This is a genomic window from Flavobacterium maritimum (genome assembly GCF_040049085.1).
Lineage (GTDB): Bacteria > Bacteroidota > Bacteroidia > Flavobacteriales > Flavobacteriaceae > Flavobacterium > Flavobacterium maritimum.
This window is the reverse complement of sequence record NZ_JBDLZY010000002.1, coordinates 1-230,686: the sequence shown is the minus strand read 5'-3', so window position 1 is coordinate 230,686 and position 230,686 is coordinate 1. Positions and strand designations below refer to the sequence as shown.

Genomic DNA, 230,686 nt, shown 5'->3' with positions numbered 1-230,686 from the left:
CAAGTGCTTCAATGGGTATTTTTGAACAACATATTACTGCAGATGTTTCTATTGCTTTTTGGAATTATTATGCCTTGACCCAAGACAAAAAATGGTTACGTGAAGAATGGAATGTAATAAAAGAAACTGCCGATTTTTGGGTTAGTAGAGTTGTTAAAAATGGAGATGAGAGTTATTCTATTTTGAATGTGGTTGGAGCTGATGAATATGCTCTAAATGTTGATGATAATGCTTTTACAAATGCTGCAGCTATTGAATCACTCAAAAATACTATAAAAGCTGCAGGCATATTGAATGAGCCAATTAATCCAAAGTGGGTTGAAGTTTCAAATAAACTAAAAATTCATAGAGAAAATGGAATTACTCAAAATTATAAAGGGTACAAAGGTCAAATGACAAAACAGGCTGATGTGAATTTGTTAGCATATCCATTGCATGTTGTTAATGATAAAAAACAAATCAAAGCAGATTTGGATTATTATGCTGCGAAGATTGATTCAAAGGATGGACCAGCGATGACTTATGGCGTGCTTTCGGTTCTGTATACACGCTTAGGAGATAGAAAGAACGCTTATGATTATTTTGTAAAATCGTATTTGCCTAATAGTCGTCCACCATTTGGAGTGTTCTCTGAATCTGCTAATAGTAATAATCCGTATTTTGCTACTGGAGCAGGAGCAATGCTGCAAGCTGTTATTTATGGTTTTGGAGGTGTTGAGCAAACAGATAATGGATTAAAATTCAACAAAGGCTTACTTCCTGAAAAATGGAAATCTTTGAAGATAATTGGTATTGGAACAGACAATAAAACGATTTATATAAAATAAAAGGAATAAGATTGTTGCCACCGTTTTTTAACGTATTCTGGATATGCTTAATTTATTTGATTACTAAAAGTTATGAATTAAACCACTATGGAGATAATCTATAGTGGTTTTTTAACAGAGGCAAAATAATCAATACAGAAATTAACAACCTTGTTTTTTCAAGGTATACAGATTGTAGAAGTACAAATGAGGTACAAATCTGAACAAAATAAAACGAAATAACTACAAACAAACTTTTTTCATTATTTCAATTGAAGGAGAGCATTTTGTTAATCTGTTGTAATTTATTTTCTAAGAACACTCTGGGGAAGGCAGTATATTTTTTTTAGCCGATTTAGTGAAAGCGGAAGAAAAGGACAAATCAAAAAATCACTACAAAAGATCCCGGACATAAATGGGACCAGTCGAAAGAATTGGTTTTTGTGCAATAAACTATTGATGACCGCTTCAAAGAAAAAATGGCTTAATGGGATTGGAAATCAGCTATTTAACAGCAGACTGGTTTTGACAAATGTACTCTTGAATTATTTTATTGGGGAGACGGGGGAAAATTCACCTTTGTAAACGAGTCAAGGGTATGATGATGACTCAACTGGCTATAAGATTTATCTGTTGTTATAATATTATTTATCAAAAATGTTTTTTAAGTAGGTGAGTTTTTTTGTAAATTTAATGTTTTGTATTTCAATTATTTATATTGTAAAGAGATGCTTTTTTTGAGGATTGATTATTCCAAAAGGGTATAAATAAGTACATTAAAAGACGACAGCTTCTTTCTGTTCTCGAAGGTTAAATCTTTGGCAGATTGTGGTTGTAAAACCATGTTTTCAGAACGAATATAAGTCTGTTCGGTTTTAAAGGATGCATTCCGGTTAAATTATTGTGGCAATTGCTTCAATAGTATCGAATAATTAAATTGAAAGTTTTATGGAAACCAGAGTAAAATCGATTTGGGTTGGTTCAATCACCTTTGGATTGATTAATATCCCGGTTAAAGTATATTCAGCAGTGAAGGAGAGCGGTATTGAAATGAATATGCTCGATAAAAATGATTATTCGAACATTAAATTTAAGCGTGTTAATGAAAATACGGGTAAGGAGGTTACTTATTCCGATATAGTAAAAGGATATAAACTGGATGATCAGTATGTAGTGGTTGAAGAGGCTGATTTTGAAGCCGCTGAGGCCGAAAAAACCAAAACGATTGAAATAATGAATTTTGTTGCCGAAGATGAAATTGAGACTATTTATTATGAGCATCCTTATTATCTTGAACCGGATAAAGGTGCTATGAAAGCGTATGCATTGCTTCGGGATGCATTGCAAGCTTCGGGAAAAGTAGGTGTAGGTTCTATAGTTTTAAGAAATAGAGAGCACTTGGTCATTTTAAAATCGTACAAAAATGTTATAGTGCTTAACCGAATTCGTTTTGAAGAAGAGATTAGAAATACTACCGAATTAAAATTGCCTCCGATTTCTGAAATGAATTCGAAAGAAATGGATATGGCCATTAAGTTGGTCGGACAATTAACCGAGAAATTTGATATTGCAAATTACAAGGATAATTATACTGCAAAACTTTTAGAAATTATAAAAGATAAAGCAAAAGGTAAAAAACAAGTCCCTCCTAAACTAAAATTGGTACACAAACAAAGTGATGATTTAATGGCTATGCTGAAAGCAAGTCTGGAAAACAAGAATAGTAAATCTTCTTAATGCGTTGGGTTTTCAGAAATCTTTTTTATAATCATTTCTATATTTGCCCCTTTGCCTAGTACCGGTTTCCATAAATCACCCTTTCGCTCAAAGCGTTTCATCACATTTTTGATGGTAAATTGTGATGGTGATAATTTTTCATTCACTTCTCCCCATTCTAAAGGAGTTGAAACGGTAGCTCCGGGTCTGGGTCTTACGCAATAGACTGAAGCCAGAGTCTGCCCCCTTCTGTTTTGCAGAAAATCAATATAAATTTTATTTTGCCTATTTTCAACCGGTCGTTTGACACTAGTGCTTTGAGGTAACCTGGAAACCACTTCATTGGCAATTAATTCGGAAAATAATTTTACTGAATTATAGCTGTATTGGGCACCTAAGGGAATATAAATATGCAAGCCGGTTGCTCCGGAAGTTTTGCAATAACATTCTGTGTCCAATTCATCCATAATTTCTTTTACTGTAAGTGCCGTTTTTACAACTTCTTTAAAATCATTATTTGCCGGATCTAAATCTATCACAGCCCAATCAGGTTGGTCTATTTTACTAATTCTGGAATTCCATGGATTTAATTCGATACAGCCTAAATTTGCCATATAAAGTAAAGTCGCTTTGTCATTGCACAGCAAATAATCGATGTATTTATCATTCGATTCTGAATAAATTTTTTCCGTTTTAAGCCATGATGGACTATTAAGCAGATCCACATCTTTTTGATAAAAACTTTGACCATTGATTCCATTAGGAAATCGGTTCATTGCTTCCGGACGGTCTTCCAGATAAGGTAATATAAGTGCTGAAACTTCATTATAATAATTTATAATATCCCCTTTTGAAATGCCATCATCAGGGAAAAATATCTTGTTTTGATTGCTTAAATGCAAGTTTATTTTCCCTATTTCTAAATAAAAATCATTTTCATTTTTACTATTCATAACAGTAATCTTTTCATTAAGTTAATGTGATATTCTTATCATTCAATGAAAAAGTAACTTCTCTAGCTTCTTTATCTGTTCTCAAGCCTAGGAAAACAGGATGACGTAAATAACCATCCTGAGTCCATTCGGTGAATTTTACCTGACAAACAAATTTTGGTTTAAGCCATTTTATTTTATCGCGTGAAGGTATTTTGTCTTCTATCGCTGGTTCATCAATAAAATAGGGTTTAAATTGGTTGGATAATTCCTTTAGTGTCTCTTCTTTGAAACCAGTACCGCATTTTCCAATAAACCTTAATTTTTCATGATCATACTGTGCAAGTAAAAGAGCTCCAAAATAATTTCTGCTAGTTTTTGATTCTGTTATGCCAATGATAATTGCTTCTTCTTGTTGTGAAATTCTTATTTTAAGCCAATCTTTAGTCCTTTTTCCAGCCCGATACAAGCTGTTTGCCTCTTTGGCCATGATGCCTTCCAATTTTTTTTTTGTTGCCAGGTCATAGAGTAAAGTGCCTTTTTCCTTAATATATTGCGAATAAAACACATTCGATAATTGGAATTTACTCAGTAGAATTTCTACTAATTCCTTTCGCTGTGCTAATGTCAGACCAGTCGTGTCGTTGCCATCAATATTTAAAACATCGAAAACATAATATTTCGGATTTCCTTTTCCCGTTTTGATATAATTTTGTAACAATTGAAAATCGGAATGACCCGCTTCATCTTCGATTACAATTTCGCCATCCAGAACAGCGACATGCTTTATTTTTTGTAACTCATCAGCAATTGCCTTGAAATTTTTATTAAAAGAGAGGTGGTTGCGGCTAAAAAGATTGACCTGTTCCGGATTAATAACCGCAATCATTCTGTAACCATCATACTTCATTTCAAAAATCCAATTTTTGTTATCAAATGGCTTTTCAATGGACTGTGCCAGCATGGGTTTAATAAATTCAGCCCTGCCACTTGTTTTAATGGCAATTGGTTGTTTTTCTAAATCCTCTAAAGTTGTATTAGATACGACGGATTTATCTTTTTTTAAAATATCGACATCCGTGGCATAAGCATCATTTTTTTTTATAAAAAGCCAAGTATTCTCCTGCTCACTGTTTAATTTAACCAATGAAAAATTTCCTTTTAATTTTTTCCCTTTCAGGATAAAACTGAGATGTCCTTTCTTTAAATCTTCCTGTAACTTATTCTCTGTAGTTATTCTTGATTTTTCCTGAGGTAAAGTATACGTTCCATTATCCCATATGATCACATTCCCGGCTCCATAATTTCCTTTCGGAATAGTGCCTTCAAAGTCCTTATAAGAAAAAGGATGGTCCTCTACCATAATCGCAAGACGTCTGTCGTTTGGGTTCATTGAGGGACCTTTGGGTATTGCCCAACTTTTTAAAACACCATTTAGTTCTAAACGAAAATCATAATGTAAATGGGAGGCAGCATGCTTTTGCACGACAAAAATCAATTCATTTTGTGCCTCTTGTAAGCCTTCTCCTTTGGGTTCCCCGGTGGACTTAAAATCACGTTTCTGATTGTATTTATCTAACTTCATTGTCAGATGATTTAATGGTGGATCCAAAGTAAAACACATGTAAATTTATTAATTATAATGCAATAAATAAATGTATAGTGTTGATTTTTTGATTGTTAGTTCTATTTGTTTTTGAAGATAGTAAAATATCATGAACATGGAATTCAGGATGATTCCAATTAAAAAAATATATAAAGTATCAATTTCTTAATGATTTGTGGGTAGTATAAAGGCTTTAGAAATGAATAAGCCAAAGCAATAATTTTGGAAACTTTCTCGGTATTTTAGAAGAAATGCTGTGTGAATTTTACTATCTTACTAATAAATTAGTTGAAATATTAATTAATTAGTTTTGCTACTAATTAATTAGTAGTTATATTTGTCAAAATATTTTTGATTATGATAAAATTAGCTAAACGGGAAGAACAGATTATGCAAGTCTTTTGGGATTTGAACAAAGCCTTTATCAGAGATATAATTCCATTGTTGCCAGATCCGAAACCGCATTACAACAGTGTGGCGACAATAGTGAAGATTCTTGAAGAGAAAGGGTTCTTGAATCATGAAACGACTGGGAATATGCATTGCTTTTTTCCGGTAATTAGTAGGGAAGAGTATCAGCAGTTTGCGCTAAAGGATATTGTTAGTCAGTATTTTGATAATTCGTATCCTAGAATGCTTGCTTTTTTTGCCAAAGAGCAAAAGCTTACCGAAAAGGAATTAGATGAAATTGTAAACATCATTAAAAAAGATAAAGTATGATACCTTATATTTTGTACACAGCGCTTATTCTTTCTGCTTGTCTTCTGTTTTATAAACTGCTTTTGCAGAAAGAAACTTTCTTTCATTTGAACAGGTTTGTCTTGCTTGGCTGTATGATTTTGGCTTTTATTTTGCCATTGCTTCCAGTGCCCCAGCAATTATCATTACGGAAAGATGCAGTGGAAAAGCACATTCCTTTGGCGAAAGCGGCTGTTGACAAAAGTCAGACGATCGAGCTAGAAGCACCGCCAATGCAGGAAGTCATTGTTGAACAGACAAAACAGACATTTGATGTGGACTTGTTGCTGCAATGGTTGGTTTATTTGTATTGGTTTGGTGTATTGATATTTGCGCTTAACTTTTTGATGCAGGCTTGTGTGCTGTTCTATAGAGCGTATTCGATATCGGCGATTCAGGATGGGAAATTCCGAATTGTCGAAATAACTGGCGACAAAGCTCCTTGTTCATTTGCCAACAATATTTTTATTAACCCTGAGAAATATGAATGGGAAACCTATAATCAGATTTTGCAGCATGAAAAAATTCATATTGAGCAAAAACATACTATTGATCTATTGCTTTCTGAGGTTGTTCTTATTTTTCAGTGGTTTAATCCTTTTGCCTGGCAATGGCGAAAAGCATTAGAGAGCAATCTTGAATTTTTGACTGATAATGAGATGCTGCAGCAGGACACTGTTGAAAAAGAGAGTTATCAGTTTAGCTTGCTTAAAGTGGCAGCGCCCCATTTTCCATTGAGTCTTACAACTAATTATAATCAATCATTAATCAAAAAACGAATCATTATGATGAATTCAAAAAAATCAAGCGTACACACAACATGGAAATATTTTTTTCTGTTGCCTTTACTGGTTTTGTTTGCCTGCCTTTTTAATCAACCGGTAGCGCAAGGACAAACTCTAAATTTAAATGAAGAGCCTAAAGAGCAGTCAAACATTCAAAATGGAATGGATACAGAAGGCAGCTGGTTTGCTGTTATCAAAGGCAATACTGTAAATATTCAATTTAGGAATGACGATGGCGATAATTCTTCAACTACTTTTCAGTTGAGTGAATTGAATGGACTGACAAAAGACAAGCAAGGCGAGTTTACCGTATCACGAGAAGCGGGAACCATGAATTTTGAAGGAAAATTTGAAGGAAACAACGGAATGGGAACTTATAAATTTACTGCCAATAAAAATTTCAGCGCAGAAATGGCTCAAGAAGGAGTTACCGTTGCAGATGAAAGTGATATTATGGTTTTTTTTATTGTAAACGTGAAAATTTCGTATGTAAAAATGTTGAAGAAAAACGGTTATAAAAATATTGACAAAGATCAATTGATTCCATTGGCAGCACTAGGCGCTAATGAGGAATATATTACTTCTATTAAGCAAGCCGATATTCCTGATTTTGATTTGGAAGACTTGATTCCTTTTAAATCAATGGGGATAGATAAAGCCTTTATAGATGAGATTCGCCAAGCTGGCTACAAGAATATTACTGCCGATAATATTATTGCCTTAAAATCTCAAGGCATTACCGGCAAATTTATAACTGATTTTCATAATTCAACTAATGGTAATAATGATGATGAAACAGGAGACAATATCATTGCGTTTAAGTCTTTGAATATCGATGCAGCATTTATAGATTCTTTTAAAAAATTGGGATATAATGATCTTTCTAACGATGATCTTATGGCTTTGAAATCTTTAAATATTACTCCAGCATATATCCATGAGTTTGAAAAGGTAGGTTATAAAAATCTCAAACCTGATGATTTGTTTGCTTTGAAATCTTTAAATATTACTCCAAAATATATAGGTGAATTTGAAAAGATAGGATATAAAAATCTCGAACCAGATGATTTGTTTGCTTTGAAATCACAGAATATAACTCCAGATTTAATTAACGAATACAAAGGACTTGGTTTTAATGACTTGAATGTGGATAATGTTGTTGGTGCTAAATCAATGGGAGTTTCACCTGACTTTATTAAATCTATGAAAGAAAAGGGACATAATTTTAAAACCCTTGAAAAGTATATGGAACTGAAAGCTGTTGTTGGTATTAATTAAAAGGAACCACTAGTTTCTTAACTGCACAGGACTGTTAATGCAGTTTTAGTGCAAAAACATTAAGTTGTAGGACTAAAATTTAAGCAAGCCCAAACCGAAAGGAATGGGCTTTTTTATTATTAGATTATTGGATTGTTAGATTGTTGGAATTTTGGATTTATTAAGAGCATTTTACTTTTTCCGAGATGAAAAAGTAACAAGTTTTTAATTTCATCGCAAATGAGAAATCTTGCAGCTTCTATATTTTACGTACAATGATATAAAATGCTAAGGATGGGTGCGATAATAGCATATTTTTATAAGATTTTTTTAGAAAAAATAGTCCAAATGCTGTGAAATAAAATATCTAATAATGCGAATCAAGAGATGAAACACTATTTCTTGTGATCTTGGGTATATTTCATCCCTTGATTTGTTTTTTACTATTTCATAATTCAGCTATAGTTTGAATTTATTTCTTATTTCTTGGGTCATCGGCAGGGTTAACGTAAGTAATTCCCCAAGGGCCCATACCATGTAATTGTATGATACAGTCTTCCGTTGTGAAGAAATAATGATGAGTGCCGGTTTTCATCACAGCAAATGCTCCGGTAGGCATCATTTTAGCAGTTTTTTTGTCAAATTTATCTCCAATCCCCATGTAGCAAGAGCCTTTAATAACAGTAATATGCTCATCGGCAGGATGCCAATGCGGCATTATCGTATAATTAGCGGGAATTTTAGCGCGCATCGTAAATAATCCTGCTACGCCCGGGTCCCCTTCTATCACTGCGGCTTTTGAACCAGGAGGCAAACCCGGAGGTGCATCCGTCCACTTAATATCAGTAGGCATAACCATGATGTGGTCAGCATGCATTTTCATATCTTGAGCTTGCATAACTATGCTGAAGATACCTAATAGTATCATGACTACTATTTTTTGTTTTGTTTCCATTTTTGTTGTTGTTTTTGGTATTGCTCATTTGTATTTAATTGTCTATGAATTAGCTTAATGAATAGGATTGGCCGTAGAATATTCATAGTGGAGTGGCAATATAACTGGTTGGGTTGGCGTAATCCCATTCTTAGAAAGAATAGGCATTAAGGTTTGGCCAAATTCATTAAATTTATCAACATTTTCCCAAACATCAACCACTTTCCAACCTTTATCAATTGGTGCACCAATGTGGTGTTCTAATCCTTTTGGATTTTCATGACCCGCTTCACGCAGATCTTGCCATATCTGGTCATATTGCTTTGATGTCATGTTAGGAAAGTCAAATTGAACCATTACTTTTTTCATATTTTCCATTTTGTTGTTGTTTTTTATTCTTCTACTCGTTTGGCTTTTCGATGACGCCCCGTTTTTGATATGGTTTCTGGTCTCCACTTTAGAAGTCAAGAACTATTTAAGAAAAGATAACTAGTTTCTTGTGTCTGTCAAGGTTTAAAACATGTTTCATACCATCAGAATTTAAGTGTTTATCATTTTATTTTACATAATAAACTTTAAGAATCGAGTTCTTATAAAGCAAAAATAGTAGTTGTATATTGTGCCTAATATTTTTTAAAATCAGATTCTTTTTTTGAGGTAAAAGTTAAACAAAAATACGATTATTTAGTTTTTAATGTATTGATTAATAGGTTAATATGTTTATTTTTTTACTATTCATAGCTTTGAATAATAAAAACATTACTAAAACATTGTTAAGTAAAATGCTTTAGTCGGAACAAGTAAAATTGACGACCTCACCTTATTTTTATTGCGGTAAAAAAATAAATTTAAAGATTTTATCTAATTTTAAAATGAAGGCAAATGTCTCTGGCATTTTGAAATCGTTTAGTTGTTTTATTAAAAGATAACTTCATTAAATCTCTTATAGTGCTAAGTTTACATTGGTGCCCTTTAAGGTTTGTTTTGCATTGCTTTTACGCACTATTAACCGGAGCCCTTTTAGTTTAAGTAATCTATGTTTACTTTCAAATTGAACATAATCAGTTCAACTAATAGTTTTTTGGACGACTGATTTGACTGCCAGTGTAACAAGTCATAGAGACAAAACACCAATAGACTTCTTGACGATCTTGTAACGGAAACATAATTTCCTTTTTATTTTGCATTATTAGGATTCCTAACTATATTTACTGTAGCAATAGTGCCAAACAAATTTTAAAACAATATGTAAAATGGAAACTATCAAAGGTTACGACTACGGTAAAGCGACTTTGGAACAATCGCCTGTTACAATACAGGACTTAGACCTGCTAAAAAAAACACTTCTATGGTCTGACGAAGACGACCGATACCTGACCATGGCAGGTGAAGTATTAAAGGATCAAACTAACGATGTGCTTGACTTATGGTATGGCTACGTTGGAGGGAATGAGCATTTAGTTCACTACTTCGCAAAAAACGGACAACCCAACATGGACTATTTGACTGCGGTTAGGGCAAGGTTTGGTCAATGGATTTTAGACATTTGCGAAAGACCTTACGACCAGAATTGGCTGAACTATCAATACGAAATTGCCAAGAGACATCACAGTACAAAGAAAAATCAAACTGACGGAGTGGATACGGTACCCATTATTCACTATCGTTACATGACTGCATTTATCTATCCGATTACTGCAACCATCAAATCATTTCTTGGTAAAAAAGGACATACTCAAGCAGATATTGATGGGATGCATAATGCCTGGTTCAAGTCAGTTACACTTACGGTTATTCTTTGGACCTATCCTTACATTAACAAAGGGGAGTTCTAATCTAAAAACATATTTTAAGAAAGTTGGAATAGCCGGGCTATTGTTCTTTTTTATAAAAGGGCTTGTTTGGTTATTCCATTTTTCCTTTTTAAAACAGAAATTATGAAGTTAATTTTGATTACGATTATTGCTTTTGCCAAGACGGCAACAGCATAAATGAATGTTTTACTAAAAAATCAATGGCAACGAAAGTAGCAGTTTGGGACAGCTGTTGAGTTCGAAAGAATGTAGGTTTTGCCATATTGAAATTGTAAAACCGCAATGCAAAGTAGCAACTGAAAAAAAAGGTTGTTACATTTACGAAATACAAAATTGTAATTAATGAAAATGTCAGATTTCGACCTATCACACCAAAATCAAAACACAGGAAGTAAAATTGCAGCTTCCCTTGAGCGAATTTCTCAGGCTTTTAGGGTTCTTCTTTGGCAAGAAAGTAAAGAACATTCTCTGACACCTATTCAAGTTCAGATTCTAATTTTCCTTAATTTTCATAGTAGAGAAAAATGCAAGGTTAGTTATTTGGCGCACGAGTTCAATATGACTAAAGCCACTATTAGCGATACGGTTAAAACCTTAGAACAAAAAACACTTATCAGTAAGGAATTTGAACCTAACGACACGCGCAGTTATGTAATTCTGCTAACTAGTAAAGGAAAAGACATTGCCGAGAAAACATCATTGTTTAGTAAGGAAATTTCCAAACCCATAGACAAACTGAACCACGAGGATAAGGAAATCCTGTTACTGAGCCTTCTAGACATCATTCGACACTTAAATAAGACGGGAGTAATTACCATACAGCGGATGTGTATGACCTGTAAATATTATCAATCATCGGACAGCGAAACTCACTTTTGCCAATTATTAAATCAAAAACTCCAGGTTTCAGATCTCCGAATTGACTGCCCTGAACACATTGTGAAACAAGACTAAAAGAAAACCCAGCAGGAGACAGTAGAGGTTTCGTTGCGTGTGTCGCATAAGCAATGAATTGCAATTCCAGAATAGCAATAAATAAAATTAATGAGGTAGACCTACGCTCTGTCACTATGTAGTTATCGTAGAAGATGATTATAGATTTATAAACTTTTCAATAATTCTATTTATTGAAAAATCTTTTTTGATTATACCTCATACAATCTAGGATAAAAAAAAGTCCTCCAAAAATTTCAAAGGGGTTATCTTTAAAATAAATTTATTGTGGGTGTTAATTTACAAAAAAAACGGGACGATTTAGAAATCATCCCGTCCAGTGGAGTGGGAGGGACTACAATCGAACACCTTATACCGATCTTAACTTTTTTTGATAGCTTAAAATTGTAAATTAACTGTTTTGCAGTATTTTATGTTGTTGTGTTTTTTTAAGTGATTATTTTTTTTAGTCTTAAGTGTTTACTAATTGTTTTTACTAGTTTTCAAAAATTTAAGATTTTTTAAAGATAAAAAGTTACCGCTAAAAGTGGTGTGTGAGTTTGACAGACGAACACTCAAAAACAGTCGAACACTTGGCGGTTTAAAGGAGTAAAGAGCAAAGGAAATGTGATGCTTTAATTTGTCGTAATATTGCGACCCTTAATGGACAGTTCACAGAGAAAATACATAACATAATTTGTTTGGGATTTAGTTAGGTATTTTATAAATCGGCTTTATGAGAAATGATGGTTCAAACTTCTTATCGCCCACAAAACTTCTTAGGAAATTGAGAAGTTTTTTTTTGCTTAATATTTTCGCTACAACTTCTAGCATTGGTCCTTTTTTAAGCATATAATAAGACGAAAACCTCATGAAAAAAAGGTAACACTAACTTTGATTTTTGACTATTTAAGAAGCTTTTTATAAAAAAAATATTACGGAAAAACCGTAAAGGAAGTAAGAAATGATTTACTATGTTTGTTAGTGAACGGCGAATTATTTTCATACAAAGTAAACTGGAATTTTCTCTGTCGATCGAAAATAGTAAGAGGGGAGAAGAAAAGCGTAAAGCATAAAATTTTGAAAAACTCACTGCGAAAAAAACCTATAGGAGACTAATATGGTAAGTAACGGAATGTTTTTAGAAGTAAAAAAATTATCAATTTTTAATGGATATTTATGGCTTCAAAATTACGATCATATCCAGAAATTAGAAGTTATTGTTATATTTTAATTTTTCTGTTATTCAATTTCTCAATCGTAGCCAATGCACAATGTGCAGGCCAAGACAATACTATCACCGTTTGCAATATTCTCGATCCAAGTAGTCAATCAATAGATCTTTCTTCTTTATTGGGACCACATACTTCGGGGGGAACCTGGAATGATGATACTTTTTCTGGGGGTTTAAATCAAATCACTGGACAATTAAACGCCCAACTTATCCGTAGTAGCGGTATTTTTACTTATACATACTCATTAGATAATATAAATGGTTGTACGGACTCGGCCCAAATAGTTGTAACAATTGGTGGTTATTCCGGCGTAGCAGCTCCTAATGCATCGGTATGTAGCGATGATACTGACTTTAATTTATTTCAAGTGTTTGATGGGGCTTCTCCAAGTCCTCATATAAACGGGACTTGGACTGATAACGACAATACAAATGCTCTATTTGGATACACTATTGATGCATCACTTCCTATATCTCCCGGTACATACTCTTTTACCTATACGGTAGCTGCAATAGGGTCATGCCCATCACAATCAACAACTGTTTATGTTTCTATATTTCCTGCGCCAAAACCTGGAAAATCTGTTAGAATTAGGCTATGTTCGGATCAACTGGCCTCTTACACCAATTTTAATTTAAATAATTTTTTACATGATGAAGATGCGGGTGGAGTATGGACAGAAAATGGGACATCAGAAATAGCTGATCCATCAGACAGTAATGTGAATATTCAGAATATTTACGATTCAGGAGGTGAGGGAGTTTATAATTTTTCTTATACTGTCATTTCAACAAATCCAATTTGTAAAAGTAAAACTTCAAATGTAGAAATTACTATAGAAAAACAATTGGATTACAGCGGATCCACATTAATTGTAAACTCAGATATTTGCGAAAATGAAATGACGACCGCAACATACGAGGCAGTTTTACATCAAGGTACTCAAAATATCCCTAATGGTACTTATGATATAATCTATGCTATTTCCGGTGTGACAGAACCAATAAAAATAACATCTGACTTTAACAATGGCGTTTTGACTTTTCCAATACCTTCGGTATATTTTTTACAGATTGGCAACTATACAATTACTATTTTAGATATAATCAGCCACACGAGTAAAAAAATTTGTAAAAATATCATTGGAAATATTTTTGATGTGCTCCATGTTTATGAACTGCCAAAAATTAATAATGCGACTCTCGAAATAGATGCCATCTGTCAAAATGCTGATGCAATAGTTAAATTTTCAGGAACTTCAAATCTGACTGATGGGAATTATGAAATTCTTTATGAACTGCATGGAAGTAATACCGTGGCTGAACAATCGACGGTGGTTCAGATACAAAATGGTGTTACTTCATTTGTTATACCAGCGGTTCTGATCCCAAATACAGGCCCTACATTAATTGCAATCACAAGAATTACAAATCTGATTACAAATTGTAGTAATACTTCAACTCTCACTAAAGTTTTTACAATAAACTCATTACCTGATATCAGTAGTCTGGCGATAACCATAAAAGATGTTTGTCAAAATCAACCTCTTAGAGTAGAACTTTCCGGATTAGATAATGTAACCTCTTTTACTTTAGATTATAATCTTACCGGAGCAATTACTTTTTCTTCTCAAATGACATTAAAAGCGAAATCTGGGAATTGCAGTTTTATAATTCCAAGTTCAGAATTACCAAATATTGGTACTTCGGTATTTAATATTACGAATCTAACTAATGTAAGTACTGGCTGCTCTGTAATCGTTTCTATTCCTACGACTTTTGCTATCAATGCAATCCCAAGTAATCCAGTAGTCTCTAATCAAGAATTTTGTAAAACAGAACATGCCACTGTTTCGAGTTTGGTTCCAAATGGCAATCAATTTCAATGGTTTGATTCCGTTACAAGTACAACCTTAAATGGTGATACACTATTGGTAACCGGTGAATATTTTGTAAAAGAAATAAATAAAATCACAGGATGCGAATCAGGGTTGGAGAGATCCAAAATTACAATACATGAGTTGAATACACCAATCTTAATTTCAGAAGGGGAAAAATTTTGTGGTTTAGACAATCCAACTTTACAAAATCTATCGGAAAATATTAATTCTAACGGGCAAATCGTTTGGTTCGATTCTCCAAATGGGATACAACTTGCGAATACAGAATTACTCAAAGAAGGATTTACCTACTATGGATTTGATTTTTCCAGTAATACAAACTGTTTTTCAGAAAACCCTGTCGCTGTTACTGTATCCCTTAAAAATTGTAATCCATCTCCTGATTTTTTTATTCCTGATGGATTCTCTCCAAATGGAGATGGTATAAATGACACTTTTCGAATTCCTGATATAGAGTTTGTTTATCCTAATTTCTCCTTAGAGATTTATAACAGATATGGAAATTTAATGTTTCGTGGGAATGAAAATAAATTAGAATGGGACGGAAACAGTTCTGATTCTGCTTTTGAAATTCAGGGAACGGCTTCTAATGGCGTTTATTTTTATATTATTAATTTCAATAAAAACAATGAATCACCAAGACAAGGTAAACTTTATTTAAATCGATAAGTAGTCGTTTTTACTTGTAAACTAAATTTCAAAATGAAAAAAATAGTACTTATTTTGGGGATTTTATTTTTTGAAAATAGTGCTTTTGCCCAACAGGATCCGCAATATACACAATACATGTATAATATGAACGTGATAAATCCTGCTTACGCAACGGCAACAGAATCGGTGTTAAATTTAGGAACGATGTATCGAACACAATGGGTCGGAGCTGTTGGTTCTCCAAAAACGTTAACCTTTTTTGCTCATCTACCGGTAAATACTAAAATAGAAGTTGGATTTTCCTTGATTTCGGATGATATTGGTGATGGGGCGAAAAAAGAAAACAACTTCTTTGCTGATTTTGGTTATGTTCTTAAATTAAATAATAATCATCGATTTTCATTCGGACTAAAAGCTGGCTTCACCTCTTTACTGACAAACTTTAACGGTTTTAAGTTTGAAAGTAGCTCTCCTGATTTTGCCTTTGAGAATAATGATATATTAAAACCAAATATTGGAATAGGAACTTACTATTTTACAAATAAATATTATTTAGGGTTATCAGCTCCCAATCTTTTCAATTCAAAACATATAGAAGAACGGTCCGGAATTAGCAATTACGGTTCCGAAAACGTACATGTTTTTTTTACTGGAGGTTATGTTTTTTCTGTGTCCGATTCATTCAAATTTAAACCGGCTTTTATGTCCAAATTTATAAAAGGAGCACCAATATCTCTAGATCTTTCTGCAAATGTATTGTATAATGACACTTTTGAATTCGGAGCAGCCTACAGATTTGATGATGCAATCTGTGTTTTGATGAATGTAAATGTAGCCCCAAGCATCAAAGTGGGATATGCATATGACTATACCCTTTCAAATTTGGGGCAGTTCAATTCAGGCACGCATGAATTTTTTATGCTATTTAATTTAGATTTATTAAGTAAGGGATATGATAAATCGCCAAGATTCTTCTAAAATTAAAAAAAATGAAAAGGATACTATTTATAATGATTGTATTTTCTGTACAATTATCAAATGCCCAAAATATGGATTTACAAAGAGCCAATCGCTTATTTGATAAAACTTTTTATACAGAGGCTATTCCGTTGTATGAGAGTATCATTCAAGAGAACCGTACTTTTTTGATAGTAAAAAATTTAGCAGATGCCTATTATTATACCAGTAATTACAATAAAGCCCAAAATTACTATCGAATTTTAATTAAAAATTGGAACAAAGATCTTGAAGAAGAATATTATTTTAGGTTTTCCCAGACATTAAAAGCAACTGGAGATTATGAAGATTCAAATACAGTTATCCGAGATTATTTAGTAAGTTCAAACAAGCCAGAAGCTTTGGCTGATTTTGAAAGAGAGAATAAAGTATTAGAAAATATATCTGCAATTGGAGAAAGATTTGAAATAAGAAATCTGCCAATAAATACTAAAAATTCAGAATTTGGTGCTGTTAAGCAAGGGAGTAATTTGGTTTATTCGGGGGTAAAAGAGAAAATAGGAGCGTTTGACAAAATGTACAAATGGAATGGTGAAACCTATTTAAATTTAGTTTCAATTCCAATGAAAAACATAAATTCCGTAGATTCAATTCCCAGTTCTTTTTCTAAAGAAATAAATACATCCATGCATGAATCGAATGCAATATTCACAAAGGATGGGAAAACTATTTATTTCACCAGAAATAATTACAAAAAAGGAAAAAGAGGTAAAAACAGTGATAGAATTTCAAACTTACAAATTTTTAAAGCTGAATTTATAGATAATAAGTGGGGTAACATAGTCTCTCTTCCCTTTAATAGCGATGATTACTCGGTAGAACATCCAGCGTTGAGCGGTGATGAAAAAACACTTTATTTTGCGTCTGATATGCCTGGAACATTGGGGTCTTTTGATATTTTTTGTGTGGATATAAAAGGTAGCGGTTTTGGGGCCCCTAAAAATTTGGGCAGTAAAATTAATACTTCTAAAAAAGAACAATTTCCTTTCGTATCAAAAGATAATAAATTGTATTTTTCTTCTAACGGACATCCTGGTTATGGCTCTCTGGATGTTTTTGTTTCCGAAATTGAAAAAAGCGATTTCTCAAAACCATTAAATATAGGTCTTCCAGTAAATTCAGGTTTTGATGATTTTTGTTTTGCTATTGATTCAGATTCAAAGGAAGGGTATTTTTCATCTGACAGAATGGGCGGCAAGGGTAATGATGATATTTATGAATTCAAAGAAACAAAACCGTTAGTAATTGAAGATTGCTTACAATTTATAGAAGGAGTTATCATTGATACAGACACTAAACTACCATTAAATAATGTACTGATCACTTTGCAAAATTTAGATACGTTTGAGATTAAAAAAACAGTAACTACAGAAGATGGAAAATTTACTTTTACAGTAGCTTGCGAAGCCGGATATTTAGCTTCAGCTTTAAAGGAAGGTTACACCAAAGATTCCATATCACTGAAGCTAAGAAAAGATAGAAATAAAAGCAATGATGCTTCTATGTCATTGAAATCTTGGCTAACAATTAGAAGTGAAAAACAATTTGCTCTTGAGCAGGAGAGACAAAAAGAATTAGTTTTAGCCGAAAAACAAAAAGAAGAAAAACTAATAAGAACTGAAAAAGAAGTAAAGGCTGCCCAAATTTTAAAAAAACAAAAAGAAGATGCCATTATATTGACAGAAAAAGATGTAATCAAAGTTAAAGACCAATTATTTATTAAAACAGATTATATTTATTTCGATTATGACTTGTGGTATATTCGTCAAAAAGCAAAACCTACCCTAAATCGCGTTATTGAACTAATGAAAAAATACCCCGACATGGTAGTGGAAATTGGCTCCTACACTGATAACAGAGGGGATAGTGATTACAATTTGGAACTGTCTACTAAAAGAGCAGAATCAATAAAAAGTTATTTTATTAATCAAGAAATTCAGGAAAAAAGAATCATAGCTAGGGGATATGGGGAAACATTTCAAATCATCAAATGTGAACCAAGTGAATCCTGTACAGAAGAACAACATGAACTCAATAGAAGGAGCGAATTTAAAATCCAAAATTTATAATGTCAAGATCTCGTCAATTTATTTTCGTCAGAAACATTTTTAGATAATGATGCCAGTGCAATAATTTTTGAGTACGGCCTGTGTTGAACGCAACAGGTTTGTTTTTTACAACGTGAAAGAGGAAATTAATAACCCTCATGATAACTAAAGAGAGCTGTATTTACATGAAATGTTAATTTTTTATTTTCATAATATACTTTTTGGTATATTTGCAATCTAATTACAATTGATATGCTCACAAAGGCCGAAAAAACAAAACAATTCATACTTGAAACTGCTGTGCCGCTATATAATGAAAAAGGTATTTCGGGAGTAAATATTGATGATGTCCTTGAGGCTACTAAACTTACAAAGGGATGTCTTTATGGTCATTTTGAAAACAAGGAAGATTTGTCTGGACAGGTTATTGATTTGTCACTTAAGAAAATCTCTGATAAAGTGAGGGCTGCGGTGTCAAAAGGCAAGACCGTAAAAGGCAAATTATTTGCACTTATGGATTTTTATAAAAACCCTTTGGAGACTTATATTTCAGGTGGGTGTCCTATATTTAATACTGCTGTGGAGGCTGATGATAATTATCCCGATCTAAAGCGGAAAGTCGCTAAAGTATTTAGAGCTGGTCAGGAAGAGATTTCTGCTTTACTTCAAGAAGGAATTAATAATGGTGAATTTTCCAATAAACTTGATCCTGTCGATTTTGCTTTTAAAATGGTAGCGGCAATTGAAGGAGGTACTGTAATGTGTAGGGTTATGGATACAGCGAAACCTATGCATGGTCTCATCAAAGGCCTAAAGTCTGAGTTGGAGCAATACTCGATATAATTTTTTTTAAAATAAAATAGACTAAAAAGTATATTATAAAATAGACTAAAAAGTATAAATGTTAAAAAATAATCTTATGAATAATACAAAAATTTTTGAATCTTATCAGTTTGGTGAGATTAAATTAGCCAACAGAATGGTTATGGCTCCTATGACACGCAGTCGTTCCAACAACCTTGGGCATATAGCTACTGAATTGACTGCAGAATACTATCGTCAACGCGCGACAGCAGGTCTAATTATCACTGAGGGAACGTTTATAAGTCCGGAAGCTGTTGGTGTGCTAAATGTGCCAGGGATATATACTAAAGAACAGGTTGAAGGATGGCGGTTAACTACGGAGGCTGTACATAAGCAAAGGGGCAGAATATTTGCCCAGCTATGGCATACCGGTGCATACTCTCATCCTGATTTACATGGCGGAAAAAAGCCGCTAGCTCCTTCTGATGTCAATCCTGACCAACAGGTTTTCACCGCCGAAGGTTTTAAGCCATCTGAGGCACCAATACCTATGACTCTGCAAGATATAGAACGAACAATTACAGATTTTACAAAAGCTGCAGTAAATGCTTTTGATGCTGGCTTTGATGGTGTTGAATTGCATGGAGCCAATGGCTATTTATTGCAACAGTTTTTTAGTCAAAATACTAATAAACGCAACGATAGTTATGGCGGTTCTGTAGAAAATCGAGCACGAATTCTATTTGATATTTTAGATCAACTGAAAGAAGCTGTCGATATTCACAGAGTGGGTGTTCGTTTAAATCCTTCGTTACATGGGATTATGGGGATTCTCGCTGATGAGGAAACGATTGCTTTGTACAACTATATCGTAAACAAGCTTAATGACTATGGCCTAGCATATATTCACCTGATAGAGCCTTTTACGGATGTTTCAAACAATCCAAATGCGATACAGGAAGTTGCTAAACATTTCCGTCCATTGTATAAAGGTACAATCATTATCAACAGGGGCTTTAATAAAGAATCTGCTAATCAGGTTTTAAATGATGGTGACGCAGACCTCATTTCTTTTGGTGTACCCTTTTTGGCTAACCCAGACTTAGTGGAAAAATTCAAGACTAATTCGCCCTTAAATCAGCCCGATCAGGCAACTTTTTACACTGCTGGCGAAAAGGGATATACCGATTATCCAACAATAAGTAAATAAAGAGAAAATTTTTAATTTTAAAAAAATAATAATGAAAACAACAGGAAATACAGTATTCATCAGTGGTGGAAGTGCTGGAATAGGATTAGCTATCGCTAAAAAATTAAGTGCCGCAGGAAATAAAATAATCATTAACGGGCGTAACGAGGAACGTTTGCAAAACGCTTTGCAGCAATTGGATAATACTGTGGCTATACAAGGTGATTTATCTATAGAAGCAGATAGAATTCGTATAGCTAAAGAGTTAAAGGGAAATTATCCTGAAGTGAATATAATCATCAACAATGCTGGTGCAGCATTTAGTTATCTCTTAAATGAAACTTTGAATGCGCATGAAAAAGCGGCTATCGAAATGAATACAAACTATTTGAGTGTAATTCATTTTACAGAACTTTTATTGCCACATTTAATACAAAAAGAAGAAGCTGCTGTTGTAAATGTCTCCTCCATTGCAGTTTTTGGCAGTCATAAACTATTACCAACTTATGGTGCGACAAAAGCGGCTTTGCACAGTTATACTGTTGCGTTACGAGACACTTATGAAGTAGAGAAAAATCTTCAGATATATGAAATTTATCCTCCATTGGTGAATACCGAATTTTCATCAGAAATAGGTGGTGCAAACGGCATTCCGCCTGAAGAGGTTGCAGATGAATTATTTTTGGCTTTGGAAAAAAATCAGTTTGATGTTCCGGTTGGTGATTCAAAGCAATTTTTTAAATAAATTAGACAATGAATATAAAAGGTAAAACCATATTGATTACCGGCGGAAGTTCCGGGATTGGTTTAGAATCTGCAAAACAATTTTTAGCTGAAGGAGCAAATGTAATTATTACAGGTAGAAATCAGGCTAAATTAGAGGCTGCAAAAAAGTTACTCCCGTCATTAATAATTATAAAAAGTGATGTTGAAAATGAAGAAGATGCGGTAGCACTTTTTGATAAGGTTGCTTCTCTGGGCGGAATCGATATTTTGTACAATAATGCTGGTGTTGGAAGTCCGGCGCTTAATCTCGGAATAGCCAATGAGCAAATTTTGAAAAATGCTATTTATGAAATGAACATCAATTATTTCGGTGTTATAAGACTGAATACTCTTTTCATAGACATGCTAAAATCAAGAAAAGAAAGTGCTATAATAAATACAACATCTATTTTGAGTTTGGTACCCGCTTTAGAAGAGCCAACTTATTCGGCAACCAAAGCAGCTTTAAGTTTTTACACTCGCATACTCAGAAAGAATTTAGAAATATTAGGTAGCAATGTAAAAGTGTTTGAACTGCTTCCTCCGGTTGTTGCAACAGAAATGACGGCTCAAAGAAAAGACAAGAAAATAACTCCTGAGCAGTTGGTAAAAGCACTTATTTCAGGAATCAAAAAAGATCAATTTACGATTCGGGTGGGAGATGCAAAATTATTATATTTCGTAAGCAGGTTTTTTCCAAATCTGGCTTTTAATTTGGTTAACCCTAAAAAGATATATGCGAGCTTAAAGCAATAAAGAAAACCCTAAATTATATAAAATGAAATCATTTATAATTAATAAATATAGTAAAAATGCAGCTTTACAGCTTGCCGAAATGCCAATACCGGAAATAAAAGACAATGATGTTCTGGTTGCTATTTATGCAGCCGGAGTCAATCTTTTAGACTCAAAAATAAAGACGGGAGAATTTAAACTCATTTTACCGTATAAGCTTCCGTTGATCTTGGGACATGATGTAGCCGGAATAATTACTAAGGTTGGGAAAAATGTCAAAAAATTTAGAGTTGGTGATGAAGTTTATTCCAGACCCGCTGACCACCACATTGGCACATTTGCAGAATTTATAGCCATTGATGAAAGTGATGTTGCACTCAAACCTAAAAATCTTTCTATGGAAGAAGCTGCTTCCATCCCCTTGGTTGCTCTTACGGCCTGGCAAGCTCTTGTTGAAAGGGCACAGCTTAAAAAAGGACAAAAAGTGTTTATCCAGGCAGGCTCAGGAGGCGTAGGGACTATTGCCATTCAGTTGGCCAAACATTTAGGGGCCATAGTAGCTACTACGGCGAGTGCTAAAAGTTTTGATTTACTTAAAGGCCTGGGGGCTGATCTGATTATTGATTACAAGAATGAAGATTTTGAAAAGCGCTTGAGCAATTACGATGTAGTACTGAACAGTCAGGATAAAGAGACACTTGAAAAATCGTTAACAATACTAAAACCCGGAGGAAAACTTATTTCTATTTCAGGGCCACCAACTCCTGATTTTGCTAAAGAAATAGCAGCGCCTTGGTTTGTGAAAATAATTCTCTCATTAATAAGTGCCGGTATACGTAAAAGAGCTAATAAACGGAAAGTTGACTATTCTTTTTTATTTATGCGTGCTCAAGGGGAACAATTAAGTGAAATTACAGCTCTTATAGAGTCGGGAGCAATTCGTCCAGTTGTGGATAAGGTCTTTCCTTTTGATAAAACGAATGACGCACTGTCCTATGTTGAAAGTGGACGTGCAAAAGGAAAGGTTGTCATCAAAATAAAATAAATAGTTAAGCTGTAAAGACGGTTTTATTTATTGTTTTTTAATTATTTTAGAAAGATGCTTGGAATGCAAATTTAATAACCAGCTACTATAATTAAACCACCAATTATACTTCATTTTTAGGTGCCGATAATGTTGAAGTTGGCCACATTGCAGGAAAATATATTGTTTCTATGTCTAATGCTCATGCAAATGTTCTTGAAATTAAGGCAACGAATGATATTCCACCTAGCGTTGAGAGAAGTTTAGGGTTTAAACAAATTATCGACCGATATCCGAACATTAAGAGGATAGGTATTAGTGCCCCAAATTTGGAAGCATTAAATAATATTTAAGTAAGGTCTTGGATAATATGACAAAATAGATTTTGTTTTTGCTTTTAATGATAATATTGCACTTCAAGCATGGGAAGTCGCTAAGAAAAAAGGCAGGAAGAAAAATATAAAATTTATAGGAATAGATGGAGGCTCTGTCGCATCTAAAGTTAAATTTTACCTTTGCTTTTATTAAATTCTCAAATTAATGAATACAAAAGGTCATTGTTATCCAAAGTCTATTATTCTGCAGGCAGTATATTTCAAGCTTAGGTTTACTTTAAGTTATCGGGATGTTGAAGAGATAATGAAAATGCGTGGAGTTCAGGTTGACCATGCAACCATTCAACGCTGGGTATATAAGTTCGCACCATTAATGGAGATGCAAATGAACAAACGTAAACTAAGAGTTGGAAATAGTTGGAGGATGGATGAAACGTATATTAAGATTAAAGGACAGTGGTGTTATTTGTACCGAGCAGTTGATACATTGGGTAATACGGTTGATTTTCTATTAACTAAAAGAAGAAAAAGGATGAGTGCTCAGTCATTTTTAATCAAAGCGATCAACAACAACTGCAAACCCCGGTTAATAAATATTGACAAGAGTAGCTCAAATATTAGCGCGATTAAAGTTTATAACGATCGTTCATTTTCTAAAATAGCAATCCGGCAATGTAAATACCTTAATAACATAGTTGAACAAGATCATCGTTTTATTAAATGGAGGATTTTAAATGGATTGGGATTTAAAAATTTTGAATCTGCAAAGAGAACTCTTAGTGGAATTGAGGTTCTGCACATGCTGAGAAAAAAACAAATAAGTAATCCTGGGATAACTATGTTTAAATCATTCTGTTCTTTAGTCGCATAACTTTACAATATTACCAACTTAACATGTTTTAATAAAACAGATGCGACAGAACCCTTGTCAATTCTGGATTAAAACTTGTCAATTCGGGAGTATTAGAATTTAATAAACCTTAATACCGGAATTGCCATTTTATCTTTGAGGGATGGAATGGTGCGAAATAAATAGGAGTATAGCAGTAGTAAAACAACTCAGTTTTACATTCCTGTAACTACTAAAGTATTCAGGTAATTATCGGGACTTATAATGTCATTTAAACTTGAAAAACGCATTTGTTGGTGGGAAATTCCGGTGATGTGCTGCATGCTTAAAAATAAGAATAATCCTCTTTTTATACAAGTATTTTGTTATATTTGGTGATGATACAACGGCCGTTTTTTCACAGACTGACGTTAGCGGTAATGTTTGCAATCTATACTTAAAGACATAAAAATGAAACAGAACGAAATAAAAAAGAACCTTACTGAAACTTCAAAAAGTATTTATCATGATTATGGAAAATTTGCAATTGAATTTGAGCAATTAACATTGTCTATCAAGATTTGTATTTTTTCATTGCTGAAATTGCAAGGTCTTGAAGATTTTAAATATTTGAGAATACTATTGCATGACCAAACAGCATCACCGCTTCATCAAAAACTAAGAAGTTTACTCGCTTTACACTATGAGGAAAATCCAAAAAGGCTTAAAGCTGTTGAAAAACTATTTACTCATTCTAAAAAAATAATTGAAAAAAGAAACGATATAATTCATGGAAGTTTTTTTGTGTCTTCAGAAGAAGAAGAAGGGAATCTATTTAAAGATAAAGCTGCAAACACGGGTGTTAAGCAAATTGATGAAATTTATGACTCCGAAAAGTTTGCAACATATACTACTAAAGTCATTCTTACTAGACAAAATTTTGATATACTAAATTCATATCTCCACGAAGATGATACAGTTTTCGACCATTTTTTTAATGACGAAAAGCTTAAAGAATTAGACATTGAAAAGGATTAACACTACCGCTAACCGCCGTTTGGCAATATGGCGGATTTAGGCTTAATTTAAAGATGGTTTTATACTTGTAACAATTAGTCATTAACCGAAAGTTTAGGCTTCCCTAATCCTCCACATCGCCAAGCGACCAAACGTTAGTTGCAATTACACAAGACAATTCTAAAATCACTTGAAAATGAAATTAATATATTTATCTCTAATAACATTTTTAATTTTATTTCTTTCCTGTAATTCTTTAACCATGAAAGATGTATATGAAGATGAAAATCTTCCAATGATGATAAATGGTATTGTAGAAAATATTGAAATTTATAAAGGCGGAAATATAACTTTAAAAGTAATGTCGAAATCTGGCAACTCAAATTATATAGCTGTCGACACTGTACTTCAAAGTATAGTTCGTAAAAACGACTATTTTGAAAAAAAGGCAAATAGTAATAAGTGTTTAATTAGACGTAATGATAGTATTATATTTATAGATTGTTTTGACATTCCAAAAGAAATTAGGGATTCATTAAAAGCTGTAGAAGAATGGCCGAAAAACTTAAAAGGTAAATGGCAAAAAGTAAAGTAACTACAACTAAGAGCTACTACAAAGGATTTGGGCAATTGGCTTAATGGGAAGTTGGTTTTGTATTTGGGATGATTTGCTTCGCCTGTTCGCCGAGTTATCGTAACGTTTTTAAAGAGAATATCAAGAGGATTTATAGTCCTCTTTTTAAATTTAAATGCACTTGTCCATTCCGTATCAAAACTTGTCCATTCAGGAGTATTAAAGTTTAGGATACTTTATACCGGAAATGCATTTTATCTTTGAAGAATGGAATGGTGTGAAACAATAAAGGAATGGTTGTTTATTTTTTAGGACTTTAGCAGAGAGTGAAGGTTTATGAGTAATTGTTGGATAAGGGTTTTAATCGGAGTTGGAAGGGTAGGATGAAGGCGTAAAAAAGATGCTGAGAGTTTATTTTTATTGCCCCTTGATTGGTAAGAAAAATTGACTAAATAAAAAGTACTTTTGATAATTTTATAAGAGTTATTCTCTATTTTAGCAATGTCAAAAGGAATGATACTCGTCAGACCTATCTTCCCATTTTTGGGCGTATAGGTCTGATTTTGTCAGACCTATATATAAGTTAGCAGTAATTGTAAAAAATCGTTAAAATGGAATTTAAAAGCTCTTATAAAACAACTATTTCTGATCGTAATATTGAAGAAATACGAGGTTGGGTGATTAATGAAATGAATAAAATTGAGTCAAAAATAAATGATATAATTATACATTACTTTGAACCTATAGACAAAGACAAATTCAAAAAAATAATTTTAAATTCATCCATAATTTCTGTCGGAGGAAAAATCAAAATTTTAGGAAATATTGAGAATTTCGACCGTAAAATAATCGATAAAATTATGAAACTCTCCTCAATTCGTAACTCTTTTGCTCACATACCAATTTTAGTACACTTTGATATAGAGAAAATTGAAGATTCGGAAGGAGGAGCGGAATATAAACTAAATAGTTTCGATGATAAGATTGAAGTGATGAGTTCTTCTGGAAAATTAGAATCTAAGTTTGTTAGAGAAGAATTGGAAAAATTTGAATCTCTTAAAAATGAAATTACGGATTATATAAACAACTACTGCTAACACACGCTACAAGCAAGCTAGGCAATTGGCAAAATTTGAAGATGGTTTTGTATTTGAAAAAATAGTTTTTAACCGAAAGTTTAGGCTTTCTTAATCCCAGCCTGCGTGTAGCGCGAGAACGTTACCTGCAATAATTAACCAAGAAAACTCAAATAAATGGCAAAAGCAAAAGCAGAAATCTCTTTGGTCTCTGAAAATCCTGAGGTACCTAAACCCAAACTAACCAAATTAGTAATAAAAAATTATAGATGTATTGGTTCCACTCCTGTTGAATTAGACTTGAATGAAATTGTTGTTCTAGTTGGAGCAAATAATGTCGGAAAAAGTTCAATTCTAAGAGCCTATGAATTAGCAATGTCTCAAGGTTCTGCAAAAGCAAATTTAGCTCTTGAAGATTTTCCTCACAATAAAATTGACCCAGAAAACTTACCTGAAATTGAAATACATACAAGAGTTTTTGATAATGCTCCCGGAGATAAATGGATAGAAACCATTGAAAATGGTGATTTTATCGTAAAGGAAAAATTTACTTGGAAAAGTGAAGGAAAACCGATTAGACAAGGATGGGATGTTGCATCACAAGAATGGAGCGAAAATGTACCTTGGGGTGCGCCTAACGTTGCAAATTCTAGAAGGCCAGAACCTCATAAAGTTGATGCTTTTGATTCTCCAGAGAAGCAAGCTGAAGAAATTAAAAAATTATTAATGCAAGCTCTAAATGAAAGAGTTAAGAACTATAAAACTGCAAATAACGAGGAAGGAGAAGAAGAAAATGATTATCAGAAATTAATAAGACAAGTAAAGGACTTACAAAAGAGAATTCTTGAAGAGGCACAGGAACAAATTGATGAAGTCAACACAGAATTGACTAATTTAATTAGTAAAGTATTCCCAAATTATAAAATTGATTTTGATGCGAAAGCGGAAGATAATTTAGATAATGCAATAAATTTATTTAAAGCAGATGCGCAATTACTTATGGGACCTAGAGATGGATATTTAAGTACAATTGACAGACAAGGAAGTGGAGCTAGACGAACACTCCTATGGACGGCAATTAAATTTATATCTGAAAATAATCAGAAAGCAAAACCTGAAGGTTCAATTTCTAGACCACATTTATTACTTATTGACGAACCAGAAATATGTTTGCATCCTAATGCAATTCGTGAAGCTTGTAATTTATTATATGAATTACCTGTGACAGGTAATTGGCAAGTAATGGTAACAACTCACTCTCCAATTTTTATAGACTTTTCAAAAGACAACACAACAATTATTAAGGTTGAAAAAACTCAAAATGGTGAAATTAGAGGCACAACAGTATTTAGACCAGATAAAGTAAAGCTAAGTGAAGATGACAAAAGAAACTTAAAACTTTTAAATTTATGTGATCCTTATGTTGCCGAATTTTTCTTTGGCGGTAAAGTTATTGTAGTTGAAGGTGACACCGAGTATACAGCATTTAACTATGTTAAAAGACAAAAACCTGATTTGTACAATAATATTAACATTATTAGAGCGAGAGGAAAAGCCACAATAGTTTCGTTGATTAAAATATTAAATCATTTCGGCTCTGATTATTCAGTATTACATGACTGTGACAGGCCAAGAATAACTACAAAAGCAGGAAAGGAAATGGCAAATCCTGCATGGGGAAATAATCCTAATATATTAGAAGCAATTAATTCAAAGCCAGAAGGGACATCGACTAGATTACTAGCATCATTACCCAATTTTGAAGAAGCATATTTTGGAGAAGTTGCTGAAGAAGAAAAACCATATAACGCATTAAAAAAATTAGAAGAGAATGAAGATTTATTTAATATTGTTGAAACCTTACTGAAAGCGTTAATAAACTTTGAATCAGAAACTCCAATTAATTGTACCGAATGGAAATCTGTAGAGGAATTAGAAGAAAGTATTAAAGCAGTTTTAGCATAAAATTACTGCAGGTAACAGCTACTACAACGGATTTGGGCAATAGGCATAATGGAAAGTTGGTTTTGTATTTGGAATGATTTGCTTCGCCTGTTCGCTATCGCTCGGGTGGCAAATCCGAACAATGAATTCAAATCATCGAACTCACATGAAAATAAATGCAAGTGAGATAAACTCGCGTTGAATCCTTTGATAAACTCGGGACTGCACAACAAGATACCTGTCGTTAGTACTTTCGAGTTATCGTAAAGTTTTAAAAAGAATATCAAGAGGATTTATAGTCCTCTTTTTCTATTTAATGATACTTGTCAATTCCGGATTAAAACTTGTCAATTCGGGAGGATTAGAATTTAATAAACCTAAATACCGGAATTTTATCTTTAAAGGATGAAATGGTATAAAACAGTAGGGTAGTGGTTGTTTATTTTCCAGGACTTTACCAGTGAGGAAAGATATATGAGTGACTGAGGGATAGGGGTTTTCATCGGAGTTGGAAGGGTAGGATGAAAGCGTAAAAAAGATGCTGAGAGTTTATTTTTAATGCCCCTTGATAGGTAAGAAAAATTGACTAAATAAAAAATACTTTTGATGATTTCATAAGAATTTTTCTCTATTTTAGCAATACCAAAAGGAATGATACTCATCAGACCTATCTGCCCGTTTTTGGGTGTATAGGTCTGATTTTGTCAGACCTATACACAAGTTAGTCGTTATTTTGATCTACCGTAATTCGATGGTAATTGTCCAAAATTATAATTTCCCGTTCATTTACATAAAAAAAAATGATAACACACACATTTTATTTCCAAGAACAAGCCATAGAAATTACTCAAGAAATTGATAATTCAAAAGCTATTTTATTAAAAAGAGGCTTGATAAATAATTTTACAAAAACCTATATTATTGAAAAATACAATGAGGTTTTTCAAGTATTTCCATATGACATTGTAAGCTCAACAGATGAAATTGGTATATCAATCCATTCTACAGAATTAATTTCACTTTATTATGAGTTAGGAACTAATGACACTAAAGTCAGTAATGAAACGGTAAATGAATTAAAGGAAAAGAGAAAGGATTTTGGAGATGCCGATGATTTCAAATTTTTAATTGATGATTATGTTAGTGAATTACTTCATCATTTTGTATACAATTATGATAAAGTTCTAAATAACACAAAGGCACTACATTTCTTTACTAATATAGATGACGAAAAGATTATTTTAATGAATCTATTGAATAGATATAAAAGCGTTCTTAATGATGAAACAAAACAGATTAGTATATTTTGGAATATATCTTTGACGAAAAAAATATCTGATATCATCACAAAAATGTTAATCGACTTTATCGAACAAAGGCTCAAAATATTAACTGTTATTATAGACATTAGTCAAACAGAATATAAAACTACTTATGTAGATAGTAATATCAAACAAATAAAGTGGTTAGGAAGTCAACAGGAATTTTGTGAATTAATAATTTCATTGGAGCAAAATAGATGGATTGAAAATATAAACGATGGTGAAAGAAAACAATTTATAAATTCAGTAACGAGAGTTTTTGATTTTGAGAACACAAAGAGAAATGCAAAATCGAATCCGGAAAACTCCTTATATCAAACATTTAAAGGCGAAAATGAAAAAGGAGAGAGAATATTTCCGTTTTTAGAAAACAAAAAATATGAAAGAAAGTTTAGTTCTATAAAGAAAAACAACGGCTAACACACGCTACAACGGATTTGGGCAATTGGCTTAATGGAAAGTTGGTTTTGTTTTTGGGATGATTTGCTTCGCCTATTCGCTATCGCTCGGGTGACAAATCCGAGAATAGGGCTTAATTTAGTCCCAAACCCGCTGTAGCGCGAGAACGTTAGCGGTCAGTTGAGCAAAAATTGAGTAACAATGAAATGATTTAGTAACATTAACTACAGCATATAATTTTATTACAGCTTTTAATTTAATTGAAGAACAAAAAAAATAAAATGAAAAAAGTGATAATAGCGAGTGTGATATTGTTGTTAGTCAGTTGTAATGATAAAATAGCTGGTACTTTAGGTAGTGGATCCATATATGAATTTAAGTGCAGTGAAGAAAAATTAAATATATGCTTAGATAAATTTAAGGAAAGTTCTAAATATTTAGTAGTACCAGAAAAATGGAAGAAGTATGACAATTGGGAAGATATAGGTTATGGCTTTTTAAAGGGAAAAGTTTTTTACTTAAAAGGCAATAGCGATTTTGAAGAAGAAATGTATTACGTTACGGTATTAGGATCAAGTCCTAAATTAAAAAATATCGCTAGTACTTCTATAAGATCGGTTTTTAGAATGAAAGGAGGAACACCACGATGGTTGTATTTTGACGATTTAAGCAAATCAGAGGCAAAAGAAATTGAAAATAGATTTCAAAAAATAATTTTGAATAAAATGATAAAAAGCGATTGTAATTGTAATAGTTATGCAATAAAACCGAAACGTTACTGATATGTAGATACATCATCTCTTTAAAGAGCATAAAAGTTGTTATCTGGTAAGCGAACTGAATTGAAAATTGGAATAGATAAACTTTATAAATAAACAACCGAACCGCTAACAGCTACTACAACGGATTTGGGCAATAGGCTTAATGGAAAGATGGTTTTGTATTTGGGATGATTTGGCAAATCCGAAAACAGGGATTAATTTAGTCCCAAACTGCGTGTAGCGCGGGAACGTTGGCAGACATTATAAAACGAAACGTAGAAAAATTAAGATTAATTAATGAAAAAAATTATTATCGTAATTATTACGACTTTATTACTTGTTTCTTGTAAACTGACAAAAGAAACTTATGACAGTGGTGAATTAAAAAAAATCGGGAGAACATCAAGTGATTTAAAAAGTGGAAATTGGAAATTTTATCATAAAAACGGAAAGATATTTCAAAAAGGAAAATATCTTAATGGAAAAGAAATTGGTGTTTGGAAAATTTTTCACGAAAATGGTAAATTGCACCAGATCGGTAAATTTAATAATGGAAAACAAGATGGAGAATGGAAGTTTTTCTACGAAAACGGAAATAAAGAAGGAATTGGAAAATTAGATAATGGAAAATTAATTGGTCAATGGAATTGGTATCATACTAATGGTAAAATATATACAGAAAGATTATATACTGATGGAAAACTAATAACGATAATTAATTGTTTTGATGGAAATGGAAAGCAATTAGATAGAGGTACATTAAAAGACGGAAATGGAACACTAAATTTATTTGATGTAGATGGCAATTTACTAGAAGTTCAAAACTTTAGAGATGGAAAATATATAAAATAATGATCTGCCAACAGCCATTTTGAGCTAGCTGGAGTTTAGTGGAATTACAGTTTCGCATCAGGTTTTCGTTAACCGAAAACTGAGCGGTTACGAACTTCCAGCCATCTCAAAGTGGCTGGCTAGTTGAGAAAGTGAACGGAAATACAATAAAAGAATCAACGAAAAAAGTAACTAAAACTGAGATTTATCCTTAAACAAAAAATGACACATAAAAAATTGGTTACAAATGGAAGTTTATTTATATTTTTTTACGTTATTGCGAGTGCTATTTCTAATGTTTTTGTAAACCACACTACTAGGTCAATAAGTCCTATCGTTACTCTATTTTACTCTTCAATATTTACAATAATATTTTTTTCGATTCTAAATTTCGGAGAATTATCTAAAAATATTTCTCTGATAAAGGAAAATAAAAAATCGATTTTATGGCTGAATTTTCTTAATGCTATAATTTGGTTTATTATATTTTACAGTTTAAAAGTTTTAAGTCCTGCTGTGTTTTCGTGTTTATTTCTTGGAGCTATTCCTATTAACCTATTTATTCTTGAGCTAAAAAAATCAAAAGAAAGCAAAAAAAATAATCTTATAATTGCCATACTTCTATTGGCAATATTTATTTTAATGTTATTACTTGTCTCTAAAGATATGAGTGAAACTAATACTTCTCAAATATTGAAATATTGAGCTTTAGTGACAGTAATCGGAGGTGTTAGTGCTGCTTTTATTATGAAAATCTCTAAAAAATTGGCGGATAAAAACCTACCTGCTTCTTTAGTAGTTTCATTAAGGTTTTATGGCTTGCTAATCATTTCACTTATAATTATTATCTTGAATAAACCCCAACTTCAACTAAAACCAATTGTTCTTCTTGAACTTTTAGCATTAGCATTGGTTTCAATGGCTCTTCCTCTTTATCTGCTACAAAAAGCCTTAAAAACTTTAAATCCATTATACGCATCAATAATAATAACAGTAATTCCTATTCTTACATATCTGTTCCAGATATCAACAGGTTATTACTCATTTTCAAACTCAAAGTTTGGTATAACAATCTTGCTCTCTATATCTCTGATTGTTTTGACATATTTAAAGAGAAAAAAACAAACAAAATAATTGGGTGAAGATTTGTACTAGTATTGGGATTTTAATCAGTCAATAATAGGCTGAAAACCGATAATAAAAGGGAATAAAATTAGCTAAAATTTGGGCAAGAATTGGGTTTTGAGCCTGCCGAAAATTGGATTAGAATCGGTTATTAATTGGAATATCAGCTAGAAACAACCAGCCAGTAACAGCTACTCCTATGTAAAGCATCCAGTTATTCACAACTTTTGAGAGGGTTATATGTTGGTTGTTTTTCGAGTATAAAATTCCGTTCCAACGGCTTGTTGAAAAAGTTGGAAACAACTTTTTGTCCCGCTCCGCAAAATCTCACGACTTTGCTTTTTTTTTTAAAGTACTTCAAAACCGTAAATATGATAAAAGTCTCCCGACTTTAGTGAATGTATTTAGAATCCAATATTGCTTTCGAGAATTATAAAAGAATTGAATGAATTTTTAAGAGAATTTTGCATTCTCGGTTTTTTACTATTTAATGGCACTTGTCAATTCCGCATTAAAACTTGTCAATTCGGGAGTATTAGAATTTAGGAGAATTGCCATTTTATCTTTGAGAGATGGAATGGTGTGAAGTAATAGGAGAGTAGTAGCAGTAAAAATAACTTAGGTTAATATTCCTGTAAGTACTACAGTATTCAGCTAATTTTCGGGACTTATAGTGTCTTCTAAACTTGAAAAACGCATTTGTTGGCGGGAAACTCCGGCGATGTGGTGCATGCTTAAAAATAAGAATAATCCTCTTTTTATACAAGTATTTTGCTATATTTGGTGGTGATATAACGGAGGTTTTTTCACAGACTGACGTTGGTGGCTATATCCTTAAAAAATTAATTAAACAATTAAAAACATGAAAAAAATTACTCTTCTAGCTTTTTTTGCAATATTTATCACTTCCTATGGGCAAAATTATAAAGATTTAATAAAAAAAGGTGATTCGTGTTATAAGGCAAAAGAGTACAAAATTTCAAGAGATTACTTTGAAAAAGCCTTTAAAATAGAACATGCAAATCCGTCTCATCTATACAATGGTGCCTGCGCTGCTGCTTTGGCAAATGACAATAGCAAAGCTTTCGATTGGCTTAACTTATCCGTACAAAATGGATACGTAAACAGAACACATTTAAAAATTGACAGTGACTTAACTTCCCTACATTCTAAAAATGAATGGAAGGAATTAATTATAAAACTGGAGAAAAAAATGGAGATTATGGAAGTTAATTATGATAAACCACTACAAAAAGAGTTGCTTTCTATTTATGAGGAAGATCAGGGAATGCGAATTAAATTTATGTCAGTATATAATAACCCCAATCCAGATAGAAAAAAAATAGACAGTATCGGAAAAATATTGAATTATAAAGACAGTTTAAATTTAATTAAAGTCACTAAAATTTTAGATACTAAAGGATGGGTAGGTAAAGATGTTGTAGGTGAAGAGGCAAATAAGACACTCTTTCTTGTAATTCAACATGCTGATTTACAAACGCAACAAAAATATCTTCCTATGATGCAAGAAGCTGTTAAAAAGGGTAATGCAAGTGGTGCCAATTTAGCATTATTGGAAGACAGAGTTGCCTTAAGACAAGGCAAAAAACAAATTTACGGAAGCCAAATTGGAAAAGACAAAGAAACAAATAAGTATTATGTATCAATACTTGAAGATCCCGACAACGTAGATAAAAGGAGAGCTGAAATTGGTCTACAACCAATGGCTGATTATGTAAGTAAATGGCAAATAAAATGGGATGTAGAACAATATAAAAAAGATTTGCCTGAAATTGAAAAAATGAGTAAACCTAAAAAATAAACACAGCACACAACAGCTACTACAACGGATTAGGGCAATTGGCTTAATGGAAAAATGGTTTTGTATTTGTGATGATTTGCTTCGGCTGTTCGCTATCGCTCGGGTGGCAAATCCGAAAATAAGGCTTAATTTGAATCCCAAAACCTGCTGTAGTACCAGAACGTTGGCAGTAATACGCCCGCAGAATTGAAAAAATGACGAATATAAAATTAAATAAAATGAAAGTATATAAATCAAAACTTGGAATTGAATTAATAATCCCAATTTCAGTATTATTTAGCTGGATAATTTATACATTAGTCATTGAAAAAAAATGGGTGGGTTTATTTATTATTATATTAACATCAGTTTTTATCTGCTATACTTTCCTATCTATAAAATATACAATTGAAAAAGAAAACTTAAATATTAAATGTGGCTTTTTTGGAAGCAAAGATATTGACATTAAAACAATCCGAAAAATTTCAGAAACATATAATCCATTAAGTTCACCAGCCGGCTCAATTGATAGATTAGAAATAGTTTATAATAAATTTGACAGTATTCTTATTTCTCCAAAAGACAAAAAAGCGTTTCTTGAAGATTTAAAAATAATAAACCCAACTATTGAAGTCAATTACCGAAAGAATAAATAAAAAAGGAAATAAACAGTGTATAAAACCTTGATGAATAATAGCACTACCGCCAACAGCTACTACAACAGATTTTGGTAATTGGCTTAATGGGAAGTTGTTTTTGTATTTGGGATGATTTGCTTCGCCTGTTCGCTATCACTCGGGTGGCAAATCCGTAAATAGGGCTTAATTTAGTCCCAAACCCGCTGTAGTCCCAGAACGTTGTGCGTCATTCCGAAACTAAAAAAATAACATATGCGTTTTTTCAAATTTTTTATCATACTTATCATATTTTATTCGGGAAGAGTATTTGCTCAAACGGCTATTGATACTTCAATGGCTGTAAACATTGGCGGAATCAAGCAATGGATAAATATTTCTACCAAGGATGCTTCAAAACCGCTGTTACTTTTTTTAAGTGGTGGACCAGGCGAGTCTGACATGGAGTATAAAGATTATTTTACTAAAAAATTACGTGAACAATTCGTCGTTGTCATTTGGGATCAGCGAGAATCAGGGAAAACAGTTCAGTTAAATGCATCTCCCGAACTACTGACGATTGAAAGGTATCAGCAAGATACACATGAGTTAATCACATATTTACTACACCGCTTTAATCGTCCAAAGTTATACTTGGTAGGCTTTTCCTGGGGAACGGTATTGGGAATAAAAATGGCTCACCAATATCCTGCACTTTTATATGCTTATGTTGCAGTAAGTCAGTTAGTAAATCAAAATAAAAGTGAACAGCTGTTACTACAAAGATTAAAAGAGCAGGCAACAACAAAGAATAATCAAACCGCCCTTGCTGAATTGTCGCGTATAAAAATCCCGTTCGAAAACAAGGACCAAGTGTATTACCAACGAAAATGGTTGTTTTCTTTCGGCAATAATCCAGTTTCTGACGCAGAACTAAGAAAATCGTTTGACGAATTCCCTAACTCAATGTTCATGTTGTTCAGAGAAGCAAGCAATATTGACTTTAGAAAAAAAATTCGGACACTTCAATGTCCAATCTATTTCTTTGCTGGTAGGAATGACTATCAAACAAACCACGAACTGACATACAGCTATTACCAGAAGCTCGATGCAAAAAACAAACATTTTTGTTGGTTTGAGAAGTCGGAACATACGGTGCCTTATACTGAGCCCGATTTTTTCCAGCAAACCATTATAGAAAAAGTTTTACCGGAAACATTTAAATGAACGAACGCACAACAGCTACTACAGCGGATTTGGGTAATTGGCTTAATAGGAAGTTGGTTTGTATGTGTGATGTTTTGCCAATCCGAATAAGGGGCTTAATTTAGTCCCAAATCCGATAGTAGCGGGACGTTACCTGCAAGCCATTAAAAGCCTAGAAATTAAGTGAATTCTTTGATAAAAAATGTCTAACAATTAAAAAAACAAAGTATGAGTCGAAAAAGTAAAATCGCAACACTATTTTTTATGGCAATTTCTGTTATTTGCCATGCACAGCAGCCTAAAAATGGAGCGTCTTTATCAAATGCGGAGAAACCTAACATTTTAATCATTTTCCCCGATGATGTAGGTTGGCAAAATGTCAGCGCTTATGGATTGGGAACAATGGGTTACAGAACTCCTAATATTGATCGGATTGCACGTGAGGGCATTATGTTTACCGACCATTATGCCCAACCCTCATGCACTGCAGGTCGTGCAGCCTTAATTACAGGCCAATACCCTATAAGGAGCGGGATGACAACTGTTGGAAGACCAGGTGCTGAACTAGGGTTAAAAAAAGAATCACCTACACTTGCTGAAGTGTTAAAAGCACAAGGGTATGCTACTGGTCAATTTGGCAAAAACCACCTGGGCGACAGGAATGAACATTTGCCAACGGTACATGGGTTTGACGAGTTTTATGGTAACCTATATCATTTGAACACACAAGAAGAATATCAACAGAAAGATTATCCGCAGGATCCGGAATATTTTAAAAAATACGGAACACGAGAAGTACTACATACTTGGGCTACAAATGTAGATGATCCGACCGTTGATCCTCGCTTTGGTAAAGTAGGCAAACAAAAAATAGAAAAAACCGGGCAATTATCTAAAGAAAGAATGGAAACGGTTGATGATGAATTTATTGATGCTTCTCTTAAATTTGCTAAGAAAGCTAAAGGAGAAAAAAAGCCATTCTTTATATGGCTTAATACAAGCCGGATGCATATGTTTACACATCTGAAGCCAGAAAGTCGCTATCTGGCATTGCCATATACCACTGAGCATGATATGTATGGAAGTGGTATGATGGAGCATGACAAGCAGGTAGGAATGATGTTGGATGAATTAGAAAAAATGGGGCTATTAGAAAATACAATCGTTGTTTACTCTACAGACAATGGCCCGGAGCATAGTGCTCGTGCACATGGTGGAACAACCCCTTTTAGAGGCGAAAAAATGACCACTTATGAAGGAGGAGTAAGAGTTCCCATGATGGTAATGTGGAAGAATCAGATTCCTAAAGGGCAAATTTTAAGCGGTATTCAGGCACACATGGATATTTTCACGACACTTGCCGCTGCAGCTGGGAATCCGAACGTAGCAGAAAAGATGAAAACAGAAAGAAAGCAATACATTGACGGTGTAAACAATCTGGATTATTGGTTAGGAAAGACAAATGAAAGTAAAAGAAATAATTTTATTTACTATCACGAATCTGACATTAGAGCCGTTAGAATCAATCAATGGAAATTAAATTTCCAAACCAGTGAAAATTATTATGCTCCTTACGTGAAGGAAAAATTTCCAATCATTTATAACCTAACTTTTGATCCTTTTGAAAGCTTTGATAACTTGACAGACCGGTCAGATATATTACAGCGCAAGCAATGGCTGAATGAACCAGTACAGGAACTCTTAAATGAGCACATCAAGTCTTTAATAGAATTTCCTCCAGTACAAAAAGCAGCTACTTTTGATTTTTCGGAATTGATGAAAACATTGATGAAAGGGGAACAATAAATAAAGTAATTTTTAAGGTTTAGAAAGAATTGGCATAAAAGAAATGAAATAATTTATTAAAATAATCTATAAAAGTATTGGCAGGACAAATGGTAAATATCAAGGTTTGAAGAAAAATATTACATAACCTGTCAATACTTCTACAATTTACCCGTATAACGAGCAGGTAACCGTCGTTTGGCAATATGGTGGGATTAGGCTTAATTTAAAGATGGTTTTGTACTTGGAAAATTGGTGTTTATCCGAAGCTTTAAGCTTCCTTAATCCGCCACATCATCAAGCAGCCAAACGTTGTAGGCTAGTTAAAATCAACATTTAGTTTAAAAAACACCGAAAAGAGAATAAAATTAAATTTATTAGTTTAATAAAAAAATAGTGATTTGGTTTCTCGCTAATTAAAAGATAAATATGATTACAAAAAGATTTACAGAGTTAATTTAAAATACATTTTCTTAATTTTTATTGCAGTTTTTTTGAGTACAATTTTACACGAATTATCTCATTGGAGTATTGGAGAAATTTTGGGCAACAAAATGATAGCAACATTAAACGGAACAAATCCAGTTTTTGGAGAATTACAAAACGAATGGAACAGAAACTGTATAACATTGGCTGGACCGTTGTTTACAGTTTTACCTCTTAAGCCCGAATGATGAGGGAAGGTTTGGAATGTCAATTGGAGTAGGATTGTTCACAATTTCAATATTTGTTTGTAGTTTTCTTTTTGGTTTACAAAGTAACAAAAGAACTTAAAATAGGTTTGAAATTTAAATACTTTAAGTTTCATTTTTTGTTGCTTGTTTTTATTGTTACTAACATATATTGATGCGAAATTTAAAGTAAAATAACTTGAAAGTAGAAAATTCAATTAGTTAGATTTCAGAAGAAATTATCAGAAATTTATATAAAAATCAGAAAAGATAACCAGCCTCCAACAGCTACTACAACGGATTTGGGCAATTGGCTTATGGAAAGTTGGTTTTGTATTTGGGATGATTTGCTTCGCCTGTTCGTTATCGCTCGGGTGGTAAATCCGAAAAATGACTTAATTTAATCCCAAACCCGCTGTAGTAGTGGGACGTTATGTGTGATTCAAAAAAAATGCGGTAAGAATTTGAAGGGTTACCAATTCTTGGTAACTTAGCTAAAAATTAAAATTATGGGACGCAATACTTCAATATCATTAGGGAATCATTTTGAAAGTTTTATTGAGCATACAATTAGTGATGGAAGATACACTAATGCCAGTGAAGTTATTAGAGCCGGGCTTCGCTTATTAGAAGAAGAAGAAAATCGAGTTATTGCATTAAGAAAAGCCATACAAGAAGGAATTGATAGTGGAATTGCTAAAGATTTTGAACCTAAAAAGTTTTTGGAATCTTTAAAAGCAAGGAAAAAGTAAATGGCAAAATATTATTTTACAAATAGAGCACTTGAAGATTTAACCGAAATTTGGGATTATACCGTAGAGGAATGTTCAGAAAACCAAGCGGAAAAATATTATAATCTTATTATGGCTTCATGCATGGATTTAGCAAGTAACCCACAACTTGGAAAACCATATGATATTCTTTCGTTAAATGTCCTAGGTTATAAATGTGGTGAACATATTATTTTCTATCGGGAAATTTTAAAAAATGAAATTGAAATCGAAAGAGTGTTACATGGAATGATGGATTTGAAGAATAAAATATAGAGGAACCACACATAACAGCTCCTACAACGGATTTGGGCAATAGGCTTAATGGAAAGTTGGTTTTGTATTTGGGTCCCGGAGTCTCGGGATTGCTTCGCCTGTTCACTATCGCTCGGGTGGTAAATCCGAATAATAGGCTTAATTTAGTCCCAAAGGGACGTCAGGCTGTGAAATAACTACTTCAAATTTAGAAAGTATTCGGTGGGCCACCAAAGAAAAAATTCAAATATGAGAATCTCCAGAGGTTCATTTTAGTTTTTTCACAGACTGACGTTGGCAGAAACCCTAAAAGAATCGTAACTAAAGAAAATAAGAATAATGGAAGAGAATAGAAAAAATCATTGGGAAACAGTTTACGAAACAAAAAATCCAAACGAAGTAAGTTGGACTCAAGAAATTCCGAAAACTTCATTAGATTTTATAAAATCGTTTGATTTAACAAAAAAATCAAAAATTATTGATATTGGTGGCGGAGATAGTAAACTCGTAGATTTTCTAATCGAAAATGGTTTTGAGAATATAACTGTTTTAGATATTTCGGCAAAAGCAATTGAGAAAGCGAAAGCAAGATTAGGAGTAAATGCAGAAAAAGTAAATTGGATTGTAAGCGATATAACAGAGTTTGAGCCAAATGAAACTTTTGAAGTTTGGCACGACAGAGCAACTTTTCATTTCTTAACGAGTGAAGAGCAAATTCAAAAATATATGAAAACTGCAAGAAAATCAGTTTCAGGATATTTAATTGTTGGAACATTTTCTGAAAACGGACCGAAAAAATGTAGCGGTTTAGACATAAAACAATATAGTGAAGAAACATTAACCGCCGAAATGGAGAATGGATTTAAAAAAATAAAATGTGTAACCGAAGACCATACAACGCCTTTTGAAACAAAACAGAATTTTATATTTTGTAGTTTTAAACGACAATTAAACTAACCAAAAGGGCTATCTGTCAACTCTTGCTACTAGTGATTTGGGCAATTGGCTTAATTTGAAAATGGTTTTGTATTTGGGATGATTTGCTTCGTCTGTTCGCTATCGCTCGGGCAAATCCGAATAATGGACTTAATTTAGTCCCAAACCCGCCGTAATACCAGAACGTTGCGGTAATTAACATAAACAACCGTATTAAAATGAATATAAGCAATGTAGAATTTACTAGGGAAGATGTTGTCTATTCAAAAATCGGATCTGCACTTGTCTCTGCTCAAAGAGTTGAGTCTATTGCGGGAAAATTGTTAGAATTATTAGAAAATCACGGAGAAGATTTTAGTGTAATGAGCGAGGATTTTACAAGTAATTCAGAGAAATCAAAAAAAGTACGAAAAAAGACTCTTGGGTATATTTTCAATGTTTTAAAACTAAACCCAAAATTAGTCCTTGCCGATGAACTTGATGAATATTCTAGATTAAGAAATATTTTAGTCCATAAATTTTTCGAAACTCACTTAAATACAAAATCTGATGAGCAGATGTGGAAAGTAATAAATTTTTGCTATTCGTTTGGAAGATTTTCTAATAGAGTAGAAAAGTTTTTTGAAGGCTTTTTATATTTCCTTGCTCTGAGATATGTAACAGACATGCATGATTTGCCCAAAGAGCTACAAAATAAGAGAGAATCGTTTGAATACTTTATGAAATCTCTTGATCATAAAAAATTACAAGGAATTAAAGGCGAAAGTATAGACACTTTTGATATTTAATAAGTAAATAGAAATAACTACCGCCAAAAACTACTACAACGGATTTGGGCAATTGGCTTAATGGAAAATTGGTTTTGTATTTGTGAGAATTTGATTAATCCGAAAATATGGCTTAATTTAGTCCCAAACCATTAGTAACAAGGCAACGTTAGCAGTAAGACTTGAGAGGCAAAATCTAGAAAATAACGACAAAAATAAGAGCCAAAAATGAACTTTAAAATAAAGAATAATATAGACAAATTTGGGACAGTCGGGCTTTTTCTAACTGCGATTTTTTCACCTTGTTGTTTTCCGATTTTTGCATTTGGAGCATCTGCACTTGGACTTGGAAGTATAGAATTATTTGGAGGTTGGACAATGTGGATTTTCCAGGCAATGGTTTTGATTTCAGTTGGCGGGATTTATATTTCATACCTAAAGCATAAAAGTTTATATCCGCTATTAATTGCAATTCCAAGCGGAATATTAATATTTTTCATTTACTATTTGAGTAAATCCGAAAATTTAATTTACTTAATTTACTCAGGAATGTTTGGGCTGTTTATTGGAACAATCGTAAATTATTACCAAAATAAACTTCACGGAAATTGTAAAACTTGCGGAATATATGACGGAAAAACTGTTGAATTAAAATCGATAATTACTTGTCCGAAATGCGGACATAAAAAAGTAGAAATGATGCCGACAAATGCTTGTGAGTTTTTCTATGAGTGTGAAAGTTGTAAAACAATATTAAGACCATTAGAAGGAGATTGTTGCGTCTATTGTAGTTATGGAAGCGTGAAATGTCCGCCAATTCAAGTTGGAGCAGGTTGCTGTTAAGCAGAAAATAAGTAATAAATTAGTCCTCCTGCTAACATGAAAGGCAAAATTTATAGGTGATCTTGTATTACGATGAGTAATTGTAGCATGATTTTGCTTTTTTTTTAAAGTCTTTAAAAACCTAAAATATAATAGAAGTCTCCCAACTCCGAAAATTGGCTTATTGTCAAAAATAAATTTAAACAATTTTTTTAGATGAACTGACGTTATTTTTAGCAGTACAAAAGTTTCACTTTGGTACAACTTTTGTACATTTGTACAATGAAAAAACAAAGAACAATCATTTTTTATAAAGATTATTTTGAAGAATTCTTTGAAAAACAGCGAGATAAAGTAAAAAGCAAGATTATCTGGACGTTACAAGTAATTGAAGAATTAGAAAGAATTCCAGAAACGTATCTTAAGCATATTGAAAATACAGACGGGCTATTTGAGATCAGAGTTCAACAGGGTAGCGACATTTTTAGAATCTTTTGTTTTTTTGATGATGGACAATTGGTAGTTTTAACAAATGGATTCCAAAAGAAAACACAGAAAACACCAAAGAATGAAATTGAAAGAGCAATTAAAATCAAAAATGAGTATGAAAACGAAAAATAATAATATCAAAACATTAGACCAGTTTAAAGACAAACATTATGGCAAAGTGGGAACCGCTAAGCGTGATGAATTGAATGCTGGTTATGAAAACTTTCGAATTGGAGCAATGATTCACGAAGCCAGAATCCAAAAAGGCTTAACTCAAGAAGAACTTGCCGAAAAAGCGGGAACTACTAAATCGTATATATCTAAAATCGAAAACAACGTAAAAGAAGCAAGATTCTCAACGCTTCAAAAGATTGTTGAACTTGGCTTGGGTGGACATTTGGAATTATCCATTAAGATATAAGAATTATTGATTCTCCAGAAAAGTATTGTCACTTTTCTGGAGAACTGTCTAATGGAGTAACTTCTTATGGAAAACCTGCTTTAAGGAAAAATTGGAATAAAGCACAAAAAAAAACAATTTTAAAGACCAATTGTTTTGTAGTTTTTTAAATTTGAATGGTAAGTGAAAATATATTTCCCTCTACTGGTTTGAGAGTGTATTCCTTCTTCTTTTACAAATACAAAAATATGAGATACGTTTTAGCATTTTTTTTGCCATAATTATTCTTCTTGTTACAAGGTAAAATTGCATCAGGTATTGTTGTTTAGTTTTATTCAATTCCCAATCTTCTTGCAATTGAAGAGCGAACCTGTTCAGGTTTTAATTGTTCTCCTTCAATTTCGCTCGACTTTACTACATCCAAAGTTAATGTTTTAAGCATGGTTTCCTCTTGCAATGGAAAACCAAGGCCTTACATTACCCCAAGTATTTTGCCTTGCTTATGCCGAACTTCTCCAAGTATAGAAGTAATTACATTCGCATCCCAAATGAATTTTGGTCAATCTTTTTTTTGATGGATATACATATTTACCGCAAAAAAAATTATGCAGTGATTATTTTAATTTATCACCGCTTTTTTGCCGTAAAAACAAAGTTGTTTTCACCGCATCTGTATAGTTATTTTAGGATGGGACAAAAGATACTCGTTTTTTAGCACGATTAAAAATTTAAACAAGAAGATACAGGCACAAAAAAAGGAGGTCTTTTTAAAGGACCTCCGATTGTAGATTCTGATTTACCATTTATCAACTCATACTCTTCAGCATGAAATGACTATTTGAATAAGCTTCTCTTTTCAGACGGTTTTGCTCAAGTAATAAATCAAAACCACACTCAAAGATACAATTTATTTTTGCCATAATAACTGTTACCCATTGGTTTAGCTAATCATTAACTCTGATATAAAGCCTATATTTTTTTCTTGATTAGGATAAAGGAGTTAAATGCAAAAATGTGTAATTGTGCTTAGGTTATGAATGGTTTAAGTTTGGCACTCGCATTGACAAGAAGATTCACTGATTACTAGTATGTAACTGATAAATATATTTAACATTACTTAATATTATTAAGTAAACAAATTTGTTTATTTTTCAGGTATGGAAACAGAATTGGAACTATTAAAAGGATTCATCCTGGCTTTGTTTTGGAAAGGAAGCTTAAAAACCTCCATTTGCGTAAGGGGGCATTTGCGTTTTCTTATCTAAGACTAGTAGTTTTGAGATACTAAAATGAATGCTATTGACTGAGAAAAAAAAGAGCTATAATAAAAAGGGTTTTTGAGAGTGGGATGATATGGAGAAAAGTGAAATCATTCGGTTTTATGCTGCCAGAACTGTTGATAATATATTGAATTCACTTGATCAAAATGCTTCATTATAATACTTTAACGCCTTTGTTGCGTAAAATTTTAGAGCATCTCCTGTTAGCTGATGTTTTTGCTGATTTTAGACTTGTAGGAGGAACTGCATTGAGTTTGCTCATAGGCCATAGAATGTCCATTGATATTGATATAATTCAATAGAAGATTGTGAAGGCTTGGTAAAATAAAGTCTGTATTACAGAATGATAATTGGTTGTAAGCTACTTAAGCCCTGATTATTGAATAAGGACTGTTTGGTTTAATTTCACAAATAATCAGTTTTCTAAATATCCTATTTTTACCTGTTCCAGTAGTTTCATATTCTCTTCAATCGTATTTTGAAAAAACTCTGCCATAATTTTGGCGATATCGCTGGAATGAATATCGATAGTGTTTTTCTTTAATATCTTTCTAATCATTAGAAAAAGGTCTTCGTTTAATTGGGCAATTTTACCCATGTCTCTCCCCAGAACCCTTGCAGCAATCCATTGGAGGTTGATATCATTATCACCAAAAAGGTCGTTGTGGTTTTCATATATCTCATCGGCATACATATCAAAAAAATGCTTTAGGATTTTACTGATGTCTTTGATGTCGTCGCGTCTTATTTCGGGACGTTCTTGAAAAGCAATCAATTTGAGCAGTACAATACCTGGCAAGGTGCAAAATTTGAAACGGTGTTTTTCTTCGAGTTCAGCTTCCGGAAGACCGGAATCATATATCTCTTTGAATCCTGGCATATTGAGACTGGTAAGGCCAGTACCTTCAACTGTTATATTAGATGGTTTGGCTTCGATTTCGCCAAAGGGCATTAGATCTATTTGTATGATATTTTTCCATTTAAGTACAAAACCATTGCCTTTGTAAGGGATGAATCCTTCTACATTGATGAGATATTCTCGGAGAGCGGCATACGTATTTTTATCATTTATAAAAACGGCAAAATCGATATCTCCAGTAACTCTAATGGGTGGTATATCGTTTATGGCAGTCATCCAAACATCGCGTGCCACGGCACCTACTAGATAGAAGTCTATTTTGTATTTATTTAGTCCTTTTTCTAATGCAGTGAGCATTTCTGAGATATGAGGCTGTTGTCGTAATTGTTTAAAACTGATCTTGTAAGTATTCATCGAATATTTTTTGTGCTGTTTCTGTACATCTTCTGTCACCTTTATTCATTAAATCTGCATAGGCAAGGAGTGGATGTACTGTGTTTGTGTTTTCTTGCTCGTTTATCCAAAACTGTTTAAATACTTTAATATTGCCTTCTAAGTCTGGAACGAGACGGTAATTTTTCATTAAAGCACTTGTTTCTTCGTTGGTGTATAGGGTAAATTCCTCCGGACGCAAATAATTGGTGAGAAGATCGCCTGCCGGTTCTCCGCCCCAAATTGTTTTTCCTTTTTTAAGGGGAATATCTTTCCAGTTATAAAAATCATCTTTATTTAGGAAACGAAATGTTCCTATAGCTAATGTTGGCTTTAGGCGCTTTTCATATTCCATAACCCATTTATCTAATAATTTTTTCTTGTTCTCCATCTGGAGTTCATTCTTGGTTAGCTGTATTAAAAAACCTTCCTCTTTTAAGCCATTGAATATGGTGTTTAAAGTACCAATTCCGGTATCCGTTAATTCAGCAATTTCACGATAGGTGTTATTGATACAATCCTTAATCAGGAATTGATAAATCACTTTTAATCCTGTTTTAGTAAAGGCTCTATTGGTTGTTTTATTTTTTAATTCAATAGGGGTATTGCCATCAATGTAGAGATAGATTTCATCATTATTGAGAAATATATTACCATTGGCTTCCAGGTAGGCAATATTTCTCTTTCGTAGCTCTTCCTTTATCTTGGGAAATATACGTTGCGCAACAATAATAAAAGGATTTTTTGTAATAGCCAATTCTTCTATTTTAGCCAGATGTATGTTCCTAAGTTCTTTTTTAATTTCGGCATAAAGAGCTATGTTATGTTTATTCAAGTTGAGGAATAGTTTTCCATCAATTGCATTGTCATTATTGAGTTCTTTCCACTCCACATTGATAGGGCCGCCCTTTTGGATGTTATTTATAGCGTACTGTATGATTTCTTTTTCATTCATTTGTTCATTTATTTGTATCGTTCACGAAAACGTGAACATAAATAATTAATGAACAAATATACGGTTATTATCTTTACAAACAATAGCTGCCATTATAGAAAAAATTACCGAGGTAAACCTGTGTTGGACGTGACCAACAATTTTATATTGTTGAAAATGATAAATTTACTCCCATTATTTGTAAAAAGTTGAAAGAATCATGACATTTCTTTTTTTAATTCCTCTATAAAATAGGTGGTAGGCATACCCGTTTTAGCCAAGAATGCATTTGCAAAACGTTGCGTAGTGCTGAACCCCGCCTCCTCAGCCAGTGCTTTGTTGGTGTAGTTTCTTATTCTTTTGTCTTTATTTAGTAAAGCGATTAGATATTCTATTTTAAGTTCATTGATATATTCAACAAAACCTTTGTTTCTGTAATGATATATTATTTTAGATAAGTATTTGGTGTTCGAATTAAATGCAGCCGATAACTTCACTAAGGTCAGATCATTCTCCAAAAACTTCTTATCTCGTTCGAATTTTTCCAGTTGTTTTAAAACCGTGGCTACGGCCTCAGGATTGATATCTAAAATTTCAGTTTTCTCGATTTTTAGTTTTACTTTGTTTTTGTTCTCGTCGTTTATTTTTAACATCAGCTCATCAAATTTTTGTTTGTATAAACTACGATTTTTAAAATGTCTATAGGTAAAGAAAACAGAGATTGCAAAAAGTAACAGAATGATGCTTATTAGGATAGCATCATTGTATTTTCTTCTGTTAAGCTGATCCTTAATTTTCTCTTTTTCTGTCAATAGTGTTTTTGTATCATACTCTTTATGTATTTTTCCTATGAGATACCTGTAGGTTTCATTCAGTAGCGTATCTGCTTTGAGTAACTGATCTATATAATATAATTGCGCTTTCAGATTATCTTTGGTTTTATAATACGCAATCAGTAATTCATAAACTTCTCGAAGATCAGGGCGTATGTATTTCTTTTTATTAAATGTTTGATCTACTTTTTGGAAATATGATACTGCTATCTCTGGTTTTTTAAGTTCCAAATAGCTTTTTCCAATATAAAAGTTACCTACTGATTCATTGGCAAAATCTTTATTTAGGACTATTTGACCTAATGACAATTTAATTTTCTTGATTGCTGAACCATAATTCTTCATGAAGTAGTCATTGACACCATCGGAATGAATAAAATAAGCATTCATTTCAGTATTATTTAATCTTTTACTTTCCGAGAGGCCAATTCTATTGATTTCGGAACCTAAACCATAGTTTCCAACTTTGGTGTAGCAAACCCCTAAGGAATGTAGCGAATTTAGATAGGGTCTTGGATTTTCCTCTTTGAAATAATTCACACACTCTTTCAACAATGAAATAGCCTCATCATAAAATCCTAAGTAATACTTGATCTGGGCAATATTGTATTTGACTTTATATATGAGGTAATTATCATTAGTTTTTGATATATAGTTATTGGCAATGATATAATTATCCAGTGCTTTGTTTTGCTGTTTAAGTCCATAATATGCAATACCTTTTGAAAGATAAGCGGAACCAATGAGAGCATTATCATTCGATTTTTTGGCAGTATAGACCATGCTGTCTGCATATATCAGCCTTAACTGATCAGGAGATTGATGGAGTGCGTTTTGGTATCCATTGACAAGCTCTTTCCAGTTTTGCTCCTTTTTTGCCTTCTTTATATAGGTATCGATATAAATAGCAGCCTTAGCACCGTCTTTTTTAGATCATAAATCATTTGATCGAGGTATTGATAATCTTTATTCTCTAGGGAATCAGATATTTTATAGCCACTTTTTTGCGCTGTTAGAAATTGCGTCATGAGTAGCAATGACAGAAGTAAATAATTTTGGTTCATAATAGGTAGTAGGTTTGGGATGGGACACTTTGATAAATAATAATTCAAATGCAGGCATTGAAAAAGTTGGGGAAATTTTTCAAAGCTTACTTCAAAAATAACACAAACAATCGTAATGTAGGTAATTATTTAATAAAAAGAGAGTATGGATTTCCACGAAATCCATACTCTATATCGTGGAAAACCACATCTATAGTGTTGCAGGGAAGTTTGTGAGGGAATAGATTTGCTTCGAATTCAAAAGCAAAAATGTTTGGCATAGTGCTTAATAAAAGTTCTGCTTACCCGGGTGAAATGAACTGAGAAGGAATTCTTGGTAACATTTATACAACATTAATCATGAAAAAATTTCTATTATGTCTCGTTTTACCATTTCTTGTAATTTCATGTTCAACGGAATCAGATTTTAATCCATCTGAAAACAGCAATGCCAGTGGACCTGGATTAAGTGCAGATTCTCCGATTCCGCAAAATAGTTCAAACCCTTTTGATAAAATTGGAAAGGAATATTACGACTCAGTTGGGAAATATTTAAAGAATAATAAAGTCCCAAATGATAATCAGGTTATATCCGATCAAATGAAATTAATCATAAGTTCAGAAGAACTGGCCTTAATTATAACTGATCCTGAAAATAAATTGATTGCAACAGTTGAAAGAAGTATTTTAAGTAGGGAGGCTAAAATACATTTGGAACAATTTGTTAACACCTTATTGAAGAGGCAGAACCGCGAGTATAAAACGGTGTATAACGATATCGTTTCCTATGAGACTGCTATTCAGGAAAGCAAAACATTGAATGAGCAGGAGAAAGAAATTATATTGACCACAACCTCCATTACGAGATACTCATTATATGCTGAAACAGAAGAGCATAAAGACAGAGATTGGGAAACTTCCGTGGCCAATAAACAAGCCAATACAAATTCCGATCCTTATAAAGCTTCTATTGTTTCGGTAATCCTACTACTTAGAAAGCTGGTTTAAATACTCCTTTTTAGTTTAATACTCCATTTTGTAAAATGAAATTGCGAGTTATGTTTTACCTCTTGCTTATTATTTTTAATCTAGTTAGCCTTTATTTCATCGTAGAACTTTTGAGCTATGATGAAATAGTGGGTTACCTTATCGACGGAGGAAAAAAGACTGATAGCCCCAGAAATTGGGCCTATTTGTTTTTTATACCTTCCATATCAAATTATATTTTTTCGCATTAATACTTATTGATTTTTTTTCAAGGATAAAATATAAAAGCACAGACTTAAAGATAATTGTACTCTTTTTGAACAATCATAAACATGATAAAGGATATCATAAATTTCGAACTTAAGGATGCTCCTATCAAAGGATTAAACATTCATGTCATCAAAAAGTATGTTATCAAGACAACTCCTAATGAGACATTTATTGTCAATAATTTTTCTATTTTACTTATAAAGTCAGGCAAGTTTAAAATTCAATTAAAAGAAACTACCCAGGATTTATCAACTCAGGATTTAGTCTTGATTCCTAAAAATTCTTTTTGCACCTTACTTGAAGTGAAAGATAAATTGCAACTTTATTTAATCTCTTTTACATCGGAATTTGCGTTTCAAAACTGTTTTAAAAAGGAGCTGGTTGACGCATTTTATTTTTTTATGGCAAAATCTTCTTTAAAAATTAAAGTTGATGAAAAAGACTTTTTAGTATTATCACTTATTTATAAGCTTATTTATTTTGTAAATAGAGATAAAATTCATGGTTTAGAAAGGGAATTGCAATGTATCTGCTTTAATTTATTTCTATATGAATTGAGATTGATTTACGCTAAATATAGTACTGAGGCTTCATTAAACTTCGGCAGAAAAGAAAGTTTGCTAATTCAATTTTTGACCATATTATCGATTCACTGTAAAAAACAGCATAGTGTCCAGTTTTATGCTGGGGCTCTTTTTGTTACCTCCGGTCATTTAAATAAAATAGTGAAGCAAGTAAGCGGTAGAACAGTAAAAATATTAATAGCGGAAGCTATCCTTGCAGAAGCTAAAAATCTGCTTGAAAATTCACACCTGACAATTGTTTTAATAGCTGAAGAGTTAGAGTTCAGCAATGCCTCCAGTTTTAGTGTTTTTTTTAAGAAACATACCTCTTTCACTCCATCTGAATATCGTTCGAATACTATCGAGAGGTTTAGAAGTCGCTAGTTTTCGTTGCATTTAATGTAAATAAAAACAGTAGCATTATGAATAAAATATATCCTTTAGAATGGTTAGATTCTTTAATACTGCAAACCTTTAATCCAAGAAAGCTAAATATAAATTCTGTATCAGAGAGCGATTTGACTCATATATCGGAAAATATTTCAAAAGAAACACAAAAGATCCAAATTCAACTCAAAAATGAGGTATTCTCTTTACAAAAGAAAAGACAGATACGGCTTTTGGTTAGAAAGTATCATTCTACTCTTATTTATCTTCTGGATAATGTAATAGAAAATCGAAAAAGTGATGTTTTTCAAGCTGCGAATATGTCAAATATCATTGATAGGATAATCAATAGCTTGGACGAGCTGCTTTTATTTGTGGAAACGCGTTTCGCCAATTATTTGAGTCTTGACGAGCGGTTACCAATTACTTACCTTATGGTTTCGAGAAATGAAATGGAAATAAAATTGGATAAACTAAAAACAAAAAAAATCAGCAATGAGACTCATCGGGAACTGATGGGAATTGTACTTGCAGTTCTTTACAAATTAGTAAAATCAGATAGAGGTTATAAAGTCACTTACAGGCAAATTCTCTACCTGAAAGAGTTATTGAAAAGCATGGATGGTTTTGACGAATCCGAAAACAGTTCAAGCATTTATTCTTCATTTGATATACTGCTCATAGATTTGAATTTCAATTGTATAGACTATGTCAATTACTTGATTAGTAGAATTGCTGGGGATTTAAGTAGCCTGGCAACTGCCATCGAAAAATTAAGGAAAATTTTATTGTATTTTAAGGAGTTTAGCCAACTGTATTCGAATGAGAAAATTATGTTTGAGCCCAGCCAACAGAATATAAAAAACATACTCGACAATTGGTTTAAGCATGAAATTAACTATATAGAAAAGGGATTGGGATTTTCTCCTGAATCCAAAATCGACTCTTCAATAAAATCCATTGAAGGAACATCAGTTGGAGAGAACAAAGTTGAATGTATGTTATCCATCGATCAAATGGGACTGATTTTAAGAGCAACGGATGAGTCAAGAATTTTGAAAGCAAAGTCGATGAGTCTGGTCTTTAAAACTATTGTTCCTCATCTTTCAACACCTTTTAAAAAAGATTTATCCTATCAGTCGGTAAGGAGTAAATCCTATAATGCTGAAGAAAGAGACAAAGAGATTGCTATTCAAACTTTGGAAAAAATCATAAAAAAGATTAAAACATACTAGTCAGATTGCTTTTGAATTAAAACTAAATCGGTCGTAAATCATTGTTATTTAGTGATAAAAGGGAGGGTACAAAAGGGTACAGGAAAAAGTTGTACTTGTAGGCAAGGGTTTCTAATTGTTCCTTTGACTTATAAAATAAATCATTACACATCTTTAAATGATTTACAGAGAGCATAAAAGGAAGTTGAACAATTAATAGAGAGGCTATGTTTACAAATATTACTTGGAGCAATTATAGTATTGCAATTGGGTTATTGTTATTGATTTGGTATTCGTTTTTAGGGTTCCGATTTTATTATCAGGAATTGAAAGAGATTGTTGCAGGAAAACGAAAGATACAATTCCCCGTGTTAGGGGGAAATAAGATTAGGCAAACTCGCTTTGAATCAAGTGACATGACTAATTCAAAGTCTGAACTTTCTTGTTCTGAATCGTTCAACACTGTAGAAGATACAGAACAATTATCAAGTCTTCTCATAAATGCCATAAAGGAAGGTGTTGAAAGAAATTTTTCAAAAGAAGAGGTTCGAATTTACTTAAAACTAATTCTTAATGATTATCCCTCTGTCAAGGAATCTTCTTATCGTTCAACAATAAATGAGCTCATGGTCTCAGAATGTGAAAAACACCCACAGATGATTTTAACTTATGCCGAGCTGGATGGTTTGTGGGATGAGACCATTTAATAGTATGAAGTGGAGAAATGACCCCTGTTCACTCTGGTGCGGTAGGGCTTGATGTGACAGGAAATAGAGTTTGTAACAGCGGTATTTCTCTGCTTTTTATTAGTAATAAAAAACAAAAATTAAAATATTAGATTATGAAAAAACGTGAGTGGGAATTGAAGAGGTTAGGACTTGAAAAGGTAGGATGTATTGTAGCTCTAGTGCTGATATTGGTTTGCTGTTTTCAGGGTTATTCGCAGGATGGAGTCGCAGGGATTAACGAAGCCAATCAAAGGGTACGAAGTTACTTTGATGCTGGGACTGAACTGATGTATGCGGTAGGAGCTATACTAGGGTTAATTGGGGCAGTAAAGGTTTATCAGAAGTGGAATGCAGGAGATCCAGACACAGGAAAAGTTGCAGCGGCCTGGTTTGGAAGTTGTATTTTTTTAGTTGTGGTGGCGACAGTAATCAAATCATTCTTTGGAGTTTAGAACAATTAAGAAATATGATCATTCAAAAATTGAAGCAAATATTTAAGAAAACAGTATGAGTAATAGTGTCTATCAAATCAATAAAGGTATTAATCAAAGCATTGAATTCAAAGGTCTTAAAGCGCAATATATATGGTATTTAGGTGGTGGAGTAGTTGTTCTGATGATTCTTTTTGCAATTATGTATATTATTGGCTTGCCCTCAATTATCTGTATTGGAATCATAGGAGTGTCAGGAACTCTATTGGTTGTAAAAATTTACAAAATGAGTAATCAATATGGTGAATATGGTTTGATGAAGGCATTAGCTAAAAAGCAAATACCAAAAAATATTAAAGTGTATAGCAGGCGAGTTTTTATGAAGTGATAGCTTTTGGAACAGTAATGGTAAAAAATGGAGAGCAATGGAAAAGAGGATGGAGGATGTTTTACCGATTATGGATGTGCAACACGATTGCATTTTGTCTAAACAGGGAGATGTAACTGTAGTATTTAAAGTGGACCTTCCTGAGATCTTTACTTTATCAGATCAGGAATATGAAGCTTTTCATCAGTCATGGGTTAAGGCTATAAAAGTGCTCCCTAAGTTTTGTGTATTTCATAAACAAGATTGGTTTATTGAAAGTAAGTACCAGCCTGACTTTGAGAGTGATGATAGTAGTTTTTTAACAAGAAGCAGTGAGCGTTTTTTTAACGAACGGCCATTTTTGGATCATTCCTGTTATATTATGCTTACCAAGAAACCGTTAGGAAGGAAAAATTCCAGTTCTATGTTTTCCAGTTTGATAAGAAACTCCTTGGTTCCCGATGAAACCTTACAACCGCAATTACTTCAAGATTTTCTTGATTGTGTCGGTCAATTTAAACGGATTATGGATGACAGCGGGTTTGTAAAACTCACACGTCTAGGCGATAATGCCCTACGCAGTCAAAGTCGCAAATTGGGCCTTATAGAGCAGTACTGTTTTTTATCAGACAGGGAAAGTTCCTTTGTTTTTGGTGATGTAAGATTTGATGATGGATTGCAGGTCGGGGATAAACATTGTCAATTATTTACTTTGGGTGATGCGGCCGACCTTCCTGCTTTATGCGGTTCCAGAATTAATTATGACCGGTATTCTACAGATAAAACAAAGTTCAGTATCGGCTTTGCTTCAACTTTGGGTCAACTGCTTTCGTGCAATCATATTTACAATCAATACGTATTTATTGAAGACGCACAAAAAACAATCCAGAAATTGGAAAGTAAAAGACTTCGTCTACAATCCTTATCGGCTTATAGTCGTGAGAATCTCATTGCCCGAGATGCTACGAATGATTTTTTAAATGAAGCAATTTCACAACAGCGATTGCCTGTAAAAGCACATTTTAATGTATTGGCGTGGACTGAAGAAAAAGAAGTTTTGAAGGATATTAAGAACAAGGTATCGTCGGCATTAGCTCAAATGGATGCTGCAGCTAAACAAGAAACGATAGGAGCTGCACAGATTTATTGGGCTGGAATGCCAGGGAATGAAGCTGACTTTCCTATGAACGATACTTTTGACACTTTTACTGAACAAGCAGTCTGTTTTTTAAATATGGAAACAGGGTATCGTTCTTCTCTCAGTCCTATTGGGATTCGATTGGGAGATCGGCTTACCGGGAAACCGGTTCATGTCGATATTAGTGATGAACCCGTAAAAAGGGGAATTTGCACCAACCGTAATAAGTTTATACTGGGGCCATCGGGTAGTGGGAAATCATTTTTCACCAATCACATGGTAAGGAGTTATTATGAGCAGGGAACACATATTGTGTTGGTCGATGTTGGTCACAGCTACAAAGGATTATGCGATATGGTCGGGGGGTATTACTTTACGTATGATGAAAAGAATCCAATTCGATTCAATCCGTTTTACATTGGAGAGGGTGACAGTCTGGATACAGAGAAAAAAGAAAGCATTAAGACACTATTGTTAGCATTATGGAAAAAAGACAATGAGACTTTTAATCGGAGTGAATATGTCGCTTTGTCGAATTCTTTGCAACTCTACTATGAGAAGTTAGAAGCCAACCCAAATCTTTTTCCATGTTTTAATAGTTTTTACGAATTTTTGAAAGATGATTTTGTACCGATTTTAGAAACGGATAAGGTGAAGGAGAAAGATTTTGACGTCAATAATTTTCTCTATGTTCTACGGCCTTATTACAAGGGAGGTGAATTTGATTATTTGCTAAATGCAACTGAAAACTTAGAACTGTTAACAGAGCGATTCATCGTATTTGAGCTGGATAATATCAAAGACCACCCGATACTTTTTCCAGTGGTAACGATTATCATCATGGAAGTTTTTATTAGCAAAATGCGCAAATTAAAGGGTGTCAGGAAAATGATTTTGATTGAAGAAGCCTGGAAAGCTATTGCCAAGGAAGGTATGGCTGAGTATATCAAATACCTATTTAAAACAGTTAGAAAGTTCTTTGGAGAAGCTATCGTGGTAACACAGGAAGTGGAAGATATTATTTCCTCGCCTGTAGTCAAGCAGGCTATCATCAACAATAGCGACTGCAAGATATTGCTGGATCAGAGTAAATACCAAAATAAGTTTGATCAGATTCAAGAATTATTAGGATTAACGGAAAAGGAAAAAGCGCTGGTACTTTCTGTTAATAAAGCAAATGATCCTGATAAAAAGTATAAAGAGGTGTTTATTTCATTAGGGGGGATGTCATCCAAGGTGTATCGAACAGAAGTTTCTTTGGAAGAGTATTTAGCATATACAACGGAGGAAACAGAAAAAGTAAAGGTTCAAGCCTATGCCAAAAGGTTTGGTGGTGATATAAAAAAAGCTATTGCAGCATTGGCTTTTGACTTACGGGAGCAAGGATGAGAACCACAATTAAATAAGGGTTACCAAAATTTTTGAGAGACAGAATTTAAATGAAAAGGAAAAATGAAAACAAAGACAAAAATAGTAAGCTGTGTGTTGTGCTTGTTTCTTATCAGTACTCCGGTCAGGCCGGCAGAAAGCACAATGGCATTTCCAATTGTGGAGATTGTGAGAGCGGCATTAATTGCTGCGATAAAGGCAGTTGATCTTCGAATACAGCGATTGCAAAACAAAACCATTTGGTTGCAAAATGCGCAGAAGAAAATCGAGAATATATTATCGAAAGTAAAATTGGATGAGATTTCAAAATGGACCCAGAAACAGCGTGATCTCTATAAAGAGTATTATCAGGAGCTGATGAAAGTAAAGTCAATTATCACTTATTATCAGCGGATCAAAGAGATAACACAAAAACAAACCCGGCTGGTTGAAGAATACGAAAGAGCCTGGCGCTTATTTCAGCAGGACCGTCATTTTAGTGTTGAAGAATTGGAATATATGCAAAGAGTATATTCCGGTATTTTGGAAGAAAGTGTAAAGAATATGGATCAAATCTTCCTAATACTGGATTCATTTACGACACAAATGAGTGATCTAAAAAGGCTTGAAATTATTAATGCTGCTGCAGATCAAATTGATTCCAATTATGATGACCTGACACTTTTTAATAAACAGAATATACTTCTGAGTTTGCAAAGGGCTAAAAACAGTAATGATATTAACGCTGTCAAGAAGTTTTACGGAATTCTATAAAAAGAGATCAAAATGAAAAAGATAATTGGATTGTTGCTTATTGCCTGTTTTATTCCTGAAGGGTTACAGGCACAAGATAATCAGCAAAAGGAGTTGTTATTGCAAATTGCAGCGCTTAAAGTGTATATAGATTATGCTCAAAAGGGTTACAGTGCGGTAAAAAAAGGCCTTCATTTTATTGGTGATGTCAAGAAGGGGGAACTTAACTTACATGAGGATTACTTTTCTTCTTTGACGAAAGTTAATCCAAAGATTAAAAACTATGTAAAAATTGCGGAGATCATTTCCATGCAAATTAAAATTATAAAAGATTATAAAAGGACTTTGAAGCAACTGCATAATGATGATTTATTCCATGGGGATGAGCTGGACTATATTCAGCGGTCTTTTGATCGGTTGCTTACTAATTGTAACGCCACTTTAAATGAACTCCTTGAGGTCACTACTGATGCAAGTCTTGAAATGAAGGATGATCAAAGAATCGAACGTATTGATGGCCTGCATCAGACTATGATGGATGATTATTTGTTCTGTCAAAGTTTTTGCAATCAAACGAAGAAACTGTCTTTGTCAAAAGCTAAAGAAAATAATGATGTGAACTGGGGTCGTGTTTTGCGTGGCCTGTAAAACAATACGTTATGAAAAGGGTAAAAATACTGGTCGTACTGCTTATGGTGTTATTAATCCCAAATAAGTCGGTTGCGCAATATCAGGAAATGCAGCAATTGTTATTGAATATTGAGAAGCTCGGTCAGTTCAGAGAGATTTTAAAGGATATGAAAAAGGGCTATGAAATCTTAACTGGAGGTTACAAGGCAGTTAAAGATATGTCACAGGGCAATTTTACTTTGCATAAAACATTTCTGGATGCATTGATGCAAGTTAGTCCTGTTGTAAAAAATTATAAACGAGTGGGGGATATAATCAATTATCAAATTCTTTTGATAAAAGAGAGTAAAATTGCTTTTAGGCGGTTTGCCAATAGTAAAAGTTTTACGGAAAAAGAAATCACCTACTTTGAAAAGGTCTATGAGAATTTATTCAAAGAAAGTCTCAGGAATTTAGATGAGTTAACTACCGTAGTAACTGCCGATAAACTAAGAATGTCTGATGATGAGCGTTTGGAAGTTATCGACGCCATTTATTTGGAAATGCAGGACAAGTTGATGTTCTTAAGAAACTTTAATGCTTCCAACAATGTACTGGCTCTCCAACGAGCCAAAGAACATAACGATATAAATTCCCTACGTGGTATTTATGAAATAGAAAACTAATAATCCAAGCTATGCTACAATTGAATAGAACGGTTGCTTTTGTGACCGCAGGCTTGCTATTGCCTTATATTAGTCATGCACAGGGTGTCGGTGATGAGATGAATAGTCTTCATATGATATTGGATCAACTCTATGATGAGATGATGCCATTATGTAATAATTTATTGGGTGTAGGCCAGGGAATTGCCGGTTTTGCAACGATTTGGTACATCGCTGCCCGAGTGTGGCGGCATATTGCCAATGCAGAACCAGTTGACTTTTATCCACTATTTCGTCCTTTCGTTATTGGCTTTTGCATCATGATTTTTCCTTCGGTGCTTTACATGATCAACGGAGTGATGAAACCTACTGTAACGGCAACAGCTGCTATGGTTGAAGGTTCTAATAAGGCTATTGGCGTACTGTTGCAAAAAAAAGAGGAGGCTATAAAAAGTACCAATGCCTGGCAAATGTATATCGGAGAGTCTGGAGATGGTAATCAAGACAGATGGTATAAATATACTCATGACAATGCAGATCCTAAGGAAGAAGGTATGTTAGAAGGTGTAGGTAACGATATCAAATTTGCCATGTCCAAAGCCTCTTATAATTTTCGGAATTCTGTTAAAGAATGGATGAGTGAGGTTTTAAGGGTTCTTTTTGAAGCAGCATCATTGTGCATTGACACCTTAAGAACTTTTCAGCTGGTAGTGCTTTCAGTTTTGGGACCGCTTGTTTTTGGAATTGCAGTTTTCGACGGATTTCAACATACACTGACTGTCTGGCTGGCAAGATACATTAACATCTATTTATGGTTGCCCGTGGCCAATATTTTTGGAAGCATCATCGGTAAAATACAGGAGAAGATGCTGGAGATTGATATCGCGCAAGTTAATAATTATGGAGATACATTTTTCAGCAGGACAGACATGGCGTATCTCATTTTTATGATCATTGGTATTGTCGGTTATTTTACGGTTCCATCAGTGGCTAACTACATCGTTCATGCAGGGGGTGGTGGTGCTTTAGTTCAGAAAGTGACCAGTGTTTTCGGAGGTTCTACCACTTCCGTAATCAACAGGACTAGCCAGGGAGCAGGAATGGTGCTTGATGCAATGGGAAGTACTGCAGGGAAAGTGTCACAGAGCATGTCTTCTTCCGCACAGACTTCCCCTTATTTTGAAGAAAAAGGGAGCTATATGAGCGATAGACTTAAAGGGAATTCTAAATAATCTAAAAACACAGGAAGCATGTTTACCAAAATGAAAAACATAGATACGGCATTCCATTATGTAAGAGGATTTACAATGTTGGTTATTGTCGGTTGCATAATAATTTGTTGCTATACGCTATACAGCAGCTTCATGACGGTTACCGAGATGCAGGACAGGGTTTATATTTTGGCCAATGGGAAAGTATTAGAAGCTTATTCCTCTGATCGAAAAGACAATATCCCTGTTGAGGCCAGAGATCATGTGAAGACTTTTCACAGATTCTTTTTTAGCCTTGATCCGGATGATAAGGTAATAAGGGATAATGTTACCAAAGCTCTGTATTTGGCTGATGACAGTGCCAAAAGAATATATGATGATCTAAAGGAAAACGGTTACTATGCAGGTATAATTTCTGGGAATATCAGTCAGACTATAACTGTAGACAGCATCAATATCGATATTAATGAATATCCGTATCGTTTTAAATGTTATGCTAAACAGAAAATTATCCGTACAACCAGTATTTTAAATCGAAACCTTATCACCGAAGGTACTTTACGTAATGTATCAAGAAGTGATAATAATCCCCATGGATTTTTAATAGAGCGATGGAATACAATCGCGAACCAAGATTTAAATGTTGAAAACAGAAATTAGAAAAGTGATGTGGTCTTTAATTAAAAAGTACAAAACTAAATCTGCTGCTACAGCTGAAGCTAGGCACAACGATTTTTTTAAAACCACTAGGTTATGGCTATTTATCGAAGATAAGTGGGCTAAAAAGATGAGTTCAATAACATCAAGGCTATCTGAGAGTATGTTGATTTGTCTATTGGCTTTATTTGTAGTCCTGGCAGGTGGTGCCTGCTTCTATAGTATTTCTAAAAGCTTTTCAAATGCAACTTCCTTGGATATAAAAATCATACGCATAACTAAACCAGTTGATGCTTTTGAGAAATCCTTTGGGACTATTGGTAGTCCGCCGCCAAGTTCCAGAAATGAATTTAAAAGAGTTATTGATTTTAAGATGTATTTAGACAGTCTTGGAAGGAGCCCTGCTGGCAAAACCTTATATGATAGTATTGATAAGTGCCGACCAGGTCTGATGGATAGTCTCATTTTTATTGAAAATTATTATAAATCAAATTTTAAATATTAAACCTATGGAACAAAAAACATTATCATTAAGAGAAGTAAAGCATCGCAAAATGCTTTTGGTTTTACCAGTGTTGACTTTACCGTTTATCACTCTTTTATTTTGGACGCTTGGAGGTGGTCAGATGAGTATTGCCAGTACTAAACCCGAAGAAATAAGAGGTTTTAATTTTGGTCTTCCGGAACCTAAATTTAAAGTGGATTCTGATTTAGATAAAATGAGTTACTATGATGAGGCCGCGCTTGATTCTATAAAACTTCACGAACAAATCAGAAATGATCCCAATTATCCAGGAGAAACATATTCGAACGATTTGGGTTTAACAGAGAATGATGGAGTACCTGAACCTAAAAATAGTGGGAAGAGCAGAAACGTTTTGAATACCAATTCGTTTAAGGACCCCAATGAAGAGAAGGTCTACCAAAAATTGCGAGCTCTTCAAAAAGCAATTAGTCAACCTCCGGATGCCAATGAACAAGAGCAGGATTTAAGTGAATTTGAGAGACCGGAGACCTCAAATATGGTATCAGATGATGTGAGAAGTTTGGAACAAATGATGTCAACAATGAATCAACCCCAAGAGCCAGATCCTGAGCTCAAACAGTTGGGGGGCATGTTGGAGAATATATTAGATATACAGCATCCTGCACGTGTTGAAGAAAAATTAAGAAAATCTTCTGTAAATCAAAAAGACAAGGAGTTTTCAGTAGATAAAGAAATGAACGGAGATCATGTCACTTTACTGCAAGTATCTAATCAAACTTATCGGAGCAATCAGGGGGCGCCTAAAAAACAGAATTCCTTTTTTTCTTTGGATGAAAATTCAACCGAGGACCAATTAGAAAATGCAATTAAAGCTGTTGTGCACCAAACGCAAACTATAGTTGATGGTGCCACTATAAAACTCCGATTGTCCGATGATATTTTTATAAATGGGATCCAAATTCCAAAGAATAGTTTCCTTTTTGGAATTGCTTCTTTAAAAGGAGAAAGGCTGGTTGTTAAAATAAGCAACCTAACATATAGAAACTCCATTTTCCCAATAAGCCTTTCTCTTTATGACATGGATGGAATTGCGGGTATATATATTCCGGGAGCCATTGATAGAGATGTTGCAAAGGCTTCGGCAGATCGCTCTATACAGACATTAGGAGTTGCGAGTCTCAGTGATTCATGGGGAGCGCAGGCTGCGGGAATGGGTATCGAAGCGGCTAAAAGCCTTTTGAGTAAGAAAGTCAAATTAGTTAAAGTAGTGGTAAAAGCTGGATATCAGGTATTACTTTATGATGAGAAACAAAGGAATTTGAAATAACTCTAAAAATATAAAAGATGAAAAATTATAATTCATGGATCGTGGTAGGTGTTCTTTTGATTGCATTTTCAGGATTAGCGCAGGTAATGACTAAAGGTTTAAATCTGTCTACAATTGAATCTAGTGATTTACAAATTGGCTATTCGAAAACAACCAGTATTGTATTTCCGTATGCTATTAAAAGTGTGGACAAAGGAAGTCAGGACGTTTTGGTTCAAAAAGCCAAAGGGGTTGAAAATATTCTATTAGTAAAGGCTGGACAACCAAATTTTACAGAAACGAATCTCACTGTCGTTACAGCAGATGGGAGACTCTATAGTTATATTCTCAATTATGAGGAACATTGCCCAGTTTTGAATGTGGTCGCAGTTAAGACAACAGGTTTGGATCATGAGGCACTTTTTGCCGCTGAAAATGAAAACCAGAGAGAATTAGAGCAATATGCTTCATTGGCTCTTTCGAAGAAAATAAAAATCAAGGGGTTAAAAGAAAACAGATTTCATATCAAACTTCAAGTCAATGGAATATTCATTCATAAAGATGTGATGTATTTCAGATTATTACTGGGCAATAGATCTAGAATTAATTATGACATTGATCAGCTGCGTTTTTTTATCCGAGATCAAAAGAAATCTAAACGGGCAGCTTCGCAAGAAATTGAAATTTTACCATTGTCTTCGACTTCCAATGTTCATACAGTACCGGACGAGTCAGAGGTTAGTGTGGTATTTGCTTTGCCCAAATTTACCATCCCTGAGAAAAAATATTTTACTATTCAGCTCATTGAAAAAAGAGGAGGGAGATACCTGGAAATTGATGTAAAAAATAGGGAGCTTGGCCGTTTAATGCTTCTAACGAGTTTATAAAACAAGTATAAATTTAAAATTGAATATTATGAATCAGAAAAATTTCGAATACTTAAAAGACCAAATTAAATTCACTGGATTTGGTGAGGGAATGGAAAATGCATTAAAGGAGAAATTGGAAAAAGGAGATACAGAATTTACATTGAACCATAATATGAAATATGGTAATGATTTTGTGTCTGCAACCTTGAACTTTAAGAAGTCCGATCAGAATGATATGTATTTCTTCAATTCCTATAAAGTAAGCCTTGAGAAAGACCAATCTAAGATAGCATTGGAGCAAACTTTTTACATCAATAAAGATAATAATATTACTGCAAAGGAAGCTTATAACTTAATGGAAGGTAGAGCAGTAAATAAAGATCTTAAAAATAAAGAGGGAGAACTTTATAATGCCTGGGTTAAAATGGATTTCAAAGAAGCGGATGAGAAAGGTAATTTTAAGTTGAATCATTACCATCAAAACTATGGTTATGACCTAGAAGGCAGTTTGGGAAAACATCCAATAAAAGAATTGGAAAATGCGCAGCAAAAAGACGATCTGGTTAATTCACTCAAAAAAGGAAATGTGCAATCTGTAACTTTTATGATAAACGGAGCAGAGAAAAAGCAATTTATTGAAGCTAATCCTCATTTTAAAACGATTAATGTTTACGACGGGAGTATGCAGAGAGTCAATAATCGTGAGAATAAGGACCAAAAGCAAAATGAATCGGAAGGGAAATCCGCCGGCAAAGAGGCTAAGCAAAAACAGGAGAGTGATAGTGAAGGTTCGGAACCTATAGACAAGGGGAAGATAAAGAGAAAAAAGCAATCAAATACCATATAATTATCGTGGATACTTTAAAACCCTTATCAGATTTCTTTTTAGCCATTGAGAAAGATTTTCGTATTAATACGACACATATTGCCATATATGCTGCCTTACTTCAATATCGAACAGTTAAGGGTTTTATTAATCCTATACAGGTTTTTAGACGGGAAGTTACTCCTATAGCTAAGATTTCATCTCCATATACCTATCATAAGTGCATCCAGGAATTAAGTGATTATGGTTATATAAAGTATATACCATCATTTAAAAAAACGCAAGGTAGTAGAGTATATTTCCCCGATTTAGAATGTTCGAATAGGAATATTAACAATTAGTAAAGCCCGATATCGGGCTTTTACTATTTTAAACAGTTTTTAGTTATGAAAAATGATGATGAAAAAGAGACCAAAAATGATGAAATAATTTTGAAAACTTTTGAAAATATTGAAGAGGTTAAAGAACGAAAATTAGTAAATTTAATTATTGAAATAATTGTAATATCTACATTAAGAGAATACTATGAAAAGAGCGATACGATATTTAAGATTCAGTCAACTGGGGCAGAGCAACGGATCAATTGAAAGACAGGAATTATATACTGATCAGTGGATAAAATCAAACAATGTTGAACTTGTAGATACTTTTATAGATAGGGGAAAAAGTGCAAAAACTTTTGATCGCCCCGACTTTATAAAACTACAGGAATTTATAGCTAAGCATTTTAAATATGTAGATTATCTTTTAGTGGATCAATTAGATCGATTTAGCAGAAATGCCGGTGAAGCGATGAGTATGGTCAAAACTTTACAAAGAAAATATGGAATTCAAGTAGTTAGTGTTACTGAAGGAATAATCTTTGACTATGAAACGCCAGGTAGTTTCTTCAGGGCAGGGTTGCAGTTATTACTGGCCGAGGAAGATAATATCAATAGAAGTATAAAGATAAGAGGGGGGATGTATACAGCTCGAGCTAAAGAAGGTCGTTTTATTCATAATTCACCTCCTTACGGATATCGAAAAGAGGGAGAAAGAAAAGAACGTTGTCTTGTGGTTGAGGAGTCAGAAGCCAAAATTGTAAGGTTTATTTTTGATACTTTTTTGCGAGGCGTACCGTCTTACATGATTAAGAAAAAAGTCTATGAGTTGGGTTTTGACAGAAGGGGTAATTCTTCTATTGAAAGGATACTTACGTGTCCAGTTTATGCAGGATTGTTAAAGGTTGAACCTTACAAGGAGCATCCAGGAGGTCTTTTTCCTGGAATTCATGAACCTATTGTTGATATAACTACTTGGCAAATGGTTCAAAGTAAGATGAAAAAACCGAGTAAAATAAGATCAATTATTGATGATGAGATTCCTTTACGAGGCTTGTTAAAATGTCATTGCGGTAATCTATTAACCGGAGCTCCATCACGAGGTAAATCGGGAAAATATTTTTATTATTATAAATGCAGATGTCCTAAACATAATAATATCAGTGCTCTAAAAGCACATGATCAGTTTTCAATGATATGTGAATTAATGAGCCTTCCGGAGCGATCAGTTAAGGATATTAGGGATGGCTGTAATATTTCTCTGGAAGCAGAAGTAAAATCCAATAAGAAAAAGGCATTGGAGAAGAAACATGAGTTAGAAGAAATTGAGCAAAAACTTTTTATGTTGGAAGAAAAATGGATTAATAATGAGATAACGAGAGAAACATATGATAGATGGTATTCAACCTATAACTTTAGTACATTAAGCTTGAAAAGTGCGATAGAGCGTTTAAACGAGAATGTTGGTGAAGTTTTTGAAATTTTACAGAAAAATTTAGAACTTTTAACAGATATGTCTCATGTTTATAACAATGCTAATACGCTAAAGAAAAGAGAATTTGTAAATATGGTGTTCGACACTAACTTATACTATGAAAATGGTATCTATCGAACACCTACAATGATGAAAGTATTTTCTGGTAACTCACTGGTAATGAAGGAGAAAGGGGTATTGATTTACGAAAAAAAACGGGATGATTTAACAATCATCCCGTCCAGTGGAATCGCCGGGAATCGAACCCGGGTCCAAACAAGCAACTAAAGAGCTTTCTACACGCTTATTTCCTGAATAGATTTTCGACTCTGAGTTAGGTCAGAAACAACCACTCTTTGCTTAGCTTCTTTAGTTTCGAAATCCACCCGAAGCTTGTGGAAATCTAGGTTTAAATTTACGATTCACCTTAATCGACCGCTATAAACCAAAGCTTTCGAGATGAATCCTGCTTTCCTACCTGGTAGGACGAGGCTAATCTTACTATAATTCAGATTATGCAGCAAGAGCGTAGTTTCCTTCGCCGTGTAAAATGTTTGAGACCTTTTATTTACGAGAATTGTCCCAGTTCTCGACGTGCTTACTTTTCAATTCGACTTGCTGTCAAAACCAGTCGACCCCAATTTGTTTTTACAATACTCAAAAACTGTTCCAATATTGAGTCTGCAAAGATACTCCTTTTTTTGTTCTATTTTCCTGTCAAAAAAATAAATTTGATTCAGGAACCCTGACACTATTCATCGTCCCCTTCAAATGGATAGTCCCCAAATAACTTAGATAATTTACGAACACTGTAAGTTTGTCTGGTAAATTTATTGGATAAGGCGATAATGGTTACTTTGTCTTTTGGCAGTGTTATATAAGATGATGTATAGCCGTGCCACCAACCATTGTGAAAATAAAAATTTTGTCCGGTTTCCCAATTTATCATACGGATGCCAAGGCCATAATTTTTAGTCCCTTTGCGTTCGTTGCTATAGGGTTTATAAACCTGACTTAATAATTTTGGTTCTAAAAAGTCCGGCCTGTTTCGGGCTCTGTCAAATTTTAATAAATCCCTTGGCGTAGAAAAGATATTTTTATCTCCGTAAACTGCATCTAAATAATCTTTGCCAATTTCAACTTTGTTGGCTTTATAGGAGGGAGCAATTTTATCTTTATCTTTTTCATAATCAAATACGAAAGTATTTTTCATACCCAAAGGTTTGAAAATAATTTGATTCATAGCCTCTTTGTAAGGAAGCTTTGTTACTTTTTCTATTACTAATGCCAACATGGCATAATTGGTATTGCAATAGGCAAATCGGGTATCTGTGATTGATTCCAATCCAATGTTTTTTGTGGCCATAATGGTCAAAATGTCCTGATTGGTAAGTATGTTGTGTCTATCCCAAATGTTTTTATCACGATCTGTAAAATAGGCATAATTACGCATACCACTTCTATGGTTAAGTAAGGTCCTTATTGTAACATCACGAAACGGAAACTCTTTAAGAATGGTGTTTACTTTTTGATCTAAATCAAGTCTTTTGGCATTTACCAGTTTTAAAACAGCTGTTGCCGTAAGCACTTTGCTAACCGATGCAATATGTATAGGAGTGGTACTGGTGATAGGATCTTTTTTACTTAAGTTCGCATATCCCTCGTATTTTTCGTAAATAATTTGACCGTTTTTTGCAACAAGAAAGCTGCCATTAGCACTGTTTCTTGGCCAATTTTTTTTGTAAAAAGAGTCTATTTTCGCGCGGGTAATTTTGATATAGCTAGCGGAAAGTTTCGGCTCATTAACCAAAGGTTTCATTTTTGGCAGCACATTTTTTGGGAGCTGTGCATCGGTTAATTCGACCTTTTTTTTCTCTTTTTCACAAGAACTCAAAACCAAAAACAGTAGGAGTATTTGTAGTATATTTGCGTTTTTTATAAAATTCATTTTACTGGAGCTTGAAAGGCAAATATATATAATCATTCTATTTTGAACCGTTATTTTTTTTCTAAATTCTAGCGTTTTTTTTTCAAGGCTATTCTGATGTTTTTTGATATTTCATTGGTCATCAGTCTAAAGTACTTTTTATAGATTAAAATTTTCAAGAAACATAAATCAAATTAGATAAAATTGTTATATTTGTAACAAAATAATTGTATTTAGTTATATTAATTAAAGTAAAAATAGTCAAAAATGAAATTCGGAATACTAAAAGAAAGAAAAAATCCACCAGACAGAAGAGTCGTTTTTTCGCCTAGTGAATTATCTAAAATAAAGCAGCTGTATCATGATTGTAGTGTAAAAGTGGAAAGTTCTGATATTCGAATTTTTACAGACAGTGAATACAAAGATTTGGGTATTGAAGTTACTAATGATGTTTCTGATTGTGATGTTTTATTTGGTGTAAAAGAAGTTCCAGTAGCTGATTTGATTCCTAATAAAGCCTATTTCTTTTTTTCACATACGATAAAAAAGCAACCCTATAATAGAAAATTATTACAAGCAATTCTTGAAAAGAATATTGACTTATATGATCATGAGACGATTGTTGATGCTCACAACAGAAGGTTAATTGGTTTTGGAAAATATGCTGGAATTGTAGGCACTTATAATGGTATTCGTGCTTTCGGAATAAAATTCGAATTATTTAAACTTCCAAAAGCAGAAACTCTTTCTGGAAAAGAGGCATTAATTTCACATTTGAAACGATTGGTGTTGCCTCCCTTGAAGTTCGTAATTACAGGAACGGGTAAAGTAGGAAATGGGGCAAAAGAAATATTGGATGCCATGAAGATTAAAGAAGTTTCTGTTGAGAATTATTTAACAAAAACATATACGCAACCCGTTTATACTCAACTTGATGTGTTGGAATACAATAAACGTAAAGATGGGAAAGTATTGCATTTCAATGATTTTTTTCAAAATCCCCAAGAGTATGTTTCCGATTTTGAACGTTTTACAAAAGTTTCGGATATATATATAACAGGACATTTTCACGCTAATGAAGCTCCAGCGATTTTGACCCGCGAAATGCTTATGGCAAAGGATTGTAAAATTAAAGTAGTTGCTGATATCTCTTGTGATGTTAATGGACCTATTGCATGTACACTTAGATCTTCTACTATTGCGGAACCGCTTTATGGGTATTTACCAAGTGAAAATAAAGAGGTCGATGTATTTCATCCTGCTGCCGTAGTTGTGATGGCGGTTGATAATTTGCCTTGCGAATTACCGAAAGACGCTAGTGAAGGTTTTGGAGAAATGTTTATAGAACATGTTGTTCCTGCCTTTTTTAATGGAGATAAAGACGGCATCTTACAAAGAGCAAAAATAACCGAAAAAGGAAAACTGACCCCAAGGTTTAGTTATTTGCAAGATTATGTTGATGAAGATAAAATTTTAAATTTGTAGTAGAATGACCAAAAACCTGTAACGATCATGTTGCAGGTTTTTGTTTTTTAAGTCGAAATTATTTCTGGTCTCATACCATATCTTCCGGTTTTACCCAAGCATCGAAGTCTTCTGGAGAAACATAACCTAATCGTACTGCTTCCTCTTTTAATGTGGTTCCGTTTTTATGTGCAGTTTGGGCAATTTCTGCTGATTTATAATATCCTATTTTTGTATTTAAAGCCGTTACCAACATTAATGAATTATCGACTAATTCTTTAATGCGTTTGTGATTTGGTTCAATTCCTTGCGCGCAATGTTCGTCAAACGAGAGACAGGAATCACCTAGTAAATGGGCAGATTGCAAGATATTGGAAGCCATTAAAGGTTTAAAAACGTTTAGCTCATAATGGCCTTGCATACCACCAACCGAAATGGCAACATCATTACCCATAACTTGTGCGCAAACCATTGTCAGTGCCTCACATTGTGTTGGATTCACTTTTCCCGGCATGATAGAGGAACCCGGTTCATTTTCAGGAATGTGGATTTCTCCAATTCCGGAGCGCGGACCCGACGCCAACATCCGAACGTCATTGGCAATTTTATTTAATGATACAGCCAGTTGCTTTAAAGCGCTGTGAGATTCTACAATAGCATCGTGTGCTGCCAGAGCTTCGAATTTGTTTTCGGCAGTCACAAAAGGATGACCCGTAAATTGGGCAATATATTCAGCTACTTTGATGTCATATCCTTCGGGAGTGTTTAATCCGGTTCCTACCGCGGTTCCGCCTAAAGCAATTTCAGATAGGTGACTTAAACTATTTTTAAGGGATTTGATACCAAAAGTTAACTGCGCTGCATAACCCGAAATTTCCTGCCCTAAGGTGAGGGGAGTAGCGTCCATGAGATGGGTTCTGCCAATTTTCACTACATTTTTAAATGCAACAGCTTTTGTCAGCAATGTATCTCTTAATTTCTCAATGTTTGGAATCGTAATTTCCACAATAGCTTTATAAGCTGCAATATGCATAGCTGTTGGAAAGGTGTCATTAGAAGATTGTGATTTATTTACATCATCATTGGCTTTTATAAATTGTTCGCCTTCGCCAATTGCGAATCCTTTCAATACTTGCGCCCTGTTGGCAATCACTTCATTCACATTCATATTGCTCTGGGTTCCGGAACCTGTTTGCCAAATTACGAGTGGAAATTGATCGTTCAATGTACCGGCAAGTATTTCGTCACAAACTTGAGAAATGGCATCTCTTTTTTCGATAGGTAAAACACCTAAGTCACAGTTGGCATGAGCAGCGGCTTTTTTTAAATAAGCAAAACCTTCAATAATAGCTAAAGGCATTGAAGCTGAAGGACCAATTTTAAAATTGTTTCTTGAACGCTCCGTTTGTGCGCCCCAATATTTATCTGCAGGAACCATTACTTCACCCATGGTATCCTTTTCTGTTCTGAATTTCATCTGGTGTAGATTTATTTGATTAATTTACCGATAAGAATTACGTTGTTGCTTCACTAGTTATTGGAAGCTAAAGGCTATTTTACCCTATTAATTATCAGTTTAACTCTGAAATTTTAATCCATTAAAAGTACGTATAATTTCTTTATTAAAAATTGATTTGTAGTTTTTGCAATTTTTATTGCTAAGCAAAAATATTAAACCTACATTTGTACTTACATTCAAAAATTCCGGAAGATTATGTTTGATTTCTCACAGTATTTAGGCTTTTTACTTTTCTTAACCGTTTTAACTATAGGTTTTTGGTTAATGTTTTTCTTGGTTGGTTTCGTATCCTATTGGGTAGGTGGAGCAACTTGGGAAGCTTACAAAGAAAAGAGAGCAAAGAAAAAAGAAGAACAATCACTTTAATTTGATTGTTTTATAAAAAAAGACTCGTGAAAACGAGTCTTTTTTTTTTGTCCTATTTTTTTTATCCTTGAAAGTCATTTTCACCTTCATTCATATTTCTCCTAGGCTGCTGTTGTTTTTCTCTATCGTTTTTCGGTTTATTAAAACGGTAGGTAAATGATAGAGTAAATTGTCTTTCTCTCCATTGCATTTCTGAATGAGAATTCAGAACTCCTGGTAGATAGGTGTCGAAGATTCTTTTTCTGGAATTGAATACATCATTTACACCTAAAGCAATTGTTCCTTTATCTTTCAAAACATCTTTACTAAATGCCAAATTAGCACTGAAAACGCCTAAACTTTCACCTTGAGCGGTTTTTTGCGGTCCGTTATAAGAAAGGTTGGTTTGCCAATCAATTTTAGATGGTAAGGTAACTTTTGATATTACACGGGTAAACCAGGAAGTTGCAGTGTTGTCAAAATTCTGAGTAATTTCGGTATTATTAAAATCGATATAGGTATAATCACCATCAGTTTGATTTCTGAAGAAATTGAAATTTCCATTTAATTTCCACCATTTGAATGGAGAATAATTCAAGGTAAATTCAAAACCGGCTCTAAGTTCTGTTGCAAGATTGATTGGAGACGAAATAATTACAGGAATACCATTTACAAAATCACCGGATTCTTTTCTTGCAAAAAGGAATACATCAGTTGTTTTGTTAATATAAAACGAGGTATTAAAAGTTAATTTGTCCCAGCGTTTAATGTAGCCTAAATCTATTACATCGCTAAAAGCAGGGTCTAAATCAGGATTTCCTACAAAAATATTAATGTTACTGGATAAATTACTGAAAGGGTTTATCATTCTTCCTCTTGGTCTTTGGATCCTTCTGCTATAGCTTATAGAGGTACTGCTTTCGTCCGAAAGTTCATAAGTTAAAAAAGCACTAGGGAAAAAATTGTTGTATTTTTTGGTATTGAAATCATTGGTTGCTAATTGATTGATTTCAATATTAGAATCTTCCCAACGAAGCCCTAAAAGAACAGATAATTTTTTTGATGCTTTAAAACCATATTGGGTATATAGTGCATTTACTTTTTCTTTGTATTCTAATTTATTGGTGTAATTGGGATTGATTACGCCATCATTTTCCACTTGATAATCGGTAACTAATTTTGAAAAATCCCCACGGTAACCCGCTTCAAATTGTTTTCCTTTATCTAAAGGCAAAACATAATCCATTTGCAATAAATTTTTATTTTGCTTTTGATCGTTAAGTGTGTTGTCTATTTTTACTATATCAGAATTATTAGTGGTATCGGTTATTAGAGCTGTATTTAAATCATTATTAGATGTAAAGGAGCCGTCAAAAGTAAGTTTGTGTCCGTCTTTTTTGAATTTTTTTGTAAAATTAGTTGCAAATTCTAGATTTTCACTATCGCTAACCTCTTCGTTGAGTCTGTATCGGGTATAATCATAAACGTAGTCGGCATCATAATATTTTTGGAAAACATCATCGCTGTTGTCACCATTATTGTTTCTGTAATTAAGCGTATTTGTCCAAGAAGTAGTTTCATTCAAATACAATTCGATACCTAAAATTCCATTGTAACCGTCACCGTATCGCTCGTTTTCTCTACTTTCATTTACATAATTCCTGATAGAATTGTCAGGATTAAGGTATCCTGTGTCCGTCAGCATATTTCCAGGATTGCTTCTGTAATTAATCCCTTGAGTGGTAAACAAGTTGAATTTTTTGGTTTTATAGTTCATGTTGCCACTTAATCCGTTATTGGCAGGATATCCTGTTGTGGCTATAACAGTTCCGTTAAAACCTTGATTTTTTCCTTTTTTCAGAATAATATTTACGATACCGGCACCACCTTCAGCATCATATCTTGCGGACGGATTCGTAATCACTTCTACTTTTTCAATCGCATCAGCCGGAATTAAGCGCAAGGCATCTACGATATTAATCGCGTTAGAAGGTCTGTCATCAATAAGAATTTTTACATTTTCATTTCCTCTCAAACTTACATTTCCTTCAACATCTACTGTGACTGATGGGATGTTATTCAAAACATCACTTACTGTTCCTCCTTTTACCATAAGGTCATTACCAACATTATAGACCTTTTTGTCTAATTTTATTTCTACAGTTGTTTTTTCGGAGCGAACAATTACTTCATTAAGTTGGGCTGCATCTTCATCTAAGACGACAGTTCCTAAATTAGTATTTCCCTGAATATTTTTTTGTTTGATTTCGGTCGCTTTGAAAGAAATAAATTCTATCGTAATATCGTAAATTCCAGGTGATACAGACACCTCAAATTCACCTTTTGCATTTGTGATTCCGCCGGAAACAGTTTTTGGATTGTTCGGATTCTTAATAGTTATTGTAGCATATTCAAGTGGTAGCTGACTTACTTTTTCGATTACTTTCCCTGTTATTTTTAGTTTGTTTTTTGTTGGAGGACCTTGTTGTGCAAATTGTGTGAAGCTTGTGAAAAATAGCACAAGCATTAAGATGAGTTTTATTTTTTTCATTAGTAAAAATTTTGGTTACCAAAATTAGACCACATAAACAGATCTAGGTTTAAGTAACCGAATCATAAAAAAATGTTAATTAAATTAAATTTGGTAACTAGAGAAACTTGGAGACTTCCTCAATTACTCTTCCTATGATTGCTTTTTCTCCTTTTATGACAATAGGTCTTTCAATAAGAATTGGATTGGCAACCATAGCCTGAATGATTTCATCATCAGATAATTGTTTGTCTTTGAATTGATCAGTCCAAATTTTTTCTTTAACACGAACCAGTTGAATCGGCTTAATATTTAATTTCTGAATTAAGGAAACTAATTCTTCAAATGTGGGATTTTGTTCCAGATATTTAATAACTTCATACTCTTGCCCCGTTTCTTCGATAAAAGCTAAGCAGTTTCTTGATTTTCCGCAGCGCGGATTGTGGTATATTTGTATCATTGTGTTTTTTTTACGCGAAGTAAAACAAATTCAAATAAAAATTATGGTTTAATTGTAACAAAATGCGTTTTTCAAATCTAATTAGTGAATACGAATTTAAATAAAAGGATATGTTTATAGAACAGGGAATCAGTTCCGAAAATAAGTTTTGGAAATATATTGTAGGCTCGCTAATCATTATTTCAGCCTCTGTAGTGGGACAGATTCCATTTTTACTGGCTATTATTTATGAAACTTTTGTAAATAAAAAAACATATCCCGTCGATAATGAGCAAGCAATGAGTTTCTTTGATCCTAATTTGACTTTGTTTTTATTAATGATTTCTTTTGTTTTTGCTTTCGTCGGAATTTATTTTGTAGTTCGATATTTGCATCATCAAACCTTGCTTTCCGTTACAACATCCAGAGCAAAACTGGATTGGGGCAGGGTGTTTTTTTCCTTTTTCTTGTGGGCCGCTTTTGCTGTTGTTACCACATTTATGTCATATTGGTCCAATCCTGAAAATTTTATAATTAATTTTAAACCTATTCCGTTTGCTATTTTGGTCGTGATAGCAACGGTGTTGATCCCTTTTCAGACCAGTACCGAAGAATATGTTTTTAGAGGTTATCTGATGCAAGGTTTTGCTAATCTTGCCAAAAATAAATGGTTTCCATTGCTGATGACATCAGTGATTTTTGGTACGATGCATATTGCAAATCCAGAAGTGGCCAAAATGGGAAATATTATTTTAATATATTATATAGGTACAGGTTTGTTTCTTGGAATCATCACTTTAATGGACGAGGGAATGGAATTGGCATTAGGATTTCATGCTGCCAATAATCTAGTCAGTGCATTATTGGTTACTTCAGATTGGTCTGCATTTCAAACCCATTCTTTTTTCAAAGATGTTTCAGATCCTTCTGCTTCTTTCGATGTTTTATTGCCAGTTTTTATTATTTTTCCTATATTGCTAAAGATTTATTCCAGTAAATATAATTGGAATAATTGGAAGGAAAAGCTTACAGGAAAAATAATATTAGTTGATTATAATATAATAAAAAACGAAAATGAATAACCCAACTTATCACAACGTTCACAACAAATTTAAATTAAATGGCTATCACTTAACCAAAGAAGATCTAATCAGGGTCGCTTATTCTTTTATCAAAGAAGGTGCGTATTTTGAAAAGCCATTAGGTGTTTTTATTTTAGATTGGTTTGATGACAGATCTTATTTAGAGATAAATACTTCAGGTTCAACAGGAACTCCAAAAATTATCAGAGTAGATAAACAAGCGATGGTAAATTCGGCTTTGGCTACAGGAGATTTTTTTGGTTTAGAGCCGGGTAAAAAGATATTACATTGTTTACCAACCGATTATGTGGCTGGAAAAATGATGTTTGTGAGAGCATTTATTTTAGGACTGGAAATGGAGTTTATTGCGCCAAGTTCCCATCCTTTGGAAGGTATAAAGGAAACATTCGATTTTTGTGGAATGGTTCCTTTGCAAGCAAAAAACTCTTTGAAAGATCTGCACAAAATTAAGAAGTTAATTATTGGAGGAGTAAAGGTTCATAAATCGCTGGAGCGGGAATTAGTAAAATTGCCAATTGAAATTTACGAAACTTATGGTATGACTGAGACTATTACTCATATTGCTGCAAAGAAAATTGGAGAGGAAGCTTTTACTGTTTTACCTAATGTAACTGTTTCAGTAGACGACAGACAATGTTTGGTTATTGATGCGAAGAATATTAGTGGTGAAAAAATAGTTACCAATGATATCGTAAATTTAATCTCTGATAAACAATTTATTTGGGTAGGTAGATATGACAACGTGATCAACAGCGGTGGAATTAAGTTGATACCAGAACAAATAGAAGAAAAATTATCAACTTTGATCCCAAGACGTTATTTTGTTCATGGTGTACCTGACACGACTCTTGGCGAGAAATTAGTACTTTATATAGAAGGCGAGCCTCTTAAAATAGAAGAATCTGTTTTTGATGTTTTGGACAAATACGAAAGACCTAAAGAGATTGTATTTATTCCTAAGTTTAAACAAACAGCTACCGGTAAAATTATCAGAAATGAAAGTTTGGAGCTAGCAGGAAAGTAAAATTATATATATTCACAATAAAAAAGAGAGCTAATTTTTATGATTAGCTCTCTTTATATTTTTTTATTTTTTAATGTTTTACTGTTGCATTTTAAAGTAATAATCTGCCGAATTCTTTCCGCTGCCATAAAACATAAAAAATACACAAGCAATAAGCACCGCTAATGCCAGTAATAAGTTTTGAGAATGCATTTCTCCCATAAAATTGACAATGATTGCCCCAATTAGAATAGGGAGTTGCGCTATTATTGCCCATCTTGTCAGTAAGCCGAAAAAAATCATTATACCACCTACCATATGCGCTGGAGCGATATAATGTACAAGAAACATTCCTCCACCAAACCTATCTATAGGAGAGATTAAATCCTGTAAATATTGGATGTTTGTAATAAAAGAAATGCCTTTCATGAACAAAAGTATGCCAAGTGCCATTCGTAATAAATCTACAGATAAATAATGGTGCGCATTAGCCCATTTATTCAAGTTTTTCACGTTGCTCATAATAAAAAGATTTAAATTAGTAACACTAAGTTACTGATTTTTAATCAAATAATTATTTTATTCCAAATAAATTATTAATAGTATAATTTATTCGGCGTTTTTTAATCATTAATACGGTACTAAACCGTTTGATCAAAAATAAAATAGGATTGCTTTTTATTTGCAAGAGCAATTGCAGAGGAGTATTAACAGTGAATTAAGGTTTTATAATTTGGAAGGAAAGAATGGTCTAATACGATTCTTCCGGCTGATAAACTCTTATGTAATCGATAGTAAATTCCTTTGGATATTGATTGTCCTTTCCGATGCGCACTTTTTCTATAGGTAATTCATAGATATTCAACATCAACTGCATCGGATAGTTTGGAGATTGATGAATGGTTCTGACTTTTTTGTTGTCTATATAAAAATCAACATAAGCAGGCGTCCATTCCACCGCATATACATGATATTTTGTAACATCTATAGCAAAGCTATCTTCACGAAATTCGTCCTGAATAGTTGGATCACCAAAAGGATGGATTCCGTACCCAATAATGGCCGATTCTTTATTTACATTTTCCCCTTTTATTTCAAAGATGCAAATTTCACTCGATTTTTCGGGTTTGTCTTCATAACCAATCATCCACAAAGCAACAACATTTGATTCAGTATCCAATGCTTTTGCTCTAATTTCGAAAAAACCATATTGAGGCATGTATGTCTGAATATTAGTTTGTTCTTCCCGAACGACACACAAGGGATTAAAGCGATGTTGTCCTTCTTTGCTTCCAAGTTTTCCTGAAAAAATACCAGTTTGTATTGAAGAGCATTTTACATCACCGTTAAATTCAGGACACCATGGTTGTTGATCTTTGGTTATCTCTAAAACCAAATTTCCATTATGAAAATGATAATTTGGTTTTGATAACTCTCTGGAACTCCATTGGGGTAAATAATAGGGTATCCATTTTTTTATATCAAGAACCGGAGTTTGAAATTCCTCATTAAATTCAAGAATATAACTTTCTTTTTCAGCAGGATTTGCTGGATAATCTTCTAAAAATTTAGGGTTTGCTTCGGACATAATAGTTTCTTAGATTCTGAAATAAAAAACGACATAAATTCGATTTTTCGATTGCCTGGCTGTTAGACCTGAATAACACCTAAGTTAAATTTCTTTTCAATAGGAGCATGGTTGGCAGCTTCAATTCCCATCGAAATCCAAGTTCGGGTTTCTAACGGATCAATAATAGCGTCAGTCCATAATCGGGAAGCAGCGTAATACGGTGAAACCTGCTCGTCATAACGCGCTTTTATTTTTTCGAATAATTCAGCTTCTTTGGCTTCATCCACTACTTCTCCTTTTGCTTTAAGCGAAGAAGCTTCAATTTGTGCCAATACTTTTGCGGCTTGCGTTCCACCCATAACGGCAAGCTCTGCGCTTGGCCAAGCAAAGATAAGTCTTGGGTCATACGCTTTTCCGCACATGGCATAATTTCCGGCACCATATGAATTTCCAACGATTACGGTAAATTTTGGCACAACCGAATTAGAGACGGCATTCACCATTTTCGCACCATCTTTTATGATACCACCATGTTCAGATTTTGATCCAACCATAAAACCGGTAACATCCTGAACAAAGACCAATGGAATTTTCTTTTGGTTGCAATTGGCTATAAATCGGGTAGCTTTGTCGGCACTATCAGAATAGATGACACCTCCAAATTGCATTTCACCATTTTTAGTTTTTACTACTTTTCGTTGATTGGCAACAATTCCCACTGCCCAACCATCAATTCTGGCATAACCGGTGATAATCGTTTGCCCGTAACCGTCTTTGTAAGCCTCAAACTCTGAATTATCAACCAATCGCTTGATGATTTCCATCATGTCGTATTGTTCGTTTCTGGCTTTTGGTAATAAGCCATATATTTCTTTTTCGTCTAAGGCTGGGTTCTCCGCTTTAATGCGGCTATAACCCGCTTTATCAAAATCGCCTATTTTGTCTACAATATTTTTTATTTTGTCCAAAGCATCTTTATCATCTTTGGCCTTGTAATCTGTAACACCTGAAATTTCACAATGTGTGGTTGCGCCTCCCAGGGTTTCATTATCAATACTTTCGCCAATGGCAGCTTTCACCAAATAACTTCCCGCCAAGAAAATACTTCCTGTTTTATCCACTATTAAAGCTTCATCACTCATAATAGGCAAATAGGCACCTCCAGCAACGCAACTTCCCATAACGGCTGCAATTTGGGTAATTCCCATACTGCTCATGATGGCATTGTTTCTGAAGATACGGCCAAAATGTTCTTTATCAGGAAAAATTTCGTCTTGCAAAGGCAAATAAACCCCCGCACTGTCTACCAAATATATGATTGGCAATTTATTTTCCATGGCAATTTCTTGAGCACGAAGATTTTTTTTGGCGGTAATAGGAAACCAGGCGCCCGCTTTCACGGTAGCATCATTGGCCACAACGATACATTGTTTTCCTTTGATGAATCCTATTTTAACGATGACTCCACCTGAAGGGCAGCCTCCGTGTTCAGCATACATTCCTTCGCCCACAAATGCACCGATTTCTATGCTTTTAGCTTTGGCGTCAAGCAAATAATCGATACGCTCCCTTGCGGTCATTTTTCCTTCTGAATGTAGTTTTTGAATTCTTTTTTCTCCGCCACCCAACTTAACATTGGTTAGTTTTTGACGTAAAGTTGAAAGTAAAAGTTTATTGTGGTCTTCGTTTTTGTTGAAGTTCAAATCCATGGAAAAGTATATTTTTAAATATAAAGAGACTGCTAAAATACAAAATTCAAAGTAATAAATTTCATCATATTTGCCAGTTTTGAAATGATCTAAATGAACATCTAATAGTAAAATAAAACCAAAAGAAACAATAGATAATTACTGTTTCTTTTGGTTATTTTTGAATTAAAAGGAGTGTTTATTTCTTCGACTCGCTAACCAATCGTTTTAAGATAGCCCATTGTTTTAAGGCATCACGGGCTTCTACGGCGGGATAGCCTAAAACAATTTTTCCGGCAGGGACATCACAGGTTACACCGGAGCCGGCTCCAATCTTAGCACCATCGTGAATCGTCACATGGTCTTTAATAGATGCGCTCCCGCCGATTATAACTCCGTCTCCTAGGGTTATTGATCCTGCTAATCCAGAATTTCCAGCGATGATGCAAAAGCGGCCTAATTTACTGTTATGGCCTATTTGTACTAAATTGTCAATTTTACAACCATCTCCTATAACTGTAGAACTGAATTTTCCTCGATCAACACAGGAATTTGCACCAATTTCGACTCCGTTCCCCAAAATTACATTTCCAATTTGTGGGATTTTTGCCAAACCTCTTTGCGGGCAAGGTCTAAAACCAAAACCATCGGCACCTATCGTTGAGTTGGGATGTAAAATACAATCATTTCCAATATGGCAACGTTCACGAACGACTGCTCCAGACCAGATCACCGTGTTTTTTCCGATGGTACATTCGTCAAGAATAGTAACATTAGGATATATTGTTGCATTTTCTCCAATTTCTACTTTTGGCCCTATATAACTGCCAGCCCCAACTCGGGTACCATTTCCAATAATGGCTGTTGGATCAATCACTGCAGTTGGATGGATATCTATAGTAAACAATGGAGTAGGAGGAGCAAAAAGCTCCAATATCTGAGACATGGCTAAATCAGCATTTCGTACTTTTATAAAAGCTCTGTTCTCGCCAGGTTCTATTGAAATATCTTCGTTGACAATGGCTGCACAAGCTTTTGAAGTTTCCCACAATTTCTCATATTTTTTATTTCCGATAAACGAAATTTCATTCGAATTGGCCATTTCCAATTGTTCCGGTGCAGTAATGCTTTGATTTGTACTGCCTACAATTACACCTTTTAAAATGTCGTTTATTTCTTGAATGGAATAGGATTTCATTAGTTATTGATTTGATTTATTGTGGTGACCAAATAAAGTAAATTTGGATTAATATTCCTAATGGATTACTACAGAAGCTGGTTTTTTGATTTGTCCGAATGAAAAATCTGTAAAAAATAATGAATAATCTTATGATTGATTGGTTATATTTGAAGGAGTAATTTAATTTGGTTTAAAAAAGGATAGTATCAGAATCGTATTCTATAGATAAATTACGGAACAAATCGACTATTAAACAACCAATCCATAGCACAATGAGACTTTTAAACAGATTTCAGGTTTTGACGATACTGCTGTTTTTTGGTAATAACGGAAAGGCGCAAACAAACAATAGCATCATTGAAAATGCACTATTAGTTGCAGAACATAATAAGAGCAAATTAGATACTATTTCACAATTGCTGGTAGCCTATAACTACAGGATGGAAAGTCATACTGCTTATTTTGTGGTTTTGGAAAAGAAAGATACTAATTGGGGTTTAAAATTGGGACCGATAGCAGCAGGTATCGGTAAAAATGGTTTCGCGTTGCCACTAGATAAGGTGGAAGGCGACGGTAAGTCTCCAACTGGAATTTTTGCTTTGGGGAAATTATTCAGTTATGAAAAACAACTCCATACACTTTTAGAAAATCAACAAACCACTAAGGAAGATAAATGGATTGATGATGTTAATTCAGAGGATTATAATAAGCATGTGAGAGGCGCTACCAATGCAAAATCCTATGAAAATTTATTATTAAGTAATGATGCTTACAAGTATTGCATGGTTATAGAATACAATACAAACCCTATAATCAAAGGAAAAGGGAGTGCTATATTTTTTCATTTAGGAGTGAAAGCACCTTATGTAACAGCTGGTTGTATAGCTATCGATGAGGAAAGCATGAAGCAGATTGTTAATTGGCTGGATCCAAAACAAAATCCAACTATTATTATGGGAAATTTTGATGTTTTGAAAGAAGGTTTGTAAACTACTTTTTTTTCGCAAAGAAAAAAATGCGACCAAATAGAAATGATTTTACGAGTTACTATTATTTATTAAACATAGAAAAGCTCATGATTAAAATGAGCTTTCTATTATATATTCTATTATTTATATAATTTCTTGTAGTATTCGTCTACCATTCTGTCGGAGTCAAAAAAGGGAACGATTTGTTTCATGCTGGTTGTTACCAAATCCCACCATTTTTTAGGAGCACCATAATACAAAGGAAGAATTTCGTTTTCGAGCATTTCATACATGTTCTCTAAATCCATTCGATCTTGCTCATACGTTGGCAGATTATGGTCAACAATAGGTAATACAAAAGAGTTTTGTGTTTTATTCATGTCTTTAAATTCACGAACCCAACCATCATTAGTTGAAAAATTAATGGCTCCGTTCATTGCTGCTGTCATGCCCGAAGTACCTGAAGCTTCTCTGGTAACCCTAGGGTTGTTTAACCAAAGATCTGCACCTTTTTTTAGCTGGCGGGATAATTTTAGCTCATGTCCTACAAGGACTGCCATGTTTTTGATATTTGCGCTCATATAAGTGAGATTGTCAAAAATATGTATTGCATTGTAATCCATAGGATAGGGTTTTCCGGCAAAAATAATTTGAATAGGTTGTTCCGAATTTGCTAACAGCTTTTTAAATCTTTCAATATCCCTGGTAATCAAATCTGGCCTTTTGTATTCGGCAAATCGTCTCGCCCATACAACAGTTAATATATTGGGATCAAATATTTTTCCGGTTTGATCGGCTACGACCTCAAAGAGTTTTGTTTTTAATCTTTTCTTTCTGTTGATTAAAGCCTCTCTGTCTTTATTTTTAAAAGCTTCGTCAAGCCATGGATCGACCCAGTATTTTTTATTTTGCGCATTGGTAATGTTAGTAATCGGGCAGATTCCCGGAAAATCTTTCCACATATCTCTGGAAACTTCTCCATGCAATTTTGAAACTCCATTAGCATTATGGCTTAAACGAAGTCCCACTAAAGTATGGTTGAATGTATTGTCGTAAATTCCAGTTATTTCGCGAACTTTATCCATCGGAATACCGTCGAAAAAACTTAATCTTTCCAATAAGTTGATATCATGTTTTTCATTACCTGCTTCTTCAGGTGTGTGCGTGGTAAAGACCATTTTCTCTTTGATTTTCTCAACACTTTTGTATTTGTTGTATAAATGAAAAACGCAGGAAACGGCATGTGCTTCATTAAGATGATAAATATCGGGATCGTAATCTAAAGCATCTAATAATTTAGCGCCTCCTAATCCTAAAACCATCGTTTGGGCAATTTTGGCACTTGGATCAGAATCATATAATTTGAAGGTTGTTGATCTTGCTAAATAATCATTTTCGGGAACATCTGTAGAAAGAAAAAACATGGGTACGGTGCCAAATGTCTTTGGATCCAAATAATAGGCTTTCACCCATACATCATGATTATTGATTTTTATGGTAAATTTAATATTGGTGTCTTCTAAGAAACTGTAGTTTTTATCTATGAAAAGTGATCCCATGGAAAGATCTTCTTTTCGATATTGATCATAATATCCTTTTTTCCATAAAATTCCGATTCCAATTAAATTTTGTTTCAAATCGTAGGCACTTCTCATATGAGAGCCGGCTAAAAAACCTAAACCACCAGAATATATTTTTAAAGCTTGATCTATTGCAAATTCCATAGAGAAATAAACGGCCGATTTCTCATATTTTTTATCAAAAACGTATGGATGTCTGTATTTTTCAGGGAGTAACTTGCTCATTTTTAAATCAGATTAAAATTAATTATTCTCAAATTTAAAAATTAATAATGAAAAAAAAGTAAAATAAAACAGGAAAAAGCGCTCTGTAATTGATTATTTATCAATTTATTACACTAAAACGATGTAGTGTAATAGATAGTGAAATAAAGAGATAAAAAATAAAACCTATAAAAGGATTTATAGGTTTTATTTTGAATATTTAGGATTTTTACTCTTCTTCCCTTTGTCCCATCATCATTAGGAATGCTTTTAGAAAGGGATCAATTTCCCCATTCATTACACCATCAACATCACTGGTTTCATAACCGGTACGGACATCTTTGACTAATTTATAAGGATGCATGACATAATTTCTGATCTGTGAACCCCATTCGATTTTCATTTTCTTGGCCTCGATTTCGTCACGCAAAGCTTGCTTCTTTTTCAACTCAATTTCATACAACTGAGATTTCAATAATTGCATGGCTTTGGTTTTATTGTCTAATTGCGAACGCGTTTCCGAGTTTTCGATAATAATTCCTGTAGGATGGTGACGCAAACGTACCGCGGTTTCCACTTTATTCACGTTTTGTCCACCAGCTCCGCTCGAACGCATAGTTTCCCAGGAAATATCTGCAGGATTGATGTCAATCTGGATCGTATCATCTGCCAATGGATACACATAAACCGAAGCAAAAGAGGTATGGCGTTTGGCATTACTGTCAAATGGAGAAATACGCACCAATCGATGTACGCCGTTTTCACCTTTTAAATAGCCAAAAGAATAGTCTCCTTCAAATTCGAGTGTGACCGTTTTGATACCAGCCGATTCTCCTTTTTGAAAATTGAGTTCCTTGATTTTGTAACCGTGTTTTTCGCCCCACATCATGTACATACGCATAAGCATTTCGGCCCAATCACAACTTTCTGTACCACCAGCACCCGCTGTAATTTGCAACACAGCACTCAAGCTGTCTCCTTCGTCAGAAAGCATATTCTTGAATTCGATAGCTTCAATGTGGTCCAGAGTGATTTTGTATTGGTCGTCTAATTCTTCTACCGTAAGCTCTCCTTCTTTATAAAAATCATAGGCGAGTTGCAACTCATCAGTCAGTTCGACTGCTTTGTCGTAATCTTCAATCCATTTTTTTTTATTTCTGAGATTTCGAATAATGATTTCAGCTTCTTTTGCGTTATTCCAAAAGTCGGGAGCAAAAGTTTTTTCTTCTTCGTTGGTGATTTCAATTAATTTGGCATCAACGTCAAAGATACCTCCTCAACGCACCAAGGCGCTCCACAATACCTTTTATTTGTTCGGTAGTTGTCATAAATTTATAGTAATTTTGTGTTGCAAAAATAGGAATTTTTTGCGTAGGGACAAGTCCAGACTAGTCGCGAATAGGAAATAAAAGAAATATATGGAAATAAATTTAATTAGCGATACGATAACCAAGCCAACATTTGAAATGCTGCAATATATGTTTAATGCCAAGGTTGGCGATGATGTATACAAGCAGGATCCAACGGTTATTGAACTGGAATCAAAAGTAGCCGAAATGTTTGGAATGGAAGCAGGACTTTTTTTCCCATCGGGAACGATGGCTAATCAAACAGCAATAAAATTGCATACGCAACCCGGCGAGCAATTAATAGCCGATAAATATGCTCATGTATATCATTATGAAGGGGGAGGAGTGTCTTTTAACAGTGGGGTTTCCTGTTGTTTATTGAATGGACACCGCGGAATGATAACAGCCGAACAAGTTGCCGGAGCGATAAATGATCCGGAGTTTTATCATAGTCCTTTAACGAGTTTAGTTTGCGTTGAAAACACGACAAACAAAGGAGGTGGCGCATGTTACGAAATAGCCGATTTGCAAAAAATTAAGCAGGTTTGCGATGCTCATAATTTGAAATTTCATCTCGATGGTGCCCGTATTTGGAATGCCTTGGTAGCCAAAAATCAAGATCCGAAAGAGTTTGGAAAAATATTCGATACGATTTCCGTTTGCTTGTCAAAAGGATTGGGAGCGCCTATCGGTTCGGTATTGATATCTGACAAAGCTACCATTCATAGGGCCTTACGAATCCGAAAAATATTAGGTGGAGGTATGCGTCAGGTAGGTTATTTGGCGGCAGCCGGAATTTATGCTTTAGAACATAATATAGAACGCTTGGCAGAAGATCATCGAAGAGCCAGAGAATTGGCGGAAGTATTAAATAATGCCAGTTGGGTTGCTTCGGTAGAACATGTGGAAACGAATATTCTAATCTTTTCGTTGGCACCCAATTATAGTGATTCGTATTTAATTGAAAAATTAAAACAAAAAAATATTTCGATAAGTTCTATGGGGCTCGGAAAATTAAGGATTGTAACACATCTGGATTACAGAGAAGTAATGCATACGTATGTTTTAGAAACCTTAGAAAAATTGGTTCTTTAAGTATGAGTTATTAATTATGAAGGATGAAGTGTGAGTTATGAGTTTTTAATTATAGAAATTCATGACTCATTTTCTTTTTTCATGATTAAAGAATCCGCATTTTCGTTGATTATTTGAAAACCTAAGCTCTTGTAGAGTTTTTTAGCTTTATTGTTTTTGAGAACGCTTAATTGTACGGGTAAATTTTGGGAAGCGGCTTTATCAATAACAGATTGAATAATCTTTTTTCCGAATCCTTTGCCTTGATGCTCCGGATCAATTTGAATTTGAATAATTTCAAATCCGATTTCATTTTCGTTTACTTTTAAAAGCCCAATAGGGTTTTCGTTTAGGAGAATAACTTTTGCATCTTCAAAATGATACTTAATTCTTTCAAGATGATACTCATCATTAACCTCAATTCCTGAGTTTAGGAAATGTTCAGTCATTGTTTGTTTTCTTAACCAAAGAAGATAGTTAATATCAGCCTGAGAGGCTTTTTTATAATTAAATTCAATTTCTTTCATTTGGAATAAAAAAAAAGGAACAAGTTATAAGTGATAAGTTTTCAGTGGTGAAAGCTTATGACTTATAACTTGTCTACTTGTAATTACTTAAATAAATTGTCCATTCCTGGAATCATTGGCATATCCATTTTGGCAACAGCATCCAATTCTGCTTGATTTACATTAGTCGCTTTCTCTATAGCCTTATTCAATGTTACAATCAAATAATCCTCTAATTGGTCTTTGTCTTCTAATAGCGAATCGTCGATTGTAATGGATTTTATTTTTCTATTGGCAGTAAGTGTCACTTTCAATAGACCGTCATTACTTTGTTCATCGATTAGTACAGTATCTAAGCGTTTTTTTGTGTCTTCTATTTTTTGTTGGGTTTCTCTAAGTTTTCCCATCATTCCCATTAAATCCATTTTTGCTCTTTTTAAAATTATTTGAGTACAAAATTAGCACATTGCGGACGTATTACAATGAAAATTTAATGATAAATAGAATCGTCATAAGCAGTCTTTGTGTTATTTTTGTAGCTTCTTTAACTAATACCCAAACGCAAACAATGTCAGCAAATATATTGCCTCCAAAGGCCAAAATAATTCCAAAGTCATTAAAGAAACATAAGGAAGTAAGGATTGATAATTACTTCTGGATGAATGAAAGAGAGAATCCTGAAGTGATTGATTATTTGAATCAGGAAAATGCGTATTATGAAGCCATGACAGCTCATACCAAAGATTTTCAAAAGGAATTGTTTGAGGAAATGAAAGGCAGAATCAAGGAAGATGATCAATCGGTTCCTTATTTATATAATGGGTATTACTATATTACCCGTTTCGAGAAAGGGCAGGATTATCCTATTTATTCGAGAAAAAAAGAAAGTCTTTCCGCCAATGAAGAAATTTTGTTCAATTGTAATGATTTAGCCAAAGGACATTCCTATTTTCAATTAGGAGGTTTGAGTGTTAGTCCGGATAATAAATTTGCGACTTTCGGAGTAGATACTGTTGGAAGACGTATTTACACCATTAAAATAAAGAATCTCGAAACAGGGGAAATTCTTTCTGATACTATTGAAAACGCTACAGGAGGATCGGTTTGGGCAAACGATAACAAAACTATTTTTTATACCAGACAAGACAAAGTTACCTTGCGTGCCGATAAGGTTTTTAGACACAAACTAGGTACTGATTCGGCCGATGATATTTTGGTTTTTGATGAGAAAGATGATACTTTCAATGTTTCTGTGAGCAAGGAAAAATCCAAAAAATATATTGTAATCAGTTCTGGAAGCACATTAACTACGGAATACCGGATATTAAATTCGGATACTCCGGATGGCGAGTTTACTGTTTTCCAGCCAAGAGTTCGCGGATTAGAATATAGTATTTCGCATTTTGGAGACTCGTTTTATGTACTGACCAATAAGGACAAAGCGACCAATTTTAAATTGATGAAAACTCCTGAAAATGCTACTGCAAAAGAGAATTGGAAGGATTTAATTCCACATAGAAAAGAAGTCTTACTGGAAGATATTGAAATTTTCAGAAACTATTTGGTTGTCGAAGAACGTTCCAATGGATTGAATCACATCCGCATTATGCCTTGGAGTGGAGAAGGGGAATATTATTTGCCTTTTGGCAGTGAGACCTACAATGCCTATACCACTACAAATGTGGATTTTGATACGGATATCTTGCGTTATAGCTATCAATCATTGGCGACTCCTTCTTCGGTTATTGATTTTAACATGAAAACCAAGGAAAAAGAAATCAAGAAAGAACAGGAAGTTTTAGGAGGTAAATTTGATAAAAATAATTATATCGAAGAACGGGTTTGGGCTACGGCTACAGATGGAACGAAAGTACCAATTTCGATGGTTTATCGTAAAGAATTGAAAAAAGACGGGAATAATCCGCTGTTGCTGTATGCTTATGGTTCGTACGGCATCACTATGGAACCTTATTTTTCATCCACCCGTTTATCTATTTTAGATAGAGGTTTTGTCTTTGCGATAGCCCATATTCGCGGAGGGGAGGATTTAGGAAGACAATGGTATGAAGACGGTAAATTATTGAAGAAAAAAAATACTTTTACTGATTTTATTGATTGTTCTAAATATGTGATTCAGGAAAAATATACATCTCCGCAACATTTATACGCCGAAGGAGGTTCAGCAGGAGGATTGTTGATGGGAGCAGTAATCAATATGGCTCCGGAATTGTATAATGGGATTATTGCTCAAGTGCCATTTGTGGATGTAATCACAACGATGCTTGATGACAGTATTCCGCTTACAACGGGAGAATATGATGAATGGGGAAATCCAAATGTTAAAAAATATTATGATTATATGTTGTCCTATTCTCCTTATGACAATGTGAAGGAACAAAAATATCCTAACATATATGTTTCTACCGGATTACATGATTCTCAGGTACAGTACTGGGAACCAGCTAAATGGGTAGCGAAATTAAGAATTTTAAAAAAGGATGATACGGTTTTATTTCTAAATACAAATATGGACGCGGGACACGGAGGTGCTTCCGGACGATTTGAAGCAATCAAGGAATTAGCCAAAGAATATAGTTTTTTATTAGATTTAGAGAAAATTAAAATCTAATTAGATTTTTTTTGTTAAATTTGCACCGTATTGAAGTTAAATTAAAAAGCAACTTCGATTAACTATTTTTTTATGAAAGAAGAAATAAATGCTTACCATAACGTTTTAGAATTAATAGGTAACACACCACTTATTAAACTAAATAAAGTCACCGAAGATTTTGAAGGTAATTTCTACGCAAAGGTAGAAGCTTTTAATCCGGGACATTCTTCAAAAGACAGAATAGCATTATACATAATCGAGGAGGCTGAAAGGAAGGGAATATTAAGCCCCGGAGATACCATAATAGAAACGACATCGGGTAATACCGGTTTTAGTTTAGCTATGGTGAGTATCATAAAAGGGTATAGTTGTATTCTTGCCGTAAGTTCAAAATCATCAAAGGATAAGATAGACATGCTGCGCAGTTTAGGAGCAAAAGTTTATGTATGTCCAGCACATGTTTCTGCAGACGATGAGCGTTCTTATTATAGTGTTGCTAAACGGTTACATGAAGAAACCAAAGGTTCAGTTTACATCAATCAGTATTTTAACCAATTGAATATTGATGCTCATTATTTGAGTACAGGACCAGAAATTTGGAAACAAACCAAAGGTAAATTAACGCACCTTATTGCATGTAGTGGAACAGGTGGAACTATTTCAGGAACAGCAAAATATCTAAAGGAGCAAAATCCAAATATCAGAGTGTTAGGAGTTGATGCTTTTGGTTCTGTATTAAAAAAATACCATGAAACAAAAGAGTTTGATAATGCCGAGATTTATCCTTACAGAATTGAAGGTTTAGGGAAAAACTTAATTCCATCAGCCACAGACTTTGAAATTATTGATAAATTCATGAAAGTTAGTGATGAAGAAAGTGCCCATTCTACAAGAGAATTAGCCAAAAGAGAAGGTTTGTTTGTGGGATATACTTCGGGAGCAGTGCTTCAGGCAATCAAACAATATGCAGACGAAGGTGAATTTGACGAAAACAGTAATGTAATTGCCATTTTTCCTGATCACGGTTCACGTTACATGAGTAAAGTATTTAGTGATGACTGGATGAACGAACAAGGTTTCTTTGATAGTATTAATGAAGAAGAAGCTCAAAAAATTGAATTTATAAAATAGATTATTCTATATTTAGATAGTAAAAACTCCAGAGAAATCTGGAGTTTTTTTATTTTTAAACCATATAAAAAAGATGAGCAACCTTATTGCAGCCTAAGAATATTTAAGGCTTTATAATCGAAAATCTAAGCTTATCTAAGCTTATATGGTGAACCAAGACTAAAAAAAAACTCCGGATATTTCTCCAGAGTTTTATACTATTTAGCATGAATATTTGTTTACAGCTTATTCCTGCATGGTATGGTATACGTTCATTACGTCATCATCTTCTTCAATTTTGTCAATTAACTTTTCAACGTCAGCCGCTTGTTCTTCTGTAAGTTCTTTGGTGATTTGAGGGATTCTTTCAAAACCGGAAGAAAGGATTTCCAAGCCTCTGTTTTCTAATTCTTTTTGAATTGTTCCAAAGCTTCCAAAAGGGGCATAAATTAAAATACCGTCTTCATCTTCAAAAACCTCTTCGGCTCCAAAATCAATCAATTCCAATTCTAATTCTTCCGGATCAAGATTGCCTTTTGCTATACGGAAATTGCAAGTGTGGTCAAACATAAATTCAACAGATCCCTGTGTTCCCATAGTACCGTTGCATTTGTTAAAATAGCTACGAATATTAGCTACGGTTCTATTGTTGTTGTCAGTAGCTGTTTCAATCAAAAGGGCAATTCCATGAGGGGCGTACCCTTCAAATAAAACTTCTTTGTAGTTAGCAGTATCTTTATCGGTAGCTTTTTTAATGGCGCGTTCCACATTATCTTTAGGCATGTTGGCTGCCTTAGCATTTTGGATAACTGCTCTTAATCTTGAATTGGCATCAGGATTTGGACCACCTTCTTTTACTGCCATTACAATATCTTTACCAATTCTGGTAAAGGCTTTAGCCATCGCTGACCAACGTTTCATTTTTCTGCCTTTTCTGAATTCAAATGCTCTTCCCATTTCTATTTCTTATTTTGAACTGCAAAAATACAGCTATTAGTCATTTTACAAAAAATAAATTATATTCTTTTCAAAAATTTAGCTTGTATTTAATGTGTCTTATTTAAAAGCATTAAATTCTTGAATTATTGTTGTTGCTTCGTTCAAATAGTGGTTCGCTTTTAAGGCGTCGATTTGAAGTTGGTTCATTACCCTGTCGGTAGGGTAAAGTGCCAAAAGAAATTTATTTACTGTAGAATTATCTACGTTCAGGTTCAGTTTTTTTTCATCAAAAGAGCTGATTTCTTCCCATAAATCGTTCTTAACCTTTTGTTCTTCAAAAACAGCATCTATCGTCATAGGAATAGCTCTTTTTGTTTTATTTAATAAGGAATCAATTTTACTGTTGATTGCTTGTACATTATTAAAATAGGCATCATTGCTAACTCTTTTTTTACTGTTTTCAGTTAGGGTTTGTATTAAGCTGTTTTTTAGATAAGGTCTGAATTTTAAACGAATATTTATACTGTCATTTGCAAAAGCAGTTGGAAAGTCATTTTCTTTTGGATAAATGTTTTCATAAATTTCAGGTAACTTCACATTTGGAACAACCCCTGTACCTTGATGGCTTTTTCCTGTTATTCTGTAAAATTTATTAATAGTCACTTTTACAAAATTCTGATCATCATTATCCTCTAAAGGAAGGATAGTTTGCATGGTTGCCTTTCCCAGTGTTCGGCTTCCAATAAGCAGAGCACGATTATAATCTTGCATAATTGAGGCAAAAAATTCGCTTGCTGATGCCGAATTACTATTGATAAGAATTACAATTGGCCCTTTATAAAGCATTCCTTCATAAGGATCTTCAATGATAGTTCTGTTGTTGTCTTTATCAAGAATGATTGAAAATGCACCAGAATCAATGAACATACTGGCCAATTTTACGGCTTCTTCCATAGAACCACCACCATTGTCCATTAGATCAATAACAAGTCCTTTGATATTGTCTTTTTCTAATTTAATTAGTTCTTTGGCTACATCATCTGCACAGCCTTTGACATTGTTATCCTCTAAATCAGCATAGAAACTTGGAATTTTTAAGTAACCGATTTTTTCAGATTTTTTAACAATGAAACTAAAAACAGTATTTTCTTCGTCTTCTATTACTTGCTTTTCAATTGTGACGTCAAAATTTTTCCCCGAATTCCTTTTCAATGTCAACACGATATTTTTATTGGTGTCTGACTGAATCATATTAGCGATGGACTCTAATGACGCGCAGGAAACCAATAAAGTATCTTTTTGATTTGAAATCGAAATAATTTGATCTCCTTTTTTTATTTTCCCAGTTTGAAAGGCGGGACCATTAGGATCTACTTCATCAATTATGATTTCATTTTTTTCATTCATACTGAGATTGATTCCCATAGAAAGATGCTCTTTAGACATTGAGGATACAAAACTGGATTTGGTATCGTTACTAAAGTAAGTCGTATGTGGATCAAAATAACTGCAAAAATGGTTGTATATGCTTTCTTCAAAATTGGTTTGACTGTTCAAAAGAGTAGTGATTCGACAAAGTTCATTTTGAATAATACTATTTTTGGATTTTATTTCTAATGCAATAAAATTGGTTTTAAGAGAGTCTAAATTTTGGCTTATTTCAGTGATATCATCCAGAATTTCGTATTGTATTTTTTTTCTCCATACTTTTTCGACTTCATTATCTAAAAGATAAACTGGAAATGCTTTTTTATAAAAACGGATAGTGTCTTTACGTTGGTAATCAATAGTTCCTCGGCCTATTTTTTCTATAATTGATTTATTTCTTAAAAGACCATTTCTGTAAATCGTTGTAATTTCGGTTAGGAAAGAGCAATCCTGGCTTTTAATTTTATCATCAATAGTCAGACGATATTTTTGGGAAAGTAAATCAAATTCCGATTTCAAAAAAATAGATCTGGCAGGATCCAGTTCATCTATAAAGGAATCAAAAATATAAACCGACAGACTATCGTCTATCGGTTTAGGGTGAATATGCTCCTTTTGGAGGAGAGTATTTATTTTGAAAAGTATTTCACAAGTATGGCCACTATTCTGAGCAGATAGGGAAAATGTGGTCAAGAATAGTATTAGTGAAAATACTTTCATTTGTTTTTATTTTTTGTAAAAAGGCAACTTTACCACTTTGGCGGGTACGTCATTTTTACGAATTCTAATGTATATGTCGCTGTCTAAGGCACTGTGTTCTGTAGTCACATAACCTAAACCAATTCCTTTGTTCAAAGAAGGAGACATTGTTCCCGAAGTTACAATTCCGATTACGTTCCCTGAAGCATCCACAATTTCATAATCATGTCTTGGTACTGCGCGTTCCTGCATTTCAAAACCAACCAATTTTCTGGAAACTCCAGCTTCTTTTTGTTTTTTCAGGTTTTCAGAATTTGTGAATTCTTTTGTGAATTTAGTAATCCATCCCAAACCTGCTTCTAAAGGTGAAGTAGTGTCATTGATGTCATTTCCGTACAAACAGAATCCCATTTCCAAACGTAAAGTATCACGGGCAGCAAGACCAATTGGCTTAATTCCGTAAGCAGCTCCAGCTTCAAAAACTTTATTCCAAATTGCTTCTACATCTGAATTTTTGCAATAAATTTCAAAACCTCCAGAACCAGTGTAACCTGTAGCCGAAATAATTACGTTGTCAAATCCTGCAAAATCACCCACTTCAAAATGGTAATAAGCAATAGCCGATAAATCAAGTGAAGATAATGATTGCATCGCTTCAACTGCTTTAGGACCTTGGATTGCCAATAAAGAATACTCATCAGAAAGGTTTTTCATATCAACACCCAAATCATTATGAGCCGAAATCCAATTCCAATCCTTATCAATATTTGAGGCATTTACAACCAGTAAATACTGCTCGTCTTTCATTTTATAAACAATCAAATCATCAACAATTCCGCCCTCATTATTAGGCAAACAAGAATATTGTGCTCTTCCGTTAGTTAAAGTTGAAGCATCATTTGAAGTTACTTTTTGAATCAAAGCCAACGCATTTGGACCCGTTAACATAAATTCCCCCATGTGCGATACGTCAAAAACACCAACACCCGTTCTTACGGTTTCGTGTTCAGCATTTACGCCTTCATATAAAATAGGCATGTTGTATCCGGCAAAAGGAAGCATTTTCGCTCCCAAACTCTCATGAATGTGCGTTAGTGCAGTATTTTTCATTGTATATTTTTATGTAAATTTTATGCAGCTAATTTATTGTTTTTTTATGGAGTGGCAATGCCTGCAAACATTGAAATTTATTTAATTCTCAAGGAAAAAAATCATTTCATGAAAATCATCTGTTTAAAGACTATTTTTTTTGTCAAATCAATACCTTTTGAAGAAACTGACAACAATAGGGCTCTTTTTAATGTCATTTGGGCGTAACTCAAAAGTTGCAAACTCGTCCGTTCCTCCCTTATTTTCAACTTTTGGGTCGGGTTTTTGGCTATATCTTTATTTTTTTAAAGAAAAAAAATAAAGGATAACGCCGCAATCCCTTACGCAGGCATACGTCCGGACAACAGCTGAAATCATAAAAACACCACTATAATAAGGAAAACTAAATGGGTATAGCTATTGATTAACAACTTTGGCAGTCTTAAAAAATCGAATCCATTTGTTCTTTAAGTCTGCTGGAATTTCAGCCTGTTTGATTGCACGGAAATTGGTGTATAATGAGGTTTTTCCTTGTGTGATGTACCAAAGTTGGGATTCAGATTTTTTATCGTTTTTGAAGTTTGGCGATTCAATGGTAAAAATAATCCAAGGATATTCAACACTTTCATCTTTTTCGATGAAAGTAAGTTTCGCTTTTGGCGCGCTCTTTTTAGCTTGGTCAAACATCATATTCATGGCAACATCCATCGGAATATTTCTAACGTCTTTTATCGCCATCATAGTTCCAATTTCTGTCCAATTTTCTAAGGTTTCATTTGATGGAATTAATTCCATCATAGTCATCTCTTCGGTTTCATGATTGTTTTCAAGCTTCCAATTTTCACTTTCTGGCCAATGAAGGGATAGGGATTCTCCTCCTTGTTGTTTGTTACCGCAATATTTACTCAGGTATTGGTCTGCTTCTTTATCTCCGATTTCTTTAGCCTGATTAAAATCTTCACAAGCTCCTTTTTTATCTCCGATACTTGCTTTTATTTGACCTCTGAGCGTTAAGGCATGCAACATTGTTGGTTCTATTGCAATGGCTTGATCAAGATCGGATAATGATTCGGTATATTTTTTCTGGCTTACAAAAACGGTGGCTCTGCTATAATAGACATCTGCTATCTTGGGATTGAGTTCGATTGTTTTATCAAAATCTTTCAAAGCTGATTTGAAATCTTGTAAAGCGAGTTCACACATCCCACGGTTGAAATAGGCAAGAGTCATCATATCATCCGCCTTGATTGCTTTACTATATTCTTTGATTGCTCCATCAAGGTCTTTTGAATGATGTTTTTCTATACCAAGTTTTAGATAGTCATCAGCAGTTTGTCCAAAAGAAATCGTAAAAAAAGTTATTGTTATAAGGGTAAATAATTGCTTCATGAGGGGCTTTATGTTTTTGTATTGTCTGTAACATTTTCAATTTACAGCAGGCTTTTTGACGTCAAACGGATAAATTGCAAACGCTCAAAATTAATTGTTTTAGTCACAGAAAGCTAATACAATTATAAAAGAATTTCAGAATTATTGAAACAAGTTATCGGGAAGGAGAGCAGTCTAATTGTAACGATCTGATAGCTGTCATATTATTTTGGAAGCAATTGTTTTTTGGTTAAAACTATTTTTTCAGTCCTTCCATTTTGAATGACTTCAATTTCAATAGTGTCATTATTAAAAATGGTTTTTTTCTCAGTATTCCAATACTCACAAAGTTCTTGTTTATTGAAATTAGAAACATTTATACTATTAATTGTTGAGATTTTGCTACCGATTTCGATTTTCTCTTTTAGTTGATGATCGTCCCAAGTGCTATTTATTCTTATGGAATTATCGGTATAGTCAGGTGCAAATAGAACCTCAAAACTTTTTAATACGTCGTCTTCCATTTCATGTCTTGGCGCTAAATAAACACGTTCATTTTTCCAATCAAGAGTTACAAGATAATTTTGAAAAAAGGTATTTCCAATTAAATTACTTCCGTTTTCCTTAAAATTAACCAGTTTATTATGCAATTTGAGATCGTCTATTTGTAATTTTGGAATGTATGCTGAATTGGCTTTAACTATGGTTTTTCCGTAAGCGCTAAAATTACTGTAGTTATATGATGTCATTGCCAGGTTTTTATTGGCATTTAATAGTTTGAAAAAAGACAGATTGGAAGTAATACTGCCGGAATAACCTGTGTCAAACGTAAATTTTTCCTTTTGACCATTAATTTCTAAATTTATTTTGGAAGGACCATATTTTCCCGAATGTGTTTTGAAAGCAAACACAACTTCGTTAGTGCTTAATTTGGAAATTTCATCCGTAAAGCGAAGTACTTTTTGGTCGTAATCAATTTGCCAGTTGGATTTTCTCATCAGATTACTTCCAATAATACCATCAAATTCCAAACAGCCAAACATTTCATCAAAATGCGATAAATCCGAAACAAAAGCACCAGTATTGCTGAAATTGATAGTGCCAATTTTAATATTCTCAATAGCAATATATTCCGATTTCTGTTTGGTATTATTAGCATCAGTAATAGTATTGCTCACTTTGTTTGATTTGTGTTCAATTTGATTCCGTAAGTCATCGTCTATTTGTGTCAGATCGGCACCGGTGTCAAAAACGAAATGGTATTTTACAGCGCTGATTTCTACCTCGATAATAATCTCACCGTTGTAGTAGGTAAAAGGAATTTCTTCATAGTAATTTTTAGACTCTACATTTCCCTGTGTAACTGTTTTTAGCCTTTTAAGAGGAGTACAGCCCACAACAATGATTATCAAAAAAAACAGTATGATATGTTTTTTTACCATTTTTTTAATCTGTAAATAGTGTCATTTTGATATTCTAAAATTACGCTTTTTTTGAGTTTTGGGCAAGGATTTCTATGGTATTAAAAAAAATGATTTATATGTAACTATTTGATTATGAATACCTATAAGTGTGACTGTTTTAAAATTCGCCTTTTTAAAACAAGTAGTAATATTGTAACAGGATGCAAATTACAACAAGACTTTGAAGAATTCTGTGAATGACTACCTTATCCGTAAGGTACTCGACTAAGCCAGTAAAGTAGTGATTTAAGAAAACTCAACCGAAGCACAGCACTACTGATTTTGTCTTTGTACCTTTGAAATCTAATTTAATTAGACATTTCATTTTTCTTTTGAGAAAAAGAATAATGAAGATTATTATTCCAATCGTGTTGTAATCAATCATAAAGTGTCATTTTAATCACAATGGATTCATCTGAAAATTTAGAAGAGAAATACTATATCAAAGAGGTAGATACTGATACAACAAGTATTTATTGTTATCATGATTTGATGGGAGAATTGTTGATTCCTACCCATAAACATGAAAAAGCACAGATGTTATATTCTGAAGGAGGATTTGTTCATGTTACAACAGAAACCAAAACCTATTTTCTTCCTGCCCGTCATTTCATATGGATACCGGGCGGAATAGCGCATAGTATTCATCCCAGTTCTGAAAATGTTATGATGCGGAATTTGTATTTTCCAATAAATGTAAACGAGGATCCGTTTTATCAAAAGGAGGGAATTTATCCCATTAATGATTTATTACTGCAAATGATGTTATTCACGAATAGATGGAGTGGAAACCTGAAAATAGGAAGTAGAAATTTTATCATTGCTAATGCGATTAAAGCCATTTTACCGGAAATCTGCCTGACCAATTTGCCTCTGGCATTGCCTTCTCCAAAAGACATTCGGCTCAATAAAATTATTAGCTATTTAGATGAAAATCTGACTGAGACTATTTTGTTCTCTGATTTGGCAGAACGATTTGGCTTTAGCGAGCGTTCTTTATACCGTTTGTTTCAAAAGGATTTAGGGATGTCGTTTATTCAATATTTTACCATTCGAAGAATATTAAAAGCAATAGAACTGTTGCTTGAAAAAAAGCAATCTGTAAATGAAGTTGCCAGGGCCGTTGGGTATAACAGTGTGCCAACCTTCAGTAACACCTTTTTTAAAATTTTAGGACAGCGACCTTCCGATTATTTAAATGGAATTGAAATATTAAAATAAGACTCTCTTCTATTTTGCATTTAATAAGTCATTTTGTCTTTAGAAAACTATAAATTCGATGTGGCTACCATGTGGTAGAAAAATGATTAGAGCCAACGAGTTAAAAAAGTGACTTTTTCACAGCACCTCTTTTCTGCAATCGTTATCGTGTTTTTATTGGTTTATATTTGGCCGAAATGAATAAATATGTGGCTTTTGTTGATTTTATAACATGGATTAAATGAGGGAACTTTGCAGAATATTCTTTATCCCTATTTATGTTTCTCAAAAAAAGGTCTCTTTTAGATCAATCAAAAATTAATTTCCCCCAAAATTCAGTATTGTTATTCCTTTTTTTTCAGGGAATAACGTCATTGCAGGCGCAAGAATCCAATCAGATTTCTTTGAATGATGCTTTAAAAATCGCAAAAGAAAACAATAAAACAATTCAGAAATCGCATATTGAACAGCGCATTTCTGAAAATGAAATTGCCGAGACTAAAAACCTTCGTTTGCCTGAGGTTAATTTTAATGCAATGTATTCCCGCTTATCGGATTTGACAGAATACGAAGGCAGTTTTTTCAAGGATAAGCACACCTATACTCCGGAACCTGGAACTGTAATATATGATGCGGTGACCAAGTTTGATATGCCGCTTTATGCAGGAAATAAAATCAATAATGCGATTAGTAAGTCGAAACAGGAAAACGAAATTACCAAAATAAAGGTAGAGAAAACCGAAAACGACATTCGATTAGATGTTACTGCTACTTTTTTGGGCATATATAAAATGATGGAACTCCAGAAAATCATTGACGAAAGTATTAAGGAAGAACACGAACGATTAAAGGAGGTGAAAGCGTTTAAGACTTTTGGAACCGTCACAAAAAATGAAGTGCTGCGTTCCGAGTTGCAGCTTTCGGACAGAGAGCTTCATGCCCTGACTAATAAAAAGAATATCAGGATAGCACTTCAAGATTTAAAAACGTTATTGCAGTTGCCCGAAGAACAGGAAATAAGTATTGACACAACAGCCATTCTCGAGGAAATTAATCTTCTGAAAGACTATGATTATTATTTGAAGGAAACCATGCAGAACGAAGAAATGCGTATCGCAAGCAGGGAATTAGATGTCAAAAAGACAGAGTTAAAAATGGCAAAAGGAAATTATTATCCTAAGGTGGGTTTATTTGGGAACTATAATCTAAAATATCCAGACTATATGTTATTTACGATGGATCGCCCGTATCTCTACACCATTGGGCAAATAGGAGTGGAGGCTTCTTATAATTTGTCTGGTTTATATAAAAATAAAGCTCGGGTGCAGGTCGCTAATTTAAAAGTGGAATTGCAAAAAAATGAATCTGAGATCGTGAAAAACGAGATGGTGGATAAAGTGTTCAGAAAGCACACGCAATATCAGGAAATTCTGGACAAATTTCAGGTTACCGATAAAGCACTGGATTTGGCACAGGAGAATTATCGTATTGTAAAAGTAAAATACCTTAACCAATTGGTCCTGATTACAGAAATGGTTGATGCGGATAATGCTTTACTTCAGGCAAAATTCAATAAGGTTTCCACTAGAATAGATGCTGTTATGAAACACTTTGAATTGCTTCATACAGCAGGCTTACTCAATAAATAATAATTTCAGTTTAATATAATTTAGTTTCAAGTTTATATGGTAAAAGTAAAAAATTCGTCAAGAGCACATAAATCATTTCACAGATTAACCACGGCGATTGCAAGTATTCTGGTTTTTAGCGGAATTGTTTTAGGTATTTGGTTTTATGTTTTTAATCAAAATCATGAAGAAACCAATGATGCTCAAGTGGATCAATATGTTACACCCATTATGGCCAGAATAACAGGATATGTTCAGGAAGTACGTTATAAAGAAAATCAGTTTGTACATAAAGGTGACACTTTAATTGTAATTGATAACAGGGAATATAAAGCTCATTTGGATATGGCCTTGGCAGATGTAGAAAATGCCAAAAGCAGTAGCATTGTTGCAGAAAAAAATGTAGCAACAACTTCTAATGCAACTTCGGTAAGAGAAGCACAATTGGAGGCCGCAAAAACAGAAGTTTGGAAAACCAAACTCGAATACATTCGATATAAAGGCTTATTAAGTGAAGAAGCAGCGACAGAACAGCAGCTGGAAAAAGTAAAAGCTGATTATGAACTGGCTAAAGCTCATTATCAAGAAATAGAAAATACGATCCAATCGGCGGCATTGAACACTTCGGAAGCTTCGGCTAAAATTCCGACGGCCCAGACCGTAGTTCATGCTAAACAAGCTGCGGCGGATAATGCAGCTTTGTTTCTTACTTATACGGTAATTACAGCGCCTTACGACGGTTGGGTTGGTAAGAAAATAATTCAGCCCGGACAAATGATAAAAGAAGGACAAACCTTAGTTTCGATTGTCAGTAAGGAAAAATGGGTTACCGCTAATTTTAAAGAAACACAGGTGCAATACCTGTCCATTGGTCAGGAAGTTGCGATTAATGCCGACGCTTTAAGCGAAGAAAAATTTACGGGCAGAATTGAATCATTATCACCTGCCAGTGGCGCCCGTTTTTCATTGCTGCCACCAGATAATGCCACAGGTAACTTCATAAAAATAGAACAAAGAATTCCGGTTAGGATTCAACTGCTAGGAAAGGATGCGCAAATCCAGTTTCTTCGAGCCGGTATGAATGTTACTGTGATTGCCGAACACCCATAATCAGATGTCAGAAGTTAGTGTTTTTAAGCCTTGGGTTCCTAATTGGGCGGTCGTAGGTATTATATTTTTTTGCTTGTTACAATCCATGATTTTACTGGGAGTGTACACTTCTAATGTGACCTATGCCGCGAGTTTTTTGGATGTTGAAGTCGAAGATTTGCAATTTTCGATGTGTGTGACGTATGGAACTTTTTTGTCTACATTATTAATTGAAAGTCGGTTCTTTAAGTTTTTTCCAACCAAAAAATATTTTCTTGTCATTTATAGTCTGGCCGCTATAACATTTATTTTAACGGCTTACACGGAGAATTTTTCGCTATTTATTATTTTAAGAATTGCGGAAGGGATTGTGATGGCATTGCCTGTTGTGTCTTTACGACAATTTTTAATTTCCAGATTTAAGTCCAAAAATGCTATTATTATTGGTTTTACTATCAATTATGGAGCTTTGATCCTTGCTTCGCCATTTATAATGAATATTGCAGTCTGGCTACTTGAAAATTACGATTGGAAATATATGGCGTATGGTTCCGCTTTATTTCAAATAGGATGTGTGGCTTTAATTATGCTAACATTCAATGACAACCGTTTTCATAGAAAAATTCCCTTATACCAGATTGACTGGACCAGCTATATTTTGTTACTGACCGCTATTTTGTGTGGTGCCTATTTTATGGTTTATGGCGAAAAAAAGTATTGGTTCGAATCTTCTCAAATTGCCGCTGCACTGACGGTTGCCTTGTTAACGGGAGGTTTTTTTATTGCCCGACAAATGCAGGTGAGACGACCCACTTTTGACATGAGAATATTTCGATATGATAATTTACGTACCGGACTATTATTGTCGGTGGTGTTTTATATTGCCAGATCTACTTTGAATATTTGCCATAGTACTATGTTTACAGTTTGGAATTGGGAGCCTTCGCGAGTGGCTCAGGTGCAATATTTGAATGTATTGGGAAACATAATCGGAATGGTTGTGACAGGAATATTTTTGGCAAAAGCAGTGACCTCAAGGACGATTTTTATAATTGGATTTTCACTTTTTGCGTTATTTCATTTCTGGTTTACTTTTCTTTTTGTTCCTGATGTTTCTTTGGCTGATATTGCAATTCCTTATATTTTGCAAGGAGTGGCCGTGGGAATCATCTTTGTTCCATTAGTATTATTCACGGTCTCTGCAGTTCCTACACATTATGGAGCTTTTGCTGGAATCGCAGGGGTAGCAGGACGTTTTTGGGGAAGTATCATGGGATTTGCGATAATTCAAAATGCAAGTGTGTTTTTACAAAAAAAGCATTTCACAAAGTTCAGACAATTTGTTCTTCCGGAGAGTCCTGAGACCCAGATGCGTCTTGAACAAATGATCAAAAGCTTCCTGTCTAAAGGCTATAATGCAGACGATGCTACTAAATTAGCCATGAAGCAAATTATCGGTTCTGTTTCGAAACAATCGGTTTTATTGTCTAATATGGAAATCTTTACCGTTATGGGAAGTGTTATGCTCATGATTGTTGTTTTTTTATTGATTAATCAACATTTAAAACAAACATTTGATATTTTTAAAAATAGAATTTGGGATAATTAAGAGATGTTTTTTAGTGCCTAAAAAAGGTGTTTTTAGTCAAAAATGATTAACTTAGTGTGTTAAAAATCAAATGTTTAAAAGTTAATCAAATGAAAAACACAGACGATAAATCGAATCCGGATAAAAAAGATAAAAACAAAATACCAGACTCTCTTTTGTATCCTCCAAGCGAAGATATTTACAGCCAGTTCAAAAAAGAATCTGAAATAGACCCGGAAGATCTTTCTAAAAAGAAAGCGCCAGTTGAAATCAATAATGTCAGGGAACTGAATCAAAAGGATTTTGATGAGGATGTATCTGGCGGAGATTTAGACATTCCCGACTTAGACCTAGATGATCAATTGGAAATTGAGGGAAATGAAGATGAAGAAAATAGTCATTACAGTATAGGCGGTGATGATCATAACAACTTAGATGAAAATACCGGAGACAGGAGTTAGGACATTTACGAAGCGTATTTCTCTTCGATTTTCGACTTCCTGATTTCATGCGTATTCTAATAGGACTTTGGAACACATAATTTTAGATTAATTACAACGCTAAATTTATTTACAATGTCTTTGAATAAATACAATCAAAAGCGACATAATAACGAGTTGATTTTTGTGGTGCAAAAACATGCAGCTTCCCATTTGCATTATGATTTTCGATTGGAAATGGACGGTGTCCTAAAAAGTTGGGCCATTCCCAAAGGGCCATCCATGAATCCCGAGCACAAACGACTTGCCATCATGGTAGAGGACCATCCGTATGATTATAAAGATTTTGAAGGTACTATTCCCGATGGTCATTACGGTGCCGGGAATGTAATTGTTTGGGATCAGGGAACGTATGCTCCGGCTGATAAAGACTATAAAGGAGATGCGGAAACCCAATTGCAATCAGAATTGGAAAAGGGACATCTCAGTTTTATTCTGAATGGAAAAAAACTAAAAGGAGAATTTGCATTGGTGAAATTCAAAAGCAAACAGGATACAACTTGGCTTTTGATAAAGAAAAACGATCAATATGCAACTGAGGAAGACATCCTGGAGAACAATAAATCTGTGATTTCAAATTTAACTGTGGAAGAAATGGAACACGCACCAGATTAATTTTTTCAGTGGAAAAATAAGGCAATTACAATCTCCAGAGCAATTAATATGATTACGACCCATTCGAGACGGGAACTTTCCCTTACATTCAGTACATCAGTAAAAAGCGTTAGATTGTTCTCTACAATTTGCAGACGGTAATCCAAATCTTTGAAACGGGTGTTGATGTCAAAATTAGTTTTTAGTTGCCTATTGAGCAGGTTAAGTTCTTCATTGTCCCAAACAAGATTGGGATCGTCAAGAATATATAAATTATCAACAATACTGTTTTTTACGTTCAATACTTTTCCGATATACTTAAGCAAATTGGTTTTTGAAATACTGAGTTTTCCGCGTTGTTCCAATTCTAAAATATAATGTTTGGAAGAGGTAATTAGATCATCTGTCAGGACTTCATAATGTTCCAGTGCAACAGATTGTCCGATGTTGAGCATAACAATCCGCATAAGGGAAGGGTCTATCTCGGGAACGGTGACGAAATTATTTTTTACAACGACCTTTTGTAGTTTTTCATCCGTCTCAATTCTGTATTCTTCAGACAAATCCAAATTAACGAAAGTAGTGGCGTAATTTTTTATAAAGTTTATAAATTCACTTTTGGCGACCACATCATAATTGGCAAATACAACCACACCATAATCAAAAATATATAAATAACGTTTGGTAGCTTCCAATGCATAAAATATTTCAGAAGTCGATCCGGAATGCACTTCGGCTTGAAACTCGCTACGAAATTTTCTGATATTGAAAGATTCAGCGATTTGGACTGCTTCGATTCGGATTTCCATAACAAAGAGTTTTATACAAATTTAAGAAATTTTCAGCTTGTTGTAGGGCGTAGATGACGTTTTAGTTTTTGTGTGGATTTCTCTATTTTAATGATGATTTTTATTTGTACTTTTGGTCAGTACCATTTACATCGATTTCGTTGCTTTTTATTTCTTTGTAAACGTCCCTATCCTCAAAAATGATCAGGATACTTATAGATTATAAACAGTAGGAGATATAATCTATACCATAAATCTTTATGGTAAAATTGATTTCAGAAGAACTCCAAAAAACCAAAAACAGTTATTAAATTGAAAATTAAAATTCTATTCTTTAGCTTTATTTTTATAGGATTTGTGGCTTGTAACAATAAAGAACAATCTACAATTTCAGATAAAAAAACTACTGATGTTATTAAACAAGCCAGCTATAATGGCCATATAAAATCGGTATCAGATTCATCCAGGGCTTCAGATTTAAAATATTCTTTGGAACAATTAGATAATACTAAAGGACTGTCCAATAGTTCCGTGAATGCTATTTTTCAGGATTCCGAAAATTTACTTTGGATTGGGACATGGGACGGCTTAAACAGATATGACGGAAATAGTTTCAAAATTTTTCGCCCCGAGTTGGATAATGAAAACAGTTTGAGCAATCAGGTAATCCAAAAAATAGCCGAAGATAATTCGGGGCAGATTTGGATTTTGACCATTCATGGAATTAACCGTTATAATAAGAAGACGGATGCCTTTCAACGGTTTTACTTTTCGAGAGAAAATAAACCACCATTATCAGAATCAGAATTTAACATGGCATTGGATGCTTCCAAAAAAGTATTTTGTGCAGTAAAAGATTGGGGAATAGGTTATTTTGATGGAACCACATTTCAATTATTAAATGCCAAAAATCTTTCCACCAAAGCAGTTAAAAAAATGGAATTTTCTCCCACTGGAGAACTGTTGGTCTTGTTTGAAAACAATGAATTTTATGCTTTGTCGCTTAAAGCGGGCAGTAACGGAAAAAAGATACTTTCAAAAGTCGAATTGGTTTCAAAAAACATCAGGACATTTGAAGTGGTTTCCAATCAGAAAGTCTGTGTTATCCCAAACTCGGGAAATGCTTTTTTACATTCTTTATCCAATAAGAACAAAGAGACTATTTCTGGTCAAAAAATTGAAAATATCATAGGACATATTCCAGAAGGCTTGGTGCTTTCCGGTAAATCTGGATATTTTATTATGGACAATACCGGAAATATTACTTCTAAACCATGGTTGAAATATCTGAAAAGCCAAAAGATAACCTCATTAATACAAGGAAGTGAAAATGTGCTTTGGACAGGAACCGATGGGGATGGACTATTTAAAATATATCCGCTCAAAAAATCTTTTAATTTAATTTCTAAAGCACAGGTTCCCGAGCTAGATGGCGGAATCATCAGGACATTTCTGGAAGTGGACGGAAATTCTTTTTGGGTGGGAACCAAAGGAAAAGGACTGTTTCGTTTTCCTTCTAATTTTTATCTGAATCCGGAGAAAGCGTTGCAATACCAAAATTTCAATGAAAGCAACAGTGCTATCAATAATGCCGTCTTTGCTTTGTACAAAGGACAAAATGATCTGGTTTTTATTGGTACTGATGGTGAAGGAATTACTGTTTTCGACTTGAAGAAATCAAAGCTAATCGATTGGGCATCCATTGAAGGGAATGAGAAATGTGATTATTTTAAGTCGATATATACCATTTCTCAGGATAAAAACGGATTTGTTTGGCTGGGAACGAATGGTTACGGAATGATTCGTTGCAAAATTGAACGCTCCGGGGAAAAATTGAAAGTAACCGAATTCAAAAAATATTTGGCGGACAGTAACAAAGAAAACGCATTAAGCAGCAACATTATTTTTTCTATAATTCCAAAAAATGAGAACCAGCTTTGGATCGGAACCCGACTGGGAGGTCTTAATCTTTTTGACAAAAAATCAGGCGAATTCCGCACCTATAAAAATATCAAGAATGATCCTAAAAGTCTTTCTAATAATGATATTTTGTGTTTGCAGACGGATGCAAATAACAGACTTTGGATAGGAACCAGTTTTGGCTTAAACCTGTTAGAAGATTTAAAAAGTAATGGTAAAGCGGTATTCAGAAGTTTTACTGTCAAGGAAGGATTACCTAATAATACCATTCACGGAATTGTCTCTGATAAGAAATCCAATCTTTGGATAAGCACTAATTTTGGGTTATCGAATTTTAATCTTAGTGGTTTAAAATTTATTAATTATACCAAAAATGAAGGCCTTCAAAACAATGAATTTGCAGATGGCGCATTTTATCAGGATCCTAAATCGGATTTTGTTTTTATGGGAGGAATAAAGGGTTTTAATTATTTCTTACCTCAAAAAATAAAAGAATCGTCTGTTATTCCAGATATTCTGATTGATAAGATTAGCGGTCAAAACCAGCCTATTCCTTATTATCAGGGATTAGTGATAGCTCCCGATTCTAAGACAAACCCTTCTATCGTTTTAGATCATAATCAAAACTTTTTCGACATTGAATTGGCGGCTTTGACTTATGTAAACAGCGAAAAATGCCAGTATGCCTATCAGTTGATGAATTTCGATAAGGGCTGGAATACCATTAATAATCGAAGAATTATTTCCTTTACGAATGTTCCGAAGGGGAACTATTCCTTATGGATAAAATGGACGAATAGTGATGGGGTTTGGAGTAAACCGGTTCATGCTATTGATATTCGGGTTAAACCAGTGTTTTGGCAATCCAATTTGGCAATCGTCATCTATTTGATATTGACAGTGCTTTTTATACTCTTTGTGTTGAGTTATTATAAAAAGCGTCAATCATTGAGTCAAAATATTCTTTTTAGAAAAAGAGAAGAAGAGCTGCACGAAAACAGACTTAGCTTTTTTACGAATGTTGCCCATGAGTTTCAGACTCCTTTAACTTTGATTGTCGGACCTGTGCAAAAATTATCAGAAACTCCTAATCTTAGTGAGCGTAATCAAAAGTTCATACAGATGATTCAGCGCAATTCGTCACGATTATTATTCTTGACGCAGCAATTATTGGAATTCAGAAAAGCAGAATATGATTATTTAGAAGTAACAGCCAGGGAATTTGATCTTGTAAACTTGGTAGAACAAATCGCCGAGTTGTTTGATGAATGGGCATTGGATAAAAATATTGATTATAATCTTGATATTCCGTCTGCATTACCAGGCTGGTTCGACAAGGATAAAATTGAAAAAATAGTATTTAACCTGATGTCAAATGCATTTAAATACACTCCTGTAAATGGGAAGATTGATGTTAAATTTAAACTTCAAGATAGTAATCAAAAGAAATTGAATATCACTATAGTAAATACAGGAAAAGGTATTCCAAAGGAAAAATTAGATTCTTTGTTTGACCGATTTTTTCTGTCGGATGCCAATAAAACGCCAGATAATGATTTGTTTAGAACCGGTATCGGATTAGCCTATATCAAAAGATTGGTTACTGTATTAAGAGGAGAAATTCTGGTTTCGAGTATTGCTAATGAAGAGACTTCCTTTACCGTTCTCATACCTTGCAGTAAAGAATCCTTTACCGAAAAAGAATTGGATGTAGAAGTAAGTCCTGTTTTGATTTCTCATCATCTTAAAAATATCCTTGAAGAGATTCCGAACAAAACGGATGATACTCCCAATAAAATTGCATCACTTGAAGATATTCAAGACACGCGCAAAACGATTTTATTGGTCGAAGATGAGAAAGAAATTCATTTGTTCCTTAATGATCTATTAGGTGGCAACTATAAAATTATCCCGGCCTATAATGGTTTAGAAGCTCTGGAAATTCTTGAAAAGGAAGTTCCTGATATTATTATCAGCGATGTGATGATGCCTGAGATGGATGGGGTGGAGCTTTGTAAAAAAATTAAAACAGATATTAGAACCTGTCATATCCCTTTTATTATGCTTACCGCAAAAGATTCGGTGATTCACAGAATCGAGGGTCTGGAAAGTGGTGCTAATTCCTATATCCCGAAACCTTTTTATCCGGATCATCTATTAATACGAATACAAAAGCTTCTTGAAGAAAAAGAATTAATACTCAAACATTTCACACAAGATACACTTTCCGAAAATCTGTCAACGCTTCCTATAGACAGCGATGAAAAAGATTTTGTGAAAAAGGTAATCGAATTGATCCGTGCCAATATTGACAACGAAAATCTTCAAAGCCTGTTTATTGAAAAAGAATTGGGGATTAGTAATTCGCAATTGTATCGAAAAATTAAACAGATTTTTGGCTTTACGCCTGGCGATTTGATTCGAACAATCCGATTAAAACATGCGGCAGAATTATTGCGTAAAAATGTATTGACCGTTTCTGAGGTTTGTTACCAATCAGGTTTTAATAACCGATCGTATTTTTACCGTGAGTTTAATAAAATGTATAATGCTACTCCAAAAAATTACCAGCTGAAATATAAAGCGAAGTTCTAGATGGTTTTTTAAAGTACTGAAAATCAGCACTTTTTATTAAGGTGTACACTTTTGAAGAAATAGTGTACACCTTTTTTTGTACCCTCCAATTACTTTTATCAAATGATTTTTAAGTCATGAAAAAAACCATTAATGCATTTAATTAACCTAATTATTATTAACATGAAAAATTTAACTCGAATTAGTAATCAATTTAATATTTCCCTATGATGAGAAAAAATATTATTTATAAGTTGTTCTTACTCGGGACAATATTATCAGGGAGTATCATGTATGCTCAAACAGTAAAAGGTATTGTTACCGATAGTAATGGTCCATTGCCTGGGGTAAACATTACGATCAAAGGAACAACATCGAATACCGTTAGTGATTTTGATGGAAATTATGCTATTAACAGTTCAGATTCAAAAGCTGTTTTGGTGTTTAGTTACATTGGATATTTAGTGAAAGAAGTTCCGGTTAATGGAAACAGCACTATTAATGTAGTATTAGTAGAAGATTCACAAAAATTAGATGAAGTGGTTGTGGTGGGTTATACTGGCCAAAAAAAGCAATCGATTTCGGGAGCCGTAACCCAAGTGGATATGGGCGATTTGTCTAAAACAAAAGTAGCTGATGTAGCCCAAGCTTTACAAGGGCAGGTAGCGGGTGTATTTGTTGCAGCCAATACAGGTGCCCCTGGAGACGGACTTAAAGTTCGTATTAGAGGGGAAGGTACTTTGGGTAATAATGAAGTATTATATGTAGTTGATGGTGTATCTACCCGTGATATTTCTTTCCTGAATCAATCGGATGTAAAATCGATGACTGTTTTGAAAGATGCAGCAGCGGCAGCAATCTATGGTTCAAGGTCTTCTGGTGGTGTAATTGTTATTACAACCAAAAATGGACAAAAAGGAAAAGCAACTATTAATGCAGAGTATTTTACAGGTACCAATTATGCAACCAATTTGCCGGATATGATGAATGCAGATCAATATTTGACTGTAAAAGATCAAGCGTGGCATAATACTCTTGGGAACGCTGCAAATGCAATCAGCCCTTATCAAGCAGATAGAAGCAGAACAGATTTGGCCGATACTGATTGGTTGGATGAATTGTTCAATACAGGTAAAACTAATAATCTACAACTTTCTGTAAGTGGTGGAAATGAATCTACCCAATATTTGGTTTCGCTAGGTTATTTTGATCAGGACGGAATTGTAGTCGGAGACAAAGACAGATTCCAACGTGTGAACTTCAGAACGAATATCAATTCTAACGTAACAGAGCGTTTCAAAGTAGGTGCGAATGTTCAAATTACAAATACTGTTCAGGATAAAATGTCTTCAAGTGGAGATGCTCCAGGGGTAATTCGTCACGCTTTATTACGTCCTTCAGTTTTATCAGTTTACAAAGATCCAAATGATCCAACTTATAGCGTAAATGATCCTTATACGGATTTACCATTCTATTTGTTTAACAATGACAATGGAGGATGGAGCAAACAGTATGAATATACTTCAAACCCTATTGCTTTGGTACATTTCACAGATGATACTAGAAAAACATACAAGAATTTTGGTAATGTTTATGGAGAGTATGCCTTTTTAGCAGACAAATCATTGAAGTTCAAAACCAATTTGGGAGCTGATATTATTTTTGATCACAACAAGAATTTCGGCGAAAATTTTGGAGATGATGATAACAACGATCCAAATGAACTTTATCCTGGAATGGGTAGAAAAAACAGACCTTCTTCTCTAAATGAAAATAGAGGTGAGGCAATGACTTTCACTTTTACCAATACCTTAAACTATATAAAAACAATCAACGATAAGCATAGTATTAATGCCTTATTAGGGACAGAAAATATTAGTAGCAAATCTTCTGCAATCGGTGGTGCAAGAGAAAATTACAATCATACTGAAGATCCATTCCGTTATCTTGACTACGGAAGCGATACAAACAAACACAGTTCAGGATCGGCAAACAATTGGTCTTTGATTTCATTTTTCGGATCAGGTACTTATGGGTATGACCAAAAATATTTTGTATCGGCAACTTTAAGAGCAGATGGTTCTTCCCGATTTGGTCCTAACAATAAATGGGGTTATTTCCCATCAGTATCTGGAGGTTGGGTAATTTCAAATGAAGAATTCTGGAAGAAACCAGATTGGATGTCAAACTTGAAATTGAGAGCGAGTTGGGGACAAGCTGGAAACCAGGAAATCCCGGATCATGCTTATGAAACTTTAGTTTCTGAATCAGGTGGAGTAGTAAATATTATCCGTTATGGTAACCCTGATTTGAAATGGGAAACCACTACACAAACTAACATCGGACTTGATTTTGGAATATTGGATAATAAATTAACTTTTACTGCTGATTATTTTGATAAAACTACTGATGATATCTTATTGGCAGTTGGTTTACCGGCAGTTTCTGTGGGAGTTATCAATCCTACCTTTGTAAATGCGGGTGTGGTTACGAATAGCGGATTCGAATTTGGTGTAAACTTTCAAAACAATGATAACGAATTCAAATATGGCGTAAATGCTAATATGGCTACTTTAAAAAATGAAGTAAAAGAATTGCAACAATATGTTACCGAAATTTATGATGATTTCACCCGTACGAAAACGGTAGTGGGTCAACCAATCAGTTCTTATTACGGATACCAATTTGAAGGAATTTATCAAAATCCTACTGAAGTTTCTACCCATTTATTTTCTAATGCAAATGGTGTAGTACCTGGAGATATGAAATTCAAAGATTTAAACGGCGATGGTCAGATTAATGCTGATGACAGAACCTTTATCGGTAGTTCTGTTCCTGATTTAACATATGGTTTATCTGCAAATTGCGAATACAAAAGATTTGATTTATCTGTGATGTTTCAAGGTGTAGAAGGAGTAGATCGTTACAATGATTTGAAGAAAATTATCGATTACGATAGCCGTCCTTTTAATTCGACTACAGCAGTATTAGGGGCTTGGAACGGAGAAGGAACAAGCAACTCTATACCTCGCAACACTTTTAATGACAATGGAGGAAGTAAGTTTTCAAGCGTATTTGTAGAAGATGCTTCTTATTTTAGATTGAAAAGCCTTGAATTGGGATACAATTTTGATCCAAAAGTGGTTGGAAATGCTAATTTAAGAATGTATTTATCAGCTCAAAATCTTTGGACAGTCACTAATTACAGTGGTTTAGATCCAGAATCTACTTCTTTGATTGATCAAGGGACTTACCCACAATCGATGTCATTTATTTTAGGATTAAATTTAAAACTATAACACAATAGAGATGAAAAAAATATTTATAACAACGCTCTTAGTAGGATTTGTTTCTTTGACCAGTTGTGAAGACGAACTTACTTCGGATCTTATAGGCGCTTCTACATTAGAACAAGCTCAAACGGATCCAACTTTGGGTTCAGTAGAGAGCTCCGTTAATTCTTCTTATGAATTGCTTTCAAGCAGATTGAACATATTGGCAGATTGGCAATGGGACAAAGGATTGGTATTTCAGGAAGATATCGTTTTGCAAGATATTGCATCTGATGATATGGAGAAAAAATGGGGTCCGGATGGTGATCAACCTTGGATGGATGAAATTAATAATTTCACTTTTACTTCCATGAACGGTGGTCCAAACGGATTGTGGAAATACAATTACGAAGGGATAAAAAGAACCAATATTGCGTTGAATTATTTGTTGAATCCTGAAATTGAGAGTATCACCGGTATCTCAACGGAAAGAAAACAACAATTGATGGGAGAAGCTTATTTCTTAAGATCATATTACTACTTTTCTTTGGTAACAAATTTTGGTGATGTGCCTTTAATTTTAGCCCCTATCAAAACATATCAAGAAGCTTTCGATGCTGCAAAAAGATCTCCAAAAGCAGATGTATATACTCAGATAAGTGAGGATTTAGCTTTAGCCAAAACCTATTTACCTAACCAAAAATACTCATCTTCAACTGAAAAATGGAGAGTTTCAAAAGGGGCAGTTATAGCATTACAAGCGAAAATTGCTTTATATACCGAAGATTGGAACAAAGTAATCACGACTGTTTCTGAACTGGAAGGACTAGGGTATTACAGTTTGAATACGAATTACTTTGACAGTTTTGATATGAATAAAGAATTTGCAGAAAATGAAGTTATTTTCTGTTACGACCACCAACAAAATGCAACTCCAAGAAAAGGAAATGGAATTTGTGCTGTTGCCGGTTGGGGATTCTTTGCGCCAAGTGAAGATTTCTTAAACTCTTTTGAGGCTAACGATCCTAGAAAATTATATACTGTAAACACGCAAGAGCAGTGGGTTAATAAAATTTTGGGAAGTATAAATGGTGCTAACAAAGGAAATGATGATGCTCCAAGCAACAAAATTTATTTCCGTATGGCAGATGCATTATTGTGGAAAGCAGAAGCACTTAATGAAACAGGTGATTTTTCGGGAGCGATTGCACTCATTAATAAAATCAGAGAAAGAGCAAGAAATACAGTAACTGCAAATGGAGGTACTGTTCCTGCCGGGACATTGGCAAACAGACCAGCTTCTGTAGATAAAACAACGGTGAAAAACTGGTTGATTTCTGAAAGAAGAGCAGAATTAGGTTTTGAAAATCAAAGAATGGCCGATTTGAAAAGATGGGGAATTGCTAAAGAAGTGATGACTGCACACGGTAAAAATTACCAGGACAGACATAATTTATATCCAATTCCACAGTCAGAAGTTGACGCCTCAGCTGGATTGTTGACTCAGAACCCAGGATACTAAAAAGGGTAATTGAAATAAGTTTTGGTTAATTTAAGTTGATTACTATACCTGAGAAGTAGCAATTACAATTAAAAAAATTGCTGCTTCTCTAATTAATAAAATTTAGAAATAGAATGCCAAATAGGTAATAAAAATATGGTTGGTTGATTTTAAATAGTAGTTACCCTTGAGAAGCAGCGGTTGCAATAAAAAAAAATTGCTGCTTCTCTTTTTTTTAAACAAGCAATAAATTCATAAGTAAAGAAATAATCATAAAAAAAAACAGAGTTCTGATTAGCCTTTTAAACAAGTAAATATTTTAATATGTGTAAATTTTTAAATACCCTTTCTATTTTACTATTCTGTTTTGTCGGAACGATTTCGTCAAGCCAGAATATTAACTTAAAAGTTGTAGGCGATGATATACAGGGTTATAATGTTGCTATTTATAATGGTAATCAGCTATTGGTGAAAAACACCGAAGAATTTTCTCTTGAAATGACCAATTTTGATTTAAGTGAAAAAGCTACAATTTCCGCGTGGAAAGGAGCTAAATGGTCGGGCGACAATAAAACAGTGCATTTAACAAGAGATAGCTATATTGCTGAACTTGATTTGAATATTTCTATTTCGGTCACTTATGAAATTATAAATAATAATGTCATTAAAAAGAGCATTGATTTGTTACAATCAGGGATGCCTTCTTTGTATTATATGATATCGGAAACTTCAAAACCGGCGCAAATACCTTCTAAATATGTAACTTTTGAATACGATAATTTCCCCGGAGGCTTTGCACACGAAATGTATCCTTCGGCTGGATTTGTCACGCCAGATAACCAGCTTGTTGGATTTTTGATGGATGCCGGTTATAAAAATCATTACACCCGAACCACCCGAAGACGCTTTAACGGGCATGGTGGTGGTTTTGTTGGGATGCGAAAACTTCCGGATCCTGAACTGGTTTCGGTAGCTTCTTTAGAGGAAAGAACCAGTAACGAACATTACATCAGACAGACTTTTGGTGAAATGTACAATTTGGATGCAGGAAAGCAATTGAAATTAAAAATAGATGACCAATTTAAAAGAGTTGGAGCTATTGCAATCGAAAAAAAAGACAGTATTTATACGCTGAAATTCAAAGATAACAAACAGTCGGGATTTGAAATCCTAGCCCCTTTTAAAGATCAAAAAGTATATACCATTTCTTTTCTTTCGAAAGGGAAAGCATCTGTAGCACTCAAACTTTTTAGAATTAAAAACGGAAAAAAAACCGTTGAACTGGAAAACGGTGTCAAATACATTGATAAATTTCCAAGTTCAGAAAAGCAATGGACGCTTTTTAAAGGCAGTGTTTTGGTTCCCTATATTGAGAATGACAGTGTGTCTTTATTCATTGGTACACAAGACGGGAAAGATACCAGTCTTCAAATTAAAAATTTACAAGTTATTGAGCATCTTCCTCAAAAAGAGCCTTATAACAGAATGAATATTGGTGAAAAGGTGACAAAAACGACCTATGTTTTCGTGGAGCCTTGGACAAACCATCACGATTTTGTAGTATCTTCACAATCACGCTTGGCCGAAGGAAAAGGATTTAAAGGGAATTTGATAGAGAAGATGTTGTATGCCAATTTCAATATGCTTACATGGATTAGTTCTATAGATGATTTTACGCCTTTCAATGTTCCGAACATGAACTATTCGCCAGATATGTATAATCGGGATTCGTTTTTTTCGATTGTATCAAGTTATAATAAAGAATTGAATCTTTCCATTTGGAATAAGTGGGCGCAGACCCAAAATCAAAAAGGAGCTGTTGGTACCATTATCACCCCTTATATGGGCTCGATAGAGGTAAAAGATAATGAAGCGACCATTCAGTTTTTGATTTGGGCCATGATGAACAAAAGACGTTTTGGAGTGGATTTGCCAAAAGATAAAATTCAGAAAGCAATCGATTTTGTATTAAATGAATTTGACGACGACAGAGATGGTAAGTGTAAGTCGCATTTCCCTTTGTGTCAAGTAGATGTTCTTGATTTTAATCCAAAAACTGACCGATTAGCCGTTAATCAAGGAATGTTGGCAATCGCTTTGCGAACCATAAAAGAATTGGGCTATGAAATATCCGATTCCTATATCGAAAAGGCGGAAGCCGAATACCGCAATTTTTATGATGAAAAACGAAAACACCTTTTATACGACAAGCAATTTCCGGACATTATCGCGATAACTGATTTAGAGCCGGAATTTTATTCGCTCTGGTTATTCAATCGTCCTATTTTGACTGACGAAATGGTAGTGAATCATTTAAACCAAATTCCGTTGCTCAATAAAGTTCCCAATTCTCCGCATCCGGAATATGGTACAACAGCCCCTTTAATCATTCAACTGACTAAGGACAAACAAGGATATTCGTTTATGAATACCGATTACCAGCCTTTCGGCGAATTTGGAAAATCAAATTATGTGGGAGGGGCAAATGATGGTATTTATTACAATGGTGGCAGTTGGTTTCGTGCCGAATATTGTGCCTATGTAGTGGGACAAAAACACGGTTGGGAGAAAGCAAAAAAAATGATGGAAAACAGAGCTTGGGCCGAAATAAATCTTAATCCGGAATGGCCTTACAGTAAAGAATTTATCCCAACAAAATGGACTACAACCGATTCATGGTGGCCTTCCACCCGAGGTTTGTGTTGGAATGTTTTTATCCTTATGGCAAATGAACTGGCAGGAAGCAGAACAGCAGATATGGATCCCGACTTTAAAAACTAAAAAAAATTAAAAACTAAAAAACTAAAAAACTAAAAATAGAACAGCATGAAAGATATAGCAAAACGTTTTACAGAAAACCCTTTATTATCGCCTGCCGATTTACCGCCAAGTAGAGAGGGGCTAGAAATTACTTGTCTACTTAATCCGGGAGTATTTGAATTTGATGGAAAAACTTGGCTTTTGGTGAGAGTTGCAGAAAGACCGAAACAAAATGATACGGTAATTTCTTTTCCTATTCTAAAGGAAGACGGGTCGATTAAAATTATAGAAATCCCTAAAGATGATCCTGAATTAGATGCCAGTGACGCAAGGGTAATTAATTATAAAGGAGTTGATTATTTAACTACATTATCTCATTTGAGATTATTGTGCAGTGAAGATGGGCGTAAATTTTATGAGCCAGAAAATTATCCGCTTTTAGTTGGTGAAGGAATTTTGGAAACCTTTGGAGTAGAAGATTGCAGGGTAACTTTACTTGACGGTACGTATCATTTGACCTATACAGCAGTTTCAGATAATGGAGTAGGAGTTGGTTTGCGCACAACTACCGATTGGAAAAATTTTCAATCACACGGAATGATGTTGCCTCCGCATAATAAAGATTGTGCCATTTTTGAAGAAAAAATTAATGGTTTGTATTATGCTTTGCACCGTCCGAGCAGTGTTGATATTGGTGGAAACTATATTTGGATAACTTCCTCTCCTGATGGTCTTCATTGGGGAAATCATCATTGTATTATTAAAACAAGAGCAGGTTTATGGGATAGTAAAAGAGTTGGTGCCGGAGCTTCTCCAATAAAAACAGATAAAGGCTGGTTGGCTATTTATCATGGTGCCAATGCAGAGCATCAATATTGCCTTGGAGCTTTTTTAATGGATTTAGAAGATCCTACCAAAGTAATTGCCCGTACAGAAGAACCTATTATGGTTCCAACAGCAAACTATGAATTGACCGGATTTTTTGGAAACGTAGTATTCACTAACGGACATGTTGTACATCCTGATGGCGATACGGTTACTATTTATTATGGCGCCTCTGATGAATTTGTTTGTGGTGCTGAATTTTCTATTGCAGCTATTAATTCACTTCTAAAAGATATCTAATGATCAAGAAACTAAAAACAGAAATTGGTCATTTTAAAAGCCAGACCCACAATTTCCAGATATTAATGCTAACCAATCTAGTCTATGCTATTGTTTTACCGGTGATAGATATTTTTGTGGCGGCTTACGTGATGCGAAGTTCAAATGATCCCGTTAAGGTGGTTATTTATCAACTGACTATTTACGCCGGAATTCCGCTTACGTTTTTATTGAATGGTTTTTTACTGAAACATTTTAACATCAGAAAACTGTATTCGGCAGGAATGATGCTCAGCGGAGTTTCGATGATGATTATGATGTCTTTGAAGACGCTCGACCTTGTTGGAATTGGGGTCGCGGGTATTACAATGGGATTGTCTTTTGGTTTTTATTGGTCTAACCGGGATTATTTGGCGTTAGCCATTACGAATGATTCGAACAGGAATTACTACTATGGCTTAGAAACTTTTTTCTATACCATTATTGCCGTTGTGATTCCGATTACAATTGGTTGGTTTATTGAATCCAGTGGCAACGAAGCGCAAATACACACGGCCTACTTAATCATTACCGGAATTGTATTTTTGGTGACTGTAGTAGCCTCTATTGTTTGTTTCAGAGGGACGTTTCAAAACCCGGAACAGAAAAAATATGTGTTTTTTAAATTCCACCAATTATGGTACAAATTATTGTCTCTGGCCTTATTGAAAGGTTTGGTGCAAGGATTTCTGGTAACCGCACCTGCAATGCTTATCATGTTATTGTTAGGTAAAGAAGGAGCATTGGGGACAGCACAATCTATTGGAGCTGTAATTGCAGCGGTAATCATGTACGTTTTAGGAAGAATTAGTAAACCGTCAGACCGAATAAAGATATTTACGGCAGGTCTTTCATTATTTGCCTTAGGTGCCATAATCAATGGATTTTTATTTAATCAAACAGGCGTAATTATATTTATTTTATTGTTATTGATTGCAAAACCATTGATGGATTTGGCTTATTTTCCAATTCAGTTCAAAGTAATTGATATTGTTTCAAAAATTGAGAAGAGGGGAGAGTTTGCTTATATCCTGAACCATGAGGCAGGTTTGTTTGCAGGTAGGTTTTTGGGAGCAGGAACGTTTCTTGTTTTGGCTTACACTATATCGACTGAAATCGCACTGCGCTATGCTATCGTAATTGTTGCTATATTGCAGTTGAGTTCCATTTTTGTGGCCAAAAAAATTATTGCGGAAGGGGAATTACTTTCACCGGAAGAGGCGGTAATTGATGAGAAAGTGCTGGGTGAGGTAGCAGAAAAAATGGTGTAATTGTTTGTGTTTAAAATCTATTTATAATTTAAAAAAATAAAGAATGAATACTATTTTCAAAATGACTTTTGCAGGTCTGTTTTTCTTCCTTTTAGGACTAAATGGAATTGCCCAAGTTAAGCAACAAAAGATAGCTCGTGTGGATCAGATGCCAAACTTGCCACAACCATTTCAGATTATTGATTATAAAGAATTAGCTGTCCGTTTTGATAATACGGTCTTTGATTTCAATGCCAAAGGTAAATATTGGCCGATGGTATGGATGGATAACAGTAAGAAGAATTTTCCTCAAGACGTTGTAGGTATGTATACTGCAGTTGCTGATGTGAGACAAGGAGTAAATAATAAAGGGATGTTTCATGAAGCTTTGGCTACGATGGGGGCTACTTTGGGAGCCAGTTTAGTAGGAATTGATAAAAGCAAACAACCAAACCTGAATTATGTTGGGATGCTTAAAAACTATTTCAACAAGGAAACAGGTTGGAATATTATGATGAATAATACCTGTCCTGAAGTCGCTTTGTTAGGTGGTGGTTATGGTCGGGACTGGTGGTACGATGTATATCCGAACCTCTTATTTTATGCGGTTTACAATCAATATCCTAACGAACCGGGTTTTGATGAAATTGCAAAAAGTATAGCCGAAAAATTTCTTGAAGCAGATTCTATATTGAATGGAAATTATGACTACTCTTATTTTGATTATGGGAAAATGAAACCCATGAAAAATAACATCTGTGCGCAGCCTGATGCAGCAGCTGGTCATGCCTGGGTTTTGTATGCAGCTTATAAAAAGTTTGGAGATCCAAGGTATTTGAAAGGGGCTAAAAGTGCTTTGACAGCATTGCAATCCCAAACTGTAAATCCAACCTATGAATTATTAATGCCTTTCGGAGCCTATTTGGCCGCAAGAATAAATGCCGAGGAAGGAAAGCAATTTGATACCAATAAAATGTTGGGCTGGACTTTTGACGGAACCGCAATCTGTCGTGAAGGCTGGGGTGTATTAGTAGGGAATTGGAATGGTATGGATATCTCAGGAACCGTTGGAAGTACAGTAGATCATGGTGGTTATGGTTTTTTGATGAACACTTATGATATGGCTTGGCCAATGGTACCAATGGTTCGCTATGATCAATCGTATGCAACCGCTATTGGAAAATGGATGTTGAATGCTGCAAATGCTTCACGCTTTTTTTATCCGCAATACATGCCGGATGAGCATGAAACGATTCCTCAACTGGCAGAGGTTACCAAAGGAGTAATTGGGTACGAAGGAATCATTCGTCAATCCAGTTATAAAGCGTATGAAAATTTAAAAGGGCCTGTGGCGCAAGGTGATGGACCACTTTGGGTATTGGGTCAAAATCCGGAAGAATCTCAATTCAGTGTTTACGGTAGTGGACATGTCGGTATTTTTGGAAGTATTATTCGCGCAACAAATGTGACGGGTATCCTGCAACTGAATCTTTTGGCGACTGATTTTTATAGTGATAAAGCCTATCCTTCTTTTTTATATTATAATCCATATAACAAAAGTAAAAAAGTTGTAATACAAACGGAAGCAGGAAAAAAAGTGGATTTATATAATACAGTATCGGGTGATTTTGTGGCACGTAATGTTTCTTCTTCTGCCAAAATTAAGCTGTCACCAGAAAGTGCCGCAGTCATTGTTTGTGTTCCTGTTGGTGGTAAAATCAGCTATGAAGGATCTAAAATGTTGGTTGATGGTATTGTCGTTGATTATAATGCCCAGCAGAAAAAATAAAAAGAGTACTCATGAACTTTAAATCATTGATCTTTATACTGTTTATCTCCTTTTTGGCTGATACCAATAATGTACTGGCGCAGCAGACTGAAGTCGATAAAAAATGGTGGAAAGAATCTGTTTTTTATCAAATCTATATGCCAAGTTATGCCGATAGCAATGGCGATGGATATGGCGATTTTAAAGGGATGACCACTAAATTGGATTATTTAAGGCAATTAGGTGTCAAAGGGATTTGGCTGACACCTTTCCTGACTTCTCCAAAGGTCGACAATGGCTATGATATTGCCAATTATTATGAGGTAGATCCCACTTATGGCAGTAAAGAAGATTTTGATACTTTTTTGAAAGAAGCGCATAAAAGAGATATCAAAGTAATTATGGACATGGTTTTGAATCATACTTCAACAGATTGTAAGTGGTTTCAAGAGTCCCGAAAATCAGTTGATAATCCGTATCGCGATTATTATATCTGGAAGGACACGCCGAATAATTGGGAATCGTTTTTTGGAGGAACTGCTTGGAAAAAAGACAGTTTGACCAACCAATACTACTATCATAAGTTTGATAAAAAGATGGCCGATCTCAATTGGTCTAATCCAAAAGTGGTCACTGAGGTTCAGAAAGTACTTCGGTTTTGGTTGGATAGCGGTGTGGATGGATTTCGACTGGATGTGATTAATTTTTTGAACACGAACGGAATTACAGCTGACAATCCAGTGAAAGACGGACAACAATTGCACATAAATGATATTGATCAGACAGGTGTTAAAGATGCGATGCGAATGATAAAATCAACTGTCAATGAATACGATAACCGTTTCATTGTTGGCGAAATAGGTAGTGATAAAATTGAAGTCTTGAAACAATACCAGTCGAAGGATTTATTAGATGTGGTTTTCAATTTCAACTTTGGAAGTATTCAAAAATTTTCTTCCCAACGCATTTTTGGTGAGTTGCAAAGCATGGAAAAAAACATGAGCAACTATCCAACCTTGTTCTTTGGCAGTCATGATATGCCTCGAATGATTGACCGGTTGGCAGATGGGAATCCTGATAAAGCTTTGGCTTTGGCGGCTTTGATACTGACCGCCAAAGGAGTTCCTTTTGTTTATTATGGTGAAGAAATCGGAATGCATAATATTATCGCAAAGAATCTAGAAGAGATGGTTGATATTCAGGGAAAAACGCATTATGAATTGGCGGTAGCCAAAGGTAAAAGTTCTGATGAAGCACTCTTGGAAGGAAATGAGCACAACCGTGATAAATCACGTAGTCCGATGCAGTGGGATGGGAATGTTTTCGCCGGATTTTCAACCGAGAAAACATGGATTAAAATCAATTCCGATTACAAACAAACCAATGTTCAGCAGCTATCAAACAAAGAGAATTCAATTCTTAACCGCTACAAAAAATTAATTGCTTTAAGGAATAATGAAAAAGTCCTGCAATATGGTAAATACGATCGGCTGGAACATAAAGACGGCCAAATTTTGTTTACCCGATCTTTTGAAGGAAACCAAATTACAGTAGCAATTAACTTTGGTCCTGAAAAAAAAATAAACCTTCCAAAAGGAGCTAAAATCTTGATGGGAGAGATCACGTTAAAACCAAATGGATTTATAATTTATAGAAACTAGAATTCGGATACATAAAACAATCCAATGTCGTTTCCTGTGAAAAGTTGTTAGTAGGTTGTCAAGTCGAGCGGAGTCGAGACTCAACGTCTGGTCTCGACTTCGCTCGACTTGACAAACCGTCTTAAAAAGACAACATGGAATACCAGTAGAATATTTTTCACTTTAAAAACCAATAGAAATGAATTTAAATATCCCTAATAATTTAGATAAAAAAGCTGTTTTTGAGCAAATTGCCGCAGCATTAAAAGAAGAAAACTTAACCGTTATAAAACAGGATGAAACCCGACCTTGGGGAGGTTTTTTTGTTATCGACGAAAGTCAGGCAGCAGCTTTTGCCGCTAAGTTTTTTCCACATCTGGATATGGAAACGATTAAAATTACTAATAAACTAAGTCCAAAGATTTTGGTTGTGGCTCCCCATAAACGCTTGTCGTGGCAATATCATTTTCGAAGAGCGGAAATCTGGGAAATATTGTCCGGTGTTGTAGGAGTGAAAACCAGTGCTACAGACGAAGAGGGAGAAATTCAGAAGCTTAGCCCCGGTAATTTTATCCAAATGGACAAAGGCGAACGTCATCGTTTAATTGGATTGGATTCTTGGGGAGTAGTTGCCGAAATTTGGGAACATACCGATCCTGAAAACCCTTCAGATGAAGAGGATATTGTTCGCTTACAAGATGATTTCGGTAGATAAATAAAGTATTACTTTAATACATTGGCATTGCCAAAAAAGAATAAGAACATTGTTCAAGGAGTATATTTATTCCTGAGCAATGTTTTTTTTTTGGGTTAAACAATTATAATTCAATTAACACGGAAGGTGAGATGCGTTCTGCTTAAATGCTTTAATTTTGCTCAAAATCTGAAATTTAAAATGGCACAAAATATTCCTGTTTCCTTATTAGAATTGGCATTGATAACGCAAGACAGTAATGCAAACGAAACATTCCAAAAAACTGCTGCAGTCGCTCAACTTGCCGACAACTTGGGATACAATCGATTTTGGTTGGCAGAACATCATAATATGGCGCATGTAGCGAGTTCTGCAACGGTCGTTCTGATAGGTTATATTGCCAGTCAAACCCAAAATATTCGTGTTGGTTCCGGTGGAATCATGTTGCCCAATCATTCACCACTTATTGTTGCAGAGCAATTTGGAACCCTCGAAATACTTTATCCTAACCGAATTGATTTAGGTCTGGGTAGAGCACCCGGAACTGATGGGCAAACAGCACAAGCCATACGTAAAGATTTCTTTGAACAATCACAACGGTTTCCTCAAAATGTCGCAGAACTTCAGAAATATTTTTCAGAGGAGAATGCTGCTGCAAATGTGCGCGCTTTTCCCGCTGAGGGTACAAAGGTTCCCATTTGGATTTTAGGTTCCAGTATGGATAGTGCTGCTTTGGCTGCTGCCAAAGGATTGCCGTATGCCTTTGCAGGACATTTTGCACCTAAACAAATGATCATGGCCTTTGAATTTTATCGAAATAATTTTCAGGCTTCCCGATTTTTAGAAAAACCAAAAACAATGGCCTGCGTCAATGTTATTGCTGCCGAAACTGATAAAGAAGCTGAAATTTTGTCAACTAGCCTGTATCAAATGTTTCTCAATATGGTAAAAAACGATAGAAAGGGGTTACAGCCACCTGTTGATTCTTTGGATGGGCTCATGAACGAAGAAGAACGTTTTCATGTCAATCAAATGACTGCTTGTACCTTTACAGGAAGTAAGGAGAAATTAGTGATTGAATTAGAGAAATTTATTGATTATTCCCGTGTAGATGAATTGATGATTACCAGCCCAATTTTTGATCATCAGGATAAATTGAAAAGTTTGAAAATTGTAAAAGAAGTTATGGATACGATAAATACGAAGAGCCCTAAATAAGCAGTATTGTTTATTTAGGACTCGATGTAAAATTGTAACGGAAAGATTATGATTTAAATAGTGTTCGTTTTTAAATAATATTTTTTTCTTAGCCAAAAAGCGACATTTACTAAAATTATCAATGCCGGAACTTCCACTAACGGACCAATAACACCAGCAAAGGCTTGTCCGCTATTGATTCCAAAAACTCCTATTGAAACGGCAATTGCCAATTCAAAATTATTTCCTGAGGCGGTGAATGAGAGGGCGACAGCATCTCTATAGTTGGCTCCAATCTTTTTTGATACAAAAAACATCAGGAAAAACATGATGGCAAAGAAAATTACCAGTGGGACTGCAATTCGAAGTACGTCAAATGGTAAATCAACAATCATTTCGCCTTTTAAACTGAACATTATTACGATTGTAAAAAGCAAGGCAATCAAAGTTATTGGTGAAACAAAAGGAATAAACTTTTGATTGAACCATTTGTCACCTATATATTTTTTGATGGCGTAACGACTGATTACGGCCAAGCCAAATGGAATTCCTAAATAAATCCCGACTGTTGTTGCAATTTCAGCAATTGTAATATTCAGTTCCAAGCCTTTTATGCCAAATAAAGGCAACATGATTTCCAAATAAAAATAAGCATACAAGCTAAAAAAGAATACTTGCAGTAAACTGTTAATTCCAATCAGACCTGCGGTTAATTCGCGATTCCCTTCGGCTAATTCGTTCCAAACAATAACCATTGCGATACAAGGCGCAATTCCAATTATGATTAAACCGGTCATGTATTCCGGATAATCTTTCAAAAAGAATGTGGCCAATGAAAACATTAAAAACGGACCCACAATCCAGGTGATTAAAAAGGAAGCAGTCAGTAATTTTGGCTTTTCAAACATTAACGGAATTTTCGAAAAATCAATTTTAGTCAATGGTGGATACATCATCAAAATTAATCCGATTGCAAGAGGAACATTGGTTGTCCCGTTTGAAAGAGAATTAATGTACCCACTGCTTGAAGGTATAAAGTAACCTATGGAAACACCGATTGCCATAGCTAGGAATATCCAAAGTGTCAAATAGTTATCGAGAAAATTTAATCTTTTTTTAGTTAAGGCCATGGTTATGAATTTATTTGGGAGAATACATACAACATTTCGGAAGCAATTTGTAAACTTCTCTCTTCATATTTTTCAGCCTGTTGCGGGGTATTGTCAAAAGCTTTCGGATCTTCAAAAGTAATCGGAATACGTTTTTCAGCACCTGCAATAAAAGGGCAACCTCCATCAGCTTGGGAACAAGTCAGAATAGCAACAAACTCAGATTGTGGATTAAAATCATCATCATAGGTTTTAGAAAAACCAATAATAGGATGTTCGTTTTCTGAATATTTTATCGCATAAACCGGATTCTTTCCTTCTGAAATGGTTTTAATTTTAAATCCCGTTTTTTCTAATGTTTTGGCTGCCATAGGAAATAAAGCAGTGGCTTCAGTACCACCCGAATAGCAAAATACATTTTTTATATTGAAATACGCTGCTGCTGTTTGTGCCCAAACTTGTGACAAATGACTTCTTCTGGAATTGTGTGTACAAATTAAGTTCAGTCTGATTTCTTGTTGGTTGCTTACCTTAGCCTGAATGTAATCAATAAGCGGTTGCAAAATGATTTTACGTTCAGGGGATATGTTTTTTATATCAATAGTATTGATAACATTTTCGATTTCCGGGAATAGGATTGTTTTATTTGACATCGTTTTACTTTAGATCATTTTAAAAATTAGCAACATCCAGTGCTTGGGGTACAACAACTAGGTTCGTTATTCGTTTCAGATAAAATTACTTTTGGTTTTTCTGAAGCAGCAGTTGGTGCGCAACAACCAGATGACGTATTCAAGTCTGATAATCTTACTTTTTGTTTTTCTGAAGGAATACCACATTGGTCCTGAGCTAAGCAAGCGGTTTGTTTGTTTACTAATACAAAATCTTTTCCGTTGAAATCCAAATCGTATTTACCGATTGTTTGTGCTTGGAATTCGACTTCAATTTCAAAATCATCGATACCTAAAACTTTTTCGGATAAGTTGATGATGTTGAGTAATTTTTGCGGTTTAAGACGGTGTTCAAAATCATTGGCATCCCATAACTGGAAGTTTACGACTGTTTCTTTTCGAACGGTCCCACCGCAATCAATGAAGTTTTTAGTGATTAATCCCACCTCTGTAACGTGGAAATGTTCTGGTACAAAAGTACCGTCGGGTAATTGGAAGTTAACAGTTTCAACCGAAGTTAAAATGTTTTTTGCTTGTGATAATTTCATGGTTAATGTATTTAAAAATTTAACAACATTTGTTTTTATTTTTTTCTAAATGATTAGAAATACTTTGAAAAAAACTTTTAATTTTTTCAAATCCCGTTTCATTGATACAGTAACAAATACTGGTGCCTTCAAAGTTTCCTTTTATTAAATCGGCGTTTTTAAGTTCCTTTAAATGTTGGGAAATAGTTGGCTGTGCTAATGGCAACTCGTTTACGATGTCACCACAAATACAACTGTCTACTTTTAGTAGATATTCTATGATGGCTATGCGTGCCGGATGGCCTAATGCTTTGGCTAAAATTGCCATTTCATTTTGCTGTTCTGTAAAGTGATCTGTTTTTGATGCTCCCATAGTAATATATTTATATTGCAATATTACGATTAATAAGAATAATAAAAAAATTATTCAATACTTTTTTTTGACACATCAGTTTTCGATAGATCAACTATAAGTGACAGACTGATATGATTGTTTGGGATTGAATAATTTTAAAATATAAAATGCTTTCGTTTCGCGTTATTTTGGGCCATATTTTTCCTTTTTACATCCATTTCGATAAAAAATCAATCAATTCTTCTCTTAAATCCTTAAACAGCTTTTCAAAAACTGCGATGCTTTCTCTGTGTTTTTTATGATCCGAAAATTTTTGATGATCATAGGCATCAGGATTATCTCTTACGGCTGCCTCAAGATAAGATTCATGGCTTTTAATATCATGATTTAGAATGTCGATCTGTTCTCTCTGAATAATGAGTTGATTATTAAAATGATCGCATAAAGAACGTGCCTCCTGTGAAGTATTCTTTGTTCCTATTTCGGCAATTCTATTAGCCATAATTGAAAGTTCATCTTTGTAGAACAAAAGCTTGTTTAGCCAGGTTTTGTGCTCTTCATGTAACTGAGAAATTGTTGTTTTAGTTTCCATTTTCGTCTTTGTTTTTAATAATTTGAAATTAAATGAATCTGATTATTTTTTTTTTAGTAGCAATTCCAAAAAAGGCAAAGATTGGGGGGAAGTTGTTTCAAAGTACTCCAAAATACACTGCATCATCTTGTTGGTATGTCTTCATTCAAATTGAAGGTGCATTATTTTTTGGACGACTAATTTAAGAATATTTTAAATGCAATAAAAATTTTAACTACCTTATTTTAAGTATGTTATGAAAATAAAATTGAAATTAACGAAGGCTTGTTTTTTCATGCCAAAGCAGTTCTTTTTTAATTACTTTTTTCGGCCTTTTCATAGAGATTCAGTAAAGCGGGCAATAATTTTTCTTCTGTCAGGTAAGGAATACCAAAAGTTCTTCTTGCAAGTGTTTCTTGTATATTTTTTATGATAGGGCCTTCAGAGAGCGCGCGTTTTTTTAAAAGAGGATCTTTTAAATTATCCACAGCCGAAAGACATTGATTGATGACCCAGGCATAAGGAGTGATTCCTGCTCTTATAAGGTCGTTTTGAAGTGCTTCTGCTTCTCGCATTGGAGTAGTTTCCGGCAAAGCAACTAATAATAGTTTGGCAAAGGTACCGTCTTGCAGCGACATATAAGGTGTTTTAATTTGTTCAGGATTGATCGCTGTGTTTTTCAATACTTCCCGATGATAACTTCCTGTTGTGTCCAGAAGTAGTAATGTATGTCCTGTAGGGGCAGTATCCATCACAACAAATTGCCGTTTTGCCGAACGAATAGCTTTAGAAAAGGCGTGAAAAACAGCAACTTCCTCAGTGCAAGGAGATTTTAAATCCTCTACTAATAATTTTTTACCTTCTTCATCTAAGTTTGCTCCTTTTTGTGCAACTACCTTTTCGATATAATTGGCAGTTTCTACTTTGGGATCGATTCTTTCTATTGTCAAATTTTCAGGAACTTCACTTAACTGATTCATAAAGTCTTTGATATGCGCCGCAGGATCAGTGGTTGTTAAAAGAACTTTATGCCCGCGTTTAGCTAAGATCGTTGCAATTGCTGCAGCAACAATTGTTTTTCCGACACCACCTTTGCCCATCGTCATTATTAAACCGTTATTGTTATTGGTTTCCAATTCATCAACTAATACTTCCAAATTATTAAGTGTATGACTGATTTCAGTGGTACTCGAAATCTCTTCGCTAACAATTTTTTTCTGTAGATTGATGTCAAATAAGGATCTTAGTTTTTCCAGGCCAAGTACATTATAAGGAAGTAAGGGATATTTTTTGGTATCTAAATTTTTTAGCGCTTCGGGTATTTCAGATAATTCTTTTTCGGCTATTTGTTGCATTTTATTTGCGAAAGCATCTGTCTGATCAATTGGAATAAATATACCGTTTATCAATAATTTTTGGTTTGTCATTCCTAATTCGATTAACTCCAAACTTGTTTTTGCAGCTTCTTTTAAGGTAGAGGTCTCTGGGCGACTTACCAGATAAAATGTCGTTTGTGCAGCATCTCTTAAACTGTTTACCACTTTTTTGTATCTTTCTTTGCTGCTTTTTAATGCGGAAGATGGTCCAATACAAGAAGCGCCACCTGGATTGTTGTCCAGAAAATTATCCCAGGCTGCGGGCAATTCTAAAAGACGAATCGTGTGACCTGTTGGTGCTGTATCAAAAATAATAACATCATAAAAGTTTAAATCGCCTTCTCCGGTAATGAATCGTGAAAATTCATCGAATGAAGCTATTTCTGTAGTACAGGCACCAGATAATCCTTCTTTAATTTTTTTTATTTCCTCCGGAGGCGCAATTCCTTGTAAGGGGTCTATCACTCTCCCTCGGTACTCTTCGGCAGAAACTTCAGGATTAATATTAATGGTAAACAAATTTTCTAAATCTTTGTGCCGATTTATTTGATCGTTAACTTCAGTTTGTAATACGTCTTCCAAATTAGAAGCGGGATCGGTGCTTATTAAAAGGACTTTCTTTCCTTTATCGGCCAGTTTTATAGCTGTTGCACAGGCAAGTGACGTTTTTCCAACACCACCCTTTCCGGTAAAAAACAAGTATTTTGTGTAATCATTTTCCATGATGCTATTTTTGGTTGATTATGATTTCAAATGTTTTAGTCGATTGACTTATTAAGTTAAAAAGCCGTTCAGTAAGCTTTTGGCTAATGCCCAATTTTCTTTATTAATGCAGTATTTTACAGAAGGAGGTGTAATCGTTCCCTGAATTAAACCGGCATCTTTAAGTTCATTTAAATGTTGTGACAATGTTGATTTCGCAATAGGTAATTCCTCGGCCATATCGCCATGATAGCAACAGGATTTGGAGTTTAACAATTGCAAAATGGCAATTCTGACGGGATGTCCTAATGCCTTGGCAAAACGTGCTAATTCCGTTTGTTCGCTGGTATAAGAATCTATTTTTTTAGCTTTCATTTTCAGGAATTAAATCATTCGTAAATTTACGAATAAAAGGTTTTAAAGCCATGATTTTCTGCGCAATTTTTAGTTGGCAAACGCCTAAAACTTTTCAATTTAAACATCTTGTTTTTAAGAAAAAAATTGATTCGTTTTTTGTCGAAATTGGTAATCCGTAGGATTTGTGTTTAGTAAAAAGGAATTGATCTACTTCGAATAACAAAAACAACTTGAGTTTTTTTGTAAATTTATAATTACAATTTAATAAAAAATGATTTCATTGTGTTTAAAAAACACATTGGGTTTGCTGAATTGAATTGAAAATGTATTAAATTTCGACATTCAAGCAAGGACAGTTATTTAATACTAAAAAAGTATATTTACCAAATTTCCTCTTAATTTAGATTACCAAAGCGATAAAAATCATGAAAAAATTATCAAAAATTGACAGTCTCAGAATTGATGAACTCTCGGCTACTCCAAAGTACCAGCAGTTGGTCAACGCTGTGCTGAATGCCATTAAACAAGGGATTCTTAAAAAAGGTGATGCAATGCCATCTATCAATGAATTGAGTTTTCAATATGAGATATCGAGGGTTACCATTGAAAAAGGATACAATAAATTAAGAAAGATGGGCATTTTGGAAGCCTTTCACGGCAAAGGTTATTTTATTGCCAATACCGATGTTTCCCAGGATTTAAAAATATTCCTGATGTTTAATAAATTGAGTGCGCATAAGAAAATAATCTATGATGCTTTTGTAGAGACTTTGGGTGAGAAAGCGGCAATTGATTTTTATATCTATAATAATGATTATGCGTTATTCAAAAAATTATTGAATCAACAAAAAAATGCATACACACATTATGTTATTATTCCCCATTTTATTGAGAAAGCTGAAGGATATCAATTGTTAATCGAAGAAATACCAAAAGAAAAACTGATTATCGTTGGGAAAAAAATAGAAGGTATTACAGGAAATTATGGGGCAGTTTATGAAAATTTTGAGGATGATATTTATAATGCCCTCAGTAAAGCGCTCGAGCCTTTGAGTAAATACCACACCTTGAAATTGATTTTTCCTGAGAACAGTTATTTCCCGGATGAAATAGTGAAAGGATTTAAAAACTTCTGTTACAGTTATGCTTTTAACTATAAAATTGTACATGATCTCGATCTCGAAGAAGTCAATGAGGGAGAAGTGTATATTAATTTGATGGAAGAAGATTTAGTAAAGATTCTGGATAAAATCATTTCTTTAAATTTAACTGTAGGGGAGCAGGTAGGCGTGATATCTTATAATGAAACACCTCTCAAAAAATTCATCATGAATGGGCTTACGACCATCTCAACTGACTTTGAAACTATGGGTAAATCAGCCGCACAACTGGTGTTGAATTCTTCAAAGGAACATATCGAAAATCCGTTTGAGTTGGTGCTTAGGGGATCTTTATAATAGAGAATATGGAATTACGTAAATTAAAATCGTTTCTGGTAGTAGCCAAAGAATTACACTTTGGCAGAGCTGCCGAAAAATTGAATATTACCCAACCTGCCTTAACGCATCAGATTCAACAATTAGAAAACGAATTGGGTTATGAACTCTTTGATAAATCAAAAAGAGTTAATAATAGAAAAGTAGAACTGACTGAAGCGGGAGCTTATCTGATGAAAGAGGTAAGCCGTGTTATTGATCTCTTAGACAGAACATTAAAAAGCGCCAAAATTAACAGCGAAAAAAGCAAACAACTAAAGTTAGGAATTCCGAAACTGTGTATTACAAGTGAAGTTGTAAAGCTGATTAAAAAGCTTCAGAAGTTGTTTCCGGAAATAACTTTTAAAATTATGGAATATAGCACAGGGACAACAGTTCAAGAGGCTTTATTTAAAGGAAACATTGATTTAGGAATCACGACTTTACCTCTTGTTTTTAAGGGTTTGGAGCATCAGGTGATGAACACTGAATTTTTGAATGTTATTATGCCTAAAAAGCATCCTTTGGCAAAATACCAAAAAATTAAAATCGAACAACTTAGAAATGACAAATGGGTCGAATTAAATAAAGATTTGTGCCCGGCGATTTTTGATGATATTGAAATGTATTGCAGAAATGTTGGTTTTTCGAGAGATGCTAATATTGTTCAGGAAGTTTCTAATATGGAATTGTTAGCCGGATTGGTAAATTCGGGAATCGGAATCGCTATTTATCCTTCGCTCTCTGCGAACCTTTCGGAAGAAATTGTATCTAAGGAATTAACATTTTCTGACGACATGCGCTTGGAACTGACCAAAGTCCTAGCTTTTAAAGAAACGCTGGATGATGAATACCAGCAAGTATTGAACTCTAAATTTGATGTGAGGGGCTAAGGTTCTAAGGTACAAAGACTCAAAGGTTCTTAGAATCTAAGACTCTAAGACTCTAAGGTTGTAAGAGGATTAGAAACTAAGGTACTGAAAATCTATAGCTCTAAGAATCTAAGACTCTAAGACTCTAATTTTGAGAGAAATAGTTTATGATTTTTTTGTAAATACTATATATACTTCTTGATTTTGGAAATAGTTGTTTTGTCCTTGTTAAATTGTCTGCTTAAGTTAGAACCTTATCTTCTAAGAACCTTTGAACCTTTGAGCCTTTGAGCCTCAGCATCTTTGTACCTTAGAACCTTAGTCTCTTGGTTAATAAGTAAAATTGATTAATTTGATAAGTAAAAATTCCCCTAAATACGATTTACGATAACGATTGAGTAGGACAGTTATGTTTTTGATATTCCCTTATTTTACAAAAAAGACCATAAGAACGGTAGAACTTTAATCTATAGTGCTACTAATTATTTCAAAATGGTAAAATATATTCAATTGTTATAAAAATATATATGAAGAAAAAATCAGGATTAATCACAGTATTTTCTTTAATGCTGGCTTGTAGCAGCTATGCACAAGATAATAAGGATGCCCTAATGAAGGGATTTGTTACACCTCCTAATTCTGCTAAGCCAAGGGTATGGTGGCATTGGATGCATGGAAATGTTTCCAAAGACGGTATTTACAAAGATCTTTTATGGATGAACCGAGTTGGAATTGGTGGTTTTATGAATTTTGATGCTGCCATGGCAACACCACAAATTGTAAAAAAACGTTTGACTTACATGACACCAGAATGGAAAGATGCTTTTCAGTTCACAACAAAATTAGCAGATTCCCTACAATTAGAAATGGCTATTGCCGGTTCGCCGGGATGGAGTGAAAGTGGTGGGCCATGGGTTCCGGCTAAGCAAGGTATGAAAAAGTTAGTATGGAGTGAAATCCGTGTGACAGGAGGAAAACCGTTTAAAGGAGTTTTACCTAAAGCGCCTACGAACACAGGAGTTTTTCAAAATGCTCCTATGAATAAAGGTCTTGACGAAGGATTAAGCGGAGGAGAAGCTAAAACTCCACCTAATTATTATGAAGACATTGCTCTTATAGCCTATAAATTGCCAGCGTCTGATGTTTCTTTGGCTGAATTAAAAGCTAAAATTACCTCTAGTGGTGGAAATTTTTCTTTGCAACAACTAACAGATGGTGATATTGCGATTACGAATCTGTTGCCTTCTACAACGAATGGGCAAAATGCCTGGATACAATTTGCATTTGAAAAGCCACAAACATTCAAAGCGGTAACAGTTGTTGGAGGGGGAGATAAGGGGCCTTTCGGTATGTATGGTGAAAAAGCCGATACGCGTAGTGTAGAGGTTAGTGATGACGGGATACATTTTAAACAAATAACATTTATTCCTGCCGGAGGTATCATACAGCAAACGATTACTTTTCCTGAAACATCGGCTAAGTTTTTTAGAGTTACCTTCAAAAATCCGCCACCGCCATTTAGTTTAGGATCTATGATTGGTATGGGAGGAGAAGCTCCAAAAGCACCCGAAGGAACAGATGTTGCCGAGATTGTTTTGCATGCAGCGACACGAATTGATCGTTTTGAAGAAAAAGCGGCTTTTGCGGCTGTTAATACTATAGATGTAAAAGGAACTCCAAGTACGACCGATGTAACTGCTCTGGAAAATGTAATTGATTTATCTGATAAAATAGACGCTGATGGTACCTTAAACTGGACACCTCCGGCAGGAAATTGGAAAATTGTCCGTTTTGGTTTTTCTTTATTAGGGATAACGAATCACCCGGCTTCTCCTGAAGCAACTGGGTTAGAAGTAGACAAATTAGATCCGGTTGCCATAAAAGCCTACTTTGAAAATTATCTCGATCAGTATAAAAATGCCACGGTAGGCTTGATGGGAAGCCAAGGAGGTCTGCAATATATTGTTACCGATAGCTGGGAAGCCGGTGCGCAAAACTGGACCAATAATTTGCCTGCTGAATTTGCCAAACGAAGAGGATACAGTTTAATTCCCTGGATGCCGGTATTAACGGGGCATATCATAAAAAGTTCAGAAGAAAGTGAACGTTTTTTATGGGACTATCGCAAAACACTAAGCGAAATGGTTTCAGAATACCATTATGATCAACTAACGACTTTATTACATGAACGTGGAATGAAACGCTATTCCGAATCCCATGAGTCTAATCGTGCCTTGATTGCTGATGGAATGGAGGTAAAACGTACTGCGGATATTCCGATGGGTGCTATGTGGACACCCGGAATGATAGGAGGTGACGGAAAGGACTATAATGTCGATATTAGGGAATCGGCTTCGGTAGCGCATATTTATGGACAAAATTTAGTGGCTGCCGAGTCGCTTACCGCTATTGGTAACGCATGGGCATTTTCACCTGAACGTTTGAAACCAACTGCTGATATGGAATTGGCTAGTGGATTGAATCGATTTGTGATTCATACTTCAGTACACCAACCATCGGATGAGCATTTTCCCGGACTGGGATTAGGACCATTCGGACAATGGTTTACCCGTCATGAAACCTGGGCAGAACAAGCAAAATCCTGGACTGATTATCTTTCCCGTAGTTCTTACTTATTACAACAAGGGAAGTTTGTTGCGGATGTCATTTATTATTATGGAGAGGACAATAATATCACTTCTCTTTTTGGTAAAAAACAACCTAATATTCCTGAAGGCTATAATTATGATTTCGTCAATGCTGATGCACTTCTTAATGTGCTTTCAGTTAAGAATGGACAAATTGTTACTCCAAGTGGGATGCATTATAAAGTATTGGCTTTGGATGCCAATAGCAAGCAAATGACATTGAAAGTAGCCCAAAAAATTAGTGAATTGGTAAAAGCGGGGGCTATTGTGGTAGGTCCAAAACCAACAGGGACGCCAAGTTTAAAAGATGATAAGAAAGCATTCGATACCATAGTAGATGAATTGTGGGGTGCTGATAATAGCGTAAAAACTATTGGAAACGGAAAAGTATATACAGGAGAAAATATCGAAAAAGTATTGTCTACTTCTCAAGTGGAGCCGGATTTTGAATATACAAAACCACAAGCGGATACAAAATTAGTTTATGTTCACCGCGAATTGCCGGAGCAGGAATTGTATTGGGTAAATAACCGCAACGACAGAGCTGAAAATTTGGAAGCGACTTTCAGGGTTTCAGGTAAAACAGTTGAAATTTGGCATCCCGAAACAGGAAAAACAGAACCAGCTTCTTATTCTTTTGCAAATGGACGTACTAAAGTGTCTTTGCATTTAGAACCAAATGATGCCGTGTTTATAGTATTCAAAGAAAGTACAACTGCAACAGCGCATGTTTTGCCTGCTGTAACCGAAACTAAATTGGCTGCGATAGAAGGAAATTGGAATTTGAGTTTTCAAAAAGACAGAGGAGCTCCTTCCGATATTACTATTGACAAACTGACTTCTTGGACTGAAAGTTCAGATGCAGGGGTTAAATATTTTTCTGGAACAGGAACCTACTCTAAAACAATTGAGGCACCAAAAAACTGGTTTATCAAAGGCGCTCAATTATGGATAGATCTTGGCGAGGTGAAAAACATAGCAGAAGTTATCGTAAATGGAAAATCATTGGGAACTGTTTGGAAGACACCATTTAGAGTAGATGCTACAGCTGTGTTGAAGCCGGGCAAAAATACTTTGGTAATAAAAGTGACAAACCTATGGGTAAACAGACTTATCGGGGATGAACAAGCAGGTGTGGCAAAGAAAATTACCTACACTACGATGCCATTTTACAAAGCGGATGCGCCGTTGTTGCCATCTGGATTATTGAGTACAGTAAGTGTTTTATCTGTAAAATAAAATAATCTCATAAAAGCAAGTTTCTTGTATTAGAATTTAGAAAAACGGAATCAGAATCCTATTTTGATTCCGTTTTTTCTTTTAGTACTTAATGATTTTCGATAATAAATAGTACTTAGCTTCTCCATTTCAGATGATAGCAATGTCAGTAGTTGAGAAGCTTTATTCCGTTTTACTGTACAAAAAACACTCGAATTGATGTTTTTGGTAATTACACCAATACAATGCGTTAAATAAATTGATATATTTAAATAAAAAATAAAATGAAAAAACTACTCTTAATAACACTTGTTCTAATTTCAACCTACCATACTGTACATGCTCAAAAAGACAATAACAAGCAAGTCCTCAGGCATGTAGTTATGTTTGGTTGGAAAGAAGGAACGGATCCTGCTTATATCAATAAAATAGTAAATGCCTTTGGTAATTTGCCTGATAAAATTGCGTTGATCAAATCTTTTGAATGGGGAACAAATAACAGTCCCGAAAACTTGAATCAAGGATTGAGTCATTGTTTTTTACTTACATTCAATAGCGAAGCCGACAGGGATGCTTATTTGATTCATCCTGACCATAAAGCATTTGTAGCTCTTTTGAATCCTTCACCGGATAAAGTTACAGTGTTTGATTATTGGGCTGTTTCTAATAATACTCTGAAATAAATATTTGTTAGGACGAATGATTTAAAGTCAATTCGTTTCAGTCTTACATAGGTGAACCCAGAACGTAATAGTTGGGTTCGCCTTTTTTTATATCATTTCATACCGTATTACAGATTGCTTTTAAAACGCTTGTCTTCATAGTTTGGTAAATTCAATACAAGAATGTAATCGTTGCAGAAATAGTTTTCTATAAAATGGCAGATAATTGTTAAATTCATGAAGTTCCGCTTCATTTAAGTGATATTACTTAGGCTTTAAATTGAATATACAGGTATATAATGAATGTATTTCTTTTATTATGAAACACTTGAGCCTCCTGTTTTATTGACAATCCATGTCTCACATACTTATTGCAATTATTAAAATTTATTAATATAATAAATAAAAAGAATTGAAAAGTGTTACTTCTATTACGATTGCGTAGGACAGTTGTTAAAAGCTGTATTGCTAATTTTGAAACATACAAAACATAAAAAAGTGTTATGTGTAAAAAAAACCAAGAATAATTAAATACTAACTAAAAAAATCCAGAAAATGAAGAAATTATTACAACAGCATCGATTTGGCCTATTCCTGATTAAGGCATTGGTGTTGTATTTGGGATTCTGTACCCAAGCGATGGCTCAACAAATCGTTCAGGGAAGAGTTACCGATGAAAAGAACGAAGCTGTCATTGGAGCTAATGTTTTGGTGAAAGGAACCAAAAAAGGAGTTAATACAGACTTTGATGGTTCATTTAAAATTGATGCATCAGAAAAAGATATATTAGAAATTAGCTTTATAGGTTATACCACAACTTCTGTAACTGTGGGGAAACAAACTACAATTAATGTGTCTTTGCAACCAGACAACAAAGTTTTGAACGAAGTAGTTGTAGTAGGGTACGGTAGCCAAAATAAAAAGAAAGTATTAGGTTCTGTACAAAATGTAAACGCGAAAGAAATGAAAGATATTCCTGTAGCGCAGATTACTCAAAAACTTCAAGGAAAATTAGTAGGGGTACAAATCAATCAAACAACTGGAAAACCAGGTCAGGGAATGAGTATGCGTATTCGTGGTCAGGCTTCAATACTTGCAGGAAGTGATCCTTTATATGTTATTGATGGCTTTCCTATTGTTGGCGATATTAGCAGCATAAACCCTGATGAAATTGATAATATTTCGGTTTTAAAAGATGCGGCTTCAACTTCATTATACGGTTCCAGAGCGGCAAATGGAGTAGTATTGATTACTACTAAACAAGCAAAGAAAAATCAAACAACTACAAGTTTTAATGTTTTTACAGGAATGCAATCAGTTCCTCAACAAGGACGTCCTGATTTAATGAATGCAGAACAATTTGCTCAGTTTAAGAAAGAATCTTACGAAGATTTGGGACAAGCAGTGCCAGCTGAATTTCAAAATCCTTCTCAATACGCTGGAAAATCAACAGATTGGTATGGTGCTTTATTAAGAAATGCTCCTTTACAAAGTTATAATTTTTCAATTGCATCTAACAAAGATAAATTGAGTACTTCTGCAGTACTGGGTATTTTTAACCAGGATGGAGTAATGATTAACTCTAACTACAAGCGTTATTCATTACGTATTAATACAGATTATGAACTATCTGATAAGGTTAGATTAGGCTTTAATTTAGCGCCAAGTTACTCTATCAATAATACGCCAAGTTCAGATGGTGCTTTCTATGCATCAAATATAAACAATGCAGTTCCGGGTGGTTTGTTCAATAATGCTATGTTGACATGGCCAACAAGCCCATATAGAAATGAAGATGGTTCATTACCTTTATCAGTTGCGGGTGCATTTCCAACTCCAAACTGGTATCGTGCAGCTAATGAGATTACAAACGAAACAAAATCAAGCAGAATACTTTCAAATGCTAAATTAGAATACGAACCGATTTCTGATTTAATCTTGAAAACAACTTTTAATGTGGATTTTGGAAACAGTGCTTTCAAAAACTTTAATCCATCTACAGCTTCTACTGTATTTGCATCATTGCCACCAGTTATTGCCAGTGCAGTTAATACGGATACAAAATACATGTCATGGTTAAATGAAAATACGGCGACTTACATGAGAGATTTTGGTGACCATAATGTTGAATTATTGGTAGGGTACACAAATCAATCGTATCGTTCAGATATTTCTCAAATTAGAGCAACAGGTTTCCCTGATGACCGTATTCATGCTATTCAGTCTGCTTTGAATATTGATCGCACCAATACTTTTACAGATGTACAAGAATGGGCCTTAACTTCTTTGCTATCTCGTGTGAATTATAGTTTTAAAGGGAAATATTTACTGACAGCGGCTATTCGTCGTGATGGATCTTCTCGTTTTGGTTCAGAGAATCGTTGGGGTAATTTCCCTTCAATTGGAGCAGGATGGGTTGTTTCTGATGAAGATTTTGCTAAAAAAATCCCAGCAATTTCTTTTGCCAAATTAAAAGCAAGTTATGGTGTAATTGGTAATAATAATATCGGTAATTACACGCAATATGCTTTGATTAATAATACTGCTAATGCAGTTTTCGGAAGTACAGTTGCCAGTGGTGCAGCAGTAAGTTCATTAGGTAATGATCAATTAGGATGGGAAACAACTGCTCAATTGGATTTAGGTTTGGATTTAGGTTTGTTTGACGACCGTATTCGTTTCGGATATGATTTCTATACTAAAAACACAACTAATTTATTGTACAATGTGGCAGTGGCCCAAGAATCAGGATTTACAAACTTTAATGACAACGTTGGTGAAATTAAATTTTGGGGACATGAGTTTAGTTTAACGACTAAAAACTTAATTGGAGAATTCAAATGGAACACCAATTTTAATATCTCTTTCAATGATAATGAAGTATTGGCCTTGGCTGATGGTGTGGAGCGTATTTATGGTGGTTTTGGTAACTATCAGACTATTACTCAGGTTGGTAAACCATTGGGACAATTCTACGGATTGATTCAAGAAGGTGTTTACAAGAATCAAGCGGAATTTGACAGTTCTCCAAAAGCAACTGATTCACAAGTGGGAACTGTAAAATATAAAGATGTAAATGGTGACGGTGTCATTACTTATGGTGGAGATAATGATGACCGTACGATTATTGGTAATCCTTTTCCAAGTGCATTATTAGGAATGACAAACACATTCTATTATAAAGATTTCGATTTGTCAATTGTATGTTCTGGTTCAGCTGGAAACGATTTGATGGTATTGACAGACCAAGGAAACACGAATTTAGATGGGGTATTTAATGTATTAACAGATGTTGCGAACCGTTGGCGTTCAGAAGCTGATCCTGGAGATGGTCGTTATGGAAAAACCACTGCAGCTACTTATATGGAGCGTGACTGGTCTAGTACTCGTTTTGTAAGTGATGGTTCTTTTTTCGCCTTTAAAAACGTAACTTTAGGATTCAATGTTCCTACAAAAGGTAAATTTTTCAAATCAGCGCGTGTTTACAGTTCAGTACAAAATCTATACACTTTTACAAATTACAGAGGAGTTAACCCTGAAGCAAGTGTAGCTTCTAATGGAACAGGAGGAAGTACACTTAATCTGGGAATGGATTGGGGAAGTTACCCGGTACCAAGAACAGTTACATTTGGTATTAATGTTGGATTCTAATAACCTAAACTAAAACTTTAAATCATAGGCTTTAAGTCTTTTATTCTTCAAATTTTTTCAATACTAAAATCACAAGATAACTTAAAGCCGGGGTTTACATAATTACAAAATTAAATTATCATGAAAAAGATACTAATTACAGCATTATCATTGAGCTTATTTATAAGTTCTTGCTCTTCAGATTTCTTAGAAATTCCTTCTGAAACGTCTTTGAGTACGGCTACTTTTTATAAAACAGAAAAGGATTTACAACAGGCTGTCAATGCAGCGTATGCTCCGTTAAGAAATTTATATAACAATACTCCGGGTGTAAACAATTCCGGTGCTTGGTTAATGGGCGAAATGCGTTCCGATAATACCCGTTATATATTTAATGCTTCCTATCGTGCCGTTATTGATCAAGAGGCGATTTCAGATTTCACCAATCAACCGGCGAACAGCATATCTACGGCTAAATACACGACCAATTATCAAATTATTGCAAGAGCAAATCAAGTTTTGGCTTCTGTTGATGGAGTAGATTTTGCGGAAGCGTCTAAAAATAACATTAAAGGACAAGCCTTTTTCTTGCGTGCCTTAGCTTATTTTGATTTGGTTCAATACTTTGGTAAAGTGCCGATGCATTTAACTCCGGTTACCAATAGAGAAGAAGCGGCATTGCCATTATCTGAAGTAGATGCCATTTATACTCAAATTATTGCAGACGCTTCTGAAGCGGCTTCGCTATTGCCAAAAAAATCGGCGCAGGAAGCTGGTAGAGCTACATCTGGAGCAGCCCAAACATTATTAGGAAATGTATATGCGGTTCAAAAAAATTGGCCGGCCGCAGAAACAGTTTTAAAAACTGTAATTGATTCAGGTGAATATTCACTTTTAGGAGATTATGCTGCGGCATTTTCTATAAGTAATAAAAATAGTTCAGAATCAGTTTTTGAAGTACAATTCAAAGAAGGTACAGAAGGTTATGCCGGTAACTTTATCTATGAGATGTTGCCAATGCCTATGTCTGCTGAACAAGTTACCAGTATTACCGGAGCTTCAGGAGCACAAGCGCTTACAGTTGAGTCTTTTAATATTCCGACTCCAGAAATATTGGCAGCGTATGAAGCAGGAGATTTAAGAAAAGATATATCTATTGCAACAGCAACTTTGAGTGATGGTAAAACATATCCTTACATCAAAAAATTATTACAGCCACATACTCAAGCTGGTTTTACAGGGACAAACTGGCCAGTTTACCGTTATTCAGAAGTTCTTTTATTGTATGCTGAAGCATTAAATGAGCAAGGAAAAAGTGTGTCTAATTACTTAAATGATGTACGTAATCGTGCAGGTCTAGGGGATTCACCGGCTGTAGGTCAGGCTAATTTACGTACTGCAATTTTAGCGGAAAGACGTGTAGAATTGGCTTTTGAAAACAAACGTTGGTTAGATTTAGTGCGTACAGGAAATGCAGAAAGTGTAATGGCAGCTTATGGTGCAAGAGTGAAAGCAAATCCAGCAAACTATTATTTTCCTGCTGGGGTAGCACCTGCTCCTGCAGCTTTTGGAACTATCAGTTTGCTGTTTCCTTTGCCTGCAAGTGAGTCTTTATTATCACCTTATTTTTAAATTGTTTGTTTATATTAGTACTAACCAGGCATGGCGATTCTGCCTTGCCTGGTTTTTTAGGTAACTTTCAATTCTTAATCAAATTTATAATGAAAAAAGTATATTTATCACTTTCACTACTAAGTTGTCTGTTGTTCAACGGAACTCTCTTTGCGCAGGATTTTTATCAGGAACAAAGAGCAGGATGGCTTGACATTGCAGAAGCAACAAAACCTAAATTGATTGAAACCATAAAAAAACCTATTGGGATTGTTTCAGTTGTAAAAGACGAAAAAGCATACCAAGGCTGGAAAGTTGTTCCCAAACAACCGATGGACAGTTTGTACACCCGCTCTATGAAAAAACAATCAGGTGTTGTTTTGGATTTTGGAGAACATCTTACCGGATTTGTTACTTTTAAGATTGAAGACTTGAATCGTGCTGCCGACGCTGCCCTAAGACTTAAATTCACTTTTGCAGAAGTTCCTGCCGAAGCCGCTTTACCATTTGATCCGTATCATGGCCAATTGAGCCGTGCTTGGTTGCAAGACGAAATCGTAACCGTATCTGAAGTTCCTAACACTATCACCATTCCACGCAGAGTAGCGTTTCGTTATGTGAAAATTGAAGTGCTAGGAAGTTCGGTATATTCTGATTTTAAAGTTTCGGATATTTCGGTTAAAGCCACGACTTCTGTTAAAGAGCCTGCTGCACCTTTGGCCGCAACAACTCCGGATTTAATCAAAAAAATAGATCAAATTGGTTTAAATACTTTGAAAGAATGTATGCAAACTGTTTATGAAGATGGCCCAAAACGTGACAGACGGCTTTGGATTGGAGATTTGTACTTAGAGTCATTGGCTAATATTTACTCTTTCAAAAATCATGATCTTACCAAACACTGCCTTTATTTGTTGGCAGGATTAAGTTATGAGGATGGAGTGGCTCCTTCCAATGTTTTCGAACGTCCGACACCGCATGCGCAAATCAATCCTCTTTTTGATTATGCCCTTATTTACAATGTGGCTTTAAAAGAATATTTAGTGGCTACAGGAGATAAAAAAACAGCTTTGGATCTTTGGAAAGTTGCTAAAAAACAAATCGAAATCCCTAAAAAATATATTGGCGAAGACGGTATGATGGATTACGAGCGTGCCGATAAAGACTGGTGGTTGTTTTTTGACTGGAGAGATGGGCTGGATAAACAAGCCGGATTGCAAGGTGTGGTGATTTGGGCATATAAAAACACCTACGAATTAGCCAAAATGTTAGGCAAAGAAAATGAAGTGGCTGAATTGCCTGCTCTTATCGAAAAGTTGACAAAAGCCGCTCACAAAAATTTATACGATGCTAAAAGCGGATTATTTGTAAGCGGAAAAGACAGACAAGTTTCGTATTGCTCACAAGCTTGGATGGTCTTGAGTGGTGTTGCTTCAAAAGCGGAAGGTGTAAGAGCACTAAAAGCATTGCCAACTACTGAAAATGTGGTGTATCCCGGTGCACCTTACTTATATCATTATGTTATTGAAGCCATGATAAAAGTGGGAATGAAGAAAGAGGCTAAAGATATCATTACTAATTATTGGGGAGATATGGTTCATAAAGGAGCCGATACTTTCTGGGAAGTGTACGACCCAAAAAACGATTTCCTTTCTCCATACAATGCCTTTTTGGTAAACAGTTATTGTCATGCCTGGAGTTGTACTCCGGTGTATTTTATTAGAAAATATCCTGAAATCTTTCAGAAATAATATTTTTTTAATTGGTTAATTTAAATTTTTCAAAAAAATGAAAAAAAATTGTACTGTAATCATTTTCTGTTTACACTTTTTATTGGTTTCAGCAATTTCTTTTGCGCAAAAAATAGAACCTTCAATTTTAGAAAATAGATGGCAGGCGTTTTGGGTAACTGTTCCAAGCGCTACTGCTGATGGTTACGGTGTTTATTTATTTCGTAAAACAGTTGAATTAGCATCTAAACCAAGTTCTTTTATTGTTCACATTTCGGCTGACAATCGGTATAAACTTTTTGTAAATGAGAAATTAGTTTCAATGGGACCAGCTCGTGGAGACCTGAGCCATTGGAATTTTGAAACAGTGGACATTGCAGGATATCTAAAGGCTGGTAAGAATACTATTGCAGCACAGGTTTGGAACGAAGGGGAATGGAAGCCCGAAGCACAGATTTCGTTTAGAACAGGATTTATACTTCAAGGAGCTACTGCTGTCGAGTCAATTCTAAATACCAACAACACTTGGAAATGTGAAAAAGATAATAGTTTCGCTCCGCTTAAGTTTGATGTGCCTACTTATTATGTGGCTGGTGCAGGAGAGATTCGTAACATGGCATTACACCCAAAAGCTTGGGAAAGTGAAGGATATGATGATTCAAACTGGCAAAATGCCAAACAAATTTTTAGAGGTTCTCCTAAAAATCAATTAGGAGCTTATGGTACTACAAGTGGTTGGATGCTCGTTCCATCAGAGATTCCTCAAATGGAGATGAAAGATGAACGATTATTAAAAGTGGTCAATATCCAAGGAAATTGTTCCATACCACCTGGATTTCCGGAGAAGAAAAATGAAATAAATATTCCCGCTAAATCTTCAGTTAAAATAATATTAGATCAAACGTATTTGACTAATGGATATCTAAATTTAGAATTTAGTGGCGGAAAAGATGCTTCGATAACATTAAGTTATGCCGAGTCGATGTACTCAACATATCCGTCTAAAGGAAACAGAAACGAAACGGATGGCAAACTGTTTTTAGGTCGCAAAGACAGTTTGATTTCTAATGGAAGTAAGGTTCAGAAATTTACAAGTCTTACATACCGTACCTATCGCTTTATAGAATTAAGTGTTGTCACACAAAATGAGTCGCTCACTTTGAATGATATTTATGGCACTTTCACTGGATATCCGTTTAAATTGAATGCCAGTATTGCTTCAACAAATAATGAGATGAATAAGATGCTGGAAATTGGTTGGAGAACGGCTCGACTATGTGCAACAGAAACCTATATGGATTGTCCCTATTATGAACAACTGCAATACATCGGGGATACCAGGATTCAAGCCTTAGTATCGCTCTACAATAGTGGTGATGATCGTTTGGTAAAGAATGCTATCAATCTGATGGATTTTTCAAGGCAACCTGAAGGTGTTACATTGAGTAGGCATCCATCTTATACACCACAATACATTCCTACATTTTCACTATGGTATATAGGCATCTTGCACGACTATAGCAGATATGGTAGCGATGTAGCTTTTATCAAAGATAAAGTAAGTGGAGTTCGTCAAATATTGGATTACTTCAAGAAATATCAACAAACAGATGGTTCATTGAAAAATGTGCCACAGTGGATGTTTACCGATTGGGTTGATAATTTCAAAGATTGGAAAGAAGGTACTGGTCCGATGAGTGCAAACGGAACATCTGCTTTGCTCGATTTGCAACTTTTGTGGGCATTTCAGGAAGCAGCTGATTTAGAGAATAAGTTAGGCATACCCGCTTTTGCAAACGAATATCAGCAATCTATAGATCTTTTGAAGAAAACTATTAGAGCAAAATATTGGGACAAAGAGAAAAAAATGTTTGCTGACCGAGAAGAAAAAGATGTTTTTTCACAGCATACTAACGCTTTGGCGATATTGACGGGAATTGTTAATACACAAGAAGCTGCGCAAATTTCTCAAGAATTATTAACCAATAATCAATTAGCACCAGCCTCTATTTATTTCAAATATTATTTACACCAAGCACTTATTAAAGCGGGAAAAGGCAATGATTATTTGAAGTGGTTGGATAAATGGCGAGAAAATATGAGTTTAGGTTTGACAACTTGGGCAGAAACTTCAGATGTAGACAAAACTCGTTCTGACTGTCATGCTTGGGGGGCAAGTCCAAATATTGAGTTTTACAGAACCATTTTGGGAGTTGATAGTGATGGTATTGGCTTTTCAAAAGTTAAAATTGAGCCACATTTAGGGCAAATGACCGAAATGAGCGGAACTGTACCTCATCCCAAAGGAAACATTGCGGTAAGTTATAAATTAGAAAATGGGAAATGGAATATTCAAATAGAATTACCAAAAACTATAACTGGTAAACTGGTGTGGAACGCTAAGACGATAGTGCTAAAAGAAGGTACAAATCAAATAGTCCAGTAATTAAAATTAAAACAAAAAATGATAAAACAATCTTTATTTCTCGTGTTGTTATTGAGTTTTACAATGAGTAATGCTCAAAAAGTTATTCCACTTTACGATGGGAAAGTTCCAAATTCTAAAGCGATAGCCGGATTAACGGATACTACTGCCGTTTTTCCCGCGGGAAATAAAAAGATTCATTTTGTTTTGAGAGTTGCCAGTCCAGAATTAACAGTTTTTTTACCGGAGAAAAGCAAAGCTACCGGTATTGCAGTCATTATTTGTCCGGGCGGAGGTTATACGGGTTTGGCAATTGACCACGAAGGATATGATATTGCCAAAAAATTAAATGAAAAAGGGATTGCAGGCTTTGTTTTAAAATACCGTTTGCCCAATTCGAAATATGTCGAAAATAAGGAAATTGTTCCTTTGCAGGATGCCCAACGCGCCATTCAATTGGTTCGGAAAAATGCTAAGGAATGGGGAATCAATCCTAATAAAATTGGTATAGAAGGAAACTCTGCAGGAGGGCATTTAGCTTCTACAGCCGGAACACATTATCAAAAATCATTGATTGATAATCCTCTAAAAACCAGTTTACGTCCGGACTTTATGGTTTTAAATTATCCTGTTATCAGTATGGCGGATAGTTTGACACATTTGGGGTCAAGGGATAATTTGATAGGAGAAGCATTAGATGCAAGTAAGACTGAGCAGAAAACATCGGAACAAAAATTATCCAATCTACCGGTAACTGGGGAAAAAATTAAGGAATATTCTAATGAGCTTCAGGTGACATCTGACACGCCACCAACATTTATTACCCATGCCGTTGATGATGATGCAGTAAAAGTGCAAAATTCATTACTGTTTATTGCCGCTTTGCAAAAAAACAAAGTGCCGGTTGAATCTTTCTTTTATGCCAAAGGCGGACATGGTTACGCAATGGATAATCCAACTAGCGATGTAGAGTGGATAGACTCTTGTATGAATTGGATTTTAAAATTAAATAAATAAAATAAATCAAAATTTATAAAAATGAAAAAACACATTTTACTTTTCTGGCTCATTTGCTTCAGTACGATTGCTTTTGCACAAGTGGAACTTCGTAATCTTACGGTCGAAAATGCAAGTAATCCAATTGGTATTGGAGTAAAAACACCACGTTTTAGCTGGAAGTTAGTTTCTGCTAAACAAAACGTTAAACAGACCGCCTACGAAATCCAGGTTAAAAACGGAGGAAACACGGTTTGGACATCGGGAAAAGTAGCTTCCGAAGCATCTATCTTTAATAAATATGCAGGTTCTCCATTAGTATCTGATTCAAAATATACTTGGCAAGTGCGTGTATGGGATAACCAAGGAAATACTTCTAAATGGGCAACCGCTTCGTTTGGAACAGCTTTGCTTCATTCGAATGAATGGAAAGCGACCTGGATTGGATCCGGTTTAAAAAGTGATACCGTGAATGGCGTGGTACCGATGTTCAGAAAATCATTTTCAGCCAATAAAAAAATTGCTTCCGCCAAAGTATATGTAACTTCAAGGGGTTTGTATGAGGTTCAAATCAACGGAAAAAGAATGGGAGATTCCTACCTTTCTCCAGGTTGGACAAGCTATGATAAGCACTTGCAATACCAAACTTATGATGTTTCTAATATGCTTTCTGAAGGTAAAAATGCTATTGGAGTTTTGTTAGGAAGCGGTTGGTACCGCACGCGTTTGGGTTGGGAAAACAAACAAAATATATATGGAAAAGAGACAGGATTACTTTTCCAAATGGTCATCAAATATGCTGACGGCACAACTGAAACGGTCGTCTCTGATACGTCTTGGAAAGCGAGCAATAGTCACATTCTCTCTTCTGAAATTTATAATGGAGAAATTCAAGATGCGCGTTTAGTACAAAAAAATTATAGTGTTGCTAATTTTGATGACAGCAAATGGACGAATGCCGTAGCCAAAGATTTTCCAACAGATTATATCACAGCGTCTATCAACGAACCGATTCGCAAACAGGAACATATAAAACCGATTGCTGTTTTAACCTCTCCAAAAGGGGAAACCATTTTAGATTTTGGGCAAAATCTGGCAGGTTGGGTTGCAGTTAGTATCCAAGGGAAATCGGGTGACCAAATTAAACTTTCCCATGTGGAAATGTTAGACAAAAAGGGAACGCCTTATTTTGAAAACTTACGTTCTGCCAAAGCGCAGGCAACTTATATTTTAAGCGGTAATGGAATTGAAACTTTCGAACCTCATTTTACCACTTTTGGTTTCAGATATGTAAAAGTAGAAGGAATTACAGGAAAAATAAATCCAGATAATTTTACGGCTATAGCCTTGTATTCGGATGTTAAAAAAACAGGTTCTTTTGAAACTTCAAATGCATACGTAAACAAATTACAATCCAATATTCAATGGAGCCAAAGAGGCAATTTCTTAGACGTTCCTACAGATTGTCCGCAGCGTGATGAACGTTTGGGATGGACTGGAGATGCCGAAGTGTTTTCAAGAACTGCGGCTTATAATTTTAATGTGGATCAGTTTTTTGCCAAATGGCTGATTGATGTGGCTGCTGACCAAAAAGAAAACGGAGCAGTGCCATTTGTTATTCCAAATGTTTTAAAAGGATCTGGTTTTGATATGCCTGTAGGTGCTGCCGGTTGGTCAGATGCGAGTATTATCATTCCGTATAATATGTATGTAAGTTATGGAGATAAGGAAATTGTTGAAAGACAATATCCAAGTATGAAAGCCTATTTGAATTATGTACGTAATGCGGCCAAAAACGATTTATGGAATACTGGTTTTCAGTTTGCGGATTGGTTGAGTTACAGAGTCGATGATTCGAAAGGAATGATTGGGATGAAATCAGCAATAACAGACAACTATTTGGTAGCCCAGTGTTTTTACGCCTACAATGTAGAAATCATGATAAAAGCGGCAACTTTATTAGGGAAAACAGAAGAAGTAAAAGAGTATCAATCCCTTTTGGAACGCGTTAGAAAAGCCTTTCAAACAGAATATATGACGGCATCAGGCAAGCTAATTTCAGAAACACAAACCGCCTATATTTTGGCTTTGCAATTTGATATGTTGCCAGAAAACCTAAGAGCGCAAGCCGTAGAGCGTTTGGTGAAAAATATCGAAAGCTATGAATACCATTTGACAACAGGATTTTTAGGAACCCCTTTCTTAAACCCAGTTTTAACCCGTTTTGGCAGAAATGATATTGCTTACAAATTGCTGCTTCAGGATACCTATCCTTCTTGGTTGTACCCAATAAAAGCTCATGGAGCCACTACTATTTGGGAACGTTGGGATTCAATGAAACCGGACGGAACTTTTCAAGATCCAAGTATGACTTCTTTCAATCATTATGCGTATGGCGCAGTAGGGGATTGGATGTACAGAACGATTGCAGGCATTGACACTAAAGAAGCTGATGGTGCTGGATATAAATCGATTATTATTAAACCCGAACTAGGAGGTAATCTTACTTACGCCAAAGGAAGTGTAGAAACAAATTATGGTTTGGTTTCTTCATCCTGGAAAATAGAAAACAACAAGTTGATACTTGATGTGGAGGTCCCGGCTAACACCAATGCCACTATTGAATTTCCAACGAATAAAATAGAAACCATTAAAGAAAACAAAGCTGTTTTGAATGCAAAAAGTAAAACAGTTGGTTCAGGTAAGTACCATTTTGAAATGGAGCTGTAAGTATTTCTTTTTATCCAATAGGTTGTTTGTTTCATTAGAGGATAAATAAGTTGTCTCATCGAGGAAAAATTACTCAACTCACTATTATAGTAATGATTTACATGATCTGTAACATTCCTTTAAAAATTAGGTGTTTGGGTTTATTTGATCAACCAACTTCTTGGAAACAATAAAAAAGAATAAATAATCATAAAAAGTGAAAAAAAGGTGGTTTTGTAAGGACTGTATAGGACTGTTTTGTCTCTCTTATTCTCTTATTTTACAAAACCAAAATCATTAATACTAAAATCAAATTATTAAATGGAAGCACTACTCGGAATTATTTTTCACTCGATAGGAGGTTTCTCTTCAGGAAGTTTTTATATGCCTTTTAAAAAGGTTAAAGGTTGGGCTTGGGAAAGCTATTGGATAGTAGGAGGATTTTTCTCTTGGTTGGTAGTTCCACCAATTGCGGCTTATTTAACTATTCCGGGGTTTACCGATATTATTAGTGCAGCCGTTCCGTCCGTCAAAGCAGTTACATATTCTATGGGATTAATTTGGGGAATTGGAGGACTTACATATGGTCTTGGTGTTCGCTATTTAGGAATGTCATTGGGTAATTCAATAGTATTGGGTTTTTGTTCCGCTTTTGGAGCCTTAGTGCCTTCTGTTTATTATAATTTTTATCCTGTTGAAGGGAAAGTTTCTTTTACTGATATGCTTTCTAATACTGGCGGTCGTCTTGTTTTATTAGGGGTTTTGGTTTGCCTTATCGGAATAGCCATTTCAGGAAAAGCCGGAATGTTGAAGGAAAAGGATTTTGCAGTAGGGCATGAAGACAAGGATAAAGATTTTAGTTTAGTGAAAGGACTTATCATCGCCGTTATTTCGGGAATCCTTAGTTCGTTCTTTAATTATGGAATAGAAGCCGGAAAACCGATGGCAGACGAGGCAGTAAGATTAGGATCCAATCCCTTATTTCAAAATAATGTTACCTATATCGTTTTGCTTTGGGGTGGACTTACAACCAATTTTATCTGGTGTATGTATCTTAATTTTAGAAATAGAACTTTCGGGGATTATACCAACAATCAAACTCCAATTGCTAAAAATATTTTGTTCTCAGCTATTGCAGGTACGATGTGGTTTTTACAATTCTTCTTTTATGGAATGGGCGAAAGCAAACTCGGTAACGGGGCCAGTTCATGGATTTTACACATGGCAACCATCATTTTAACGGCTAACTTTTGGGGATTTTATTTGAAAGAATGGTCTGGTGTATCTACCAGGACTTTCAGAACATTCCTTTGGGGTATTGCCTTAATCATGGCATCCATTGTATTGGTTGGAATTGGAAATTCTCTTTAATCAATACTATTCAAATTTTCTTATAAATAATTTTAATATAACGATATGTCAACTATAAACACAAATAACATGAATTTTCAGCACGTAAGCTACCTCTGGGATGATGCTAAAGCTGCAACATTGGCGGGAGATGAAGTAGCACTTTTTATATATCGCTCTAATTTATTAGGAGCTGATTTAAGACTAACAAATTATGGCGGAGGGAATACTTCTGTAAAAATCACTGATAAAGACCCATTAACAGGAGCTGATTCTGAAGTAATGTGGATTAAAGGTTCAGGAGGAGATATTGGAACATTAACAAAATCAGGTTGCGCAGCTCTTTATTTAGAAAGACTTCTTGATCTTGAAAACGTGTACAGAGGAATCGAATTTGAGGACGAAATGGTAGAATTATTCAATCACTGTATTTTCGACTTAGCTTCAAAAGCACCTTCTATCGATACACCTTTACACGGATTCTTACCTTTCAAACATATTGACCACTTGCATCCTGATGCCGCGATTGCTATCGCTGCCGCAAAAGATGGAGCCAAAATAACCGAAGAATTATTCAACGGTGAAATTGGTTGGGTGGGATGGCAACGTCCCGGTTTCGATTTAGGATTACAAATGCGTGCTTGTCTTGCAGAAGCTGAGGCGCATGGTAAAAAACTTAAAGGAGTTATGTTGGGCTCTCACGGGTTGTTTACCTGGGGAGACACGTCTTATGAAAGTTATATCAACACTCTTGAGGTAATTGAGAAATGTGCCGAATATTTAGAAAGTAATTATGGTAAAAAGCGTCCTGTTTTTGGCGGTCAAAAAATCGAAAGTCTTCCATTGGAAGAGCGTCAATTGAAAGCTGCTAAAGTAGCGCCGATATTGCGTGGTTTCTGTTCATCAGAACGCAAAATGATTGGCCATTATACAGATGATGCCAGAGTGTTGGAGTTCATTAATTCAAATGACTTAGAAAAATTGGCACCATTGGGAACCTCTTGTCCAGACCACTTTTTGCGTACCAAAATCAGTCCTTTAGTACTGGAATTAGATACTAACGAAGATTTGTCTGACGTAGAAGCAATTAAAGCAAAATTAACGCCTGCTTTTGAAGCCTACCGTAAGATGTATTCTGATTATTACGATACTTGCAAAAAATCGAATTCGCCTGCTATGCGTGATCCAAATCCTGTAGTGATTTTATATCCGGGTGTTGGGATGTTCACTTTCGCAAAAGACAAAACGATGGCGCGTTTGGCATCAGAATATTATATCAATGCGGTTAATGTAATGAAAGGAGCAGAAGCTGTTTCAGAATATACTTCATTACCTCGCCAGGAAGCCTTTGATATCGAATATTGGTTGCTTGAAGAAGCCAAATTGCAACGTATGCCAAAACCAAAATCCTTGTCAGGAAGAATCGCTTTAATTACAGGATCTGCAGGTGGAATAGGTAAGGCTATCGCGAAGAAATTTGCTGAAGAAGGTGCTTGTATCGTCATCAATGATATTAATGTAGAACGTCTGGAAGGTGCTACTGCAGATTTTATCAAAGCCTTTGGTAAAGATGCCGTTTCCAGTACCTTATTAAATGTAACGGACGAAAACAGTACAGAAAAAGCTTTAGATGCTGCTTGTTTAGCCTTTGGAGGTGTGGATATTGTAGTGAATAATGCCGGAATCAGTATCTCAAAATCAATTGCAGAACACAGTTTAGAAGATTGGGATAAATTATATGATATTTTGGTGAAAGGGCAATTTATTGTTTCGAAAGCTGGAATAGAAGTGATGCGTAAACAAGGATTTGGTGGGGACATTGTAAACATCGTATCTAAAAATGCAGTGGTAGCCGGACCAAACAATCCGGGGTACGGATCTGCCAAAGCAGCACAGGCACACTTAACCCGTTTGATGGCTGCCGAATTAGGTGGTGACAAAATCCGTGTGAATACGGTAAATCCGGATGCGGTTATTTCTGATTCAAATATATGGTCAGGAGGCTGGGCTGAAGGTCGTGCGAAAGCGTATGGTATTACTGTTGCAGAATTGCCTGCTTACTATGCAAAACGTACATTATTGAATGAAATTATATTGCCTGATGATATTGCTAATGCTTGTTTTGCATTTGTAGGTGGTCTGTTGAATAAATCAACAGGAAATGCCTTAAATGTTGACGGTGGAGTAGCTATGGGCTTTTACAGATAATTAAGTTAATTTGGTTTTTAATTTGTTTTCTAACGTCCGATTCTTTCGGGCGTTAGATTTACTACAATTAGAATAATTTTATTGTAGACCAAACAACTTTAAAAATTCAATTTTGCTTAAGCGCCATTATAAAAATAAGTTTTTATTTAACTTTATAAAAAAAATACCATGTTAATTGATTCCAATAAAATAAATACACATAATGAAGATTTAATAAAATCTCATACCAATAAATTGGTTTTTACCGCTTCAGAAATTGGTGAAACCGAAGCTATTATCCAAAAATTAATTGATTTCCAAATTGCAATTCCATCTTGGGCTTTAGGCACTGGAGGAACGCGCTTTGGCCGTTTTGCAGGAGGAGGAGAACCACGCTCCTTAGAAGAAAAAATTGAAGATGTTGGTTTATTGCATGCTTTAAACAATGCTTCTGGCGCGATTTCCTTACACATTCCTTGGGATATCCCTACAGATTATCAAGCCATAAAAAGCCTAGCCGCTCAACACGGATTAAAATTTGATGCTGTTAATTCAAATACTTTTCAAGACCAAGCGAATCAGGAGCATTCGTATAAATTCGGGTCTCTGCAAAACGTAAACAAAGCCGTTCGTAAACAAGCTATTGCCCACAATATTGAAGTAATTCAGCAGGGTATTGCCTTGGGGTCTGAATCACTAACAGTTTGGTTGGCTGACGGTTCTTGTTTTCCTGGTCAATTGAATTTCCGTAAAGCCTATCAAAACACACTGGAAAGCTTAGAGGAAATTTATGCTGCTTTGCCATCAAACTGGAAAATGTTTTTGGAGTACAAAGGATACGAGCCTAATTTTTACTCTACTACAGTAGCAGATTGGGGGCAATCGTATTCTTACGTAAAAAAATTAGGAGACAAAGCCTTTACTTTGGTTGATTTAGGTCACCATCTTCCAAATGCCAATATTGAGCAAATTGTTGCTTTATTGCTTATGGAAGAAAAATTGGGTGGTTTCCATTTCAATGATTCAAAATACGGAGATGATGATTTAACGGCAGGTTCCATGAAACCATACCAATTGTTCTTGATTTTCAATGAATTGGTAGAAGGTATGGATGCCAGAGGAATGAATCATGCGAAAGATTTAGGATGGATGATTGATGCATCCCATAATGTTAAAGATCCTTTGGAAGATTTACTGCAATCAGTTGAAGGGATAATGATTGCTTACGCTCAGGCACTTTTGGTAGACAGAAAAGCATTAGAAATTGCGCAGAATGAAAATGATGTAGTTAGAGCACAAGAGATTTTGCAGAACGCGTTCCGTACGGATGTTCGTGCTTTAGTGGCCGAAGCGCGTTTGCGTTCAGGTGCTGCATTGAATCCGGTTGGATTGTATCGTGATCTTGCTGTCAGAAACGGTCTTATTACTGAAAGAGGTTTCAAAACAGTAGCAACAGGATTATAATTATGAATTATGAGTTATGAGTTATAAGATGATAAACTATTGTTGTTTGATATAAAAACAAAAAGACTTAGCTTAATAACATTCAACTCTTAGGACGAAAATCATAATTCTTTAATTCATAATTTATAATTCATAACTCATAATTGACTAATGAATGTAGTAGCAATTTTTGATATTGGAAAAACAAACAAAAAAGTCTTTCTTTTCAATGAAAATTATCAAATTGTTTGGGAAAAATCAGTGAATCTTCCTGAAACGGTCGATGAGGATGGTTTTCCATGCGAAGATATTGAAGCACTCGAAAATTGGGTGCTAGACCGGTTAGCCGAGGTAAAAAAATTAACAGACTATGTTTTGAAGGCTGTTAATTTCAGTACCTATGGTGCCAGTTTTGTTTATGTTGATAAAGACGGGAAGGTTTTAACCCCTTTGTACAATTACCTTAAAAGTTATCCTGAAGTTTTAAGAAGAGAGTTTTATAAAAAATATAAAGGAGAAGAAATTTTTGCTGTAAAAACAGCGTCTCCGGTTTTAGGCAGTTTGAATTCAGGAATGCAGATTTACCGTTTAAAGAATGAAAATCCGGAAGTATTTGAGAAAGTTAAATATTGTCTGCATTTGCCACAATATCTGAGTTCACTCTTGACAGGTCAATACTTTACTGATATTACAAGCATTGGTTGTCATACCAATCTTTGGAATTTTAAAAAAATGAAATACCACAAATGGGTAACTAAAGAAAATATCATAGCGAAGATTCCTCCGCTTCACTATGCTGAAGATACAATACAGTTACCCGAAAGTGGCATCTCAGTTGGTGTGGGATTGCATGATAGTTCCTCAGCCATGATTCCATATACAATAAATTTTACAGAACCATTTGTGTTGTTGTCTACGGGAACCTGGAGCATTTCTTTGAATCCTTTTAATGATTCTCCACTGACTTTTGAGGAACTGCAAAATGACTGTTTGTGTTATTTGCAATACATAGAGAAACCGGTAAAAGCAGCTCGTTTGTTTAGCGGGAATGAACATGAAATTCAAACCAAAAAATTAGCGAGCCATTTTGGAGTACTGTTGGATGCTTATAAAGAAGTTGTTTATGACAAAGAGATTATTGCTTACTTGAGAGCCATTGATTTCAATAAACCGGCTCCAATCAGCGATACATACAGGATTCTCAAAGAATTTCCTTTTGAAAAGAGAAATCTTAATGATTTTAAAAATTATGACATAGCCTATCATCGATTAATGTTAGATATCATTACACAACAAATTCTTTCTACCCAATTGGTGATACACAACAGTCCCGTTAAGAAAGTGTTTGTAGATGGTGGTTTTAGTAAAAACCCAATCTTCATGAATTTACTGGCTGAAGCTTTTCCCGAGATGGAGGTTTATGCTGCTTCGATGGCACAAGCCAGTGCATTGGGTGCCGCATTAGCTATTCACAAGAATTGGAATCCAAAGCCTATTCAAAATGATTTGATTGATTTAAAATTTTATAAACACTAGTAATGAAAGTTGGACTTTTTATCCCCTGTTATGTTGACCAATTTTACCCAAATGTGGGTATCGCTACCTATGAATTATTGCAAAAATTGGGCTGTGATGTGCGTTTTCCAATGGGCCAAACTTGCTGCGGACAGCCAATGGCCAACAGCGGATACGAGCATTTGACTAAAGGATGTGATACTAATTTCATTGCTAATTTTGCAGACTTTGATTATATCGTTTGTCCTTCTGGAAGTTGTGTGTTGCATGTAAAAGAGCATTTGCACGATGATAAAAATGAAGCATTGGCCGTCCAAATGAGAAAACGGGTTTTTGAATTAACGGAGTTCATTACAGATGTTTTAAAAGTCGAAATAATTCCGGGAAATTTTCCGCATAAAGTAGGTTTACACCAAAGTTGCCATGGACAAAGAGGCTTGAAGCTTTCGCAAATGAGTGAATTGAATGCGCCATTTTTTTCTAAGCCAGAACAATTATTGAGCAAAATCAACGGAATAAATTTGGTTTCCTTAAGTCGAAAAGACGAATGTTGTGGTTTTGGCGGTACTTTTTGTGTAACCGAGGAAGCCATTTCTGTAAAGATGGGACAAGACCGTATTAAAGACCACGAAAAACATCAGGTAGAATATATTACGGGTTACGATATGTCCTGTTTAATGCATTTAGAAGGTATTTTAAACAGACAAAAAAGCCCTATAAAAATTATTCACATTGCGGAAATATTAAATTCTTCCATATGAAAAGTAGTTTAGAACATAGCGAAGCCGCAGCAATTTTTAATAAAGATGCCAAACGAGTAGATTGGCATGATGAAACGCTTTGGTTTGTTCGTGAAAAACGGGATAAGGCGGCTTTTCAAATTCCGGAATGGGAATTACTAAGAGAAACAGCTTCACAAATCAAGAATAATGTACTTTCGAATATCCATGATTATTTGGTTGAATTTGAGTTGAATGCCAAAAAAAACGGCATGATTGTTCATTGGGCTGCCGATGCCGATGAACACAATACGATAGTGCATTCTATTATAGCCAAACATGGCGTAAAGCAGATGGTTAAATCTAAATCAATGCTTACTGAAGAATGCCATTTGAATGAATATTTATCCGAAAAAGGTATTGACGTCATTGATTCTGATTTGGGAGAACGCATCGTTCAGCTTCGAAAAGAACCGCCAAGTCATATTGTTTTACCGGCTATTCATCTTAAAAAAGAAGATGTCAGTGAAACTTTCCATGAACATCTTGGAACCGAAAAAGGAAATAACGACCCACAATATTTAACAGAAGCCGCACGTCTTCATTTAAGAGATACTTTCCTTACCCGAAAAGTGGCTTTGACAGGAGTGAATTTTGCCATTGCCGAAACAGGTGAAATTGTCGTTTGTACCAATGAAGGCAATGCTGATATGGGGGTACACCTGGCTGATGTTCATATCGCCTGTATGGGTTTTGAAAAAATAATTCCAAAACGAAAGCACTTAGGTGTTTTTCTACGATTGTTGGCTAGAAGCGCAACGGGACAGCCTATAACCACTTTCTCTAGTCATTTCAAAACACCCAGAGAAGGAAAAGAAACCCATATTGTTATTGTAGATAATGGCAGAAGTACGCAATTAGGCAGGGAAGATTTCAGAAATTCATTGAAATGTATCCGTTGCGGTGCTTGTATGAATACCTGTCCGGTCTACAGAAGGAGTGGAGGACACAGTTATCATAATGCGGTGGCTGGGCCTATTGGCTCGATATTGGCGCCCAATCTTGATATGAGTAAAAATGCTGATTTGCCTTTTGCCAGCACACTTTGTGGTTCTTGTACCAATGTCTGTCCGGTGAAAATTGATATTCATGACCAATTGTACAAATGGCGTCAGGTATTGGTAAAAGAAGGGCATACTCCATTAGGAAAAACTATCGCAATGAATGGAATGGCAACGGTTTTAGCCAATCCTACAGTTTTTGAAATCGCGGGAAAAGCGGGACGATTTGTTATGAAAAACATGCCTGCAATCGTTAATAACAGTCTCAACCCTTGGTATAAACAAAGAGAAATGCCTGCTCCGCCAGAGGAATCCTTTAGAGAATGGTATAAGAAAAACGGAAAAGAATCGAAAGACAAACATCATGAGTAGGAGAGCCAGTATTTTAGAAAAAATAAAACTAAATCAGCCTTCAAGTATAACTGAATTACCTCATTTGGAAAGCTTAGGCAAGGAAACTTTTGACGTTCTCAATACCTACAAAAAAGTCTTACAAGGTATTGGCGGGGATTTTGTCGAAGTCCAGGATTATGATGCGATTATTACTTTTGTCAATAAAAATTATGCTGTTGAAAAACGCATCATAACTACCATTCCGCAACTTGCTGAAATTGCAACAATGGATTGGATAAATGATGATCCGCATACGCTAGAAAATGTAGAATTGGCTCTGGTTAAAGCTCATTTTGGTGTTGCCGAAAATTCGGCACTTTGGGTAACTGATGATTTGTTAGGACAACGTGTTTCAGTGTTTATTCCGCAATATTTAGCTATTGTAGTGAGTAAGAAAGATATTGTTGCGACTATGCATCAAGCGTACGAGCGCATCGGAAATCAGGAATATGGTTTTGGTACTTTTATAGCAGGACCATCCAAAACAGCCGATATAGAACAATCCCTAGTATTAGGAGCTCATGGAGCCAGGGGATTAACCGTATTCCTTATGGATTAATTTGTAAGTTCTTAAGTGTAATTATCTAAAATATTTCCTGACATTTTTCACTTCAAAAAGTGAATTGTATCGGGATTTTTTTTGTTCTTTTTTATCCCCAAAAAACACTCTATTATAGGTTTTAAAAGTTATATATAAAATTGTAAGTAACATAATATAATACTATTAGCTAGTTTTACTTTATATTTTACTTTAATAGGTGTTTCAAACAGCTGTAAACTAAACTATAATTTACTTTTCTTCAAAGCATCCATTAATTCTACCATATCTACCACACCATAAGTAGAGGAGTAATCTGATACGGCATACGGTAATATGAGACTGTTGTTGTGAATAATCGATCCACAGGAATAGACCACATTAGGCACATAACCTTCCCGTTCGTCTTCCAGAGGTGATAGTAGGGGTTCGGCAAGTCGTCCGATTTCCTTTGAAGGATCATCCAGATCAAAGAGCGAAGCACCTATGCAATACCGTCTCATGGTTCCTACACCATGGGTAATAACGAGCCAACCTTCTTCTGTCCAAAGCGGTGATCCACAGTTCCCAATCTGTGTAAATTCCCATGGATACCGTGGCTCCTGAATCAGAATCGGATTATTCCATTGTGAAGGCCTGTCCGAATACATAAGGTAATTGTTAACGCCGTCAATTCTTGAAAGCATGGCAAATTTGCCGTTGATTTTCCTAGGGAATAATGCCAGATTTTTATTCTGTGCACCCACGCCATGTAAAGGCATGATTCGAAAGGTATAAAAATCTTCGGTAGAAATCATTTTTGGAAGAATGGCATGACCATTATAGGCTGTGTAAGTGGCGATTATTTTTTCGGACTTATCATCATCAATAAAACGTACAAAACGGGCATCTTCTATGCCACGGCTTTCAGAATCGGATATCGGAAAAATGACACGTTCAGTAATGTCGGAATCATGTTTGAATTGGATATCATAAAAAGAATCGGCCAACCAGATTATTTCTGCGAGTGCACTTTTTTTCTCCTGACTGATAGTTTGATCGCTTAATGCTTTATTTACTCCGTTTTTTAATGCAGCATGTTCAAATTCATCAGGCAGTTCATCCATAATGCAAGCGATGTATTCATCCGGTGTATGCATTTCGGTCAATTTCATGATAAATCGCTTCTTGTTATATAAGGATTTGTGTGCAATCTCTGCCTTATCGATGTTGTCACCAATTTTCATTATCTGAAGATTGTTGTTCTTATCGAGGATTCCTCTTCTAAAAACGATGGACGAGATATGACCTTCCCCTGTGGCCCGGAAAGAAATGATAACCCGTTTCTCTCCATTTTCAAGGTTTGATTGATCAAAATCTTCCACAATAGAAGGATTGAAAAAAGCAGCAGATTCTATGGCGTACTCCATCGTACAATAAGAGCCGATCAACATTTTTCGTTCATCTGAAAGTCCATCGTAGTTGATTTGCATTCCTTCTATTATTCCCTTAATGTTTTCGCAATGTCTAAAAAAGATGCGTGAAATATTTCGGTGCCGTCTGGCAAATTCGCGAAGAGTCTGTTCTAAAGTGTGGATGACTTGTTTTTCATCCAGCATCATTATATTGCTAACCATTTTTTTGGTCCGTTGTTCCCCATTCATAAAATATCTGGCGACAACCCTGCTGGAATCAGGAGTAAATATTATTTTTTTTCGGATGACAGAAACTCGCATAGATTTGTTTTTAAATTAGAATCCAATAAGTGCGTTTTTTAATGCGTCGATGAAAAACTGTTCTAGACATTTCATCATCGATTGTTTGATTAAAAGTGAATTTCAAGAACAAATCCCTTTAAAAAATTGGGGATTTTGGAAGTGCAAACTTACAAGTAAGGGCTCCTCTCAAAATTACAAAAAAAATAATTAAAATAAGTAGATAAATAACTGATTTACAGTGTAAAATTCTGATTTTTTATAAAACTGTCCCGATGAAATCGGAGGCTATCTGAATTGGCTTTCGAAGATATATTTGAAACGATTTTTGGCAAATACGTTAGCTAATAGGTAACATTTATAAATGTGCATTATAGAATAAAAGCCCAGTTGTGAGAACCAGGCTTTTGAGTATATTTTCTGTTGAAACGAAAAAAGTATTTTATTGATTTAGTTTGTCTGGTCGTCAACAGTTGCGTCAGGTGCATTATTTTTTACGGACTCAATTCCATTGTCACGGGAAGCTTCGGTTTCATACATTTGGCTCGAGCCGATAATCTGACCATTAGTTGCTTTTAAGTTAAAAAAAGACTTTCCGTTTGAAGCAGTCTTCCGATCAAATTTAGAATCATCCTGAGCATTTCTTCTTACTGATTCAATTCCGTTTTCACAGCTGGGCTTTGTGGCATACCCTTCACTGCTAAGAATTGTTTGTCCATTGTTGGCATTTAAGTTGAACTGGAACTCGCCATTTGTTCTTTTAGTAATTACAAATTTTCCCATTTTAAATTGATTGTTTAAAGTTGAATGACTAATTTAAGCTATTTATTTTGAATAGTTTAGAATAATAAATAATATTTTACTCACTTAGTATGCTAAATGTTTTCATTCGACTATTCTTACATTCCGTTTATTAATTGTAGTGTGAGTTCATCAGGTATTCCATTGAAATACTTTATGAGTACTTTATGAAATATCGGATTGGTATTTTTGACGTTTGCAAATAATGTCATGCAGGATCGTAATTTCATATCGTCAGGTGTCCCAAATATCTGTATTGCTGTTTTTTCGTTGAGATTTAATACTGTCTCAGTGATTTCGACCAGATGTTTTCCCAGGATTGGATGCTGCAAATAGACAGTAGCCTCATTCATATCTTTTATTCCGTAATATTTTGCAGTCTCACTGGAACCCAGTCCATTAATTTGAGGAAAAACATACCACATCCAATGGGTGTTTTTTTTGCCTTCTTTTATTTCTGAAAGTGCTTTTAGGTACACTTGGTTTTGTGCCTCTAAAAATCGGATTAATTCGTTGGTATCAGTCATTTTTTCATTTTTAGTTGCCATCGGCAAACTGTATTACTAAATTAATAATTAACTTGTTAAGTGTGATTTTTTTTTACCCTGTAATCATTCTATGTCTAGGTAAGTTGATTTCATGCTCCTGAGGATAGGGTGCCCGATGTGTCATGCTTACATCTTCGCGAATTTGTTCGTGTACTTTATATTGCCTGTCGTTTGTGTTGGAATATCTGGGATCAGGAATAAAGGGCATTTTTGCCATTTTGATGACCGTAATGGTAGGAAAATGATAATCAACCTCGACATTTCCTAAGAGTAAATAGCAACCGCCACCTTGAAAAGGGTATTTTTCAAGACAATCCGTAAAGTGTGCCGTATCGAAATATTCTCCTTCGATGTCTATCCAAGTGCCAAAGTACATGGTTCCTCTTTTGGTAGGTACGTGTTTTCTTGAAATAAGATAAGCGAGCATTTTTACTGTTTTTTTATGGTTTTTTATTAAGTCTTTTGCCATTACGGTACCCCTGTATCTGGTCTGTAACAAATCGAAAGGAGTACAGGAGACCGGAAAACTTAGCAGTTCAATTTCATCAAATGCATCTTCAAAAGGAGAGCGTTCCAATGCAGGTAGTTTGTATTCCTTAACCGGTTCCTGTAATAACATCAGATTCCTGTTTTCGGGTTTGAAGTTTACGAGAATTAGTCTGGCAATCACCAGCAATTGATTTTTTGTTTTACCTGTAAAGCGGAATGCTCCGATAAAAATTAAAATTTGTATCCCTTCAATGCCTATTGGAATGCGGTTGATAAAATCTTCCAAAGATTTAAATTCGCCCTGTTTCTCACGTTCTGTGATTATGCCATGCGCTATTCTGGTTTCTAAACCTTCCAGATGCATCAAACCCAAATAGACATTTGTACCATATACCGTAGTTTCGTATTCGCTCTTGTTAACGCATGGATTCTGTATGGTTGCGCCTGACATTTTGGCTTCGTGTACATACACTTCGGTACGATAAAAACCGCCCTGATTATTAATAACAGCTACCATAAATTCAATAGGGTAGTAGACCTTGAGGTAGAGACTCTGGTAACTTTCGACAGCATAAGAAGCGGAGTGTGCTTTACAGAACGAATAGCCGGCAAAGGATTCAATTTGTCTGTATATTTCTTCACTCAATTTCAAGGGATGTCCTTTTTGTGCACAGCAGGCAAAATAATTGTCTTTCACTTTTTGTAGTGCTGCTTTTGATCGGCCTTTACCACTCATAGCCCGACGAAGAATATCTCCATCAGCTGCCGGCAGTCCTGCATAATGCAAAGCGATTTTAATGACATCTTCCTGATAGACCATAATGCCATAGGTTTCGCCGAGCTGTTCTTTAAAAACGTCATGAAAATATTCAAATCGGTCCGGATGGTTATGTCGGAAAATGTATTCTTTCATCATGCCGGATTGTGCTACACCAGGGCGAATGATTGAGGAGGCAGCTACGAGGGTTTTGTAGTTGTCACATTTTAGACGACGCAGTAAACCACGCATGGCCGGGCTTTCGATATAGAAACACCCAATTGTTTTTCCATGGCTTAGAAATTCATTAGCCTTGGCTTCATTTTTTGATAAGACTGTATCACGAATATCGACCTTGATTCCCCGGTTTTTTTCAATCAGTTTTACACTGTCATCAATATGCCCAATACCACGCTGGCTCAGAATGTCAAATTTTTCAAGGCCTATGTCCTCAGCAATGTGCATGTCGAATAAAACGATTGGAAACCCTTTTGGAGGCATCTCCAAAGGAGTATAATTGGTAATTGGTTCTTCCGAAATTAATATACCACAAGAATGCATACTTCTTTGATTGGGATATTTCTCGAGCAACATACCATATTCCTGAACCAGTTTTACGACTGTGTTGTTATCGTGTAACTTTATGGGGTTTTTCGCCAATGCATCTAATTCTTCTTTTGGTAAACCAAATACTTTCCCCACTTCCCTGAATATGGAGCGGTATTTAAATTCGACATTGGTTCCGCAAAAAGCAACATGGTCCGCTCCATATTTATCAAAAATGTACCTTAGAATTGTATCGCGTTCTTTCCACGACCAGTCAATATCAAAATCGGGGGGACTCTTGCGGTTCAGGTTTAGGAAGCGCTCAAAATACAAATCCAGTTCAATAGGGCAGATGTCTGTGATGCCCAGACAATAGCTCACAATACTATTAGCACCACTACCACGACCGATATGCAGAAATCCTTGACTATTACTGTATTGGATAATATCCCAAGTAATTAGGAAATAACCGCTGAATTCCAGTTGATCGATTACCTTTAATTCCTTTTCGACTCTGGTTTTTGCCTGTGGATTATTGTTGCCATACTTTTTTGACAATCCTTCCTGAGCGAGTCTGGTCAAAAGTTGCATGTCGCTTTCCCTACTTCCGGAATAGTACTTTTTGTTTTTTGGTGTTTTGAAATCAAACTCGAAATTGCAGCTTTCCATGATCTTTTCTGTGTTTTCGATGATTTGCGGATACTCTTTAAATCTTGCAAGCAATTCCTCCAAAGGAATCATCCGTTCGGAAGTTTTGCAATAATCGGCTTCAGTGAGTTTGGACAAAATAACGTTGGTATCAATAGCTCTCAGGATCTTATGCAGATTGTATTCTCTTTTTGTCCGGAAGGTCACGGGTTGCAGAATTACCATTTTATTTAATAGAGCTTTCCATTCCGGTAGAAACAATTTTGGAAGCTGTTCGAAATTAATACCTATGTACTCATCTTCTTTCAATACTGTCGGTAGATTTTCGAAAGGGTAAATAATGGTTACTTCTTTAAAATCAGGAGCTGATAATGGCAAAGGGGTATTTTCGAAATTGTGTTTCGTTAGGAAACGATTCATTTCGGCGAGACCTTTGGCATTTTTGGCCAAACCGATATAGCGCAATTTATGGTTGCAGCGAAATTCTATTCCAATGACAGGTTTGATGTTTACTTCTTTGCAGTCTTTTATAAAATCGTAGATACCTGTGACTGTATTAATGTCGGTTAGTGCCATTGTCTTTAGCCCGCAAATAGCAGCCTGCTGTACCAGTTCAGTGAGCGGAATGGTACCGTAACGCAAGGAATGAAAGGAATGACAATTGAGGTACATGATGTTATAATTTACGTTTCAAAATTTCCGATTTGTTATTCGGCTTAAAAGTTGCGCCAGCACAACGCATTACGGCATCAAAGCCATATCTGCTTTTCATTCTGTCCATGGCTTGGTATAATGAGAGCATCTCTTCTGTATCTTCAAATAAATTGATTTGATAGGTGCCTCTCACGAGTCCACTGAAGCGTATACCGATTAAACGAAGCCGCATGCGACGCTGGTATACTTTATCAAATAAGTCGGTAACGGTTTTTGTCAGGGTATGATCGGCTGATGTATAGGGCACTTTGCACTGTTTTGTTTCGGTATCAAAATTGGCATAGCGTATTTTGATTACCACTGTTGAAGTGAGCCATTCTTCCGAGCGTAATTGAAAGGCTAGCTTTTCTACCATGCCGATAAGCACTGATTTCAGTTTTTGAATGTCGATAGTGTCCTGCCCAAAAGTATGTTCCGTTGAAATTGATTTCCGCTCAGTATAGGGTTCTACAGGGTTGTTATCGATGCCGTTTGCTTTCTTCCATAATTCAATACCATTTTTTCCTATCATTCTCTGTAAGACTTCTGCAGGCATTTCTGAAAGTGTCTGAATCGTGCGGATGCCAATTCGGGATAATAGCTGAAAAGTTACTTCCCCCACCATGGGTATTTTTTTAATGGATAACGGATTTAAGAATAACTGTACTTTATTTTCTGGTATTTCCAGATTCCCTTTTGGTTTGGCTTCTCCGGTACCAATTTTAGAAACCGTTTTGTTTATTGATAGTGCAAAGCTTATGGGTAATCCGGTTTCTTTGGTAACTGATTGTGCCAGTTCGTTAGTCCATTTGTAGCCCCCGTAAAATTTATCCATGCCGGTAATGTCGAGGTAGAATTCATCGATGCTGGCCTTTTCCATTACGGGTGCTTTTTCTTGTATGACTTCGGTAACTGTATGCGATAATTTAGAGTAGAGTTCCATATCTCCTTTCATTACTTTTGCCTGTGGGCAGAGTCGGAGTGCCATTTTAATAGGCATTGCTGAACGCACTCCAAAAGTACGGGCTTCATAAGAACAAGAAGCCACTACACCGCGGTCTCCACCACCAATGATTAATGGTATTCCCTCAAGCTTTGAATTGCCAAGTCTTTCGCAGGACACAAAAAAAGTGTCTAAATCCATATGTACAATTGCTCTTTCCATAATCATCTCCTTTTTATACACAACAAAATTAGTACAGATTGTAACAAAAATGATTATATTTGGTGTTACAAATTGTAACAAAATAGCTATGTCTTTATTTTCCGACAACATCAGAAACCTTAGGGTAAAAAAGAAAATTTCACAGGAAAAGCTTGCTGAGTCGCTGGCAATAACGCGAGGCAGATACGTCAAATATGAAGACGGAACTTCAGAAGCTCCTTATGAAATACTTAAAAAAATATCTCATTATTATCATATCAGTATTGACCTGTTGCTTTCTGTGGATGTGCGGAAAATACCCATGGATGAGTTACTGAAACTGGAAGATAACAGATTAGTGCTACCGATTACTGTTGATCAGGACGGAGAGAATTTTATCGAAATCGTTCCGCATAAAGCCAAGGCAGGTTATCTTACCGGATATGCAGATCCTGAGTTTATCGAAAGCCTGCAACACATATCATTACCATTTTTGGGTCCTGGAAAGCACAGGGGGTTTCCGGTAGAAGGCGATTCTATGCCACCGCATGAAGATGGCAGTATCATCGTTGGCCGTTATGTTGAAAAACTGGGAGAAGTCATGGATGGTAAGACGTATATACTGATCACCAAAAGTGAGGGTATCGTGTATAAAAGATTGAATAAAAACAAAAAAAACATATTGGTTTTGGAATCTGACAACAGTTTTTATCCTATTTATGAAGTCAAGGCCTCGGATATTCTTGAGATTTGGGAATATGAATGTAATATTGGACGAAGTGACAGGAAACAGGAAAACTCTGAAGCTGCCAGTGTGAAAGACATGTTTTTGGAACTAAAAAGAGAAATTCACGATTTGAAAACGAAGCATTAAAAAACATAAGATTCGAAAAATGAAGTTTAAAAAAAGTGCTGGTATTCTTTTATACAAAAGAGTTGAAAAACAATTGCTTGTCTTACTTGTGCATCCTGGAGGTCCATTCTGGAAAAACAAGGACGCGGGACATTGGTCAATTCCCAAAGGCGAGTTTAGTGATGAAGAAAATGCATTTGATGCGGCAATACGTGAATTTGAAGAGGAAACGGGGACCAGATTGGATGGGTATTTTATCGAGCTTACCCCTGTAAAATTAAAATCCGGCAAAGTAGTTTATGCCTGGGCTTTAGAAAAAGATCTTGATGCAGATGCCATAGTGAGCAATACTTTTGATATTGAATGGCCTCCAAAGTCCGGAACATTAAAAAGTTTCCCTGAAATTGACAGAGCACAATGGTTTACAATTAAAGAAGCATGGGAGAAAATCAATGAGGCAATGAGGGATTTTCTTTTACAGCTGGAAGAAAAGGTGGAATTTTGAGTAGAAAGCTGAGTAGAGGAGAAGATGATGAAAAAAGCCCTTCGGAAATTCCAAAGGGCTGGTAATTGAAGATAGATTTATTTTTTTGATTCTTCTACAGAAACTTTTCTAAACTCTTTTAAAAGTTTCTCCAAGTCCAAAGTTGATTTACGTGCTCTTGTTCCGGCAGCTTTGTTTCCTTTTTCAATGTGTAATTCAGCTTCTGTTTTGAATGTTTCGATTTCGGCGCTGATTTTTTCGAATAAATCTTTCATGATAATGCTTTATTAAATTAGGGCGCAAAAATAGAAGTTTGCTTATAACATAGGGATAATTTGTTGTTAAAATTATTGATATTTTTTAGATGTAATTGTAGTGTGCTGATATTGAATATTCAAAGTATCGGGTGTTTGTTTTACATTTATATTAATCCTAATTTTTTAGCTATATTTATTAGGTCGCTATCGCTGCCTTTCCCCATTAATAGCTGTCCTTTTATATTTGCTTTTCTTTTTTCTATGGCACTCATGGAAAGAGGAATATAGTTGGGAAGATTCACTGTTTTAATACCTTGTGAAATAAGGATTAAAATCTGGCTGTCATGTGTATCCCAATTAATATTTCTTTGAAACAATTCTCTTTGTGATTCCATGATAGTAGGGCTTTTGTACATTTCTCCATCCACAATTTTTTTACAAACAATAGGGAATAATTCAAAATTAATATCATTTTTAGAAACGAAACCTTCCGGGTTTATGTCTTTGATTATTTTATCTACAGTCAGGGGTTCACCATGCATGGTAAGCAGGACGATTTTGCAATTTGGGAACTTTTTCCTGATTAGCGAAGCCAGGTCAATACCATTTTCAATATTAAACTCGATATAAGGAGGAAGGCTAATATCTAATAAGGCCAAATCAATAGTTGTATTTTGATTTAGATAAAAAAATATTTTGTTGTACGCATCTTCGCAATTATAACTTTTTATAAAATTGGGGGTGTTTTCTTGGAAGTTACTGACAGACAAAAGGTTGCTATAGCTATCAACTGTCATCGGGTGATCATCAACAATTAAAATAGTAAGGGGCGTATTCATTTTATCGAATTTCTTACAAAATTAATTAAATATTACGGTATAACCGTAAAATTTTTAGAAAGCAATGATGTTTATTTGTATTAGTTGATGTTTAACTTAACCTACATTTATATGAAAAAATTATACATGGCCGGACTAGTTTCGATTTCTTTACTAACTTATTCTTGTTCTAATGATGAGGAGAGTTATGAGGTTCAAACTAGGGATTTTAAAACGACGCCCCAGTCTGTTTTGAAAAGCGATTTTACGGCAAAAGCAAATGATTCCACTACAGTAAGACTGAGTACGGATGCAGTTACGGATGGCGATCCAAGCGTTTTAAAACCACCAAGATAGTATTAAGAGATACTTAATTGAAACAAGAGTACCATATGATTTATTTGTAGATCATATGGTACTCTTGTTTCAAAATACTATATTTGAAATTTTAAAATAATAATTACATTTTGAATGATCTTCCTAAAATAATCTGTTTGCTTCTGCTGTTCTTTTTTTTTTCATGTCAAAAGAATGATTCGGATGCTTCTATAAAAAACAATACTATTTTATTTGATAAAAATTTTTTAGAAGGTTTAGAAAAAAATAAAAAAGAGCAATATTTAGATTCAATAGGTGATTTATTACAATCCAAAGAGAATGATTCTGTTGTCAGAGAGAGCTACTTAAAAGTCGCAACAGAATATTATTACATCAATAATTTAGAAAAATCGTTATCTTTCAGTCTAAAGGCTTTACGGCTATCCAAGCAGGCTAAAGATAGTGTCCGAATTTCGAAAGCTTTATTTTATGTGGGTGATTGTTATCAAAACTCAAAAAGTGATAGCGCTTACTTTTACTATTTGCAGGCAGAAAAAATATATCATAAAATGCGTGATTATGATAATTTAGGCAGAATGTTATACAATAAAGCCTATGTTTTATTTTTTGATGGAAATTATGTAGAATGTGAAGTTGAAATTTCTAAAGCCTTACAATATTTAAAAAACTCTACCGATCACCGCTTGATTTATTTCTGTAATTCATTGATGGGAAATTGTTTAGAAAAATTAGTTAATTATGACGAAGCCTTGCGTTATCATAATTTAGCATTAAGTGATTTAGAAAAAATAAAAAGTAATGGTAAAAACAAAGATGAAATAAATAATTATACTGTAAGTTCTGTTATTAATATATGCAATTTGTATGATCTAAAGGGAGAGTACTCGAAGTCTATAGAAAAATTAGAAAGTTTGCTTTCAGAAGATTTAAAAAAGAGAGCACCTAGTCTGTATGCAAATGTCTTAAGCAATCTGGCTTATTCTAAGATGAAAAATAAGGAGTATGAAAATGTTGAATCCATGTTTTTTGAATCCTTACATATTGTCGATAGTATTGGGGTTGCATCGGATATATTGTATAAAAAGATACATTTAGGAGAATATTTTTTAACTCAAAAGGATACTAATAAATCAATTCAAAATTTAAAAGAAGCGAATCAATTAGCCATTAAAATTAAGAACAGTAATGAAATTTTAGCTTCATTAAAATTGCTATCCGAATTAGATAAGAAAAACCAGTTATTTTACGCAAATGAATACATTAAAGTAAGTGATAGTATTAATCTGGTGCAAAAAAATGCTCATAATAAGTATGCCAGAATTGAATATGAAACATCAAGGATAGAGGATGAAAATAAAGTTCTAACCAAGAATAATTTTTATATTTTAATTATTTCATTTGTGCTGGTTTTAATACTGATTATAATTATTGTTTTACGGTACTTAAAATATAGAAATAAAGAGTTACAGTTTGTTAAGAAGCAGCAAAGCGCTAATGAAGAAATTTACGAACTGTTAACCGAACAACATAAAAAAATTGATATCGCAAAGGATAATGAAAAGGCCAGAATAGCAAAAGAACTACACGATGGCGTCATGAATAAAATTTATGGTGTCCGAATGAATTTAGGTTTTTTTAATTCTTTAATTGACGAAAAAACCATTGAGAAAAGAAAAGTATATATTTCTGAATTACAAAATATAGAGAGTGAACTTAGAACGATATCGCATGACTTAAGTCGAGGTTCTTTTTTTGATGGTAATGATTTTAATGTGTTATTGACAAGTTTAGTCGAAAATCAAAAAGAGTTTAGTAGTACGCATTTTAAATATGTAAATAACGGAATGTTTGAATGGGCTACTGTTCAAAATATATATAAGATTAATTTATACCGTATCATTCAGGAGGCCCTTCTCAATGTTAACAAATATGCTAATGCAAAGAATTGTAAGGTAAAAATTCAGAAAAAAGAAAACAATATTTTGAAACTGAGTATTACTGATGACGGACAAGGATTTGATATTAAAAATAAAAAAGGTGGTATTGGATTAAATAATATGAAAGAACGAGCGAATTCTTTAAAAGGTCAATTTAACATTGAATCAAAAATAGGGGAAGGAACAAAAATTGAAGTAGTGTTTAATCTTAAGACCTTATCCTAATGAGTATTCAACAAGCGTTCCGCTGATTGTTTTGTAGTTTCTGGATCTTCTTTAAAACTTCAAGATCATTCGTAATATCATTCCTTACTGATTAATCCTAAACTATTTTGATAATAGAGGTACAAATGGGGGTCATGGTTCGAGCGCCTCATCGCCCACAAAACTTCTCAAGAAATTAAGAAGTTTTTTTGTCCTTTTTACAAAAATTAATGGATCACCTTAATGGAAAATTTATCGGTTTTTTTTAGATCTTCCATAAAATGGTTTGTAAAAAAGGGCATAAGGATTCCATTCAATTATCAACTAAACAAATCACAAAAGTGGTTGTGTCATCAGTATTTCTATAAGCCAGATAACCTCCGTGAGCTTCCACAATGTTTTTGGATAATGTGAGGCCAATTCCAGCACCTTCTTTTCGTGTAGTAAAAAAAGGCAAGAATATTTTGCTTTCTATCTCATTTTCAACACCATTTCCATTGTCAGTAATCATAATGAAAGTTCTCATTTCTTTGACTTCCGCTGAAATTTCAATCTGTTTTTTTTCAGTATCCGCTAAGGCATGAATACAATTTGTCAAGAGATTGATTAATACCTGTTCCATTTGTAGAGAGTCAACATTTAGCCGGCGGTCGAAAGTAATATTGTTTATGACTACTATTTGTTCCTTTTTGAAGATAGGGGCCATAATCTGTAAACTATTTTCAATCAATTTTAACAATTCAATTTTTTCCTTTTGTGGTGATGGCAGCATGGCTAGTTTACGGTAACTCTCTACAAATTGTTGTAAATGATCACTTCTCCTCAACATTGTGGCAACGCTAGTTTTCATATCATCTAAATCTTCTGCCGAAATATTTTCTTGTTGAACTAAGTCCTGTAGATTTTGGGAAAGTGATCGAATAGGGGTAATCGAATTCAAAAGTTCATGGGAAATAACTTTCATTAAATTAATCCAAGCCTCTTTCTCTTTTTTCTCTATGACATTTTGAATCGAGTCTAACAAAACAATAAAGTAATCGTGATTAAAAATTTGACTCCTAGAAGTTTGTATTACAAATGTTTGTGTATCCTGTTGATTAACACGTATTTCTAATGATGTTTTAATTTCCTGAAAACCCTGTTCTTCTATAATTTCGCATAGAGAAGGCAAATGATTTTTCAGATAGTTCCACTTGGAAACTTTTGGAACATCAAAATGTTTCGAAAAATAATCATTCATCAAAAATATATTCCAGTCAGTTTCTCCTTTTTGAAGAATAATAATGCCTGTTTCGATATTGTTTAAAATAGAACTGTAAACAATGTCTTTTGAAACTTGTTCATTTTGTTTGTTTTTTAAATTTTCATACAATTTGAATAAAGTAGAATAGTTTTGATAGGATTTATGTTTTGAAAAATCTGATGTAAAATCGTTTTGCAAAATGGAGGTAATTGTTCTGTCGTAAACCAAAAAGACATTTTTTAGATAAAAATACGTTTCAAGAATGAATAGAAAAGTTATAAGAAAACCGAATATAGCCGAAAAAATTAATCCTTTTTGAAAAAGGAAAATTGAAATTCCAGTACTTGAAAGAATTAACATTAATCTAAAAAAAAGGAGATGGTATGTTTTCAAGGATTTATACATATTAGTTGGTGGTAATATTATATTTTTCTAAGCGTCGGTATAATGATGCTCTTGACAACCCTAACTCTTCAGCTGTTTTACTAATATTGTTATTGTTCTTAGTGAGTATTTTTTCGATAGCAGTTTTTTCGACAGCCGAGAGCTGAATATCTTCTTGATTTTCTTCGTAAGTAGTGATTTTCTCCAAATCCAAATCGGAAACAGTAATGAGATTGTTTTCGCAAAGAATCACGGCACGCTCTATTCTGTTTTCCATTTCACGGATATTACCGTTCCAAGCGTGTTTTGCTATTTGTTCCAATGCTTTTTCGTCGAAAGTGATTTCATCATGTCCATATTTATCAATCATTTTTTTCAAAAGATACTGTGCCAAAGGAATTTTATCTTCGTTTCGTTCCCGCAATGGAGGCAACACAATTTCCATAGTATTGATACGATAGTACAAATCTTCCCTAAAATTTTTATCGGCAACTTCTTGCTTCAAATTCAGGTTGGTCGCCGTTATGATTCGGACATCCAAAGGCCTTGCTTTCGATTCTCCCAATCGTGTCACTGTTTTTGTTTGAATAACTTGTAAAAGTTTAGATTGTAAATGCAAGGGAACGTTTCCTATTTCATCCAAAAAAATTGTCCCGTTTTGAGCCATTTCAAAACGTCCGGGCGTATCAGTTTTAGCATCAGTAAAAGCTCCTTGGACATAGCCAAATAATTCACTCTCAAAAATATTGGTATTCAAGGAACCCAAATCAACGTGGATAAAGGGACTATTTTTTCGCTCTGATTGACGATGAACATGATGCGACAGAACAAATTTACCCGTTCCGTTTTCACCAAGAATTAAAACGTTGGCATCTGTTTTAGCCACTTTATCTGCCAAAGAATAAGCCTTCTTTATAACATCTGAATTACCAACAAAGAATTCTTCAATACTCTCAACATTATTTGGTTTCTTTTGTTCTTTCCGACTTTTATCAACACCTTGTTTTACAACGCTGAGCAATTTTTCATTTTCCCAAGGCTTTAAAATATAATCAAATGCGCCAGCTTTTAAACCTTCAACCGCAGTTTCTACCTTACCAAAAGCAGTCATCAGAATAACAACAGTTTTTGGCGAAAGCGTTTTTATTTCTTTTAATAAATACAACCCCTCTCTACCGTCCTCAAATCCTATTCTGTAATTCATGTCCAACAAAACGACATCAATTACGTTTTTTGCCAATAATTCAATCACATTTTTCGGATTATTAAGTGTAAAAATGTTTTCAAAATGTTTTTTAAGGAGCATTTTGGAAGCAAAAAGAATGTCTTCTTGATCATCTATGACTAATATAGAGGCATTGGTCTTTTTCATTGTTGTTCGGTTTCGGACAAAAGGTGTTCAATATCGAACACTTTAAAAATTTGGCAAAAAATAAAAGCTTAAAAATAAGGAAATTACGATGTTTAAATTTCTGGCACGATAATCCTTTTAGGCTTATCAAATTATCAGCAATGGACACCACAATTACACGTAAAACTAACAAAAATAAGTATCTTTTAATCGGTTTACCAATTATCTTAATCTTTGGGTATTTAATCTTTACTTCGGCAACCAAGAAAAGAAGTCTTACAATAAAGAGAGATGAAATCACCATTAAGACAGTTGATAATAATTTTTTTGAAGATTTCATGTCTTTTCAAGCAAAAGCGGTTCCCTTACATTCAATGCTAATTAATATCATTGAAGGCGGAGCAGTTCAGGAAATATTTGTCGAAAATGGAGATATGGTTGTAAAAGGGCAACCGCTGGCAAGATTGTACAATCCTAATGCAGAATTGGCTTATATGCAACAAGAAACAGCCATCATTGAGCAAATCAACAATTTGAATAAAGCCAAACTCGATTTGAGAAATCAAGAGTTGAATTTGGAAAAAGACTTGATTGCAATAGAGCATGATTATTTGGATGCCAAAAACTTATATGATTTGAACAAGAAACTTTTTGAACAAGAAATACTTTCTAAAAATGAATGGGAAAAGACTAAGGAGAATTATCGTTTTCAAAAGGAACGCATGAATATTATTAAGCAAAGTGTCAAAAAAGAAAAACTGGCAAATCAAATTCAGATTGGACAACTCAATCAATCGATTGCCATAATGAACAAAAGTTTGGACATATTAAGAACGAACAAAAAGAATTTCCTAATCACATCACCTATTACCGGAAGGCTTTCTTCATTCGAACCAATATTGGGAAAAACATACGCACAAAACACGAGTATTGGTTCTATTGATGATAGGAAAGGTTATAAATTGGTCGCTGATATTGATGAGTTTTATTTGGACAAAATTGCTTTGAAACAAAAAGGGACTGTTGATTTTGAAAACAAAACCATTGAAGTCCAAATAACCAAAGTAATTCCGGAGGTTAAAAACGGAAGGTTTCAAGTGGAATTAGATTTTGTTTCCTCTGAAAAACTGGATTTGAAGCAGGGGTTGAGTTTTGGGGTGAAATTAAATCTGTCTGAAAAAACAAAAACCAAAGTTCTTTCAAAGGGAAGTTTTTATGAAGAAACCAGTGGAAAATGGATTTTTGTTGTCAGCGGAAACAAAGCAGAAAGAAGAACAATCAAATTGGGGAGAGAAAACCCACTGTATTATGAAGTACTTGGCGGATTGAAGGCTGATGAACAAGTAATTACTTCATCCTATAAAGATTATAAGGACGTAGAAGTTTTGAATTTCGAATAAAGAATAAATAAGCAAGCTTAAAGAATAAAGAGAAAATAAATAATTATATAAAAAATCATCAATCAAAAAACGAATAATATTATGATTCAAATTAAAAACCTTTCAAAAGTATTTAGAACAGAAGAAGTAGAGACTAAAGCATTAAGCGAAATTTCATTAACCATCAAGGAAGGTGATTTTGTATCTATCATGGGACCTTCAGGAAGTGGAAAATCTACTTTATTGAATATTGTTGGATTACTGGACAGCACTTCTAGTGGGAGTTATCAATTACTAAATCAGGAAATGATAGGACTTAAAGAAAAAGATAAATCAAAAGCCAGAAAAGAAAATATTGGATTCATTTTTCAGAATTTCAATTTGATTGATGAACTATCAGTATATGACAATATCGAATTGCCATTGATTTACAATAAAGTTCCTTCATCTGAAAGAAAGAAAAAAGTATCCGTAATTGCCGATAGATTAGGGCTTTCACATCGATTAAAACATTATCCACAGCAACTTTCCGGAGGACAACAACAACGTGTTGCCGTTGCCAGAGCTTTGATCAACGACCCCAAAATCATTCTTGCCGATGAACCAACAGGAAATTTGGACAGTAAAAGCGGAAACGAAGTGATGGAATTACTTACCGATTTGCATGCTAACGGGGCTACAATTTTGATGGTTACACACTCAGATTATGATGCTTCTTTTTCCCAAAAAACTATTCATATGAAAGATGGAGTAATCCTTTCTGAAAAAGCAAATAGTCGTAATGTTGATGTACTGATAAGCCAATAAACTCTAAGAAATTATGTTAAAAAATTGGACAAATATATTTTTATACCACATCAAAAATAACAAGCTTTTTACAGCTTTAAACATTTTGGGTTTGAGTATTGGAATCGCGGGATTAATTTTTGCATTACTGAATTGGAATGATGAGAAGAGTTACAATGATTGGAATCCTGAAAAAGGAAATGTTTTTCAGGTTTTGGTCGATATTGGAGAGAACGTAGCAGGAGCAAATACTCCAGTTACCTTTGAACCATTCTTAAAAAATGAGCCTAATATTGAAAAGATGATGTACTGCGAAAATTGGTACGAATCCCCACTTTATAAATATAAAGACAAAAAAATAATTATTCAAAAATTGTTTAACGCTCAAAATGATTTCTTTGATTTTTTTCCTTTTGATTTTCTTCAGGGAAATCCAAAAACCGTATTGCAAAATGAAAATAGTATTGCTATGAAAAAAGAAACGGCAATACAATTTTTTGGAAGTGAAAATCCAATCGGAAAACAAATTCAATATGAAAATCAAATTCTAACCGTAACCGCTGTATATAAAATTACAGAGAATTCATCGATTGCTCCTGATGCAGTAGTGAACAATATGAAAAGAAGGATTGATCTAGATAAAGACAATTGGGGAAATTTTAATAATGGTTGGTTTATCAAGTTAAAAGACCCTTCAAAAGCGAATGAAATTTCGAAAAAAATCACTTCCATTTACTATCAAAATAAAATAGTTAAAGAAGCAAAAGGAGAAGGAATCAGTCCAAAAGAATTTGAATCAAAATATGGTCATTTTAATTTCATATTGGAACCTCTTTCAGTTTCCAGATTACACTCTAAAGGTCAAGGAATGCCTGAAGGGAATGGGAACTACCAATTTCTACTGATAATGGTTGGATTGTCTATTTTAATTTTGATATTATCTATAGTCAACTATATAAATCTGGCAACCGCAAATGCTATTCGCCGAGCCAAAGAAGTAGGTGTGCGAAAAATTGTTGGTGCTTCAAAAGCTGAAATAATCAAGCAGTTTTTGTTTGAAACTATAATTACTGTTTCGATTTCTATTTTGCTGGCATTAGTTATTGTTGAACTGTCATTACCCTATTATAATGAGTTTTTAGATAAAAATTTAATCATTTATGGTAACCAATTTTATCTCCAAACTATATTCATTTTTATAATTACTGTAATTTGTGCAGGCGTTTTTCCAGCGATATATGTATCTAATTTTGAAACTTTAAAAGTATTGAAAGGGAATTTTGGTAGAAATAAAAGTGGTGTCTGGCTTCGGAACGGAATGTTAATTCTACAATTTAGCATTGCTTCCTTCTTTATTATCGGTTCTTATATTGTATACGAGCAAGTACGCTATCTAGCCAATAAAAACTTAGGATTTTCAGGGGAACAGGTTTTAGAAATTTTTTATTACAAACCGGAAGCCATCCGCAATGCAAAAAATTCAGAACAACAGATATTTGATCGATACATAACTATCAAAAATGAAATTTCAAAAATAAAAGGAGTAGAGCAAGTAGCAACAGGAGCATTCAAATTTGGTGGAGGAAATGATTCTTCTTCGAGTTTTAGTTATAAGGGCAATAATATTCAAGGTCAAAATTTGGCAGTTGATTTTGGTATGCTTGAAATGATGAAAATTGAAATGGCACAAGGCCGTTATATGGATCCAAAAATTGCTTCAGATACTATAAATTCGATGATGGTCAATGAAACAGCTTTGAAGATAATGAACGAGAAAAATCCAATTGGTAAAATTGTCGATTGGAATGGTAACAAACTCAAAATTATTGGTGTCGTAAAAGACTTCAGCCTTTATAATCCACAAGGAAAAGTACCTCCAATGGTCTTTTTTCACTTCAAAACAATTGGGTGGATGATTGGAAACATTCAACATATCTACGTAAAAGTGAAAACTGAAAATACAGAGCAGACTATTGCAGATATTGAAAAATTCTGGACTAAAAATGTCGATTCAGATTATCCATTTCAATATGATTTTATTGATAAAAGTTATATGCGAACCTACAAAACATACGTAAAGCAAAAAAATCTTTTCTCTTTACTAAATGTCATTGTGATTATCATTGCTCTTTTCGGGTTATTCGCTTTGGCTTCCTATTCAATCCAAAGACGTATGAAAGAAATCGCGATTAGAAAAACACTAGGTGCTGAAACCAATGTTTTGCTTAAAGAATTATCCAAGCAATACATTTTGTTTTGTGGGATTGGATTTCTAATTGCTCTATTTCCTGCCTATTATTTACTCAACAAATGGCTAGAGAATTTCGCTTATCGAATTGAAATTTCAATCTATCCCTTTATAATTGGGTTTGTAGCCTTACTGTCATTAACACTATTGGTAGTACTTTCAAGAGCATATCAAGCTACAAGGGTTGATGTTTTAAAATATTTGAAATATGAATAAGCACAAAGAATTCACATCTACTTCCAATTAACCTAAATCTAAACTATGTTAGTAAACTATATAAAAATATTTATTTACCATTTAAAACAAAACAAACTGTTTTCATTTCTCAATGTGTTGGGATTGGCAATAGGAATTGCAGGTTTAATTTTCGCGTTACTGTATTGGAATGACGAACAAAGTTACAATTCTTGGAATCCGGGAAAGGACAATGTCTATCAGGTATTGGTTCAATTGACTGATATGCCGGTTATGGCAGAACATCCAGTGCGATTGAAACCTTATTTAGAAAGAGATTCTAATGTTGAAACGATAGTTTTTGCAGACGATTGGTATCAAAACGATAAAATTATTTACAACGGAAAGAAAACTTTAGTAGATAAAATCATTAATGCAGAAAGTAGTTTTTTTTCTCTCTTTCCTTTTAAAATTATTCACGGGAATGCAATTTCAGCATTGAAAGATGATTCAGGAATAGCCATTTCTGAAGACCTTGCTAAAAGAGTCTTTGGTAATGAAAACCCAATTGGCAAGCAAATTAATTGCTTTAATTCTATGTTTACTGTTCGCGCCGTATATCGCATTCCAGGTAATTCATCTATTGCTCCAAATGTTGTAATCAACCGAATGAAAGAGCCGGAAAAATATGAAGGTCTATTTTCATTAAAAATTCTTTTAAAACTGAAAAATCCTTTGAAAGCGGAAGCTACCAGAAAGATGTTGGAAAAAGCATATTATGAGGAAGGTATAGTGAAAAATGCAAAAGAAGCCGGTTTTACTCCAGAGGAAATGACGAAGAAACTTGGGCATTTTGCTGTTTTCTTGGAACCACTCTCAAAAGCAAGATTACATTCAGCAATGGATGGATATCCTGAAGGCAGAGGTAATTATCAGTTTTTGCTGATTATGGCGGGATTGTCCGTTTTAATTCTCATTTTATCAATTGTCAATTATATCAATTTGGCTACAGCCAATGCTATAAAACGTGCCAAAGAAGTGGGTATACGCAAAATTGTGGGCGCATCAAAAGGTGATATAGTTGCCCAATTCATTTTTGAAACCATCTTGATTAGTTCATTTTCAATCTTATTGGCTTTGGTCATTGTAGAATTGACATTGCCATATTACAATGATTTTCTAGGCAAAAACTTAATGATTGTTGGTAGTCAATTTTATATAGAATTAATTCTGATTCTAATCATTACTATTTTGGTTGCAGGTGTATTTCCGGCAGTTTATGTTTCTAATTTTGAAATGCTAAAAGTGTTAAAAGGGAATTTTGGAAGAAGCAAAAGCGGTGTTTGGCTACGCAACGGAATGTTGATTTTTCAGTTTGCAATCGCAACGTTTTTCATCGTTGGATCTTACATTGTGTACCAACAGGTAAAATTTATAAGCAATAGAGATTTGGGTTTTATAGGAAATCAGGTTATTGTAATACCCTTAAATTTTCCAAATTCAGATTATGAAGTAGAAAATCCCGGACAAAATATTTACAACAAATACAAAACTATCCAACAAGAATTAGCCAAAATAAATGGAGTAGAAGGCATTTCAACAGCTCTTATGTCTTTTGATGGTTCGGATAAGTCGTTAGGACCTTTATTATACAAGGACGTATTATTCAAAGTCCGTACGGTTGCAATAGATTATAATTTTCTGCAAATGATGAAAATAAAATTAAAAAAAGGCAGGAATTTAGATCCTAAATATACTTCGGACACGATTAGTTCTGCTATAATTAATGAAAAAGCAGAAAAATTATTAGGTATGAAAGATGCAATTGGCCAGGAAATTAGCATTAGAAATCGAAAGCTAAAAGTGGTTGGAGTTATTAAAGATTTTAACTTACTAAGTCCCGAGATTGAAGTGTCTCCGATGGCTTTCTATCATCCTAAAACTGTAGGGATAGCTCAAAATATAAGCAAGGTTTATATAAAACTAAAATCGGATGATGTCGAAAATACTATAGCCGATATCGAGAAATTTTGGACAACTGTTGATACCGAATATCCTTTTAAATATGATTTCGTAGATAAGCAGTATGCCAGAACCTATGAAAGTTATGTAAAACAAAAGAACCTTTTTTCATTACTGAATATAGTGGTGATTGGTATAGCAATTTTCGGGCTGTTCGCTCTGGCTTCTTATTCGATACAAAGACGAATGAAAGAAATTGCTATTCGAAAAACGCTTGGTGCGGAAACGAATGTTTTATTGAAAGAGTTATCAAAACAGTACATTTTCTATTGTATAACAGGTTTTGTAATTGCTTTGTTTCCAGTGTATTATTTATTGGACAAATGGCTTGAAAATTTCGCTTTCAGGATAGAAATGAGCTTGCTTCCTTTCGTTTTCGGATTCATCCTATTACTTACGCTTACGCTGATCATTGTACTTTCAAGGGCATATCAGGCCACAAAAACAGACGTTTTGAAATATTTGAAATATGAATAGAAGAATCGCTTTAACGATTGTCTTTTTAGCATTTTGTGCTTTGGCAAGCGGTCAGGGAAATCCTTGGTCGCTTACAAAGTGCATGAAAATGGCTTTGCAGAATAATATCGAAATCAAAATTAGACAGCTCGAAATAATAAGGACACAGAAGTCGCAAAACTCCGTTTTAAACCGGATGTTGCCTGTTGTCAATTTATATGGAGAACAAGCGTATAATTTTGGATCTACTATTGATCCTTCGACTAACGGTAGGGTCAGTTCTAATATTCAAAATGATAATTTCTATCTCAACGCCAGAACAAATTTGATTGATTTTAATGCTTTTGCAAATGCCAAAAAGGATAAAATCAATATTGAATTAGCCAAAGCCGAAAAAGAAGTTATAGAAAATGAATATAAACTGCAGATTTTGGAAAGCTACTATCAAGCACTTTATACACAGGAATTATTGAAAATCCAAAAAGAGCAACTCAAGCAGGCATCTTTCAACTTGGATAGAGTAACAAAGGAAGTCGCCATTGGGAGTAAGCCTCAAAGTGATTTGTATGATATGCAATTAAGCTTTTCAGAAGAAGAAAACCGAAATTTAGAAACCGAACAGTTATACGGAATAAAAAAAACACAGTTGTTACAACTGATGAATGTTATGGATGTTTCAACTGATGAAGTGATTTTGGAACCTTATTTGAAAGAAAGAACAATTGATACTGTTGAAAGTACTGCCTATAATCCTAAAATAAAGTTTGCGGAACTTAACTATCAGAGCAGTTTAAAATCGATAGGCTTGGAAAGAGCTGATAATTTGCCTGTATTGTTTGCCTATTATGGATTTTCTACTTTTTATTATAGAACGCTGAGTCAGGAAAACGCAAACACTGATAGCTTTCAAAATCAAATGGCCGACAATAAAAGCCAGCAAGTGGGCATCCAGTTGAATGTCCCTATTTTTAATGGCTTTAGAAATAACAAAAAAATTGATGCATCGAAAATTGAAAGTGAAAAAACAAAATTAGCTATAGTACAGGAAAAACAACAGCTAGACAAACAAGTGGCATTGGAAGAACAAAACAAAAAGAACTATTTGCAAATTCAGAATAAATGGAGAGAAAAGCTGGAATATGCCAAAGCCTCTCTAGTTACTACACAAGCCAAATTTACAAGCGGAAAAGTAGAAGCGATTGTATATTCTTCCGTGAAAAATCAATTTCTTTCGGCTGAATATGAAGTTTTGAAAAACAATCTTCAACTGCAATATATTGACTTGAAAATAAATTTATTGAAAAATGATAGCTTGTAGGATGGGACATAACTTTGATGAAATATGGATGTAACCTTTAGAAGCTAAGGAGCTATCTTAAATCATTACGTTTGTAATGCTAACTTCTTTAAATCCAGCAAAAAAATGGTTCATAAACAGGTTCGTAAGGACCACAAAACTTCTCAAGAAATTAAGAAGTTTTTTTTTTACTTTTTTGTAAAATTCTTGAATTTCGGAGGACAATTTTATACTTACGTAAAAATACTAAGAAGCATTTCAATCTGCTAGAAATTAAAACATTAATAATCCGATACTATTTTTGCGAAAGATTTAAATCTCTGATAAAATGACTTTCATCGGCATAACCTTGCAGTATTCCTTGTTTAGAATGTTGGATTTAGTTTACATTTGTAGATAAGAATCGTTAAAAATAAAATACAATTATTTCAGAATTTAAAATTTTTGAAGCGCTTTGTTTAGGTTAGAAAATAAACAAATAAAAAATCGCAGCAAGTGACCCATTGATATATTTGGTTCATCGGGCTGGACTAAATTAGTTTCTGGTGGAAACCAAGACCATAAGGGGAGTAAGCTCCAGTAATGGGATAACTGAAGAATTAAAAGGAAAATTTAGCAAGACTTCTCAAATTGGGTCCAAAGGAAAAGAAGCAAATGCGGCATGTAACGATCGTCCAAAAAAATACTTAGGGAACACAACACTTCGTGTGTCAGGTGAGGAACTACGGAGAAATTAAGGGAATGCCAAAAATTTTAAATATGAAAAAAAAAATTATAAGTTTTATTGTTTTACTTACAAGTTTATTAGGGTATAGCCAATCAGCTGAAGATTATAATAGTAGCGGGATTTCAAAAGGGAGGATAGGAGACTACAAAGGAGCTATTGCAGATTATTCTAAGGCAATTGAGATTGAACCTAATAATAAATATTCGTATTCCAACAGAGCAAATACAAAGAATCAAATTAAAGATTACAAAGGAGCTATTATCGATTTTACTAGATGTATTGAGATTTATCCTAATTGGGGTGACGCCTATCTGGGCAGAGGACAATCAAAGGAAGAATTAGGGGATTACAACGGGGCTATTTCAGATTATACGAAAGCTATAATGATTAATCCGAATAATACCGATGCTTACCGATTAAGAGGAATTTCAAAATCTTTATCAAAAAATTACCGAGGAGCACTTGCAGATTATAATAAAGTTCTAGAGATTAAACCTGACGATATCGGAATATTTTACTACATAGGACAATCAAAGGCTAAATTAAAGGATTACAATGGGGCTATTTTGGATTATACCAAGGTTATTGAGATGTATTCTAAATGGGGTGGTGCGTATTATAATAGAGGACTTTGCAAAATAGAAGTAAAGGAAAAAATCGATGGATGTTTGGATTTTAGTAAAGCTGAAAAACTAGGTGTTGAAGAGGCTCACGATGCGATAAAAAAGTATTGTAATTAATCTTTTATATGGATATAGTAAAATTTAAAATCACGCCTAAAACAATTAAAATCGAAGTTCGAAATTCTAATAACTATATTTTTGATTTTAATAAAGCTGTTGATATAGAGAAAGAGGATAGAGATGTATTATTAAAGCTATACACGGCCTTAGACTTACTTTTTAGGAAAGAAAATGTTACCGAGGTAAAAAACCATATTTCGCCCAATCAAACCAACATATTGGACCAGATTAATGAGGTTTTGGATTTAGAATAGGAAAAAATTAAATGCTATAGGCTGGCGATTAAGGGAGCTTATAGTATTTTTGAGACGATTCTTTACTTTTGAAATATAGAATATTCTTTGTCCAATGTTGATTTTTGTTAATGATAAATCAGCTACTTTTCAATTTGGATTATTTAGTAATATTAAATCATTTTCAAGATTTATTATTTTCTTTAGATTGGAACTGATTTTAAAATTTACATTTTACTGCCACCAAATTAACAGGCAAAAAATAAAACTTTTTTATCTGAATTTGCAATATGGATTTTTTCAACAATGGTATTTTTATCCAAATCATCTTCTTTAAAAGCATTGTTGATGTTTTTGAGGTACGGATCTTTGCCGCTAAAAACTTGATTTAATTGATAGCAAAAAAGTTTCTTTTTCAAATTGAACTTCAATTTGTGTTTGCTTGTTAGTATAAATGAATGCTTGATTATTGATAATGTGTGATAGTAATGAAATTGAAATAAGCATTTTGGATTGCGTTTTTAAAACCCAGATAATGAACTAATAATTTACCTTTAAAAAATTAATATTTCACTTCTTCACCACTAAATAAGCCAGCCCCGGATCATTCAATAGCCGTTCCATTTCAGAATGAATGTTTACAAGAAGTACAAGAAAAACATTATGTCTGGAATTACAAAGTTGCTTTTTTAATATAGAAAAAATAATTTCGTACCCAAACGATAAAATGTAAATTTTTTTTTTAAATTTGAGTGTAATTGATTGATTTTTAATGATGTTTTGTAATTCGATAGGAAACAAATAAAAAATAAAAAAAATGAAAATCAAAATTAATTTTCTATTAATCATTGCTATAGTAGCATTTTCTTTCAGCTGCAAAAAGGCGCAACAAAAAGAAGAAACACAAACAGAATCCCCTAAACCCAATATCCTTCTCATCGTTGCAGATGATTTGGGATATAGCGATATAGCGTCTTTCGGAGGTAATATTCAAACGCCAGTGCTGTCGAAATTGGCAAAGGAAGGTTTATCCTTTTCAAACTTTTATGTGCAGCCTACTTGCTCGCCCACACGCTCGTCCTTACTCACGGGAAATGACAACCATGTTGCGGGATTGGGAATAATGGGAGAGGGTGATTATCCCGCATTGCACAACCTACATCTTCCTGGCTATTCGGGTCATCTTAGTGACCAGGTGATTACCATTCCCGAGCTGTTGCGTGATAATGGTTATCATACTTATATGGCCGGTAAGTGGCATTTAGGCGAAGGCCGGGGTAAAGATCCTTTCGACCGTGGATTTGAAGAAACTTTTATTCTAGGCTCAGGTGGCGGAAGTCATTGGAACGACAAGAAAGCGTTGTCACTGCAGCAAAAAATGAATTACACGAGAAACGGAAAAGCTGTTGAGCCTTCGCAGGATTTCTATTCCACAAAAAACTACACCGATTCGATGATAGAATTCATTGATAAAAACAAATCGGACCAAAAGCCTTTCTTTGCTTACCTATCCTATACCGCCGTTCATGACCCGCTTCATGCGCCAAAAGAATACATAGAGAAATATAAAGGCAATTTCAACATGGGTTGGGATTCGCTTTGGGTGCAAAGGCTCAACAATTTGAAAGCGTTGGGAATTGTGCCGAAAAATTTGAGCAAATTCTCAAAGAACCCAGCCGTCCCGAAATGGGAAACACTTAGCCATGAACAAAAAGAAGATTTTGCCAGAGACATGGAAGTGTATGCTGCTATGCTTGATTACATGGATATGAGCATAGGTCGCTTGTTTGATTATTTAAAGAAACAAGGATTGTATGACAACACTATGATTGTTTTCATGTCAGACAATGGCGCTAATGGTCAGATGGCAACGTTTTACCCCGGAAATGAAGATGGTAAGTATTTGGGTTCGTTCAATAATAAAATGGAAAATCGCGGCTTACGAAATTCTTATGTGGAGATGGGACCTGGTTGGGCTCAGATGTCTTCATCCCCTTTCAGGTTGTTTAAAAGTTTCACGACAGAAGGCGGCATCAAAGCACCCTTGCTCATAAAAATGCCGCGACAAACAAAGAATTCCGGGCAGTGGAATCGAAGTTTTGCCCATGTTACCGATGTAATGCCAACCGTACTTGAACTTGCAGGCGTGGCTTATCCACAAAAATACAAAGGTAAAGCTATTCATCCTTACATCGGCAAGTCGCTGTTGCCTGTGTTAAATGGCGATTCTGTCTCGGTGCATTCAAATGACGGAATGGGATGGGAACTTTTTGAAATGAAAGCCTACATTAAGGGTAAATGGAAAATACTGAGGCTTCCTCAACCTATGGGGGTAGGAGTATGGCAACTGTATGACCTTGAAAAGGATCCTGCTGAAACCACCGACCTCTCGGCGAAATATCCCGATGTCAAAAAGAAATTGATCAGTAAATGGAATGATTATGCGCGGGTGAATGAAGTGCATGACCATCACGGACATTTTGATACTATTTATAGGAAAAGTGCTGCTATTAAAGAAAAGGACTAGGGGTTAAAGTTATAAATTTTATATGAATCAATTCATCCTAATAACCTGCAAAAACTGTGGCAATCATTTTACTGGAAACTATTGTAATATTGCAGTCAGCGTGCTGAAACGCGTCGTATTACTTGGCATGAACTGGCGCATCATTGTTCACTTGTTTGGATGTCACGATTTATTTCTTAATCATCAAATAAGCCAGTGCCGGACCATTCAATAGCCGTTCCATTTCAGAGTGACTGATATCCTGTATATCCTGTTTTATTTGTAAATAATTCAGCTGTACCATGGCATTATCCAGTTTACGGATGACGGCAATATCAATATTGAAAAGGAGGAACAGGCGGCTCTAATTGTTTGGAACGGCTATCTCCGCTATTGATGGTGATAAATAGCCTGTACCTAACAGCTACTATAACGGATTTGGGCATTTGGCTTAATGGAAAGTTGGTCTTGTAGTTGGGATGATTTGCTTCGCCTGTTCGCTATCGCTCGGGTGGCAAATCCGAAAATAGGGCTTAATTTAATCCCAAACCCGTTGTAGTACCAGAATGTTGCCAGTCATTTTCATTACGATACTGCAAAAAGACACTAATGAAAAAATATTACTCAATAAGTAATTTGTTTCTACTTTTATAGTAGATTGTTTCCTCTAAACATTTCAACTCTTTATAATTTTACGCTTTAATAATATTTTTACTTTGTAAAATGAAAATATTCACAGAATTCAAAACATATAACGAATATCTCAAATTGCCCAAACCATTGGACAGCGATATTGACGTTGGATATTATGACCCGCCAACACAACTTTTAAAATCAGAACCGGTAGCTGTTGACTTTTATAGAATTTCAATAAAAATTGGATATAAGGATAAATCTAATCTTAACACAAAACCAATCAATGCAGTATTTTTCAATAGTCCGAAAATAGCTGTTGGTTGGGATGTTGACCCAACTTATAATGGAATGTATCTGCAACTTTCTAAAAAAATAATTGAACAAAATCGCTATTTGTTCAAAACCTATCTTGACTACGGACAACACGAAGCTTTGTATTTAACCGATGAAGAAGTGCAAGAAATAGAAGCTGTTTTCAAATTAATGATGAAATATTACGAAAGTGAAAAACGAAATTACAATGTATTATTATCGTATGTAAATGTGTTAATTTCATTAGTGGAAGCATTTTATAAAAGACAATTTTCTACTGACCCAAAAGAGTATAACCGTATCGTAACCGACTTCCAACAAAGTATTAAAGATTATTATAATCAGCCTGTTTCACAACTTCCAAACGTTCAACATTTCGCTGATAAATTAGGCTTAACCGCCAATTATTTAGGCGACATTGTTAAACATTTCACTAACAAATCTGCACTCGAAAATATTCACGATTTTATAATCAAAAGAGCAAAAGAGTTATTAGTAGAAAACAAAAAACTAAACACCTCAGAAGTCGCATACGAATTGGGTTTTGAATACCCAAACTACTTTTCAAAATTCTTCAAAAAACAAGTAAATCTTACTCCAAAAGAATACAGATTACAAGCACTCGAAAAAAAATAATTACAATGAAAAACGCCTTGTTAAAGGCGTTTTTCATTGTAATCAGTAAAATGTCTCTTTTTTGGTAGTAATCAGTTTCCGTCTCACGGCTTGCTTCATTATAATTTTGCATAGTAATTAAAAACATTATAAAAATGGATACTATGAATTCTAAAAACAACGAAGAAAGTTCAAGACGAAACTTTCTTCAGCGGTCTGCCATCGCAGGAGTGGGTTTATTATTCGCGCCTAATTTACTGTCTGCAAGTAATAAAGAAGTAGAAGAAAAATACACCGAAAAAGAAAGCAATATGAATACAAGAAAATTAGGAAAACTAGAAGTGTCGGCATTAGGTGCTGGTTGCATGAGTATAAGTGCCAATTATGGTTCTCCTGCAAAAATTGAAGACTGTATAAAAACCATTCGAAGTGCTTATGAAAATGGCATAACGTTCTTTGACACAGCAGAAGTTTATGGCCCATATACCAATGAACGAATTGTTGGCGAAGCATTAGCACCATTTAGAAACAAAGTTTCAATTGCCACAAAGTTTGGCTTCAATATTGAAAAAGGCGGATTGAACAGCCGACCTGAACAAATAAAAAAAGTTGTAGAAGAATCACTAAAACGCTTAAAAACTGACCGAATTGATCTTTTGTATCAACACAGAGTTGACCCAAATGTACCCATTGAGGAAGTGGCAGGAACTGTAAAAGACTTGATTAGTCAAGGCAAAGTATTGCATTTTGGTTTATCAGAAGCAAATGTAAAAACTATTCGAAAAGCACATTCAGTTCAACCAGTTTCAGCGATTCAAACCGAATATTCATTTATGGAAAGAGAAGTAGAAAAAAATGGCGTTTTGGAAATTTGTGAAGAGCTGGGAATTGGATTTGTTCCTTGGGGTCCAGTTGGAATGGGCTATTTGACAGGAAAAATAAATGCTCAAACCCAATTTGAAGACAAGTTGGATTTGCGTTCAACTTTTTACCGTTTTAGCCCTGAAAATTTAGCATTAAATATGCCTATCGTAAATCTTTTGAATCGATTTGCGTCAAGCAAAAATGCAACTGCTTCTCAAATTGCTTTGGCTTGGCTGTTAGCACAGAAACCTTTTATTGTTTCTATTCCAGGTACAAGAAATATTCCACATTTAAAGGAGAATTTAGAAGCATTAAACATTAAACTAACAACAGCAGATTTGCTGGAATTAGATTCAGAGTATGCGAAATTAAAAGTATATGGTGGGAGAATGAATGCAATGCAGATGGCGATTTGCGAATAAATAATAAAAACAAAAAATACCTGAAAAATGAAAAAAGTATTGCTTATAAATACCCATTTAACCTATCCTAATTGGACAGAAGGAAAATTAAACAACTCATTTATTCAAAAAGCAAAAGACTTTTTTGAAGCAGAAAGTTTTGAAATTTTAGAAACAAAAGTAGAAGAAGGCTACAATGCTGACGAAGAAGTAGAAAAACATTTGCAAGCCGACATAATTATTCTACAAACGCCTGTGAATTGGTTTGGAGCACCTTGGATTTACAAAAAATATGTAGACGAAGTCTTTAATAAAGGGCTTCATAGTCAAAAATTTCTTTCAGGCGATGGCAGAACAAGGGAAGATGCAACGAAACAATATGGAACTGGAGGAAAACTACATAGCAAAAAGTTTATGATTTGCGCAACTTTTAATGCACCAGCAGAAAGTTTCAACAATCCTTCTCAAACACTATTGCAAGGAAAAGGTACAGCCGATTTATTTCTAAACATAACCAGCAATTATAGTTTTTGTGGTGTTGACATTTTACCAGAATACAATTGCTTCGATATTTTCAAAAATAACGATGTTGCAAAAGACCTTGAAAACTATCCGAAACATTTGGCAAAAGTTTTAGATTTATAAAAACTGAAAAACACCAAGCAAATCCGAAAATAGGCTTAATTTAGTCCCAAACCGGCTGTAGTACCAGATCGTTGTAGTCTATGGTAAAACGACACTTTAAACCAAAAACTCAACCAGACGTACCTTTAATTGAGCCCTGCAGAAAGACAAAATGAGCTTTACGATAAAGTCATACTAAAGCGAAAAACGTAAATTTGTTGGTTATTAATCTAATAGCTGCAAATTATGGACGTGCAACAAGATGATAAATTAAAAACTATAAGCTATTCAGGAATATTTCTTTCGTGTTTTTCTGATTACGGCGAAAAGTGTATTCACGCAACGCCTGAACATGTTTTGGTATATTTGTATTCGGGCGAACAGATTATAGAAGACCGAAACAAAAAGATAAAATTACAGGCAGGCGATTGTGCTTTTATCCGAAGAGACCATCGATTAAAAATGTACAAAAACAGCAAAGGAGAAGATTTGTACAAAGGCATTTCATTGACTTTCAAACGTAACGTTTTGCGAGAGTTCTACAGCAAAATGAACAAATCTGAGATACCCAAAAGTATAAAAATTTCTGATAAAACTGTTTTCAAACTAGAGCCAACTCCTGCGATAGAAAGTTTGTTCCAATCCCTAACACCTTATTTTGACAGCAACGTAAAACCAAAGGATGGCGTTACGCATTTGAAATTATTGGAAGGAATTTACGCTTTACTGAACAGTAACGAACAACTTTATCCCATACTTTTTGACTTTGCCGAACCTTGGAAAATTGACCTTTTGGAGTTCCTCAATGGCAACTATATGGAAGACCTCACAATGAAGCAAATCGCTTCGTTTACAGGTCGAAGTTTAGCTACTTTCAAAAGGGATTTCAAGAAAATAAGCAATCTTACACCACAAAAATGGCTGATAAAAAAACGCTTAGAAACAGCTTATATAAAACTGAAAGAAGAAGGCAAAAAAGTACAAGATGTATCGATTGAAGTAGGCTTTAAAAATCCCTCACATTTCTCAACAGCATTTAAAAAGCAATACGGAATACCACCGACCGAAATATAAAAAATGAGCTTTACAGAAAAGCAATTTGAGCCTCACAACAAAATAGTTGCGAGGCTTTATTTTTAATTTTGCATTATAAAAAAGTAAGACAATGCAAACAACAGATATTTTCGAGCGACTAAAAAACGGAGAAACCATTTCGGCAAACGACCCTGAAGCCTATAAAATGCGTGAAGCTTCTTTTGTTACTAAGAAATTATTGGTTCAGATGAATAATACATCAAACCCAACTGAAATCAGAGATTTATTAAGTCAAATCACGAATACTGAAATTGATGAAAGTACTACGGTATTTACACCTTTACACATCAATTACGGAAAGCATACCAAAATTGGTAAAAACGTATTCGTCAACTTCGATTGTGCTTTTCTTGATTTGGGAGGAATTACCATAGAAGATAATGTACTGATTGGGCCGAAAGTCAGCCTGTTGTCAGAAGGGCATCCTGTTTTACCTGAAAACAGACATTCGCTAATGGTTGGGCACATTCACATCAAGAGAAACGCTTGGATTGGTGCTGGAGCTATCATTTTGCAAGGCGTAACCATTGGTGAAAATGCGATCGTAGCCGCAGGAGCGGTAGTTTCACACGATGTACCCGACAATACCATTGTAGGCGGAATTCCAGCAAAATTTTTAAAAACAATTTAAATATAAATAAAATGAAAAAATCTTTTGTTATCGCAATGATGATACTCATAACAGGACCATCATTTGCACAAAATGGAAAAACTAAATCTGAAAAAATGAATACAACAGAACATTATACTTTTAAACTAAGCGAAAAAGTAACACGGCAAAAAGTAACCTTTAAAAATCGTTATGGCATAACGCTTTCAGGCGATTTGTACATTCCAAAAAATCACGACAATGGACCATTAGCTGCACTTGCCATTAGCGGACCTTTCGGAGCAGTAAAAGAACAATCATCGGGCTTATATGCCAACCAAATGGCAGAACGTGGATTTATTGCAATTGCTTTTGACCCTTCTTTTACAGGCGAAAGCGGTGGCGAGTACCGCAATTTGGCTTCCTCTGACATCAACACCGAAGATTTCAGTGCAGCAGTAGACTTTCTTGGTATACAGAAGAATGTTGACAGAAACAAAATAGGCATCATTGGAATTTGTGGATTTGGCGGATTTGCTTTAAATGCAACTGCTGTGGACAAACGAGTGAAAGCCGTTGCCACAACAAGTATGTACGATATACCGCGAGCCGCATCAAAAGGCTATTACGACAAAGTAACATTAGAAGAGCGCACAAAAACTTTAGAGCAAATGAGCCAGCAACGTTGGAAAGACGCAGAAACTGGAAAACCAGCATCAGGAAATCGTTCTAATGCAGAGAAATTGAAAGGTGACGAACCGCAATTTGTAAAAGATTATTTTGATTACTACCGCACTCCAAGAGGTTTCCACCAGCGTTCAATAAATTCAAACGGAGCGTGGACAGCTACCAGTGCATTTTCATTGATGAACATGCCAATACTGACATACATTAAAGAAATTTCGCCACGGCCTGTTTTAATTATAGCAGGCGAAAAAGCACACTCTCGCTATTTCAGCGAAGATATTTACAAAGCAGCAACCGAACCAAAAGAGCTGATGATTATTCCTAACGCTGTTCACGTTGATTTGTACGACAGGGTTGAAATTATTCCTTTCGACAAATTGGAAATGTTTTTTAAAGGGCATTTAAAATAAGCATTGTGAAATATTCATTTTTAATTATTTTGACTTTTATGTCTGTTTTTATCAGCAGTGCTTCGTCTTGCGATAAAAACGATGACAATATCAATACAGAAAACAATAACGCTATGACAAATGGAAAAATCAAAATTAAGGTCAATTCACAAACCTTTACAGCTACGCTTTTGGATAATAATTCGGCAAAAGCATTTAAGGAAATGTTGCCTTTGACTATCAATATGATTGAACTGTACAGCAACGAGAAATATTATGATTTGCCAAGCGGTCTTCCAACAAATTCGTCCAATTGTGGAGCTATAAAAAATGGTGACTTGATGTTGTACGGGTCAAAAACCTTGGTGCTGTTTTATAAAAATTTTTCGACATCATACAGTTACACAAAATTGGGAACGATCGATGATATAACAGGTTTAGCAACTGCATTAGGTTCAGGAAACATAACCGTTACTTTTGAATTGGAATAACGGAAAAACTAAACCCACAAGAAACACAGCTTATAACAGGATTTATTTAATAATCTGTATAATTATTTTAGGACGGGACAAAAGATACTCGTTTTTTAGCACGATTAAAAATTTAAACAGGAAGATACAGGCACAAAAAAAGGAGGTCTTTTTAAAGGACCTCCGATTGTAGATTCTGATTTATCATTTATCAACTCATACTCTTCAGCATGAAATGACTATTTGAATAAGCTTCTCTTTTCAGACGGTTTTACTCAAGTGATAAATCAAAACAACACTCAAAGATACAATTTATTTTGACCATAACAACTGTATACCACAGGTTTAACGAATCATTAACTCTGATATAAAGCCTATATTTTTTTCTTGATTAGGATTTTAGTGACCCTATTTTAACTAAAAAAGCTAAAATAAAAATAGGGTCACCAATAAGGTCACTGTTCTTTGATAATATAGGTGCTTTTTGACACTTTACAGAAAACAAAAAAGCCTTTAAATATCACTATTTAAAGGCTTTTGATGTTTTAAGTTTCTTTTGAAACTTACTACTGGCGGAGAAAGAGGGATTCGAACCCCCGGACCTGTTACAGTCAACAGTTTTCAAGACTGCCGCATTCGACCGCTCTGCCATTTCTCCAGTATGTCGCTTTCATTACCTGATTGCGAGTGCAAATATAAGAACCTTTTTTGGTTATGCAAATCTATTTTTAGAAAAAAAGCATCTATTTTTATTACTAATTTTTAAAGCTTTCATTTTCTATGCTTTAGAACAAAAATATTTTTAATTTTTTTTTTGATCTGCATTTAATATTTTACGTATTCAGTTATTTCTAGTCCGTAACCTATCATTCCGACACGTTTGGTTCCCTCAGTATTGGATACCAATCTAATTTTTGAAATATCTAAATCATGTAATATTTGAGCTCCAATTCCAAAATCTTTGCTGTCAATAACAATTTTAGGTGCTTTCATTTCACCTTGTGCTTGTAATGATTTAAGTTCTGCAATACGATTCAACAAATTGATGGATTGCATGTCCTGATTAATAAAAATAACGGCACCTTTTCCGGCTTCGTTAATCACTTGGAACATATTATCTAACTGTTGCTCTGCATTATTGGTCAATGTGCCCAATAAATCATTATTTACCTGTGAAGAATTGATTCTGGTCAAAATGGATTCTCCCAAATTCCAAGTCCCTTTTGTTAATGCAATATGAATTTGTTTATTGGTGGTTTGTTGGTAAGCACGCAATCTGAAAGTACCAAAGCGGGTTTCAATATCAAAATCTTCTTTTTTGACAATTAGACTGTCGTGTTGCATTCTGTAAGCTACCAACGCTTCAATTGAAACTAATTTAAGGTCGAATTTTTTAGCCACTTTTACCAATTGTGGTAATCGTGCCATCGAACCATCCTCATTCATGATTTCTACAATGACACCGGCAGGTTTAAAGCCAGCCAAACGGGCAAAATCAATAGCAGCTTCGGTATGTCCGGTTCTGCGTAAGACACCTCCTTGTTTTGCAATAAGAGGGAAGATGTGTCCAGGGCGCGCTAAATCATGCGGTTTCGTTTTAGAATCAACGAATGACAAAATAGTTTTGGCTCTGTCTGCCGCAGATATTCCGGTGGTTACACCGTTTCCTTTTAAATCTACAGAAACAGTAAATGCTGTTTCCATAGGGTCTGTATTGTTGCTAACCATAACATGCAGCCCTAATTCTTTACAACGGCTTTCTGTTAATGGTGCACAGATTAATCCACGCCCATGAGTAGCCATGAAATTAATCATTTCTGGAGTTACTTTTTCGGCAGCAGCCAAGAAGTCACCTTCGTTTTCTCTATCTTCATCATCAACAACAATGATAATTTTTCCTTGTCTGATATCTTCAATTGCTTCCTCAATTGTGTTGAGATGTATTTTATTTGTAACCATGTAGGGTGTTAATTTTGAGATGGAAATAATTTTTGAAATATTTTTTGAAATGGTGCTAAAATAACATCTATATTAATTAATCCGATATCGTTTGTAGCTCTGTATGTCAAGAGAACAGCGAGAGGGGACAAAATAAATGAGGACATCCAAGCTCCCATGAAAGGGGATAATTCTCCTTCCTGAGAAACCCTTTTACCAAAAGTGTTTATAAAATGGAACGTTATAAAAATTAAAACTGCAAAAACAATAGGAAGTCCAAGTCCTCCTTTTCTAATGATAGCTCCTAATGGTGCTCCAATAAAAAACATTAAGAAACAGGCAAAGGCTATGACAAACTTATCATATAAGGCGGTTAAATGTTTATTGATATTTTTTTGTTTGTTTTTAAATTCAGTTTCCGATGCATCTATAGAATACTTTGTACTTGTGACATTACTACTGGCAATGCTCAAGACTTCCGATTTCTGACTGTCACTAAACAAAGACAATATATCTTTTGGATAAGGATTAATTTTCTTCTTAGGCAGCACTTTAGTATTTTTTAAAGTGTTCTTGTTTTGTTTGGCCTTGTCCAATGGAGTAGGGGTGATTTTTGGAGGCGATACGGGAGCTTTAATTTCTTTCGGAATGCCAATACGTTGATTGATGTTTTCCGAAAAAGAGATAATATCCGTTTTCAGCGTTTTATTAAGTGAATCCAAAGTGTAATTCAATTCACTTACATTAAGCATGGTATTCGTATTAGTAACGCTTTCGTCATTGATATCCACTTTATTCAATTCTGATAAATCGATATTAATGATATCTTTTTTAAAGGAACTTTTTACAAAAGGCATTTTACTGCGGTCTTCGTATTTTTTAGGAACAATATCTTCATAATAATTCCCGTCATTTAATACTAATTGAAGGATACTGGATTCCTTGCTGCTGATTAGTTCTCCATTCTTTGCCTTGATAACTGTTTTACTACCATCACCAATATTTGTTTTTTTGTGAATGGTAATCCCGGTTAAAATGTTTCCGTTTTCTCCGGATTTTTTATTGACTTTAATATTGTAAAAACCAACATCATTGAACTGACCTTCCGCGATGGCCAAAGCAGGCTTGGCTTGCGCAATGTTTTTTCTAAAATTGACAAATTTGTATTCGGCAAAAGGAATAACATTATTGGCAAAAAAGAAAGCAACAATACTCAGTAAAAGAATGAATACTGTTAATGTTCTCATAGCTCTTTGCAGCGATATTCCAGCAGATTTCATTGCAGCGAATTCATAATTTTCGGATAAATCACCAAAAGTCATGATGGAAGCCAATAACACAGATAAAGGGAGTACCAAAGGGATTATTCGAGGCATCGAAAACAATAAGAATTTGATAACCATCATCAAATCCAAGTCTTTACCGGCCAGTTCAGCAATAAATAACCAAACTGTTTGCAAAATGAATATAAAAAAAAGGATTACAAATACCGTAGTAAATGTAATCAGGAATGTTTTAAGAATGTATTTGTCTAAAATTTTCACCTACGAATTAATCTAATTTATTGATGTAGTAATTTGGATATTTACTTTCGACAAAGGTAAATTGATTTTTTGACAAAGGTTGGTTGGTTTTAAAAGAATTAACCGTTAAAGTGGTTTTTGTTCCTTTTTTACCTATTTCAATTAGATTGTAAATGTGTTTCGTTTGAACGTCAATACCCAGTAAAATCTCTTTTCTCTGGTCTTTACCGTTTAATGGAACTAATTTAACATATTGAATTTTTCTTCCTTTAATATTCTGTACAATATCCATAGAATATTTGTATCCTGAATTAAAAAAAGTTAACATTTTTGAAGGTGTAACAGCATTCTCATCACTGTCATTGAACTTTGAAATCGTGATTTCCTCGTCTTCAGGAACAATGGTGTAGGTTTTTTTCCCATCAAAAATTTTGGTAACGCCCATAAAGTTCAATACATACTGATTGCCTTTTAGGATAACGTTGCCCTTACTATCTTGATTGATGTTTTCCTTTGCGTTATTTAAGGAATATTTGAAATCAATTACAATAGAACTGTAGCTTTTTACCTTAGCACTTACTTGATCCAAAAGTTCTTTTGCTTTTTTATCTTGTGCTTGTATTGAAAAACTCAATAGAAGCAAAGTTGTCAGTAGAAGAAATTTTTTCACAATAGAATTTGATTTGTTTTGTTTTACTTGGTTAGGTTGTAGGCTACAATTTGGGTTGTAAATTGTTGATTTCATGATGCTAATTGTTTTGTTCACTGTTGAAAAATTGATCAAGAGAACTCATATCCAAGATGTTTACACTGCGTGCTTTACTTCCTTCAAAAGGTCCTACAATTCCAGCTGCTTCCAATTGATCAATCAATCTTCCTGCTCTGTTATAGCCCAATTTTAATTTTCTTTGTAGCAATGAAGCCGAACCTTGTTGTGCATTTACAATAATCTCGGCTGCTTCCCTGAACAAAGTGTCTCTTTCGGAAATATCCATATCAAGATTAATGCCACTTTCCTCTCCAATAAACTCTGGAAGTAAATAAGCGGTTGCATATGCTTTTTGGGAACCAATAAATTCGGTAATTTTTTCCACTTCCGGAGTATCAATAAATGCACACTGCACCCTTACAACATCATTTCCGTTGGTATAAAGCATATCTCCACGACCAATTAACTGATCGGCACCCTGAGTATCCAAAATGGTGCGGGAATCAATTTTTGAAGTCACTCTAAAAGCAATTCTGGCAGGGAAATTTGCTTTGATTAGACCCGTAATTACGTTTACAGAAGGTCTTTGTGTTGCTATAATCAAATGTATTCCAATCGCACGGGCTAATTGAGCCAAACGGGCAATAGGAACTTCGACTTCTTTTCCGGCAGTCATAATCAAATCGGCAAACTCATCAACAACTAATACGATATAAGGTAAAAATCGGTGTCCGTTTTCCGGATTCAATTTTCGAGACTTAAATTTATCGTTGTATTCCTTAATATTTCGAACCATCGCATCTTTCAATAACGAATAACGGTTGTCCATCTCCACACAAAGTGAATTCAAGGTGTTCACCACTTTTGCATTATCGGTGATAATGGCATCGTCTAAATCCGGTAGTTTTGCCAAATAATGTCTTTCGATTTTATTGAATAAAGTCAGTTCGACTTTTTTAGGATCAACCAATACAAACTTAACTTCTGCAGGATGCTTTTTGTATAAAAGAGAAGTCAGGACGGCATTCAAACCAACCGATTTTCCTTGTCCTGTAGCTCCTGCCATCAATAAGTGAGGCATTTTGGCCAAATCCACAACAAATGTTTCATTAGAAATGGTTTTTCCCAATGCAATTGGTAATTCCATTTCAGCTTCTTGAAATTTGGCTGAACCAATAACACTTTTCATAGAAACCATTGTAGGATTCTTATTTGGAACCTCGATACCGATTGTTCCTTTTCCAGGAATAGGAGCAATGATACGAATACCCAATGCAGAAAGTGACAACGCAATATCGTCTTCTAAACTTTTGATTTTTGAAATACGGATTCCCGCTTCCGGTACAATTTCATAAAGCGTAACCGATGGACCAACGGTAGCTTTAATCTGTGCGATTTCAATTTTATAATTGCGGAGTGTGTCAACAATCCTGTTTTTATTTTCTTCTAATTCTTCCTGGTTAATAGTAATTCCTCCGGTAGAATATTCTTTTAATAAATCAATTGTTGGGTATTTGTAATTGGATAAGTCTAAAGTTGGATCGAATAATCCAAAATTAGCAACCAGGCGAGAAGCTAAATTTTCTTCAATGATATCTTCTTCTTCTGCTTTTTCAATTACAAAATCTTCGTTAGCATGTGGAATGTTTGCAACCACAGGAGTAATTTCCATAGGCAGTGGCTTCACAACAGGGTCCAAATTGATTTCAGAAGAATTATTAATCGTCGGCTTTAAAGCTTCTTTATTAATTTCGAATTGAGAACCGTTCGTTTTTAAATGAATTCCATCCAATTCCTCATCTTCAGCAACTGCAAATTCTTCTAAATTATAGCTGCTATCGTTTGTTGTGAAAGGATTAACGGCTAAATCGGTTTTGATCTCTTTTTTGGTGTTTTCAAAAAAAGCTTGAATTTTTTCAGGAGAGATTTTAATTTTAAAAATCAAATAGATAATTAAACCAAAAATCAAAAGCAGTAAAGTTCCTGTTTTTCCAATATAATCCTGGGAAAACAAATTCAGTTCATACCCAATTGTTCCCCCTAATTCCGGTACAGAAGTGGCAAAAAAGCCAAACAAAACGGACAGGACGATAATCACAAATAAGTCCCAAAACCAGATGTTTTTCAACTTTTTTAGAGAAAGCTCCAAAATCAGAAATACTCCGGTCAGGAAAAACAAACGGACAAAAATGAAAGCGGCCACACCAAAACCTTTATAAACAATCAAATCAGCCAAAAAAGCACCAAATTTACCCAACCAGTTCTGAACCGTTTCTGAACGATCAGTCAATTGTGCTACAGCGCTTTGATCTGTTTGACCATAAATATAAAAGGAAACGAAAGCAAGTAATAGTGCCACTGAAAATAATACTAAAAGACACCCCAAAACAATCTTATGTTGTTTGGTCATTTGCCATGATTTTGTTGTCTCAGATTTAGGATCAGTTTTTTTATCTGAAGGTGTTGCTTTTGTTGTTTTTGCCATTCCTAATTGTAAATAGTACTTATAAAATTATTGGTAGATAAATGATTAAACCGATTATTATTGCAGTTATGGCCGCAAAAAAAACGGCTCCAGCAGCAATGTCTTTAATAAATCCGATTCGTTCATGGTAATTTGGATGTATAAAATCGGCTATTTTTTCAACAGCAGTATTTAGGCCTTCTATACTCATGACGAAACCAATTGCGAAGGTTTGAAAAAGCCATTCGGTTTTGGAAATATCAAAATAGAAACCGGCAATAGTCATTACTATACCGAGACCAAACTGAACCATCACACTGTGTTCCGTTGTGATTAATTTTATCGCTCCTTTTAAAGCATAGCTCACACTTTTGAGTCTTCCGCTAACGAAGCTGTTGTCTTTTTGAAATTCCATTAACTAATTTATAGATTAGAGTACCGCTAAGGCTGCTTCATAATTTGGTTCATCTGCAATTTCAGCAACTTGTTCCGTATGGATAATAGTACCATTTTCATCTGCGACGATTACAACTCTCGAATGTAAACCGGCTAATGGACCATCTACAATTTCTAATCCATTGATCTTTCCGAAACTACCGTCTTTGAAATCAGATAAATTAACTACATTTTCAAGACCTTCAGCTCCACAAAAACGTTTTTGGGCAAATGGTAAATCTTTTGAAATACACAATACAGTTGTGTTTTCTAGTTTGCTGGCACTTTCGTTAAATTTTCTAACGGAGGTAGCACATGTTCCAGTATCAATACTAGGGAAAATATTCAACACTAATCGTCTACCTAAGAAATCATTGAATGATGTAGTAGAAAGGTCGTTTTTTACTAATTTAATGTCAGTTAGTTTCGTACCTGTTTTTGGTAATTCACCTGAAGTGTTTATTGGATTTCCGCCTAATGTTAATTTTGCCATAGTGTTAGTTTTTTTATGAGGTTCAAAAGTATGAAAATTATTTAAGATTTTGTCCCGAAACTTCGGGATTAAGTTTAAGATTTTGGAGTAGGATTTAAAGCATTCCGGCAGAAGCCTTTTTTTAATTTGTAACAAAAAAACACACTCGTTGCGGAGTGCGTTTTGCAAAATTATCACGTAATTATTTGATTACATCCCATAGATAAGGGCGAAATTACGGTATTATTTATCTATTGAGCCAAGAACTCGTTTCATAAAAGTATTTAAAGCCTCTTTTTTATCGGTTCCTTCTTTGACTAATTTGTGTACTTCCAACGCACCATACATATTAGAAATTAATTCGCCTATAACATCCAACTCTTCGTCTTTTAAAGACGAGATTTCAGTCATTGCTTCCAAAACTTCTATAGTTTCAATGATATAATCTTGATCGTTTTCTTCAATAAACTGTGTTAAATGCTTGATTACAGGTAATTTCATTTTTTAGATTTTTAGATTACTGGATTATTGGATTTTTAGATAAAGATTAAAAAATCTAACAGTCTAAAAATCAAACAATTTAATTAGACGATCTCGTTTACTAGGTCGATTAAAACTTCTTGTTTGTTGGTTTGTGTTTCGTTTACCAATTTACCATTCACGAAAGTAGCAAAAGTAGGTAAGTTACTTACATTGGCTAATTTTCTTGATTCCGGAAAATTTTCAGCATCTACAAGAGCAAAAGTGATTGCTTCGTTTTCTGTAGCCAATTTTTTGAATTTTGGTTTCATAATACGACAATTTCCACACCATGAAGCAGAAAACTGAACAACAACTTTTTCGTTTTTTGTAATTAAATCAGCTAATGTATCTTCGTTTAATTCGATTAACATAATTTGTGTTTTAAAAGGTTCAAAGTGACAAAGATTCAAAGCTTCAGAGTTTTCGAAAATTCGAAAATCTTGGTAGCAGAAAACTTTGCTACTCTGAGTCTTTGAACCTTTGAAACTTTTTTTTATTAGTTTAAGCTTAAGTATTCGGCAGTACTTTTTCTGTCAGCGCTCATTGCTTCTTTTCCAGCTTCCCAGTTTGCAGGACAAACTTCACCTTTTTCTTGAATGTGTGTATAAGCATCAACCATACGTAAATATTCATTTACATTTCTTCCTAATGGCATGTCATTTACACTTTCGTGGAAAATTTTTCCAGTCTCATCAATTAAGTAAGTTGCTCTGTAAGTCACGTTAGATCCTTCAATCATTACTGAATCAGTTTCTTCACTGTAGCTTGTAGATTCTACGTCTAAAATTCCAAGAATGTTAGACAAGTTTCTGTTAGTATCAGCAAGAATTGGATAAGTTACACCTTCTATACCACCATTGTTTTTTGGAGTATTCAACCATGCAAAGTGAACTTCGTTAGTATCACATGATGCACCGATTACGATTGTGTTTCTTTTAGTGAATTCAGGTAAAGCTGCTTGAAACGCATGTAATTCAGTTGGACAAACGAATGTAAAATCTTTTGGGTACCAAAACAATAATACTTTCTTGTTGTTTTTTGTTGCTTCTTCGAAAATGTTGATTTTCAAATTATCACCCATTTCTGAAATGGCATCTACTGAAATACTTGGGAATTTTTTTCCTACTAATGACATATTTATTTAATTTAAGTTATTCTTTTTTGATGGTGCAAAAGTAACTCAAACTAAAATATTCTTTTGATAAGATTTGATTATAAATATTTATATAAGAATAAATTTAGATTATAATGCATTTCTTTTATTCTCTAAATGAGTGCTATAGATTGCTAATAACTACTGGTAAACTTCCTTTGCAGTTCGTGTTTTTTTGTAATTGTTCAGCAGCGATTTCTTGAAATTCATTAAAATCCTGATACATTTCAATAATTCCTGAAGTAAATTCTAAATTTGGAATAAGCTGTAAGGAATATGGGTTACCAAAAACATATAAAATGCATTTTTTAGAGGTAAATAACCGTCCTAGAAATTCCAAAACACTTTTTTCAATATCAAAATTGTTGAGCGGTTTTGCCTTTGGAACAAATAAAGAAACAATTATAGTATCGAAATTTGCCAGCTTTTGTTCTATTTCCAAAATTGAATTGTTGTCACCTATAGCTATTGTAAATTCAGCAGAAGAAAGGGCTGGGGATAGGTTTTTAAAAAAAGTATTATCCGTATTTTTATAGATACTTATTTTGGCTAAAGAATTATTGTCTTTAGCATTAAAAACAACCTTTGTATTGCCGGTATCTTTTATTTTTGTAATACAGCTTTGAGCAATTTTTCGGTTTAATTGTGTTGTGGTTTCTAAGTCAAAATCAAGATTGGAAAATTTTGGAAAAATGTTGTCCTCGTTTAAAATTCCAGCCTTTTGTTTGCATTTCCACAAACGTTCAAAACTGGCTTCAATTCGTTCAGGACTTGCATTCTTAAGAATTTCGTGAATTCCTTCGGCTACATTTTCGGCAAAGCACAACACATCATTTCCTGCGTTAAAAGCTTCCCATTCTAAGACTCCTTTTTTATCGTATAATTTTGAAACACTATGCATATTCAAAGCATCTGAAATTACCAGACCTACATATCCTAATTCCTTTCGCAGCAGGTTTTCAATGATTGGTTTTGATAGAGTGGCGGAAGTGTTTTTTCCATCATTAAGAGCTGGAACAGCCAAATGACCAATCATAATGGAATCAACGTTGTTTTCGATTCCTTTAATAAACGGGTACAATTCGTTCGCCATTAATTCCTCTAAATTTTCTTCTAAAATGGGAAGTCCTAAATGCGAATCTACATTGGTGTTTCCGTGTCCGGGAAAATGTTTGAGACAGCCTAAAATTCCAACATCTGACATTCCTTTTAAATATTCTAAAGCAAAATGCGCTACTTTTTCTTTGTTTTGACCAAAAGAACGATAACCAATAACCGGATTATTTGGATTGTTGTTGATGTCTGCCAAAGGAGCCAAATTATAATGAATACCAGCTGATTTTAAGTCTAAACCTATTTGTCTGCCTACTTCATACACCAAATGGCTTTCGTTTTCCGGCAAAGCACCTAAAGTAATAGCGTATGGATATTGTGGTGTTTTTTCGACACGCATGGCCAATCCCCATTCTGCATCAATGCTCATCAATAAGGGAGTGCTGGCACACTTCTGGTAGCGAATAATAAGTTCTTTTAGTCGAAGGTAACTATCATCGTTTAAAACTACTTTTTTCTTGGTTTCGTAATTGGTGGCGGCACTGGCTCTGCTGTGAAAAAAGGTAAGTCCACCAATATTGTAATCTCTAATTAATCGTTCGGTTTCTTGAATGTTTTCTTCGGTATCGTTGATGAAAACAGCTGGAAAAAAGAATTGTCCTATTTTTTGTTCTAATGTCATTTTGAGCTTTTTTCTGAGTCTCTCTCTCTTAAGAATTTTTGAAATTGATGCTCGCAAAGACGCAAAATGAAACGGACATCAATGTTCTTAAATAGATGAAATTTTATTATTAAAATCCAAATGTATATTTAGTATTCTCTCTTTGCGTCTTAGCGACTTTGAAAGTACAATAATAATTATTGCAAGAATTTAAACTTTGGTTTCCGCTGCTTTCTTCCCAAAATCAGGCGGGAATATTAAAAAGCGAGAAAGAATCAATCCGGGAATTGTTGCCAAAAATACCCATATGAAGAAATTTCCGTATCCCAAATATTCCTGAATATAACCACTCAGCATTCCGGGAAGCATCATTCCTAGAGCCATAAAGCCAGTTGCGATAGCGTAGTGCGAGGTTTTTGATTCACCTTCGGCAACATAAATTAAGAACATCATAAAGGCTGCAAAACCAAAACCGTAACCAAATTGCTCAGCAATTACTGCAATGTAGATGTATATTTCTGATTGAGGATGAAAATGTGATAACAATATAAACCCTAAAATAGGCAAGTGCATGATTAAGATCATGGGTAACATCCATTTTCCTAAACCTTGTCTTGAAATGGCTATTCCACCTAAAATCCCACCAACTACCAATGCGCTAACACCAAATGTTCCATAAATAATGCCCACATCTTCTGTGGTTAATCCCATCCCGCCTACATCTTTAGGATCAATTAAAAAAGGAGTTAACATCTTCAGTAATTGCGATTCTCCTAATCGGAATAATAAGATAAAGGCTAAAACAATCCCAATTTGTTTTTTCATGAAAAAGGTACCGAATACCGTTAGAAAGTTTTGGTCTTTCTTTTCTGCGATGGCAGTTGCCGGTATGTCCTGATCTGATTTTGGAGTTGCATAATAGTTATAAATGGTAATCAGCGCCATTAATGCACCGACAGTGATCATCGTATATGACCAGGCTTTGGTCTTGTCTGCATATAAATGTTCCAAATATCCTCCTAAAATTACGATGAACCCTTGCCCTGTAATCATAGAAAGCCTGTAGCAAGTACTTCTGATACCCAAGAAAAAGGATTGCTGGTCTTTGGATAAAGACAATAAATAAAAGCCGTCACTGGCCACATCATTAGAAGCAGATGCGAAAGCGGCTACCCAAAAAATGGCCAATGTCATTATGAAGAAATTGTTCAAAGGCACAGTCAGTCCCACTGTCAAAAATGCGAGGGAAATAAGTAATTGCATGGATAAAAACCATTTCCGTTTGGTGCTGTACAATTCTATAAAAGGGCTCCATAGTGGTTTTATAACCCAAGGCAGATACAATAAACTGGTATAAATTCCGATGTCTTCATTGTTGATTCCTAGGTTTTTATACATTATTACCGAAACTGAAATAATAATTACATAAGGGAAGCCTGAGGCGAAATTCAATAGGGGAATCCATAACCAAGGTCTATTGTCTATCTTCATATTTTAATACGCGTTAATTCGTTTTTGTTTGTGTTGCTAAATCGAAAATGGTACCCACACTCTCATTTCCGTAAAAATCAATGAATGTAATGGCACAGGTCAAATTTGTATCCAATTTATATTCAGGAATACATATAGAAATTGTATCACTTTTTTCTTGGAAAGCAATTTTATCAATAATTTGACTTGGATCATTCACGTCAATTTGCGCAACATTTTTTGCACTATAAACGACAATATAGCGTATTTTACTATTTAAGGGATATTTTAGATTAATAGCATAAAAACTGTTGTCTTTTACTATCGAATTTATTGTTGGAACATCAATTACTATCTTTTTTAAATTCGGAACGGCAGATGGAAGCGCTGGATATCTGTATTGGTTTTCTGATAATAATTGGGCGACATCCTGATTTTTATTCATAAACCATTTGGCACTGAAATAAGCATTTCCCTGCACATTGGTAAAAGTTCGGGTAAAATCAATTTGATTAGGTATTTCATTCGGATGATTCCATCTTTTATCTCCGTCGGATCGTATTTTGTAGGTACTGTTTCCAACATAGATAGCCGTGTTTTTTGAATTTTCAGACCACCATTTCAATAATTTGGAATAGGACGCTTTCGGATGGTCTAAACTCCAATACAATTGAGGTAAAATATAATCAATCCAGTTATTATCCATCCAAGCTAATGGATCGGCATACAAATCATCATAATTGGTCTGACCTGATTGAGTATCAGAGCCTTTAGGATCTACAGATTTGTTTCGCCAAACCCCAAAAGGGCTGATGCCAAATTGTACCCATGGTTTACAACTTTTTATAGTTGAAGAAATATTTTTGACAAAATGACTCACATTAGAACGTCTCCAATCGGCTAAACTAAGCCCGTTTCCATATTTTTCGAAGGCGGCGGTATCGTTAAATTTTTCCCCATTAATAGTATAGGGATAAAAGTAATCATCAAAGTGTATTGCGTCGATGTCGTAATTCTTAACCACCTCTTCGACGATTGCTGTCAAATGATTTTGAACTTCAGGCAATGCAGGATTGTAATAATATTTGCCTCCATATTTTACCATCCAATCCGGATGTTTGAAAAAGTCATGTGTTGGGCTTAAAGTTTCTGTTTTTAAGTCGAATGTGGCACGAAAAGGATTCAACCAAGCATGAAATTCAAAACCTCTGGCATGCGTTTCTGAAATCATCCATTCCAAAGTATCGAAATAGGGTGCAGGAGCCTGGCCTTCTTTTCCAGTCAAATAACGGGACCATGGTGCCAGTTGGGAAGGATAAAAAGCATCGCCAATACTTCTGATCTGAACGATTACGGCATTATAATTTAATTTTTTATAGGTATCTAAAATTTCAATAAAATCAGCTTTTTGTTGTTCAACGGAGTCTGTACCATTTTTTGGCCAGTCGATGTTGACTACTGTTGCTATCCAAACCGCCCGAAATTCATTTTTAGGGTACAAGATTTTACTTTGCGCATTTCCAGTCAGAAACGACAACAAAAATAATACTAGTACTATCGTTAAGGATCTAATCTTAATCATTTTAATAGGATAATTTATAAAGGCACCAAAAATAGTTTTTTTAATGAACTATATTAGATAAAATTTTGATAAAATTAGCTTTTGTTTGCTAATAGAAGGTTCTCTGTTACTTAACTTAAAAGTAAAGATATAAATGAATGTAGTAATGACAATTACAATTTATGGTGTTTTCTTATTTCATTTAATAAATTTTCCACAGCTATAATTTTTATATTTGTCGATTGATGCTGTTTAAGCACATATAAAATTAAGCATAATTTCGTAGTAGCCATGTTAAATTCTTTACAATTAAAGCAATTATCCCAATCATTGGAAGGTACCCTTTTATATGATGAACTTCATAAAACTATCTATTCCACTGACGCTTCTGTATATAAAATCAAGCCCATAGCTGTTGCCTTGCCAAAGACGGTTGAAGACATCAGTACATTGATTCGTTTTGCCAATGCCAATAAAATTTCGCTAACCCCCAGAACGGCAGGAACTTCTTTAGCAGGTCAAACCGTAGGAAGCGGTATTATTGTGGATGTTTCCAAATATTTCACCAAAATTGTCTCTTTTGATGCGGAGAAAAAAACGGTTACTGTTCAGCCAGGCGTTATTAGAGATGAGTTGAATTTGTTTTTAAAACCTCACGGTTTGTTTTTCGGACCTAATACTTCTACCTCCAATCGTTGTATGCTAGGAGGAATGGTAGGAAATAATTCTTCGGGAACCACCTCGATACGTTATGGAGTTACACGTGATAAGATAGTAGCTATTAAAGCCATTTTAAGTGACGGTTCGCCCGTTGTGTTTAAGGAACTGACTTCTGCCGAATTTTTAGAAAAAACTAAAGGAAATTCTCTTGAAAACAAAATATACAAAACTATTTACGATGAACTTTCTAATGTTGAAACACAAAAAGAAATTGTAAAAGAGTTTCCAAAGCCGGAAATTCATAGACGTAATACTGGTTACGCAGTCGATTTGTTATTAAAATCGGAATTGTTTGGTGGAACTGAAAAGACCATAAATCTCGGAAAATTGCTTTGCGGGAGTGAAGGAACTTTAGCTTTTACCACTGAAATCACTTTAAAAGTAGATGATTTGCCTCCGACCAATAATGTGATGGTGGTAGCGCATTTTCACACTATAAAAGAAAGTTTGGAGGCTGTAGTTACTGCTATGAAGCATCATTTATACACTTGTGAAATGATGGATGATACCATACTGAATTGCACCAAGACAAATAGAGAACAATCAAAAAACAGATTTTTTATACAAGGTGATCCAAAAGCGGTTATCATGCTTGAAGTGGCCTCTCATAACATGGAAGATGCCGAAAGACAGGCTGATGCTTTAATAGCTGATTTGAAAAAAAATAATTTCGGATATGCTTTGCCTAAAATTTATGGATCGGATATCGATAAAATTAATGAATTGCGAAAAGCAGGACTCGGGCTTTTGGGAAGTATTGTTGGTGATGATAAAGCAGCTGATTCCATTGAAGATACAGCAGTTGAATTGAATGATTTACCCAATTATATTGCGGAGTTTGCTGCTATGATGCAAAAATATGGCCAGGAAGCTATCTATTATGCGCACGCAGGAGCAGGGGAATTGCATTTGCGACCTGTTTTGAATTTGAAGAAAAAAGAAGATTTAAAACTTTTTAGAATTATTGCTACGGAAGTAGCTGTTTTAGTAAAAAAATATAGAGGTTCACTGAGTGGCGAACATGGGGATGGAATTGTGCGAGGCGAGTTTCTTCCTTATATGATTGGAGAAAGCAATTATGAATTATTAAAACGAATCAAATCAGCATTTGACCCGAATTCTATATTGAATAAAGGTAAAATTGTGGATACCCCAAAAATGGACGAAAATCTTCGCATGGTGGCGGGTAGAGTGGAGCCCGATATTCAAACTATTCAGGATTTCTCGGACAGTATGGGAATTTTGAGAGCGGCAGAAAAGTGTAATGGTTCCGGTGATTGTAGAAAATTACCTTCAGCAGGAGGAACTTTATGTCCAAGTTATCGCGCGACTAGAAACGAAAAAGATACCACCCGAGCCCGGGCAAATGCTTTGCGTGAATACCTTACCAATTCGGATAAAGAGAATAAATTCAACCACGAAGAGCTTTATAAAGTTTTTGAGTTGTGTGTAAGTTGTAAAGCCTGTGCCAGCGAATGTCCTAGTAATGTAGATGTTGCGGCCTTGAAAGCAGAGTTTTTATACCAATACCAAAAAGCGAATGGTTTTTCTGTTCGCAATAAGATTTTTGCTTATAATGCCAAGATGAACCAGCTGGGAAGCAAAGTACCGGGGATTACGAATTTTGTATCGAATCTGAGTTTTGTAAAAAAAGTTATGGGTGTCGCTCCAAAAAGGGAAGTGCCACTGTTGGCTAAAACCACTTTCAGAAAATGGTATGAAAGCAATAAGAAGAAGACGCAAAGCGATTTTGCTGTTAATGGAAAAGTTTATTTATTCTGCGATGAGTTTACCAATTATTATGATGTTCCAGTAGGAATTGATGCCTATGAATTGTTGACAGAATTGGGCTATGAAGTGATTCTGGTTGATCACGAAGAGAGTGGAAGGGCTTTTATTTCAAAAGGATTTTTGGAGGAAGCTCAGGCTGTAGCCAATAAAAACGTGAAGATTTTTGGGACCATTGTTTCAGATGAGTGTCCGTTGATAGGAATTGAACCATCGGCAATATTGACTTTCAGGGACGAATACCTTCGATTGGTAAAAGACAAAACAACAGCGCTAACATTGTCTAAAAACGTATTTACCATTGAAGAATTTTTCAAAAGAGAAATCACTTCCGGTAAAATTCATTCTGGACAATTTTCTGATATAAATAAGGAGATAAAGATTCATGGGCATTGCCATCAAAAATCATTAAGTACTGTGGAAGCTACTTTTGCTATGTTGAATTTACCCCAAAATAGTTCTGTTACCATTTACAATTCAGGATGTTGCGGCATGGCAGGTTCTTTTGGCTATGAAAAAGAACATTATGACATTAGTATGCAAATGGGAGAAGATACTTTGTTTCCAAAAGTTAGGGCTACTGCCGAAACGGTCGCGATTGCTGCTGCAGGAACCAGTTGTCGTCACCAGATTTTTGATGGAACTAATAGAAAAGCATTGCATCCTGTTACTGTTTTGAAATCTTGTTTGAAACATAAAGGCTAGTTTTGCTTTATAAAATTCAAGTTTTTAACATTTTTTTTACGTACTGTGTAATTTTAACTAATATTAATTTTTTATTAAGTTTAAAATGCTAATTTTGACTTTTTACTTAGCAATTAAAAAAAATATGTATTAGAACTCTAAAAAGTAAAAATCTTTTATATATTTGGTTTCAATAAAATTTGCGTGTAAAGCAATAGAAAATTGCAAAATTTACAGAATAATAATTTTTAATGATAATATTTACAACATGGCGTTTAAGAATTTATTTAGAAAAAAGACGGTTCAGGATATTTTAAAACAGGTTGAAAAAAACAATGCGGACGGGCATGAAGCATTAGGAAAGCATTTGACCGCACGTGATTTGACTGCATTTGGTATTGCTGCTATTGTTGGTGCAGGAATTTTTAGTACGATTGGGAAAGCCAGTGCCGACGGAGGACCTGCTGTTATTTTTCTTTTCTTGTTTACAGCCATTGCCTGTAGTTTTGCTGCTTTTGCTTATGCTGAATTTGCATCAATGGTTCCTGTTTCCGGTAGCGCCTATACGTATTCGTATGTTGCCTTTGGAGAAATTATAGCATGGATTATTGGTTGGGCATTGATTATGGAGTATTCAGTAGGTAATATTACTGTCGCCATATCTTGGAGTGATTATTTTACAGGTTTACTCGAAAGCGGTGGTCTTCATTTACCGCAATGGACTCAAATGGATTATTTAACTGCTTCTAAAGGATTTGATGATGCTACTGCGCTGATGCACGGTGGAAAACTATATGAAAATTTAAGTCCCGCTTTACAAGACGCCTATGTAGCTTGGACAACTTCACCGGTAATTGGTTCCTTTCATTTTGTTGCTGATCTTCCGGCATTGTTAATCATAGTTTTGATTACGGCATTAATTTATCGTGGAATGAAAGAATCACGTAACGCCAGTAATATAATGGTAGTTGTGAAATTGTGTATTGTTCTTTTGGTTATTGCTGTCGGGATATTCTACGTTGATACTGATAACTGGAGCCCTTTTGCACCTAACGGAGTAACTGGAGTTTTGAAAGGAGTTTCAGCAGTATTTTTTGCTTATATTGGTTTTGATGCTATATCTACAACAGCTGAAGAATGTAAGGATCCACAACGTGATTTACCAAGAGGAATGATGTGGGCAATTATTATTTGTACCCTTTTATATATAGCAATTGCATTGGTGTTAACGGGAATGGTAAGTTATGACCTGTTGAATGTAGGAGATCCGTTAGCTTTTGTATTTGATAAATTAGATTTGAAATGGATGTCCGGGATAATAGCTGTGAGTGCGGTTGTTGCAATGGCAAGTGTTTTATTGGTTTTCCAAATGGGACAACCTCGTATCTGGATGAGTATGAGTCGTGACGGATTGTTACCAAGACGTTTTTCTAAAGTGCACCCAAGATTCAAAACGCCTTCTTATGCTACTATCGTTACTGGTTTTGTGGTAGCGGTTCCTGCTTTATTTTTGAATTTAACGATGGTAACTGATTTGTGTAGTATTGGGACTTTATTTGCTTTTGTATTGGTTTGTGCCGGAGTTTTGGCATTGCAAAATAAAACGGATATTCCTCGTGGGAAATTCAAAACTCCCTATGTGAATTCAAAATATATCATGCCTGTTTTACTTATCATTGGGTTGGTGTTTGCTTTTGGTTACAATAAAAAGGCAACCATGGATTTTATTACCAATGAAACCCAGATTAATGATTCTTCAACTATTATTACTTCATTAAATAAAGAAGAAACCAAAAAAGTATATGACTATTTGGTAACGATAGATGCTAAAAACAGTACGACAGATACACCTGATTTAGAGCATTTGTTAAACCAATACCAACAAGATGACGCTAAGTATACAGCAGTAATTGCGGGATTACCAATTGCAGATTCTATTAAATATGAGAGTGGATTTGATTTATTCAAACATAAAATTCCAATGTGGATTTTCCTTATTGTTTTAATTGGGTTGACGGTTTGGGCCTTTAAGGAAAATTTATCTTTGATTCCGTTGTTAGGTTTAATCTGTTGTTTGTATATGATGGCCGAACTAAGTGTTTGGAACTGGATTTATTTTGGAGCTTGGTTGCTTATCGGATTGGTGATTTATTTTAGTTTTAGTCATAAAAACAGCAAGCTGAATAGTATAGGAGCTTAATTTAATATGGCTTTAAAATAGTAAAAACGTCCTGAAGCATAGGTTTCAGGACGTTTTTTTTGTTTTGAACTGCAGCACGTATGCTGTTTTGAAAATGAGAAATAGGATTCTCTATATTTCAATTAGAGATAAAAAGAGTCTTTTTTGTATAGAATAAAAGGCAATCTTAAATGAATAAGATTGCCTTTTTTAGTTGTTAATTTTCTATTTTTTGATGACCTGTTTATAGATGGTTTTTCTGTCTTCAGTTATCATCTTGATGATGTAAGTCCCGGCTGATAATTCGCTCATTTCGATTTGCTGGTTTTGAATACTTTGAAAAGAAACCAAAGTGCCTTTTATATCAAAAATTCCTGCTTCACTTATTTTGTCGTTTGACTGAATATTTACTGTACCGTAGGTAGGATTTGGGTATAATATAAAGTCGGTTTTGGCAATTTCATTATCATTTACTGCAAGTACAGCATTGAATGAGGCGTCATACCACTTATCAGTTGTGATTCCTGTTAAATCCGGACTCTGTGAATTTCCGGCTTCGTTTCTGAAAATAACATTGACAGAGGTCACTCCTGTAAAAGTATATTTGTACCAACCATCTGAAGTGGCTTCCATCGGGATGGATGCAGTCCAAGCGATTGTTGGAACACTTCCTGTAGGAATGGCCGCCCAATAATAGATTTTTGGAATTCCCCATGATGTTGCTGGCTTGAAGTAAACAGTTATAGGTGTAATATTTCCACCAATCGTGTATTTTTGTGTAGCGGTGCTTTGATTGTTTTCATTGTCTATGGCCAATATATTGAAGGTCGTTGTTTCGGTAATCGTGATCGTTTTGGTAGAAACAAAATTTGGAGATAAAGTAGTAGGAGTACTGCCGTCAGTAGTATAATATACTTTTGGACTAGGATCAGTTGTGTCGGTTGCTGTGATTTTTACATCAAGCGGAGTACTAGAGTAGCTGGCTGTTGGATCAAACGTAATTTTTGGCGCAACATCTAAATTTTTTCCAACCCAAACATGTTGAATTTTAGATTTGGTTACATTTCCTTTTTTATCTGTTACTTCTACATAATAGTCAACTAGTTTTTCAGACAAACCGGCAATTTCAGCATGATATTGATTCGCGATCGCTTCTGGTAACATATACAAATCAGCTTGGGTGTTGCTGGTGATATTTCCTTTTGGAAAAATCCTTTCAGTCATAGGTAAGCTTGTCCAGCTTCCTACTTCACTTCCTCCAGCGTAAATTTCGTTATGATTGGAGTTTGGATTGTTTTTACCATCGGTATCGATTCGGTATTTTAATTCTGATTTTTCAATTCCGCTTACATCGTAGGCAAAAGTGTACACAGTAAAGTCAGCCGAATTTAAGAATTCTTTATAGGCGTATGGAGCACCATAACCTTTTTCACCCGGGTTGTATGGCCAGCGTTGCGGAATAAACACAGATGGTTTTGTGTTATCAACTCCAGGATGCGCATCTAGAGTAGGTTTTGCATATTCAATACATCTGTTTACGGCAAGAGTAGTTTTGATTTCTAAATCTTCGGCTAATCCATAATATGCATTTCCACTATCGTAACCCGCCATTAAGAAATGCCAGGCTTTTTCAGCGGGACTCACTGCTGCTGTAGGATTTACAATTTCGCTCATACGAAGATTGCCGCCTTCTAATTGTTCGGCCATGATTACATGGTTTTCACCAGCAGTGGTAATGGCTTGATTCATCATGTCTTCTGTCCAGCCAGTTGGATTAAATTTGTATGTAGTGGTATTGTAAAAAGGCCATAACCAGTTGGTGAATTGTGGGTGCCCAAAATCACCGTCTGCATTGACCCAAGCACCATCTTCAACGTGAACCACTTCGCCTTCGGGTACGGGATGGTCTTTTAAATACTGGGGAACAGTTGTGGGAACAATCCCTTTTAATGCTGCCGCATGAGAAAATCCTTTTACGGATTCATCATAATAGGAAGAACCGCCTCCCCAAGCATTGTCTCCGTCGTGGGCAAACAAAACGAATGGAGGTCTTGGGGAAGCTGCTGCCTGAGCAACAATTGGATCTACCAAGGAAGTTCCGATAGCGGCATAGCCATCTTCATAACTTTCATAATCGGCCATGGGAACTACTGTGATTTTATATTCTTGAGCAGTTTCCGGATCAATGTATTTTGATTTGTATGGTAAATAACTGTACGGAACTGCAAACTGTCCCCCGCGAGCATCTTTTTGAGCAGAAAACCAAGTATTTCCTTTAGTATCCACTTGGTCAGCTTTGTTTGGAACATCGCACATAGTACCGCCACTTCCATATTTTAAAGGATAATCAGAAAGAGTTCGCGATAAATGACTGTTCGCAATAACAGACCATTCGATACCACATTCGGTTAATGTTTTGATGATTCTTTCAGAAAAAGCACATTCAGCAGGCCAATATCCCTTAGAATCATGGGATCCAAAAAGCTGTTTTGAATAATATTGATGGGCCTGAATTTCTTTTTTCAATGCTTCATCACTCATTAATGGCGAAAGGGCATGATGCATGGTGAAGGAAACCATTTCCATACGAGGAAAACCGCCGGAGGTCTGCCATGATTTGGCATCTTTGATGTTCTGAATCCAAGAATTAGAATAACCCCATTGATTGGCTTGGGCAAGTTCGTTTACATTTTCCAGTAAGGAGCCTCCGTAGGTGATTTGTGCACCGGCTTCTGCTAAATCTTTGATAGAATTGATTGCATTTTTAGGAGCAAATTGATAAGCGGCAACGCGGTCGCCTGAACCAAAGATTTCCTGTAAATTGTTAGTAGGGTGAGCTAAACCATTTTTGTCGTTATTGGCACCGGATACTTTCAAATCCTGCGACTCTTTGACTACTTGGTAACGATTCGGATTTTTTTTGCTTATATCCCCCCAGTAGGTAGGTTGATGCAAATGCCACAAGTAGGAGGTGTGGACTTGCGCTGGGGAATATAAGTACGTAAAAAGGGCAAAAAGGAATAGTATTTTTCTTTTCATAGTAGGTTTTATTTATAAATTCGGGGGAATTTTTTGATAAAATTAAATAAATTAACATACTATTTGTAGAGTTGATTTTTTTTAGCCAACTATTACGTTTTAGTGTTTACAACTTTTTTGAAGGAGAATCAATTTGGTAACAATTCAGTGATTTTTTTTTGATTGGAATTCGTTTTTAGGTGTTTTTTGAAAAGCTAATTTGTTGGGTAACAAAGAAAAATCCGCTTGAAAATAAATTCAAACGGATTTAAACAAATTAAAACAAATTAAAACAAATTAAAACAAACGTGAAATTTTTAATAAGTAAGTTCAGATTTTAAAATATGCAACGCCGTCATGCATTCTTTCATCATCATATAAGTTCTTTCAATATCATTGTCTAAACCAATGGAGAAACGAATCAGACCGTCAGTCAATCCCATTTCTATTTGTTCTTCATGCGGAATTTCACTAGAAGTGGATGTCCCCGGTGCACTGAACAAGGTTTTATAAAATCCCAAACTGACGGCTAAATAACCTAAGTTTCTATGTTGCATCAATTCCATAAGTTCATTTGCTTTGTCCAGAGATCCCACGTCAATAGTCATCATTCCTCCAAAACCATATTCCGGATTGATCATAGTTTTGTACAATTCATGACTCGGATGACTTTTTAATCCCGGGTAAACTGTTTTTATTCCGTCGTTTTCAAAGCGTTCTGCTAAATACATGGCATTGTGGCTGTGTTGTTTGATTCGGATATGAAGAGTTCTCAAGTTTTTCAAAACACTAGCCGAACGTAAACTGTCCATAGTTGGACCTAGAAGCATACTCGCTCCATTGTTCACATTTTTGAGACTATCAACAAATTCATGGGAAGCACAAGTTACACCTCCAACAGTATCACTGCTTCCGTTGATGTATTTGGTCAAACTATGAATTACAATATCAGCCCCTAATTTTGCAGGAGAAACGGAAAGAGGAGAAAAGGTATTATCAACAACCAATGTTAAATTGTGTTTTTTTGCGATTCTAGACAAACCTGCAATATCAGCCACTTCCAATAAAGGATTACTTACGGTTTCGCAATACAACACTTTAGTTTCAGGAGTAATAGCTGCTTCTACAATATCTAATTTGGTGATGTCTACGAAGCTAGTTTTGATACCAAATCGAGGGGTGAAATTTTTCAAGAATGCATAGGTGCCTCCATAGATCGTTCGGCTTGAAACAATATGGTCACCGGAACCGCATAATTGAAGCAGTGTTGGGGTAATGGCTCCCATTCCAGATGCTGATACATTTGCAGTTTCAGTTCCTTCCATCGCTGCCAAGGCTTTGTCTAAATACAAATTACTTGGAGAAGAATGACGGGAATATAAATAGCAACCTTCGGCATTGCCTTCAAAGGTATCAAACATAGTTTTTGCCGAAAGAAACGTATAGGTAGAGGAGTCAGAAATAGAAGGATTCACACCTCCAAATTCTCCAAAGTACTGTAAATCTTGAATATTGTCTGCTGGATTGAAATTTTTCATAGTTTATGTGTTTTTATTTTTGAAACAAATCGATTAATATTGGTTTTAAACCGCTAAAGAAAAATTCCACAGCAATTACCATTACAATTAATCCCATTAATCTCATCATTACATTAATTCCGGTTTGGCCTAACAGGTTAATGATTTTTGAAGAGCTTAAAAGAATAAAATAGGTTATTAAAATGATTACTGCTATAGAACTAAAAAGGGTTACTATTTTAAGAAATGAATTAGCGTTTTCCATTAAAACAATTGCATTAGTAATTGCTCCTGGGCCGCAAATCATTGGGATTGCAAGAGGTGTAATTGAAATATCCGTTACGTAATTTTTAACTTCATCTTTTTTAATTTTTACAGCACCTAATCGGGCTTGAAGCATATCCATTCCCATCATAAAAAATATGACGCCTCCAACAACCCTAAAACTATTCACAGAAATCCCAAAGAAACTAAATAGAAGTTGACCGGTTAAAGCAAAACCGATGATGATGAAAAAAGCAATGAGCGAAGCTTTTTTTGCAGTTTTAACTCTTTCTTTCTCTGATAAATCAGTTGTCATTGTTAAAAAAATTGGCATGGTGCCCCATGGATTGATTAAAGTAAAAAAGGAGGTTAAACACAAAAGCCCAAAGGCAAGTAAATCGTTCATTATTTTTAAATTAAATTAATTATAATATAATGTAAAGTACGGTTATGCGGGATTTTTAGTCAATAGTATTTGAAAAATATAGTTTTTATATCTATAAATTTTATATTGTGTAGATTTTTTATCTATTTTTAATAAAATTTTAATCCTTTGACAAAAAAAAGTCCAAAATGATACTTGATCCAACCGATAAAAAACTATTGTATTTACTACAAAATGACACCAAGAAAACAACTAAAGAATTGTCTTTACTACTTAATCTTTCGGTAACGGCTGTTTACGAACGGATTAAAAAACTGGAAAGAGAAGGAATTATAGATAAATATGTGGTGTTGCTCAATCGTGCTAAAATCGAAAAAGGATTTGTGGTTTTTTGCCATCTCAAACTTGTTCAGCATACCAAAGCCTTTATCGATCAGTTCGAAAACGAGGTCATTCAATTGAACGAGGTTTTAGAATGCCATCATGTAAGTGGAGACTACGACTACATCTTAAAAATTGTAGTGAAAGACATGGAGGCTTACAGGGAATTCTTGGTTAAAAAACTCACCACATTAGAACATATCGGAAGTACACACAGTACTTTTATGATTAGTGAAGTGAAAAATACTACAGTTGTGGAAGTGTAAAACAAATGATTTTTTTATCTCAAGTTCTATAAATAGAAGCGAAACACTGAAAGAATTTCTAAAATATCTCGTTAAAGAATGATTATAACATCATTTTCGTAACAAAAAACCTTAAACTTTGAACTTTAAACAAAACTTAATTCCTTAATTTTGCAACACTAAAAATAAAATCACATACACTATGAGTTCATTTGACGTAGTCATTATAGGTTCCGGTCCTGGCGGATATGTATCAGCTATCCGTTGTGCACAACTGGGTTTCAAAACAGCAATCATCGAAAAATACTCCACTCTTGGAGGTACTTGTCTAAATGTTGGTTGTATTCCATCAAAAGCTTTATTATCATCTTCGCATCATTATGCTGAGATTGCACATTTTGCAGATCACGGAATTGAACTTTCCGGTGAAGTAAAAGTGAATTTGGAAAAAATGATTGCCCGCAAACAAGCGGTTGTTGATCAGACTTCTGGAGGAATTAATTACTTAATGGACAAAAATAAAGTAACTGTTTTCAACGGATTAGGTTCTTTTGTTGATGCTACTCATGTTGCGATTGCAAAAGCAGATGGAAGTTCAGAAACTATCGAAGCCAAAAATATCATTATTGCAACAGGATCTAAACCATCTTCTTTGCCATTCATTAAAATTGATAAAGAAAGAATCATAACATCTACCGAAGCTTTGGCACTTAAAGAGGTTCCAAAACATCTTGTAATTATTGGTGGTGGTGTAATTGGGATCGAATTAGGTCAAGTGTATTTACGATTAGGAGCACAAGTGTCTGTAGTTGAATTCATGGACAGAATTATTCCAGGAATGGACGGTTCTTTGTCTAAAGAATTAACTAAAGTCTTGAAAAAACAAGGCATGAAATTCTATGTTTCGCACAAAGTGAAATCAGTAGAAAGAAATGGAGATGCTGTTGTGGTTCAAGCTGAAAATGCAAAGGGAGAAACGATTACATTAGAAGGAGATTATTCATTGGTTTCTGTAGGTCGTCGTCCTTATACAGATGGATTGAATGCAGATAAAGCGGGTGTGAAAATTTCAGATAGAGGACAAGTAGAAGTAAATGATCATTTGCAAACTTCAGTTCCAAACATCTATGCTATTGGTGATGTTGTTCGTGGCGCTATGTTAGCTCATAAAGCGGAAGAAGAAGGTACTATGGTTGCAGAAATTATCGCAGGACAAAAACCACATATCGATTATAATTTAATTCCAGGTGTTGTTTATACTTGGCCGGAAGTGGCTGCTGTAGGACAAACTGAAGAGCAATTGAAAGCTTCTGGAGTAGCATTTAAAGCTGGAAGTTTTCCTTTCAAAGCATTAGGTCGTGCCAGAGCTAGTGGAGACTTAGATGGATTTGTGAAAATTCTTGCTGATGCAAAAACGGATGAAGTTTTGGGTATTCACATGATTGGAGCCAGAACTGCTGATTTAATTGCTGAAGCGGTAACTGCAATGGAATTTAAAGCATCTGCTGAAGATATTTCCAGAATGTCACACGCGCATCCGACATTTGCAGAAGCAATAAAAGAAGCTGCTTTAGCTGCAACAGACAACAGAGCTTTGCACGTATAATTAAAAACGTCTTTTTTTTACATAAAGAAACCCGCTATTTGGCGGGTTTCTTCTTTTATATATATTATAGCTCTTAAATTATTTAGCAGCAAATATGCTTTTATAGTTTTCCCAATGTGTGAAAATCAAAAAGATGTTACCTAAGAATACAAATAAAGCAATAGGTAAGTTTTCTGGAGTCAAGAAAAAATTAATCAGTAATATATTTATCGTAACCGGAAAAATGGCAATATTGGCCAGCGTCACATAACGTCCTGTAACAAATGCCAGACCACATAATAATTCAACAGTTTTTGCCAAGGGCATCAAATAGGTAGAGGCAACTAAACCAATTTGAAAAGCTTTAAAGTTTCCTGTAGTCACGGGTTCCGGCATCAGATTAAAGAAATAACTGATGGATGTAAAGAGAAACATAAGTCCAATCAACGTTCGAATAATAATGATAGCTATTTTCATAATATATAGTTTTTTATTGGTTTAACAGTAAAGATTTATTTTTTAGGAATGGCACTTTCATCCATGTAGAAAATCTCCCATTGATGACCATCTAAATCCTCAAAATTATGGGAATACATCCAACCGTAATCTTGTGCTTCCATATAAATTGATCCACCTGCGTTGACCGCTTTTTGTATTATTTCATCCACTTTTTCTCTACTTTCGACATCTAGGGCTAGTAAAACTTCAGTATTTTTTCGAGCATCGCAAATTTCTTTTTTTGTAAAATCCTTAAAACGTTTTTCAATTACTAACATGGCAAATATATTTGAAGAAATGATCATACACGCTGCATTCTCATCGGTAAATTGAGGATTGAATGTAAAACCAATTTCTTTAAAAAAAGCTATTGATTTTTGAACGTCCTTAACAGCCACGTTTACAAATATTTTGGAAACCATAATATTCAGTTTTTGATTCGTTTTATTATATAAAGATAATTAATTTTTTAAAACCAAAACGATAGATTTTTAACAGTTTTAATTTTATTTTCTTGTATATTTTTTATAAACTATGAAGCTAATTCCGGTAATTAAGAAAAAAGGCCAAATATTGAAGATGAAAATAATTATTCCTTTAAGTATATACCAACCATTTTTTAGTGCATCCAGGATCTGAATCCCTATATTGGTTTGATAATCACTTTTGTCTTTATTGTTTGCAATTCGTTCTTGTTTCGTGGATTCGCCTTGGTAGATTTCTAATTTTATTGTGCTCAAATTCACTTGATTTTGCAGGGAAATATTTTCGATTTGGGCTGCATCGCTTTGTTCTTTTTGAGTCGTTAATTCATTTTCAGCACTGGTAATGTCGTTTAATTTTTTGCCTTTCGAATCAATGGCTTTTTCCAGTCTCTTTTGATGATTTGTTTTTCTGTTTTGTGCCAATTGGTTGCTTACTATTTGCAGGGAGACATCATCAGCTTTTATCAATCGATAATCCAAGAAAGCAATTTGCTTGGAAATCACCTTTAGCAGTGTATCGAGTTTGGTATTGGGAACCCGAATAATCATACTGTTTTCTACTGAAAACTTAGTGGTTTCCAAAAGACTGTCTTGACTTATTTTAGTTTCAAACTGATCAGAAACTATAGTTTGCAAATTGGTATAACTGACATATCCTCCAAATTGATTGGTAGCATTTTCAATGGCGTACGTTGATTGGGGAACATTCTTGACTTTAAACTTGAGGTCCGCTGTTCGGATAAATTTTCGGTTGTCGTCTTTTTTCTGCACTGCTGCAGATGAAGAAATAGAGTCTGTTAATTGAGAGGAAGAATCGAATGCTGTTTCTTCGGCCGGAGCTTCGCTTTTTTTGCAGGAAAACAAGATTACAGAAAATACTAAGGTGATAAAGCCTAATTTTGAAATTGTTTGCATAGAAGATTGATTTTAGAGATTGATTAAGAAATGATTTACCTACACGGTGTACTCTTTTATATTGAAAATGGTATAAGTAGTTTTCTATCAATAGTTCAATCAATTTGAGGTTAATGCCAGTTTGGTTTGTAATAAAAATCGTGCCATTAATTTTTAGTGACTCTATCTCGGATGGAATTTTTTTATTGTAATTTTGAAATCTAAAATAATTAGTTTTTGAGAGTTTCAATTTTTAAGAATATATCCAATCCAACTGTTTTCAAACAGCAACTTTTACTTTGGTCGCAACAATTCCGAGAAATCATTTTTATGGATAGTAATGATTATCCGCAGGAATATTCCAGTTACGATTGTTTACTGGCTGTTGACGCTTTTACTTCTGTAAAAACCGATTATCACAATGCTTTTGAGGATTTAAAACAGTACCAACAAACGACCAAAGATTGGCTTTTTGGTTATCTGGGATATGATTTGAAAAATGACAGCGAGCACTTGCAGTCTTCTAATTTTGATGGATTGCATTTTCCGGATTTGTTTTTCTTTCAGCCGAAGAAATTATTTTTGTTAAAAGGCAATGAACTTGAGATTAAATACCTCAATATGTGTGATGATGAAGTGGAGGAGGACTTTGAGGAAATCAATATTCTATGTTCAGTCGAAAGTGGTCAAAATCCTAAAATAGAAATTGAACAACGCATTTCGAAGGAAAATTATATTTCAAAAGTGAACACCCTGTTGGAACATATTCATCGAGGAGATATTTACGAAGCAAATTTTTGTATGGAGTTTTATGCCGAAAATGCGATCATCAATCCATTAGAAAAATTCCAAAAACTAAATGAAATTTCGCAACCTCCTTTTGCAGTTTTTTTCAAAAACAATAAACATTTTTTGCTTTCTGCAACTCCTGAGCGCTATTTAAGAAAAGAAGGAGAGTTGTTAATTTCACAACCGATAAAAGGAACCGCCGAACGTTTTTCGGATCCAAAATTAGACGAATTATCCAAAGAAAGATTGGCTTCAGACCCAAAAGAACGCGCCGAGAATATAATGATTACCGATTTGGTCAGAAATGATTTATCCCGTACCGCGCAAAAAGGTTCAGTTCAGGTAAAGGAATTGTGTGGCATTTATTCTTTCATGCAGGTACACCAAATGATTTCAACCATTACTTCAAAACTAGATCCTCAATATTCTGTTGCAGAGGCTTTAAAAGTAACTTTTCCAATGGGAAGTATGACTGGAGCGCCTAAGATTTCCGTGATGAAAATTATCGAAGAATTAGAAGAAACCAAACGTGGTTTGTATAGTGGTGCTATTGGGTATTTTAGCCCTGCGGGGGATTTTGATTTTAATGTGGTCATCAGAAGTATTTTATACAATAAGGAGAATCAGTATGTTTCGTTTTCTGTGGGAAGTGCTATTACCTCTTTGTCTGATCCCGGAAAAGAATACGAGGAATGTTTGCTTAAAGCAAAAGCAATGCGCGCTGTTTTGGAATAAATTTTTGACCATATAAGAAATAAAGGTTCTTATTGGTAGAGTGAAAGTAGTATGTACTTCCTATATGATTGGCGAAAAAAACAAAATGGTTTTCATTTTTTTTAGTAACCAAAACTACTATTTTTTTAAATAGGGATAAGTTGTGTTAAAATACTGTTTAACTTAGGATTCATAATTCGGTTTTAATTTTTTTATCTTTATTTTTGAAAAATGTTAGAAAAATTTAAAAAACATCTTGCTCAAGATTTTCCGTTTTTGGAAGATAAAAAACTATTTTTAGCAGTTAGTGGTGGATTAGACAGCATGGTGTTGCTTCATTTGTTTCAGCAATTACCATATGAAATAGCTGTTTTACATTGCAATTTTCAGCTACGTGGCTTGGAAAGTTTTGGCGATCAAAATTTTGTTCAGGAATATACTGACACGAATGCGATTCCGTTTTTTTTTACTCAATTTGACACAACAGCTTTTGCCACCGATTATAAACTTTCGACTCAAGTTGCCGCACGTGAGCTACGCTACAGCTGGTTTTATGAGCAATTGGAAACTAAAAATTTCGATTATGTTCTAACAGCACATCATGCGGATGATAATTTAGAAACCTTTCTCATTAATCTCAGTCGGGGCACTGGATTGGATGGTTTGACTGGTATACCTCCTCAAAATGACAATATTATTCGTCCTTTATTGCCTTTTTCCAGACATGAAATTGAAAATTATGCCAAAGAGAATCATATTCAATGGAGAGAAGACAGCAGCAATGCTTCCGATAAATATTTAAGAAATAAGATCCGGCATAATTTGATTCCGATTTTAAAAGAATTAAATCCTGCTTTTATGTCTTCTTTTGAAAAAACCCAAAACTATTTGCAGGAGGCCCAAACGATGGTTGAAGACGCATCAATCATTGTGTATCAGCAAGTGGCCAAGCAAGAGGGTGATGCCATTTATTTCGATTTAAAACAATTGAAAAGATTGCCTAATTACAAATCGTATTTATACCAATGGTTAAATGAATTTGGTTTCAAAGCATGGGATGATGTATATGATTTGGTAGAAAGCCAGTCCGGGAAACAAGTTTTTTCTACCGATTACCGATTGCTGAAAGACAGAGATTCATTAATTCTAAGTCCATTGAATTTAGAAAATGAGAATCAAGAATATTTGATTGAGAATACTCAGCGACAAATTAATATTCCCTTAAATCTTTCGTTTTCTAAAGTAGCCGAGATTAGTATCGTTTCAAATACAGCTATATTTGTCGACGAAGACAAATTACAGTTTCCGTTAGTTTTACGCCATTGGAAAGAAGGCGATAGCTTTCAACCTTTTGGAATGGAAGGCAAATCGAAAAAACTGAGTAAACTTTTTAAAGACGAAAAACTATCCTTGATTGAAAAGGAAAATACCTGGCTTTTGTGTTCAAATAATCAAATAGTTTGGGTCATAGGAATCAGGCAAGATGATCGATTTAGAATAGATAATACAACAAAGAACCTACTTAAAATACAAATTGAATAATGAAATCGAAGATTCACAAATACAGAATAAAATCAAATAAAATTTGGATGAGCAATAAAATTATTATTTTACTAGTTGTTTTTTTTGCTTTCGCTAAGGGGAATTCCCAAATTTTGGATCCCGCAAAATGGACGACTAAAATTGAAAAGAAATCAGAAAACAATTATATCCTTACTTTCAATGCTGTCATAGAAAATGGATGGCATATGTATTCCCAATTCACTCCGGAAGGAGGACCACTGCCATTGGAAGTAATTTTTAAAAATCAAAAAGGGAATTTTGATTTGGTTGGCAAAGCCAAAGAAAGTAAAACGACCACAGCCTACAATGATGTTTTTGAGGTAAACGAAACCTTTTTTGAGAAAAAAGCCCAGATTCAACAGGAGATAAAAATATTAAATCCCAAAGTCACAAAAGTAGAAGTAGATTTGAATTATCAGGTTTGCAAAGAAGCTTGCATCAATCAGGAGAAAAAATTTACGTTTGTAATTCCAGCAGGAAAAAATGCTGATGTTGCTGTTGTGAAAGTTGATTCTGTTAAAGTGGATACAACTGCTTCAGCACCTGAATTGAAAAAAGAAGTTGCTAAGACAGAAACAAAAGTCGCTGTAGCACAACCTAAAAAAGAATCGCAAAGAGGATTATGGTCCATCTTTTTCATTGCTTTTTTATCAGGATTTGCGGCGTTGCTGACACCTTGTGTTTTCCCAATGATCCCAATGACGGTAAGTTTCTTTACCAAACAAAGTAAAACCAAAGCGGCTGGAATACGAAATGCAATAATTTACGGAATTTCGATTATCGTGATTTATGTTTTATTAGGCGTTTTAGTCACTTGGATTTTTGGCGCTGATGCGCTGAATGCTTTGTCGACGAATGTTTGGTTTAACATTATTTTCTTTATTCTATTAGTAGTTTTTGCCACTTCATTTTTGGGAGCTTTCGAAATTATGTTACCTAATTCATGGGCCAATAAAGTAGACAGTCAGGCAGACAGGGGAGGAATAATTGGAATTTTATTCATGGCTTTGGCTTTAGCCATTGTTTCCTTCTCTTGTACAGGACCTATAGTTGGGACCCTTTTGGTGGAAGCCGCCTCTAAGGGTGGAATTGCACCAATAATTGGAATGTTAGGTTTTTCATTGGCATTGGCATTACCATTTATGTTATTTGCCATGTTTCCGGGTTGGTTGCATTCGTTACCAAAATCGGGTGGATGGTTGAATACCGTAAAAGTAGTTTTAGGTTTTCTAGAATTGGCTCTAGCGTTTAAATTTTTATCGAATGCCGATTTGGTTTTACAATTGCATTTATTGGAGAGAGAAGTTTTCTTAGCCATTTGGATAGCAATTTTTGGAGCTTTGGCTTTATACTTATTTGGAAAAATAACTTTGCCGCATGATAGTCCGATAGCGCATATTTCAGTAGGTAGATTGTTAATGGGATTATTGGTTTTGATGTTTACCGTTTATTTAATTCCGGGACTTTGGGGTGCTCCATTAAAATTAATAAATGCATTTCCTCCTCCGATAGAATATAGTGAAAGTCCTTTAGGTTTTGGAGGCTCCGGTTTAAAAAGCTCGACTGCTGTATTACCGGAAGGGGCGAAGAGCGGACCGCACGGATTAGTTGTTTTTGATGATTATGAAAAAGGACTGGCTTACGCCAAAAGTGTCAATAAACCTATTATGCTTGATTTCACTGGCTATGCTTGTGTGAATTGCAGAAAAATGGAAAATAATGTTTGGTCAGACGAGCGCATTTTTTCGATTTTGAATAACCAAATTGTTTTGATTTCGCTTTATGTAGATGATAAACGCGAATTACCTCAAAGCGAACACTATATTTCGAAAATTACTGGAGCTGAAATAGAGTCAGTTGGGGATAAATGGACTGAATTTATGATTTCGAAATACGCAACTAATACGCAGCCATTGTATGTTTTGACTGATTTAGAAGGGAATAGTTTGAATGAGACGAAACCAACCATCAGTTATGTTGGAATTGAAGAATACGAATCTTGGTTAAAAGAAGGAATTTCTAAATTCAAAAAGTAAGTTACATTTAAAAATTTCCGATTTTAATAATACAAAACAAGCAATGAAAAAAATACTAAGTATTTCTCTTTTTTTGATTAGTGCGATGATTTTAGCCCAAGATGCTAAAACAAATTATGTATCTGAAAATTACACAAAAAAAGAAGTATATATCAAAATGCGTGACGGTCAAGAATTGTTTACGTCTATTTACTCACCAAAAGATATTTCAAAAAAGTATCCTATTATAATGCAAAGAACACCTTATAATAGTGCTCCTTATGGCGCAGACCAATTCAAAAAAAGTATTTCTCCCAGCGAGACGATGATGAAAGAGGGGTATATTGTAGTGTATCAAGATGTTCGAGGCCGTTATATGAGTGATGGATTGTATGACAACATGCGTGGGTATGTTCCGAATAAAAAAAGCAAGAAAGATGTTGATGAAGCATCAGACACTTATGATACTATAGATTGGTTGGTCAAAAATGTTGCTAATAACAACGGAAATGTCGGAACTTGGGGTATTTCATATCCGGGTTTTTACGCTACTTATTCTTTGTTAAGCAATCATCCGGCTTTGAAAGCGGTTTCTCCCCAAGCGTGTATTAGTGATTTCTTCTTTGATGATTTTCATCACAATGGAGCTTATCTGTTAAGTTATTGGAAAGTGACTCCTTTATTTGGTCCACAGAAGACCAAGCGTACTCCCGAAGCTTGGTTCAAATTTCCAAATGTAGGGACTAATGATGATTATCAGTTTTTTTTGAATACCGGTCCATTGGTAAATTTGGATAAATATTATGGTAAAGAAGATGAATTTTGGCAACAGCTAAAAGACCATCCTAATTACGATGAGTTTTGGCAAAAAAGAGGTATTCTGCAACATTTAAAGAATATTAAACCAGCTGTAATGATTGTTGGTGGTTGGTTTGATGCCGAAGATTTGTATGGACCTTTAAATACGTACAGCACTATTGAAAAGAGTAGTAAAAATTACAATACAATCGTTATGGGACCTTGGAGCCATGGGGATTGGGCTAGAAATTCAGCTAATCAAGTAATTGGGAATATTAATTTTGGAGATAGTATTTCAGGCTTTTATCAAAAAAACATTGAAGCTAATTTTTTCCGTCATTTTTTAAAGAATAATGGAAAAGGAGAAAATAGATTACCAGAAGCCTATGTTTTTGATTCCGGTAAAAAAGAATGGAAAACCTATGAAACCTGGCCTCCTCAAAATACTGAAAAACAAGATTTCTTTCTTCAGGAAAATAGGTTGACTAAAATGGCTAAAAAGAATTTTGCTTTTGAAGAGTTTATCAGTGATCCTAAAAAACCAGTTCCTTATTCAGAGGATATTAAACAGCAAGGGCTTACGCCAAGGAAATTCATGACTGATGACCAACGTTTCGCCGCCAAACGTCCTGATGTATTGGTTTTTGAAACGGAAGTTTTAAATGAAGACACGACATTGGCTGGAGAAATTTTAGCGAAGCTTCAAGTTTCAACCACAGGAACTGATGCCGATTGGATAGTTAAAGTGATTGATGTCTTCCCAAATGATGAACCTGAAACCAAGGAAATTGCCCCATATTTAAAAATGAGTAATTATCATATGATGGTGCGAAGTGAAGTGATGCGGGGGCGTTTTAGAAATAGTTTTTCAAATCCGGAACCTTTTGTGCCAAATGAGAAAACAGCTGTTAATTTAAAATTACAAGATGTTTTTCATACTTTCAAAAAAGGGCATAAAATCCAAATTCAGGTTCAGAGCACTTGGTTTCCATATATCGATTTGAATCCACAAACTTTTGTTCCTAATATTTTTTATGCAAAGCCGGAAGATTTTCAGAAGCAAACACATCGTGTTTATAATGATTCAAAAATTGAGTTTACTGTTTTGAAGTAATATCTAAATCACCAGTTTTCGAAATATAGTCCCAATCCTTACAAGATTGGGATTTTTTTTGCCTTCTATTCTCTATAAAATTGTTGCAGCCGTTTTGATGATTTTGTGGCTGTAATTTTTTCATTCCTAGCGGAAAGAAAAGTGAAAGATGCAGTTAGTAGTTTTTTTTTACCCTTTAATCGAAAATGTATTAAAAAGTGGACTAATGAATTCTTAATTATATAAATTAGTGTTAAGTATTTGGAATTTAAACCATTAAAAGTTTATTTTTCTTGTTAAAATTATTTTTTCTAAAAGAATTTTATTGAAGTGAATCGAAAAGATAGAAGCCCATTCGGTCGATTTACTTTTACAGTTAGGCATACAGTACATGTTATTTTATTATTTAAACTTACTAAATATGAAAACATTTCTACCTAAGTCCGCATTTTTAACGATTGTTTTTTTTATTGCAAATTTGGTTTTTGCAAGTACTGCCTTTGGGCAGGCGACTGTAACAACTGATCAGCCAGATTATGCACCTGGTTCGACCTGTACAATAACAGGTTCAGGTTTTTTACCTGGGGAAACTGTCACCTTACAAGTTATGCATGCCGATGAGACTCCAAATGATGGTGAAGAGCATTTTCTTTGGGATGTCATTGCAGATGAAAACGGTAATTTCGTAACCACATGGCATGTCTGCGAAGATGATTGTTTGGGATCTACCTTGAAGGCAACTGCTGATGGGGAAACAAGTGGTTTGCATGCAGAGGTTATTTTTACGGATGGTAATGTTAGAGTAAAATCTAGTACAAGTACTGCATCAATTTTCTGGAGTGATTTGCCTTCTACCGACTGTACAGGAGTTCCAATTTCCTCAGGGACGGGAACTGCAACTACAAATAGTGGATTAACATTTAGTAAACTAAATACAAATACTTTAAAATCATTAAGAATTGAGGCTCCCTTGCAAGCCGCCAATGGCTATTATTTCAGTTCATGGTCGGGACCTGCAGGAGCCTATACAGTTGACGGATCTAATCCTAGGGTTATTTGTGTCCCGGGAACAAATTCGAATGGTATTCAGGATTTTACAATTTCTTATGTCGCTTGCAGTCCACCAACAATTACTGGACAGCCAAATGCTGCAGTAATTTCATATGGGAGTAATTCAAGTTTCACTGTTGTAGCTGCCGGAACGACGCCACTAACTTATCAATGGCAGGAAAATGCAGGTAGTGGATTTGTAAATATTAGCAATGGAGGAGTTTATTCTAATACTACAGAAGCTACCTTAACTTTAACAAAACCAACTGTTGAAATGAGTGGTAGAACTTATCGTTGTATCGTTACAGGAGCATGTTTGCCAACTACGATTTCGAATGGAGTTGCAACATTGACAGTGAATCCTGTAGAACTGATCCCTCATATAACAGCAAACGATAAGCCTTATGATGGTGGAACAAGTGCAACTTTGAGTGCACAATGGGTAACGGGCATGGTAAACAATGAAACGGATGTTACACTAATTGTGGGAGTTAAAAGTTTTGACAATGCAAATACAGGTGCCAGAACAGTTACCGCCAGTTCGTTGACACTTGGAGGAACAAAAGCCGGCAATTATGTATTGGCAGTTTCAGCTACTGCAGCAGATGATGCAGCAATCACAGCTGTAGAACTGATCCCTCATATAACAGCAAACGATAAGCCTTATGATGGTGGAACAAATGCAACTTTGAGTGCACAATGGCTAACGGGCATGGTAAACAATGAAACGGATGTTACACTAATTGTTGGAGCTAAAAGTTTTGACAATGCAAATACAGGTGCCAGAACAGTTACCGCCAGTTCGTTGACACTTGGAGGAACAGAAGCCGGCAATTATGTATTGGCAGTTTCAGCTACTGCAACAGATGACGCAGC

General features: G+C 34.6%; 188 protein-coding genes, 1 tRNA gene, 1 other RNA gene and 1 pseudogene (1 of these 191 cut by a window edge). 128 read left to right on the top strand and 63 right to left on the bottom strand.

All coding sequences use genetic code 11. The features are described 5' to 3' along the window. Together ABEB23_RS05090 and ku are read left to right on the top strand one after the other, a co-directional pair. On the top strand, nucleotides 1-827 hold the 3' end of the coding sequence (locus ABEB23_RS05090; RefSeq protein WP_348811337.1) for a kojibiose hydrolase. It extends 1,180 nt beyond the left edge of the window; the window shows 827 of its 2,007 coding nt (coding positions 1,181-2,007); its start codon lies off the left edge, out of view; its stop codon occupies nucleotides 825-827. 927 nt (nucleotides 828-1,754) lie between these two features. Then, nucleotides 1,755-2,543, top strand: coding sequence for a non-homologous end joining protein Ku (ku, locus tag ABEB23_RS05085; protein WP_348811336.1), 789 nt, complete (start codon nucleotides 1,755-1,757; stop codon nucleotides 2,541-2,543). Here ku and ligD (ABEB23_RS05080) read toward each other — a convergent pair. Together ligD (ABEB23_RS05080) and ligD (ABEB23_RS05075) are read right to left on the bottom strand one after the other, a co-directional pair. Then, the gene (gene ligD, locus ABEB23_RS05080) at nucleotides 2,540-3,475 is read right to left on the bottom strand and encodes a non-homologous end-joining DNA ligase (RefSeq protein WP_348811335.1); all 936 of its coding nucleotides are present in this window, start codon (nucleotides 3,473-3,475) and stop codon (nucleotides 2,540-2,542) included. The genes ku and ligD (ABEB23_RS05080) overlap by 4 nt on opposite strands. Before the next feature lie 16 nt (nucleotides 3,476-3,491). Continuing rightward, entirely contained in the window at nucleotides 3,492-5,039 is a 1,548-nt protein-coding gene (gene ligD / locus ABEB23_RS05075) for a non-homologous end-joining DNA ligase (protein WP_348811334.1), read from the bottom strand. Between the two features lie 378 nt (nucleotides 5,040-5,417). Here ligD (ABEB23_RS05075) and ABEB23_RS05070 point away from each other — a divergent pair, with 378 nt between their 5' ends. Together ABEB23_RS05070 and ABEB23_RS05065 are read left to right on the top strand one after the other, a co-directional pair. Continuing rightward, nucleotides 5,418-5,780: a BlaI/MecI/CopY family transcriptional regulator gene (locus ABEB23_RS05070; protein ID WP_348811333.1), complete on the top strand. Its 363-nt coding sequence runs from the start codon at nucleotides 5,418-5,420 to the stop codon at nucleotides 5,778-5,780. Then, nucleotides 5,777-7,861 carry a M56 family metallopeptidase gene (locus ABEB23_RS05065; protein WP_348811332.1) on the top strand — a complete coding sequence of 695 codons (2,085 nt, stop codon included), beginning with the start codon at nucleotides 5,777-5,779 and terminating at the stop codon, nucleotides 7,859-7,861. The genes ABEB23_RS05070 and ABEB23_RS05065 overlap by 4 nt, the downstream gene beginning before the upstream one ends. 451 nt (nucleotides 7,862-8,312) lie before the next feature. Here ABEB23_RS05065 and ABEB23_RS05060 read toward each other — a convergent pair whose 3' ends face one another. Both ABEB23_RS05060 and ABEB23_RS05055 read right to left on the bottom strand, forming a co-directional pair. Beyond that, nucleotides 8,313-8,738, bottom strand: coding sequence for a cupin domain-containing protein (locus ABEB23_RS05060; protein WP_348811331.1), 426 nt, complete (start codon nucleotides 8,736-8,738; stop codon nucleotides 8,313-8,315). Nucleotides 8,739-8,849: 111 nt separating this feature from the next. Further along, nucleotides 8,850-9,242, bottom strand: a complete 393-nt coding sequence (locus ABEB23_RS05055) for a hypothetical protein (protein ID WP_348811330.1) — start codon at nucleotides 9,240-9,242, stop codon at nucleotides 8,850-8,852. 785 nt (nucleotides 9,243-10,027) lie between these two features. On the opposite strand from ABEB23_RS05055, the gene ABEB23_RS05050 reads away from it, so the two are divergent. The 34 genes and pseudogenes from ABEB23_RS05050 (at nucleotide 10,028) to ABEB23_RS04890 (ending at nucleotide 43,639) form a co-directional block, all read left to right on the top strand. Further along, nucleotides 10,028-10,609, top strand: a complete 582-nt coding sequence (locus ABEB23_RS05050; RefSeq protein WP_348811329.1) for a protoglobin domain-containing protein — start codon at nucleotides 10,028-10,030, stop codon at nucleotides 10,607-10,609. Between the two features lie 199 nt (nucleotides 10,610-10,808). Next, nucleotides 10,809-10,931 carry a DUF2024 family protein gene (locus tag ABEB23_RS18310; protein WP_369077060.1) on the top strand — a complete coding sequence of 41 codons (123 nt, stop codon included), beginning with the start codon at nucleotides 10,809-10,811 and terminating at the stop codon, nucleotides 10,929-10,931. A gap of 5 nt (nucleotides 10,932-10,936) precedes the next feature. Then, nucleotides 10,937-11,542, top strand: coding sequence for a MarR family winged helix-turn-helix transcriptional regulator (locus ABEB23_RS05045; RefSeq protein ID WP_348811328.1), 606 nt, complete (start codon nucleotides 10,937-10,939; stop codon nucleotides 11,540-11,542). A gap of 1,158 nt (nucleotides 11,543-12,700) precedes the next feature. Then, nucleotides 12,701-15,325 carry a T9SS type B sorting domain-containing protein gene (locus ABEB23_RS05040; RefSeq protein ID WP_348811327.1) on the top strand — a complete coding sequence of 875 codons (2,625 nt, stop codon included), beginning with the start codon at nucleotides 12,701-12,703 and terminating at the stop codon, nucleotides 15,323-15,325. A 33-nt stretch (nucleotides 15,326-15,358) separates the two neighbouring features. After that, the gene (locus tag ABEB23_RS05035) at nucleotides 15,359-16,285 is read left to right on the top strand and encodes a PorP/SprF family type IX secretion system membrane protein (protein WP_348811326.1); all 927 of its coding nucleotides are present in this window, start codon (nucleotides 15,359-15,361) and stop codon (nucleotides 16,283-16,285) included. 11 nt (nucleotides 16,286-16,296) lie between these two features. Then, nucleotides 16,297-18,393: an OmpA family protein gene (locus ABEB23_RS05030; protein ID WP_348811325.1), complete on the top strand. Its 2,097-nt coding sequence runs from the start codon at nucleotides 16,297-16,299 to the stop codon at nucleotides 18,391-18,393. A gap of 231 nt (nucleotides 18,394-18,624) precedes the next feature. Continuing rightward, a complete protein-coding gene (locus tag ABEB23_RS05025) occupies nucleotides 18,625-19,215 on the top strand; it encodes a TetR/AcrR family transcriptional regulator (RefSeq protein ID WP_348811324.1) in 591 nt (196 codons plus the stop codon). A gap of 58 nt (nucleotides 19,216-19,273) precedes the next feature. Next, nucleotides 19,274-20,386, top strand: a complete 1,113-nt coding sequence (locus tag ABEB23_RS05020; protein WP_348811323.1) for an alkene reductase — start codon at nucleotides 19,274-19,276, stop codon at nucleotides 20,384-20,386. A 31-nt stretch (nucleotides 20,387-20,417) separates the two neighbouring features. Then, complete coding sequence (locus ABEB23_RS05015; protein WP_348811322.1) at nucleotides 20,418-21,110, top strand: SDR family oxidoreductase; 693 nt, start codon at nucleotides 20,418-20,420, stop codon at nucleotides 21,108-21,110. 8 nt (nucleotides 21,111-21,118) lie between these two features. After that, entirely contained in the window at nucleotides 21,119-21,886 is a 768-nt protein-coding gene (locus ABEB23_RS05010) for an SDR family oxidoreductase (RefSeq protein ID WP_348811321.1), read from the top strand. A gap of 22 nt (nucleotides 21,887-21,908) precedes the next feature. Beyond that, nucleotides 21,909-22,910 (top strand): NADP-dependent oxidoreductase, encoded by a 1,002-nt coding sequence (locus tag ABEB23_RS05005; protein ID WP_348811320.1) that lies wholly within the window; start codon nucleotides 21,909-21,911, stop codon nucleotides 22,908-22,910. A 519-nt stretch (nucleotides 22,911-23,429) separates the two neighbouring features. Then, nucleotides 23,430-24,095, top strand: coding sequence for an IS6 family transposase (locus ABEB23_RS05000; protein WP_348811319.1), 666 nt, complete (start codon nucleotides 23,430-23,432; stop codon nucleotides 24,093-24,095). 429 nt (nucleotides 24,096-24,524) lie between these two features. Next, nucleotides 24,525-25,091: a hypothetical protein gene (locus ABEB23_RS04995; protein WP_348811318.1), complete on the top strand. Its 567-nt coding sequence runs from the start codon at nucleotides 24,525-24,527 to the stop codon at nucleotides 25,089-25,091. 175 nt (nucleotides 25,092-25,266) lie between these two features. Then, entirely contained in the window at nucleotides 25,267-25,665 is a 399-nt protein-coding gene (locus tag ABEB23_RS04990) for a hypothetical protein (RefSeq protein WP_348811317.1), read from the top strand. Between the two features lie 590 nt (nucleotides 25,666-26,255). Next, on the top strand, nucleotides 26,256-26,741 hold the full coding sequence (locus ABEB23_RS04985; RefSeq protein WP_348811315.1) for a hypothetical protein: 486 nt from the start codon (nucleotides 26,256-26,258) through the stop codon (nucleotides 26,739-26,741). A gap of 156 nt (nucleotides 26,742-26,897) precedes the next feature. Further along, nucleotides 26,898-28,685 carry an ATP-dependent nuclease gene (locus tag ABEB23_RS04980; RefSeq protein ID WP_348811314.1) on the top strand — a complete coding sequence of 596 codons (1,788 nt, stop codon included), beginning with the start codon at nucleotides 26,898-26,900 and terminating at the stop codon, nucleotides 28,683-28,685. A gap of 779 nt (nucleotides 28,686-29,464) precedes the next feature. Next, a complete protein-coding gene (locus ABEB23_RS04975; RefSeq protein ID WP_348811313.1) occupies nucleotides 29,465-30,406 on the top strand; it encodes a hypothetical protein in 942 nt (313 codons plus the stop codon). A gap of 260 nt (nucleotides 30,407-30,666) precedes the next feature. After that, nucleotides 30,667-31,167: a hypothetical protein gene (locus tag ABEB23_RS04970; protein ID WP_348811312.1), complete on the top strand. Its 501-nt coding sequence runs from the start codon at nucleotides 30,667-30,669 to the stop codon at nucleotides 31,165-31,167. Nucleotides 31,168-31,443: 276 nt separating this feature from the next. Beyond that, nucleotides 31,444-31,998 carry a toxin-antitoxin system YwqK family antitoxin gene (locus tag ABEB23_RS04965; RefSeq protein WP_348811311.1) on the top strand — a complete coding sequence of 185 codons (555 nt, stop codon included), beginning with the start codon at nucleotides 31,444-31,446 and terminating at the stop codon, nucleotides 31,996-31,998. Nucleotides 31,999-32,199: 201 nt separating this feature from the next. Next, nucleotides 32,200-32,682: a hypothetical protein gene (locus tag ABEB23_RS04960; RefSeq protein WP_348811310.1), complete on the top strand. Its 483-nt coding sequence runs from the start codon at nucleotides 32,200-32,202 to the stop codon at nucleotides 32,680-32,682. Between the two features lie 6 nt (nucleotides 32,683-32,688). Continuing rightward, nucleotides 32,689-33,111: an EamA family transporter gene (locus ABEB23_RS04955; RefSeq protein WP_348811309.1), complete on the top strand. Its 423-nt coding sequence runs from the start codon at nucleotides 32,689-32,691 to the stop codon at nucleotides 33,109-33,111. An 853-nt stretch (nucleotides 33,112-33,964) separates the two neighbouring features. After that, entirely contained in the window at nucleotides 33,965-34,924 is a 960-nt protein-coding gene (locus tag ABEB23_RS04950) for a DUF6624 domain-containing protein (protein ID WP_348811308.1), read from the top strand. 218 nt (nucleotides 34,925-35,142) lie between these two features. After that, nucleotides 35,143-35,559 carry a PH domain-containing protein gene (locus ABEB23_RS04945; RefSeq protein WP_348811306.1) on the top strand — a complete coding sequence of 139 codons (417 nt, stop codon included), beginning with the start codon at nucleotides 35,143-35,145 and terminating at the stop codon, nucleotides 35,557-35,559. 234 nt (nucleotides 35,560-35,793) lie between these two features. Beyond that, nucleotides 35,794-36,744 carry an alpha/beta fold hydrolase gene (locus ABEB23_RS04940; protein WP_348811305.1) on the top strand — a complete coding sequence of 317 codons (951 nt, stop codon included), beginning with the start codon at nucleotides 35,794-35,796 and terminating at the stop codon, nucleotides 36,742-36,744. A 207-nt stretch (nucleotides 36,745-36,951) separates the two neighbouring features. Beyond that, entirely contained in the window at nucleotides 36,952-38,529 is a 1,578-nt protein-coding gene (locus ABEB23_RS04935; RefSeq protein ID WP_348811304.1) for an arylsulfatase, read from the top strand. A 473-nt stretch (nucleotides 38,530-39,002) separates the two neighbouring features. Next, nucleotides 39,003-39,182, top strand: a complete 180-nt coding sequence (locus ABEB23_RS04930) for a hypothetical protein (protein WP_348811302.1) — start codon at nucleotides 39,003-39,005, stop codon at nucleotides 39,180-39,182. A gap of 506 nt (nucleotides 39,183-39,688) precedes the next feature. Next, a complete protein-coding gene (locus ABEB23_RS04925; RefSeq protein ID WP_348811301.1) occupies nucleotides 39,689-39,931 on the top strand; it encodes a type II toxin-antitoxin system ParD family antitoxin in 243 nt (80 codons plus the stop codon). Next, on the top strand, nucleotides 39,932-40,225 hold the full coding sequence (locus tag ABEB23_RS04920) for a type II toxin-antitoxin system RelE/ParE family toxin (RefSeq protein ID WP_348811300.1): 294 nt from the start codon (nucleotides 39,932-39,934) through the stop codon (nucleotides 40,223-40,225). It abuts the gene before it with no gap. Nucleotides 40,226-40,543: 318 nt separating this feature from the next. Further along, nucleotides 40,544-41,161, top strand: a complete 618-nt coding sequence (locus ABEB23_RS04915; RefSeq protein ID WP_348811299.1) for a class I SAM-dependent methyltransferase — start codon at nucleotides 40,544-40,546, stop codon at nucleotides 41,159-41,161. Nucleotides 41,162-41,358: 197 nt separating this feature from the next. Next, complete coding sequence (locus ABEB23_RS04910) at nucleotides 41,359-41,928, top strand: hypothetical protein (protein ID WP_348811298.1); 570 nt, start codon at nucleotides 41,359-41,361, stop codon at nucleotides 41,926-41,928. A gap of 207 nt (nucleotides 41,929-42,135) precedes the next feature. Then, nucleotides 42,136-42,480 (top strand): annotated as a pseudogene (locus ABEB23_RS04905) (MerC domain-containing protein); the annotation flags it as partial. 51 nt (nucleotides 42,481-42,531) lie between these two features. Beyond that, a complete protein-coding gene (locus ABEB23_RS04900; RefSeq protein ID WP_348811875.1) occupies nucleotides 42,532-42,750 on the top strand; it encodes a GDCCVxC domain-containing (seleno)protein in 219 nt (72 codons plus the stop codon). 261 nt (nucleotides 42,751-43,011) lie between these two features. Continuing rightward, nucleotides 43,012-43,350 (top strand): type II toxin-antitoxin system RelE/ParE family toxin, encoded by a 339-nt coding sequence (locus ABEB23_RS04895; protein ID WP_348811297.1) that lies wholly within the window; start codon nucleotides 43,012-43,014, stop codon nucleotides 43,348-43,350. Then, nucleotides 43,334-43,639 (top strand): helix-turn-helix domain-containing protein, encoded by a 306-nt coding sequence (locus tag ABEB23_RS04890; protein WP_348811296.1) that lies wholly within the window; start codon nucleotides 43,334-43,336, stop codon nucleotides 43,637-43,639. Before ABEB23_RS04895 ends, ABEB23_RS04890 begins: the two co-directional genes overlap by 17 nt. 310 nt (nucleotides 43,640-43,949) lie before the next feature. Here ABEB23_RS04890 and ABEB23_RS04885 read toward each other — a convergent pair whose 3' ends face one another. Continuing rightward, nucleotides 43,950-44,075 (bottom strand): DUF4172 domain-containing protein, encoded by a 126-nt coding sequence (locus tag ABEB23_RS04885; RefSeq protein ID WP_348811295.1) that lies wholly within the window; start codon nucleotides 44,073-44,075, stop codon nucleotides 43,950-43,952. A gap of 969 nt (nucleotides 44,076-45,044) precedes the next feature. Between ABEB23_RS04885 and ABEB23_RS04880 the strand changes: the two genes are divergently transcribed. Then, the gene (locus ABEB23_RS04880; protein ID WP_348811294.1) at nucleotides 45,045-45,200 is read left to right on the top strand and encodes a nucleotidyl transferase AbiEii/AbiGii toxin family protein; all 156 of its coding nucleotides are present in this window, start codon (nucleotides 45,045-45,047) and stop codon (nucleotides 45,198-45,200) included. Between the two features lie 113 nt (nucleotides 45,201-45,313). Here ABEB23_RS04880 and ABEB23_RS04875 read toward each other — a convergent pair whose 3' ends face one another. The 3 genes from ABEB23_RS04875 to ABEB23_RS04865 all read right to left on the bottom strand — a co-directional run bounded on the left by ABEB23_RS04875 (nucleotide 45,314) and on the right by ABEB23_RS04865 (nucleotide 48,739). Next, nucleotides 45,314-46,171: a hypothetical protein gene (locus tag ABEB23_RS04875; protein WP_348811293.1), complete on the bottom strand. Its 858-nt coding sequence runs from the start codon at nucleotides 46,169-46,171 to the stop codon at nucleotides 45,314-45,316. Beyond that, nucleotides 46,146-47,144, bottom strand: coding sequence for a type IV toxin-antitoxin system AbiEi family antitoxin (locus tag ABEB23_RS04870; protein WP_348811292.1), 999 nt, complete (start codon nucleotides 47,142-47,144; stop codon nucleotides 46,146-46,148). Before ABEB23_RS04870 ends, ABEB23_RS04875 begins: the two co-directional genes overlap by 26 nt. Before the next feature lie 197 nt (nucleotides 47,145-47,341). Beyond that, nucleotides 47,342-48,739 (bottom strand): AraC family transcriptional regulator, encoded by a 1,398-nt coding sequence (locus ABEB23_RS04865; protein ID WP_348811291.1) that lies wholly within the window; start codon nucleotides 48,737-48,739, stop codon nucleotides 47,342-47,344. Between the two features lie 620 nt (nucleotides 48,740-49,359). Between ABEB23_RS04865 and ABEB23_RS04860 the strand changes: the two genes are divergently transcribed. The 19 genes from ABEB23_RS04860 (at nucleotide 49,360) to ABEB23_RS04770 (ending at nucleotide 65,917) form a co-directional block, all read left to right on the top strand. Beyond that, on the top strand, nucleotides 49,360-50,007 hold the full coding sequence (locus ABEB23_RS04860) for a hypothetical protein (RefSeq protein WP_348811289.1): 648 nt from the start codon (nucleotides 49,360-49,362) through the stop codon (nucleotides 50,005-50,007). Nucleotides 50,008-50,318: 311 nt separating this feature from the next. After that, complete coding sequence (locus tag ABEB23_RS04855; protein WP_348811288.1) at nucleotides 50,319-51,203, top strand: AraC family transcriptional regulator; 885 nt, start codon at nucleotides 50,319-50,321, stop codon at nucleotides 51,201-51,203. Between the two features lie 38 nt (nucleotides 51,204-51,241). Continuing rightward, nucleotides 51,242-52,441, top strand: coding sequence for a hypothetical protein (locus ABEB23_RS04850; protein WP_348811287.1), 1,200 nt, complete (start codon nucleotides 51,242-51,244; stop codon nucleotides 52,439-52,441). A 206-nt stretch (nucleotides 52,442-52,647) separates the two neighbouring features. After that, a complete protein-coding gene (locus ABEB23_RS04845) occupies nucleotides 52,648-53,127 on the top strand; it encodes a hypothetical protein (protein WP_348811286.1) in 480 nt (159 codons plus the stop codon). A 131-nt stretch (nucleotides 53,128-53,258) separates the two neighbouring features. Next, nucleotides 53,259-53,600 (top strand): DUF4134 domain-containing protein, encoded by a 342-nt coding sequence (locus ABEB23_RS04840; RefSeq protein ID WP_438861670.1) that lies wholly within the window; start codon nucleotides 53,259-53,261, stop codon nucleotides 53,598-53,600. 55 nt (nucleotides 53,601-53,655) lie between these two features. Further along, nucleotides 53,656-53,967, top strand: a complete 312-nt coding sequence (locus tag ABEB23_RS04835) for a DUF4133 domain-containing protein (RefSeq protein ID WP_348811284.1) — start codon at nucleotides 53,656-53,658, stop codon at nucleotides 53,965-53,967. A 37-nt stretch (nucleotides 53,968-54,004) separates the two neighbouring features. Further along, the gene (locus ABEB23_RS04830) at nucleotides 54,005-56,473 is read left to right on the top strand and encodes a TraG family conjugative transposon ATPase (protein ID WP_348811283.1); all 2,469 of its coding nucleotides are present in this window, start codon (nucleotides 54,005-54,007) and stop codon (nucleotides 56,471-56,473) included. A 63-nt stretch (nucleotides 56,474-56,536) separates the two neighbouring features. After that, on the top strand, nucleotides 56,537-57,226 hold the full coding sequence (locus tag ABEB23_RS04825) for a conjugal transfer protein TraI (RefSeq protein WP_348811282.1): 690 nt from the start codon (nucleotides 56,537-56,539) through the stop codon (nucleotides 57,224-57,226). 12 nt (nucleotides 57,227-57,238) lie between these two features. After that, a complete protein-coding gene (locus ABEB23_RS04820) occupies nucleotides 57,239-57,853 on the top strand; it encodes a hypothetical protein (RefSeq protein ID WP_348811280.1) in 615 nt (204 codons plus the stop codon). 11 nt (nucleotides 57,854-57,864) lie between these two features. Beyond that, nucleotides 57,865-58,500, top strand: a complete 636-nt coding sequence (locus ABEB23_RS04815) for a TerB family tellurite resistance protein (RefSeq protein ID WP_348811279.1) — start codon at nucleotides 57,865-57,867, stop codon at nucleotides 58,498-58,500. A gap of 11 nt (nucleotides 58,501-58,511) precedes the next feature. Beyond that, a complete protein-coding gene (gene traJ, locus ABEB23_RS04810) occupies nucleotides 58,512-59,711 on the top strand; it encodes a conjugative transposon protein TraJ (RefSeq protein WP_348811278.1) in 1,200 nt (399 codons plus the stop codon). 18 nt (nucleotides 59,712-59,729) lie between these two features. Further along, on the top strand, nucleotides 59,730-60,350 hold the full coding sequence (traK, locus tag ABEB23_RS04805; RefSeq protein WP_348811277.1) for a conjugative transposon protein TraK: 621 nt from the start codon (nucleotides 59,730-59,732) through the stop codon (nucleotides 60,348-60,350). 127 nt (nucleotides 60,351-60,477) lie between these two features. Next, the gene (locus ABEB23_RS04800; protein WP_348811276.1) at nucleotides 60,478-60,852 is read left to right on the top strand and encodes a hypothetical protein; all 375 of its coding nucleotides are present in this window, start codon (nucleotides 60,478-60,480) and stop codon (nucleotides 60,850-60,852) included. Nucleotides 60,853-60,856: 4 nt separating this feature from the next. Next, a complete protein-coding gene (gene traM, locus ABEB23_RS04795; protein WP_348811275.1) occupies nucleotides 60,857-62,161 on the top strand; it encodes a conjugative transposon protein TraM in 1,305 nt (434 codons plus the stop codon). A 17-nt stretch (nucleotides 62,162-62,178) separates the two neighbouring features. Then, complete coding sequence (gene traN, locus ABEB23_RS04790) at nucleotides 62,179-63,027, top strand: conjugative transposon protein TraN (protein WP_348811274.1); 849 nt, start codon at nucleotides 62,179-62,181, stop codon at nucleotides 63,025-63,027. A 28-nt stretch (nucleotides 63,028-63,055) separates the two neighbouring features. Further along, nucleotides 63,056-63,856 (top strand): hypothetical protein, encoded by an 801-nt coding sequence (locus ABEB23_RS04785; RefSeq protein WP_348811273.1) that lies wholly within the window; start codon nucleotides 63,056-63,058, stop codon nucleotides 63,854-63,856. Nucleotides 63,857-63,861: 5 nt separating this feature from the next. Beyond that, entirely contained in the window at nucleotides 63,862-64,176 is a 315-nt protein-coding gene (locus ABEB23_RS04780) for a hypothetical protein (protein WP_348811272.1), read from the top strand. A gap of 45 nt (nucleotides 64,177-64,221) precedes the next feature. Beyond that, the gene (locus tag ABEB23_RS04775; RefSeq protein WP_348811271.1) at nucleotides 64,222-64,422 is read left to right on the top strand and encodes a hypothetical protein; all 201 of its coding nucleotides are present in this window, start codon (nucleotides 64,222-64,224) and stop codon (nucleotides 64,420-64,422) included. Next, the gene (locus ABEB23_RS04770; RefSeq protein WP_348811270.1) at nucleotides 64,361-65,917 is read left to right on the top strand and encodes a recombinase family protein; all 1,557 of its coding nucleotides are present in this window, start codon (nucleotides 64,361-64,363) and stop codon (nucleotides 65,915-65,917) included. The genes ABEB23_RS04775 and ABEB23_RS04770 overlap by 62 nt, the downstream gene beginning before the upstream one ends. Here ABEB23_RS04770 and ssrA read toward each other — a convergent pair. Next, nucleotides 65,872-66,268: a transfer-messenger RNA gene (gene ssrA, locus ABEB23_RS04765) on the bottom strand. The genes ABEB23_RS04770 and ssrA overlap by 46 nt on opposite strands. A 112-nt stretch (nucleotides 66,269-66,380) precedes the next feature. Beyond that, a complete protein-coding gene (locus tag ABEB23_RS04760; RefSeq protein WP_348811269.1) occupies nucleotides 66,381-67,577 on the bottom strand; it encodes a serine hydrolase domain-containing protein in 1,197 nt (398 codons plus the stop codon). A 246-nt stretch (nucleotides 67,578-67,823) separates the two neighbouring features. Here ABEB23_RS04760 and ABEB23_RS04755 point away from each other — a divergent pair, with 246 nt between their 5' ends. Continuing rightward, a complete protein-coding gene (locus ABEB23_RS04755) occupies nucleotides 67,824-69,041 on the top strand; it encodes an NAD(P)-dependent oxidoreductase (protein WP_348811268.1) in 1,218 nt (405 codons plus the stop codon). Nucleotides 69,042-69,111: 70 nt separating this feature from the next. On the opposite strand, the gene fumC is transcribed toward ABEB23_RS04755, so the two are convergent. Further along, nucleotides 69,112-70,497, bottom strand: a complete 1,386-nt coding sequence (gene fumC / locus ABEB23_RS04750) for a class II fumarate hydratase (protein ID WP_348811267.1) — start codon at nucleotides 70,495-70,497, stop codon at nucleotides 69,112-69,114. A gap of 237 nt (nucleotides 70,498-70,734) precedes the next feature. On the opposite strand from fumC, the gene ABEB23_RS04745 reads away from it, so the two are divergent. Next, entirely contained in the window at nucleotides 70,735-70,905 is a 171-nt protein-coding gene (locus tag ABEB23_RS04745; RefSeq protein ID WP_348811266.1) for a hypothetical protein, read from the top strand. A 61-nt stretch (nucleotides 70,906-70,966) separates the two neighbouring features. Here the strand turns inward: ABEB23_RS04745 and ABEB23_RS04740 are convergent, their stop codons facing one another. Together ABEB23_RS04740 and arsC are read right to left on the bottom strand one after the other, a co-directional pair. After that, on the bottom strand, nucleotides 70,967-73,435 hold the full coding sequence (locus ABEB23_RS04740; protein ID WP_348811265.1) for a TonB-dependent receptor: 2,469 nt from the start codon (nucleotides 73,433-73,435) through the stop codon (nucleotides 70,967-70,969). A 97-nt stretch (nucleotides 73,436-73,532) separates the two neighbouring features. Next, nucleotides 73,533-73,874: an arsenate reductase (glutaredoxin) gene (gene arsC / locus ABEB23_RS04735; protein WP_348811264.1), complete on the bottom strand. Its 342-nt coding sequence runs from the start codon at nucleotides 73,872-73,874 to the stop codon at nucleotides 73,533-73,535. A 110-nt stretch (nucleotides 73,875-73,984) separates the two neighbouring features. Here arsC and ABEB23_RS04730 point away from each other — a divergent pair, with 110 nt between their 5' ends. Both ABEB23_RS04730 and ABEB23_RS04725 read left to right on the top strand, forming a co-directional pair. Next, on the top strand, nucleotides 73,985-74,935 hold the full coding sequence (locus ABEB23_RS04730) for a CPBP family intramembrane glutamic endopeptidase (protein ID WP_348811263.1): 951 nt from the start codon (nucleotides 73,985-73,987) through the stop codon (nucleotides 74,933-74,935). Further along, nucleotides 74,928-75,980, top strand: a complete 1,053-nt coding sequence (locus ABEB23_RS04725; RefSeq protein ID WP_348811262.1) for an AMP-binding protein — start codon at nucleotides 74,928-74,930, stop codon at nucleotides 75,978-75,980. Before ABEB23_RS04730 ends, ABEB23_RS04725 begins: the two co-directional genes overlap by 8 nt. Nucleotides 75,981-76,058: 78 nt before the next feature. Here ABEB23_RS04725 and ABEB23_RS04720 read toward each other — a convergent pair whose 3' ends face one another. The 4 genes from ABEB23_RS04720 to lpxD all read right to left on the bottom strand — a co-directional run bounded on the left by ABEB23_RS04720 (nucleotide 76,059) and on the right by lpxD (nucleotide 80,415). After that, on the bottom strand, nucleotides 76,059-76,481 hold the full coding sequence (locus ABEB23_RS04720; protein WP_348811261.1) for a DoxX family protein: 423 nt from the start codon (nucleotides 76,479-76,481) through the stop codon (nucleotides 76,059-76,061). Nucleotides 76,482-76,710: 229 nt separating this feature from the next. Next, nucleotides 76,711-77,547: a glycoside hydrolase family 16 protein gene (locus ABEB23_RS04715; RefSeq protein WP_348811260.1), complete on the bottom strand. Its 837-nt coding sequence runs from the start codon at nucleotides 77,545-77,547 to the stop codon at nucleotides 76,711-76,713. Nucleotides 77,548-77,609: 62 nt separating this feature from the next. Continuing rightward, nucleotides 77,610-79,238 (bottom strand): acyl-CoA carboxylase subunit beta, encoded by a 1,629-nt coding sequence (locus tag ABEB23_RS04710; protein ID WP_348811259.1) that lies wholly within the window; start codon nucleotides 79,236-79,238, stop codon nucleotides 77,610-77,612. A gap of 178 nt (nucleotides 79,239-79,416) precedes the next feature. Beyond that, nucleotides 79,417-80,415 (bottom strand): UDP-3-O-(3-hydroxymyristoyl)glucosamine N-acyltransferase, encoded by a 999-nt coding sequence (lpxD, locus tag ABEB23_RS04705; RefSeq protein WP_348811258.1) that lies wholly within the window; start codon nucleotides 80,413-80,415, stop codon nucleotides 79,417-79,419. A gap of 254 nt (nucleotides 80,416-80,669) precedes the next feature. Between lpxD and ABEB23_RS04700 the strand changes: the two genes are divergently transcribed. Next, nucleotides 80,670-81,386 (top strand): L,D-transpeptidase family protein, encoded by a 717-nt coding sequence (locus ABEB23_RS04700; protein WP_348811257.1) that lies wholly within the window; start codon nucleotides 80,670-80,672, stop codon nucleotides 81,384-81,386. A 119-nt stretch (nucleotides 81,387-81,505) separates the two neighbouring features. Here ABEB23_RS04700 and glgP read toward each other — a convergent pair whose 3' ends face one another. Beyond that, entirely contained in the window at nucleotides 81,506-83,170 is a 1,665-nt protein-coding gene (glgP, locus tag ABEB23_RS04695) for an alpha-glucan family phosphorylase (RefSeq protein WP_348811256.1), read from the bottom strand. A 208-nt stretch (nucleotides 83,171-83,378) separates the two neighbouring features. Next, nucleotides 83,379-84,477 (bottom strand): peptide chain release factor 2 gene (gene prfB, locus ABEB23_RS04690; protein WP_348811255.1). Its coding sequence is split into 2 segments (ribosomal slippage): nucleotides 83,379-84,413 and nucleotides 84,415-84,477, totalling 1,098 coding nucleotides; the frame shifts between segments, so codons are not numbered across the junction. A 90-nt stretch (nucleotides 84,478-84,567) separates the two neighbouring features. Between prfB and ABEB23_RS04685 the strand changes: the two genes are divergently transcribed. Then, on the top strand, nucleotides 84,568-85,593 hold the full coding sequence (locus ABEB23_RS04685) for a threonine aldolase family protein (RefSeq protein WP_348811254.1): 1,026 nt from the start codon (nucleotides 84,568-84,570) through the stop codon (nucleotides 85,591-85,593). Nucleotides 85,594-85,652: 59 nt separating this feature from the next. Here ABEB23_RS04685 and ABEB23_RS04680 read toward each other — a convergent pair whose 3' ends face one another. After that, nucleotides 85,653-86,099: a GNAT family N-acetyltransferase gene (locus tag ABEB23_RS04680; RefSeq protein ID WP_348811253.1), complete on the bottom strand. Its 447-nt coding sequence runs from the start codon at nucleotides 86,097-86,099 to the stop codon at nucleotides 85,653-85,655. Between the two features lie 83 nt (nucleotides 86,100-86,182). Beyond that, nucleotides 86,183-86,503: a YbaB/EbfC family nucleoid-associated protein gene (locus ABEB23_RS04675; RefSeq protein ID WP_348811252.1), complete on the bottom strand. Its 321-nt coding sequence runs from the start codon at nucleotides 86,501-86,503 to the stop codon at nucleotides 86,183-86,185. 143 nt (nucleotides 86,504-86,646) lie between these two features. Here ABEB23_RS04675 and ABEB23_RS04670 point away from each other — a divergent pair, with 143 nt between their 5' ends. Then, complete coding sequence (locus ABEB23_RS04670) at nucleotides 86,647-88,707, top strand: S9 family peptidase (RefSeq protein WP_348811251.1); 2,061 nt, start codon at nucleotides 86,647-86,649, stop codon at nucleotides 88,705-88,707. Between the two features lie 72 nt (nucleotides 88,708-88,779). Then, nucleotides 88,780-89,820 (top strand): cysteate synthase, encoded by a 1,041-nt coding sequence (gene capA, locus ABEB23_RS04665; protein WP_348811250.1) that lies wholly within the window; start codon nucleotides 88,780-88,782, stop codon nucleotides 89,818-89,820. A 225-nt stretch (nucleotides 89,821-90,045) separates the two neighbouring features. On the opposite strand, the gene ABEB23_RS04660 is transcribed toward capA, so the two are convergent. From ABEB23_RS04660 to ABEB23_RS04640, 5 genes are all read right to left on the bottom strand, one after another. Further along, the gene (locus ABEB23_RS04660) at nucleotides 90,046-90,756 is read right to left on the bottom strand and encodes a YebC/PmpR family DNA-binding transcriptional regulator (RefSeq protein WP_348811249.1); all 711 of its coding nucleotides are present in this window, start codon (nucleotides 90,754-90,756) and stop codon (nucleotides 90,046-90,048) included. 99 nt (nucleotides 90,757-90,855) lie between these two features. Further along, complete coding sequence (locus tag ABEB23_RS04655; RefSeq protein ID WP_348811248.1) at nucleotides 90,856-92,886, bottom strand: S41 family peptidase; 2,031 nt, start codon at nucleotides 92,884-92,886, stop codon at nucleotides 90,856-90,858. A gap of 6 nt (nucleotides 92,887-92,892) precedes the next feature. Then, complete coding sequence (gene gcvT, locus ABEB23_RS04650; RefSeq protein WP_348811247.1) at nucleotides 92,893-93,975, bottom strand: glycine cleavage system aminomethyltransferase GcvT; 1,083 nt, start codon at nucleotides 93,973-93,975, stop codon at nucleotides 92,893-92,895. Nucleotides 93,976-94,371: 396 nt separating this feature from the next. Beyond that, nucleotides 94,372-95,343 carry a tetratricopeptide repeat protein gene (locus ABEB23_RS04645; RefSeq protein WP_348811246.1) on the bottom strand — a complete coding sequence of 324 codons (972 nt, stop codon included), beginning with the start codon at nucleotides 95,341-95,343 and terminating at the stop codon, nucleotides 94,372-94,374. 203 nt (nucleotides 95,344-95,546) lie between these two features. Next, on the bottom strand, nucleotides 95,547-96,764 hold the full coding sequence (locus tag ABEB23_RS04640) for a retroviral-like aspartic protease family protein (protein ID WP_348811245.1): 1,218 nt from the start codon (nucleotides 96,762-96,764) through the stop codon (nucleotides 95,547-95,549). Nucleotides 96,765-97,190: 426 nt separating this feature from the next. On the opposite strand from ABEB23_RS04640, the gene ABEB23_RS04635 reads away from it, so the two are divergent. From ABEB23_RS04635 to ABEB23_RS04610, 6 genes are all read left to right on the top strand, one after another. Then, the gene (locus ABEB23_RS04635) at nucleotides 97,191-98,006 is read left to right on the top strand and encodes a helix-turn-helix domain-containing protein (protein WP_348811244.1); all 816 of its coding nucleotides are present in this window, start codon (nucleotides 97,191-97,193) and stop codon (nucleotides 98,004-98,006) included. A gap of 320 nt (nucleotides 98,007-98,326) precedes the next feature. After that, a complete protein-coding gene (locus tag ABEB23_RS04630; protein WP_348811243.1) occupies nucleotides 98,327-99,634 on the top strand; it encodes a TolC family protein in 1,308 nt (435 codons plus the stop codon). A gap of 36 nt (nucleotides 99,635-99,670) precedes the next feature. Continuing rightward, nucleotides 99,671-100,723 (top strand): HlyD family secretion protein, encoded by a 1,053-nt coding sequence (locus ABEB23_RS04625; protein ID WP_348811241.1) that lies wholly within the window; start codon nucleotides 99,671-99,673, stop codon nucleotides 100,721-100,723. A gap of 4 nt (nucleotides 100,724-100,727) precedes the next feature. Then, nucleotides 100,728-102,311 (top strand): MFS transporter, encoded by a 1,584-nt coding sequence (locus ABEB23_RS04620; RefSeq protein ID WP_348811240.1) that lies wholly within the window; start codon nucleotides 100,728-100,730, stop codon nucleotides 102,309-102,311. 89 nt (nucleotides 102,312-102,400) lie between these two features. Further along, on the top strand, nucleotides 102,401-102,751 hold the full coding sequence (locus ABEB23_RS04615; protein ID WP_348811239.1) for a hypothetical protein: 351 nt from the start codon (nucleotides 102,401-102,403) through the stop codon (nucleotides 102,749-102,751). Nucleotides 102,752-102,865: 114 nt separating this feature from the next. Next, entirely contained in the window at nucleotides 102,866-103,405 is a 540-nt protein-coding gene (locus ABEB23_RS04610; protein ID WP_348811237.1) for a DNA polymerase ligase N-terminal domain-containing protein, read from the top strand. A gap of 5 nt (nucleotides 103,406-103,410) precedes the next feature. On the opposite strand, the gene ABEB23_RS04605 is transcribed toward ABEB23_RS04610, so the two are convergent. After that, nucleotides 103,411-104,193, bottom strand: coding sequence for an RMD1 family protein (locus ABEB23_RS04605; protein WP_348811235.1), 783 nt, complete (start codon nucleotides 104,191-104,193; stop codon nucleotides 103,411-103,413). A 291-nt stretch (nucleotides 104,194-104,484) separates the two neighbouring features. Here ABEB23_RS04605 and ABEB23_RS04600 point away from each other — a divergent pair, with 291 nt between their 5' ends. The 10 genes from ABEB23_RS04600 (at nucleotide 104,485) to ABEB23_RS04555 (ending at nucleotide 123,912) form a co-directional block, all read left to right on the top strand. Further along, nucleotides 104,485-108,687, top strand: coding sequence for a hybrid sensor histidine kinase/response regulator transcription factor (locus ABEB23_RS04600; protein ID WP_348811234.1), 4,203 nt, complete (start codon nucleotides 104,485-104,487; stop codon nucleotides 108,685-108,687). 206 nt (nucleotides 108,688-108,893) lie between these two features. Then, nucleotides 108,894-111,965 carry a SusC/RagA family TonB-linked outer membrane protein gene (locus ABEB23_RS04595; RefSeq protein ID WP_348811233.1) on the top strand — a complete coding sequence of 1,024 codons (3,072 nt, stop codon included), beginning with the start codon at nucleotides 108,894-108,896 and terminating at the stop codon, nucleotides 111,963-111,965. 10 nt (nucleotides 111,966-111,975) lie between these two features. Continuing rightward, nucleotides 111,976-113,460, top strand: coding sequence for a RagB/SusD family nutrient uptake outer membrane protein (locus ABEB23_RS04590; RefSeq protein WP_348811232.1), 1,485 nt, complete (start codon nucleotides 111,976-111,978; stop codon nucleotides 113,458-113,460). A gap of 303 nt (nucleotides 113,461-113,763) precedes the next feature. After that, nucleotides 113,764-116,220 (top strand): hypothetical protein, encoded by a 2,457-nt coding sequence (locus ABEB23_RS04585; protein ID WP_348811231.1) that lies wholly within the window; start codon nucleotides 113,764-113,766, stop codon nucleotides 116,218-116,220. Nucleotides 116,221-116,265: 45 nt separating this feature from the next. Then, nucleotides 116,266-117,324: a glycoside hydrolase family 130 protein gene (locus ABEB23_RS04580; protein WP_348811230.1), complete on the top strand. Its 1,059-nt coding sequence runs from the start codon at nucleotides 116,266-116,268 to the stop codon at nucleotides 117,322-117,324. Then, nucleotides 117,324-118,613, top strand: a complete 1,290-nt coding sequence (locus ABEB23_RS04575) for an MFS transporter (protein WP_348811229.1) — start codon at nucleotides 117,324-117,326, stop codon at nucleotides 118,611-118,613. The genes ABEB23_RS04580 and ABEB23_RS04575 overlap by 1 nt, the downstream gene beginning before the upstream one ends. Before the next feature lie 43 nt (nucleotides 118,614-118,656). Further along, complete coding sequence (locus ABEB23_RS04570; protein WP_348811228.1) at nucleotides 118,657-120,381, top strand: glycoside hydrolase family protein; 1,725 nt, start codon at nucleotides 118,657-118,659, stop codon at nucleotides 120,379-120,381. An 11-nt stretch (nucleotides 120,382-120,392) separates the two neighbouring features. Continuing rightward, the gene (locus ABEB23_RS04565; protein WP_348811227.1) at nucleotides 120,393-122,021 is read left to right on the top strand and encodes an alpha-amylase family glycosyl hydrolase; all 1,629 of its coding nucleotides are present in this window, start codon (nucleotides 120,393-120,395) and stop codon (nucleotides 122,019-122,021) included. A 178-nt stretch (nucleotides 122,022-122,199) separates the two neighbouring features. Then, nucleotides 122,200-122,715, top strand: a complete 516-nt coding sequence (locus ABEB23_RS04560; RefSeq protein ID WP_348811225.1) for a cupin domain-containing protein — start codon at nucleotides 122,200-122,202, stop codon at nucleotides 122,713-122,715. A gap of 180 nt (nucleotides 122,716-122,895) precedes the next feature. Continuing rightward, on the top strand, nucleotides 122,896-123,912 hold the full coding sequence (locus tag ABEB23_RS04555; RefSeq protein ID WP_348811224.1) for an LLM class flavin-dependent oxidoreductase: 1,017 nt from the start codon (nucleotides 122,896-122,898) through the stop codon (nucleotides 123,910-123,912). 53 nt (nucleotides 123,913-123,965) lie between these two features. Here ABEB23_RS04555 and arsB read toward each other — a convergent pair whose 3' ends face one another. From arsB to ABEB23_RS04520, 7 genes are all read right to left on the bottom strand, one after another. After that, complete coding sequence (gene arsB / locus ABEB23_RS04550; protein ID WP_348811223.1) at nucleotides 123,966-125,021, bottom strand: ACR3 family arsenite efflux transporter; 1,056 nt, start codon at nucleotides 125,019-125,021, stop codon at nucleotides 123,966-123,968. A gap of 2 nt (nucleotides 125,022-125,023) precedes the next feature. Continuing rightward, a complete protein-coding gene (locus ABEB23_RS04545) occupies nucleotides 125,024-125,653 on the bottom strand; it encodes an arsenate-mycothiol transferase ArsC (RefSeq protein ID WP_348811222.1) in 630 nt (209 codons plus the stop codon). 26 nt (nucleotides 125,654-125,679) lie between these two features. Continuing rightward, nucleotides 125,680-126,219, bottom strand: coding sequence for a DUF6428 family protein (locus ABEB23_RS04540; protein WP_348811221.1), 540 nt, complete (start codon nucleotides 126,217-126,219; stop codon nucleotides 125,680-125,682). 19 nt (nucleotides 126,220-126,238) lie between these two features. Continuing rightward, the gene (locus ABEB23_RS04535; RefSeq protein ID WP_348811220.1) at nucleotides 126,239-126,571 is read right to left on the bottom strand and encodes an ArsR/SmtB family transcription factor; all 333 of its coding nucleotides are present in this window, start codon (nucleotides 126,569-126,571) and stop codon (nucleotides 126,239-126,241) included. Nucleotides 126,572-126,761: 190 nt separating this feature from the next. Further along, the gene (locus ABEB23_RS04530) at nucleotides 126,762-127,145 is read right to left on the bottom strand and encodes a hypothetical protein (RefSeq protein WP_348811219.1); all 384 of its coding nucleotides are present in this window, start codon (nucleotides 127,143-127,145) and stop codon (nucleotides 126,762-126,764) included. Between the two features lie 293 nt (nucleotides 127,146-127,438). Beyond that, the gene (gene arsA, locus ABEB23_RS04525; RefSeq protein ID WP_348811218.1) at nucleotides 127,439-129,223 is read right to left on the bottom strand and encodes an arsenical pump-driving ATPase; all 1,785 of its coding nucleotides are present in this window, start codon (nucleotides 129,221-129,223) and stop codon (nucleotides 127,439-127,441) included. A 51-nt stretch (nucleotides 129,224-129,274) separates the two neighbouring features. After that, nucleotides 129,275-129,577, bottom strand: a complete 303-nt coding sequence (locus tag ABEB23_RS04520) for an ArsR/SmtB family transcription factor (protein ID WP_348811217.1) — start codon at nucleotides 129,575-129,577, stop codon at nucleotides 129,275-129,277. Nucleotides 129,578-129,984: 407 nt separating this feature from the next. Between ABEB23_RS04520 and ABEB23_RS04515 the strand changes: the two genes are divergently transcribed. The 17 genes from ABEB23_RS04515 to ABEB23_RS04435 all read left to right on the top strand — a co-directional run bounded on the left by ABEB23_RS04515 (nucleotide 129,985) and on the right by ABEB23_RS04435 (nucleotide 158,762). Further along, nucleotides 129,985-131,016, top strand: coding sequence for a GntR family transcriptional regulator (locus ABEB23_RS04515; protein WP_348811216.1), 1,032 nt, complete (start codon nucleotides 129,985-129,987; stop codon nucleotides 131,014-131,016). A gap of 8 nt (nucleotides 131,017-131,024) precedes the next feature. Then, entirely contained in the window at nucleotides 131,025-131,927 is a 903-nt protein-coding gene (locus ABEB23_RS04510; protein WP_348811214.1) for a LysR family transcriptional regulator, read from the top strand. A 506-nt stretch (nucleotides 131,928-132,433) separates the two neighbouring features. Continuing rightward, a complete protein-coding gene (locus ABEB23_RS04505; protein ID WP_348811213.1) occupies nucleotides 132,434-135,793 on the top strand; it encodes a glycosyl hydrolase in 3,360 nt (1,119 codons plus the stop codon). A gap of 263 nt (nucleotides 135,794-136,056) precedes the next feature. After that, the gene (locus tag ABEB23_RS04500) at nucleotides 136,057-136,455 is read left to right on the top strand and encodes a Dabb family protein (protein WP_348811212.1); all 399 of its coding nucleotides are present in this window, start codon (nucleotides 136,057-136,059) and stop codon (nucleotides 136,453-136,455) included. A gap of 534 nt (nucleotides 136,456-136,989) precedes the next feature. Beyond that, nucleotides 136,990-140,085 (top strand): SusC/RagA family TonB-linked outer membrane protein, encoded by a 3,096-nt coding sequence (locus ABEB23_RS04495; RefSeq protein WP_348811211.1) that lies wholly within the window; start codon nucleotides 136,990-136,992, stop codon nucleotides 140,083-140,085. Between the two features lie 120 nt (nucleotides 140,086-140,205). Continuing rightward, complete coding sequence (locus ABEB23_RS04490; protein WP_348811210.1) at nucleotides 140,206-141,696, top strand: RagB/SusD family nutrient uptake outer membrane protein; 1,491 nt, start codon at nucleotides 140,206-140,208, stop codon at nucleotides 141,694-141,696. An 89-nt stretch (nucleotides 141,697-141,785) separates the two neighbouring features. Continuing rightward, nucleotides 141,786-143,426, top strand: coding sequence for an alpha-L-rhamnosidase-related protein (locus tag ABEB23_RS04485; protein WP_348811209.1), 1,641 nt, complete (start codon nucleotides 141,786-141,788; stop codon nucleotides 143,424-143,426). Between the two features lie 37 nt (nucleotides 143,427-143,463). Next, nucleotides 143,464-145,851, top strand: a complete 2,388-nt coding sequence (locus tag ABEB23_RS04480) for an alpha-L-rhamnosidase-related protein (protein WP_348811208.1) — start codon at nucleotides 143,464-143,466, stop codon at nucleotides 145,849-145,851. 18 nt (nucleotides 145,852-145,869) lie between these two features. After that, on the top strand, nucleotides 145,870-146,847 hold the full coding sequence (locus ABEB23_RS04475; protein WP_348811207.1) for an alpha/beta hydrolase: 978 nt from the start codon (nucleotides 145,870-145,872) through the stop codon (nucleotides 146,845-146,847). 21 nt (nucleotides 146,848-146,868) lie between these two features. Further along, the gene (locus ABEB23_RS04470; RefSeq protein WP_348811206.1) at nucleotides 146,869-149,556 is read left to right on the top strand and encodes a family 78 glycoside hydrolase catalytic domain; all 2,688 of its coding nucleotides are present in this window, start codon (nucleotides 146,869-146,871) and stop codon (nucleotides 149,554-149,556) included. A 300-nt stretch (nucleotides 149,557-149,856) separates the two neighbouring features. Further along, nucleotides 149,857-150,906, top strand: a complete 1,050-nt coding sequence (gene rhaT, locus ABEB23_RS04465; RefSeq protein ID WP_348811205.1) for an L-rhamnose/proton symporter RhaT — start codon at nucleotides 149,857-149,859, stop codon at nucleotides 150,904-150,906. A gap of 45 nt (nucleotides 150,907-150,951) precedes the next feature. Then, nucleotides 150,952-153,093 (top strand): bifunctional aldolase/short-chain dehydrogenase, encoded by a 2,142-nt coding sequence (locus ABEB23_RS04460; RefSeq protein WP_348811203.1) that lies wholly within the window; start codon nucleotides 150,952-150,954, stop codon nucleotides 153,091-153,093. A 168-nt stretch (nucleotides 153,094-153,261) separates the two neighbouring features. Continuing rightward, a complete protein-coding gene (locus tag ABEB23_RS04455) occupies nucleotides 153,262-154,536 on the top strand; it encodes a sugar isomerase (RefSeq protein WP_348811201.1) in 1,275 nt (424 codons plus the stop codon). 150 nt (nucleotides 154,537-154,686) lie between these two features. Then, on the top strand, nucleotides 154,687-156,051 hold the full coding sequence (locus ABEB23_RS04450) for an FGGY-family carbohydrate kinase (RefSeq protein WP_348811200.1): 1,365 nt from the start codon (nucleotides 154,687-154,689) through the stop codon (nucleotides 156,049-156,051). A gap of 2 nt (nucleotides 156,052-156,053) precedes the next feature. Next, complete coding sequence (locus ABEB23_RS04445) at nucleotides 156,054-156,791, top strand: (Fe-S)-binding protein (RefSeq protein WP_348811199.1); 738 nt, start codon at nucleotides 156,054-156,056, stop codon at nucleotides 156,789-156,791. Next, entirely contained in the window at nucleotides 156,788-158,182 is a 1,395-nt protein-coding gene (locus ABEB23_RS04440; RefSeq protein WP_348811198.1) for a lactate utilization protein B, read from the top strand. Before ABEB23_RS04445 ends, ABEB23_RS04440 begins: the two co-directional genes overlap by 4 nt. Continuing rightward, nucleotides 158,175-158,762 (top strand): LutC/YkgG family protein, encoded by a 588-nt coding sequence (locus tag ABEB23_RS04435; RefSeq protein ID WP_348811197.1) that lies wholly within the window; start codon nucleotides 158,175-158,177, stop codon nucleotides 158,760-158,762. The genes ABEB23_RS04440 and ABEB23_RS04435 overlap by 8 nt, the downstream gene beginning before the upstream one ends. 224 nt (nucleotides 158,763-158,986) lie before the next feature. Here ABEB23_RS04435 and ABEB23_RS04430 read toward each other — a convergent pair whose 3' ends face one another. The 5 genes from ABEB23_RS04430 to dinB form a co-directional block, all read right to left on the bottom strand. After that, nucleotides 158,987-160,456: a glycoside hydrolase family 130 protein gene (locus tag ABEB23_RS04430; protein WP_348811196.1), complete on the bottom strand. Its 1,470-nt coding sequence runs from the start codon at nucleotides 160,454-160,456 to the stop codon at nucleotides 158,987-158,989. Nucleotides 160,457-160,885: 429 nt separating this feature from the next. Further along, complete coding sequence (locus ABEB23_RS04425) at nucleotides 160,886-161,218, bottom strand: YegP family protein (RefSeq protein WP_348811195.1); 333 nt, start codon at nucleotides 161,216-161,218, stop codon at nucleotides 160,886-160,888. A 116-nt stretch (nucleotides 161,219-161,334) separates the two neighbouring features. Further along, the gene (locus ABEB23_RS04420; protein ID WP_348811194.1) at nucleotides 161,335-161,763 is read right to left on the bottom strand and encodes a DUF1810 domain-containing protein; all 429 of its coding nucleotides are present in this window, start codon (nucleotides 161,761-161,763) and stop codon (nucleotides 161,335-161,337) included. 73 nt (nucleotides 161,764-161,836) lie between these two features. Then, nucleotides 161,837-164,896 carry a DNA polymerase III subunit alpha gene (locus ABEB23_RS04415; protein ID WP_348811193.1) on the bottom strand — a complete coding sequence of 1,020 codons (3,060 nt, stop codon included), beginning with the start codon at nucleotides 164,894-164,896 and terminating at the stop codon, nucleotides 161,837-161,839. A gap of 4 nt (nucleotides 164,897-164,900) precedes the next feature. Then, nucleotides 164,901-166,082 (bottom strand): DNA polymerase IV, encoded by a 1,182-nt coding sequence (gene dinB / locus ABEB23_RS04410; RefSeq protein WP_348811192.1) that lies wholly within the window; start codon nucleotides 166,080-166,082, stop codon nucleotides 164,901-164,903. An 88-nt stretch (nucleotides 166,083-166,170) separates the two neighbouring features. Here dinB and ABEB23_RS04405 point away from each other — a divergent pair, with 88 nt between their 5' ends. Together ABEB23_RS04405 and ABEB23_RS04400 are read left to right on the top strand one after the other, a co-directional pair. Further along, nucleotides 166,171-166,935 (top strand): XRE family transcriptional regulator, encoded by a 765-nt coding sequence (locus ABEB23_RS04405; protein WP_348811191.1) that lies wholly within the window; start codon nucleotides 166,171-166,173, stop codon nucleotides 166,933-166,935. Nucleotides 166,936-166,954: 19 nt separating this feature from the next. Further along, nucleotides 166,955-167,419 (top strand): NUDIX hydrolase, encoded by a 465-nt coding sequence (locus tag ABEB23_RS04400; RefSeq protein ID WP_348811189.1) that lies wholly within the window; start codon nucleotides 166,955-166,957, stop codon nucleotides 167,417-167,419. A gap of 77 nt (nucleotides 167,420-167,496) precedes the next feature. Here ABEB23_RS04400 and ABEB23_RS04395 read toward each other — a convergent pair whose 3' ends face one another. Both ABEB23_RS04395 and ABEB23_RS04390 read right to left on the bottom strand, forming a co-directional pair. Further along, nucleotides 167,497-167,673 carry a BF3379 family histone-like protein gene (locus ABEB23_RS04395; protein WP_348811188.1) on the bottom strand — a complete coding sequence of 59 codons (177 nt, stop codon included), beginning with the start codon at nucleotides 167,671-167,673 and terminating at the stop codon, nucleotides 167,497-167,499. 146 nt (nucleotides 167,674-167,819) lie between these two features. Next, nucleotides 167,820-168,494, bottom strand: coding sequence for a response regulator (locus ABEB23_RS04390; protein ID WP_348811187.1), 675 nt, complete (start codon nucleotides 168,492-168,494; stop codon nucleotides 167,820-167,822). Nucleotides 168,495-168,605: 111 nt separating this feature from the next. Here ABEB23_RS04390 and ABEB23_RS04385 point away from each other — a divergent pair, with 111 nt between their 5' ends. Together ABEB23_RS04385 and ABEB23_RS04380 are read left to right on the top strand one after the other, a co-directional pair. Continuing rightward, nucleotides 168,606-168,830 (top strand): hypothetical protein, encoded by a 225-nt coding sequence (locus ABEB23_RS04385; protein WP_348811186.1) that lies wholly within the window; start codon nucleotides 168,606-168,608, stop codon nucleotides 168,828-168,830. A gap of 110 nt (nucleotides 168,831-168,940) precedes the next feature. Continuing rightward, nucleotides 168,941-170,974 carry a tetratricopeptide repeat-containing sensor histidine kinase gene (locus ABEB23_RS04380; protein ID WP_348811185.1) on the top strand — a complete coding sequence of 678 codons (2,034 nt, stop codon included), beginning with the start codon at nucleotides 168,941-168,943 and terminating at the stop codon, nucleotides 170,972-170,974. Between the two features lie 292 nt (nucleotides 170,975-171,266). Here ABEB23_RS04380 and ABEB23_RS04375 read toward each other — a convergent pair whose 3' ends face one another. After that, entirely contained in the window at nucleotides 171,267-172,424 is a 1,158-nt protein-coding gene (locus tag ABEB23_RS04375; protein ID WP_348811184.1) for a sensor histidine kinase, read from the bottom strand. 178 nt (nucleotides 172,425-172,602) lie between these two features. Then, on the bottom strand, nucleotides 172,603-173,952 hold the full coding sequence (locus ABEB23_RS04370) for a sigma-54-dependent transcriptional regulator (protein ID WP_348811183.1): 1,350 nt from the start codon (nucleotides 173,950-173,952) through the stop codon (nucleotides 172,603-172,605). Between the two features lie 140 nt (nucleotides 173,953-174,092). On the opposite strand from ABEB23_RS04370, the gene ABEB23_RS04365 reads away from it, so the two are divergent. The 8 genes from ABEB23_RS04365 (at nucleotide 174,093) to ABEB23_RS04330 (ending at nucleotide 184,017) form a co-directional block, all read left to right on the top strand. Beyond that, nucleotides 174,093-175,331, top strand: coding sequence for an efflux RND transporter periplasmic adaptor subunit (locus ABEB23_RS04365; protein WP_348811182.1), 1,239 nt, complete (start codon nucleotides 174,093-174,095; stop codon nucleotides 175,329-175,331). 81 nt (nucleotides 175,332-175,412) lie between these two features. Beyond that, nucleotides 175,413-176,117, top strand: a complete 705-nt coding sequence (locus ABEB23_RS04360; RefSeq protein ID WP_348811181.1) for an ABC transporter ATP-binding protein — start codon at nucleotides 175,413-175,415, stop codon at nucleotides 176,115-176,117. A gap of 13 nt (nucleotides 176,118-176,130) precedes the next feature. After that, nucleotides 176,131-178,560 (top strand): ABC transporter permease, encoded by a 2,430-nt coding sequence (locus ABEB23_RS04355; RefSeq protein WP_348811180.1) that lies wholly within the window; start codon nucleotides 176,131-176,133, stop codon nucleotides 178,558-178,560. Nucleotides 178,561-178,605: 45 nt separating this feature from the next. Beyond that, a complete protein-coding gene (locus ABEB23_RS04350) occupies nucleotides 178,606-181,017 on the top strand; it encodes an ABC transporter permease (RefSeq protein ID WP_348811178.1) in 2,412 nt (803 codons plus the stop codon). Continuing rightward, nucleotides 181,010-182,314, top strand: coding sequence for a TolC family protein (locus tag ABEB23_RS04345; RefSeq protein WP_348811177.1), 1,305 nt, complete (start codon nucleotides 181,010-181,012; stop codon nucleotides 182,312-182,314). The genes ABEB23_RS04350 and ABEB23_RS04345 overlap by 8 nt, the downstream gene beginning before the upstream one ends. A 524-nt stretch (nucleotides 182,315-182,838) precedes the next feature. Continuing rightward, the gene (locus ABEB23_RS04340) at nucleotides 182,839-183,030 is read left to right on the top strand and encodes a hypothetical protein (RefSeq protein ID WP_348811175.1); all 192 of its coding nucleotides are present in this window, start codon (nucleotides 182,839-182,841) and stop codon (nucleotides 183,028-183,030) included. Nucleotides 183,031-183,052: 22 nt separating this feature from the next. After that, complete coding sequence (locus ABEB23_RS04335) at nucleotides 183,053-183,760, top strand: tetratricopeptide repeat protein (protein WP_348811174.1); 708 nt, start codon at nucleotides 183,053-183,055, stop codon at nucleotides 183,758-183,760. An 8-nt stretch (nucleotides 183,761-183,768) separates the two neighbouring features. Beyond that, complete coding sequence (locus ABEB23_RS04330) at nucleotides 183,769-184,017, top strand: hypothetical protein (protein ID WP_348811172.1); 249 nt, start codon at nucleotides 183,769-183,771, stop codon at nucleotides 184,015-184,017. Nucleotides 184,018-184,244: 227 nt separating this feature from the next. On the opposite strand, the gene ABEB23_RS04325 is transcribed toward ABEB23_RS04330, so the two are convergent. Continuing rightward, nucleotides 184,245-184,415: a hypothetical protein gene (locus ABEB23_RS04325; protein ID WP_348811171.1), complete on the bottom strand. Its 171-nt coding sequence runs from the start codon at nucleotides 184,413-184,415 to the stop codon at nucleotides 184,245-184,247. Between the two features lie 398 nt (nucleotides 184,416-184,813). Between ABEB23_RS04325 and ABEB23_RS04320 the strand changes: the two genes are divergently transcribed. From ABEB23_RS04320 to ABEB23_RS04285, 8 genes are all read left to right on the top strand, one after another. Continuing rightward, nucleotides 184,814-186,523, top strand: a complete 1,710-nt coding sequence (locus ABEB23_RS04320; protein WP_348811170.1) for an arylsulfatase — start codon at nucleotides 184,814-184,816, stop codon at nucleotides 186,521-186,523. A 702-nt stretch (nucleotides 186,524-187,225) separates the two neighbouring features. Continuing rightward, nucleotides 187,226-188,086: a helix-turn-helix domain-containing protein gene (locus ABEB23_RS04315; RefSeq protein ID WP_348811169.1), complete on the top strand. Its 861-nt coding sequence runs from the start codon at nucleotides 187,226-187,228 to the stop codon at nucleotides 188,084-188,086. 134 nt (nucleotides 188,087-188,220) lie between these two features. Further along, nucleotides 188,221-189,351 carry an aldo/keto reductase gene (locus tag ABEB23_RS04310; RefSeq protein ID WP_348811168.1) on the top strand — a complete coding sequence of 377 codons (1,131 nt, stop codon included), beginning with the start codon at nucleotides 188,221-188,223 and terminating at the stop codon, nucleotides 189,349-189,351. Between the two features lie 27 nt (nucleotides 189,352-189,378). Next, nucleotides 189,379-189,975, top strand: a complete 597-nt coding sequence (locus tag ABEB23_RS04305) for an NAD(P)H-dependent oxidoreductase (RefSeq protein ID WP_348811167.1) — start codon at nucleotides 189,379-189,381, stop codon at nucleotides 189,973-189,975. 225 nt (nucleotides 189,976-190,200) lie between these two features. Next, entirely contained in the window at nucleotides 190,201-191,028 is an 828-nt protein-coding gene (locus ABEB23_RS04300; RefSeq protein WP_348811166.1) for an AraC family transcriptional regulator, read from the top strand. Nucleotides 191,029-191,119: 91 nt separating this feature from the next. Continuing rightward, nucleotides 191,120-191,680, top strand: a complete 561-nt coding sequence (locus ABEB23_RS04295; protein ID WP_348811165.1) for a DapH/DapD/GlmU-related protein — start codon at nucleotides 191,120-191,122, stop codon at nucleotides 191,678-191,680. Nucleotides 191,681-191,691: 11 nt separating this feature from the next. Next, nucleotides 191,692-192,735 carry an alpha/beta hydrolase gene (locus ABEB23_RS04290; protein ID WP_348811164.1) on the top strand — a complete coding sequence of 348 codons (1,044 nt, stop codon included), beginning with the start codon at nucleotides 191,692-191,694 and terminating at the stop codon, nucleotides 192,733-192,735. A gap of 5 nt (nucleotides 192,736-192,740) precedes the next feature. Further along, complete coding sequence (locus tag ABEB23_RS04285) at nucleotides 192,741-193,205, top strand: cyclophilin-like fold protein (RefSeq protein ID WP_348811163.1); 465 nt, start codon at nucleotides 192,741-192,743, stop codon at nucleotides 193,203-193,205. Nucleotides 193,206-193,754: 549 nt separating this feature from the next. Here the strand turns inward: ABEB23_RS04285 and ABEB23_RS04280 are convergent. The 13 genes from ABEB23_RS04280 to ABEB23_RS04220 form a co-directional block, all read right to left on the bottom strand. Then, nucleotides 193,755-193,842, bottom strand: a tRNA-Ser gene (locus ABEB23_RS04280). A gap of 167 nt (nucleotides 193,843-194,009) precedes the next feature. After that, nucleotides 194,010-195,143, bottom strand: coding sequence for a 3,4-dihydroxy-2-butanone-4-phosphate synthase (gene ribB / locus ABEB23_RS04275; RefSeq protein ID WP_348811162.1), 1,134 nt, complete (start codon nucleotides 195,141-195,143; stop codon nucleotides 194,010-194,012). Nucleotides 195,144-195,151: 8 nt separating this feature from the next. Next, nucleotides 195,152-196,666, bottom strand: a complete 1,515-nt coding sequence (locus ABEB23_RS04270) for an LptF/LptG family permease (protein WP_348811161.1) — start codon at nucleotides 196,664-196,666, stop codon at nucleotides 195,152-195,154. Nucleotides 196,667-196,673: 7 nt separating this feature from the next. Beyond that, entirely contained in the window at nucleotides 196,674-197,315 is a 642-nt protein-coding gene (gene lolA1 / locus ABEB23_RS04265) for an outer membrane lipoprotein periplasmic chaperone LolA1 (protein ID WP_348811874.1), read from the bottom strand. A 79-nt stretch (nucleotides 197,316-197,394) separates the two neighbouring features. Further along, a complete protein-coding gene (locus ABEB23_RS04260; protein ID WP_348811160.1) occupies nucleotides 197,395-199,839 on the bottom strand; it encodes a DNA translocase FtsK in 2,445 nt (814 codons plus the stop codon). A 19-nt stretch (nucleotides 199,840-199,858) separates the two neighbouring features. After that, entirely contained in the window at nucleotides 199,859-200,233 is a 375-nt protein-coding gene (locus tag ABEB23_RS04255) for a diacylglycerol kinase family protein (RefSeq protein WP_348811159.1), read from the bottom strand. A 15-nt stretch (nucleotides 200,234-200,248) separates the two neighbouring features. Beyond that, nucleotides 200,249-200,746 carry a thiol peroxidase gene (tpx, locus tag ABEB23_RS04250; RefSeq protein WP_348811157.1) on the bottom strand — a complete coding sequence of 166 codons (498 nt, stop codon included), beginning with the start codon at nucleotides 200,744-200,746 and terminating at the stop codon, nucleotides 200,249-200,251. Between the two features lie 222 nt (nucleotides 200,747-200,968). Beyond that, nucleotides 200,969-201,226, bottom strand: coding sequence for a DUF6952 family protein (locus ABEB23_RS04245; RefSeq protein ID WP_348811156.1), 258 nt, complete (start codon nucleotides 201,224-201,226; stop codon nucleotides 200,969-200,971). An 83-nt stretch (nucleotides 201,227-201,309) separates the two neighbouring features. After that, nucleotides 201,310-201,618: a thioredoxin family protein gene (locus tag ABEB23_RS04240; RefSeq protein ID WP_348811155.1), complete on the bottom strand. Its 309-nt coding sequence runs from the start codon at nucleotides 201,616-201,618 to the stop codon at nucleotides 201,310-201,312. A gap of 125 nt (nucleotides 201,619-201,743) precedes the next feature. After that, entirely contained in the window at nucleotides 201,744-202,382 is a 639-nt protein-coding gene (locus tag ABEB23_RS04235) for a peroxiredoxin (protein WP_348811154.1), read from the bottom strand. 142 nt (nucleotides 202,383-202,524) lie between these two features. Then, complete coding sequence (locus tag ABEB23_RS04230) at nucleotides 202,525-204,135, bottom strand: glycoside hydrolase family 3 protein (RefSeq protein WP_348811153.1); 1,611 nt, start codon at nucleotides 204,133-204,135, stop codon at nucleotides 202,525-202,527. A gap of 189 nt (nucleotides 204,136-204,324) precedes the next feature. Then, nucleotides 204,325-205,605, bottom strand: coding sequence for an MFS transporter (locus ABEB23_RS04225; RefSeq protein ID WP_348811152.1), 1,281 nt, complete (start codon nucleotides 205,603-205,605; stop codon nucleotides 204,325-204,327). 13 nt (nucleotides 205,606-205,618) lie between these two features. Then, the gene (locus ABEB23_RS04220) at nucleotides 205,619-207,166 is read right to left on the bottom strand and encodes a glycoside hydrolase family 10-like protein (protein ID WP_348811151.1); all 1,548 of its coding nucleotides are present in this window, start codon (nucleotides 207,164-207,166) and stop codon (nucleotides 205,619-205,621) included. 270 nt (nucleotides 207,167-207,436) lie between these two features. Between ABEB23_RS04220 and ABEB23_RS04215 the strand changes: the two genes are divergently transcribed. Both ABEB23_RS04215 and ABEB23_RS04210 read left to right on the top strand, forming a co-directional pair. Further along, nucleotides 207,437-210,358, top strand: a complete 2,922-nt coding sequence (locus ABEB23_RS04215; RefSeq protein WP_348811150.1) for an FAD-binding and (Fe-S)-binding domain-containing protein — start codon at nucleotides 207,437-207,439, stop codon at nucleotides 210,356-210,358. A 247-nt stretch (nucleotides 210,359-210,605) separates the two neighbouring features. Beyond that, nucleotides 210,606-212,537, top strand: a complete 1,932-nt coding sequence (locus ABEB23_RS04210; protein ID WP_348811149.1) for an amino acid permease — start codon at nucleotides 210,606-210,608, stop codon at nucleotides 212,535-212,537. Nucleotides 212,538-212,741: 204 nt separating this feature from the next. Here ABEB23_RS04210 and ABEB23_RS04205 read toward each other — a convergent pair whose 3' ends face one another. The 3 genes from ABEB23_RS04205 to ABEB23_RS04195 form a co-directional block, all read right to left on the bottom strand. Next, nucleotides 212,742-215,555, bottom strand: a complete 2,814-nt coding sequence (locus tag ABEB23_RS04205; protein ID WP_348811148.1) for a starch-binding protein — start codon at nucleotides 215,553-215,555, stop codon at nucleotides 212,742-212,744. Between the two features lie 296 nt (nucleotides 215,556-215,851). Further along, nucleotides 215,852-217,072, bottom strand: coding sequence for an aminotransferase class I/II-fold pyridoxal phosphate-dependent enzyme (locus tag ABEB23_RS04200; RefSeq protein WP_348811147.1), 1,221 nt, complete (start codon nucleotides 217,070-217,072; stop codon nucleotides 215,852-215,854). Nucleotides 217,073-217,085: 13 nt separating this feature from the next. Next, entirely contained in the window at nucleotides 217,086-217,721 is a 636-nt protein-coding gene (locus ABEB23_RS04195) for a MarC family protein (protein ID WP_348811146.1), read from the bottom strand. 167 nt (nucleotides 217,722-217,888) lie between these two features. On the opposite strand from ABEB23_RS04195, the gene ABEB23_RS04190 reads away from it, so the two are divergent. Beyond that, entirely contained in the window at nucleotides 217,889-218,347 is a 459-nt protein-coding gene (locus ABEB23_RS04190) for an Lrp/AsnC family transcriptional regulator (protein WP_348811145.1), read from the top strand. A 181-nt stretch (nucleotides 218,348-218,528) separates the two neighbouring features. Next, nucleotides 218,529-219,932 (top strand): dihydrolipoyl dehydrogenase, encoded by a 1,404-nt coding sequence (lpdA, locus tag ABEB23_RS04185; RefSeq protein WP_348811144.1) that lies wholly within the window; start codon nucleotides 218,529-218,531, stop codon nucleotides 219,930-219,932. 78 nt (nucleotides 219,933-220,010) lie between these two features. Here the strand turns inward: lpdA and ABEB23_RS04180 are convergent, their stop codons facing one another. From ABEB23_RS04180 to ABEB23_RS04170, 3 genes are all read right to left on the bottom strand, one after another. Then, nucleotides 220,011-220,388, bottom strand: a complete 378-nt coding sequence (locus ABEB23_RS04180; protein ID WP_348811143.1) for a DoxX family membrane protein — start codon at nucleotides 220,386-220,388, stop codon at nucleotides 220,011-220,013. Nucleotides 220,389-220,423: 35 nt separating this feature from the next. Next, nucleotides 220,424-220,831, bottom strand: a complete 408-nt coding sequence (locus ABEB23_RS04175) for a VOC family protein (RefSeq protein ID WP_348811142.1) — start codon at nucleotides 220,829-220,831, stop codon at nucleotides 220,424-220,426. Nucleotides 220,832-220,915: 84 nt separating this feature from the next. Further along, the gene (locus ABEB23_RS04170; RefSeq protein ID WP_348811141.1) at nucleotides 220,916-221,809 is read right to left on the bottom strand and encodes a DUF4349 domain-containing protein; all 894 of its coding nucleotides are present in this window, start codon (nucleotides 221,807-221,809) and stop codon (nucleotides 220,916-220,918) included. A 216-nt stretch (nucleotides 221,810-222,025) separates the two neighbouring features. Between ABEB23_RS04170 and ABEB23_RS04165 the strand changes: the two genes are divergently transcribed. From ABEB23_RS04165 to ABEB23_RS04145, 5 genes are all read left to right on the top strand, one after another. Then, the gene (locus ABEB23_RS04165; protein ID WP_348811139.1) at nucleotides 222,026-223,312 is read left to right on the top strand and encodes an anthranilate synthase component I family protein; all 1,287 of its coding nucleotides are present in this window, start codon (nucleotides 222,026-222,028) and stop codon (nucleotides 223,310-223,312) included. Nucleotides 223,313-223,522: 210 nt separating this feature from the next. Next, nucleotides 223,523-224,833 carry a tRNA lysidine(34) synthetase TilS gene (tilS, locus tag ABEB23_RS04160; RefSeq protein ID WP_348811138.1) on the top strand — a complete coding sequence of 437 codons (1,311 nt, stop codon included), beginning with the start codon at nucleotides 223,523-223,525 and terminating at the stop codon, nucleotides 224,831-224,833. A 47-nt stretch (nucleotides 224,834-224,880) separates the two neighbouring features. After that, complete coding sequence (locus tag ABEB23_RS04155; RefSeq protein ID WP_348811137.1) at nucleotides 224,881-226,890, top strand: protein-disulfide reductase DsbD family protein; 2,010 nt, start codon at nucleotides 224,881-224,883, stop codon at nucleotides 226,888-226,890. 43 nt (nucleotides 226,891-226,933) lie between these two features. Then, nucleotides 226,934-228,781 carry a CocE/NonD family hydrolase gene (locus ABEB23_RS04150; RefSeq protein WP_348811136.1) on the top strand — a complete coding sequence of 616 codons (1,848 nt, stop codon included), beginning with the start codon at nucleotides 226,934-226,936 and terminating at the stop codon, nucleotides 228,779-228,781. 400 nt (nucleotides 228,782-229,181) lie between these two features. Then, nucleotides 229,182-230,686, top strand: a 1,505-nt coding sequence (locus tag ABEB23_RS04145) for a YDG domain-containing protein (RefSeq protein ID WP_348811135.1), incomplete at its 3' end; no start/stop codon positions are given.

Bases quoted from the DNA above. Each gene is read 5' to 3' on its own strand.
- ku (WP_348811336.1), top strand. From the start codon at position 1,755: ATGGAAACCAGAGTAAAATCGATTTGGGTTGGTTCAATCACCTTTGGA.
- ligD (WP_348811335.1), bottom strand. From the start codon at position 3,475: ATGAATAGTAAAAATGAAAATGATTTTTATTTAGAAATAGGGAAAATA.
- ligD (WP_348811334.1), bottom strand. From the start codon at position 5,039: ATGAAGTTAGATAAATACAATCAGAAACGTGATTTTAAGTCCACCGGG.
- ABEB23_RS05070 (WP_348811333.1), top strand. From the start codon at position 5,418: ATGATAAAATTAGCTAAACGGGAAGAACAGATTATGCAAGTCTTTTGG.
- ABEB23_RS05065 (WP_348811332.1), top strand. From the start codon at position 5,777: ATGATACCTTATATTTTGTACACAGCGCTTATTCTTTCTGCTTGTCTT.
- ABEB23_RS05060 (WP_348811331.1), bottom strand. From the start codon at position 8,738: ATGCAAGCTCAAGATATGAAAATGCATGCTGACCACATCATGGTTATG.
- ABEB23_RS05050 (WP_348811329.1), top strand. From the start codon at position 10,028: ATGGAAACTATCAAAGGTTACGACTACGGTAAAGCGACTTTGGAACAA.
- ABEB23_RS05045 (WP_348811328.1), top strand. From the start codon at position 10,937: ATGTCAGATTTCGACCTATCACACCAAAATCAAAACACAGGAAGTAAA.
- ABEB23_RS05040 (WP_348811327.1), top strand. From the start codon at position 12,701: ATGGCTTCAAAATTACGATCATATCCAGAAATTAGAAGTTATTGTTAT.
- ABEB23_RS05035 (WP_348811326.1), top strand. From the start codon at position 15,359: ATGAAAAAAATAGTACTTATTTTGGGGATTTTATTTTTTGAAAATAGT.
- ABEB23_RS05030 (WP_348811325.1), top strand. From the start codon at position 16,297: ATGAAAAGGATACTATTTATAATGATTGTATTTTCTGTACAATTATCA.
- ABEB23_RS05025 (WP_348811324.1), top strand. From the start codon at position 18,625: ATGCTCACAAAGGCCGAAAAAACAAAACAATTCATACTTGAAACTGCT.
- ABEB23_RS05020 (WP_348811323.1), top strand. From the start codon at position 19,274: ATGTTAAAAAATAATCTTATGAATAATACAAAAATTTTTGAATCTTAT.
- ABEB23_RS05015 (WP_348811322.1), top strand. From the start codon at position 20,418: ATGAAAACAACAGGAAATACAGTATTCATCAGTGGTGGAAGTGCTGGA.
- ABEB23_RS05010 (WP_348811321.1), top strand. From the start codon at position 21,119: ATGAATATAAAAGGTAAAACCATATTGATTACCGGCGGAAGTTCCGGG.
- ABEB23_RS05005 (WP_348811320.1), top strand. From the start codon at position 21,909: ATGAAATCATTTATAATTAATAAATATAGTAAAAATGCAGCTTTACAG.
- ABEB23_RS05000 (WP_348811319.1), top strand. From the start codon at position 23,430: ATGAATACAAAAGGTCATTGTTATCCAAAGTCTATTATTCTGCAGGCA.
- ABEB23_RS04995 (WP_348811318.1), top strand. From the start codon at position 24,525: ATGAAACAGAACGAAATAAAAAAGAACCTTACTGAAACTTCAAAAAGT.
- ABEB23_RS04990 (WP_348811317.1), top strand. From the start codon at position 25,267: ATGAAATTAATATATTTATCTCTAATAACATTTTTAATTTTATTTCTT.
- ABEB23_RS04985 (WP_348811315.1), top strand. From the start codon at position 26,256: ATGGAATTTAAAAGCTCTTATAAAACAACTATTTCTGATCGTAATATT.
- ABEB23_RS04980 (WP_348811314.1), top strand. From the start codon at position 26,898: ATGGCAAAAGCAAAAGCAGAAATCTCTTTGGTCTCTGAAAATCCTGAG.
- ABEB23_RS04975 (WP_348811313.1), top strand. From the start codon at position 29,465: ATGATAACACACACATTTTATTTCCAAGAACAAGCCATAGAAATTACT.
- ABEB23_RS04970 (WP_348811312.1), top strand. From the start codon at position 30,667: ATGAAAAAAGTGATAATAGCGAGTGTGATATTGTTGTTAGTCAGTTGT.
- ABEB23_RS04965 (WP_348811311.1), top strand. From the start codon at position 31,444: ATGAAAAAAATTATTATCGTAATTATTACGACTTTATTACTTGTTTCT.
- ABEB23_RS04960 (WP_348811310.1), top strand. From the start codon at position 32,200: ATGACACATAAAAAATTGGTTACAAATGGAAGTTTATTTATATTTTTT.
- ABEB23_RS04950 (WP_348811308.1), top strand. From the start codon at position 33,965: ATGAAAAAAATTACTCTTCTAGCTTTTTTTGCAATATTTATCACTTCC.
- ABEB23_RS04945 (WP_348811306.1), top strand. From the start codon at position 35,143: ATGAAAGTATATAAATCAAAACTTGGAATTGAATTAATAATCCCAATT.
- ABEB23_RS04940 (WP_348811305.1), top strand. From the start codon at position 35,794: ATGCGTTTTTTCAAATTTTTTATCATACTTATCATATTTTATTCGGGA.
- ABEB23_RS04935 (WP_348811304.1), top strand. From the start codon at position 36,952: ATGAGTCGAAAAAGTAAAATCGCAACACTATTTTTTATGGCAATTTCT.
- ABEB23_RS04925 (WP_348811301.1), top strand. From the start codon at position 39,689: ATGGGACGCAATACTTCAATATCATTAGGGAATCATTTTGAAAGTTTT.
- ABEB23_RS04920 (WP_348811300.1), top strand. From the start codon at position 39,932: ATGGCAAAATATTATTTTACAAATAGAGCACTTGAAGATTTAACCGAA.
- ABEB23_RS04915 (WP_348811299.1), top strand. From the start codon at position 40,544: ATGGAAGAGAATAGAAAAAATCATTGGGAAACAGTTTACGAAACAAAA.
- ABEB23_RS04910 (WP_348811298.1), top strand. From the start codon at position 41,359: ATGAATATAAGCAATGTAGAATTTACTAGGGAAGATGTTGTCTATTCA.
- ABEB23_RS04895 (WP_348811297.1), top strand. From the start codon at position 43,012: ATGAAAAAACAAAGAACAATCATTTTTTATAAAGATTATTTTGAAGAA.
- ABEB23_RS04890 (WP_348811296.1), top strand. From the start codon at position 43,334: ATGAAAACGAAAAATAATAATATCAAAACATTAGACCAGTTTAAAGAC.
- ABEB23_RS04880 (WP_348811294.1), top strand. From the start codon at position 45,045: ATGCTTCATTATAATACTTTAACGCCTTTGTTGCGTAAAATTTTAGAG.
- ABEB23_RS04875 (WP_348811293.1), bottom strand. From the start codon at position 46,171: ATGAATACTTACAAGATCAGTTTTAAACAATTACGACAACAGCCTCAT.
- ABEB23_RS04870 (WP_348811292.1), bottom strand. From the start codon at position 47,144: ATGAATGAAAAAGAAATCATACAGTACGCTATAAATAACATCCAAAAG.
- ABEB23_RS04865 (WP_348811291.1), bottom strand. From the start codon at position 48,739: ATGGTCTATACTGCCAAAAAATCGAATGATAATGCTCTCATTGGTTCC.
- ABEB23_RS04860 (WP_348811289.1), top strand. From the start codon at position 49,360: ATGAAAAAATTTCTATTATGTCTCGTTTTACCATTTCTTGTAATTTCA.
- ABEB23_RS04855 (WP_348811288.1), top strand. From the start codon at position 50,319: ATGATAAAGGATATCATAAATTTCGAACTTAAGGATGCTCCTATCAAA.
- ABEB23_RS04850 (WP_348811287.1), top strand. From the start codon at position 51,242: ATGAATAAAATATATCCTTTAGAATGGTTAGATTCTTTAATACTGCAA.
- ABEB23_RS04845 (WP_348811286.1), top strand. From the start codon at position 52,648: ATGTTTACAAATATTACTTGGAGCAATTATAGTATTGCAATTGGGTTA.
- ABEB23_RS04835 (WP_348811284.1), top strand. From the start codon at position 53,656: ATGAGTAATAGTGTCTATCAAATCAATAAAGGTATTAATCAAAGCATT.
- ABEB23_RS04830 (WP_348811283.1), top strand. From the start codon at position 54,005: ATGGAAAAGAGGATGGAGGATGTTTTACCGATTATGGATGTGCAACAC.
- ABEB23_RS04825 (WP_348811282.1), top strand. From the start codon at position 56,537: ATGAAAACAAAGACAAAAATAGTAAGCTGTGTGTTGTGCTTGTTTCTT.
- ABEB23_RS04820 (WP_348811280.1), top strand. From the start codon at position 57,239: ATGAAAAAGATAATTGGATTGTTGCTTATTGCCTGTTTTATTCCTGAA.
- ABEB23_RS04815 (WP_348811279.1), top strand. From the start codon at position 57,865: ATGAAAAGGGTAAAAATACTGGTCGTACTGCTTATGGTGTTATTAATC.
- traJ (WP_348811278.1), top strand. From the start codon at position 58,512: ATGCTACAATTGAATAGAACGGTTGCTTTTGTGACCGCAGGCTTGCTA.
- traK (WP_348811277.1), top strand. From the start codon at position 59,730: ATGTTTACCAAAATGAAAAACATAGATACGGCATTCCATTATGTAAGA.
- ABEB23_RS04800 (WP_348811276.1), top strand. From the start codon at position 60,478: ATGAGTTCAATAACATCAAGGCTATCTGAGAGTATGTTGATTTGTCTA.
- traM (WP_348811275.1), top strand. From the start codon at position 60,857: ATGGAACAAAAAACATTATCATTAAGAGAAGTAAAGCATCGCAAAATG.
- traN (WP_348811274.1), top strand. From the start codon at position 62,179: ATGAAAAATTATAATTCATGGATCGTGGTAGGTGTTCTTTTGATTGCA.
- ABEB23_RS04785 (WP_348811273.1), top strand. From the start codon at position 63,056: ATGAATCAGAAAAATTTCGAATACTTAAAAGACCAAATTAAATTCACT.
- ABEB23_RS04775 (WP_348811271.1), top strand. From the start codon at position 64,222: ATGAAAAATGATGATGAAAAAGAGACCAAAAATGATGAAATAATTTTG.
- ABEB23_RS04770 (WP_348811270.1), top strand. From the start codon at position 64,361: ATGAAAAGAGCGATACGATATTTAAGATTCAGTCAACTGGGGCAGAGC.
- ABEB23_RS04760 (WP_348811269.1), bottom strand. From the start codon at position 67,577: ATGAATTTTATAAAAAACGCAAATATACTACAAATACTCCTACTGTTT.
- ABEB23_RS04755 (WP_348811268.1), top strand. From the start codon at position 67,824: ATGAAATTCGGAATACTAAAAGAAAGAAAAAATCCACCAGACAGAAGA.
- fumC (WP_348811267.1), bottom strand. From the start codon at position 70,497: ATGAAATTCAGAACAGAAAAGGATACCATGGGTGAAGTAATGGTTCCT.
- ABEB23_RS04745 (WP_348811266.1), top strand. From the start codon at position 70,735: ATGTTTGATTTCTCACAGTATTTAGGCTTTTTACTTTTCTTAACCGTT.
- ABEB23_RS04740 (WP_348811265.1), bottom strand. From the start codon at position 73,435: ATGAAAAAAATAAAACTCATCTTAATGCTTGTGCTATTTTTCACAAGC.
- arsC (WP_348811264.1), bottom strand. From the start codon at position 73,874: ATGATACAAATATACCACAATCCGCGCTGCGGAAAATCAAGAAACTGC.
- ABEB23_RS04730 (WP_348811263.1), top strand. From the start codon at position 73,985: ATGTTTATAGAACAGGGAATCAGTTCCGAAAATAAGTTTTGGAAATAT.
- ABEB23_RS04725 (WP_348811262.1), top strand. From the start codon at position 74,928: ATGAATAACCCAACTTATCACAACGTTCACAACAAATTTAAATTAAAT.
- ABEB23_RS04720 (WP_348811261.1), bottom strand. From the start codon at position 76,481: ATGAGCAACGTGAAAAACTTGAATAAATGGGCTAATGCGCACCATTAT.
- ABEB23_RS04715 (WP_348811260.1), bottom strand. From the start codon at position 77,547: ATGTCCGAAGCAAACCCTAAATTTTTAGAAGATTATCCAGCAAATCCT.
- ABEB23_RS04710 (WP_348811259.1), bottom strand. From the start codon at position 79,238: ATGGATTTGAACTTCAACAAAAACGAAGACCACAATAAACTTTTACTT.
- lpxD (WP_348811258.1), bottom strand. From the start codon at position 80,415: ATGAAATCCTATTCCATTCAAGAAATAAACGACATTTTAAAAGGTGTA.
- ABEB23_RS04700 (WP_348811257.1), top strand. From the start codon at position 80,670: ATGAGACTTTTAAACAGATTTCAGGTTTTGACGATACTGCTGTTTTTT.
- glgP (WP_348811256.1), bottom strand. From the start codon at position 83,170: ATGAGCAAGTTACTCCCTGAAAAATACAGACATCCATACGTTTTTGAT.
- ABEB23_RS04685 (WP_348811254.1), top strand. From the start codon at position 84,568: ATGGAAATAAATTTAATTAGCGATACGATAACCAAGCCAACATTTGAA.
- ABEB23_RS04680 (WP_348811253.1), bottom strand. From the start codon at position 86,099: ATGAAAGAAATTGAATTTAATTATAAAAAAGCCTCTCAGGCTGATATT.
- ABEB23_RS04675 (WP_348811252.1), bottom strand. From the start codon at position 86,503: ATGGATTTAATGGGAATGATGGGAAAACTTAGAGAAACCCAACAAAAA.
- ABEB23_RS04670 (WP_348811251.1), top strand. From the start codon at position 86,647: ATGTCAGCAAATATATTGCCTCCAAAGGCCAAAATAATTCCAAAGTCA.
- capA (WP_348811250.1), top strand. From the start codon at position 88,780: ATGAAAGAAGAAATAAATGCTTACCATAACGTTTTAGAATTAATAGGT.
- ABEB23_RS04660 (WP_348811249.1), bottom strand. From the start codon at position 90,756: ATGGGAAGAGCATTTGAATTCAGAAAAGGCAGAAAAATGAAACGTTGG.
- ABEB23_RS04655 (WP_348811248.1), bottom strand. From the start codon at position 92,886: ATGAAAGTATTTTCACTAATACTATTCTTGACCACATTTTCCCTATCT.
- gcvT (WP_348811247.1), bottom strand. From the start codon at position 93,975: ATGAAAAATACTGCACTAACGCACATTCATGAGAGTTTGGGAGCGAAA.
- ABEB23_RS04645 (WP_348811246.1), bottom strand. From the start codon at position 95,343: ATGAAGCAATTATTTACCCTTATAACAATAACTTTTTTTACGATTTCT.
- ABEB23_RS04640 (WP_348811245.1), bottom strand. From the start codon at position 96,764: ATGGTAAAAAAACATATCATACTGTTTTTTTTGATAATCATTGTTGTG.
- ABEB23_RS04635 (WP_348811244.1), top strand. From the start codon at position 97,191: ATGGATTCATCTGAAAATTTAGAAGAGAAATACTATATCAAAGAGGTA.
- ABEB23_RS04625 (WP_348811241.1), top strand. From the start codon at position 99,671: ATGGTAAAAGTAAAAAATTCGTCAAGAGCACATAAATCATTTCACAGA.
- ABEB23_RS04620 (WP_348811240.1), top strand. From the start codon at position 100,728: ATGTCAGAAGTTAGTGTTTTTAAGCCTTGGGTTCCTAATTGGGCGGTC.
- ABEB23_RS04615 (WP_348811239.1), top strand. From the start codon at position 102,401: ATGAAAAACACAGACGATAAATCGAATCCGGATAAAAAAGATAAAAAC.
- ABEB23_RS04610 (WP_348811237.1), top strand. From the start codon at position 102,866: ATGTCTTTGAATAAATACAATCAAAAGCGACATAATAACGAGTTGATT.
- ABEB23_RS04605 (WP_348811235.1), bottom strand. From the start codon at position 104,193: ATGGAAATCCGAATCGAAGCAGTCCAAATCGCTGAATCTTTCAATATC.
- ABEB23_RS04595 (WP_348811233.1), top strand. From the start codon at position 108,894: ATGATGAGAAAAAATATTATTTATAAGTTGTTCTTACTCGGGACAATA.
- ABEB23_RS04590 (WP_348811232.1), top strand. From the start codon at position 111,976: ATGAAAAAAATATTTATAACAACGCTCTTAGTAGGATTTGTTTCTTTG.
- ABEB23_RS04585 (WP_348811231.1), top strand. From the start codon at position 113,764: ATGTGTAAATTTTTAAATACCCTTTCTATTTTACTATTCTGTTTTGTC.
- ABEB23_RS04580 (WP_348811230.1), top strand. From the start codon at position 116,266: ATGAAAGATATAGCAAAACGTTTTACAGAAAACCCTTTATTATCGCCT.
- ABEB23_RS04575 (WP_348811229.1), top strand. From the start codon at position 117,324: ATGATCAAGAAACTAAAAACAGAAATTGGTCATTTTAAAAGCCAGACC.
- ABEB23_RS04570 (WP_348811228.1), top strand. From the start codon at position 118,657: ATGAATACTATTTTCAAAATGACTTTTGCAGGTCTGTTTTTCTTCCTT.
- ABEB23_RS04565 (WP_348811227.1), top strand. From the start codon at position 120,393: ATGAACTTTAAATCATTGATCTTTATACTGTTTATCTCCTTTTTGGCT.
- ABEB23_RS04560 (WP_348811225.1), top strand. From the start codon at position 122,200: ATGAATTTAAATATCCCTAATAATTTAGATAAAAAAGCTGTTTTTGAG.
- ABEB23_RS04555 (WP_348811224.1), top strand. From the start codon at position 122,896: ATGGCACAAAATATTCCTGTTTCCTTATTAGAATTGGCATTGATAACG.
- arsB (WP_348811223.1), bottom strand. From the start codon at position 125,021: ATGGCCTTAACTAAAAAAAGATTAAATTTTCTCGATAACTATTTGACA.
- ABEB23_RS04545 (WP_348811222.1), bottom strand. From the start codon at position 125,653: ATGTCAAATAAAACAATCCTATTCCCGGAAATCGAAAATGTTATCAAT.
- ABEB23_RS04540 (WP_348811221.1), bottom strand. From the start codon at position 126,219: ATGAAATTATCACAAGCAAAAAACATTTTAACTTCGGTTGAAACTGTT.
- ABEB23_RS04535 (WP_348811220.1), bottom strand. From the start codon at position 126,571: ATGGGAGCATCAAAAACAGATCACTTTACAGAACAGCAAAATGAAATG.
- ABEB23_RS04530 (WP_348811219.1), bottom strand. From the start codon at position 127,145: ATGGAAACTAAAACAACAATTTCTCAGTTACATGAAGAGCACAAAACC.
- arsA (WP_348811218.1), bottom strand. From the start codon at position 129,223: ATGGAAAATGATTACACAAAATACTTGTTTTTTACCGGAAAGGGTGGT.
- ABEB23_RS04520 (WP_348811217.1), bottom strand. From the start codon at position 129,577: ATGAAAGCTAAAAAAATAGATTCTTATACCAGCGAACAAACGGAATTA.
- ABEB23_RS04515 (WP_348811216.1), top strand. From the start codon at position 129,985: ATGAAAAAATTATCAAAAATTGACAGTCTCAGAATTGATGAACTCTCG.
- ABEB23_RS04510 (WP_348811214.1), top strand. From the start codon at position 131,025: ATGGAATTACGTAAATTAAAATCGTTTCTGGTAGTAGCCAAAGAATTA.
- ABEB23_RS04505 (WP_348811213.1), top strand. From the start codon at position 132,434: ATGAAGAAAAAATCAGGATTAATCACAGTATTTTCTTTAATGCTGGCT.
- ABEB23_RS04500 (WP_348811212.1), top strand. From the start codon at position 136,057: ATGAAAAAACTACTCTTAATAACACTTGTTCTAATTTCAACCTACCAT.
- ABEB23_RS04495 (WP_348811211.1), top strand. From the start codon at position 136,990: ATGAAGAAATTATTACAACAGCATCGATTTGGCCTATTCCTGATTAAG.
- ABEB23_RS04490 (WP_348811210.1), top strand. From the start codon at position 140,206: ATGAAAAAGATACTAATTACAGCATTATCATTGAGCTTATTTATAAGT.
- ABEB23_RS04485 (WP_348811209.1), top strand. From the start codon at position 141,786: ATGAAAAAAGTATATTTATCACTTTCACTACTAAGTTGTCTGTTGTTC.
- ABEB23_RS04480 (WP_348811208.1), top strand. From the start codon at position 143,464: ATGAAAAAAAATTGTACTGTAATCATTTTCTGTTTACACTTTTTATTG.
- ABEB23_RS04475 (WP_348811207.1), top strand. From the start codon at position 145,870: ATGATAAAACAATCTTTATTTCTCGTGTTGTTATTGAGTTTTACAATG.
- ABEB23_RS04470 (WP_348811206.1), top strand. From the start codon at position 146,869: ATGAAAAAACACATTTTACTTTTCTGGCTCATTTGCTTCAGTACGATT.
- rhaT (WP_348811205.1), top strand. From the start codon at position 149,857: ATGGAAGCACTACTCGGAATTATTTTTCACTCGATAGGAGGTTTCTCT.
- ABEB23_RS04460 (WP_348811203.1), top strand. From the start codon at position 150,952: ATGTCAACTATAAACACAAATAACATGAATTTTCAGCACGTAAGCTAC.
- ABEB23_RS04455 (WP_348811201.1), top strand. From the start codon at position 153,262: ATGTTAATTGATTCCAATAAAATAAATACACATAATGAAGATTTAATA.
- ABEB23_RS04450 (WP_348811200.1), top strand. From the start codon at position 154,687: ATGAATGTAGTAGCAATTTTTGATATTGGAAAAACAAACAAAAAAGTC.
- ABEB23_RS04445 (WP_348811199.1), top strand. From the start codon at position 156,054: ATGAAAGTTGGACTTTTTATCCCCTGTTATGTTGACCAATTTTACCCA.
- ABEB23_RS04440 (WP_348811198.1), top strand. From the start codon at position 156,788: ATGAAAAGTAGTTTAGAACATAGCGAAGCCGCAGCAATTTTTAATAAA.
- ABEB23_RS04435 (WP_348811197.1), top strand. From the start codon at position 158,175: ATGAGTAGGAGAGCCAGTATTTTAGAAAAAATAAAACTAAATCAGCCT.
- ABEB23_RS04430 (WP_348811196.1), bottom strand. From the start codon at position 160,456: ATGCGAGTTTCTGTCATCCGAAAAAAAATAATATTTACTCCTGATTCC.
- ABEB23_RS04425 (WP_348811195.1), bottom strand. From the start codon at position 161,218: ATGGGAAAATTTGTAATTACTAAAAGAACAAATGGCGAGTTCCAGTTC.
- ABEB23_RS04420 (WP_348811194.1), bottom strand. From the start codon at position 161,763: ATGACTGATACCAACGAATTAATCCGATTTTTAGAGGCACAAAACCAA.
- ABEB23_RS04415 (WP_348811193.1), bottom strand. From the start codon at position 164,896: ATGTACCTCAATTGTCATTCCTTTCATTCCTTGCGTTACGGTACCATT.
- dinB (WP_348811192.1), bottom strand. From the start codon at position 166,082: ATGGAAAGAGCAATTGTACATATGGATTTAGACACTTTTTTTGTGTCC.
- ABEB23_RS04405 (WP_348811191.1), top strand. From the start codon at position 166,171: ATGTCTTTATTTTCCGACAACATCAGAAACCTTAGGGTAAAAAAGAAA.
- ABEB23_RS04400 (WP_348811189.1), top strand. From the start codon at position 166,955: ATGAAGTTTAAAAAAAGTGCTGGTATTCTTTTATACAAAAGAGTTGAA.
- ABEB23_RS04395 (WP_348811188.1), bottom strand. From the start codon at position 167,673: ATGAAAGATTTATTCGAAAAAATCAGCGCCGAAATCGAAACATTCAAA.
- ABEB23_RS04390 (WP_348811187.1), bottom strand. From the start codon at position 168,494: ATGAATACGCCCCTTACTATTTTAATTGTTGATGATCACCCGATGACA.
- ABEB23_RS04385 (WP_348811186.1), top strand. From the start codon at position 168,606: ATGAAAAAATTATACATGGCCGGACTAGTTTCGATTTCTTTACTAACT.
- ABEB23_RS04370 (WP_348811183.1), bottom strand. From the start codon at position 173,952: ATGAAAAAGACCAATGCCTCTATATTAGTCATAGATGATCAAGAAGAC.
- ABEB23_RS04365 (WP_348811182.1), top strand. From the start codon at position 174,093: ATGGACACCACAATTACACGTAAAACTAACAAAAATAAGTATCTTTTA.
- ABEB23_RS04360 (WP_348811181.1), top strand. From the start codon at position 175,413: ATGATTCAAATTAAAAACCTTTCAAAAGTATTTAGAACAGAAGAAGTA.
- ABEB23_RS04355 (WP_348811180.1), top strand. From the start codon at position 176,131: ATGTTAAAAAATTGGACAAATATATTTTTATACCACATCAAAAATAAC.
- ABEB23_RS04350 (WP_348811178.1), top strand. From the start codon at position 178,606: ATGTTAGTAAACTATATAAAAATATTTATTTACCATTTAAAACAAAAC.
- ABEB23_RS04345 (WP_348811177.1), top strand. From the start codon at position 181,010: ATGAATAGAAGAATCGCTTTAACGATTGTCTTTTTAGCATTTTGTGCT.
- ABEB23_RS04335 (WP_348811174.1), top strand. From the start codon at position 183,053: ATGAAAAAAAAAATTATAAGTTTTATTGTTTTACTTACAAGTTTATTA.
- ABEB23_RS04330 (WP_348811172.1), top strand. From the start codon at position 183,769: ATGGATATAGTAAAATTTAAAATCACGCCTAAAACAATTAAAATCGAA.
- ABEB23_RS04320 (WP_348811170.1), top strand. From the start codon at position 184,814: ATGAAAATCAAAATTAATTTTCTATTAATCATTGCTATAGTAGCATTT.
- ABEB23_RS04315 (WP_348811169.1), top strand. From the start codon at position 187,226: ATGAAAATATTCACAGAATTCAAAACATATAACGAATATCTCAAATTG.
- ABEB23_RS04310 (WP_348811168.1), top strand. From the start codon at position 188,221: ATGGATACTATGAATTCTAAAAACAACGAAGAAAGTTCAAGACGAAAC.
- ABEB23_RS04305 (WP_348811167.1), top strand. From the start codon at position 189,379: ATGAAAAAAGTATTGCTTATAAATACCCATTTAACCTATCCTAATTGG.
- ABEB23_RS04300 (WP_348811166.1), top strand. From the start codon at position 190,201: ATGGACGTGCAACAAGATGATAAATTAAAAACTATAAGCTATTCAGGA.
- ABEB23_RS04295 (WP_348811165.1), top strand. From the start codon at position 191,120: ATGCAAACAACAGATATTTTCGAGCGACTAAAAAACGGAGAAACCATT.
- ABEB23_RS04290 (WP_348811164.1), top strand. From the start codon at position 191,692: ATGAAAAAATCTTTTGTTATCGCAATGATGATACTCATAACAGGACCA.
- ribB (WP_348811162.1), bottom strand. From the start codon at position 195,143: ATGGTTACAAATAAAATACATCTCAACACAATTGAGGAAGCAATTGAA.
- ABEB23_RS04260 (WP_348811160.1), bottom strand. From the start codon at position 199,839: ATGGCAAAAACAACAAAAGCAACACCTTCAGATAAAAAAACTGATCCT.
- ABEB23_RS04255 (WP_348811159.1), bottom strand. From the start codon at position 200,233: ATGGAATTTCAAAAAGACAACAGCTTCGTTAGCGGAAGACTCAAAAGT.
- tpx (WP_348811157.1), bottom strand. From the start codon at position 200,746: ATGGCAAAATTAACATTAGGCGGAAATCCAATAAACACTTCAGGTGAA.
- ABEB23_RS04245 (WP_348811156.1), bottom strand. From the start codon at position 201,226: ATGAAATTACCTGTAATCAAGCATTTAACACAGTTTATTGAAGAAAAC.
- ABEB23_RS04240 (WP_348811155.1), bottom strand. From the start codon at position 201,618: ATGTTAATCGAATTAAACGAAGATACATTAGCTGATTTAATTACAAAA.
- ABEB23_RS04235 (WP_348811154.1), bottom strand. From the start codon at position 202,382: ATGTCATTAGTAGGAAAAAAATTCCCAAGTATTTCAGTAGATGCCATT.
- ABEB23_RS04230 (WP_348811153.1), bottom strand. From the start codon at position 204,135: ATGACATTAGAACAAAAAATAGGACAATTCTTTTTTCCAGCTGTTTTC.
- ABEB23_RS04225 (WP_348811152.1), bottom strand. From the start codon at position 205,605: ATGAAGATAGACAATAGACCTTGGTTATGGATTCCCCTATTGAATTTC.
- ABEB23_RS04220 (WP_348811151.1), bottom strand. From the start codon at position 207,166: ATGATTAAGATTAGATCCTTAACGATAGTACTAGTATTATTTTTGTTG.
- ABEB23_RS04215 (WP_348811150.1), top strand. From the start codon at position 207,437: ATGTTAAATTCTTTACAATTAAAGCAATTATCCCAATCATTGGAAGGT.
- ABEB23_RS04210 (WP_348811149.1), top strand. From the start codon at position 210,606: ATGGCGTTTAAGAATTTATTTAGAAAAAAGACGGTTCAGGATATTTTA.
- ABEB23_RS04205 (WP_348811148.1), bottom strand. From the start codon at position 215,555: ATGAAAAGAAAAATACTATTCCTTTTTGCCCTTTTTACGTACTTATAT.
- ABEB23_RS04200 (WP_348811147.1), bottom strand. From the start codon at position 217,072: ATGAAAAATTTCAATCCAGCAGACAATATTCAAGATTTACAGTACTTT.
- ABEB23_RS04195 (WP_348811146.1), bottom strand. From the start codon at position 217,721: ATGAACGATTTACTTGCCTTTGGGCTTTTGTGTTTAACCTCCTTTTTT.
- ABEB23_RS04190 (WP_348811145.1), top strand. From the start codon at position 217,889: ATGATACTTGATCCAACCGATAAAAAACTATTGTATTTACTACAAAAT.
- lpdA (WP_348811144.1), top strand. From the start codon at position 218,529: ATGAGTTCATTTGACGTAGTCATTATAGGTTCCGGTCCTGGCGGATAT.
- ABEB23_RS04180 (WP_348811143.1), bottom strand. From the start codon at position 220,388: ATGAAAATAGCTATCATTATTATTCGAACGTTGATTGGACTTATGTTT.
- ABEB23_RS04175 (WP_348811142.1), bottom strand. From the start codon at position 220,831: ATGGTTTCCAAAATATTTGTAAACGTGGCTGTTAAGGACGTTCAAAAA.
- ABEB23_RS04170 (WP_348811141.1), bottom strand. From the start codon at position 221,809: ATGCAAACAATTTCAAAATTAGGCTTTATCACCTTAGTATTTTCTGTA.
- tilS (WP_348811138.1), top strand. From the start codon at position 223,523: ATGTTAGAAAAATTTAAAAAACATCTTGCTCAAGATTTTCCGTTTTTG.
- ABEB23_RS04155 (WP_348811137.1), top strand. From the start codon at position 224,881: ATGAGCAATAAAATTATTATTTTACTAGTTGTTTTTTTTGCTTTCGCT.
- ABEB23_RS04150 (WP_348811136.1), top strand. From the start codon at position 226,934: ATGAAAAAAATACTAAGTATTTCTCTTTTTTTGATTAGTGCGATGATT.